We start from the raw sequence: 214,629 nt of genomic DNA, 5'->3' as shown, positions 1-214,629 counted from the left end.
TACGGCATGGCTTCTCTACTTTGAGGCTGCGCCAACGCTTAGAGCGAGTCTTGTCTGCGACACGCTGCGCGAACGAGCGTCGGCAACCTCCGCCTTGGGGTGGCTCCCCATGAGCGACTGGCGTGGGCTAGGGGGAATCTAGGTTTCAGCTTTCAGTGCGTAAGTCCTAAGCTTGATATTGGAGTAGCTGAACTCTGTTGTCATGCGAGCAACTGACCCTGACGCTCCTGATGTTGCTGCTTCTCTACCAGAGGCTCCGTCAACGCTAACGCCATCTTCACACTCTTGCACGACCTGTTTGGTCATTAAATAATAATCGCCAAATTTTTCATAGCTGTCTTCAAATTTCAGGACACTGCTGACTTCATTAGTTTTCGAGTTACGGAAAATCGCATCGTAACGACTTGCAATGTAGCCACAATCGGTATTGAAGCTTTCGTAGGTATTAATTACAAAAGCCATGCGACCCATAACCCGACTGACTTGGCAAATTTCTTTGCCGCGAATTTTATAATTAGAACCCATCGAGTCACCCTTGACTAGAACTTGCACCGCACCAGTTTCATCTGTCTCACCCAAGGTAAACTTATGCTGGCTATGAGACTGCTCAAAACTGGAGCGTTTGCGATGAGTGACTATATCCCGTAATTGGGTATAGATACCTTCTTGCACTTGTTCATCTGCAATACCGATAACTTCTACACTCAGGTCGCGGTTAATACGAATTTTACCTGTATAAACTTCTGAACCCTGCACTAGTTGCACATCTGCACAATAACCAGGAAAGTTTTCGTCCCAAGTGTAACGACTTTCGTAAGCGGTTTTGAACAAAGCGCTTGCTGTTATTGGATCTGTCATATAACCACTTTGACTTCACTTTTATCAGTTTAGTTTAAAGTCTGGAGTGCAAAGTTTACTGTCTGATAGATGTAATTAATGGCTTTTATATTATTGGACTAAATAATATAATCACGTACAATTCAAGTTATCCTCACCAGATGAAACCATTACTGGTTGTTAATATAAGGTGCTACTTTGCGTCTTTGCGTGAGCTAAACGCCGTATCGAGAGCGATAAAATAAAAGCAAATTAATAAAAGGCAGTATTTATGGCAACCCAGGTTAGTGAGGCCAAATCCTCAACCGAACTGGTAATCTCTTGGGAACCATTGCCCGATGATTTTCAGTTAGAGGATGACCCAGTGGAAAATACAGGTCAGCCAATCTTGGCTGGTGCTTTGCGCGAAAGCCTAGAAATAAGTGGTTTCATCCAACCCCAGATGTTAATAGCCTCAAATTTTGGTCTTTGTGCAACACTCAACGGACAGTTTATTGCTAAAGCTCCCGATTGGGTTTATGTTCCTTGTGTAAATCAGATTTTAGCTGAACGCAAAAGCTACACACCCAACTTAGAAGGAGATATTCCTGCCGTTGTGATGGAATTTCTATCCGACACCGAAGGTGGAGAATATTCGGTAAAGCGAACTTATCCACCGGGAAAATGGTTTTTTTACGAGCATATTTTGCAGGTTCCCATCTACATAATTTTTGAGCCAAATGGTGGTTTGCTAGAGTTTTATCAACTCGAAAATAGACGCTACGAACTCAAGCAACCTGATGAAAATGGTCGTCATTGGATTGCTTCGATGGGTTTATTTTTGGGAACTTGGCAAGGAACAAAAGAAACTCGAACAGGCTACTGGTTGCGGTGGTGGGATGAAGCAGGTAATTTGTTGCTGTGGGCAGTGGAACAGATTGAACAAGAACGCCAACGCGCCGAACAAGAACGCCAACGCGCTGAACAAGAACGCCAACGCGCTGAACAAGAACGCCAGCAAAAAGAACGGCTAATTGCCTATTTACAATCTCAAGGTATCGACCCCAATAATTTGCCCACAGATGAAACACCTACTAAATTACAATGACATCGGGTATGGAGCACCTCGTTTCTCGAAAACGCTGATGTCAATAGCTATACCGTATCCACCAGTAAGTGTAAGCAAGCTGGAAGTATGCGGCAACTAGGACAAAAGAAGCGTCAAAAATCTTCAAGCAACTTCGCTGTTAACAGGTTAGAGGATGTAGAAACCTCTAGCTTATGTGAAGCTAGCTAGAGGTAGTTCATATAATTCAAGAGTTACAAGAATTGGGTTTGAAAATTAAGTTGGTATTGATAGATAGTCTGTCTATAATGCCTTTATTTTTTTGCTCAAAATTCTAAGACACACAATCTGAGTTGCTGTCACTAGATGAAACAATTACTGGTTGTTGATACAGTGGCACTGTAAACGTAACTGTGGAGCCAAGTCCTTCGCCCAAGCTGTAAAAATGTACTTCACCGCCCATAGCCTCTACTAGCTTTTGAGATATTGCTAGTCCTAAACCAGTACCACCATATTGACGAGTGCGGGAGCCATCTACTTGAGAGAACAACTGAAACAGTTTATCTTGCTGATCTAGGGAAACACCAATGCCCGTGTCTGCCACTCGCACTCTTACCATACCGGGGAATTGCTGATCTTGAAATTTTGCCTTCTTAAGTACTAAATCAGCGCTGACGGTGACACCACCTTCATGAGTGAATTTAATAGCATTGTTTACCAAATTGAGCATGACTTGTAGCAACCGTTGATAGTTGCTTTGGACGATGATTTCATCAGAGGTCGCAGGCATTTGCATCCGAAAGCTGAGGTTTTTCATTTCCGCTTGAGGACGCATGATATTTTTAACATCATTGAATAGCTCATCCAGTTTGACTGGAGCATAAGGTAGCTCCATTTTGCCTGCTTCAATTTTGGCAATATCCAAGATGTCATTAATGATATTTAGCAGGTGTATGGATAAGTTATGAGCTTCTGCTAAAAACTGATTTTGTTCTTCTGGGTCGTCTGCCATCCCCTCTAAAATCAGCTTTAAAAATCCAATCATGCCGTTGAGAGGAGTGCGAATTTCATGCGATACATTAGCCAGAAACTCACTTTTGAGGCGGGAGGCTTCTTCGGCTTTTTGACGTGCTGCTTCTAATTCTTTGTATAAAGTAGCATGAGCGATCGCTGTTCCCAACTGATCCGCTGCTTCTTTTGCTAGTTCAAGTTCCGATTCTGTCAACGGGTAGCATTCATTTGGTAGATTCAAGGCCACAAATCCATTCGCTTGATCTTGATAACAAGTCGCAACTACCAAAATTTTCTGCTGCTGAAACTCTGTATATCCAGACACCTCCATCACAACTGGTTCTAAGGTTGTCAATGCCTGAGCAAAGGCAGGCTCACAAGCTAAATCTATTTCTGAGCCAAGTATTGATTTGAGATCTGACTGGTGATACTCTGCAACCACCTGTACTTTTGAGCTAGAAGACTGGTAGGGACAGATAATGCAACGCTCTAGCCGCAGCGCTTTCCCCAAACTGTCAACTGTTTGCTGCCAAATAATGTCTAAATCCAATGTCCCCCGGATATTTCTGGTAATTTGATTTACCTGTTTCCGGTGTTGCTGTGAACGTAAAGTCAACTTTAGCTGTGTGGGCGTTTTAGATACCACTTTTAGCTCTTTTTTGTTGACTTTAGTTTGTAGTAACCGTCCCATCACTAAAACTGTAGTGGCAGCGCTTCCCAATCTCGGCATAATAGGACTAATTGCCAACTCCAACTCAAACAGCTCTTGGCGGTAGCTAAACCAACACTGAAACCTTTCTGGCACTAAATTTGTCAAAATTCGGTGCAACCTTTCAAAATAAGTAACCTTATCCACAGGAGCAAAAGTTTCACCCTCGTTTAGCTCGTCAACTATTTTGTCAGAATTTAATCCCAGGAGTTCGCTTTGCTGCCAATAAAAGGTCAGATAGCGCCCTGCCCCATCTTGCACATACACCAACTCGGCTCCCAAAGTTGGTAATGAGCCATCAATCTTACTGGTAATAGATTCCAGATTGGGGGAAAACAAATTAGGCAATTGGGATTTGGCAGTAATAGTCATTAATCGAGTTGGATAGTCAAACGGCATCCTACCGTAGTATTACTAAAGCTGTTTAAATTTTGGCATAAATTTTTACAGCTTTTGCATTTTTGATTGGGTATTTCTTGGCGTTTTGGAATCTAAATTGACAAATTTTACTTTTTCTTTATCTTTTACTGACAGATGATTTTATATGTCAATCGTTCCATTCACCTCGAGGCGGAATAGGTGTACGTACTGGGGTGCGCGTCAGTTCATCATCTCTGGGTATTTCACCTCGCAACCACTGACGGATCGCCACCTCAATTACTTTACTAGGGTCGTTGGTGAGATGCTGAATTTGCTCTAGTAACTCGGAGTCCAGGCGGACAGCAATTTCTACCTTATCGACTTGTCTTCCCGCTTCGGTAGCTTTTTCTTGCATATTCATGGGCTTTATATACTCTGAATCTGTTTTGTCCAAAGCTTTGTAAAGCAGTTATATTCACAATTTTGGTTGGTTCACTGAAAAACTTTAAAGGGTACGGTTACATAGTTCCCAAAAATAGTACTAAAGTAACAGCTTTAAGTTTTGAGTGGCAATTTTCATATAACTCGCTAGACAATAGCTCTCTAGAAGTTTTGTCGGAAAATCAGTAGTTCCGGGCAATTACGGGTTGCAATTGCCTATGATCCCTACATGATCCCTACATGTACTTATTTATATTTATTGTACGCTCCTGGCTGATGAATACTAGCAGCCATAAATAGACTTTCATAATATTCTTAAAAGTCCCCCTATTTATATCTAAAGATAAAGATGGGGTGAAGGGAGAGATGGGAGAATGGGGGAGCAGGGGAGGCAGAGGGAGCAGGGGGAGCAAGGGAGAGAATAATTAATGACAAATGACCCTTGACTGTTGACTTAGCACTAAAAGCTAGCAGCGTCTTGGCTAAGAAAGCATTAAAATACATGAAGTAAATTGCTTTTTTAACCTTGGTTGCTGCTAAAGCAAAGATAGTATATGACTGACGTTCCCGCAGTTCGCATTCGCAATTTTTGTATTATTGCTCACATCGACCACGGGAAATCAACCCTCGCCGATCGCTTGCTACAAGCTACTGGCACTGTTGACGAGCGGCAGATGAAGGAACAGTTTCTCGACAATATGGATTTGGAACGGGAGCGCGGCATTACAATTAAGCTGCAAGCTGCCCGGATGAACTACACAGCAAAAGATGGTCAACAGTATGTGCTGAACTTGATTGATACTCCGGGACACGTAGACTTTTCTTATGAGGTGTCCCGCTCTCTCGCCGCTTGCGAAGGGGCGCTGTTGGTAGTAGATGCTTCCCAAGGGGTAGAAGCGCAAACTTTGGCAAATGTGTATTTAGCGCTTGAGCATAATCTGGAAATTATCCCGGTTTTAAATAAAATCGACTTACCTGGGGCAGAACCAGAGCGGGTAATTAGCGAAATTGAAGAAATTATCGGCCTAGATTGCAGCGGTGCAATTCTCGCCTCTGCTAAAGAAGGAATTGGTATTGATGAGATTTTAGAAGCAATTGTTGAGCGGGTTCCATCACCAGCCAACACGGTAAATGAACGTTTACGGGCGTTAATTTTTGATAGCTATTACGACAGCTACCGGGGAGTAATTGTGTATTTCCGGGTGATGGATGGCACTCTGAAAAAAGGCGATCGCGTCCATTTGATGGTATCTGGTAAAGAATACGAAATTGACGAGTTAGGTGTTCTCTCTCCTACCCAAAAGCAAGTTGAAGAACTGCACGCCGGGGAAGTAGGCTATTTGGGAGCGGCGATTAAAGCTGTAGCTGATGCACGGGTGGGAGACACTATTACCCTAGCTAAAGCCAAAGCAGCGGAACCTTTACCTGGTTACACAGAAGCGAACCCGATGGTTTTCTGTGGAATGTTCCCCATTGATGCTGATCAATTTGAAGATTTGCGAGAAGCTTTAGAAAAGCTCAGTCTCAACGATGCGGCGCTACATTATGAACCAGAAACTTCGAGCGCGATGGGATTTGGCTTCCGTTGTGGGTTTTTGGGCTTGCTGCACATGGAAATTGTCCAAGAACGCTTGGAGCGCGAGTATGACTTAGATTTGATCATTACAGCCCCCTCGGTGGTTTATAAAGTGACAACCTTGAAGGGTGAGGAACTGTACATTGATAATCCTAGCCACTTACCCTCTCCTAACGATCGCGAAAAAATCGAAGAACCCTACGTCCAAGTAGAAATGATTACGCCGGAAACTTACGTTGGCACTTTGATGGAGTTGTCGCAAAACCGACGTGGGATTTTCAAAGATATGAAATATCTCACTAAAGGACGAACTACACTCACTTACGAGCTTCCTTTGGCGGAAGTGGTGACAGACTTTTTTGACCAGATGAAATCGCGATCGCGCGGTTACGCTAGCATGGAATATCACCTCATCGGCTACCGGGAAAATCCTCTGGTGAAGTTGGATATCATGATCAACGGTGATCCTGTAGATTCCTTGGCGATGATTGTTCACCGGGATAAAGCTTACAACGTCGGGCGTTCAATGGCCGAAAAACTCAAAGAATTGATTCCCCGCCACCAATTTAAAGTACCAATTCAGGCATCAATTGGAAGTAAAGTTATTGCCAGCGAACACATCCCCGCCTTGCGAAAAGACGTGCTTGCCAAGTGTTACGGTGGTGATATTAGCCGCAAGAAGAAACTATTGCAGAAGCAAGCAAAAGGTAAAAAGCGGATGAAATCTGTGGGAACGGTGGATGTACCCCAGGAGGCTTTTATGGCAGTACTACGCTTGGATCAAAACTAGTTTCAAGGCAGGTATTGCCTACTATCAAGTTATGGGGAATCTTAGAAGGGTAAACTTTCCGATTCCCCTTCATAACATTTCTAAGTTAACAGCCGTCTTTTTGAGGCTGTATTTTTTATTTAGGTGAATAAAAGATGAATTTATAGTTGAGATGTTTCATGAGGTCTTTGCTGATTTGGGTAGTCTTGATAACCTTTGATCAGCTTTATCAAACAACTGTTAAAAAATTTAAACATTTTAGTAAATATACTCACAGTAATTGCCAGACTTGTATTTTTAGATAAATGTAGTTTTTTAGATATTTGTAAAGCATCAGGGAGTCTAGTCAATGAAGATACTGGTACTAAGTTGGGAGTTTCCACCAAGAATAGTTGGGGGAATTGCGCGTCATGTGGCAGAGTTATACCCGGAATTGGTAAAGCTAGGACATGAAGTCCACCTAATTACGGCGGAATTTGGGCACGCATCGATGTATGAGGTAGTTGAAGGAGTACACGTACATCGAGTACCAGTGCCTTATAGTAACGACTTTTTCCACTGGGTAGTAAACCTGAACCAGAGCATGGGGGATCACGGTGGTAAGTTGATTCTGGAGGAAGGAACCTTTGATTTAATTCATGCTCATGATTGGTTGGTGGGAGATGCGGCGATCGCTCTTAAGCATAATTTTAAAATCCCCTTAATTGCCACAATTCACGCTACTGAATACGGTCGCTATAACGGTATTCATACAGACACCCAACGCTATATTAGCGGCAAAGAAAATTTGCTGGCTTACAACGCTTGGCGAATTATCGTTTGTAGCGATTACATGCGACAGGAAGTAGAACGAGCGCTACACAGCCCTTGGGATAAAATCGATGTTATTTTTAACGGTATTCGCCCAGAAAAGAAAAAGCATCACGAAGATTTTCATGCTCTGGATTTTCGTCGCCAATTTGCTACAGATGATGAAAAAATTGTTTACTACCTAGGTCGCATGACCTACGAAAAGGGTGTACCTATATTACTAAATGCGGCTCCCAAGATACTTCGAGAAATGGGAGGTAACGTTAAATTTGTGATTGTTGGTGGTGGCAATACTGACCATCTCAAGCGCCAAGCCTGGGATTTGGGAATTTGGCATCATTGCTATTTTACAGGTTTTCTCTCGGATGAATACTTAGATAAATTTCAAACCATCGCTGACTGTGCTGTATTTCCTAGTCTTTATGAACCCTTTGGGATTGTAGCTTTGGAAAGCTTTGCTTCTCGTGTACCAGTGGTAGTTTCTGATACTGGTGGTTTTCCTGAAGTGGTACAACACACTAAAACGGGTATTGTGACCTGGGTGAACAATCCCGATTCCCTAGCTTGGGGAATTTTAGAGGTGTTGAAAAATCCAGGTTATCGACAATGGCTAATTGATAATGCTTATGAGGATTTAGAGCGACGCTTTAGCTGGACGAAATTAGCCAAGCAAACAGAGAGTGTTTTTGAGCGAGTTGTGCAAGAGCGATCGCAAATTCTTTGGTAAAAGTCAATTTTTTATAAATTAAACCACAGATGAACACAGATGAACACCGATGAATTATCTGTGTTCATTTTTCGCTTATTCACATTTTTACAATAAGTCTAGGAAATGAAGTGAAGAAATATCAACTTTATTGGAATTTGCATAAATCCTTAATCAACCTGCGATAAATCTACAGCAGGCACTACTTCAGTAAACAGTGAACAACTGATAACTGATTTAATTTTTTCAGCAGAGTAAATTTAGAGGTTGTTTGAAAAGTGGTTGGCTGTATCTTTGCACTTGTTGATCCCCCCTAACCCCTCTTTTCAAGGGGGGAATTTGATTCAAAGTCCCCCTTTTTAAGGGGAGCCACTGTGTTGGGGAGACAGCGCCGTGGGCGGGTTTCCCGACTTGAGGCGACTGTCGTCGGGTTTCCCGACTTGTAGCAAGTGGCGTGGATTTAGGGGGATCTCAAAATATTTGATACATCACTAAGGACTTTTCAAACATCCTCTTAGCCTGGTTATAGATGTTATTTCAATTACATCATCAGTAAAACTAGTAAAAAATTCAATTAATCAAGGATGTCCGTATGAAACTGCTACCTTTGGATAAACTAGGGGCTAGAGAAGCCAATGGTATTGTTGATTTTGGCATATTTCTTCCTTGGGTTTCAAAAAATGATGGTAATCGGTTATGGGTTAAAGTAATCCATGAAAAAGACCAATTTTTGCAAGATATTCAACCTCTACAATTTGAATTAGAACACTCTATCGATCCAGAGTATGGTGATTATTGGTCAACTCGGATAAATATCAATAATCAAGCAAAGCCAATCTCTAAATCTGCATGGGGAGAACCAGGTAGATATGTTTATCGCTATTTTTTACAAAATCCCAATAAGGGAGAAATTGATTGGATTATTGACCCTTTTGCTAGAGAGTTTGGTGTAGGTAAATTATCCGCTTTTACATTAGGTTATCAACCATACGAGTGGAGCCAGCAAGAAAATGCCTGGAAAACTCCAAATTTAAAAGATATTGTTCTGTACGAATTAATGATTGATGAATTCGGCGGCAATATTGATGGAACAATTGAAAAGTTCAGTTATCTAGCAGATTTGGGAGTTAACTGTCTAGAAATCATGCCGCTTTCCAATGTGGCTTTAACAGTAGATTGGGGCTTTTTACCGCTAGGCTACTTTGGAGTAGATGAACGATTTGGTAAAAGAAGAGATTTACAAAAGTTGATTGATGCTGCACATCAACATAACATTGCTGTAATTGTAGATGCTGTTTATGGTCACACAGGTGATGATTTTCCTTACTCTTATGTTTATAAAAAATTAGGGTATCGGGATAACCCTTTTATGGGAACTTTTGCTAAAGATTATTTTGGTGAAAGTACAGACTATAATCGCAAGTTTACCCAAGATTTTTTCTATACAGTTAACTATCACTGGTTAGATGTTTATCACGTTGATGGATTTCGTTATGACTGTGTACCCAATTATTGGGATGGTTCTACGGGAGTTGGTTACGCTAACTTAGTTTTTAACACTTACAAAACAGTCAAAGAAAAGAGAGAAGCTGGTGAGTATTGGCAGAGATTTTTTAATAATGACACGATCAATTTGATTCAGTGTGCTGAACAATTAGAAGGGCCAAAGGAGATTTTGGAACAAACTTATACCAACTCTACTTGGCAAAATGAAACTTTAGGTGCAGCCAAAAGTGTAGCGTATGGAAATCGGGGGGATTTAGCTAACCTTGGTTTTAAGTTGGGTTTAGATGGTTATCCCACAGAGATTACAAACAACGGTGACAAAATTGCCAAGACTGCACTGCAATATATAGAAAATCATGACCACTCGCGTTTTGTTTGTAACTTTGGGGCGATCGCACGCGATAATGATTTATTACAAGAAGGTAATCGAGGACTGTGGTATAAAGTTCAGCCTTACCTCATTAGTATTTTTACTGCAAAAGGTATTCCCATGCTATGGCAAGGTCAAGAATTTGGTGAAAACTATTACCTCCCAGAACAAGGTTTTGGGCGCGTGATGTTGCTTCGACCTGTGCGATGGGATTATTTTTACGATGCTATTGGTAACAGCGTCATTGCCTTAGTACGGAAGCTGATTAAACTGCGTAAACAGCGATCGCTGTTTACAGAAGGCAATCATTTCTTTTACAACAATTATGAGCGTTATCACTCAAAAAATGTCTTGCTATTCTCTCGTCAACACGCTAACCAATTTAGCCTAGTCGCGCTTAATTTTGGCGAAACCGATCAGAGTGTACCCTTTTGGTTTCCCATTGCTGGCGATTATCAAGAAGAACTTCACGGTGAGAATAACTTAATCGGCGTTCCCAGTTATTCGGAATATTGGTTAAATATTCCTAAAAACTATGGAAGAATTTGGACGGTGACAATCAACACCTAAGTTAGGTAAGCATGAATCAATTAAAGTTAGTAGTTGGCGCTCTAGCACTAAAGAGCTAACTACAAGCAAAGAATAAATGATTACTCTGGATTTTTTGGCGTTAAAAAACAGTACAAGCCCTGTACGCTGGAAATTTCACCCTTTCTGATGCGAGAGTTAGCAGTAATTGCAGTTTGCACCAGAAGTTTAGTATGACGACAAAGGCATTCCCAAATATCGCAAGGTACTTGAAAAGTGCAGGAATCAAGTTGTTGGAGATGGGAAGCTTCCTTATAAGCGGTTTTATCGCAAGCTGGAAACGCTACTTCCTAGGCGACACTGTTGAAGTTCGCCCCGCCTTCGATGTCTGTCCCACCTTAGCTGGCCCTGTCCTGAGCTTAGGTGGGGGTGGCCCCGATGTCGATGACGCCATTCAGTGGATGATTAACCAAGTTAGAGGAGGTAATAAATCCGCCACTAAAGTTAATGTTGTCGTTATTCGCACTTATGGTAATCACGATTACAATCGGCTAATTTATGCCATGAAAGGCGTGAACTCTGTGGAGACTCTTGTTGTTAGCAACAGACAAGAAGCAAACAGAGCTGAGATTGTTGAGAAAGTTAGAAAAGCTGATGTGATTTTCTTTGCTGGCGGCGACCAATGTCAATACATTCGCAACTGGAAAAACACCAAGCTGGAGACTGCCATCAAGTCAGTTTACGCTAGGGGAGGTGGTATTGGTGGTACTAGTGCCGGTGCGATGATCCAAAGTGATTACGTCTACGATGCTTGTGCTTCTTCTGAAAAAGGCATTGAAACCAGAGATGCACTCGAAGATCCCTACCGGGATATTACTTTTAGTTACAACTTTTTCAACTGGAGGAATTTTAAAGCAACCATCGTAGATACGCATTTTGACAGGCGCGAAAGAATGGGTCGAATTATGGCCTTTATTGCTCGTCAAATTAAAGACGGCGTATCCAGAAGCGTTTTAGGTATAGCAGTCAGCGAGAGTACCTCGGTTGTTGTGGATAAAAACGGTCTAGCGAATGTCATCGGTAGAGGTGCAGTATACTTTGTACTTGGCGATCATCTGCCTGAAGTATGCGAACCCCGAACTCCTTTGACCTTTTCCAACTACAAAATTTGGAAACTTCGCAGTGGCGACACCTTCAACCTCAAATACAGACCGACATCTGGCTATTATCTCAGAAGCGTTAAAAGGGGAAGGATTGACTCAAATCCATATTGAGTGATGGGTCAAGAGTCAAGAGTAGAGACGCGATTAATCGCGTCTGTACAAGGGTCATTGGTCAATTGTAATTTTTCTTCCTCTGCTCCCCCCACTCCTCTACACCAGGGTTGCTTGTTTGCGTAAACTTTGAATAGTAGCGATCGCATGTTTAGCTACAATATCGATCTCTTCTTGTGTATTAAACCGTCCAATGCCAAATCGCACTGAGGCATAAGCTAGCTGTTCTGAGTGTCCCAGTGCTGTGAGAACATGAGAGGGTGCAGTGGTTGCCGACGAGCAAGCAGAACCAGAAGACACCGCCATCACTGGCTGCAATCCTAGCAAAAGTGCGGCTCCATCCACCCCCTCAACACTGATATTTAAGTTTCCCGCTAGTCGCTTTTGAGGATGTCCGTTAAAGTGAATTCCTTCCAACTGCGAAAGCGTCTCCCACAGTCTTTGTCTGAGTTCAGTGAGGCGTTGGTTTTCTGTCGCTTGTTCAGCCAAAGCTATTTCTACAGCTTTACCAAAGCCGACAATTTGCGGTGTATACAAAGTACCAGAACGCATCCCCCGTTCATGTCCACCACCATGCTGCTGGGGAGCAAGTTGTACTCTGGGGTTGCGCCTGCGGACGTATAGCGCTCCGATGCCTTTTGGCCCATATACTTTATGTGCAGTTAGCGACATCAAGTCAATTTTCATTGCTTGCACATCTAAAGGAATTTTACCAATAGCTTGGGCTGCATCGGTGTGAAATAGGATTTTGCGATCGCCTCCGGCGGGGCGTAGCCCATCGCGGCACATTTCCCCAATTTCTGCTAAAGGCTGCAAAACGCCAATTTCGTTATTTGCAGCCATCACCGATACCAAAATTGTTTCAGGACGGAAAGCTTTTGCTAATTCAGTTAAATCAATCAGTCCATCTTTTTGAACTGGGAGAATAGTAATTTCAAAACCGAGGCTTTTTAAATAATTACAAGGGTCAATAACTGCACTATGTTCACTAGCAACAGTAATAATATGCTGTCCTTTTTTAAAATAGGCTTCTGCAACACCTTTGATAGCCAAATTATTAGCTTCGGTAGCGCCACTAGTGAAAACAATTTCCTCTGGTGTGGCGTTGATTGCTGCTGCCAAAATTTCCCGCGTTTGTTTAACCGCTGCTTCTGCTTCCCAACCGTAAACATGACTAATACTGGATGGGTTGCCAAAGTGTTCTGTAAAATAAGGTAGCATTGTTGCCAGTACTCGTTCATCCACTGGTGTGGTTGCGTGGCAATCGAGGTATATAGGGTGAATAGACATAAATGAATTAACTTAATATCTGACTCAGTTTTTTTAAGATACTTAAAACCTTGTACAATTCATTTTCTCGTCTTGACAAAGTTAATTTATCAGACAAAGCATACTCAGGCTTATCTTGCTTTATTAATTTAATAAATTGAAAATCTTCTCCATTAGTTACTAATCCAAACATCGGTTTTGCTGGATGAGGATTTGCAAGCATATAGGCGAGTGCTTGGGGTATAGCTTCTAAAAGAGAAAAACTAGCCCTTTTAGATTCAATGATTAAAAGCCACAATTGTTCTTGAATAACTAAAACATCAATACGCCCTCTGATAATTTCATCCTCATCCTCTAAAGCAATTTCTATAGATTCTTCAGTACCGATCAAAAACGGCTCATCATAAAATCCTGCCAAATCTAATAAAGGTGACAATACTACCATTTTTACTGCATTTTCTAAGATTGGTGGGCGTTTAACCAATCTGAGGAAATTAGCTTTAACTCTGTCTAAATATTGCTTTTCTAAATCCGCGATTTCTGGGAGAGTGCCAAACCATTCTGGAAAAAAATCTTCAGCCTCAACTTGTTGCAAGCCAAATCTTTCTTCGAGATAGGCAAGTCCGATATTCTGTGCTTGGATAAATTGAATCATAGTTTATCAAAAAATACAGTATGATTTCCCATCTGGAGTCGAATTCATTAGCCTAATGTTTCTAGGCTATTTTGGTTAGGACATAAATTAACTCAAAACCTGACCTAAATTTTTTAATATATCTAAAACTTTATATAATTCATTTTCGCGTCTATATAAAGTGAATCTGTCAGATAAACCATATATTGGTTGCTCTTGTTTTATTAATTTCATAAATTGGAAATCTTCCCCATTCATTACCAACGAATATGCAGGATAATCAGGTTTAGGATTTGCCAACATATAAGTTAGTGCTTGGGGAATTGCCTTAGCTAAAGAAAAGCTAGATCTTTTCGATTCAATAACTAGCAACCATAATTGATTTTGAAGAATTAGCACATCAATCTTGCCTTTAATAACTTCTTTAGTTTCTTCGGGCTTTTCTTCATTATAAATGATAATTTCTTCACTAATTTCTATAGTTTCTTCTGTAGCGATGTGAAAAGGATAACGATAAAAACCAGCTAAATCTAGCAAGGGAGACAATACTACTAATTTTACTGCCTCTTCTAAAAGAGGAGCACTTTCAAGGACGCTAAGATAGTTAATTTTAACTCTGTCTAAGTATTGTTTTTCTAATTCGGAAATTGTAGGTAAGTAATCAAACCACTCTGTAAAAAATTGCTCATTTTCAGACTTGTGTAGAGCAAATTTTTCCTTGAAGTAGTTAAGAGTAACATTTTGGGCTTGGATGACTTGAATCATGTTGATTTAAACTTGCGATAAGTCTAATTTCTTACTTCGATGATAGCGCTGACAGTTTCTAAATCCATAGAGCGTAATAATAATAAGACACTTAGAGGCGATTATCTCTTCATCTAGTTACGTTTGCATGGCTCACTTGGGACTTGATGTGGCTGCTAATTCCTGCAATTTAGTTAAAACTGCTTGAGCATGACCTTTGGTTTTAACGTTTGGCCAAGCATAGGCAATAATCCTATCAGGTGAAATCAGGAAAGTTGACCTAGCAACACCCATATATTCTTTCCCCATAAACTTTTTTAATCGCCAAGCACCATAAGCTTCTATTAGATGATGTTCTGGGTCACTTAAAAGAGTGATTGACAAATTATGTTTGTTAATAAATTTGCAATGAGCCTTACCTGAATCTGGGCTAACGCCTAAGATTTTCGCTCCTAGTTGGCTGAAGTCTTGATACAATTCGGTAAAATCTTTTGCTTCAGTGGTACAACCAGGAGTGTCATCTTTAGGGTAGAAATAAAGGACAACCCACTGTCCGCTAAAATCAGCCAAACTGACTAGATTATCGTTTTGATCAGAAATGGAGAAATCTGGCGCTGGTTGTCCGGTTTGGGGAATGTTGCTCATGGTAGGAGTTTGAAAGATTGCGTAGGCGTAGCCCGTTAGACATCGCTTTCAAATTTTACCTAGATTAGGCGATTGCACGTTACCATTACTTCTATTTCATCGCTAGAATACTTAAATTTTTTCACGAACCGCCTTCGCGCAGCGTCTCGTAGAGAAGGACGCAAAGAACGCAAAGGAAGAGAACAAGGAGAAGTCAGTAATTTTGTAGCTCAGAATAGCGTAGGCGTAGCCCATCGTAGACATCGCTTTCAAATTTTACCGAGATTAGGTGATCGCGTGTCACTACTGATAGCGATTACTTTAAAAGTTTACCCAACTTAGGCACTGATACATATTAAATAATTTAATATCATGTTAAGTTAGGTAGATAAATAGTGAATAATACACTATTTAAGCAATTTTTATTCATAACTCAAGGTTTAAATGAAAAGGTATGAATACTTGTTTCAAAGGTGGGTAAATTTTGTTTAAACTCACTAGATTTGCAAATAAAACCTACACTCCATAATGTAGAAGTAGTTTTGCTTTTTAATAAATAAATTATTTCTGTTGATCTATTATTTATTTGTAGGATCATTCTTCCTGTTTCATATTCATCATTTTGCATCATCTTCATATCTACTAAAAACAATTTTCTGTTTATAGTTGACAATGCTTTGTATGACTCTTGTAAGTGAACTTTTAATGTAGTATTGGCAGGTATTTGTTCTTGAAAAACCATTGCCAATTGACCTGATGTGGGATTAACCGCTAAGATAGATGCAGTAGACAGTGCTTGTTTACCGTATTGAACAAACTTTTCCATATTCGGATCTCGACTTCTTGAATAGTCAAGACTGTTGTCAAATATTTGGTTTAGTTCTCCTTTAATCCAACTTTCAGGCAACCATAATTCTGCGTCACCGCCCTCAAACTTTTTCCAACCGTATGGAATTTCTGGAGATGTATTTTTATCAGAAATCGAAGGGTCTTGATTTGTCGAACCAGAATTTATTTTGTCGGGACTATTTGCATATTCATCTGAATTACTTGCTTGTAGCTCAGTTGGTGTTGAAGTCACAACTGGCTGACTTGGATGAGAATCAAATAACTTATAAATACCCCGACTACCGAATTTAATTAAAAAAAGTATAGCGAAAGCAATTACTCCACCTGTAAATTGGGCGGTCTTGCTAGAGAATATATTAGTTTCAGTTGTTGAAGATTGAATTTGAGTAGTCGCTGACGTTTTAAGTTGCCTACTTTGTTTAGGCTTTTCTATTTCTGTAGGTGGTAATTGTGATGCTGAGAAAAAAGGCGAATATGGCTGTACAGTTGAATTAATTTCTGATAAACACCTCAAAATCATTTGGGCATTTTGAGGACGCTTGCCAGGAAATGCTTCCATTAAGTAATCAATCAAACCAGCTACTTGCTTAGAAATTTGCGAGTTATTGTCTCGCCACATTAACTTACCAGTTCGCGGATCTTCAGAAAATTCATCAGGAGATTTACCAGTGAGTAAATAAACAAATGTGCAACCAAGGGCAAAAAAATCTGATTGAGGTACAGCCTTCCCATTGACTTGTTCCAATGGTGTATAACCTGGTGAAATAATCCCTGTTATATTCTGCCCTGCTGCTTTCTGATGATAGGTTCGTGTAACTTCTCTTGCTGTACCAAAGTCTATTAAAGCCAGGTTTCCATCGGCTTTGAGCATAATATTTGGTGGCTTGATATCTCGATGGAAAAAATTCTGCTGATGCACTTCATGCAAAATATTTGCCAACTGGGTTAGCCATAAAAGCGCTAGCTGTTCATCAATGGGGCGATTACCTCGTTGTTCCATATACTGGTGCAAATCCAACCCCTCGATTTTCTCCATTACCAAGCAATGTAGTGGCGATTGGCTATTTTTGGGCAAGTATGTAAAATACCCATCTCCTTTTGGAATCCCTGGATGATTCAGGTGGCTTAATACTTGTGCTTCTTGCTGAAAAAGCGATACAGCCTTAGCATCATCTAGTATGAGAACTTTTAAAACTTTGAGGGTGTTGCTGTGGTTGATTTCAAATGTCTTGGCAAAACCACCAGCCCCCAACAGGCGAATCACTCGATACCGTCCTTCCAATAGTAATTCTGACTCACAGGTTTGACAAAACAGGATATTGTCAGGATTGTGTGGTTTTGGGCAGTGAGGATTAATGCAGAAAGTCATAGTGTTTTTTGCAACACAGTTTGTCCAGTTAGTCTAGCCTTACTGAGATATTTACGTCACCAGTAAAAATTAGGACAATGGGCATCACACCCGTTCATCTTATTTGTGATCAGAAAAATTCTCTGTCTAGGTTGATTTTGCTGCGTCTATAGCTTCGCCGTAATACCAAAAAACCTGCTCATAGCAGGCTTGATTTTTAGATTTGTGATATTTCTAATCTGCGATCGCTCATCAAATATTAATACTGTTGGGAATGCGAGAGGGTAGAAGATATGGATACTCAATCCCGGTATCTGCTACACGTAGCTGATTGCGTGTCTTGATTTTGCTTTCAATTTCCACTAATTCATTTTGGAATTGTTTGAGGATCTGGCGATCGCCTTGATCAACAAATCGAATTAGCTCGGAACTACCCAGTTGTCCCCAATAAATCCCACTCAAGGAAAAAGTTAATTGCATCTGTCCCAAATCTTGCTTTGTTGAGGGTAGTAATTCTTCGAGAGTGGCTGGTGCGTCTGGTCGGCTGTAAAGTGCTAGAGGAGCATTAGGTACATAAGTAACATAATCAAATTGGCTGAAGTTCACTGCTGCGTGCTGAGGGCCACAGGTAAAGATGATTAAAGTAGCAATGTCTATGAGTTGTTGCAGGCTGGTAATTTCGCCAAACCCAGGCATCCGGGGATAGGAGGGTAATTCTTGAGGTTCCAGTCCAGCTGCAAGCACCCATTCTTTAGGTAGCCAGTCCGGTGCTTGGGGAAACTCTGATTTAGGACGAGAGTCTAAAGGTGCTCCTAGTTCTGCCGCCCAGGCTCTTAAATAAGGGTCTTGCTGAACTGCCTGGTCGCTTGGATAGTAACGTTGTAAATAGCGAGTAGTATAGTTGGCGATCGCTTCCCACAGCAATAAGGCATCATCTCGGTAAGGAAATTCTGAGATAAATTCAGGTTCGATTCCCCGGCGTTTGATGTCATTTAACAGGGAGTATTCCGCAAAAGAGCGTTGGCGATAAGCCCGGTTAATCAACCCCAAAGATGCCTCTCTTGTGGGAGCCATTAACTTGCCGATAGCGCCTTCCTCACCAAGCAAGACTGTATTACCCCGCGTATTAATTGCTAGTAAAAACTGAAAATGGGGATACAGTAACCGATATACGGGATGGTTACTAGGCAACTGTCGAGGAGTAGCGATCGCAAATGCTTCCATTGCTAGATGGGTGTAGCAAAGGTGGGTAAGTAGTTCGTGATATGTAACATCGGCTGTTTGCACGTAGAGTTTTGCCCGCGTCCAGTCGTCTGCATTCTCACCGCTGATTGCAGGAGTCACAACTTTACCTTTTTCCACCTGGATTAGTACTGGTTCTAACCCTTGCTCAGAGCGGTAAAATAACGCTACAGGACTCCCCACATACCGTCCTAGTTGTAAATCTGTGACTTTCAGGTCTTGTAATAGGGGATAGTCGGTAACAAACAAACGATTTTCGACTGCTGACTGTATTAGATCGATTGTCCTACCATCTGCTAATTGATAAGGCTGAGTTGCCCAAGCTTGCAAAATTGGTTGTTCAGCTGATTGAACTCGACGGATCACATTTGGGTTTTGCCCAGCCAATCGTTGACGAGCAAATTCGCGATCGCTTAAACCTCCATCTCGTTGATAAATGTGGTTAGCTACTGGGTAAGGTCGCCCGCTGTTTTCTAAAGCTTGAAAAAATTGCGATCGTTGCTGCTCATTCTTAGCTGTTACAGAAATATAACTCTGTGTATCTACTGCCTCAGCTGCTTTAGTTGCCGCCGTAAGTCTCTGTCCCATTGTCCGCCGTTCTCGAACAAAGCTGACATTGAATTGTTCATTTGGCGGCAGATTGAAATTAAACCATCCCGATTGAAAAATCTCTAAATCTACCAACAAAATTGAGAGTCGCAACCAGTTTTCATCTAAAGATTCGATTGCATTTTCCAACTCTTTTAATAGCAGGCTCCAGGGTTGCGATAGCTGTCCCTGATTTAGCTGATTTTTACGCAGTTTTGTCAAAATATAGCGCAACACGCCATCTTCCCCAGCATAGGGAAAAATCCGTGCAGGCCCCTTCTGATCCAAACCAGTTGGATCGTAACGATAATGACCTTGTTGCTCAGTAGTATTTACATGGAACACCATAATCTGCTCCTGTTGCAATGGTAATAAATGTAAGCTGAATAATCAAACCGCAAAGGAACCCCAGTAGAATTGTGTGCCTTCGTGAAGTGTAGACACTCCAAGCCTACGCTTCTATATAATTAGCGATCATAACTATTTAAGTTGCTGCTATTGTCCTATAAAAATTTAAGTAACAAATCACAAAACATGCTACGTAAATTTGCTAATCGTAATGAGTTAATAGCCTATCTCCGTCAAGAATTCCCAGATGCAGCAGAACGCGATGAGCATATCAGCGAAACTGTGGGGGGACGCAAAGCTGCTGAGCAAGCACTACAAAAAGTAGACTCAGCCAACTATGGTAAAACAAGAAACTTATTAGCAGGTGCGGTGACGCGACTTTCGCCTTATATTCGCTATGGAGTTTTGAGCTTGCGAGAAATTCGGGATTATGTACTTGAGCATGTTCAGCATCCAGATGATGCCACTAAATTAATCAACGAATTGGGCTGGCGCGACTACTGGCAAAGGTTATATATCAAGCTAGGCAATGGCATCTGGGAAGACCAAGAGGAATACAAAACTGGTTACACCGCAGCAGATTACACAGCAGAATTACCACAAGATATTAAAGAAGGCACTACAGGGCGAGTTTGCATCGACAGCTTTAGTCGTGATTTGCAAGAAACTGGCTACTTACATAATCACATGCGGATGTGGCTAGCTGCTTACATGATCCATTGGCGGCGCATTCGTTGGCAAGCAGGAGCTAAGTGGTTTCTTGAACACCTTTTAGATGGTGATCCAGCGAGTAATAATATGTCATGGCAGTGGGTTGCCAGCACTTTTAGTCAAAAACCGTATTTTTTCAACCGTGAGAACTTAGAACGCTACAGTCAAGGCGTTTATTGTCGCCAGTGTCCTCTTTACGGTCATTGTGACTTTGAAGCTAGCTATGAAGAATTAGAACAGCGACTTTTTCCCAATGGGGAATTTTTTAAACAACCCAACAGCCAAAGTTGGCAACGTGGGAAGAAAGGTAAAAGGTAAAATACCAAGTTAAAAAATCTTCTCGTCCGGTAAAGCTTTAATCAGGATAACGCTTTGAGGTGTGGAAAACTCGAAGAATTTCTACTGACTCCTCTTTGACTCGATAAATTACAATGTAACTTATGCCAGGGATTACAAGCTCCCTTGTACCTTCTACACGTCCAGTCCGCCCCATAAAGGGATAAGTCTCCAGTTGACTTGCAGCAATTTGAATCTTCAAAATTAATTCCTGTGCTGCCTCTGGATTATCTTTCGGTATATACTTATGTGCTTGTTCCAAATTACGGATTGCACGACGCAGCCACTTAATCTGCATTGGTTAGCTTTGCAAAAGTTGCTTTTACTTCCTCATCGCTGGCAAAGTCTCCTGCATCGGCTTCTGCAATTCCTCTTTTGATCTCCTGAATTTGCCACTGGTACATCTCTAAATAAGCGGCTACAGCTTCATTGAGGACGTAACTGCGATCGCGATTTATCCCTGCTGCGATCGCATCAAGTGCAAGCTTCTGATCACTATCTATGCGAAAAGTAATGTTTTCTTTGCTCATCGTCTTGTTAACTCCTATTATCTTGCATAATATAACATTGCATTATGCTGTTATATTATGCAATGCAACCTTAGAGACTAATTCAAAATCTAATGAATAAACCAATTGTTTGGGTACATGGAGACTGCTTAAGTCCCTACAACCCCGCGCTACAAAAATATCCTGACGCCCCAGCCATTTGGGTTTGGGATGATGCTTTGATAGAAGAATGGCAACTGAGCCTTAAACGCCTCACATTTATCTATGAATGCTTGCTAGAGTTGCCTATTGTTATCCGTCGTGGCAATGTAGCACAAGAGATTTTAGCCTTTGCTAAGGAACATGATGCCAACTTAGTTGTGACAGCAACAAGTCCCAGCCCTAGATTTAATGATATCTGCAATGAAATTACACCTTCTTTAGCCGTAGAAGTATTAGAGGTAGAACCATTTTTTGAGTACGACGGCTACATCGACTTAAAGCGGTTCTCGCGTTATTGGAAAGTGGCTCAAAAGTACGTTTTTGAATAATCTGCTTAACAATAAACTTATTGCAAAAATCCATTTTATAAACTATGACATACGTACTGTACAAAATAATCATGTTGTGTATCCACGTAAATACCTTGTTTCAGGTTTTAATTAATCATTTTTTGATGGTAAATAGACCCACTATGTAGGGGCACAGCATTGCTGTGCCCCTACGAGAGATATGGTTTTTCTAATATCTATATTTCGTCTTTCATGTCAATGCGTAAATCATATAAACATAAAACCATGTTTATCGGTAGTTTTAAATAATCAACCAAGATTATTGCTAGAGGTTTAATGTTATTCTCCCATCTACATAGATTTTTAACTACTGCTCATAGTAACAAACGCACATCTACATCAGTTTTATTGTGGTTAACTCTAAGTCTAGGATTTGCATTATTTTACGGCATCTTAGGACTACAAAAAGCCTTCAAAAGTGAGTATGTAGCTCAAGATGATGCCCGTGAATATGTATTTTGGATGCAGCGGTTTATCAATCCAGAATTATTACCCAATGATTTGATTGCAGATTACTTTAAATCGATTACACCATTGGGATTTGCTGCTGTTTACCAACTGATAGCTAGTTTAGGCATTAATCCTCTTTTACTAAGTAAAATTTTGCCTATTATCTTAGGATTGATTGTTACTATTTATTGTTTTTGGCTATGTCTCGAAATTTTTCCAGTGCCAACTGCTGGATTTATCAGTGCTTTGTTACTCAATCAAAGTCTTTGGTTCAAGACTGACTTGGTTTCTGCCACACCTAAGTCTTTTGTATATCCGTTGTTGTTGGCATTTTTGTACTATCTTCTACGCGAATCTTGGCTAATTATCTGTCTAATTATTGTGCTGGAAGGACTTTTCTATCCTCCACTGCTATTGATTTGTTTAGGAATTTTGCTCATTAGGTTGCACAGGAACTATTTTTTGCTTGCAGCCCTCCTAGGACTGGGATTTCTAGTAATGTTACCTTATGCGATCGCCTCCTCTGAGTTTGGCCCAGTTGTCACTGCTTCTCAAGCCAAGATAATGCCAGAATTTTGGAGAGAAGGACGACATCCGTTTTTTGACAATAATCCTGGGAAATTTTGGCTAATTGGCCAACATAGTGGCATACTACCACCGTTGATGCCTCCCTTGATTTGGATAGGGTTATTGTTGCCTGTGGTGCTACGACATTCGTCCCGCTTGCTGTTAGTCAATCTAATCAAGAGTAAAATCAACATACTGCCGCAAATTATCATAGTATCCTTGACTTTGTTTTTTGCTGCCCATGCCTTCTTGTTAAAGTTGTTTTTTCCCACCCGCTATACAATTCATACACTGCGAATTGTGATGGCTATTGCTGCTGGTATTACTTTAACTGTGATGTTGGATAAGTTTTTTCATGCTGAGCAACAAAAACGCAGATTATGGCGACTCGGATTAACAGCTACTTTAGCAGTTACACTCCTTTTTTATCCTAATTTCTCAGGACGATTTCCCACAACAGATTATAGGCAATCTGGAGAATTAGCCTTATATCAATTTCTTCAGCAGCAACCCAAAGACAGTCTGATCGCCACATTATCCGACGAAGCAGATAATATCCCGACTTTTGCCCAAAGGTCTATTTTAGTGGGTAGAGAATATGCACTACCATTCCACCTCGGCTACTACTCCCAGATTCGCCAACGTACCATTGATTTGATTCGTGCTCAATACAGTCAGGAATTAACCGCAGCAAAAGAGCTAATTTCAAAATACGGTGTAAATTTCTGGCTGTTGGAAAGTACAGCTTTTAAACCTGAGTACTTGACCGAAAAAACCTGGCTGAAAAGTTTTCAACCAGCGTTTGCAGAAGCTTTAAGCAGTTTGAAGCGGGAGACTACCCCAGCATTAGCAAGGTTGACAAAACAGTGTTCGGTTTTAGAAACTGAGCGTTTTACTTTGTTAAAAGCAGACTGTATTGTGAATTCACTTTAGTAAAAAAAAGTAAATATTTACCAAAGTAATTAATGGATTTGTTGCTAAATCAGCCAACAGTCATAGTCGGTGATCCTGGAGAAAGCACTTTTACTGCAAAGATGATGATTGAGTAGCAGACATTGCCTAAATAGTTGCAAAATAAATGCAGTTCGTCATAATTACTACTTAGAAATGCCGACTACACTTGCTGACACACAAAACTTACTTTCTGACCTCATCGCCCGCTACTCATCCCGTGTAGATTATCTGATGATTCGCCTCGAAGAAGCAGAAGGGACTGATATCTTGTTGCGTGGCGACAAGGTAGAAACTCTCAGTGAAGGTATCTCAATAGGTGGACATATTCGCGCTTGTTATAAGGGTGGGTGGGGGTTTAGCGGCTTTAACCAGCTTTCGACAATTAAAGACCGGATTGAAGAAGCGATCGCAGCTGCGCGGATGGTTGGTGATGAAGAGACTTTACTCGCTCCCATTGACCCAGTGCAAGCAGTATGCATACTGCCTCTCATCGGTACTGATCCCCGAAAAGTTCCACTTTGGCAGAAAAAACAATTGTGCGATCGCTACACTGACTTGCTCAAAAGCGTTGACCCCCACATTACCACTACCTCAGTGCGCTATGGTGACAGCGCCCAAAGAATTATTCTCGCCACCTCAGAAGGTACTCTAATTGAGCAATCGTGGGTAGATATGGAAATGCGTTTTGCCGCCACCGCCAGAAACGGCGAAACCGTACAAACTGGAAGAGAAACTACTGGCTCTCGCAAAGCTTACGAAGATTTAATTAATTTGGATGAACAAGTCAAAAGTGCTGCTCAAAGGGCTGTTGCTGCCTTATCTCTGCCATCGGTAAAAGGCAACACCTACACTGTAGTGATTGACCCAATTCTCACAGGTTTGTTTGTCCACGAAGCCTTTGGACATCTTTCTGAGGCTGATATGGCTTACGAAAACCCAGATATACTGGAAGTCATGACCATTGGACGGCGGTTTGGCCCGGAAGAACTACAAATTTTTGATGGTGCAGCTCCAGAGGGACATCGTGGTAGTTACTTTTATGACGACGAAGGCACACCCGCTACCACTACCCAACTGATTAAAGATGGGGTTTTAGTCGGACGTTTACACTCCCGTGAAACCGCTGGCAAATTGGAGGAAGCACCTACTGGTAATGCACGTTGTCTTAATTATCACTTTACACCCATTGTTCGGATGACAAATACCTGGATTGAACGGGGTAAAACGCCAGTTGCAGACTTATTCACTGATATTAGAGAGGGAGTATATGCCCGTAACTGGCTGGGTGGTATGACAAATGGGGAAATGTTCACTTTTAGCGCTGGGGAAGCCTGGATGATTAGAAACGGCAAAATTGCTGAACCTGTGCGCGATGTGACGCTTTCGGGTAATGTTTTCCAAACCTTGGCAGATATTGAGGCTATGGGTGATGACTTTTACTGGGATGAATCCGGCGGTTGTGGCAAAGGAGGACAAAACGGCTTACCTGTAGGTTGTGGTGGCCCGAGTCTCCGAATTCGAGATGTTGTAGTTGGAGGAGAAATATAGCAATTACGCTGCTTCATTTGAACTAAGTAGCTTATAGAGTGGGCATTGCAATGCCCACTCTACTTTGGTCTATGCTTATGAAACTCGCTGTAAGATAGCAAAATTCTGATCGATTTGGGACAGACACATCTCATCTTCCTTGCTAGTAGAATAGTTGGTTCAGTTTTATAACTCAACCAATACTTGCTTTAGTAAAGCCATCCACATATCTGGTGGATCACAATAGTAATCAATTTCCTCTACTTGATATTTATAAGATTTAGAACCGCGTTGCAAAATAATGTAGTCATTAGGTTTGATACCTTTTCCCTGTCCGGTCATGTATCCTCCGAGTTCTCCATTAATTGCCTCGAATACGTAGTCGCTTCCCCAAACGAATTGGCTATAATCGTGTACTCTATTCTTCTGTTTTAATTCAATTACTGGCGAGGTCGTCAGGACTAACTTATTTATAAAATTAAAGCCTACATTCATACCTGTTCTGATAAAAGACATACGTGAGTTCTCCCAAAGAAGATATCTACAACAAAGAATTCTGTCCCGTAGGTGAATCTCAATCCCTTTCAATCACCAATCCAGAATCGAACAGGTGGAAATTTTAGTCAGGAATCAACTGCATTATTAGGCAATAAAGCCAATGCATCACCCGATGTTTAATAAATGCCTGCACCCATAAGCAACACCATAGGGATTTAAAGCCATTCCTTTGGAACGCTCTACAGGACTAATTTTAAAAGCAGTAATAGAAATAAAAAATTAAATCTTCTTAAGACTTAATTCTTAATTCTTATTTTTAATTTATACCGATTTTCATTTTAAGCTCAAGAAACATTCCATGTCACTAATGATGCCACTTATACTTTGAATGGTCAATTTTTGATATTATTATTTAATACTTGATAGCCTTCAATCCAAAGCATTCTGTCAGACATATTGCCTCTTAAAGTGCTAGAGATGATAACGTCAATTTCTGCGGTAATCACTTAATAATCAGCGATACCTTCTGTACTGTCTACCGTAAAAATACTAACTTCTTAAACAAGATCTGCGTCAGATATAAATCTTTTTAAATAGGAAAATCTCATAAATCTACTTGTTAAAAATGTTTGTTGACTGTAGAGACGTTGCAATGCAACGTCTCTACAAAATAATCGGGTTTTTCGCTAATTTGCTTTGAGAGCGACATCTACTTGTTTTAGCAGTGCTTCTAAGGTAAAAGAGTTGTCCAAAACGATATCTGCACGAGCAACTTTTTCTTCTAAAGATAATTGGCTGTGAATACGGGCTTTTGCTTGTTCTGTATTTAAATGGTTGCGTTGGATTAATCTTTGTAGTTGTTGCTCTTGTGAACAACGTACTACCCAAATTTCTGTAACCAAATTAGTCATCTCAGCTTCAAATAGCAGAGGTACTACTAACACTAGTGTTGGTAAAGGAGATTGGGTAATAGCTTTGAGAAAGCGATCGCGCACGTAAGGATGAATCAATTCCTCTACCCAGTTGCGCTCATCTTGACGATTAAAGATAATTTCGCCCAACTTTTGGCGGTTGAGGCTACCATCTGGTAGTAAAATTTGTTCGCCATAACGTTGGGCGATCGCGTCAAGAATAGGCGAACCTGTAGATACTGCGTCTCTAGCATAGATATCTGCATCCAAAATCGGCAAATCATAAGCACTAGCCAAATAATTGGCAACAGTAGTTTTACCAGTTGCAATACCTCCAGTTAAGCCGATGATGCGTTTTGTCATTTGTCATTTGTTGGGTCAATAATAAACAATTTTTATTTAGTTGCCCATTTTATCAGTGCTTGAGTTAACCCATCTAAAGTATATTCTTCAGCTTCTACATCCACGCGACCTAATAAAGTATGGCAAGTTTCAGAGGTTTGGGGGCCGATAGAAGCAATACAAACTCTGTTTAAATATGCCACTACAGATGATTGATTGCCATCAGAGTTTTGTGAGAATTTACTGGCTGTTAGTTGACAGAAAAATTGTACAGTTTTGGAACTGGCAAAAGTAATTACATCGAGCGCATGATTTTGGATTGCTAACTCTGCCGCAGGTGGCATACTACTAGGACAGCGTGATTGATATGCGGCAATTTCTATCACCTCTGCGCCCTTAGCAGTTAATTCCTTAACTAAAATTTCTCTCCCACCACTTTCAACTCTAGGAAATAAAACCTTTTTACCAGACAGTTGCTCTGGGAAGTTTTCTACTAAAGAATCGGCGACAAAGTTGGGGGGAATAAAATCTGGTTGGATACAGCGTTGTTTGAGTCGTTGGGCTGTTTTCTCACCAACAACGGCAATTTTGACACCAGTCAAAGCACGAGCATCTTTACCCTGTGTAGTTAGCCTTTCAAAAAAGTAGTCTATGCCATTAGTTGAAGTGAGAATTAGCCAGTTGAAATCAGATAAATGAGCGATCGCATGATCCAACGCTTCCCAACTAGAAGGCGGGCCAATTTCTAAAGCAGGCATTTCAATTACTTTTGCGCCTGATGCGGTGAGGCGATCGCTAAATTGACTTGATTGTCCGACTGAACGTGTTACCAGAATGGTTTTGCCAGCAAGAGGGAGATTAGTTGACATAGCTAGAAGTGCAGGAGTACTTTCGTCTAAACATATCTTCTCAGGTTGTAAGTACTTGCGTAGCCCGACAACTTCGCCAATCACAATTACTACTGGGGAGAGTGATAATCCCGTAGTTTGTTCCAGAATATTATTGAGTTGGGCTGTCCAAATTTGTTGATTGGGAGTTCCTGCCCAACGGATGATAGCAATGGGTGTGTGAGGCGATCGCCCATACTCTACCAATTGATTTATAATCTCCGGCAGATGTTGCCCTCCCATCAAAATTACCAATGTATCTAAGCGTGACAGCGCCTCCCAGTCTAAAGCATCTGGTTCATGGGCTGTAAACACTGCAAAACAGCGACTTAAAACCGGATCTGTCAGGGGAATTCCTGCTAGCAACGGAGCTGCAAGGGCCGAAGAAATTCCTGGTACTACTTCAAAATCACAACCAGATGCCTTCAACGCCTCTATTTCGGAAGTACAGCGCCCAAAAATAAACGGATCACCTGACTTGAGCCGTACAACTTGTTTTCCTTGCTGACAGTACTTTACTAGTAACTTGTTAATTTCAGCTTGCGATGTGCTGGGTTTACCACCGCGTTTGCCAACATCCAACTTCAGACAATCAGGTGATACGCACTGTAATAATTGGGTATCTACTAGGGCATCGTAGACCAATACCTGAGCAATAGCTAAGAGTTGATTAGCTTTTACTGTCAGGTACGCTACATCTCCAAGCCCAGCACCAACAAGGTAAACTTTGCCCTTTTCTTGAATCATGGTTGAAATTTGTTAGGAGTCAAGAGTAGAGACGCGATTAATCGCGTCTGTACAAGAGTCAAGAGTAGAGACGCGATTAATCGCGTCTGTACAAGGGTCAGTATTTATTCCGCTTGTATTCCCCAGTCCCCATTTAATTTGTTTGATTATTAATCTTTGGGAACAGTTCATCAACTTGCTCAACCATCTCCTTGTTTCCCTGAGCTTGGAATAACTGCCTAGCTTTTTTAAGGTTGACGATCGCTTCATCTACCTGTTGTTCTCTTCCTAGAGTAATTCCCAAATTATAGTAAGCGAGTGCAAAGTCTGGTTCAAGGCTAATGGCTTTTTTGTAATGTGCGATCGCTTCTTGTGGCTTGCCTTGATCATCGATAGCATTTCCTAAGCCTGTATAAGCTTCTGCATGTTTTGGCTTGAGGCGAATCACTTCTGTATACTGGGCAACTGTCTCTGTCAGCTTGCCTTGTGCATAGAAAACGCTGGCTAAATTATAGTGAGCGTCTACATAGTTGGCATCGAAGCTAATGGCTTTTTGATACTGGGCGATCGCTTCGTCTAGTTTGCCTTGAGCGTAAAAAGCGTTTCCCAAAGCGTTATAACCGATTGGATTTTTTGGTTCGAGGCGAATGGCTTCTGTATATTCGGCCATTGCTTCTGTTTGCTTACCTTGTGCATACAAAGCGTTCCCTAAGTTGTAGTGAGCGTTTGCATATTTGGGATCGAGGCTAATGGATTTTTTGTACTGAGCGATCGCTTCTGTTAGTTTGCCTTGAGCGTAAAAAGCGTTTCCTAAACGTGTGTAAGTTGGTGCGTAAGTGGGTTCGAGGCGTAAAACTTCTGTATATTCGGCAATCGCTTCTGTTAACTTCCCTTGCTCATACAAAGCGTTACCCAAGTTATAGTGAGCTTTTGCATATTTGGGATCAAGACTCAAGGTTTTTTTATAGGCAGCGATCGCTGGTTCTAATTGATTTAGCCTTGCCAAAGTTAAACCCAAATTAAAATACGCTCCAGGGGCTTTGGGATTGAGGTTAATGGCTTTTTTGTAATGTGCGATCGCTTCTTGTGGCTTGCCTTGATCGTCGAGAGTATTGCCCAAAGCAGTATAAGCTTCTGAAAAGTTGGGTTCTAGTTCAATTGCTTTCCTAAAAGCCGCCTCTGCTCCTTTTAAATCTCCTTGTTTGTAGAGATTGATTCCTTGCTCGAAATTAGCAATTGCGTTTTTGTTTTCAGAGGCGATCGCCTGAGACAAGTCTTGGACTTTTGATAACCCAACGCTAACATCTCTACCAAAGGCAGTATTCGCCTCTATCAAACATAAGCCGATAATAGCCGCAGCCAGCAGATTTTTTGTTTTTAGCATTTTTACTAAAACACCTACATTTGGTTTACATGCTTAGTTTTTCTAAGCTTGCTTTCATATAATCTTCAATTTCTCCAAACGCGATTTCGTAACTAGATACTAAGAATATCACACTGATTTTTTTAAGTAGCTAGGCATAAATAAATTAAAACTTGTAGTGAGTTAGCGCGGTCTTCTCTACGAGACGCTACGCGAAGGGGGTTTCCCCCATGAGCGACTAACAAACCCAAAGGGTAAGGACTTTAGTCCTAATAATCCTTGTTTTGAGCGATAAATCGCTCATTACGAACTTGACGCCTTTATTAACTGCTAATTCTTTATTCCTAGAAATCGGGCTTCCATAAAATCCGATTTCTAGAAGGTAGATTGCTTAACTAGAATGTTAATCAGTGACGAGTTTAGTGGGACACACTCTACAATTCACTTGACTTAGCACTGATTCTATCTAACAGATTACTAATTCTCTCAGCTTTTTCAGGTTGACGCTGTTTTTGCAATAAATCTTTAGCTTGTAGCAGATTAATTTTAGCTTCTTCTTTCTGTTCTTGCTGCATTAAAACATTCGCTAGACGCAAATAGGCATCAGCATTTTTAGGACTACGGCGAATCACTTCCCGGAATAATTCCGTTGCTTCTTGTACTTGGCCTTGCTGATTTAAAACATCTCCCAAAAGCAAACGTACCACATCATTGCTAGAGTTTAGCGAAATAACCTTGCGAAAGGCTGCTTCTGCACCTTGGTAATCTTCTGCTTGATAAAGATTGACTCCTTTTTGAAAAAAGTCAGAAATAATTAAGGTTTTCCAAGCGAAATATCCCAGAATTGTCAGACTCAATATAACGACTATCGCAGCGATAAGAGAACTGGTTGAAAAGTTTTCTAGCATTGTCTTAAGCCAAAAGACAGGCAATAGGAAAAATCAGATATTCCATAAAAAAGAGTTTCCAAATGAATTGATAGAATTGCGCGATCGCACCTTTATCTTGCAAGTCTACCCCCATACTCCGTAACCACATCAAAACCAGCAGTACTAAATGAGTAATTACCAGGAATATTGGATTAACCGCAGGTACATTTAGTACACCAACTAAAATCATCCCTAAATAACAGAAAGTTATCACCCAAAGAGCGAGATTAAACACAGCTTGGGAACCGAGTTGAATAGTAAAAGTAGAGATATTGTAGAGGCGATCGCCTTCCATATCTGGTATATCTTTAAAGATAGCGATCGCAAACGTAAACACCAAAATAAAAACCGTCAGCACCCACACCACAAGTGGAATTGATTGACCTTGTTTCAACACCCAACTATAGTGCAAATACAACCCTAAATTAACAATCGTTCCGCGCACAGAAAAAATACATAATGCTGCCCAAAAAGGAAACTGTTTTAAGCGAATTGGTGGCAAAGAATAAGCAGTACCAATTGCCAAACTAATAGCCACCATCCCCAACAAAAAAGGCCCAGTCAGCCACGCCACAACTAACGCCAAAATACCAGCAAAAGCAACAATTAATTGCCCAGTCTGGCGCGAAAACTCCCCAGATGCTAGTGGTAAATGAGGCTTATTAATCTTGTCAATTTCAACATCTTCTAATTGATTCAGCCCCACAATGTAAACATTGCCACACAAACAAGCAATCCACGCGCCCAAAACCCGACTTACTGGAATCCCAGAAAACCCAGTCGAGGATACAGCAATGGCAATTAAATATAAACCCAATACACTCAGACTCGTACCAATAATCGTGTGCGGGCGGGAAAACTTCCAAAAAGCATAAAGCCAATGGAAAGATGATTGAACAGATTTGCGTAGGAGAAGGCTGTTTTTAGAACTCTGGCTCATGAGTAGCTTAGCTTCAGTATTCCGGCTGACTGTTAATCATTGTCACAGAATTTTGTCATTAATCAGAGTAGAGATCTTGCATTGCAACGTCTCTACATGTTCTGTCACTTGTGTGATCGCCTTTACCAGTGGGAATCATAACAAACAGATTTACCAGAGTAAATATCCAATGGCTTACCAAAATATCACCGCCTCCCTTTCTCCAGCAGATATCCAAGAAATCAAAGCAGCCTTTGCGACTATCCAAGCAAAGTTGCCTTTTCTCGTAACCCTGAGTGCAGAAGAACGACGTAACTTATTTAAGATGGGCGATAAAAGACTAGCTTTTGTCAACACTAGCCTGATTGCTGCCCAATCTAACCGAGACATTTTACCAGCCAGTTTTGATTTAGATGAGTTTGTGCGGGATTATCAACTAGCCGCTAACCTCACCGAACTGTTGATTGGACTGCGACAACTGACAGAACAAGTAGATGATACCTTAATGGCAGTCGGTAGCGAAGCTATGGGCAGCAGTTTGACAGTTTATGATTACGTCAAGACAGCTGCTAAGAAAACTCCAGGGTTAAAAACTATTGCTGAACAGTTAGGCGAGAGGTTTAAAGCTATTAAAAGTAAACCTGCTAAAGCTGCTGTCGATTCTTAAAGGATTTTTTAAAAGCCTTTAGTGATGTAGCAAATACTTTGAGATCCCCCTAAATCCCCCTTAAGAAGGGGGACTTTGATTCTAGTTCCCCCCTTAAAAAAGGCTACGGTGTACACACAAGTCTTTGAGAGTGGCCTCACAAGCTTTTGATCCCCCCAACCCCCCTTAAAAAGGGGGGCAAAAACTTCTCAAAGTCCTCCTTTTTAAGGAGGATTTAGGAGGATCTACACGATTTTGGTTTGGTAGAGAGATGTGTGTACACCGTAGCTTAAAAAAGGGGGGTTAGGGGGGATCAAAACGTTAACTGAACCCCATTGCCTTAAAAAAGCTGACTTTGACTCCGGTTCCCCCCTTTTTAAGGGGGGTTAGGGGGGATCAAAACGTTAACTGAACCCCTATTGCCTTAAAAAAGCTGACTTTGACTCCGGTTCCCCCCTTTTTAAGGGGGGTTAGGGGGGATCAAAACGTTAACTGAACCCTATTGCCTTAAAAAAGCTGACTTTGACTCCGGTTCCCCCCTTTTTAAGGGGGGTTAGGGGGGATCTCGAATGACTATGCACCTTAACCGAGCAGTATTGGGTAGGGGGTATAAACACTAGAAAATATGACAAACAAACTCAATAGCAGCAATCACCATTTACCTTACAATCCAAAGCTTGTAGAAAGAGCGAAAGAACTTCGTAAAAATATGACCCCAGCAGAAAAAAAGCTGTGGTATGAATATTTGAGAAATTTTCAATTTCGGGTTTTAAGACAACGACCGATTAATCATTTCATAGTTGATTTCTACTGTCCTACTTTAAAAACAGTGATTGAAGTTGATGGGGATAGCCATTTTACAGATGAAGCTCAAGATTACGATCTAGAGAGAACAAATATTTTGGAAGGCTATGGTTTAAAGATTATTAGGTTTACAAATAGTCAAGTTTTAAATCACTTTGATAGTGTGTGTGAGCAGATACAGCGTTTGATCCCCCCTAGCACCCCTTAAAAAAGGGGGGAACCGGAATTAAAGTCTCCCTTCTTAAGGGGTATTTAGGGGGATCTCAAAAAACAGGGAAAACTTCTTAAAGTCCCCCTTCTTAAGGGGGATTTAGGGGGATCTCCAATGACTATGCACCTTAACCGAATCATATTGAGAGTCTCCCGATTTGCAAAACGAGATGTATCATTTTGGTCAATGAACCTCAAAGCATCATCGATGAACCTCAAAGCTTCGCCGATGAACCTCAAAGCTTCGCCGATGAACCTCAAAGCATCATCGATAAACCTCAAAGCATCATCGCTGAACCTCAAAGCATCATCGATAAACCTCAAAGCATCGCCGATGAACCTCAAAGCATCGCCGATGAACCTCAGAACTTCGTCTATGAACCTCAGAGCTTCGTCGATGAACCTTTAATACTCGCCCACGGATATTAAAGGCTTTCAATCAGGAATTAGGAATTGCAAGGTTGTTATTATACTCATAATCGCGTCTAATCTGCCACCTTGCTCCAAACATGGTAACAACTCTCCACCACCGCAGCAAGCCTTCCCCCCTTATCTTTTATGCTTTAGCTTTCATCCTTTCTTTCCTCCTTTGTCTGCCTTGGGTTAACGCTAAAGAAACCCCCAAACCCAAACCCCAAGATTGGCAGATTAACGGTATAGTAGCAGCCCTAGACGACAGCTACGACCAAGTGAAGAAATATGCTTTTGACAAATTAGCTGCATATGAGCTAAAAGACTTGAAAACCGTGGTTAAGAAACCGGAGGATATAGCACAGAAAGTTGCCAAAATCCTCAAGGATGAAAAGGTTGACTCAGATGTTCGTGGCAGTGCGGCAGTGGCATTGAGCAAGTTCGGGCAGGCAACGGCACAATACATTCCTGAAATCCTCAAATTCCTCAAGGATGAAAAGGTTGCCTCAGGTGTTCGTGGCAGTGCAGCAGAGGCATTGAGCAACTTCGAGCAGGCGGTGGCACAATACATCCCTGACATCGCCAACATCTTCAAGGATGAAAAGGTTGACTCATATGTTCGTGGCAGTGCGGCAGAGGTATTGAGCAACTTCGAGCAGGCGGTGGCACAATACATCCCTGACATCGCCAACATCTTCAAGGATGAAAAGGTTGACTCATATGTTCGTGGCAGTGCGGCAGTGGTATTGAGCAACTTCGGGCAGGTGGCGGCTCAATACATCCCTGACATCGCCAACATCTTCAAGGATGAAAAGGTTAACTCATATGTTCGTGGCAGTGCGGCAGTGGCATTGAGCAAGTTCGGGCAGGCGGCGGCACAATACATCCCTGACATCGCCAACATCCTCAAAGATGAAAAGGTTGGCTCAAATGCTCGTAATGGTGCGGCAGTGGCATTGAGCAACTTCGGGCAGGCGGCGGCTCAATACATCCCTGAAATCCTCAAATTCCTCAAGGATGAAAAGGTTGACTCAGGAGCTCGTGGCAATGCGGCATTGGCATTGAGTAACTTCGGGCAGGCAGCGGCTCAATACATCCCTGAAATCGTCAAATTCCTCAAAAATGAAAAGGTTGACTCAGGAGTTCGTGGCAGTGCGGCAGTGGCATTGAGCAAGTTCGGGCAGGCGGCGGCTCAATACATCCCTGACATCGCCAACATCTTCAAGGATGAAAAGGTTGACTCAGATGTTCGTGGCAGTGCGGCAGTGGCATTGAGCAAGTTCGGGCAGGCGGCGGCTCAATACATCCCTGAAATCGCCAACATCCTCAAAAATGAAAAGGTTGACTCAGGAGTTCGTCGCAGTGCGGCAGAAGCATTGAGCAACTTTGGGCAGGCGGCGGCTCAATACATCCCTGAAATCCTCAAAATCCTCAAAGATGAAAAGCTTAACTCATATGTTCGTGGCAGTGCGGCAGAGGCATTAGCGAATATTAAAAAACTGGAGTTAAAGGAGGTTGTTGTAATTCTGAATAATGTTTATGAGCCTGGTAATTCAGAATACTTAAATTTGCGTTTTTTAACCTATTTCCTGGGCGGTGGCACTGAGGAAGTGAAAACTTTATTGAAATGGCTCGGCTCTCCTCAAGTACCTCCTGACAAACTCTCACACGATGAAGGCATCAAAACCCTCAACCTATTTCTGCAAACTTGGAATAATAGCCAAGGACTAGAACGCTTACGCAACGACTTAGCCAAGCAAATTTCCGAAGTCGCCGCTAACAAAAATGTCTCTTGGAAATGGCAAGATATTAATTTACTGCAAAGCCATTACAGCAACCTTAAAAAAGTCTACCCCACCGATGCGAATGCGGTGCAGTCAGTAATTAATCATCTGGAATATTGGCAGTGGTTCTTCAAAGCCAGAATCACCATCCTCATTCATGCTGCCTTTTGGCTTGCCCTCATCTTCGCCTATCCCAAATTTCCCCAAGTCCAAGCCATCTTCTTCTGGAACCCTTGGGTACGTCGGATTCTCGGCGTCGGCTATGTCGGCTTTCTCCTCACCTGGTTTCCCCCCTTCCGCCGCAAATTATTTGAACCCTTCAAACCTTCCCTATTAGCCGATGCCGGGTTAGATAATTTTTCTGACCAATCATACTTCCCAGAATCTAAAGTCAAAGTTCCCACTTCAGGAGACATCCAGCCAATTACCGCAGCCTTACCCAGTATTCAAGGACAAATTATCTTAGAAGGAGATTCCGGCTTAGGCAAGTCGATGTTTCTCCGCCATCTGTTGAAAAATCAAGAGCGCATTGTCGTTTATCTCCCCGCCCAAAAATGTCATAAAGGCGTAATTGAAGCCATCCAAGACAAGCTACACGGCCAAGCCCAAGATGCCGACTTCCTAAAAAACCTGATTTACAGTGGTGCGATAGATATCTGCATCGACGGACTCAACGAAGTCACCGCCGAAACACGGGCTAAAATCTGCCAGTTTGTCGAAAGCTATTTCCGGGGCAACATTATTATGACTACCCAGCCCCTAGAGTGGACACCACCTTCAACAGCCAAGATATATAAATTGCAGCCCCTTGAGCAACAACAAATTCAAGAGTTTTTGATTTCCCGTCAGCCGCGACTCCCCCAAGATGCCAAAATTCAAGGTGCTGATTACGCCAAAGCCTGCACCGATTATTTAACAGAAGTCTTCCAACAACAACAAGCCAAAGAAGAGTTAGATGCTATCCGCCGAATTCTTTCCAATCCAATGGATCTAACAGTGGTAGCGCTGATGTTATCACAAGGCAAACACCCTAACTTATTTCGCCTGCAAGAACAGCAATACAATTTAATGGCGGCAGAATACCTCAAAGAATGGAATCAAGAATTTCCCTTAAAGAAATTCTCAGCCGCCGTCTACGAAATGCGACTCGAAGACAAACAAGCCTTACCCGCCGATGAATTTTACCAAGTTGCCATGTCTTTGGAAGACGAAAAATACAAGATGGTAGTTAGTCGTCAGTGGCAAGATGAAAAAGGCGAAGCCAAGAAAGAATGGTACTTCCGCCACGATAAAATCATGGATTTCTTTTTGGTGCAAAACTTTCTCGGCGAAACCGATGCAGCGGAAGGACTATTAGTTGATAGAATGGGCGATCCGCGTTTTCGTGGTGTTTATTTCTTGCTAGCAACTTTGCTTCCTTTAGATGCAGCCAAAGAACTGCGGGAGAAATTGATTCAATATGCTGCTGACACTAAAGACAATACGGTAAGTAATACGTTCGTGCAATTGTTGCGGACAAGATAATTCGTAATTTTAAGGAACAATAGGCGATAATCCTTATACCGATTCAATTAATGATTGCAACAAATTTTTTGGTAGAGACGTTGCATTGCAACGTCTCTACATGGTCTATCTGTCACATTCTTTTTTTAAATTGGTATTAGAGCAATCCAAAATCTAAGAGGATGTTTGTAAAGTCCAAGATGGTATAAAAATGTCATTCTGAGTGGAGCAAAGCGTAAAGAAGAATCTAGGTTTTTGACCACATATTGAGATGTTTCATTCCGCTACGCTGCATACCCTACGGGATCTTGCTACAACATGACAGACAAAGATCCTTTTAAAACATCCTCTAAAATCCGTCTTGGAAAGTCTGCTCAAGTCGGCAGAGCCGCCCACGCAAGCAACTTTCCGCAAAATCTAAAATTGAATGACGCACAGCCTTAATTTCAGCCATGATGTCATCGTCTGTAATGTCATCAACGGGGGGTTGGGCATAAAGTTCTTGAATTAAAGCCGTTAAATCTGAACGTAAACCCACTTTAATCAAGGCTCTAGCAACCTGTACCCGCTCCTCTGGTTGCAACTGTTGCACAGCCGTGATGAGTTGTTCCAGGGTGATCGGAATCGATACCATGTCAGTTGCCGTCATTGAGTTTCTTAAATTGTAGTGCGATCGCACTGCCTCAGTACAGCGCGGTCTTCTCCTTCCTTTACATAAATTTTTAAGGTAGTTTGTTGTTTTTGTGGCTCGCAACAGCTACGCGGAGATTACCTTGATGTTCTGACAAAAGCCGATCGCCATCGTCTTTTTCCAAACCAGTCCAGTGCATCAATAGAGCTAGCTTGACCCACTTACCACTACGTTCTAATAAAAAACCAGCAGCTTCACGACTTAAACCTGTGAGGTCTTGCAAAATTTGCAAAGCGCGATCGCGTAATTTTTGATTTGTGACGGCTACATCCACCATCCGATTGCCGTAAACTTTGCCTAGCTTAACCATCACTCCGGTGGATAGGATATTTAAAGCTAGCTTAGTAACTGTGCCAGCTTTCAGACGAGTTGAACCAGCTATTACTTCTGGGCCTGTCAACAGGCGAATGTCAACATCAGCGTCAAACCTTACTTGCTCAGCAGGAACACAAGCGATAAAAATAGTAGTGGCTCCCCGCTGACGAGCGGCGTTGAGCGCACCGTGAACAAATGGCGTTGTCCCACCAGCGGTAATACCGACTACTACATCTAACTGGGTAATGTGTCGTTGAGCGATCGCAGCCTCACCATCTTGAGCACGATCTTCTAAATCCTCGGAACTACGTACCAGCGCCCCAGCACCACCGGCAATAATCCCTTGTACTAACTCAGGGGGTGTACAAAAAGTAGGTGGACACTCAGCAGCATCTAACACACCTAATCTTCCACTTGTCCCCGCGCCAACATAAAACAGGCGTCCTCCGTGGCGCAAACGCTCTGCGGTGCGCTCAATCGCTTCAGCCAATTGAGTTTTCGCCGCTGCGACTGCTGCAACGGCCTTTTGGTCTTCACTATTAAATAGCTCTACCAATTCCACAGAGCTGAGTTGGTCTAAATTAAGACTATTAGGATTTACTTGCTCAGTTAACAGATACCCTCGAACAGGTATAACATCGTTATTTACGTTAGATTTCTCTGAATTATTCATAGTTTGAGCATTAGAGCTAGAAAGCTTGGTACTTGCTATAAACTTTTAATTTATTTGCGTTATAGCTTGCCGTGATATATGTAGAAATTATTTCCACATCCATAGGATAGCTTGAACTGAGAATTAGACGATCATTTTGAGAAAAAGACGATGATATTTTAAAATTATTCAATTTGCAGAGAGTGGCGATCGCATCAGTTCTCTAGTAGAAATAATAGCTGTTCAATGGAATGCACAGGAGCAAAAATGGAAGTGGACAATTTAAATTTGTATGTTTTATTACGGCAAGGTTATGTTATCCGAATTATCTCAGCACGAAGGGCAAATAGATATGAACGAAAACGATTTGAACAATATCTCACGTACTAATTGGGAAGCTCTGGAAGCGATGTCAGATGAGGATATTGACTATTCTAATATCCCGCCGTTAACAGATGAATTTTTTGAGAAGGCCACCTTGAGAGTGCCAGCCACTCAAGCACGGAACCTAATTCAACTCGATTCAGATGTGATGGCTTGGTTTCAAGCCCAAGATGTCGAATACAAAACCCTCATCAATTCAGTCTTGCGTCAACACATCAACAACATCCGTGAGAGGTTAAGGTAATTCCACTAATGTTTGGGCAACGGCTTCTGTTGGATCATCGTAACGCATTACTTTACCGCGCATTGGATAAAGATTTGTTTTTGGTTGGCTAGGCGCTACTTCTTGAAGTTGTGGAGTTTTAGCTGATAGAATAATCACCTCCACAGCATCCCCCGCATGAAAAGGTAAGCCCCGTAGCATCAAAGTTCATCTTCAGTTAAAACAGCTTCTATTTTGTGAGCTTCCATCTTACTACTCCTAAGAGGTTGTTTGAAAAGTAGTTACCTGTGATTTTAGGCACTTGTTGCTCCCCCCTAACCCCCCTTAAAAAGGGGGGAACCGGAATCAAAGTCCCCCTATTTAAGGGGGATTTAGAGGGATCTAGAACTTTTGATACCGACAAAAGGACTTTTCAAACATCCTCTGAAGTAGAAATATCCTCATGCCACTGTTACTCTACCTTTAAAGCATTAAGGAAATAGAGCAATGTTAAAAGTTTTTGCCGATCGCGGTGGTACATTCACAGATATTGTTGCCGTTACTGATAATCAGACAATTATAGAAGGACTTTCAAGACATCCTGAACGTTTTTTAATTGTTCCTTTGCCTAAAGGGCAATGGATTATTGTCTATAAATTACTGTCAGAAAATCCTGAAAAATATCAAGATGCAGCTATTCAAGGTATTCGGGATATCATGGGTTTATCAGGTAATGAACCTATTCCTGGTGAAGCTATAGAAGTAGTAAAAATGGGAACAACAGTAGCAACAAATGCACTGTTAGAAAGGAAAGGCGATCGCCTGGTACTTCTCATTACTAAAGGCTTTAAAGATGCCCTGCGAATTGGCTATCAAAATCGTCCTAATATCTTTGCTCGTCATATCGTTTTACCAACGATGTTGTATGAGCAGGTAATTGAGGTTGATGAACGCTATGATACCCACGGAAATGAATTAACTCCTGTAAATGTTGAACAAGTCAACAATAACTTACAAGCAGTTTATAATACCGGAATTCGCAGTTGTGCTATTGTTTTTATGCACAGCGATCGCTATCCCAATCACGAGCAAGAAGTTAACAAAATCGCTAAAGAAATTGGCTTTACACAAATTTCTGTATCCCATCAAGTTAGTCCTTTAATGAAGTTGGTTAGTCGAGGAGATACAACAGTCGTAGATGCTTATTTAACTCCTATTTTGCGTCGCTATGTCAACAAAGTATCTAGTCAGATACCTAAAGTTAAATTAATGTTCATGAAGTCTGATGGGGGTTTAGTTGTAGCGGAGCAATTTCAAGGAAAAGATAGTATTTTAAGTGGGCCGGCTGGAGGCATTGTTGGCGCAGTTCAAACTAGTAAAAGAGCAGGTTTTGAGTTAGTAATTACCTTTGATATGGGTGGAACAAGTACAGATGTCGCCCATTTTAAAGGAGAGTATGAACGACAATTAGATTCGGAAATTGCCGGGGCTAGAATGCGAGTTCCTGTATTAGCGATTAATACTATTGCTGCTGGCGGTGGTTCAATTTTATTTTTTGATGGTTCTAGTTATCGTGTCGGGCCGGAATCTGCTGGATCAAATCCTGGGCCTGCTTGTTACCGACGTAGTGGGCCGTTAGCGGTTACTGATGCTAATGTCATGTTAGGTAAAATCCACCCGCAATATTTTCCATCTGTCTTTGGAATTGATGGTGATTTACTTTTAGATAAAGATATTGTTATTGAAAAATTTACACAATTAGCTCAAGACATTGAAGCTGTTACAGGAAACACTCGTACCCCTGAACAAGTAGCCGCTGGATTTATTGCGATCGCAGTGGAAAATATGGCAAATGCGATTAAAAAAATTAGTCTACAACGGGGTTATGATGTCAGTCAATATGTACTTTGTTGTTTTGGCGGAGCAGGCGGACAAGTTGCTTGTTTAATTGCCGATACTTTAGGAATGAAAAAGATATTTCTTCACCCTTATGCTGGGGTTCTTTCTGCTTACGGCATGGGATTAGCTGATGTCAGAGCAATTAGAGAATTAGGCGTAGAAAAGCCTTTAACTCAAGCATTAATTCTTCAATTACAGCAGTTAATGAAATCTTTAGAAATCTCAGCTAGAAGTGAATGGAGTGAAGCAAACAATGAAGAAATAGTCAGAAAATTAAATTTAAAATATGAGGGAACTAACTCGATATTGACTATTAATTTTGCCGATGATATGGCAGAGATGCAATTAAAATTTGAGACTGAACATAAATCTCGTTATGGTTTCATTCAAGTAGAGAAAATATTAATTGTTGAATCTGTCTCAGTAGAAGTAATTCAAAAGATGGATACTCCCGAAGAACCCTTAATTAATCGTATCCGTCCAATAGATGAAGTTCCTAGTTCTGTTGAGATAGTAAAGATGTTTACTACTGACCAGTGGTATGATACTCCTGTTTATCGGCGCGAAGATTTACAACTAAAAGATAGTATTAATGGGCCTGCGATCGTTGTAGAGAAAATTAGTACTATTGTGGTTGAACCTAACTGGGAAGCAAGATTAACTGAATGCAATCATTTAGTTTTACAGCGTAAAGATTGATTAATTGCTTTGCGAGATAATTATCAATGTTAGTTATTTTGTAATAAACCCCAATAGAAATTAAATGTCACCTTACCTTTATCCAGTCATTGAAACTGCACAAATAGAAACTACATTCTTAGAATTGGCGCAACAATGGCGACGTGAGACAGGAATGCTCTCGGTTACCTCCAAAATAGCAATGCACTCTGCTATCAAAGAATAATCGGGATGGGACAACCTGTTGTACCTTTGATTATGCGCGAACTTGAGCGCGAACCAGATCATTGGTTTTGGGCTTCAAATGCAATTACGGGAGCAAACCCTATCAAACCAGAACAGCGTGGTAGACTCAAGCAAATGGCTCAAGCTTGGATCGAATGGGGAAAAGTGAATGGATATAGATGGTAGGTTGGAAGTTCAAGTTCTTAAGTAACAGAACTATATGTTGAGTTGACCTTAGAAAACTCAACATCAGCATTTTTTAAGTTATTTCTACTTATCGTCATCTTTGTATTCACAACTTGCCTTCTCGCATCCCAACCAGAAAAGTAATACTTTTTCTACATCTACTAGTTGTTCGTGTGTCAAGCTTCTCAATTTCTGTAGCAGTTTTGCATGAGGAATTGTAATAATGTTCTGTACATCAAATGCTCCTGGTCGAAGAAAATTTACTTTGATTTCTACCTCGAATCTTGAACCCCGTAAACTAGTTGTGTGAGGAATCAGAGTCGCTAATGCACGATCTTACTCCATAGCAGGAATGCTGATAACCAAGCATGGTCTAACTTTTGCTACATAACCCAAATCGACAAGCCAAACTTCTCCGCGTTTTGACCTATTCATAAGCAGATTCTTGCTTGTCTAATTCTAAAAAAATTTCTTCAGCATTCAAGATTAAATCATCATGTGACAATGGCGGCAACTCTAAGTAAGTAACGCGTTTCAAAATTTCCAAAACAATTTCTAGTCTTTCTGGTTCAGTCAGACTATCAAAAGTACTTAGAAGTTCTTGTACTGATGCAGTCATAACTACTTTCCTCAGATATTGTGACAGCATTGATATACATTTTAATATTGTAACTGGTATTAGGTTGTGAATACCATACGCGGAGATGATAAACGAAGTTTATTGCAAGACACACAATGGTAGGTAACATTTGTAATAGTCTATATGATTTGCTAAATATGCTTCTTAATAAAACATAAGGAACTAAGAATGTATACAACATCTCAACCAGATCCAGTCCGGTTAGAAATATTCAAAAACCTTTATCAATTTATTGCTGAGCAAATGGGGATTGTTCTGCAAAATACGGCAACATCAGTGAATATAAAAGAAAGGCTAGATTTCTCTTGCGCTATTTTTGACTCTTCTGGATTATTAGTTGCTAATGCTCCTCACATTCCTGTACATTTAGGCTCAATGAGCGAAAGTGTCCGCAGTTTAATTAATGATAAAAGCGATACTCTAAAACCGGGAAATGTGTATCTATCCAACAATCCTTATAATGGAGGGACACATCTTCCTGATGTAACGGCAATTACTCCGGTTTTTGGCGAAGATGAAAAGCAAATTATTTTCTATGTTGCTTCTCGTGGACACCAAGCTGATATCGGCGGAATTACTCCCGGTTCAATGCCTCCCCACAGTACTACAGTAGAAGAAGAAGGAATTCTTTTTGATAATTTTCTCTTGGTTGAAGGGGGAAATTTTCGAGAAACTGCACTCAAACAGCACCTCTCAAATCATCCTTGTCCTGCTCGGAACCCTGATCAAAACATCGCAGATTTCAAAGCACAAATTGCTGCTAATGAGAGGGGAGTTCAAGAACTTCATAAAATGGTTTATCAGTATAGGCTTGAGACTGTCCAAGCTTACATGAAATTTGTGCAAGCTAATGCTGAAGAGTCAGTCAGAAGGGCTATCAATCTTCTGAGGAACGGTTCATTTAGATATGAAATGGATAACGGGGCAAAAATCCAAGTTACAGTGACAATTGACCAAGAAAATCGCAGGGCTATCATTGATTTTACTGGAACATCTGGGCAACTAAATAGTAACTTTAATGCTCCTAAAGCTGTAACTCAAGCAGCAGTCTTATATGTCTTTCGTACTTTGGTTGATGATAATATCCCTCTCAATGCCGGGTGTCTTAACCCTCTAGAAATTATTATTCCGGTTGGCTGTATGCTAAACCCAATTTATCCAGCAGCAGTAGTAGCGGGTAATGTAGAGACTTCTCAAACTATTGTCGATGCTTTATATGGTGCTTTAGGTGTGATGGCGGCTTCTCAGGGAACGATGAATAATTTTACCTTTGGTAATGACCGTTATCAATATTATGAAACCATTTGTGGTGGCTCTGGCGCAGGGATTGATTTTGATGGGACTGATGGTGTCCATTCCCACATGACTAACTCTCGCTTGACTGACCCAGAAGTTTTAGAATCGCGTTATCCTGTACTTCTAGAAAGCTTTGGTCTTCGTCCCGATAGCGGGGGTAAAGGAAAACATTCCGGCGGTAATGGGATTATCCGCCGCATCCGGTTTCTAGAACCGATGACAGCTAATATTCTCTCTAGTCATCGGGTTGTTCCTCCGTTCGGCTTAAATGGTGGAGATGCTGGACTTGTGGGACGCAACTGGATACAACGTCAGAATGGAACCCAAGAGAATTTAGACAGCACAGCAACAGTGGAGATGGAATCTGGGGATGTTTTTGTAATAGAAACCCCTGGGGGAGGAGGATTTGGTCAAGTCTCTTGAGTTTTGAAGAATAGAGATTTGATTTACTTGGCAGTTAATTTGTTGCTTAATGCTGACACCTGAATCTCTTGGACTCTCCTGGAGAAAGATGCTTAACTACCTGAATTTTGCGACAATTAACTTGATAGAAGCTGTTACGGAGGTGTAGGAATGACAGATAGCGGTGTGAGAATCGTCTCCCTGATTCCCGGTGGAACAGAGATTTTAGCGGCACTGGGATTAGTTGATAATATTGTGGGGCGATCGCACGAATGTGACTACCCTCCAGAAATCCAAAATCGCCCCATTTGTACTCAAGCACGCTTAGATAGTAATGCCTCTAGCAGCGAAATTCACAATGACGTAAATGATTTATTGCAATCTGCTCTCAGCATCTATCAAATCAAAACAGATGTTTTAGAGCAATTGCAGCCTACACACATTGTTACTCAAGACCAATGTGATGTCTGTGCTGTCAGTTTACACGATGTTGAAAAAGCAGTCGCTACACTTGTCCACAGTAAACCCCAAATTATCTCATTACAACCCAATATTCTTGAAGATATTTGGGCTGATATTGAGCGAGTAGGTAACGCCTTCGAGGTAGACTCGGTTAAAGTTCTAGAAAATTTAGAAGCTCGTGTCAAAATTTGCGAGCAAAAAATCCAAGGTCTTGGTTTAAATGAACTTCCCAAAGTCGCCTGCATCGAGTGGACTGACCCTTTAATGGTGGCTGCGAATTGGATTCCCGAATTAGTCAATTTAGCAGGAGGCCAGTCCCTATTTTGCGTTACAGGACAGCCTTCCCCGACTTTGCCATGGGAAACTCTGTTAGCAAGCAATCCAGATGTGATTGTTTTTATGCCTTGCGGTTTTGATTTAAATCGCACTCGTCAAGAAGCCAATTTGTTAACTCAGCGTTCGGATTGGGAAAAACTGCACGCTGCTCAATCTGGTAGGGTTTATATTACGGATGGCAATGCCTACTTTAACCGTCCAGGGCCGCGAATAGTAGATTCCCTAGAAATTTTGGCAGAGATTTTGCATCCTGAAATTTTTCAATATGGTTACAAAGGAACTGCTTGGGAACCTTTGTGAGGAGTGAGGAGTGAGGAGTGAGGAGTGAAGAATGCTGAGTGCTGAGTCAAGAGTCATTTGTCATTGGTCATAATTATTCTCTCCCCCTGCTCCCCTGCCCCTCTGCCCCTCTGCCCCCCCCGTCCCGCGTTGAGGGTTCCTGCCGTAGACCTCTGCCCCTCTGCCTCCTAGCTCCTATTTTTATTTAGCCATTCAATCAGTGGTCTTAAGGTTCCGGGTAATGCTGCCTCACTGACCATTACTGTGTGCTGCCTACCATTGTCTTCCACTGTCAATTTATATTGAAAGCGATCGCTCTGGGGGTTAGGGGAAGTAATTCGTTCAGGTAACTTAAATAAATCAGCAGCCTCTACTAGTCGAGGTAATTCCTGAGCTTCGTTTGGCGGGAGAGTGGCTGTATCAAAGGTTGTTTTCTTGCTAATCCCAGCAAAGCCGCCTGTGCGTTCAAACGAGATCCGCATTTTTTTTTGCTCTCCGTTGTGCTTTTTATGGGAAGAAATACAAAAACTGGGAGGTGATACTGATCATCTCCCAGTTTAACCTATGAGTAATGAGTGCTGAGTAATGAGTGCTGAGTAATGAGTGGAGGAGGTAGTTTAAGGTTCTGAGATAGATGAATCTGTTTTCAAGACAGCCGAAATGGTTTTTGAGACAGCCGAAATGGCTTTTGAGACAGCCGAAATGGCTTTTGAGACAGCCGAAATGGCTTTTGAGATAGCCGAAATGGCTTTTGAGACAGCCGAAATGGCTTTTGAGACAGCCGAAATGGCTTTTGAGACAACCGAAATGGCTTTTGAGACAACCGAAATGGCTTTTGAGACAACCGAAATGGCTTTTGAGACAGCCGAATGAGTATCTACACTCTCCCCTGTTCCTCCTACCTCCTGTCTCCCACCTCCCACCTCCTGTCTCCTACCTCCTACCTCCTACCCTACAAAACTCCTACCTGTTTCCAAGCATTTTGCACAGCTTTCTGCTCAATACAGCCATTACCGTAGAGTTCTCCAGCGACTTTGATAGTTATGTTGGCGGCTTTTTTAAAATCTGCTTTGGCACGCAAGCGATCGCGTAAACTTATGTACCATATTGTGCCAGCTTTTTCCCAAGCGTAACCGCCAATCTCAACAGCAGCTAAATAAAAGGCATAGTTGGGAATACCTGAGTTGATATGTACTCCAGCGTTATCTTCCTCACCAGTGTACTTGTCTTTCATGTACGCGGGTTGCGGATCTTTACCCAGCACAGCGTCATCATAGGCTGTTCCAGGTGCTTTCAATGACCGGATGCCAACACCTTTGACAGTTGGCATCAAAAGATTTTCACCGATAAGCCAGTCTGCTTCTTGTGCTGTCTGATTTTTTGCCTTCTGCTTTACCAGGGAACCAAAGACATCAGAAAATGACTCATTCAATGCCCCCGGTTCGCCATAATACAGTAGACCTGCTTCGTGCTGAGTTATACCATGAGCTAACTCATGCCCAATCACATCAATGCATTTAGTGAAGCGTTGGAATATTTGTTGGTCGCCATCACCATAAACCATCTGGTCGCCATTCCAAAAGGCGTTGTCATAATTGACACCATAATGCACAGTAGAATCTAAACGCAGACCCTTATCATCAATAGAATTACGCTCAAATAACTCATAAAACATGTCATAAGTAGCACCAGCAGCATCGTAAGCTTCATTTACAGCTTCATCAGTGCTAGGAGGATCTCCCTCGCCACGCACTAGAGTACCAGGGAGTTCCTGACCATTTTTAGCATCGTAGATGGTGCGGCGTTTTTCACCGGTAGAGGGCGCAAACGATATATTACCTACTATGTTTCGTCGTCCGCGAACCTGTGCCGATACATTTAATGTTTGAAAAGCCCAACTACGCTGCTGAGGAGTGCCATTTACAGCGACATTCTCCAGCATGTGCGGCGGGACGATACAACAAATCGGGCATCTAGAGTAGAGTGGATGCTCACAGTTAAGCTTAGCTGATTTCTTTTTTCGAGTCATCCAAGATATTCTCCTTTTAAAACTAAGTGATAGCAAGTAAATTCAACAATATTGTTGAAAAATGGATACAAACCAATATTTTTTGGTTAAAGGGGAAAGCGAAAAGGGGAAATGTTTGAATTCACCTTTCCCCTTTACCCTTTTCCCAAACCACAAAGGAGGTCTGAGCGCTTATCAGGGAAAGTATGAGGATACCAATGGCGTATCCCTGCTTTGTCTTCTTGCAGTTTTTTCTACTTTGTATTTTCGGACAGGGTTATAGGGAATGGACAGTACCCTCACGGGTTACTTTAAATCTGGAAACATTGCATAAAAACATCAGTCAAGCTTAAATAACGCAAGTTTCAATCAAAATCCTTACGTTAGGCAGCAAGACTTCTTTCACAGACCCAATGGGTTTATATAATAGTTCTTGTCTAGGAAAATTGTGTAAATTATTACATTTTATTGCTGCTGGGGAATGGAAAATTTAAAATACGGGTATCTCTAATTTCTACAGCCAGCCCCCAAATACAGCCAAACCGTAATACTTCCAAGGTACTGCTATCGTCTTAAACCCAGATGTGCTCAACATTTGCAAATGAGCATCCAAGGTAGCTAGCTGATCTTGACTCGAATAACCTTGTGTAGTAACAGTGCTACGTTTAGCGTTAACTTCTGCCAAATTAGTGCCCTGTTGCTTTGCCCAATCCTCTCGCGCTGCTTTGTAAATTTCTGTTAAGAGGGGTGATTCAGGCAAGATAGGATCTGCATTCCAAAAACAACCACCTTGACTTAGGCTGGTAGCAATTCGTTGAAATAACTTTAACTTCATCTCGTCTTGGAGATGGTGAATTGCTAAAGATGATACACAGGCATCAAATTTGCGATCAATCTGCAATCCTTCTGGATTGTTTGCCCACTCGCCAAAGTCTGCTTGAATTCCAGTCCATTGTTTTTGATATCCTGCTGCTGTGATTTTGTTTTGAGCAAATTCCAGCATTCGGGGTGAGTAATCTAAAGCAATTATTTGAGCATCTGGCCAACGGTTGAGTATCTTTAGACTGAGTTCGCCTGTACCACAGCCTAATTCTAAAATGCGGCTATTTGTGGTATGCAGACACCGTGTAATTACCTCCAGCATCTCGTCGTATCGGGGTAAGAGTTGCCGAATACCAATATCAAAATCAGCAGTGTTGGCAAATACTTCACCGGGAAATGGCTGTTGCATAAGAATTTACAGCGTTAGACACATCATCAATCTTAATGATGCCTCATTATTGATGTACTCATTTACTCAAATCTGAGTACACAATGTTATGATTCGTATTGCTTTATGTTATGATTTGTATTGTTGTTCTAATTTACTGACTAGTACATTATCTGCTGGTTCAAGCTGAAATAGCCTTAGTTTAGAACAATAAAGCCAATAAGACCGTTCTTTAAATCTTTTTTCCATGCAATCTCTCCTTAAAATGGAGTTGTACCAAGTTTTACCATTAGCAACTCTGAATAGATCTAAATTCTGAGTTTTCATAAGTTCCTGACGTTAGTATTTTTAATACTGAGCAGTAACTTGACTGAAAAAACTGAAATTGTACTGTTATTCGGAGTCAAACAGACTGTAGCAAGTTTAACGATATAAGGTTCGAGACTAATGCTAAAAAACAGCGAACTGAAGGTGAATCAGGGCTGTAATCTTAAATGGAAGCCTGGTGTAGATCAACAATCCGAACAGTTTTTTATGATACAAGTTTTGCAGAGCCGAACAGTGGCGGAGCCATTGTAGATGAAATAATGAAATTAATCTAAATTTAGGTTAATTTCTTAGGTCAATAATCCTGGAAGGGTGCAAGTGTCTATGGCAAGATATTGCTAATAGGATTAGTTGACTAGTTGTCAGGCGATCGCGAATGAGCGGTTAAATCAAAGAATTTACCTAGAGAAAGTGGTGTTATTTAGTAACATCGCTTGCCAATAATATAAGTGAGCTTTTTTAAAAAAAGCTTATTTTAAGATGCCTTTAATCTAGAGGAATAAAGAGCATCCTTCGTTATTGGGCTGCATTATGGTAAATCTGAATTGTCTTGAATTCTCATAATTTCAGTTGTATTAAGGTCAACAGCAATGAATAATGTCCAAGCGTCGTTTGAAGCAACAGAATCTTCGTTTCATGTAGAAGGTTACGAAAAAATTGAGTTTAGTCTTGTTTATGTGAACGGTGCATTCGATATCGATAACAGGGAAATTGCCGACAGCTATGAGAAATTCGGACGCTGTTTGACTGTGATTGATGCCAATGTAAATAGACTATATGGAACACAGATCAAGTCATATTTTAGACACTATGGCATTGATCTCACTGTATTGCCCATCACCATTACTGAGCCAGCTAAAACCCTTGCAACCTTTGAAAAAATTGTTGATGCTTTTTCTGATTTTGGCTTAATTCGTAAAGAACCAGTTTTAGTTGTGGGTGGTGGTTTAATCACTGATGTAGCTGGGTTTGCTTGCGCGGCTTACCGTCGTAAGAGTAACTACATTCGCGTTCCGACTACACTGATTGGCTTAATTGATGCAGGTGTGGCGATTAAGGTAGCAGTTAATCATCGCAAGTTGAAAAATCGCTTGGGAGCGTATCATGCTCCTTTGAAAGTTATTCTTGATTTCTCCTTTTTGAAAACCTTACCAACGGCTCAAGTTCGCAATGGGATGGCGGAGTTAGTCAAGATTGCTGTAGTATCTAATTCTGAAGTCTTTGATCTGCTGGATGAATATGGCGAAGAACTGCTGTACACTCACTTTGGACATGTGAACAGCACTAACGAACTCAAAGCGATCGCTCATAAAGTCAACTACGAAGCAATCAAAACCATGCTGGAGTTAGAAACTCCTAACTTGCATGAATTAGACCTCGATCGCGTCATTGCCTACGGTCACACTTGGAGTCCTACTTTAGAATTAGCGCCGATGGTTCCTCTATATCATGGTCATGCCGTCAATATAGACATGGCTTTCTCTGCAACCATTGCCGCTAAACGTGGTTATATCACAACAGGAGAACGCGATCGCATCCTCAGCTTGATGAGTCGTATCGGTTTATCAATCGATCATCCTTTATTAGATGGCGATTTGCTGTGGTATGCCACCCAGTCTATCAGCTTGACACGAGATGGCAAACAACGCGCAGCCATGCCGCGACCAATTGGTGAGTGCTTCTTTGTCAACGACCTCACCCGCGAAGAACTAGATGCAGCCTTAGCTGAACACAAACGTCTGTGTGCTACATACCCGCGTGGTGGTGACGGGATTGATGCTTACATTGAAACCCAAGAAGAATCCAAACTCTTGGGAGTCTGAAGACATGACTAGCATTTTAAAACCAGACACCGCAAGACCCATAACGCCACATAGTATTCTCGTAGCGCAGCTACAAAATACCCTGCGAATTGCTGAGAAAAGCAATGTTTCCTTAGAGATATTGACTTCTCTACGACAGGGGTTGCAATTAGCGGCAGGTTTAGACCCCTACCTAGATGATTGCACCACCCCAGAATCGGCTGCATTGACAGCACTAGCGCAGAAGACTAGCAAAGAAGACTGGAGCAAACGCTTCAGCGATGGTGAAACAGTGCGTCAATTAGAGCAAGAAATGCTCTCAGGACATCTTGAGGGACAAACACTGAAGATGTTTGTGCATATGACCAAGGCTAAGCGCATCCTAGAAGTGGGAATGTTCACAGGATATTCAGCCTTAGCGATGGCGGAGGCGTTACCAAGTGATGGAAAACTCATTGCTTGCGAAGTAGATCCTTATGTCGCCGAATTTGCTCAAGCTTGCTTTGGTGAGTCTACCCACGGTAAAAAGATTATTGTAGAGGTAGCACCTGCCTTACAGACACTCCACAAGCTGGCAACTCAAAAAGAATCATTTGATTTGATTTTCATTGATGCCGATAAAAAGGAGTATGTAGAGTACTTCCAGATCATTTTGGATACTCACTTACTTGCTCCTGATGGGTTAATCTGCGTAGATAATACTTTGTTGCAAGGACAAGTTTACCTACCAGCTGAACAACGTACTGTTAATGGTGAGGCGATCGCTCAGTTTAACCGCGTTGTCGCTACAGATACCCGTGTAGAGCAAGTTCTCTTACCCGTACGAGATGGTATAACCCTGATTAGACGCGTGGCGTAATTGTGACTAAGAACTAGCAACACGCGGTAGTGGCGTGACAAGGCTAAATTGTTGCAAAAAAAATGTAGGTTGGGTTTCCTTACGTCAACCCAACACCCTTACCGATGTTGGGTTGAGCAACGCGAAACCCAACCTACATCTGGCAACACGCGGTAGGGACACGATAATGTTCATTGGTGTCAACTTAACGTGAAATCCATATCCCACAAGGAACTGAAGTTCCTTGCTCATAGCAAAAGTCATCTAAAGATGACTATAATATTGCCCAAAATCCTGAGTCTACTTTAGTAGACTTTCGCTATTAGCCAGAGAATTCATTCTCTCTTGGGTGAGGAGGCTAACAGTAAAGCTATTTTTAGCTGAAGTTGACACCAATGGATAATGTTGTGTCCCTACGAAAGATTCGTATTTTGCACGAAGGAAAAACTTATGACACAATCAATTCCCTTATCTTTGCCTCAACCCACAACGCCATCAACGGTTGTGAAAGCAAAGACAGTAGCTTTATTCAAAACTCTTGGGACTTTAACACTATTGCTGATTGCTTTGCCGCTCAATGCTGTTGTAGTGTTGGTATCGTTGCTGTGGGGAATTGTGCGTAACCCGTTCAGGAAACAAGCAGCCGTAGCTGCTCACCCTCAGAATATCTTAGTCAGCGGCGCTAAGATGACCAAAGCATTGCAACTTGCTCGCTCCTTTCACGCAGCAGGACACAGAGTTATTTTAATTGAAGGTCACAAATACTGGTTATCTGGGCATAGATTCTCAAATGCGGTGAGTCGTTTTTATACAGTACCAGCACCGCAAGACGATCCAGAAGGCTATACCAAGGCTTTGTTGGAAATCGTCAAAAAGGAGAAAATTGATGTTTATGTACCCGTATGCAGCCCTGTAGCTAGTTACTACGACTCGTTGGCAAAGCCTGTACTATCAGAATACTGTGAAGTTTTCCACTTCGATGCAGATATAACTGCAATGTTGGATGATAAATTTGCCTTTACCGATCAGGCGCGATCGCTTGGTTTATCTGTCCCTAAATCTTTTAAAATCACAGATCCAGAACAAATTATTAACTTCGATTTTAGTCAAGAAACCCGCAAATATATTCTTAAAAGTATTTCCTACGACTCTGTTCGCCGTTTGAACTTAACCAAACTTCCCTGTGACACCCCAGAAGAAACAGCAGCGTTTGTGAGGAGTTTACCCATCAGCCCAGAAAAACCCTGGATTATGCAAGAGTTTATTCCTGGTAAAGAATTATGCACCCATAGTACAGTGCGGGATGGAGAATTAAGATTACATTGCTGCTCAAACTCTTCTGCATTTCAAATCAATTATGAAAATGTCGAAAATCCCCAAATCCGTGAATGGGTACAACACTTCGTCAAAAGTTTGAGACTAACTGGACAAGTGTCTTTTGACTTTATCCAAGCTGAAGACGGTACAGCTTACGCCATTGAATGTAACCCCCGCACCCATTCGGCGATCACAATGTTCTACAATCACCCTGGTGTTGCCGAAGCCTATCTTGGCAAAACTCCCCTAGCTGCACCTCTAGAACCTCTTGCAGATAGCAAGCCTACTTACTGGCTATATCACGAAATCTGGCGACTAACTGGTATTCGCTCTGGGAAGCAATTGCAAACATGGTTAAATAACTTGGTAAGAGGCACAGATGCCATCTATCGCATGGATGATCCTATACCATTTTTAACTTTGCACCATTGGCAAATTACTTTACTTCTGCTACAAAATCTGCAAAAACTCAAAGGCTGGGTAAAGATAGACTTCAACATTGGCAAACTAGTTGAATTAGGCGGCGATTGAGTAATTCGTAATATCTCGTTTCTAGAACATCGATTCAGTAATCGCAAAAACCCGATTTATTTTTGGTAAAAAGACCAATTCTCGTTGACTGTAGAGACATTGCATTGCAACGTCTCTACAAAGAATCGGTTTTTTAGCCCCTATCTTGAATATCAATTTTGCAATGCTTTTTGATTACTCCCCAATGTTTCATTGATAGCAGTTATTAATAAATCATTTAGAGGGATTCCCGCTGCTTTTGCCATAGAGGAAATCACGCTTTTGGGGGCAAAAGAACAATACAATCCGGCTTCTAAGAACCAAGGTTGTCCCTCTGGGTCGATGCGGAAATCAAATAAACTGTAGTGGCGACAACCTAAAGCCTGATGACACTTTTTAGCCACTTGCTGAACCTTTTGGGTAATTGGGTCGTTAGGGTCTACAATCCAAGACTTAATATTATCTTTAGCGGCAAAACACAAGTCGCCATCGGCCGTTTGTTGGAGTTTATCAACATAGTTGCGGATGGGTTTCTCGTGGGGATCTACCAGATATTCTTCAAGGGGTAAACCGATTAATTCCCCGTCTTTGACAATGATGCCGCATCTGACTTCTCGACCGAGTTCGATGAATTCTTCTACGATAATCTCATCTGCATACTCAAATGCTTTCTTCAAAGCAGCGTCATAGTCAGCAGCCTCTTTGACTAAAGTCACCCCTAAAGAGTTATCTGAACTTACGGGTTTGATGACAACTGGAGGTGTAATTGTCGGAATGTCTCCTTGGCGGAGCAGTTCGCCATGAGGCACTTTCACCCCTACTGCTTCAACAATTGCTTTGGTTCTGGCTTTGTGGGCCGTTACTGCCATGATATCTGGAGTATTGCCTATGTAAGGGATCTTAAGCAGATCGAATAGGGCGCGGTACTGAGTCATTCCGGGAATACAAAACATCTGTGGTAACACGATGTCAATATTTTGTGCCGTTAGAAACTGTATGGCATCAAACAAAGGAATCGGTTTAGTCAGAGCAATATCTTCTTGGCTGAGGGAGTAAGGAAATCGCCAGTGGCGATCAGGTGTGATGTATGCAATCTGAAAGTCATAACGCGATCGATCTGCTGTTGCTGCTAAACAGTCTTGAGCGTAAAGGCGTGATAAATCACAGTAAAATTCGTTGTGTGCAGACCCAACTAAATGAAGGATATGAAGTAGTGGCATGATTTATCTTTTTAGCGACTGTTATAACTGGAGTTTAGTGGTTTATGAAGTTGTAGTACAGCACTACCTATGAGAATGGCACTGGTCTATTAACAGGAGACAGGAGACAGGAGTCATTTGTCATTGGTCATTTGTCACTTGTACTGAGCGTTCGCGTAGCGTCTCGTAGAGAAGCCGTAAAGCCTGCGGCATAGCTAAGCTTAGGGCGCAGCCTCTCGTAGAGAAGTATTTGTCTGTCATTAATTATTCTCTCCCCCTGCCCCTCTGCCCCCCCCTGCCCCTCTGCCCCCCACTCCCCAATCTAAAATCACCGCCGATTCTCCAGGGCTGCAACAAGTTCAAACTCGAAAGAACCTACTAAACGGTTATCAATATAGACTTCTATCTTATATTTACCAAGCGGATCACCTGGTGCGATCGTCCAAAAATTTTCAATCACGCCATCTGTAGCTGACTGTATGCGTTTCGTTGTCGCTGTAGTCCCGTCTTTCGAGATTGAGAAATTTTCACCATCATCTGTACCCCATGTTTCTGGGGGTTTTGGTAAACGCAGGACTTCGCGCCATCTAACTTCACTCTGGTAGTCTTGAAGTTCAATTCGCCACCCATAGGCGTTTCCCTCTTGAAGTGGCACTCTATTTGTAGGGATAAAGTTAGCTTGACCGCTGGGGTCAACTTTCTTTAAGCCGAATTCAGCTTTGCTAACAGTAATCTGTTTCCCATTCGTTGACTGAGAAAATATTGTGGTTTTTTCCGCTAAAACAGAAGTAGCATTAATCGGCTCAGCAGCTTTGACTCCAGATATTAGACAAGCAGAAGCCAGCACAAATATAACAGCCCAAATTCTCATTAGTATAATTTTCCTATCAACATTTGGTACTTATTCAAGTAATTTGACACGTTTTCCGGGTCAAGATCACTTACGATTGGACACAGACAAAATTGTTTTTACTTGAAAATTCCAAAAATCTCAAGCTGGCAGTTAGATTTTTAACACAAGGTAGACAAGGTAAAAATAAGTTTCTCGCATAAGAAACTCCATTTGACTATGAAAACTGCGATAGCGGGTAGTAGGTGTGGGTGATGGATATGCATCCATTCCTAAGTCTCGCGCCATCAACACGGCTCGTTTCATGTGCAATGGGTCACTAACAATAAGAAACTTGGTTAATTGATTATCAGACCCTACTTTTAGAGCGTTTTTAAGATTCTGGGAAGTTGTTCGAGATTGAGTTTCGATCAGAATATTAGCTGCTTTAACTCTTTGAGCGATCGCATAATTTTTACCAACTATGGCTTCGGCTGGTTCATTGCGATCGCCAACTCCACCTGTAAAAATGATGGTACTAACATCACCGTTTTTATATAAATTAATGGCGTGGTTAATTCGTTCTCTAAACACAGGAGATGGTTCTTCTCCCCACACTGCTGCTCCTAGAACAATAGCCGCTTCTGCTTTATTATTAATATTGCTGCTGTACAAATAAATACTCAACGCTGTAGATATAAAAGCCAGCATTAGAGCAGACATCAAAGCCAACAAAACTAGAATTAACCGTCGTTTTTGAATTTTATAATTGGGCATTGCTGAATAAAGGTCTGCCAAATAATCAAATATAGACCATTGTAGAGACGTTGTATTGCAACGTCTCTTGATTATTTCCCACGTTTATGTAAACTTATCAAAGTCATAAAAACATTATGCACTGAACATAAATAGTAACAAATTAGACCTACTAAAAAATAGTACTCAGTCTTGTAACGTTTTTATAGGAGCCTGAAAAATTGGTGAAAAAAGCAATTAAACTAGGCTTTGCCATTACAGTTTCCGTAATTACCTGGGTTGGCGTAGCGGTGAAAGTAGACGCTGCTAAAGTAAATCTGGAGGGTAATAGTGCTAAGAGTATTGAAGATTTGCAGATTGGGAATAAACAATATAATGTGAATTTTATTAACGATTCAGCTTTAAATTTGTTTGACCCAGCCAAACCCACTAGTACACCGTTGTTGGATGATACTGATGCCTTAGCGGCGACAAATGCAATCACTAATTTATTGAATAGCCAAACCTCAGTACCTCTTTTTGCTGAGGGAAAAAATGCCTTTTTCGTGCCCATTGGCCCATTTGATTCAGTTACGATCGCATTTGGTTCATTTTATAGTCTAGGTAGATGGGATTTAGATGAGCGATCGCAAGCAGGTTTTCCACAGCCAATTATGTCCGAAATTAGTTTAAATTACGCCACTTTTACAAAAGTCGCTCCTGTCAAAGTTCCAGAACCCTCTGAAATTCTAGGTAGTCTAACGGCTCTTGGACTGATGATTGCAATGAAAAGAAAAATGGCATCTTCTCAAAAAACGAAAGTGAAATAGGTTAGCCAATTTTTAGACTTTTCACTACAGATGATTTATCTTTAAGCTCATCCCACCCCGCCAAGGGAATGGGATAACACGAAAGACTGTTAACTGTTGACTGTTGACTGTTAACTGATAAGGGCTTTTGCTAAACAGCGATAGTTGTCATCAATGTGTAAATTACTCGAATGAGAAAGCATTGAGGCATATCGAGAAAACCATAAGCCTTTTTGCTTGCTGAATCTACTGAAATGAGTGCGTGATATACCGAAATGAGAAAGCAATATGCCTTTTTGCTTGCTGAATCTACCGAAATGAGAAAGCATTTAGGCAAAATGAGAAAGCAATATGCCTTTTTGCTTGCTGAATCTACTGAAATGAGTGCGTGATCTACTGAAATGAGAAAGCATTGAGGCAAAATGAGAAAGCAATATGCCTTTTTGCTTATTAAATTTGACTATTTAGTTAATAATTACTTCTAGCAAAGTCCAGAAATAGCCATCCGGTGCAACGAAGGAGAAACTCATCTCGCCAAACTCATTGCTAACAATGGTTGTAAGCTTTTGGATAGAACTTGCTTTGATGCGATCGCAATATTCCTGTAATCCTTGTACACGATAAGTATATAGGCACATTCCCAAACTACCTGGTTGGGCTGCCTCAAAGCGCGATTCTAAATTAATATAATCTGGGAACCGAATCACATAAAGTCTGCCACTGCGTGCAGCCATCAGGTCAGACTTGGAAGAACGCGGGTCATCAAAGGTAGTGACAATAAACTTTTCACCAGGATTGAGGTCAAAAATATCTCGACCTGCTGCTGAAGATTCATAGCTAGTTTCGACATCATCACGCACACGCAGCAACCCCAAAACTTCTTCGTAAAATTTCAAGGTTTCTTTGCTGTCATCTTGAGTGATTATTCCCATGTGGGTAAATTGACTAGTCTTGAAAGCTGCATTAGAGTTGATTTGTCCATAATGCGGTAGTGTATAGCCAAATCTTTGAAATAAAACTTGTCGAGCTAAGGGTTGCAGCAGTAGCATTTCTCGTACCCCAACCGCCTGCTCGACAAAAGGACGGCTTTTCCTTTCTTTGTTGTAAATAACTTCCCAGTGAGAATTGGTATACCTGATAGGCCAACCTGCGGCTTTCGCATCCTCCGCATGATTTAAAATATTTAACACATCGGCAGTTAAAGTAGTTGCCCAGCGGTTTCCTTTAACTTTCATCGACTCTGTTCCCAACCCTTGATGCGTGGGGTTTTGCCAAACCATCAGTCGAATCAAACCATGATCCGCATTTTGATGATAAAGGCGAATTGAGCGTAGAGACGAATTCACCCCATATAATTGATAGGCTACATCTGCGGTTAGTTCACCCACTTGACCAATGCGATAACCAAATTGCTCCCAATACTGAATAGCAGAAATTGGCTCTGGGATGCCAATACATACTTCATAGATACCTTCAATTGTAGTCATAATGAGTGCTGAATTATGAGTTTTGAGTTATAACAGTTGCGAAGTTAATAAGTGTAATAAATTGTTGGCAAAAATATTAGGATTTCTCTAGAAATTAGGGTATTGTTTCACCTTTGTGTCTTAGAGGTTGTTTGAAAAGTGTTTGGCTGTATCTTTGCACTTATTGATCCCCCCTAACCCCCCTTTTCAAGGGGGGAAACCGGAATTAAAGTCCCCCTTTTTAAGGGGGATTCAGGGGGATCTAGAACGTTTTACTACCAACAAGAGGACTTTTCAAACATCCTCTTAGTGTCTTAGAGAAGGACTTTTCAAATATCCTCTTAGTGGTTAAAAAACTGAATTTTGAAACACAAAGGCACTAAGAAAAATATATTACACCTTGAAGGGCTAGTTCTATAGAATTCAACAGGAGTTATTATTAGCTATGACACAGCGACTAACTCAAGAGCAATTAACACAAATAGTAACTGAAGTAGAAGGGTTGCAAATACGTCAGGATGCGGAACTTGACCTACAGCAGGTTAGGGAAATTTTACAAGAGTTGAATTTACCGCCAGAGTTACTCGATGAAGCGCTCATCCAGTTACGTCGCCGGCAAGCATTAGAGGTGCAGCAACGAAGGAATCGATGGATTTTTTCTGGAGTGGTTGGATCTTTATTGGTGGCGATCGCCTGTACAATATTTTTCATCCAGCAGCAAAACTCTGTACTCTCGCGTGTTTCTGCTCAACAAGACCGCCTCACCCTCGCAGATAATAGCAGCGGACTAGATACTATCTCTCGCCAAAACAATCCAGAAGTTTTTTACCGTGTGACTTTAAAGGATGCACCCTTGGGTAAAAAGCTAGCTCTTTCCTGTAATTGGATTGACCCCAGCGGTCAAATTGTCAAGCAAAATCGCTATCAAACCCGTGAGATTAATACGTCTGTCTGGGATACTTACTGTCGCTATCCTATTAGCTCTACTGCAACCGTTGGTAATTGGCAGGTGCAGATGTTTTTAAATGGTCGTCAGATTAGTGATGAAACCTTTGAAGTTAAGTAGAAGGACTTAATAAAGGGGAGGGGGAAAGGGGAAAGGGAAAATGAATAATAATATCCCACATCACTTTATTGGGTATTGGGGTTACGGCGCTCAACGTGAGTTGGAAACGCTGCTAACTAGTGTAGAGATGCACGCAACTACGCCGATAAACCAGTTATCTCAACAGGAGAATTGTCTTCACCCCATTTGGAATGTTGCTTATGTTGGACTTGGTAAAAATTCTTTACCATTACAAAATCAAATTGCTGCTATCTCGGCATCAGGAATATTTACTGCACCCGATGCTTGGGTGAGTTTACAAGCAAACAACTGCCTAATTTTGGGAAGAGAACCTTTCGGAAAAGTGCCTTTGTATTGGACTCAGCAAGGACAGGTTATTTGGTTTGCATCTCAACTACAGTTACTCTTACAGATTTTAAAACAGCCAGAAGTCAGTATTCCTGGGTTGTATGGCTATAGTTGTTTTTCTTATGTCCCAACTCCCTTAACCCCAGTTGCTCAAGTTTTTGCAGTTCCGACGGGGACTGAACTGGTTTGGCACAATGAGCAATCAAGTGTGCTTCCAAAACCTCAATCTAAGAAAATCCACTCGTGGTGGGAAGCCTCAGAACAGTTAACGGAAGAAGCCGCAGCAACCCAGCTGCAAACCCTCCTCCAAGACTCGATTCAACAACAAATTGCCGATTTAAAGGATGAGCCTGTTGGGGTGTTTCTGTCTGGCGGACTTGATTCTTCAGTAGTGGCGGCGCTGCTGGTGCAAGCTGGGGTGAAAGTCCGCGCTTACACTCTAGATTTTGGTTCAGTAGGACTTCCAGAATATCCTTATGCTGAACAAGTTGCTCAGTTTCTCAAAATTCCTCTGGTAAAAGTTGAGGTGACTCCACGCTCTATCAAAAATGCCTTAATTCCGACTGTGCGATCGCTAGATTTGCCATTTGGAGATGGGGTAAGTGTTCCATTGTATCTTTTGGCGCAGAGAGCTAGTCAAGAAACTCAGGTAATTTTTAATGGCGAAGGTGGCGATCAGTTATTTGGTGGTTGGACGAATAAGCCTTTGATTGCCGCAGGTGTTTATCAGACGGAACTTAAAGAGGAAAATTTTATCCAGCAGTATTTACGCACCTTTCATCGGCTTTGGGGATATGAAGCTGAAGTTTTTCAGCCGGAAGTATATGCACAGATCAAAAACTTGCATCCTCAAGACTGGCTTTTAGAGGCTCTTGATCCAACTTTGTGTAAATCTTTACTGCATCGCCTCCGCCGTGCCAATTTGATGCTCAAAGGCGCACAGAATATCCACCCTCGTGCTACTTCTCTAGGATTTGCTCATGGATTGTTGGTGCGATCGCCTTTTTGTTACCTACCTTTAGCCGAGTGGACGTTCAGTTTATCTGGAGAACTCTGCTTGCAAGGAGCTTGTGAGAAATATATCCTCAAACGGGCGGTGGAAAATTGGCTACCACCGGAAATTGTCTGGCGGCAAAAACGCGGTATGGGAGTTCCCTTAACATTGTGGTGTTTAAATGAATTGTGGCATCAAGTTGGCATCTGGCTAAATCCGGGTATACTTAGTGCGGAAAATCGCTTTTCTCCTCACATAGCAGCGCAAATCGTCGAAGGTAAACTGGGAGGAGCTATCCAAGGTCGTCGCATTGGTGAGATTCTTTGGTTACTTATGATGTGGCAACTTTGGCGATCGCATGTCTTAGGTGAAGAACTAGGCAAAAAATCCTGGGATCATCCGTTTTGGTTGCCTAGTAGGTTATGGAGAAACTACCGAATAATTCGTAATTCGTAATTCGTAATTCGTAATTGATGGACAGAGTAACTAATTTAAATGATTCAACTCACAATTTTTCTACTCCCCCATTTTGTTGGGAACTTGCTCAGGAGTTGTTGATTACCTACGGTTCTCCGCTGTATGTTTATGAGGGCGATCGCTTACGTCATACTATTGAGCACATTACGAAGGCTGTAAGTTATCCCCGTACTCAATTTCGTTTTGCCAGTGTTACTAATGGCAATATTGCGCTGTTAAAAATTTTTCGCTCATCTGGGTGGGGACTTCACGCTAATACACCAGGAGATATTTACTTGGGGTTGCAAGCAGGTTTTGACGCTAGTGAGATTGTTTATAGCGGGAGTAATTTGAATCGAACTGAGATGAAACAAGTTCTTGATTGGGGAGTGACAACTCTTAATCTTGATAGTCTTGCTCAGTTGCAGTTGTGTTGTGGGGTTTTTTTGGATCACGCAGAGAGAAGTCGGAGCGGCGGCTTCCGCCGATCTGAGCTTCGGTGGACGCAAAGGCGCAGAGAGAGATATATTCGGCTGGGTTTACGGCTTAATTTGCCGGAAGTTACGGGAGATAGCCGAATTGGTGTGCGTCCAGAGGAGTTTTGTGATGCGATCGCTTTAACTCGTAAGGCTGGACTGAAACTGAGTGGATTACACTTCTATCGGGGTACTGGAACTAATGCCACAGCAGCTTTTACGCAGGTGATTGATACGGTGCTAGCTACAGCACAACAGTTACCAGATTGGGAATATTTGGATTTTGGTGGTGGTTTTGGCTATCCGTATCATCATGGGGGTGCAGCTTTTGATTGGGAACTGTTTGGGACTGAGTTGACTGATAGAATTACTCGTTTGGGGAGGGAAATTGACTTAGTGATTGAACCGGGACGAGCTGCGATCGCTGGATGTGCTATTTTGCTTGCTCAAGTTGTTTCTGTAAAATGGCAAGCACAGAAGCAAATTCTTGGAGTTGATACCACGGTTGCTAATCTCTCAGTTCCTTCGGTGCATGGTGGCTATCGAGAAATCGTCTGTTGGAAGAAAACAGATAAAATTTACACAACTGATATCTGTGGTAACACTACCTATTCACGAGATTATTTAGGGAAAAATTGCCAACTACCAGCGCTAGAAGTTGGTGACATCATTGCCATTTTAGATGTGGGTGCTTATGGTTATGCCATGTCGTCTCACTTTTTACATCGCCCCAAACCTGCGGAAGTTTTGCTAGAAAATGGCACACACCGATTGATTCGTCAGCGTGAGGATTACAGTGTTTTACTAACAAATCAAGTGCTTGATAACTGAAAATTCAACAATCATTATGAAGTGTATTAACTGCGGAACTGATAATAATCTCAAAGACCGGACGGCTAACCAAGGTCGCTGTACAAAATGCCAACATCCGTTTGTATTTGAACCGACCAGCATGGGTAATGTTAAGATTACTGATCCTATGTTTGCGAAGGCTATAGCTGATATCTCTACAAATAACACTTTGTTTTTCACTCCTAAGCAACTTTATTACTTATTAGACAATCGGATAAAATTCAAAACTGCTTCAATATTTGGTTATATATTTATTTATGTACTTTTTAATATTTTTATATCACTATTAATAGGTGAATTTACATTGGCATTACTAGGATCTTATTCATCGCTAATAATATCGCTTATAGTTAATATATGTTTTATATACTATTTTTATACAAAATCTAAATCAAGTAAAATAAACATAAAATATCGCCAAAAATATGCTAAAAGCTTACAAATAATAGGATGTATAATTCTTGCTATTGGAATTTATAATAGTTTGCTCACTTTTAACTCATTCAGTCTATTTCTCATTGTCGTTATTATGGGGATGCTATCGATATACTTGGGAACTAGACAGCTAAGTAGAAGTGGATTGCTAACACAAGAATTTTTATTTTCTCAATCTCAATTTCAAGATTGGCTAAAGCGCTGGCAAGAAATCAATAATTCCAATCTCAAACTTCTACCTGCTCCTCGTGCTGAAAATACGCTAACAAAAGTTAATCCTGATGTGACTGCTTATAGTTTTGATAGATTAATCGTTTGTGATAGTGCTGTCATTGCTCAATTATTAATTGCTAACAATTTTCACTTTGAAAATAATTGTGCAATTCTCGGCATTAATGGATATCCTCAAAGTATTTTTGACACGACAATGCAAATGCTGCGCCGCAATCCCGATTTACAAGTTTATGCTTTACATGATTGCAGTCCTCAAGGAATCGGTTTAGTTCACCGTCTTCGTACTAGTCCTAAATGGTTTAAAGATAGTGATGTTGTTGTTATTGATATAGGATTAACACCACGTCAGATTATTGCTACTAAGCGCGGCATGTTTATTCAATCCTCTCCAGATTCGGCACAAGCAGCTAAAGAATTAGCCGGAGAAATTCGTCAGGGTTTATCTACGGAAGAAATAGAATTTTTGGAATTGGGAAAGTTTGTAGAATTAGAATCTTTTACTCCGCAAAAACTGATTCAAGTTTTGCAACGGGGTATTGCTGGTAGTAGCAATTTACAAGGTGATGACAGCAATTTAATTTTAGTCGGTGATCCAGGCAATGATATGTATGCTGTTCAAAGTTTTGGTTAATCTCCTCATTTCTGATTTACTTGTAACCAAATTTCTAAACTTACTAATAACCAAAGTTTAACGCCATAACGACCCCAAATATCCCCTCGATAGTCTAACCAGTCGCGTAGCAATGACTGATTGATATATGGTGCGATCGCACTCTTTTTATTTAACAATAATTTTCTAGCTTCTCGCTGCCAATATTTGCGAAATCCTAGTTGCACAGGAACCATCATGCCACTTTTAGGACGATGAATAATCGCATCTGGTAAGATATCTAAAACCGCTTGTTTGAGTACTGCTTTTTCTTCTACTCCAGAAAGTTTGTATTCTGGGGGAATTTGCATACTCAAGTCAACCACTCGCTGATCGAAAAGAGGCGATCGCCCGTGTAAACCAGCTGCTTGAGTTAAGTTATTAACTTTGGTGAGGATTTGGTCAGATCCCTTAAACTTGATATTCAGTGCCATTAACCGATTTAAGTAATTGTCATCAGAATTTAAATCAGCAGAAAATATCGATGGTTCTGTTTTTACAGATGTCCAAATTTCCGGTTTTAGAAGTTGCGGCAAATCTAATGCACACTTCTGAAAAGCAATTAGATATGCTTGCAGTGAATCTTGATTGATGACACCATATAAGTTATTAATCAGCATCGGTTGATTCTTAGGCCCGCCGAAACATGGATCACCACCTTCACCATTGAGAATAACCTGTACATCCTCTCGCGCCATTCTTCCCACGAGCAAGTTTGGCACTGTTAACGGATCACCGATGGGATCATCAAGATAGCCCATTGTCTCTGGCAAGCGTTCCCACATATCTTTGAAGGTAATTTCGAGAATGTGGTGTTGAGTTTGGCAATGTTGTGCAACCAAACTAGAAAACTCTAACTCATTGGGGCATTCCGAACCAAAATGAATTGAGTAGGTGTGAACTGGTGCATGATGAAACTTTGCAGCTAAAGCGGTGATGCTGCTAGAGTCTAAACCCCCTGATAGCAAAACACCAACGGCTTGTTGTGGTAAATATTCCTGAACAACCTGATCAAGTAGGGAGCGGAGGCGATCGCCATGCCACACTAAAAATTGATCCGCGTGTGTAATTTGCTGTTGTAGTTGCCAATAAGTATGAATTTTCTCTGAAGGCATTTCTAAAACTGTTCCTGGACGCACTTCCCGCACTTGTTTCCAAAGCGTGCGTTCTCCCGGTACAAAGGCGCAACAGAGATAATCTCGCAACGCCACCAAATCCAATTCAGCTGAGCGATAAGGTGTGAGCGATCGCAATTTCGGCGCAATCGAGCGAACTGAACCGATGGTAGTGTAGTAGAGGGTACGGCTACCAATGCGATCGCGTCCTAGCCACAATATTTGCTGTTGACGATCCCAAACCACTAACCCAAACATCCCCACCAACAGCTTTAGACATTCAAAACCCCATTTTTCCCAAAGTTGAGCAATCAACTGGCGATCAGTTCCTAAAAAGCTATTCGGCTCGACTCCCAATCTTTGCAGCAACTCCACCCGGTTACTTAACCATACATCTCCAACTATCACGAATTGCTCTGTGGGACTGAGTGCAAATTGCTCTGTGGTGAGTGAAGAATTAATTGCGAATTGGTCATCTCGCCACACTACATCTGCTGTGAGGGTATCTAATCTTCCCCAAACTACACGCCAACTAGGAATTACCTCAATAGATGAAAGGGTATTAGGAGTCTTGAAAACATTAAATAGCATAGTAATTCGCTCTGGGGCTACGCCCCGTTCCTGTTGGAGGAGTGCAAGATCTGAGATTTAATCTGATTTTCGGCAGTTGCAACGATCTACAAAATACTAGGTAACGGCAGAACCAGCAGCATAATCAAGTTACTTGCCCAGAACAGGATCGACAACCACAGCAAACCACTCATCATCGTATGATTCAAGCGGCTCAGTTGAGTGGTTATCCTGATCAGTTTTTGACCCTGCCAGAGTTGCCAAAGCCGAAACGCGGTGTAGAGTATTCCAATCGGCACAACTAAACTAGGGAACCAAATACTACTGAAAACTTGCTCACTCACAATCTGAATAATTAGAACTAACAGATAAAAACCCAGGATATTACGAGGTTCAGGGCGATTAATCCAAATTAAGAATGCAATTCCTGGAAGAAGTAGCCCAATTGCGATCGCCAGCCAGATCCAAACCTGGATGAATTTGACCTCAGTATCGCTATAATCAATTACTCGCTTTATTGGCAATACTCCAGCCGAAGTTAGCCAGCCAATGAGTAAAACGATTAGGGTAACAAGGGAAACAAACGAGAATGTCGTTTTCCAGGTCAGTGGTGCGTTAGCTGATTTCATAACTCCCTGATAATCCAACTCATTACCCGTCTGAGCTTACCGTACGGCATGTATTTCACACGTAACGCACCCCAAATTTACGCAAAACTCTGCGTTACTCCGCGTTTCCTTTGCGTTTTAGGTGTCAGTAGCTCAAGATTCCTCAAACAGGCGATCGCCCTTATGCAACCGATGCGCGATTTGATAGGTTTGCCCTTGCGATCGCATTGTCGGCGCGTGTGCTGCCAAATACCGAGAAGCCGCAATCAGTACGTGAATACCAGCAGCAGTTTCACCCAGTAAGGAATATTGCCGGAAAGCTGCTTCCATTTCCTGAATCACATGAAAATCTCGGTTTTCTCGCAACATCAATTTACCCAACATTGCCATCAACTTTTCCGAAGAACCGCCACTGTACAAATAATGAGCCACCAATTTACCTGTTTCATTTACCTGTTGCTGACGATCCAACAAATCTGGTAATTGCTTCAGCAATTCTTCGGGATTTTCAGCGGCGTCTTTTGCTTCTGGGAGTCGTGCTGGTGGAACATTTAAAAAGCGGTTGAGATAAACGCTCATGGCGGCATCAAACACACCCCGCAGTAGTTCCAATGAAGGAACTCGTCGGATGCCTTGATGCACTGCATTGGCGAAGGTAAACGGATGGTGTGCTGAATTCCAGTCTCCAAAGTCGTTGTTAGTGTGGAAGCGAGCAACGCGGAGGGCTGCTGTGTAAGTTACTACACCCGCTAATTGTTCTTCAGTACAACCTGCTTGTAGGGCATTAAGCAGAGAGTTTGCGATCGCTTGTGGGTCTTCCCCTAATAAAATAGGAACTAATTCATCCCGGCCTGACCACTTTCCTTGTTGCGATCGTCCTGTTTCCAAAGCTGCGGGTAACTGTTCAAAAGTAGACTCCAGAATTGTCACCAAATCTACAGGGTAGCGCCAGGAATTAGACTCCTCCATGCGGGCAGCACTTGCCAAACCAGACACTAGACTTGCCAAAACTGACTCTGCCCCTTCCCAACCAATAGCGTCAAGTGCTTCTAGCGCTTTGTTGATGAAGTCAAGAGTATGACCGACATCAATGTAGCGGTGGTCTGTGGCAGCTGTGAATAACATATCTGCAATTTGCGCTGAATTTGCCCCTGCCCGAATTGCAGATACCAGACACCTCTGTGCGGCTTCACTATCTCGCACCTCAACAAACTGGCAAAACCAACTTTTGAGAGTATTTAAATCAACATTGGAATTAGGCAATGGGTGAACCACAAAGTGAGGCGGTGCACCTGCGCTATCGTTGGCTACTGCTGAAAGTCCTTGGAAAAGGGCGCGGGGTCTATCTTCTACATCTAGATAGGGCAGCAAATTCATCATGCAAGTGTGGATGGTTAAGCCAGAACTCCACCCTGCTTTGTTGTAACGAGTGCCAAATTCCAATCCCATCTGGAATGGTTTAGTGGGATCTGCTCCCATATCTAGTAAAGCGATCGTTGATTTAGCAATAACTAACGAGATACTCTGTTCTAAGCCATCTTGAAGACGCTGATAGTGATGAGCATGGAGATCAATCGGGGGAGCTAAATTTACCCAAACTTCGCCATCCCGGATTTCTACAGGAAAGGAAGGCACATCATCTGCCCAAGAGTCGAAAGTTCCACCACTAGCGAGGTCGAAGCGGGCATAATGCCAGGGACAGGTAACAATGCCATCTTTGCATGTGCTGCCGTGGAGGGGAAAACCCATGTGAGGGCAACGGTTATCAATTGCATAGACTTGATTATCTGAGTAAAACAAAGCAATAGTATGTTTTTCACTCTTGACTAACAAACTACCTTTTGCCTGAACATCTGCAAGTTTAGCAACACAGACATAGTGGTCTATTTGGGTTGGGGCTTCAAATATTTGAGTCATTTAAGCTTTATGAAAAAGTGAGAGAAAAACTTTGGTGTTGCTGAATTGAAGTATGAAATTCCAAAATTAAGTCTTTAAAACTCTTATAAAAAGGCGTCGGGAAAACCCTTTCCTTCTCGGTAGCTGATGAAAGACGCCTTTTTAGGCCGTTGACAGTCAACAGTCTTTCGTGTTATCCCATCCCCTTTTATGGGTGGGATGAGCTTAATTTTGCGTCTATATGCGAAACAAAACTCATATTCTTAATCAGCAATGCCAAAACTTCTATCTCCACTCTGACGAAATTTTAACCAGTTGAGCAGATGTCACATCCTAATTTTTGTTAAGGGGTTATTGAATTACTTTTTTTGGTTAGACCAAATAGGGAGCTGATTAACTTTCTGTAGCGTTAATTGAACGTAGGTGGTTTTGCTCGTTCCTACAAATGCTTGACCAAAATAGCCTTCTGCTCCATCGTGAGCGTGAGGGCCGCTGACTTGAACAGTGTAACGCCCTTCACGAAGGGCTTGGTTAAAGGGAGAGCCAACCGTCAAAGGCCAACGCGAGGCAAACAGTAAGCGGGTAATGTCCTCGACCCAATCTCGACTACCTTGGAGGTGATACATCTGGTCAACCGCCTCAAAACCAGTATTACCATCGAAGCTACCTCCAACAGAAACTACAAAAAGCTTTGCATTAAGCCGCTGCTCAAGGTAGGAAACTGCTCCAAGTGCAACTTGTGCTCCACCGCTGGTGCTAATTAAAACTAGCTTGAGAGGTTGGTTGTGAGATGGCGGCATGGGATGTGCAGCATTCATGCGATCAATGATTGCATTAGCAATACCCAGATTATAGATAGAACCGTAGCGTTCATCCGCAGAAATGGCAAATCGCCAAAGATTACGAATTTTAATCAGAATATCTGCATTGGAGAACCAACCGTCTGCATCCTTGGCAGCACGCCACAAGGGAGCCAGTAATCTTTGCCCTCCCAGACTCTCGTTAGCAGCAGAATAAGGGAACACATCCAAAACCGCTACACAGTTGGGATGAAGTTCTATTAGATGTTTGAGAAAAAATTCCTCGCCGGGAGTCTGCTCATTGGCAGAGAAATCTCCTACTCCTGGTAGATAAATAACGTAGCAATCAATTTTTGTAGATTTGATAGTCTTAGTACGACTTCCTACAGCGTACCGCTTGGTGTTTACTCCAGATGCTAACTTGCGGTTTTGATTCCTGTTCAACCCCAAACTATCGGCACTTTGACTCAGCCACCACACTAATGTTCCCACAGGTGATAGCGTTCCCCAAACAAGAAGTAATATTCCTGCTAACAATAGCAGCTTTAAGGTTTCACCTCGTAGCCATACTAGTAGCCGCTCAATAAATTTAAGCATTGCAGCTTATTAAGTGTATTTTCAATTAGCAAACTCTTATTAAAGAAAGATTAAAATGTCACCTATAGTGTGTTTTATATAAACTAAATTCTCGCACTTATTTTTATCCATCGTGAGCGATAAGCAAGTTCGCATCAGTAACAAAAAAGCAAAGCTGGGAGTTTGTAGGACGCTTAAAAACGCCTTAACACTTAATTCCAGCCTATATAAAAATACTCGTAATAAACGAAAAAGTCGTCAAATAGCTTTAACTATCGTAATTTTGGCAGCCTTTTCTCACGCTTTGGGAAGTGCCGTGATTTTGTTAATTAATCGTGCTACACCCCCTGTACTACTAATAGCGCTTTTGATTGATGCCCTAAGTATTGTAGCAGGTTACTATTTGTGGACGTTCTCGATTTGGAAAATTGGGCAGTGGTTGAAGCCAATAGATCCTACTTATGGAGATTTACTTAATCCCATTGGTTTTGCCTATGCCCCACAAGTGCTAAATTTCTTAACTCTAATTCCTTTACTGGGACGACCGATAGAGTTGATACTATCAGTATGGAGTTTGCTGGCGGTAATTGTAGCAGTCCGCCAAGGTTTAGATATTAAAACTCGTCAAGCCGCGTTCATTTGTTTAATAGGTTGGCCTCTGATTCAGATTGCAATTGGTTTTGTACAAGTTTTGCAGCAAAGATTAATAAACTACCCATCTTAATCCGAAGCTGGTACAGTGTGAGCTATTAGTAGCCCTAAAATCTCTGTTTTGCTGGTTGTGCGATCGCATGAGTTGCTCTTTTCCTCTTGATATTTGTAAAGACCAATAGCTGGCGTTAGCAGCAAAAATATAAATTAGTTTGCCTTTGAATTCGGCAAAGGTTTTAGTTACTGTGTTGGGATGGCCGATAAGACACTGGGGATATTTCTAGGAGATTGCTGTCACCGTAATTTGGAGAATTTCTGGCGCTATGGCGTTCACTGCATCAATGCCATAATTCATGAAGAAATCTACCATACCTCTCATCAACAATTGAGTACCACTGTAAACTTAAGGTTCACCCATTTTAGTAGTGATATCTAAACCGTGGTCTTTGTCAGTAACAGTGGCAATAGTCTGATCAAATCCGTCGTGTTTAGCTTGTACTATGCAGTTTGTACCAAATGTAACTTTATCCAGTCAAGAACTAGTAGTTAACGCTTGGTTCTCATTGCTACAAGTAGCCATGATGCTGCTACTAATGCAGACAGAACTGTATTGAATAAAATGGCGGCGGCTAAGGCGATGAATTGCTGTTGATAAGAGTGGTAACAGATTCATAAAACAATAAAATGCTTTCTCCTATCTGCTGTTTTAGCTGATTCTAAATGTACATTCTAGAATCAACTTTTGATTCACTAGTGAATAGGGCTGAATTTCTAAAGCGCGTTGAAAAGCTTGGATAGCTTTACCATAATCTCCTAGCGCCGCATAACACAAGCCCATGCCGTGAAGCGCACCAAAATGTATGGAATTTAACTGCACAGCTTTCTGACAATCCAAGAGGGATTTTCGATAATTAGCAATGCTGTAATAGAGAAAAGCCCGTCTATTCCAGGCTTCGGCAAAATCGGGCTGGTCTTTAATTAGCTCTGTCAGAGTCGCTTCAGCTTCAGTAATCTCCCCTGCATCTAGTAATTTTTGACTGTGGTCGATCCGTTCTAGCCCATATATTCCCTTTTGCTGAAACCAGATCCGCCAAAGTTTTCTGGTTGCCTGCTCGCGGACTATGACATCGGGGTTTTTCAACTCTTCAAGTAAGGAATTAATAGATAAAGAATCCATGAATTTCAAGTTGGGTGATTTATCTTTACTATCAACTTTCTCACAAAATATATCTCATAAGTCATTTTTAAAGTCATCTTTAAATTCTCTTGCAACAATTGCTAATAATGTAATTGATGTGCTATTTTTTATATTTACCAATATTATTAATACTTGACTCAGTATTTAAGGTTATAACTGACTCGTTACTAAGATACCAAAACTTTAAAAATAAAAAGTGACTATAGATAGTTGACAAATACTTAGTGACAAATAGTTCATACAAACATAGTAAAAAACAAATGATTATGCCAAAACAAAACAGCGTTTCCAGGCATATTGTTCTCACTTCTCATCCTAGTAGCTTTGGCCCCAAACCGATCGCAATTAATTGGGGAGCAGCCGACCCCATACAACGCGGCCCAATTATTGCAACGCTGACTAAACAGGCACATCGTAACGTAATTGGCACTCACTCTGGCAGTTATGCTGTTTATCGTGCTTTAGCAGTAGCTAGCGGCGCTTTGCAGTCGGATCACCGAGCGGATTTAACGAATACATCCCCGGTAGAGCGGATCGGCCCCTATCCTAGCTGGGCTGATCCTGATAAGATCGTCTCTATTGACCCATTTGGAGCCATAGCATCTGAGGTATTTGCATCCTATTGCCAACAGGGCTATGACATCCGTCCAACGATCGCCATCACTCAAGCTCACATCAATATGCCCGAACTGCAACATGCCGTAGATAAGGGGCGCTTACAGGTGGATGGCAAAATTATGAAGCCAGGTGGTGATTTGGTAGTCACTAAAGCTGCAATTGAACCTGTTTGGTATTTACCAGGAATCGCTAAACGCTTTGGGATCACAGAAGCAGATTTGCGTCGCGCTTTATTTGAGCAAACTGGGGGGATGTTTCCAGAACTGGTAACGCGATCAGATTTGGAAGTCTTTTTGCCACCAATTGGGGGCGTTACAGTCTATATCATCGGTGATCTTGCTGCGATCGCCGATCCCAATAAACCCCTAGCCGTGCGCGTACATGATGAATGCAACGGTTCTGACGTATTTGGCTCGGATATTTGCACCTGTCGCCCTTATCTGGTACATGGAATTGAAGTGTGCGTACAAACGGCACAGGAAGGCGGTGTCGGTGTAATTGTCTATTGTCGCAAGGAAGGCCGGGCTTTAGGAGAGGTGACGAAATTCCTAGTTTACAACGCCCGGAAGCGTCAAGAAGGAGGCGATCGCGCTGATGCTTACTTTGCTCGTACAGAATGTGTAGCGGGAGTAGAAGATATGCGCTTCCAAGAACTAATGCCAGATGTGTTGCATTGGCTGGGTATTACCCGCATTGACCGCATGGTGTCGATGAGTAATATGAAGTATAACGCCATAACTGAAGCGGGAATTGAAATTGTAGAACGAATTCCAATCCCAGAGGATTTGATTCCCCAAGATGCACGGGTAGAAATTGAGGCGAAGAAAGCTGCTGGATATTACACGACAGGGGAGGTATTGGATACTGGTGGTTTAGCTGAAGTGAAGGGGCGAGACTTGGTAGATTGAGGAGCGGGGGGCAGGGGGGCAAGGGGAGCAGGGGGAGAGAATAATAAATGACAAATGACAAATGACCCTTGACTCTTGACCTTTTTTTAATTTTTAATTTTTAATTTTTAATTGGAGCGAAGCGAGTTTTTATTGGGGTCAAGAGTTGTAAAGTGGAAATACAAACCGCAGAGGCGCAGAGAGAATTGATTGCATATCTTCGTTCGCCAGATGCGATTCGGGGGCGTTGTAAGCAACTGTTTACACTGGTAAATGCGGGAGAGTCGCGGCATTTTAGTTGTGATTTAACGCAGTTGGGACGGGTAGCAGATTATGTGATTGAGGTAATGCGCTGCGAATACCCTGATTTACAAATTCCGTTTCATAGTCGTTGGCGACATTTTGAGGCTGGGAATGTGCCGCGATTAGCCCAGTTGGATAGTCAGTTAGCAGAACTAACGCCTCTGGCTAAAGCTGCTGCTAAGTTTGATTTGGCAATTGTCAGTGTATTGTTAGATGCAGGTGCGGGAAATAATTGGTATTATTATGAGCCGGAAACTGGGTTAAGTTTGGGGCGATCGGAAGGGTTAGCTGTAGCCAGTTTTTGGATGTTTTGTCAAGGGGCTTTTTCTCGTGAGAAGTTATTGCAAGTGGATGCTCAAAGATTACAAGCATTCACAGAAGCGGAACTAGCAACTGGGTTTCAGGTAAATGCAGAAAACCCGCTGGTGGGAATTTCTGGGCGGTGGAAATTATTACAAAAATTAGGTCAAGTTTTACTCTCTTCACCCCATTTGTTTGGCAATGACAACCCTCGTCCAGGGAATTTAGTAAATTATCTTTTAGATCAATCTCAAAACGGGCAGTTAGCAGCTACAACTGTTTTCAATGCTGTTCTGGAAGGACTGAGTGATATCTGGCCTGGAAGATTAGAAGTTGCTGGGGTTAATCTCGGTGATGTTTGGCAACATCCAGAGGTTGCAGATGATGGTTTAGTTCCCTTTCACAAACTGTCCCAATGGCTAACATATTCTTTGTTGGAACCACTACAGGAACTCGGTTTGGCAATTACTGGTTTAGATATCCTCACTGGACTACCAGAGTATCGCAATGGGGGATTATGTCTTGACTTGGGACTAATCAGTGTCAAACATTCAGATATTTTGCGTTTATCCCACTCGGTAGCGTCAGAAGTTATAGTTGAATGGCGTGCCATCACCGTGATTTTACTGGATCTAATCGCTGCTACAGTACGCGAAAAGTTGGGTCTGAGTACCACAGAACTACCACTAGTTAAAATTCTGCAAGGGGGAACCTGGACAGCAGGGCGCAAAATTGCAGCTGAACTCAGAACGGATGGTCAATCCCCTATCCAAATCGAAAGTGATGGCACTGTATTCTAACTGTCATTAGTCGTTTGTCATTTGATAACTACTAATGACAAACGACAAATAACTAAAATATGCACAATCAAGTAACGCTAATTGAACATCCATTGATTCAGCACAAACTCACGCTGATGCGTAGAGATGAAACCAGCACGACAAAATTTCGTACTCTCCTCAAAGAAATTAGTCTGCTGTTGGCTTACGAAGTAACGCGGGATTTACCACTGAAATATGAACAGATTAAAACACCACTAGCCCCGATGGATGCGCCAGTGCTTGCCACTGATAAAAAGTTGGTGCTAGTTTCGGTGATGCGTGCAGGACAAGGAATTTTGGATGGGATGCTGGAGTTGATTCCATCAGCACGGGTAGGACATATTGGTCTATACCGCGATCCGAAAACTCTGATTCCTGTTGAGTATTATTTCAAAGTTCCTCACGATGTTGACAAACGGGATATGTTCGTGGTAGACCCGATGTTGGCAACTGGTAATTCAGCTGTAGCCGCTGTAGAACGGCTCAAATCAACTAATCCCTTATCAATTAAGTTTGTCTGCTTGCTCGCTGCACCAGAAGGTATTGAGCATTTCTGTAAGATGCACCCAGATGTGCCCTTATATACGGCTGCTATTGATAACCATTTGGATGAACACGGCTACATTATTCCCGGTTTAGGAGATGCAGGCGATCGCTTGTTTGGTACAAAATAAACTGACAGGAGTATAGAGAATAAACTGATTTTTCCTTTCGTCTTCCTGCTGACTGACGAGGGATATACTCGTTGAGTAAATCAAAAGACAAATAACAAATTATTGATTCAATTATTTCAAAGCCAAAGACTATCAGCGAAGTAACTAACCTGACATACAGGCATCATTAAATCTTTAAGGTCTTGAGTAAAATCTATAGCGAATACATTGCATTGAAACGCAAACTTAATATTCAATAGTAATAATATCCTCAAACCATTCTACTAGACATTAGAAGATTCAAAACTCCTATTTCACTACTAAAAACTGGAATTTTGCATTGTAATCGATAATGATACAACCTACTATTGGACAACTAGAAAGAGAAATATCACAGCAGATCAGAAATTTATATCATGAAAAACTGGGTCAACGTCCTAGTCAAATCATTTGCCATTTTTTTGATACTGAAATCGTAATTTCTTTAGAAAACTCTGTAACCCAAGCTGAGAAAACTCTGTTGAATGGAGGTTATGATAGCCTAGCTGAACAAATTCGATTATATTTAGACAAAATAATTAAACCACAATTAAAAGCTTTGATTGAGCAAATTATTAGTCAACCTGTGATCGACCTGATGACAAACACAAATTTGGCAACAGGTCGTACTGGAATTATTATAATCTTAAATCAGTTGCCTGAAGTTCGTAATCCTGAATCTATTCCTAAGTCGAATGTAAGAAACTTATCTGACTGAGATTACGGCGAATAACCACTTCTAATTGATTAAAATTATAGGGTTTGGTAATGCAATCATCAGAGCCGACGATCATCTTACAAGGGTACTCTTGTACCCTTACTAAGGGTTTCACTGCAATGATTGGAATAGTAGCAGTTTTTGGAGTGTGTTTGAGGTAATTAATAACTTGGTTTGCACTCAAATCAGACAGCATCATATCTAGCAGAATTAAATCTGGTTGATAATTTTGTGCCAATATTACAGCCCTCACCCCTTGTTTGGTACAAATGCATGAAAAATCTAATATTCCTAGGTGAGAATTAAGCAGTTCTAAATCATGTAGATTTTTTTCTACAACCAAAATTAAAGGCTGTCCATTCATAGATTAGTCGCTGTCCAAAAAAGGCTAAGCATCAAGACTTTACCCATTAGGAAATACCCAAGAGTTTTATTTTGGTAAGTATTTAGGCGGATATCCGAGGCTTTTTCAGCCGGCTAACTACGGCTTGAAATTAATAGGCTCGTGTGTAACTCACTAGGTTGTCCGTCTGCGCTGAACTTCAAGGAAGAACATAACAAGCTAGTAATAACATCAAGCAAATAGTAGCATAGTAGACGCGTAAATCTGCGAATATTGACTAACGACGATCGCAATTTCTTGAAAAATAGGCAACACTTAAGACCGTTGGGGTTGTGAATTTACCCGCTAATTCCACTAATAGCAAAATTGCGATCGCATAGGGTAGCATCACTAGAAATTGATCAGGGATATTTACACCTAGGTTTATATTAGTATGCCACCTACCAAAAATTAAAGCAGCGATCGCAATAAATCCTTTGTTTTAACGCTCAATTTTTTAAACCCAAAGAAACCTTTGCGCTACTTTGCGTTTTTAATCTCATCTCTCTTTCCAGCGCGACTTAAACAAGCTGCCAATAGCGCCAAAAGTATGTGAATCCAAGTAGGTAATTCTTTACACACATAACCCAATCAAAGCAAATTGTGGAGAAGTGGGGTTAACTGCGAGCAATATTACACCTCTCCATGATTTATCACTTCTTATGGGCAAAACAACGTCTCACGCGTGTCTCGTCCTGTAGTAGGATTAGTGCCTTGGGCAAACTGGCACAACTTTTTTTGCTCATCCTGACGTAGCAGCACATCGGTAAAATCTGCTCCCTCAATCATCGCACCATCAAACTTGGCGTTAGCAGCAAATGCACCCTCTAACACCGCATTTGTCAAATTTGCTTTGATTAGGCGAGCCGAGTCTAGAGTAGCATTTGTCAGATCAGCTGCTTCTAAATTTGCCGACTCCAAATTTGCGGCAAAGAAACTGACACCGCGTAAATTGGTGTGACTGAAGTTGCTCTGGCGGAGATTAGCTTTGGTAAAGCTAGAGTCTGTTAAATCACGTCCTGAGAAATCAGCCTCAACCAAAATTTCTTTATTATATTCAAGTGCCAAAGCTGTTGGAGTAAAACCCACATACGCTGTGATGCCAACTATTGCCCAAAGCAATAAACTGAGTATACTTGCCCAAATCCGATAGTCTGTTTTACTCATCATCCCCGACAAACGGGATGAACCAAGCATATTACTCGCTATGCGATCGCTTAACCTAGAATTCATTGAATTCATGCTATTTTTAGTCAATGGCGAACCTTCCTCCATCTCATTATCCTGACATTGGTCAATTAGGAGAAGACCTAGTAGATCAATGGTTGCAATCTACAGGTTGGATGATTCTCCACCGTCGCTTTTCTTGCCGCTGGGGAGAAATCGACATAATAGCCCAATATCAGGGGAAAGCAGGGGGAGCAAAGAGGCAAGAGGGGGATAAGGGAGAGAATTCCTCACTCATTACTCAAGACTCTATCTTAATATTTGTAGAAGTTAAAACCCGCAGTTCAGGCAATTGGGATGCTGGGGGAAGAAGCGCAATCACCCCACAAAAGCAAGCAAAACTTTGGCGTACAGCTGAAATATTTTTAGCTCAGTATCCTGAAAAAGCAGATTACCCTTGCCGATTCGATGTTGCTATTGTCTACTGTCAGCAAATTTCAAAAAATCTGACTGGGGTTACAGTCATTCAAGAAGCTCTAGCTACTTCATCAGTAGCCGGATACAAGTTGAAGCTGCAAGAATACATTCCAGCAGCTTTCGACTCTTCAATTGATGATGGTTAACAGGTAATAGATAAAATATTGCAATGACCAACTACCTCTGGGTGACGCTTGTAACTTCGCTACTGCTGACGAATATCCCTAGGGGGATAAGCTACACCTAGCTACCTTATCGCAGCCAGGAATTGCTAACGCCAGTAGATCATGGTAGAAGGCTAATGCTGGACTCACTACACCAACTCACCATGATCCAATAATTTTGTAGCGGCATTACTTGCAAACAGGATCACGCCAAGGTTTCTGGACAGTAGCCCAAACCTCGGACAAACTGTTGCCGAAAAGCCTCAATTTCCTCTCTTTCTGGATTACCGTGAGAAACTATCGCTACTTGATAGCGACGCATCACATCTACAGGGCACTGTCCCGCTTCCAAACTCCAAAGTGCCATTTGTACTCTCATTGGCGGCTCATAGCTAATTCCTAATTCATTTAGAAAAGCGCGAAAGTCGCCATCTTCTTGAGGTGAGACTTGACCCTTGAGTTTGATCCTAACCACCCAGCCATCAATCTGATGAATTACGGTGACGAATAAAACTGGTGTCTGGGGTCTAGCGTGCAGGTGTTGAACGACCCTCAGAGTTAAACTGGCATTTGCCAGGTAATACAAGTATTCCATGTTTGTTGGTGCTTGGGATCAAAGCCAATCCTACATTTCTATAATCCTAAATAGATGCCTGTTCCCGGTAGGGTAAATGTCCCCGTTTTTAGATGGGGAGGTTTACCCAATTTTCATATTGGTGTTTCCGTGTCACCTAATAGTACCAATCTTATAACCCAGTGGAGAAATTGAGCGATGATGCCTTAAAGTTCCTTTATGAAGGAAAGCCCAAACCAGCTTTTTTAAGGCAGTATAAAAGGGACTGGGTACTAGGGATTTAGGACTGGGGAAGAAATCCGTCCTTACCTCGGCTGGGGTTTTTATCAAATCTTCCTAATCTTTAATCTTCGGTTCTGAGTTTCCAATTTCTAATAAATTTAAATGGAGCAACAATTAACACAAGCCAATTTTAGTGACACCCAGAATCAGCGGCCAAAAGACGTTGAATTAGATTGTTCGGTAGCTGGGTATGACTACGAATTACCTCCAGAACTCATTGCCCAAAACCCAGTAATTCCTAGAGATAGCTCGCGGTTATTGGTAGTGAATTCTCGTAGTACAGGTGAAAAAACAGCACCCATACATCATATTTTCCGTGATTTACCCGAACTCCTGCAAGCTGGTGATTTATTAGTAATGAATAATACTAGAGTCATTCCAGCGCGGCTGTATGGTCGTAAATCTACTGGTGCTGAAATTGAGGTCTTGCTGTTAGAGGAGCAGCAGTATAACTGTTGGTTAGCCTTAGTTAAACCAGGAAAACGCTTCAAACGGGGAGCAAAGGTTATCTTTGAAGCAAGGGAATTAGGGATTAGTGACTGGGAAGATTCCTACCCAGTCCCCAGTCCCCAGCTAACGGCTACGGTTTTGGAAACAGACGCGGCGACTGGGGGGCGTCTATTGCAATTTGATGTACCAGAGGGAAAGTCTGTAGTGCAGCTTTTGGACGTATTTGGTGAAGTACCTTTGCCGCCTTATATTACTGGCTCGGAAGCTGTTGATGAGCAGTATCAGACAGTTTATGCCAAAGAGCCAGGAGCGATCGCAGCTCCGACGGCAGGACTTCACTTTACTCCAGAATTATTGCAAAAGTTGCGCGATCGCGGAATTAATCAAGCTTTTGTGACGCTACACGTTGGTGTTGGTACATTTCGCCCGGTGGAAGTGGAGGATGTAACTACCCACCAGATGCATGAAGAATGGATTGAAGTTCCCGCAGCTACAGTAGAGCAAATCCGTGCTACTAAAGCCGCTGGCGGTCGAATTATTGCTGTAGGTACAACGGCAGTACGCGCCTTGGAAGGAGCAGCTAAATCTGGCGATTTACAACCCTTTTGTGGGAAAACAGACCTGTTTATTTACCCTGGCTACCAATGGCGAGTCGTGGATGGTTTAATTACCAACTTTCACTTACCGCGTTCCAGTTTACTGATGCTAGTGAGTGCTTTAATTGGTAGACAAAGGTTGTTGAATATATACAATGAAGCGATCGCTTGCGGGTATCGCTTTTATTCCTTTGGCGATGCTATGCTCATTTTGCCAGAGGGGACTGGCGTTTCTGAGTAGTTATCAGTAGATGATTTTAGGTTGGGTGGTAGCAGCTTTGCAGATGATAAAAGCTGCGCAACCATCTCAGCCCGAGATGAGACCTCAAGCTTGCGAAACATCCGTTTTAAGGCTTGTTTAACAGAATTTTCTTGAATCCACAAGGCTGTACCGATTTCAGCATTTGTTAGCCCTTGTGCTACCAGTTCTGCAATTTGAATTTCGCGCGGCGTTAAACGACTAATATTTAGAGGATTGAATCCTACTGAGCGTTTTGCCAGCCAAGTTGACAGATGTAGGCAAAGGGCACTTAGGTCAGCTAGATGCTGAGTATTAAAAGCAGGGGCTTCTCGAATGCGGGTAAAACCGATTGCACCCACAAGGCGGCCGTTATTAACTATCGGCCCAGCCATCACATGCCCATGATCAGAGCGGGGACAAATCACTTGCCATACTCCAGCTGGTAACAACAGTTCTTCATGGACGGGAGCATGATGCTCAACTAAATAGCGCAAGACTGGATTATATTCTATCGATAATGCTAGTTGAAACATCCTCTGAGCTTTTGTTTCAGGAGGAAACAACTGATCAAAGAAAAATAGTGCCCGGCGGTAAGTAACAAAATACTCACCTATTTTTACCATGACATGATGTTGGAGCTCGTGTTGATCACGAGCATGAGCGATCGCCTGAAATAAAGACTGTAAAGAGTTCACCGTCATAGTTCAGCAAAGTGTACTCTATCGAGGACTAGGCTTAGGCAAGGAGTCAATCTTAATCTAGCTTCATCGCCATTGTAGTTTGAATTCCTTGAGAGTAAGACGCTTATGTTTAGTTACGTACATCCTGAAGTAATAGTTGATACACAATGGATTGCTGACCATTTAAGTGACCCCAAGGTACGCTTGGTTGAGGGAGATTTAAGTTCTCAGCTATATAATGTGGGACATATTCCTGGCGCAGTTTTCTGGAACTTGTTTACCGACATTATGCGTCCTGATGGTCAGATTAATTTTGATACAGATGTCTGGGAACGATTGCTAGAGCGTTCCGGTATTGCGAACGATACCACTGTGATTGTATATGGTGATCTGCCTGCTACTGGAGCATGGATCTTCTGGTTGTTGAAAGTCTTGGGTCATCAAGATGTGCGCGTCCTTAACGGTGGTCGTCGGAAATGGATCGCCGAAGGACGCCCACTAACAACGGAACAGCCAATTGTGACACCGACTCAGTATCGAGTGCAGAACCCCGATGCAAGCCTGCGAGCACCACATAAAGATGTACTAGAATCTATTAAACGGACGGATCGTGTATTAGTGGATGTGCGATCGCCTCAAGAGTATAGTGGCGAATGGTTTTACAACAAACCCCCCGAAGCAACCGAACGCACAGGACACATCCCAAGTGCGACGCATGTTTATTATGAACTCGCTTTGAACGATGATGGAACCTTCAAACCAATTAATGAATTGCAGGCACTTTATGGGGGCAAGGATATCACAGCAGATAAGGAAGTGATCACCTACTGCGCTGTTGGAGCACGTTCAGGACATACCTGGTTTGTCTTGAAGTATTTATTGGGCTATCCGCATGTACGGAACTACGACGGTTCATGGAATGAATGGAGCCAACTCCCTGATACACCCATTGAAAAATAATCATCGCTTTGCTCTTTTCAAGCTAGCATCGCATTGAATCTAAGTACGCTTTGCATAAATTCGTAACTTTTTTAAACGCAGAGGAACACGGAGTAAGCGCAGCGAAAAGTTCTGTAGGAGGGTTAGCCCGACCTAGGAAACTTTTCAAGACAGAGGAACGCAGAGTATTTTCAAAGTTAGTTCGCTACGAATTAATGAAATGTTGTACTAAGTAAGGAATTTGGAATTTTCTCATTCACGGTGGGTACTCTGACTTATAAGGAGCTAACAATAAGTAAAGGGCTGCCATTCATGTCTAAAAAATATCCATTTTCTCAGTGGTTACATATATTTTCCCAGGTGACACTGCTTTACTCTTCGGCATTTTTGCTCTTAGCTGCACCGACAACTATTAATTTCCCACAAAGCAAGCTGCTGGCCGAAACTGCGATTTCTCAGGATCTTCAAGCGGCTAGCTTTTACCAACAGGGAGTCACGCGTTATAATCGCAAAGATTTACAGGGTGCAGAATATGCCTTTCGTCAAGCGTTGCAGCATGACTCCAATCTAGGGCCAGCCAGGAATTATTTGGGTAATATCTTCATGCAGCAAAATCGCCTGGATGTAGCCGTACAAGAGTATGCAGAGGCGATTAAGATTAATCCCAATTTTAGTGAGGCTTATTACAACTTAGGGTTTGCGTTGCACCAACAAGGAGATAAAGAAGCAGCAATTACTGTGTACAAACAGGCCCTTGTAATCGATCCCACAATGAAAGCAGCCCAATATAACCTAGGTTTAGCACTGTATGAACAAGGACAGCTACAAGAAGCGATCGCCGCATACCAGCAAGCAACTAAACTAGATACTGACAATGCTAATGCTTACTTTAACTTAGCGATCGCCTTGCAAGACCAAGGTCAAATAGAACCTGCGATCGTTGCTTATCGGCAAACTTTGCAGCTAGATCCGAAAAATGCTATGGCCTATAGCAACTTGGGAAGTTTGATGGCAATTCATGGTCAAGCCTCTGAGGCTATTGCCGTTTATCTGCAAGCTATTCGCCAAAATCCTAAGAATGCCTCAGCTTACTATAACTTGGGAGTAACTTTATACAATCAGGGTGATATCAAAAAAGCCAGTGCAGCTTTGAAACGCGCCCGCAAAGAGTATCGTGAGCAAGCAAATCTTGAGCAAGTTGAAAAAATTGAGCAGCTAATGCAGCAAATTGCTCAGAAGGAAAAGCAACAGCAACCTCAAGTTAGTCAAACCGCTACTACCAGTACTAGTAATTTGCTAGCACCTGGACAAGAAATGCTAAATCAACCAGAAACGTCAGTTAATTCTCATCATTCGCCAGTCTTCGTTGAACAACAGCCTACTTCAACAATTCCCAGTCCATAAACAATTCGCAATAGGCTACGCCCAGCTGCACTAATTTTAGTAGGATAAAAATTTTAGAGTTAGAAATGAAAATTAATTTCTAACTCTTGATTTTTTTAAATCGGTAAGCGATTAATATCTTTGTTGCAGCCAATAACTACCATTGCAGAACCGCGCTCTAAACGCTTGGTGGGGTCAGGATTGATTTGAAATTTCCCATCCTGACTTACCGCCAGCAAATTCAAACCATAACGGTTACGAAGTTGAAGTTCGGTGATCGTTTTGCCATGAAATTCATCAGGTACGATCACTTCTACAATACTGTTATCTGGGTCGAGGTCAAACCGATCTATAATTGATGGTTTGGTAAGTGTACGTGCTAGGGCACAACCCGCCTCATACTCAGGAAAAACAACATGATCTGCTCCTACTCGATGCAATAGCTTACGGTGAACTTCACTAGAAGCTTTGGCAACTACGTGAGGTACACCCCCCTCTTTCACATTGAGTGTGGTTATAATACTTTCTTGAACGTAGTTACCAATTGCTACAATTACCGTATCAAATTCCAAAACTCCAGCTTCTCTAAGTGCAGCTGGTTCGGTTGAGTCTAATTGCAAAGCATGACCAACTATTTCTTCAGTTAAGGCTTCTGAAACTCGTTTTTCATCAATATCTGTTGCCAACACTTGATAGCCAAAATTGTGAAGTGTTGAACAAACAGAGCGACCAAAACGACCTAACCCAATCACAGCAAATTGGTGGTTATCTTTACGTAAACTGCGAAAAAAACCTAATGATGAAAGATGCACAGTTGTTATCCTTGTGATTGCTCCCTAATCTAGGGCAAAAAGCGGTTATACCGCATAAATAAAAAATCCTATTTTTTGTCTGGAGATGTATATTTTATCAGTTTAATTATTAGTTGTTGGTCATTTGTCATCTGTCATTTGTCATTAATTATTCTCTCCTTTGCCCCTCTGCCCCCCCTTCCCGCGTTGGGGGTTCCTACCGTAGACCTCCGCCCCTCTGCCCCTCTGCTTCCCCTGCTTTCCTTACTTTTTTCATCTCCTTTTTTCCTCTAAACTATCCTACGAGTAAGTTTTCTTCAGGATAGTGAATTCTAGTAGGTTTAGGATCTCCTAATACCGCTGACATAAGTAGTAAAACACCCACTCTTCCAATATACATTGTAACAATTAAGATCAACTTTGCGGCTGTGGAAACACTACCTGTGATTCCTGTAGATAATCCCACAGTGGCAAAGGCTGATACTACTTCAAAGAGAATTTGAATAAAATCTAATTTGGGATCTGTAAGTGCAATTAAAATTGTAGACAAAATTACGGTTGCGACTGAACCAACCAATACACCAACAGCTTTCAAAATTAAAGATATTGCTATCTTGCGTTCATACAATAAAACTTCTTCTTTACCTTGAAGAATCGTTTTTGTACAACTGGTTAACACTCTCAGCGTTGTTGTTTTCATACCACCTCCTGTACCGCCTGGGCTTGCACCAATAAACATCAGTGCTATGGTAATAAATAAACCAGCAGTGGTCATTTTGCTGATATCAATGGTGTTAAATCCAGCAGTTCTGGGAGTAACCGATTGAAACCATGCTAATAATAACTGGTCACGAAAATTGAGCAAACCAAAAGTTTCAGGATTTCTGATCTCTATACATAAAAAAGCTAATATACCTAGCAATATCAATATAATTGTTGTACTGATAGCAACTTTAAAATCTAGAGAAAATACTTGAGCTCGAGTTTTTTGTGACAGGCGATCGCGCAACCAAATATACATTTCAAAAATTACCTGATAACCAATTCCCCCAAAGATAATCAATAATGTGACAGTGAAAACTACTAACACATTTGACTGATAACCAATTAAGCTATCTTTGAAAAGACTAAAACCAGCATTATTCCAAGAATTAACACTATGAAAAATTGCGAACCAAAGTCCTTTATCCCATCCATATCTGGGTACAAAAGCTGGTAAAAGTAAAAATATTCCAGTAATTTCAAAAATCAGTGTTGTAGCAATGATGGAGCGGATAACTTGAGCACTACCACTCATTCCTGGTCGGTCTAAAGATTGTTGAATAGCTATTTTTTGTCGCAAGTCAAACTTGCGTCCAATCAGCAAAATCAGAAAGGTGGTGCTTGTCATGTAGCCCAAACCACCAATCTGAACCAACAGCATGATAAACAACTCACCCCAAAAAGAAAAATAAGTACCAGGGTCAACTACTGATAAACCAGTAACACAAACTGCGGATGTAGAGGTGAACAGCGCCACAATTGGGTCATTCCAAGTACCATTGCTAGTTGAAAAAGGCATCATCAGTAGGATAGTGCCTATAGTGATGACAGCCAGAAATCCTAAGCAAACTGTGCGAGCAACAGTCATAAGCAATTCAAAATTCAAAAAAAATGAAAAACTCAATCATGGCAGGCATCTCGGCAACATAAAGTAGATAAGTTGAAGCAAGAGCAGCTTAATTAAGCTAGCATCTACAAATTTTTCCAGGAAATATAAGTCGGGGTTAACCCTCCCTGGAAACAAAAACACCTTAATTTATTAAAAACATACATGGTAGCCTACCAATATATTTTTTTTTGAATTCTGCTTCTTCTCAACACTGCTTTTTACATGAGTGCAACACTTTACCAGCAAATTCAGCAATTTTACGACGCTTCCTCTGGTCTGTGGGAACAGATTTGGGGCGAACACATGCATCACGGCTATTACGGGTCAGATGGCAATGAGAACAAAGACCGCCGTCAGGCTCAAATTGATTTAATTGAAGAACTGCTCAAGTGGGCAGGGGTACAAACAGCGGAAAATATCCTAGATGTGGGTTGTGGTATTGGCGGCAGTTCTTTATACCTGGCAGAAAAGTTTAATGCTCAGGCTACAGGTATTACACTGAGTCCGGTGCAAGCCGCGAGAGCCACAGAACGCGCTCTAGAGGCTGGTTTGATGAGAACACAATTCCAGGTGGCAAATGCTCAAGCCATGCCCTTTGCTGACAATTCTTTTGACTTGGTTTGGTCGTTAGAAAGTGGTGAACACATGCCAGATAAAACCAAGTTTATGGAGGAGTGCTACCGGGTGTTAAAACCTGGCGGGATTTTTATTATGGTGACTTGGTGTCATCGACCGACTAATGAATCACCGTTGACAGCCGATGAACAAAAGCATTTAGAAGATATTTATCGGGTGTATTGTTTACCTTATGTGATTTCTTTGCCAGAGTATGAGGCGATCGCACGTCAACTTCCATTAAACAATATCCGCACCGCTGACTGGTCAAAAGCTGTTGCCCCATTCTGGAATGTAGTGATTGATTCCGCCTTCACTCCCCAAGCGCTTTGGGGCTTACTAAATGCTGGTTGGACTACCATCCAAGGAGCCTTATCCCTGGGGTTAATGCGTCGCGGTTATCAACGCGGGTTAATTCGGTTTGGCTTGGTGTCTGGTATTAAGTGAACTACATAAACCATCTTACATTGCCAAAACATTGAGCAAGATATGACTCTTGTTCATTAACAGCTCTCCTTTTTGGTGAGATCACTTGGCGGTATCGGCTTGCGTCCCGCCAAAGTGGCTGACCCGGTGGTCAGATCCCCAACTTCTTTAAGAAGTCGGGGATCTAATAGCCCAGCAAAATTAATGAAACAGACCACCAGCTAGACACGCGAATAACGCAGATGAAGCCTTAGCAGCCGTAGCCAACGCATCCATGCTTTGGAAGGTTGCTCAAAAAATGTAAAAATATCACCGAAACCTAGGTTAGTTTTTTGATGGTGTAGCCAGTGTCTCTCAGGAGTTGTGATGAATAGAAGTTGGCACAAAATAGTTACAAGCTTTGGAGTTTGCCAACCCAAGACTATTATGTGTCTCCACCATACGTGAAACTGACCAAACAATAGTCCAGCGATAACGCCAATTGGAGAGAAAGACCACAGAACTACTGACACAAGCAAATATGGCAGTGCACCCAAAATACCATCTAAAAGAACCTGGGTATTGAACGTTAAAATAGCATAGTGGCGGAAGTCCTTCTTCCAGGAGTGGTGCGTTTTTAGGTGGAGGCTACCAAAAACATGCTCAGGTATGTGATAAATAAAAGTAGAAAGGAAATCGCCAAGAAATAGTAATAGCCAAGCAACAGCGATAGCCTCAAGCATTTGTACTCCTCAACAGTAAAAAAACTCCACAAAGAAAATGATTTAAATGTCATACTGAAGGCGATCGCGCGTATGTTGTCCAACCTGGTTTGAAAGACCAAGTTGCAACCGAACAAAGTTTGCTGAACTTCTCTCTGGGTTTTGTGCGTCTACGCCTCACTCAGTTCTGCTCAGAATCTATGTATGCAGGGAAGTTGCAGTTTCATTGTCTCTGCAAGAAACCCAATCCCCTTGTGGGCGGGGAAGTTGATGAATCTACGCTCCTTAATTGCAGTGAACTGCAACTTTTGATAGATTTCAATCTGGGTTTCGGTAGGTTGATGGAATTGATACATCTAAATCCCGACAAAATTACTGTACTTTACCGTTGTCACCTCACAATCTTCTTACCAAGGCATACGGCATTAGCAAAGGTTGAGTTAATATTTGTACAAATTTGGGTTAAGCTTTTTTGCTAAACAGAAATGTGGGTTAAATAATGCTATTAAAACTAACCTAATACTTTTTGGTTAAGAGGGAAAGGGAAAAAGACACATGTTTGAATTTAACCCTTACCCTTTACCCATTTTACCCATGTTCCCGCAGCGTAGAAACTGCCGTGCAAGGGTTGTACCAATACAAAAGTGTCAACTTTAACGGCGGAGTTCCCGCAGTACAGATCCCAAGATGGCAATCCCTTCGACAATCTTCTCAGTTGGCTGAAAGCTAAAAGCCAGCCTGATGGCATCATCTCCTTGGCCATTGGCATAACAGCGAGTACCTGGTAAGAAGGTGACGCCGTGTTCACTGGCAGCAGTCAGGAGTGTATTGGCACTGATATCTGGTGGTAATTTACACCAAACAAAGAAGCCACCATCGGGGCGCAAGGCAACCACATCACTAGGAAACTCGTGAGCGATCGCCTCTAACATCAGATTACATTTATGCTGGTAACAGGCGATTAGATCCTGGATATGATTATCTAGTTTGCCCGTAGCGCAGTAATGGGCAACCACATGGCTAACAAACGGCCCAACAGGCCCCTCGCTTTTGAACATTGCCAGCCGCTCAATGATTGCCGGATCGCCACAAGCCCAGCCCAGACGTATACCGGGAGCGATAGTTTTTGAGAAGGTACTCACGTATAACACCCACCCCTCATCATTGAGAGTCGCTATGGGAGGTAGAACCTCTCCTCGAAAGCGCAAATCAGTGTAGGCTTCATCTTCCACTACTAGGACGCCATACTCTGCTGCCAGGGCTACCAACTTTTTGCGCCGAAACAGCGGCATAGTAACGCCTGTAGGATTGTGAAAGGTCGGGATGGTGTAAATAAATCGGGGTCGGATGCCCTGTTTTTTCAAATCAATTAAAGTTGCTTCCAGCACATCCACATCCATCCCTAACTCATCGACAGGAATAGTAATTAAGTGTGCGCCAGCGTTGGCAAATTTGTTAACCACCCCCAAAAAGGTTGGCCCTTCAACAATTACCACATCACCAGGCTCGACAAACACATCTGGTAGCAAACCGAGGATTTGACTGGAACCATAGCCGATGATCACGCGATCGCGATCGGCAGCGATCCCCCTAGCTCGCAAGCGGAGGATGATCTGCTCATACAGTTGATCTGAGGGTGGGCCATAGTTGAGGGCAGTCGGGGCCTCTTGTGCCAGCACAGTCGCACTTGCAGCAGCTAAGTCAGTGTGAGGAAAGAGAATTGGGTCAGCTAAACCATAGGCAAAGCTAACGGTGATAATTTTGGTTAACTCTGTACCGTAGGTTGGTGGTGTCAGGTTTCTAGCTCGTTCGGCAAACAAATCAGCAATTCGGTAACTAGGAGTAGAAGTCATAGGAGCGAGTTATGTTCTAGTTTGACGCGGATATCTGCAATTAAGCTGTTGCACTTTTTTCTGTGTACCTCTGCGCTTAAGCAAGCTACGCGCAGCTTCGACCATAGGATGAAGGTCGTCAATATTTAAGAGTTACTTTTATGGGTTAATAATTATGACTTAGGCTTATTCGTTTAAAAAGCTGATTGGTGGCAAAGAACATCAATAGCTATCTTTAACCAGTTAATGTAAGTGTGTTCTCTTTGGATTACCAACTCTAGTACGAGCCTTTGCATAATCTGCTCACGACTTGCAAACTGATCACCGAGCACAGGTAACTCAATATTTTCACATGTGGCTAGCTTTTCACTGCGTGCCTCTAGCTGCTGTTCTAGCAATTTAATAATGGCCTCATTTGGTAACTGTGCTGCAAAAAATAACTGAACAAGCAGAGGTTCTCGTACTGTTGGTAAGGGCTGAGGGCATTGAAGCCATCGGATTAATTCGGCTTTTCCTGCTTCAGTCATACTATAGACTTTACGATTGGGGCGATCGTGTTGAATCTTGACGGTACAAGTAATCCAATCCTGCTCAACTAGTTTATCGAGAGTTCTGTAAATCTGTGCCTGGTCAGCAGTCCACAAGTGAGCAATACATTGATCAAAGCAACTTGTTTTTAGGTCGTAACCTGTCATTTCTTCTTGCTGAAGCAGACCTAGAATTGTGTGTGCTAAAGACATAGGCGGTTTTCCGAAACTAAAGTAGTAGAAATTACATCTGTCATTTCTGATATGGTCTAATGTTAATATATGAGTAATCATATATAGGAACTATATAACAAAGTCATTTTAAGTGCTAAGTTCTGAGAAAGCCTTTTTAGACCGTTGACAGTCAACAGTCAACATGAAATCCCATCTCCTTTTAGGGGTGAGATGAGCTTAAATTTTTGCTTGATGAAAAAAGCTTATTTGGCGAAGATAAGAAATATGTGGGAGATGTTGCTGTTGACACAAGACGGTGAGAAAGCGATGGTTGCAAATCCATCAAATGCAAAATCACCATTAGATGTGCTGCTCATCGCTGGCTTACCACTCAACGAACCAATTATTCGCTACGGTCTATTTGTGATGAATACCGAAGCCGAAATTATTCCAGCCTTTGCAGGCTATCGTAACGGGAGGATAAGTTCCATTGACTTCTAACATACTTTTACAACGAATACATCAACATCAACATCTACGTGATTTGCGAAACAAATTCCTCCGCCTTCACAAGGTGTTGCTTGAGACAGAACGCATTGCCTACGAACAAGTTCAGGGACGAGTATCGAGTAGAGAACTTCTGCAACTGGTGATCAATCACGAACAATTTGCTTGGCTACATCGCATTTCTGAGCTTGTTGTACAAATTGATGAGATGCTCGAAGCAGATGAACCAGTATCAGCGGAAAATGTCGAAAATTTGATTGCCGATGCCCGCCAGCTGATTGTACCGTCAGAGGTTGGCAATGTGTTTGCAAGAAAATACTATGCGGCTCTCCAGCGTGAACCCGATGTTATCTTGGCACACGCAGATGTATCAGGATTTCTTGCATCCAAGTAAATTAGGCAAAATCAAGAAAGCGCACCGTGAGACATCTTACGGTGCATTTTTAACAGTCAACAGTCAACAGTAAACAGTAATAGTCAACAGTCAAGATAATTGGGTTTAAGGGGAACCACTATATCAGCGATCGCAAACAAGCTGAAAACTAATAACCCAAAGCCAGCGCCAGGAGCTATCTGGCGGGTTTAAATCCCCCACCATCCCCTTGATAACTGTTTACTGTTTACTGTTTACTGATTTAATAATCTACCCCTCGCTTAAGTTCTACGCCTTGATTGGCGTAGTGCTTGTGGCAATAGACCTCAGAGTGAATGCTAGCTAAGTCGAAGTATGCGGGTTGATTTTGGCAGCGACCGGTGATGATGATTTCGGTGTCGCGGGGTTTGCGGAGCAAAGCTTGAACAATGGGTTCAACGGGGAGTAGTTCCAAGTCAACGGTGGGATTGAGTTCATCGAGGATGATAGTTTTGTATAATCCAGAGGCGATCGCAACTTTGGCGATTTCCCAACCGCGTTCGGCTTCTACATAGTCTAATTCTTGCCGCGAATTGCGCCAGACGATCGCATCTCCACCGCAGCGCTGATGATCCACCACTTCAGGATAAGATTGCTGCAAAGCGGCGATCGCGGCATCTTCTGTATAACCACTACCACCTTTGAGCCACTGCATAATCAATACACGGGTAGATCCTGGATGATTAATCCCCCTACCAATTGCCTGTAAAGCTTTACCCAAAGCACTGGTAGACTTGCCTTTACCAGCACCAGTATAAATTTCAATCCCCTCAAGTAAGAGGGCTTTTGCTGTTGGGTGGTGTTGGGGTTTCATTTCTGAGTGGAGATCTGCAATATCGAGCAACTGTTGCGGCGCGGCGCGTCCAGTGGCGATAATTTCTAATTCTTGGGGTTTGGATTTTAATGTCCGCACCACCTCATCTACTGGAAGCAAACCCAAATCCAGCACCGGGTTAATTTCATCTAAGACTACAACTGAATATAAACCGCTGGCGATCGCACCTTTAGCAACATCCCAACCCCGCGCCGCTTCAGATCGGTCAAAAGAGGTAATTTCTTCTGGGCCAAAAAATTCGGCACGACCTGTGCGAACCTGATCAATTAAATGGGGAAAACCGCGCTGTAAAGCTGCGATCGCGCCATCTTCGTCGTAATCACGTTCTGGCCCTTTCAAAAACCGAAGTAATAAAACGCGATTGGAATAGCTAGGTGTATTTATCCCCAAGCCGATCGAGCGTAAAACCACCCCTAAAGCTGCTTGGGATTTACCTTTCCCTACACCATCGTAGACGTGAATTTGACCAGTGAGCCGTTCAGGACGCACTTGCGCCGTGCGAATACCGATGCCGTTCCTTGTCATCTCTCGAAAAGCTGTAACGTGGAAGTCTTTCATCTTACCTAACGTTATGCACTCTCAGGTAGGGATAAGTTCATCCCACTCCTAAAAGGGGATGGGATAACACGAAAGACTGTTGACGGTTGATGGTTGACGGTTGACAGTTGACGGTTAACTGTTAACTGTCAACTGTCAACGACCTAAAAAGGATTATTATTGGTCATTTATACTACAAAATACAAATAACAGTCTTGACGCAAAATGTGCAATTTGTACGCACATCAGCTGATCACAGTTATACTCTCTAAAGTTAACCATTCCCTTTGACCCTTTATGCTGGAAAACTTGACACTTCCTACAATTTTTCCTATTGGTGCAATTCTGTTTGACTTTTTATTTATACTGATGGCTATTCCCATCGAAGCTTATGTTTTTAACAATCGGCTAAAATTTGATAAAAAGACTAGTACTTTTTATGCCATTTCTGTAAATTTATTTTCGAGCGTACTTGGTTGGTTTATATTTTTTGTATCTGAGCCAATATTACCAATACAGTTTAAATCTGAACTAATTAATTATGTCTTTTTTAATAACTTTAAATCAGCTAGTGCCCAAACTTTACTAATACTAACTGCTTTTATAATTTTCTTTGCTACTTTTTTAATGAAGTTTTTCTTGTTAAGATTTTTACTCCTATCATTAACTGAAACACCTTGGAAAAGAGAAGAGGAAACTCAAACATCTCCACGAAGGAAATGGCGTCGTTTAAGCAGTGCTAAATTGCAAAGTACAAATTTGGCTACCACTACATTAATAGCCAATTCACTGAGCTATAGTGCTATTACTATTGTTTTATTTATTAGTTCAAGGCAGTAGAATTTTCATTGTTTTGGTTAGAGGATAAACAGTGATTACTTAATTAGTATAGAGAGGTAAATTATGAACGTATTGTTTAAAGATGCATTTGGAGTATTTAAATTTATTGAAGGGCTTTACGCAGGAGTTAAAAAGGTATTAGTTCCACCTAAAGCTTATTCCTGGCAAACATTTATTTACTTGAGTGTTTTTTCTTGGGTGCTATCATATTTTGCTACGGGTTATATAAGAGATATAATTGCATTTTGTGGTTGGTTATTTTTAATTTCTGGTACAGCTTGGTATACCACTGAAGACCCGTTAAGGGTTCCTGGTACTTTTATGCCAGTCGGAGCAGTAATTACCGGATTCTTAGTTAGTGTTTTTGCCTTTGGAGATCAAGAGGATGTAATTACACCAAGAACAATTGTTCTTTGGCCAACAATTTCAGCACTAATTACAGCAATTCCAGAATTTATTGAAGGAACTGATACTGACGCTAAAGCTCAGATTCCTAAACCGGAAGACCGCCAAAGAATCCTAATTTTAGTTGCCAGTTGTATGTTGCTCAGTTGTTGGATTCAATTTTACTTTGTGATGGATAATTGGTTACGAGAATATCCCAGTTTGCAGGCAGATAATTTTAAGCGTAGTAACTTTGTTGTGAGAACACAAGGCCCAGAAAAAATCCCACAAAACGGTGTTGTAATTCTAGAAAAACTTCAACCACTAATAGAAGAACAAATAGCTGAAAGACCTTGGTCAGAAGTCGAGAGATGGTTGTTAGATGCAAAGCTACAGGTAGGCAATGCAGGTAAACAAGTAATTGCAAATAACTTAGCAGAATATGAAGAGAAAAATCTGTGGCGTGTTGAACCGCGTGTAGCCAATATTAAGTCTGGGTATATATTAGATTTACTAAGTATTTGGACAGGCCCTAGTTCTAATCCACGCGGCTATTACCTCAAAAAATCTTGTCGAGTCGAACCAGTTGCAGCAACCAATGGAACTGGGGATAATATCACAGTTGCAGAAATTGAATGCGATCGCGTCAATAAATTTATTGCAGGGCCACCGCCTCCACAGCAGTGAGAAGCAGGGAGCAGGGGGCAGGGGGAAAAATAACTTTTGACTCTTGTACAGACGCGATTAATCGCGTCTCTTGACTAATGACAAATGACAAATGACTATGAACTTAAGCAGAATTTTTGTACTAGCAAAGAATGTGTTTCAGGAAGTGGTACGCGATCGCATCCTATATATTATCGGTTTTTATGCAGTAATAATTGCGATCGCTTTCCGCGTACTCCCTGAATTTGCGGCAACGACTGAAGATAAAATGTTTTTAGACTTCGGAATGGCGGCGATAAGTGCAATTTGTTTAATTGTTGTGATATTTATAGGTACGGGGTTGGTTAACAAAGAAATTGAAAAACGCACTGTTTTGATGTTAATTGCAAAACCTATCAGTCGTAGTGAAATTATTATTGGCAAATATTTAGGCTTATCCGCAGTGCTAGCCGTACTAATCGCTGCGATGACAACAATTTATCTGGGATTTTTGCAATTTGGTAATATTGATAAACCGACGGTGAGTATTCTGATTGCTGCAATTTTCCTATTTTTACAGTTGTCTTTAATCGGTGCTGTAGCTATTGCCTTGGGTGTTTTTACTGACTCACTATTAGCAACTGCTTTAACATTCGCCGTTTATTTAATAGGGAATATTACCCAAGATTTAGTACAATTAGGTCGTCTTAGTCGCAATCCAGGTATGGAACGCCTCACACAAGGTTTGTATCTCATTTTGCCTGATTTATCACGATTAGACTTGAAAAATGACGCCGTTTATGGTTTGCAAGCACTACCCGATACAATTGCATTGATTACTAGCGCTGGCTATGGCTTATTGTACAGTGTCATGCTCTTGGCGATCGCTATTTTCGTCTTTTCACAACGTGAGTTTTAATTATTTGTCATTTGTCATCGTCATAATTATTCTCTCCTCCGCCCCTCCGCCCCTCCGCCCCGCGTTGGGGGTTCCTGCCGTAGACCTCCGCCCCTCTGCTCCCCAATCCCCAATCCCCAGCCCCCACTTTCAATAAACCAATATCTGAGGTTGCTCAATTGTGCCATCAGGCATGATGGTATCCCGAAACTTTGCATAAATCAGGTTGGTTTCCCAAAGGTTGGCTTCACTTAAGTTTGCTTTGGTTAAGTTTGCCCATGTGAGGTCTGCACCATTTAAATTAGCTTCGGTTAAATTAGCTTCTAGTAATATTGCTCCACATAACTTTGCTCCTGCGAGATTTGCTCTGACTAAATTAGCTTCAATCAGGGATGCTTCAATTAATATGGCTTTGCTCAAGTCTGCTTCACTCAAATCCGCACCACACAAAGAAGTACCCCAAAGTTTACTACCTGTAAATTTCACTCGCCATAAGAAAGTTCCACACAAATTTGCTTGTGTTAAGTCAGCATTTATCAAATTAGCTTCACACAAAGAAGCTTCATTCAAATTAGCTTCACGCAAATTAGCTTCCATTAAATTTGCATTACTTAAATTTGCACGAGTTAGAACACAGCCACATAGGTCTGCACCATGCAAATCTGCTCCTATAAAGTTAACACCACTTAAATCAACTGCTCTCAGGTCGATTCCACTCAAGTCACATCCACTTAAATCCCGTTGATCAAAACATTTATTTGTAATTTGACTTAATATAAATTCCTGCTGGTCAGCATAATTTCTCATGGCATTCACCTCAGGGTGTAATTTATTTTAAAGACTGTTTTTGCAAGCTACCGTATATTGAGAGTACACCCCAAAGTAAACGAACTAAGCAAATAATCGCTAATAAATTCCAGAAAAATCACTAAAAACTTGAAAATACGCCCTTACAGTGATTATTCAAACAAAAAATGCTGACATAGGTCACGAAATATTGATAAAAGGGATGAAAGATTAGAAATTGGGAATGAGCTAATATTTATCCAGTAAATTGTTCCCAGTACTTAGTTCTCAATCCTTAGTCCCCAGTTCCCTTTATAGTAGTATTTTTTTACTAAGTATTTGTAAAATCATTTACTTAGCAAGAGTAACAATAATCTTAAATAGTTTTAAATTATCAACGTTTTTATTAAACCCCTATCTCTAGGAGGATTTATTTGCTTCCCAAATTGAATTACAAGAAAACGGGGTTTTTTTTATGCAAAAATATACAGTATTCCTGTGAAAAACCTGCTAGCTAACTACTTTCTAAGTGAGTCAGCTTAAATTTATTGGACAATTATTGGACAAAAAACTTCCGTCTAGTTCTTTGAAGCTAACAAGATGCAAGATCAGGAAAAGTTAGATTATCAGCTGACTGATGAGCAGCTAAAGAATCCGTCACATAGCAACAGACAACTGTATTACTCGGCGATCGCTACTGCCGAACAAGGGATGCTGTTTCAGCTTGCTGATGGTAGCATACAAGCATGTAATACCAGCGCCGAGCGTATTTTGGGAATCACGTCCGAGCAGATACAGGGATGGACTTTCCTCAATTCCTCTTGGCAAGCTATTCATGAAGACGGATCGCCTTTGAGTGCGGAAACTCACCCAGCTATAGTTGCTTGGAATACAGGCAAGCCCTGTTTAAACTTTGTTATGGGTTTGTATAAACCAAAAGGTGAGTTAATTTGGCTGTTGATGAACTCGCAGCCCTTATTCATGGCTGATGAAACCGCACCCTACGCGATTGTTTCAACCTTTAGTGATATCACGCGCGAGAAACGGATAGACGAAACAGACAGATTAATGCAGATGGTAGCGATAGATATAGATATCACTGAGTGCAATAGGTTAGAAGCAGCATTACAGGAGAGTGAGGAACGATTTCGTCAAATAGCAGATGCGTATTCTACCCTGATTTGGATGTCTGGCGTTGATCAACTCTGTTACTACTTCAATAAGCCTTGGCTGGAATTTACAGGGCGGACGATGGAGCAAGAAATTGGTCATGGTTGGACACAAGGAGTGCATCCTGATGATTTACAATGCTGTTTAGAAACTTATGCCAATGCGTTTGATGTCCGTGAAGATTTTAGAATGGAGTATCGGCTCAAACGCTTTGATGGGCAATATCGTTGGGTTTTAGATATAGGAGCACCACGCTTCACTTTAGAGAATGATTTTCTTGGTTATATTGGCTTATGTATTGATATTACCGATCGCAAACAAGCAGAAGTAGAACAGGAAAAAATGCTAGTGCGATCGCAGCAATACGCCAGCCAATTACATGGGTTGACTGAGGCAGCATTAAAGATTAATTCCACACTCTCTATCGAAGAAGTCATCCGCTTAATTACGGAGCAGGCGCGTGCTATTATCGGCGCACATCAATCAGTTACCAGTATGACGATTGAGAGTAGTTGGGCACAATCGATCAGTTCGATTTCACTCTCAAATAAATACGCTGCATGGCGAGATTATCGTGAAAAGCCTGATGGTACAGGGATTTATGCCTGCGTCTGCCATACGAATCGTCCTATGCGGATGACTCAAGCCGAACTGGAACTTCATCCTAGGTGGCTGGGGTTTGGCAAAGAAGCCGAAAAACATCCCCCGATGCGTGGGTGGTTAGCTGCACCGCTAATTGGACGTGATGGTCGTAATATTGGATTAATTCAGTTATCTGATAAATACGAGGGTGAGTTTACCGAAGAAGACGAAGCCATTATTGTACAGTTAGCCCAAATGGCATCGATCGCAATTGAAAACACCCGGTTGTATGCAGCCGAACAGCAGGCGCGGACTCAAGCTGAAGAGGCGAACGGCATCAAAGATGAGTTTCTAGCTGTACTTTCTCATGAGTTGCGATCGCCACTGAACCCGATTTTGGGTTGGTCTAAGCTACTCCAAAGTCGTAGATTTGACGCCGCAAAGACAGCAGCCGCCTTAGCAACAATTGAGCGAAATGCCAAGTTACAGGCGCAACTGATTGAAGACTTACTGGATGTCTCGCGCATTCTCCAGGGCAAACTGACGTTAAATGTTGGCAAGGTAAACCTAGTATCAACTGTTTCGGCTGCACTGGAGACAGTACGTTTAGCGGCGGAAGCAAAATCCATCAATATGAAATTGTTGCTCGTTCCTGAAGATGATCAGATTCATCCTACATTCTTAGTAATGGGTGATTCTAATCGTTTGCAACAAGTTATCTGGAATTTACTTTCCAACGCCGTCAAGTTTACCTCCCCAGGCGGGCGAGTAGAAGTTAGGCTAGAGCATGTTGACTCTTGTGCTCAAATCCAAGTCATTGATACTGGTAAGGGGATTGACCCTAACTTTTTACCTTATGTATTTGATTATTTTCGCCAAGCAGATAGCGCTACTACCAGAAAATTTGGTGGACTGGGACTAGGGCTTGCGATTGTCCAACAGATAGTAGAATTACACGGTGGTACAGTCTTAGCAGCAAGTGCTGGCGAAGGACAGGGAGCAATATTTACAGTTAATTTACCACTCTGGCATACAAACGCAATCGCCAGCGAAAGCCAACAAGAGGACGAAGTAAACTCCAACTTGGGCAATCTTCAGGGATTTAGAATACTGGTTGTTGATGATGACACCGACTCGCGGGACTTTATCAGCTTCGTCCTGTCAGAGGAAGGGGCAGAAGTGATCGCGGTGTCATCGGCGATAAAGGCATTGCAAGCGTTAGCACAGTCCAAGCCAGATATTCTATTGAGCGATATTGGGATGCCCGACATGGACGGCTATATGCTGATTCGCCAACTTAGAACCTGGCTACCAGAACAGGGGGGACAGATACCAGCGATCGCTCTCACTGCCTATGCTGGAGAGTATAATCAACAACAGGCAATTTCCGCAGGTTTTCAGATGCACGTTACGAAACCAGCAGAACCTTCTGAGTTAGTTACAGCTGTTGTTAGACTTGCTGATAAAAAAGTTTAGATATTGTCTTTTCGTCCTAATCTAGGGTGAATTTCTAGAAGTAACAGAGCGTTGCAAATTAGCTAGAGCGCGGTTGTAATTTAAAATAGCTGCGACTCGATTACCTTCTGCTCTTGTCAGGTCGTTTTCAGCAGCAATCACCTCTGTTTGAGTGCCTACACCAGCTTGAAACCTCAGTCTAGCTAGATTCAGAGATTCTCTAGCTTGATTTAAAGCTAGAGAAGAAGTCTGCACATTATCCCGATTGGCTTGCAACTGAGAATAGAACTGTTCTACATCAAAGCGAATTTGGTCACGCTGATTAGCAAATTGATTTTCAGCGATCGCAATATTAGCTCTCGATTGAGCCGCACGCGCTCTTGCTGCTCCTCCATCGAACAAATTTTGATTTGCTTGAACTCCCACTGAGTAGCCATCAGTAACGCCGACACCATCGTCAAAACGATCTAGCAGGCTATAACTACTAGCCAAACTAATTTGCGGCCCCAGAGATGAAAGTGCTTGTCGTCGCTGTTGCTCGCTAATATTACGTTGTGCCAAAAACTGTTGTAGTTCTGGACGGTTTTGAAAAGCTTGGATGATAGTTTGTTCTACTGTTGGTTGCCAAAGACCCGCTAATTGTACGGGGTCTGCTGCACTGATATTCACTGACTGCGCCAAACTTAACCGAGTTGCTAATCGACGACGGGCAATTTCCTGCTGGGAGAGAGAATTAGTTAGAGTTTGTTGGGCATTTGCTAAATTTACTTGAGCTTGCAGCACATCAAATCGCGTACCCACTCCAGCTTGCTCTCTAGCTTGAGTATCCCGTAAACTAGCCTGGGCATTTTCCACAGCAGATCGATTAATTCGTACTTGTTCATCTGCTTGTTGCAAATCATAATATTCAGTTGTGACATTCAGCCGAATTTCCAAAGACCTGTTCTCAACATCTAACTCATCTAACCGTAGCTGTTCTTCAGCTGCTCGGATTCTAGCTTGCCGACTACCAGAGGTATAGAGGTCATAATTCAGTTGTGCTGAACCATTAAAAGATGTACTGGATGAAGATGTACTACCAGCAGGTGGACTTGTAATCAGATTATTACCACTGTTGGTAATACCGCTATTAACACCAAGAGTAGGAAACAAAGCAGCTTGAGACTCGCGTAGCGCCGAGCGACTGCGTTCTAATTCTAACAGGGCTACTTGTAGCTCTCGATTGTTGCGTCGTGCTAGTTCCAAAGCTTGCGCTAAGCTAATTGGCACAGTGGCCTGAATCGTTACTTCTTTTGACTTAGTGGGAAACTGTAGAAGATTAGGATTGGGATTGAGGGAATTGGGAACTTGTACAGAACCACTACCCGTGACGCTTGGGGATTTCTGAGTTTGTGGGGGAGTTGTTGCATCTGCACTTCTAGCTAAAGTTGGGATGAGAAAAGCGATCGCCACGGTAATCCAGGTAGAATGCACAAAGAATAAAATAAAATTCATATCTTTTGATGCGGTAATTAATTTTATTTCTCTACAACTTTGAGGATGCGATCAAAAATTACCCCTCTGATTTTAATTTACAGAATCAGTTGACAATCATACCATCTTGTACTCGAATAATTCTTTTAGTTTGGGCTGCGATGTCTGGTTCATGAGTAACAATCACAATCGTGATGCCTTGCTGATTAAGTTCCGTCAGTAAACTCATCACCTCGTGGGAAGTCTCAGTGTCTAAAGCTCCCGTTGGTTCATCTGCCAAGACTAATGCAGGGCGGTTGACCAAAGCGCGAGCAATAGCTACCCGTTGTTGTTGTCCGCCAGAGAGTTGACTAGGACGGTTAGAAATCCGTTCCCCTAAACCTACTCGTTCCAAAGCTTCCAATGCCCTTTCACGGCGTTTTGGCTTTGGTAAATTGGCGTAAACCATTGGTAACATAACATTTTCCAGCGCTGTTGCCCGTGCCAATAAATTAAATTGTTGGAAAACAAAACCTATTCTTTGGTTACGAATATACGCTAATTCATCATCATCAAAAGTAGTTAGGTTTCTGCCTTCAAAAATATAGTGTCCAGTAGTGGGACGATCTAGACATCCCACAATATTCATCAACGTAGATTTACCTGAACCTGACGCACCCATAATAGACACATATTCCCCTTCCTCAATGGAGAGTTGAATTCCCTTGAGTATTGGAACGGTGACTTCTCCTAAGTAATAAGTTTTGGTAATAGATTCCAGCCAAATCATTGTTGTCATAATTGAGTGCTGATTGAGACTATGTATTTATGTCACGCAGAGCCGCGGAGGCACAGAGAAAAAGAGTTTGAGAAACTGAATTTTTGAATTTTATACTTTGATTCAGCAACGCAAATTTCTTGTTACTCTCTGCGTCTCTGTCTTGAAAAGTTCAGAACGCTATGCGGGTCTTACTGCCCAACCGTTCTAAAAGAACGGTTGCCTTGTATCCTCTGGACACAAGGGAGAGGCGCAAGGCTTTGCGCCTCTCAGCAGTGAACAGACCATCGCCGGAAGTCGGCGCTCCGACTTTTCGCTGCGCCTCTGCGTGAACTTTAAAATTTTTATTTTTAGATATTCATGTTAGAGGTTTATTACTCAGTACTGCTAAGCTTAATCGCTGCGTAAAGCGGTAATGGGGTCTAATTTGGCGGCGTTCCGTGCTGGAATTACCCCAGCAATTAAGCCAACAGTCAACGAGAGTCCAAATCCGACAATGACTGACCACAAAGAAATAACAAACGGAAATTTGAAAATAGTTGCAGCAGCAAAAGCAATTAAAATGCCACTTCCCATACCAATTCCTCCTCCAGCAATTGAAATTACGATCGCTTCAGCTAAAAATTGGTTGAGAATTGCTGAATTGGTAGCTCCTACTGCTTTGCGAATGCCGATTTCCCGCGTCCGTTCCACAACGGAAACCAGCATGATATTGGCAATCCCAATACCGCCGACGACTAGAGAGATACCAGCGATCGCTACTACCATGACTGTAAATAAACCCACAACATTAGTAAAAGTGCTAACAATATCTGCTTGGTTAGTCAGGCGAAAATCATCAGCTTGTGGTGGATAAATGTTGTGACGCAGGCGTAAGAGATTGGTGACTTGAAACTGAGCAGCTTCTAACTGTTCTTGATTGGCACTTTTGACTAAAATACCAGTTACAGAAACGCCCACCAGAGCATTATTACCAACCAGTCTCTTCGACATACTAGTTAGAGGAATAAAGATTTGATCATCCCGATCCATCGGGCCCTGAGAACCTTTAGGTTCCATCACCCCAATCACTTCGTAAGCTTCTCCCTGAATCCGAATTTTCTCGCCGATGACATTACCACCCTGTCCAAAAAGTGTGCTTTGGACTGTAGGGCCAAGAATGGCAAACTGTGCGGCAGTATCTAGTTCTTCTTGAGTAAAAAATCTTCCCTGTTGAGGGTGAGTATTTCTCACTTCTGGGTAATTCAAATCTGTGCCATAAATGATTGTTGATGTGTTTTGTCCTGCATAAACAACTTGGGCGCTGCGTTGGAGATAAGCAGAAACCAGCTGAGCAGATGGCGCTTGTGTGGCGATCGCTTTCGCATCCTCCCAAGTTAAGGTACTGCTAGAACCTATCCCTTGGCGGACATTTCCACTTCTGGCCGCACCAGCCAAAATTTGCAACACATCTGTCCCCAAAGCTTGTATTTGTTGCTCAACTCCCTTTTGCACACCCTGACCGACAGAGGTAATGGCAATGACTGAGGAAATCCCAATAATCACACCCAGCATAGTTAATCCTGTGCGTAATTTGTTACTCCACAAAGTCTCTGCTGCCATTGTCAATATTTCCAGCAACGGCACTGTGCGGGTATTTTTAACTTTGTAAAAGCCCTTAAACATATTTGTTGTATTAAAAAAATAACTTTAACTAATCGCGGCGTTAGCAAAGTACAAGCGTCGCAGAGTATTGAGAGAAGATAGGAGTCATTTGTCATTTGTCATTAATTATTCTCTCCTCTGCCCCCCTGCTCCCCCTGCTCCCCCTGCTCCCCCTTACGGAGAACCACCACGTTGAGAACGACCACCACCTGATGAACGGCCACCTCCTCCTAAACCAGGAAAAACCCCTCCTCGTGGTGTTGATTGTGGTCGTGACCCTGGTGGAAAGCTGAGCAACACTCTTTCGTTTCCTTGCAATCCAGATTTAACTTCAGTAAAGTTATTCGCGGTAACACCAGTTTCAATGCGAGTGAATACAGGTCTGTTATTCTGTCCTGCCACAAATACACCTGTGGCATTTTCTTGGCGCACCACTGAGGCTGTTGGCACTACTAGGACATTTTCCGATTGACCGACTTGAAAATCTGCTGCTACATTCATTCCAGACCGCAATATCCTTTGTGGATCTGAAAGTGATACTCTAATTTCAAAACTGGTAACGTTTTGCTCTACTACAGATTGGGCAGCAATTTGGCTGACTTTACCTTCAAAGATTTTTCCTGGATAGGCATCCGCTTTAATCTTGACTTTTTGACCAAGGCTGATTTTAGAAATATTTGTTTCGGCTAAGTTGGCTACAACTTCATTTGTCGAAGCTAGAGACAAGATTGAAGAAGAAGTGGCAGAAGATACGTCACTACTAGCAGTCGTGGGAGTCACGAAAGCGCCTGGATCAGCATACTTCTTTGTCACCACACCCTCAAAGGGTGCGCGAATAATTGTGTCATTGATTTGGGATTGGATATTTTGCAGTGAGCCGCGGGCAGAAGTTACTTGAGCACGTGCGGCATCAATATCTTCTTGGCGCGTTCCGGCTTTTAGGAGTGCCAAAGCTTGCTGTCTCTGGTTTACCACAGCTCGTGCTTGCCCAATATCTTCTGGACGTGACCCGGCTTTTTGCAAAGCCAGTGCTTGCTGTGCTTCATTTACCTGGGCTTGAGCACTATCACGATCTGCACGGGTTTGATTGAGAGTCTGAAGGGAAATTCCTCCGGCATTATAAAGTTGCTGATTGCGACGGAAATCATCTTCGGTTTTACGAAGGGTAGCTTGAGCGCTTTGTAAGCGAGCCTGGGCTTGGGCAATATCTTGAGAACGATTACCTGCTTGTACCTTTTGCAGATTTGCCTGGGCTTCGTCCAGTTGTGCCTGTGATTGGGCAATATCTTGAGGGCGATTGCCTGCTTGTGCTTTTTGCAAATTCGCCTGGGCTTGTGCCAATTGACCTTGAGCAGAGGTGAGTTGTCCTCGCAGATTGGAATCATCCATGTAAGCGACAATCTGTCCTTGTTTGACGGTATCTCCTTCCTTAACTAAAAGTGTTTTCAGGATGCCTGAATTTTTCGGGCTGAGGTTAATTGACCGCTCAGGCTTCACTGTTCCGTTTGCTGAAACCGTGATTGTTAAGCTCTGCCTTTCTACAGGCTGTGTCAGTACCCGGCGTCTGGCTTCTTGGCGGGGAAGCACAGCTATCTGGTAATAAACTGCATAGCCAATTCCACCCAAAAGGCAAAGAGCGATTAGCCAAGACAACCAACGATTCTTTTTGCCTTTTTTCACTTGTGGAATCAAAGGCGATGAATCTACAGCAGGTGATGTATCAATTTTCATATCCATATTTTTAGTCTAGAAGGAACGGCTACCAAGTTTGTTCATAACAGCTAGAACTATAAACTGGCAGCCTTATACTTGTTATTTTTTTCAGTTTTTAATGTCTTAAAGGTTTATTTGAACTACCACCCCATTAGGAAGTCTAAAGTGACCATCACGCACTCTAACTAATCTCCTTGCAGGAACAATTTCCTGAGTAGGAAGAAGAATATCCCCATTAGGAAGTCTGTAGTAACCTTGATTACGCAGTCTGACTATCCTTCTTGCAGGAACAATTTGCCCATTGGGATATCTGATGTCACCATTGCGAAGCCTAACTATTCTTGAACTGGGTTCATTGTTGCGGTTCCAATCACGTCTGTTTATAGGAGTTCGATTCCTATAGTTGCGTCTGCCGTCGCGATCCCAATTTTGCTCGCGTTCACCAACAACGTAGACTTTTGTCTGAGCATTTGCAGGCATAGACAAGATAGTTGGAACAATGATTAAGGCAGCAGCTAAGACTAAGGATGCACGGTTTCGTTTCAACATAGAATTGACTCCTTATTTGCACTAAAGTTTTATTATGCTGAAGTTTTGATTAAGTAATCTTCCTATTTAATAGACTCCTCGTATAAATTCATACAATATAATTATCTATTAAAAAGTCAAAACCTATGTATGACCAAAGTCACTAGTACTTACCAACTTGTATATGACCAAAGTCACCAATTTTCCTCAAGCGATATTCACAGAATAATCTACGTTGTGTTTTGCAATCTTTGATTAACTTGATGATGATTAGTTAATGCGATCGCTCTACTCAGTTTTATAAGCAAAAAAATCAAAATTTAGCTAAAGCATATTGCCAAAATAATTCAGACAAATCTATCTAAAAATAGGTTTTAGAAGTATTAATCGGGTATCCCAACAAAGATGCTATGCATAGCTTGCTTCCCCATAAAAGTACAAAACACATAACTCCTGTAGAGACGCGATTAATCGCGTCTCTACTCAGCACGGGCTAAACCATAGCTATCCGCGCTTCAGCACTCAGCAAGCCAGTCTCAAAATAGTGGGCTTTTCCTCCAGAAGTTATAAAATTTTGATGCCGTCAACAGCGGAGATCGTTTAAGCTAACTGAAAGATTCTTTGATTTGTGGCTAAGAGGCGGTAGTGTGCCCAAACATGTTAGTTTGATTTCTCTTCTGGTTGTCTGTAGTTTGTGGAGTATGCCAAGAGCAGCTCACGCACAGGCACTCATCCCTCATACACTGCAACTTGATGCAGCGAAGTTGGAGAAGCAGGGGTTGAGTCTAGCCCAGGAGGCGGCTCAACTGGCTCAGTTTCAACAGGTTGAGTTAGCTATGCCGCGAGCACGGCTGGCCACTCAATTGGCTCCTAAGAATGATAAAGTATGGTTGCTGTTAGGTGGATTGCAATTGCAAACCAAAGAGTTTGATAGTGCGATCGCAACTCTGAAAAAGGCACAATCTCTCAACCCCAAAAATCCTGACATTCTGTTTGCTTTAGGTTCAGTTAGTTTTCAACAGAAAAATTACCAGGCGGCGGTTGATAATTACCAAGCGGGTTTGAAGTTAAAACCCAACGATCCAGAAGGGTTATTTGATTTAGGTAATGCTTACTATTTGTTGGGTCGATTGCCTGATGCGATCACTCAGTATAATAAAGCCGTCTCACAAGATAAAAAATTCTGGCCGGCAATTAACAACATTGGTTTAATCAATTACGAGCAAGGCGATACCCAAGCAGCGATTAAGCAATGGCAATCTGCTGTTACGCTTGATAAGCAAGCCGCAGAACCTTTATTGGCATTGGCAGTGGCACTGTATACTAAAGGCGATGCCTCCGGCGAGCTACGCTTACGCCAACAAGGACTAACTTTAGGAGAAGCTGCACTGCGTATAGATCAGCGCTATGCTAATTTAGATTTTCTTAAAGAAAATCTCTGGGGTCAACGTCTACTTTCTGATACGAAAAAATTTCTAGAATTACCCCGTATTCAAGCAGCCTTACAGCAACGGGAAAACTCATCAACCCCAAGGCTTCAGCCTACTCAATAGGAGAGATACAAGTCAGGAGTTATGAGTTAAACATTTCAACTCATAACTCAGTCAGAAGTTTGAGCGGCTTCCACCGCCCAAATCTTCGGTACTCACAACTTTTCTATTAATACTTGCCTAATACCACCTTTTCATAGTACATATATACTGATAAAGAGAGGAAATAGTCACCTAAAAGATTTACAGGGGGATTATTCCTGAAATAAGTCGTTAATTCTCAGTGGTCGTCTTTGGGTAGAAGTGCGGTGATTTGGTCAACAAACTGTTGATGGTCAACAACTGGCTTAGAAATGTAGCCATCAGCACCGCTTTGTTTGAGGAAGTTCTCGCGATCGCCTTCCATAGCGTGCGCCGTAACCAAAATAACAGGTAAATTTGCTGTTTTTGGATCGGATTTCAACATTTGTGTAATCTTGATCCCATCTACAGACTTACCCTGGTAAACACTTCTGGACAGAGAAACATCCATCAAAATTAGGTCGGCTTCTCCTGATTGGGCAATTTTTATTACTTCTTCAACATTTTCTGTGTGTTTCACATCCAAGCCACCACGCTTGGACAAAATCTTGGAAAAAACGCGAGCATTAATTAGATCGTCTTCGACAATCAAAACGGTTTTCATGAGAATTTTATTTATATAGGTGAGGGGGATTCAAGAATTTCCGAAGTTCTAAGCAGAGGCTTCTATACTCAGACTTATCTGAAAATCACCGAACTTCTGTTAGCCCTACAGCCCTTTGGGCATCCTACGGCAGGGGTTGGCAAAGCTATTACCGTCCGTCGGCGCATCCTACAGGTTCGCGTAGCGTTCCGCAGGACAAGCTACAGAGTTCTCGGAAACTGCTGCTCCGATTTATTTCAAAATCAAACAACACAATCATGGAAATTATCCTAGTTACTGACTATGTGCAATCTTTAAGCAAGAGCAGATTACCACTTGATCAAAACACTTATTTGCCTCCTTTTTAATAGTGAATTTGCATCCCCGTCATCAAGGATAATACTACTGCTTTTTATCATTTGACTATCAAGATTGTTTTAGGAATCTCATTTCATCCGTTATGCTGTGTTTGCTACAGTGTTCAGTTGCAGCGGTTTTTGTGTAGTTAAAATTCAGGGAAAAAACTCATGGCAAAACAGTTAAACCTTCTCCCTACGGGACAGGTCATTACAACAGCCCTGCATACCGAGATGCAACGGTCTTACTTAGAATATGCCATGAGTGTGATTGTTGGGCGGGCGTTACCAGACGTACGTGATGGCTTAAAGCCAGTTCACCGCCGCATTTTGTATGCGATGCACGAACTTGGTTTGACACCAGATAGACCATATCGGAAATGTGCCCGTGTAGTGGGAGATGTGCTTGGTAAGTATCACCCCCACGGCGACCAAGCAGTTTATGATGCCTTAGTCAGGCTAGTGCAGGAATTTTCTAGCCGCTATCCTTTGCTGGCAGGACATGGTAACTTTGGCAGTGTCGATAATGACCCACCAGCGGCGATGCGCTATACAGAGACGCGCCTTTCACCCATTAGCCATGAGGGAATGCTGGCGGAAATTGGGGAAGAAACTGTAGAATTTATTGGCAACTTCGATAATTCCCAACAAGAACCGACAGTTTTACCTGCTCAGTTGCCATACCTTTTGCTCAATGGTTGCACTGGTATTGCTGTAGGGATGGCAACGAATATCCCACCGCACAACTTGGGGGAAATAGTCGATGGCTTAATTGCCTTAATTGACCAGCCGGATTTGTCAGATGAAAAGTTGTTCGAGCTAATTCCAGGGCCAGATTTTCCCACTGGCGGAGAAATTATCAGTGAGGTGGGAATTCGTGAGGCATATACCACAGGGAAAGGTGGAATTGTGTTGCGGGGAGTCGCCAACTTGGAGGAAATTCCAGCCACTAGGGGAAGCAAGCGGCGGACAGCAATTATCATTACAGAATTGCCTTATCAAGTAAATAAAGCAGGCTGGATTGAGAAAGTCGCGGACTTGGTAAATCAAGGACGCTTGCAAGGAATTTCTGATCTCCGGGATGAAAGCGATCGCGAAGGTATGCGGGTAGTAATTGAACTCAAACGCGATGTCAATCCTCAAGAAGTTCTCCAGCATTTGTATCACCAGACCGCTTTGCAAATAAATTTTGGGGCGATTCTCTTAGCTTTGGTGAATGGACAACCACGCCAGTTAAGCTTGCGGCAAATGTTGCAGGAGTTTTTGATTTTCCGAGAGCAGACGCTTAACCGCCGCTACAGTTACGAGTTAGGTAAAGCAGAAAGTCGGTTGCATGTAGTGGAAGGTTTGCTGAAAGCGCTGTCTCACCTGGATCAGGTAATTGAAATTTTACGGCAAGCTGCCGACGGCAGTACGGCAAAAATTAACCTTTGTAGCCGACTAGATTTGAGTGAGGTACAAGGAGATGCAATTCTGGCTATGCCATTGCGCCGCCTCACAAGTTTAGAACAGCAAAACTTGCAACAAGAATTTGAGCAACTCAGCGAGCAAATTGAGTTGTTGCGCCGATTACTAAACGATCGCCGAGAATTACTCAAAGTACTGAAAAAAGACTTGCGATCGCTCAAGCGCAAATACAGCGATTCCCGGCGTACGAAAATATTAGAGGAGAACAGGAGCAGAGGGGCAGAGGAGCAAAGCAGAGGAGCAGAAGGGCAAAAAACTACTAAAGGAGCCGAAGCGGAGCCGGAACTCCAATTTGCAGAGCCTCCAGAAGAGGCAGTTTTAGAGTTTACCCAACGAGGGTATGTACGCCGCACTCCACCGTCAGCTAAAAAGCCGAAAGCAGAAAACGGTCTGCACGATAATGACTTTATTATCCAAAGCGAGTTGACCCAGACAGACAAAGAGTTGTTAATACTAACCAGTGGTGGCAAAGTCTATCCTGTCAAAGTGGGAGAAATTCCCCTAACAACTGGACGTTCTCCCAGAGGAAGACCATTGATCACCATGCTTAGTACTACTGCTCAAGGTGCTCAAGAAGCAGTGATCAACCGCTTTTTGCTGCCGGAAAATCTTGAAACTAAACAGATGATTTTCCTAACAAAACAGGGACGAATTAAGCGCCTATCTCTTGGGGAATTTACTAACTTGACTCGTCGCGGCATTACAATTTTGAAGCTCAAAGAAGATGATGAATTGTTATTTGCCCAATTCACTAATACAAAGGAAAATTTAATTTTAGCCAGTTCCGGTGGACGCTTGTTGAAGTTCGCGGTGAATGATGAACAGTTGCCCATTATGGGTCGGACTGCAATGGGTTTACAAGCATTACGGCTACGGAAAAATGAGCAAATGGTTGGCTGTGTAACCGTGGGTGGGGAAGATCAATTATTACTGGTTACTCAAGAAGGATACGCCAAGCGCATCCCTGCGAGTCAGCTAAAACGGGCTAATCGTGGTGATTTAGGCACACAAGGGCTAAAATTTACCAGCAAAACTGATAACTTAGCTGGTATGGTAATGGCGATCGCTTCCGGTGAGGTAGCACTACTAACGAATAAAGAGCGAGTAGTGCGGATACCCGTGGAAACAGTGCCGATCTTAGGTAGAGATGTTAAGGGTGAAAGCATCCTCCAACTCAACCGCGATGAAAAAGTGATTACTGTTGTCGAAGTGCGCTCATAACAAGAGTTATGTTCAACTTACGACAAGCCAACTTGCAGGATTTAGAGGCACTTGTTGATTTGCGCCTTGAACTCCTGCGCGAAGTTGGAGACATTAAAGGTGATACTGACACAGCAACGTTAGCACAAGCAACTCGAAAGTATCTTGCACAAAAAATGCCCCAAGGTGAGTTTTTGGCTTGGGTGGCTGATATGGATAATCAAATTGTTGCCACTAGCGGCTTGGTATTTTTTCAAAGACCTCCGCATAACGGTAATCTATCAGGCTTAGAAGCCTACGTCATGAACGTTTATACGGTTCCTGCATGGCGTGGTCGAGGAATTGCTATAGCACTGCTAAAAGAAATTAACAGCTTTGTCAAAGCAACTGAGGCAAAACGCATATGGCTTCACGCTACCCAAGATGGTAAGCGTATCTACGAGAAGCTTAATTTTGCTTCAACGACAAACGAGATGGAGATTGTCTGGTACTAATCTATGGTACTAATCTAAGTGTTTTTGAATCTAGGCATTTTCATTAAATGCTAAAAATTTTAAACTAGAGCGGGTTGCATAAGAATAGACCACAGTAGCCTGGGCATTGCAATGCACACCCTCAAGCTAAAATAGTTGATAAATACTCTCAATAAACTGATACTATTGATGATAGCGAAAGTCGGTGTGATCTTGATATAACTTCAGCAAATCCACCTGAAGGCTGATGTTTAAAATAGATTGCTCAATTAAATGTCTTTATGTCAAGTTATAGCAACAAAAGTATAAAAAACTTGTTGCAATTAGAAAATTTATTGTTATATTAGTTTACAGAAAGCAATAAACCTTAGCAAATTTAATTTGGAGCGTCTATTATGACAAATGCAACTACAACAAAAGTTACCACTCCTGTAATTGAAGATCGCAACGCTTGGCGTTGGGGTTTTACCCCACAAGCAGAAGTTTGGAACGGTCGTTTGGCAATGATCGGCTTTTTAGCAGCTGCTTTGATTGAGCTTTTCTCTGGCCAAGGCTTCTTACATTTTTGGGGCATCCTATAGGTTTTAAAATATCAAGATGACCTATAAATAAAAAAACCTGGAGTGCTTATTCACTACCAGGTTTTTTATTGTTTGTCCTTTGTTATCTGTCCTTGGTTATTTGTCTAAAGCAAATGACTAATGACTAATGACTAATAACTACCGAATATATTCCTTAAGAACACTGTTACGATTCGGATGGCGTAACTTGCGAAGTGCCTTCGCCTCAATTTGACGAATTCGTTCACGAGTGACGTTGAAAATCTGTCCAATTTCCTCAAGAGTTTTCATCCGGCCATCATCCAAACCGTAGCGGAGTCTGAGAACATCACGTTCGCGGGGGCTGAGGCTATCGAGGACTTTTTCAAGATCTTCGCGCAGAAGATTTTTGGAGACTTGATCTTCTGGTGTCTCACCATCAGATTCAATAAAATCGCCCAATCGAGAATCTTCTTCTTTCCCAATGGGCGTTTCTAATGAAATAGGTAACTGAGCGGACTTAGCAATAAACCGCAACTTCTCAATGGTCATTTCCATGCGAGTGGCTATTTCTTCTTCAGTCGGTTTGCGACCCATTTCTTGAGATAGTAGCTTGGTAGTTTTCTTAATCCGAGAAATGGTTTCGTAAAGGTGAACCGGAAGGCGAATAGTGCGGGATTGGTCTGCGATCGCCCTGGTAATTGCTTGACGAATCCACCATGTAGCGTAGGTAGAAAACTTATAACCTTTCTCGTGGTCAAACTTTTCAGCAGCGCGAATCAAACCAAGACTACCTTCTTGAATTAAATCTTGGAACGACAAGCCACGATTCATATACTTCTTAGCAATTGAAACCACAAGGCGCAGGTTCGATTGCACCATCTTATCTTTCGCCCTGCGACCAACATGCAGACGATAACGAAAAGCTGGCAATGGCAATTGTACCGCTTCTGCCCATTCACTATCTTTAGGATCGCGCTCCAACTGCTCGCAAAGCCGTTCCCGCACCCTCTCTAATTCAAGTAAATCGGCTATTTTCCGCGCCAATTCAATTTCTTCATCTGCCCGCAACAGCCGAATTCTACCAATTTCTTGCAAGTAAAGCCGAATCGAATCTTCGGTATAGTGCTTTTTCTTGCTTTGTGTCCGACGACGCGATTTAGCGGCTTTTCCAGACTTTGCGTCGTCCTCATCAGACTGAGGCTCTAAAAACTCATCAATTTCGCCATCATCCGTGATCAGCAAGTCCTCTTCATCTTCGATTAAGAGTTCTTCTAACTCGAGCTCAGGCTGATTTATTATTTCTAGGTCAGGCTGATATATGCTTTCGAGTACGTTGTTAGCCTGGTTCATGCCGCGTTCCTCATGCTCCTTGCAGAATCAATTACTCAAGATGTGTTTACTGCTCTTTTAATCGAGCTGGTTGCTAACCGAAAATAGAATTTTTAGCTGATTTGCCAGAATTATTTTCGGAACTTTTACACCTCCGGGAGGAGGGGTTTTTCACTTTATTTTAAGCTACTGCTGAAGGTGACTGGTTCACCTTAGTCAATATTGTATGTATTGCTCTCGCACACACATCCTAACTGACTAGTCAAAAAAAAGCCTTGATCAAAAAATTTGCCACTTCATACAAACGTATTAAGACTGATGGCAGATTTCCCTATAAAGACTGTTCCGATTGTAGCCTGTTTCACAGAAATTGCACTCTCTTTGTGTGTTAATCATGAAGTCATTAAGCAAAGTAAAGCCCCTTTTACCAAAAAGATATTAAAAAGAGTAGGTATATCCTTAAATTTTTTCTCAACCTTTTCGGAATTGTGGTGGCATTTTCATTACATTAATAAAGTATCTACACTTGGTCTAGGCAATCTCAGGTTTTATATAATACCTGAATTACTTAGAATCAGCGCATTTTATGTTAACTCAGAAGAGAAGCATTAATGCACACATTTTTACGTTTCCTTCATAAATCACTCAGTCTGTAGAGTAAAGTGTTGCTCTCCCTTGAGCGAGATCTCATAAGGGTGGTAGTGCAAGTGCCAACCTTTTGCCAATTACCTTAACTGAGGAGTTGAGGCTGCGGCATAATATGCCATTGGGCAGATCAATTTAGATTTAACTAATTTGGTCTTATCCCCAGGTTAGCGCACTGCTGAGATTTCAGCCCTATGAAACTTGACAAACTCTTATTATTGTATCCAACGATATTTTAATCAATTCAGAAGCGATTTGACATTAGAGATCATCGATATTTACTTACTTAAGGCAAAAGTACATTGGATACATGCAACATAATAGCTATTGCCACAGGTATGAGAAGATATTAGCAAGTTTTCAGCTTGATGTTATCTGCTTCTATCTGCGATCGCTTTTGAGTATAGGATGATTAGGTTTTAACTTGAGGGCAATTTTTTTGCGTAGTTAAGTTGTAAGCTTTAATACTTTTAATCCAGTAAGTTGTTGTCATCTGATGATGATAAATTTTTGAGTTACTTATTAACTGTTACTTGGTAAATGAGATATAGCTTTGTTTTTCAAGCATAACAAATGCGTTTCTAGCTAATGCGCGACATTAATTACAAAGTCAGCACAAGGACTTGTTACTTACTTAACTTTTGCTGGAATTAATGTATCTGTTGGTATCAATAAATTACATTAATTTTTTATAACCTTGACAAAAGTTGAATCTTATGCAATATCTCTTACTAAGAAATATAAATTTTTTGTAATTAATATTTATCTAATTTATTTGAATAGACCACATCTAACCAGACAATATATTGCATTGGTGTCAACTTAAGCCGAAATCCTTTTAAAATCTTGTTTCCGGGTTATACCTGGAAATGCTTGTCATTGCAGTACCGCAAATTCTTCAGCAGGCGAGGTTTCCCAAGAGGTATTCCCAGTTTCAAACTGGGAACAAAACCATCTCTCAAAGCTTTCTCGCTTAGTAGCTTTTGATAAAAACTACCTTGGTGTTGGGGTAGCCTTTAGACTTGCAGGAAAATTGGGTGGCAGAATTACCTTATCAACTACGTGGACAACACCGTTGCTAGCTGGGATGTCTGGCTGAGTCACTCTAGCATCGTTGACTGTGACTGTGTTGTTAGCAGGATTAACCGTTATTTTAACAGGAGTACCCTCGACTGTTTTGACTTGTCCAGATGTCAATTGCTTAGAGGTAATTCGCCCAGGTATAACGTGATAAGCCAGAAGCCTGATTAATTGTTGTTTGTTTGCTGGTTGTAAGAGATTGTCTAGAGTACCTTTTGGTAAAGCAGCGAAAGCAGCGTCAGTAGGCGCGAATACTGTGTTGGGCCCTTGTGCAGCCAATTGTTCAGTTAAGCCTGCGGCTTGCACTGCTCGTGTGAGGGTTTGAAACTGTCCTTGATTAGCTGCTGATTTTGCCAGTTCTGCGAAATTTTGAGTGGTTGTTGCACCAGTAGGAGTTGGCGTAACTGGAGAAATGGTGACTGTCGGAGTTGGCGTAACCGGAGGAATGGTGGTTATCGGAGTTGGTGTAACTGGAGGAACGGTTGTTGTTGGTGTTTCCGCTACAGGCTGAGCACAGGCAGACAGAGTAACAAGACTACCTACACTAATAATATTGAACAATGCTTTTACTACTATGCCTTTGCTCGCTTTCATAACTATGCCTACAATCGAGTTAAATAGAGAATTATTAACAATAATTAACGAATTTCTCGATATAGTCACTCATCTAGCGACATAGTTTTGGAAAATAAAAAATATCTACACAAAAGCTTGGCTATTTCGCTAGTTTATCATCTATTAAAAGAGGTAGGTTTGAGCTATGAAATTTTATATTGAAGTATGTTGAGTATAAAAAAGTAATACTTAATAGGTTTTCACCCATTAAGCATTACTAAGCTCACAGAGCATCAAAGTATTGACCAAATAATTAGTAATTTGTAATTGAAGTGTAGAGCAACTAAATTTATTGATGCAAAAGAGGAAACTCTTTCCAGATTCAAGCTACCAATCGTCTTCTATGGAGTAGTAATTACGTTAGCGCAGCGGGACGTAGCCCATTAATAGCTTACTTCTCATGCCTAGACGAGTATTACTAATTACAAATTATTTTGACAAGAAATTGATATTTAAATATCTAAATCTGTGAAGTTGAGTTTAGAACCATAGGTTTCGATGAATTCACGTCTTGGTGCTACACGATCGCCCATTAAAATTGTAAAAATGCGATCTGCTTCGGCTGCATCCTCAATTTCTACTTGCTTAAGGGTGCGGGTTTCTGGGTTCATTGTAGTTTCCCAGAGTTGTTGTGGCATCATTTCACCCAAGCCTTTGAAGCGTTGAATGTTGTAGTTAGCGTTGGCAGGTAGTGTGGCGAGGTGCTGTTGCAGTTCGCGATCACTATAACAATACTGTGGCATACTGCGTCCGCGTTCTACTTTAAATAGTGGTGGACAAGCAATATATATGAAACCTTGTTCAATGAGCGATCGCTGATACCGATAGAAGAAAGTTAATAGTAGTGTACGGATGTGTGCCCCGTCTACGTCAGCATCAGTCATGATGACTATGCGATGATAGCGTAGCTGGGTAGAGTCGAATTCATCGCCTTTGACACCCAAACCAAGTGCTGTAATTAACGCTTGAACTTCGTTATTTTTGTAGATTTTGGCGTCGTCGGTTTTCTCGATGTTGAGGATTTTACCACGTAGGGGTAGGATAGCTTGAGTGCGACGATCGCGTCCTTGTTTGGCACTCCCACCTGCTGAGTCGCCTTCTACAATATAGATTTCGGACTCGCTAGGATCGCGAGAACTGCAATCTGCCAATTTACCTGGCAATGGCGAGGATTCCAGTACGGATTTACGCCGTACTAACTCCCGTGCGTGGCGAGCTGCTTCTGCGGCTTTAAAAGCTTGGATAGCTTTATCTAAAATTGAGTCTGCTATGGCAGGGTGAAATTCTAGATATTCGGTAAGGACTTCTCCTACTAAAGAATCAACAATACCCCGCACTTCGGTATTACCGAGTTTGGTCTTAGTTTGTCCTTCAAATTCGGGATCGGGGACTTTGACGGAAATAACAGCAGTCAGACCTTCACGGACGTGTTCACCACTGAGGTTGGGTTCATTGTCTTTTATTTTATTGCGTTTGCGAGCGATCGCATTTAATGTTCGAGTTAGAACCGCTTTCAATCCTTCTAGGTGCGTACCACCGTCAACCGTGCGAATATTGTTGGCAAAGCCTAGCACATTATCCGTATAAGCATCAGTACACCACTGCAAAGATACTTCTACTTGTACGTTATTGCGTTCCCCTTGCACATAGATGATTTCTTCATGCAACGGCTGCTTCTCGCGGTTCATGTAAGCGATATATTCTTTAATGCCACCCTTGTATTCGTAAGTTTCAACCTTGGGTGTATCGCTTTTTAGCAGTTCCAGACGGTTGTCGGTAAAGGTAATTTTGACACCTGCATTCAAATACGCCAACTCTCGTAGGCGACCTGATAAAGTAATGTAATCAAACTCAATGCTATTAGTAAAGATTTGGGTATCTGGCTTGAAGGTGACAGAAGTTCCGGTTCTAGCCTCTTTGTAGGGCTTAACTTGCAGATCCGTAACTGGGACACCCCGTTCATAGCGCTGGGTATGAATCTTTTTATCTCGCCAAACTGTAACTTCCACTACCTCAGAGAGGGCGTTAACAACAGAAATCCCAACCCCGTGCAATCCTCCAGAAACCTTGTAGCCACCACCGCCAAACTTCCCCCCGGCGTGGAGTACCGTCATTACCGTTTCTAAAGCCGATTTCCCTGTTCGCGAGTGAGTATCGATAGGAATACCCCGACCATCATCTGTTACAGATACGGAACCATCAGCGTTGATCTCTACCTCTATATGAGTGCAGTAACCCGCTAAAGCTTCATCAATTGAATTGTCCACCACCTCGTAAACTAAATGGTGGAGTCCTCGCGGCCCCGTGGTACCGATGTACATCCCTGGTCGTTTACGGACGGCTTCCAGACCTTCCAGAACTTGAATCTGATCGGCACTGTAACTGCTCGTCATGAAAATTCTCCTGATGCGTGGGGTTGAACTCGCCAAAAGGCAAACAAAAGTTAAAACACTCCAAAATTGTAGCACAAAAGCCCTCGTGGCGACTGTAGGGCAATTTAAAGAGAAGTTTGTCTGGGGGTTGCAGTCTAGTGTAGAGATAGCTGGGAGAGCAGAGTAGCACAGGAGCAGGGGAGCAGGGGGAGCAGGGGGAGCAGGGGGAGCAAGGGGAGAATAAATACTGCCTCTTGATGGGCTAAACCATAGCTACCCGCGCTTCAGCATTGTTAACTCTTGACCTTGACTAATGACCAATAACTAATGACTAAATTAATTGTAATTTGTGGGGCGACGGCAACAGGGAAGTCAGGGTTGGCTTTGGCTTTGGCTTTGCGGTTGGGTTCTATCATCCTCAGTGCAGATTCTCGTCAAGTTTACCGCGAGTTTAATATTGGTACGGCTAAACCAACTTTGACTGAACAAAAATTAGTGCCGCACTACTTAATAGATATCTGCGATCCGACAAATACAATGACGGTAGCAGACTACCAGGAACAAGCACAAGCTTTAATTAATTTTCCGCCTCATCTCCCCCGAAGTTTGCTTGGAGGGAAACCCTCCTGGCAACTTCTCCCCCTGCTTCCCCTCTCTCCCCCTCTGTTATTGGTTGGTGGTACTGGTTTGTATATACGTTCCATCGTTCAAGGGATGAAAATTCCTAGGGTTGCACCACAAACAGAATTGCGATCGCAACTCGAATCTTTAGGTCAACCTCAACTCTATGCGATGTTACAACAAGTTGACTCAGTTGCGGCACAAAAAATTCATCTTAATGATTCAGTGCGGACTTTAAGAGCATTGGAGGTATATTATGTGACTGGGCGTCCGATTTCAGAACAGCAAGGAGAAAATCCACCGAATTATCCGATTTTGCAAATTGGCTTAGATTGCGATGTACAAAGGTTAGGCGATTATATTAAACACCGTACTGAGCAAATGGTAGCAAACGGGTTGGTTGATGAAGTAAAGTATCTTTGTCAAAAATATGGCGCTGATTTGTCTTTGTTAAATACTTTAGGATATCAAGAAATCAAGCAATATTTAGCTGGGGATATTTCTTTAGAGGAAGCGATAGAATTAACCATTTTACATACGCGACAATTTGCCAAGCGACAGCGCACTTGGTTTAAAGCATATTCACAAATTGAGTGGTTTAATGCAGATGATCCTAATTTATTAGAGAAAGTTTGGCAGCGAATAAATGAGTTTATTCGTTGTACAAGTATGTGATGTTTTTTGTGCTCACGCAAAGACACAAAAAACTTTGCGCCTTTGTATGACTATCCTAGAGAGTGTCAGGATCTACGCCCATCGCTCGCAACCTTTCTGCTAGTAGTTGGGCACGTTGTTCAGCTTGTTGAGCGCGTTCATCTCCAGTCGGTAGAACATTTTCGTCCTGGTAGCACCAGCGTAACCAAACATCCTGTCTACCTTCAAATTCACCTTGCCATAAAGTTACACCTAAACCAACTTGTTCTAGCCAAGTTTCTGAAGTTTCAAAATAACGCATTCCTCTTAATTCATAAACGCGTATCACTTGCTCTCCTAGTTGCTGATTAGGGTCATATACGATGTAGTAACTAGCCCGCATTTGTTCATAAATTTTTTGTTTTTTTCCCAGTTCATCACCTTCTTTATTAGAGACAATTTCGATAACAACTTCTGGAGGTTTACCAAAACGCCAAACCATATAACAACGATTTTGCTTCTCCCACCAATTTTGAGGTAATTGGACATCTAAGCTCAGAAAGACATCAGGTACAATAGGGGGTTGAAGGTCTGTATAGTAAACACCTACATTAGCTTCCGCTAAAAAAGTCTGTTGCTGTATAGAACTGTAAAGAGAACCAACCAAGAGACGTTGTTGTTTGGCAGATGCGAAATTATCCACAGGTGTATCATCTTCAGTGATTAACTGGTTGGCATCTGGCACATAGTAATCATCATTATTGATTAGAAGTTGCTCAACCATAACTTTATCCACTATTTGAAAGCGTTATTTCTAGATTAGTTTATTAGGGATGGGAGGGTGTATTGATTCAATATTTTATACTGAAAAATTGTGAGGAGTAGTCATCAATGGAATCTGTTTCAGAACTTGTGAACCTTTCTAGGCTACTAAATGATTTCAGACAATACTGGTTTGTAGCGGGTGGATGGGCGATAGACCTTTTTATAGGAGATATAACCAGGGTACACAAAGATATAGAAATCGCAATATTTAGGAAAGACCAGAGCAGCCTGCGAGAATATTTATTTGGCTGGGAATTTACTAAAGTTGTTAATGGAAAAATGGAGCCTTGGAATGAAGACGAATGGCTAGAGTTACCAATACATGAAATTCATGCTCATACTAAAAATACCTTATTCTCGGAACTAGAGATTCTCTTGGATGAGTCTTCACAAAGCGAGTGGAGGTTTCGCAGAAATCTTAATATTGCACGTCCATTATCAATGATTCGGTTACGTTCTGATATTGATGTACCGTTCCTTGCTCCGGAAATTGTACTCTTATACAAAGCCAAGAATCCCAGGTCTAAAGACGAAGATGATTTTTATCGTGTATGCAGGTTACTTGATGAAGAACGTCAAGTTTGGCTTAAGCAAGCAATAACAGTGTGTCACCCCGGACACTATTGGCTTAGAGAACTTCACGCTAGTTGAAGATGAGTGCGATTGCTATCTCAGCCTATGAAATCTGTGTTCTTACTCCCACATCCTTTGAACTGGATATGCATCAAAGACTGCATCTATACTTAACACTAGTACCCGTTTCTGGGGTGGTTGGGGTTGAGAATATTTTTGTGCTAAAAATTCCACAAAATCTAGCACCTGTTTTTGCTGTTCGGGTGCTAGGGTTTGCAGCTTTGCAATTAATTTTGAGGTAGTATCTAGAACTTGGGAAGTTATCTCACCCTCTCCTATTGAATGTCTTACTCTATGTTACTTTCAGCTGCACAATTAACAGAATATTGGGTTTTACCATCATTGAACACACTTGTTAAGAGACATCACACCTTCGGTACTAAAATCATGCGATCGCTCTTTACTCACTCTTAACTGCTATTTTTGCAACAATAGTAGTTACAGCCGTCCAACAAAGCCTGCAATACGCCATGACAGACGCAGCAGTTAGTATTTCTCCCGCCGATATCGAAACTCTTGAGCAGTTTTACACCTATAGAGAGCGAACCAAAGTTTTAGAGTTTCTGGATAAACATCCCTTTCTGGTTCCGGTGCTGCTGGAAGCACCAAAGAAAATTCGCCACTACTTCCCTAACTCCCAGCTATTTCTAGAAGTCTTTATTGATCCAGAAAGTATTAATTGGGTGCAGTTGATACTATCTATTTTGATGAAGCTTGATCCCTATGAAGCGGTTGCACGGCTTAATAAGCTGGACTGGGATTGGGGTCTACATAACTCCTATGATGTACGGAGTAACTTTTTTACTAGTTTAGAATATTCAGATGAGTTTTGATTGGTCAGAGTATTTAACGGCGTAGGGCCGTCTTTCATCACCTAGCGAGAAGGAATGGGTTTTCCCGACGCCTTTTGATAAATTTCCCGGTTTATGATGAGTTTTGATTGGTCAGAGTATTTAACGGCGTAGGGCCGTCTTTCATCACCTAGCGAGAAGGAATGGGTTTTCCCGACGCCTTTTGATAAATTTCCCGGTTTATCTGGCATTACAATAATAGCTTTAGATTTATCTGAGGAAGTAATTTCAATTTTAAGTAACCTGTAAACATCTACCTTGAACTTTAAGAAATTATGCTTATCCAAGATAAAAAACAACGTAATTGGCAACCTATCATCAAACAATTCGAGGCTGTACTTGGCAAAAATGGTGTGGTACAACGTCGTGAGGAACTTATTACTTATGAATGCGATGGTTTAACCGCTTATCGTCAACGTCCCGCTGTGGTTGTGTTACCTAGAACTACAGAACAAGTTGCCGCTGCGGTGAAGATATGTAATCAATACTCTATCCCCTTCATCGCACGCGGCTCTGGTACTGGTCTATCTGGTGGTGCTCTACCGTTGGAAGATTCTGTTTTGATTGTCACTTCATTAATGCGGCAAATCCTCAGCGTTGATTTAGAAAATCAGCGGACAGTCGTGCAACCAGGGGTGATTAACAGTTGGGTAACACAAGCTGTGAGTGGTGCTGGTTTTTACTATGCTCCTGACCCCTCCAGCCAAATTATCTGCTCCATTGGAGGTAACATTGCTGAAAATTCTGGTGGAGTGCATTGCCTTAAATATGGTGTCACCACTAACCACGTTTTGGGATTAAAAATTGTCACACCTGAAGGAGAAATTATCGATTTGGGGGGGCAAATCCCGGAAATGCCTGGTTATGATTTAACAGGTGTCTTTGTTGGCTCGGAAGGTACTTTAGGCATCGCTACAGAAATTACTTTGCGAATTCTTAAAAGTGCAGAATCTATTTGCGTACTCTTGGCAGATTTTACCAGCGTTGAAGCTGCTGGAGCAGCTGTTTCCGACATCATTAGCGCCGGGATTATTCCTGGTGGGATGGAAATGATGGATAACTTTAGCATCAATGCGGTTGAAGATGTTGTCGCAACTAATTGTTATCCCCGTGATGCTACTGCTATTTTGTTAATAGAAATTGATGGATTGGAAGTTGAAGTTTCAGGAAATAAACAGCGAGTTATCGAAATTTGTAAAAATAATGGTGCTCGTAATGTTACTACTGCTAGTGACCCAGAAACCAGATTGAAATTGTGGAAAGGACGCAAAGCAGCTTTTGCGGCAGCTGGACATTTAAGTCCAGATTATTATGTTCAAGATGGTGTGATTCCTCGGACTCAGTTGCCTTATGTTCTGGAAGAGATTGAGATATTAAGCCAAAAATATGGTTATCGCGTTGCTAATGTATTTCACGCTGGAGATGGCAATCTTCATCCGCTGATTCTTTATGATAATTCTGTGTCTGGAGCATTAGAGCAAGTAGAAGAATTAGGGGGAGAAATTCTCAAACTTTGTGTAAAAGTTGGTGGCAGTATTTCTGGTGAACATGGTATTGGTGCAGATAAAAAGTGCTATATGCCTGATATGTTTAGCAAAGCTGATTTAGAAACTATGCAGTGGGTACGACAAGTGTTTAATCCTCAAGGCTTAGCAAATCCTGAGAAGATATTTCCGACACCACGTACTTGTGGTGAAGCAGCAAATGCATCAAGTATCAAGCAGTTTGAAGGCGTAGACAAATTTTAATTTTCCGCCAAGAGACAAAGACGGACTGATAGCTTAAAAGCCTGCTTTTTACAGGCTTATTTTGCCTTTGGATGTACGCAATTGTTGCGTTTCTACGGCTATTAGTAATATTTGGAATTGGAAGGAGTGAACAGATTTTAACTCCATACCAAAGTATAAAGGTATAAAGTCTTAATTTAGTCTTTGTCACCTTGCTGTAAAATCAGCATCCCTTTACATAATCCGGAGGATTATAACTTTATTTTGTAGTTATATGTATTCCGATCGCACTAGGTCGCACTTACAGATGAATCGGGTTGCTCGCCGTTGGTTTTATCACTTGCTATGTTTGGGATTAGTAGTCAGTTTAACAGTATTTTCATTCTCTTCACACCCGGTTTACTCGCAAAAAAGAACTGTAACTACAGAAATCCGCGGCGTTTGGCTCACTAATGTTGCTAGTGGGGTACTATTTGTACCTTGGGGTCTTAACCGCGCTTTAAATCAACTTTCGGAACTCAACTTTAATACAGTTTATCCTGTAGTTTGGAACCGAGGATATACTTTTTACAAAAGTGCTGTAGCCAAAAGTATTACAGGTTCAGATACTCAACCTTTCCTCAAGTTTATGCACGGTGGACGTGACACTTTAACAACGCTGGTGAAACTTTCTAAAACAAAAGATTTGAGTATTATTCCCTGGTTTGAATATGGGTTAATGACACCACATAATTCACAATTGGCAAAGCGTTATCCCGATTGGTTGACAATTGGTCAAGAAGGGATAAACTCTATTCAAGGAAATTTACCAGAAGAAATTGACAACGGCTTAATAACCAAGCAAGCTTGGCTAAATCCCCTACATCCAGAAGTTCAAAAGTTTATCCAATCATTAATTGTGGAAGTGGTGAAAAATTACGATGTAGATGGTATTCAACTTGATGATCATTTTGGAATGCCAGTACAGTTCGGTTATGATACCTTTACTGTTGATCTCTACCAGCAAGAACATCAAGGCAAAAGTCCCCCAAGCAACCCTTTTAACTCAGAATGGATGCGTTGGCGAGCAGACAAAATTACTGATTTCATGGCAGAAATTTATCAAGCTGTAAAAGCAGTTAAACCTAATGCCAAAATATCTTTGTCTCCCAACTATCAAGCTTTTGCTTACAAATATTATTTGCAAGATTGGGAAAGTTGGATAAAAAAAGGTTTAGTTAATGAGTTGATTTTACAGGTATATCGAAATGATCAAAGCAGTTTTATCGCTCAACTCAAACAACCTGCGGTAGAATTTGCTCGTAGTCAAATTCCTGTAGGAATCGGGATCTCAACGGGAACACCGCGTAATCCTGTAGAAATCGCACAAATTAGAAAACAGGTTCAAGCAGTACGCGATCGCAATTTTAACGGCGTCTCTTTTTTCTATTGGGAAAGTTTATGGGGTTATATTACACCTGAATCACCGCAACAGCGACGCAAAGTTTTTCTTAAAATGTTTGATGCCAAAGCTGTCAGACCTTCATTAGAACTAGAGAGAGTTTGATGCCATTAGCACCTGGAGATACAAGATTTAGCTTTGCATTGCTGTGGACTTTCGCTACTTTTGGTGGTTTTTTACTGAGTTTGTTGTTAATTGAAGTTGGCGAGAAGCCAGATATTGGAGTGGTAGAGGCTGCTATCGGCGGATTTGCTGTCGCACTTCCTCAAGGCTGTCTGCTTAAACAACCTACATCCTGTATCCGGTGGATTTTGTCAAGTGTTTTGGGTTGGGCTGTGATCACTGCTACTGGTCTTGGTGGTATGGGATGGATTGCACCTAGCACTCAGCTTCTACCCCTGAGACTCCTGCATGGGATAATTTATGGGACAATTGGCGGCTTTGGAATTGGACTAGCACAATGGTTGGCAATTCCCCAACCATTTCCTTGGGCGTGGCGATGGATATTCGTTAGTTCTGCAAGTTGGGCGGTTGCTTTACCTTTAGGTTCTTTTGTCGGGAGCGTCTTACGTCACCTGACGCAGTTATTCCTAGGCGAAGTTATGGGATTAGCTATCACCTGGTTTGTAGTTGGTATCCTCACAGGAATTGATGCTCACAAATTGCGATCGTGAGTTGTTATCCCACCTCGGAATTAATTCCGAGATATTAATAATTATGAAATTTTATGAAGTTAATGATAAACTATGTTTGATCATCTGCAACAATCTGAAGATATTATTAACAAAAAGTTTTTTCGGTAATTTTGCGCTAGCCTGCAAATGTATTTTCGCCTTCAAAAAGCAGGATTTGTTAAGCTGACTCCTTTTAGCTTCCCTAGATTTCTGATAAGAAGTAGAGAAAGATCCAACTTTTAATGAGCAACGGCTGACAATTCTTGGCTTCAGGCGCTAAGGAGTATTTTCTACAAGCATAATTACATGTGAGCGCCTAGAAGAGTCAGTAATACCAGACAGGGACTCTCGCATGACTATAAATCCAGCTGAATCAACTCTAGAGTTGACACAACAATCATCACCTCAGATTCTTTTCGGCACAGAAGTAAATGACAAAACAAGTAGTGAGCAGTTTCTACTGAGCATGTACGATTCTGTGCAAGCATCCATATTTGTAGTGGATGTTCTAGAGGATGGGGATTTTCGGTACGTAGCACTCAATCCCACCCATGAGCGATGGCTAGGCATCCGCTCAGAGGAGCTTCGAGGCAAGAAACCAGAGGATATTCTCTCTCCAGTTGATGCTGTTAGGGTGCGTCAGCATTACGTTGACTGTGTGCGCTTCGGCAAAACCATTTCCTACGAACAATGCTTGCAATTCCAAGGAATTCCCACTTGGTGGAGCACGACATTGACCCCGTTGCGGGATGCCAATTCTAGGATTTATCGACTGATTGGCACTAGTAGTAATATCACTCCAGCTAAGCAAGCAGAACAAGCGGGAGGACTGCAAGCCGAGCGGGATCAACTACTAGAAGCGATCGCCGGACGGATTCACCAATCTGTAGAATTAGAGACAATTCTCCATCAGACAACAAAAGAAGTCAGGCAGTTTATAGAGAGCGATCGCGTACTAATTTATCGCCTAGAATCTGATGGTAGTGGGGTGATTATTGCAGAATCAACGGTAGTTGCAACTGGTTCATTGTTGGGAAAAACTATTACCGATCCCTGCTTGAGTGGTAAAAATCGAGAACACTATAACCGGGGTTGCATTCAAGTTGTTGAGGATATCTATGCAGCAGGACTGCATCCTTGCCAAATAGACTTACTCGCCTCTTTACAGGTTAGAGCTAATTTGGTTGTACCAATTTTCTTAGAGCAAAATATCTGGGGGCTATTTATTGCTCAGCATTGTCGTGAAACACATCAATGGCAGCAAACAGAAATTGACCTACTTAAGCAGCTAGCAACCCAAATCGGCATTGCTGTTCATCAGGCAAAACTTCATCAACAGATTAAGGATTTCAAAGCACAGCTGGAGTTGCACAAGCAAAAGCATATAGCTCAGTTGCAACAGGTGCAGGACTTTGAAGCCCTGGTGCGACGCATGACAGAACAAATCCGCGATAGTCTGGATGAAAGTCAGATTTTGCACACAGTTACTCAAGAATTGGCGCAGTTGCTAAACCTTGACCGTTGCCAAATCGAACTTTACGACACTAGCCACACGCTGGTAACTATTGCCTACGAATACACCACTACCTTACCTCAGTGCCAGGGATTGACTCGACAGATTGCAGACTCGCCTGAAGTCTATCAATCGTTGTTGCAAAAACAACCCTTACAATTTTTGGAAATTCTTCCTGGATGGCAACCAAAGTTAGTTGTAAGCGCACAGATGGCTTGTCCGATTTTCGATACTCAAGGGATTTTAGGAAATATTTGGCTAATCAGACCAACCCAAGAAGCGTTTGAGGAATTTGAAATTGGGTTAGTGCAGCAAGTAGCAAATGAATGCGCGATCGCTATTCGCCAAGCCCAGCTTTACGAGAAAAATCAGGCACAGGTGAGAGAATTAGAAAAACGCGATCGCCTCAAAAACGAATTTCTCAGAACCTTGTCCCAAGAACTGCGGACACCAATAACTAGCATCAGTCTCGCAGCCCAAACCCTCGAAAGTGTCCTCACACCTGAAGAAATCTCAGATATAGAGATAGTTCCTCAGCTTTTGCAAATTCTACATAACGAGTGCGGACGAGAAAGTAAGTTAATTAACGATCTGCTCACACTCACATATTTAGAAGCCGAACCCGAACCCCCAACTTTAATTGCTATTGACTTACAAAGTTGGCTTCACCCCATTATTGAATCTTTTCGTGACCTGACAATCTGCCAGCGACAGCATTTAAACCTAAATTTTGAAACTGCACTTCTGCCTTTAGAGACAGATATTACCGACTTAGAGCGAATTGTCAGCGAATTGTTAAACCATGCTTGCAAATACACCCCAGCAGACGAATCAATCACCGTGTCTGCTTACCAGACAAAGGAAACAGTGGAGTTTAGTATCAGTAATTCTGGAGTAGAGATTACAACTGATGAACTTTCGCGTATTTTCGAGCCGTTCTATCACCTTTCTAAAAATGATCCCTGGAAATATAGTGGTACTGGACTGGAACTAGCATTAGTACAGAAAATGGTCAGGCATTTAGGCGGCGTCATTGATGTAGAGAGTACAGATGGTCAAACTACCTTCACTGTTAAATTCCCTAGAGCAATTTCACCAGAACAGTGTTGAGAGTGATGTTAGCAGGGGGGCTAAACGCTCCGCTACCGCTAACAAGACTATGTACTCAGGATTCGGACAGCACTACTGAACGTCTATTTGAGTGGTTTACAGGTGATTGATTGCTCAATGACTAGCGAATACGCCAGAAATGTGCTAGTCTCATCTTTGGTGTGGGTGACTAGCTCAACGGTAGAGCAGTAGACTCTTAATCTATTGGTTGCGGGTTCAAATCCCTCGTCACCCACTTTTTAAGTATTTTCAAAGTTTATCGGTTAATAATTTGTGGTTTTGAGCTTGAAGCTTACATCTGCATCAATACTATATTTAGCTTCAACACTTCCACGCACAAATAGCCAGCGGATTTACTTTTAAACAAGTTAGGTAAAAATTACAAGCTAAATCCAGTTCTTCCAGTACTTAGTAGCATTGATCCGCTGCATACGATGCGATCGCTGGATATGGTACTAAATATATATTTCACTCTGGGGTGAAGTTTTAGGCTAGCCAATCTTTTATAATCAGAAACCAAAGTTTCTCAGCCGCAACCACGTTTGTTTTCTAACATTCACCCTTCCTAGATTGCGTAGACTGGCTTTGTTCGCATAACCTCGATTTCAGCCGTTTGGCTTATCTAGTCAACTACAAATACTCATTTTGTCAGTTTGTCTATTTATGCTATGTCTGGTAAATAAAATAAATAGCCTACATGGTTGGCTGTTATTCTACACTTGACACAAAGCATTGTGAGTGCTAAACGTCTGCCAGAAACCATTGCCCATGTCAGAATTACCCGCCAATCTTGGCAACACGGCTTCCTTGAGGGCGAAGTGAGTGCAGGTGACTTTGAGTGGCATTTCCAATGGCATTTCCGCCGGGGAGAACTTTCTGTTAAGCCTTCCCAAGGCCGTGCCTTAATTAAAGAACCCCTCGGTCGCTTCTTGGAGAAACAAGATTACCAGCTAGAGCCTGGAGGAGACTATGCTTTTACTATTCGGGCTGAGCTTTAGTATTAACTATTAACTGATTCAGTTAGGCGATTTAAGTATCTTTCGATCAAGAGAATGGCAACAATGTCGTCTATTGGGCGTGGTGGCTGTCGCATACTCTGCGGCAATAGCTTTGTTAGTCCTTTGGGCGGGTACATCTGCCAATAGCGATCGCGTGCTTCTAAAGTTGTATAGCGCTCATCTACTAAAATAATATTTAGCGGTTCGGCTAATTCCTGATATATTCGCTGTTTCCACTGCTTAGCTGTGGTTTGGTCGCCCATAACCATCAAGGAAATGGGAAACTTTTGACGCAGTGTCTCAATGGTAGCGATCGCTTCTTTTGCGAGCACAACTTGGTGATAGTGGAGTTGCCGATCAAGTCCCATCACAGCTAAACCACACTTATCTCGACCTGGATCAAAGCCCAAGATGACTGGTTGTGTTGGCGAAAATTCACGGAAAGTCATATAAAATTTAGCTGAGATCCTAACTAATAATAGTGTGTAAACATTTTTAATATCACGCTGAATTTTGAATTTTTTAAGTACTAAAAATAACTTGACCGTTAACTATTGCCACTAGTTTTACTCTTAACGGCCCGGCTGTATAAGTATTCGCTGCTGCGATCGCTTTGATTTCCAAGGGTTGCTGGTATTGCCCCAGCTGAGAAACAAAGCGCAAGAAAGTACCTTCTATTTGCACACTTTCTACAATTCCGGCATTACGCGCCCGAAATTGAGAAGCAGAAATCAACAAATCTAGCCGCTGCCTCAGTTGATAAGATGTCATGGTTTTAGGATCGGCAGTAGTTGTAGCTAATATCTCGCCTTCCGAAAAGACCAGTTGATTGCGCGCAGTATCGGCAAAAAATTCTATCTGCTTTTCTCCCCTAACATAGTTGCCAGCGGAGAAAAGTCGCATTACATATTCCCGACCATCCTGAATTTGCTTGCTTAATTGCTCTACTCTCTCCTCGGTAACACGCAGTAGCTCTACATTTCCAGGATTTGCACCAGGCTCACTTAATTCGAGGTTAGCATTTTGATTAGCTTCTTGTAAAAGTCGGATTACAGCCTCACGGGCTGCGGTGGCTTGATTAACGCGAATCACGGCAGCCGCAAGAACTTGACCGCGAACTAGAGCCAGCTTACCCAGACGCAGATCACGGTAGGACTGATAATATTTTTCTAGCCTAGCGACTTCTTCTTCTAGATAGTCTTGTTGTTTTTCTAATTCTCGAAGGCGAGATTCTCGTTTGGCAATAACTTGCTCTCGCGCTGCAACTTCTAAATTGCGTTTTTGAATCAGTCGATCCAGTTGGATAATTTTTTGATCCCGCTGTGCAATAGCTTCCTGACGATTAGCAAGTTCGCGATCGCGTTTTTGAATAGCTGTTTTGGCTTCGTCAATCGCTTTTTTAGCTTCGGCGTATAGTCGTTGCCTTTCTGCTTTAAGTTGTTCAACCGCCGCTTGCAGTTCTTTTCTTTGGTTGTAAAGGCTTTGCAGTTCAGCTATGGCTTGTTTATATTGATTTACCACTTGACCCAGCTGACTTTGAGTACCTTGGAGTTGAGCTTGGGTCTTAGCCTGTTGGCTAATGGTACGGTTCAGTTGCGCTTGCGTTTCCCTTTGCTTGGCGTTTGCCGCTTGCAAGGATTTATTAATTGCCTGTAAGTCTTGCTGTGCTTTGGCTTGTTCAATTTTTGCTTGGTTTAGCTCAGTCTCTACCTGGCTTTTTTGGGTTTCTGCGGTTTTTAGCTGTTCCCGTTTTTGTCTCAGGTCTGTTTGAATATCCTCTAGCTGAAAGACTCCTTTACGCAATCCGTCATCAATCGCAAACAAAATTCCTAAAGTCGATGCCGAAATTAAACCGCCCGTAAAAATAGTTACCAGTACAGCAGTGTTTTTCGGGCGTAGGTTAAATAGTGAGAGGCGTGCCTTGCCAACTCGTGTGCCAATGCGATCGCCCACGGTTGCAATTACGCCTCCCACAATTAAAATCGCTGCAATGAGGATGTACCCGGTGGTCATCTTCAGCTACCAAAACGCTTCCAGATACAGCCTACTACTTTCAATCATTTTCTGTGGGGGAGCCAAAATTGGCAATAGCTGAAGTTACTCAATTTTTAGATTTACCTCCGATTGTGGGTGTTATTTCTAAAAACCCAACATGCACCACATATATCCCCCAATTGCTTTTAAGTAAATTGCCTACTTAACGTAACAGGTTTATGCACAGTAATCTTCTTCTTGTGGATAGAAATCATCTTTTTCTCACGCAAATCTCCCAGTAACCTAGTGACGGTAACGCGAGTAGAACCAATTGCCTCAGCGATCGCCTGATGAGATAGTTTTAGATCAATTGTGATCCCATCTGCACAAGGAACACCAAAATCACGACAAAGAATTAATAAAAAACTCACCAACCTAGAACCCATATCTCGGTGAGCAAGAGTTTCAATCATCATCTCTGTCTGTAAAATCCGCGAAGAAAGACCTCGCAGCATTAACATTGATAATTCTGGATTTTCCTTGAGTGCTTGCTCAACTTGTTCAATTGGCGCCGACAACAATTCTACAGGGGTAAATGCAACTGCATGGTAAAACCTATCTGACTTATTTCCCGTCAGCAATGACAACACACCAAAAACACTATTTTCCCGCAGCAGTGCTACCGTTATTTCTTCTCCTGCCTCGTATACCCTGGAAAGTTTCACAGCACCCTTGAGAAGAAAATAAACTCGTTCGGCAGGATCGCCGGGAAAAAAGATCGTTTTGTTGCGTTCAAACGTTTCCACAACTGGCGGAAACGCCCCGGTCGCCATCTGACGAAATACATTTGCTAGGGCTTTATCTTGTGTCACGATCATCTCCCTTCCCCTACCCAATGCCGGAAAAACAAAAACCAATTACCTAAGAATACACCTGAAAAATCAATAAAGCACCGTCAACCTTTCTGTACTTTCCTATACTCCAACTTATTGCTTCATAACTCTTTGTTTATAATGATACATAATAGTTGAACGTTTGAGCTAGTAATTGTTGATAACTAGTTACATCTAGATGTATTAAAAAGGTTTTTTGAAGAACAATTTAAGATATCTTGAGAATATCTTAAGAAATAAACAAGAATTTTCTGGCTGCAAAAACTCTTTTCAATATTCGTTTTTACAAATAGAGTACAAAACAAAGACAAAGTAGCCTCAGATTCTAGTATGCTCCTAGTGATTGATCGCATTCACAATTTTTATGCTTAATCTAACTGGAAAAAATGCCCTTGTTACAGGTATTGCCAATAACCGCTCGATCGCTTGGGGTATTGCCCAACAATTACACAAAGCAGGAGCCAACCTGGGTATTACTTACCTGCCAGATGAACGCGGCAAAATGGAGAAAAAAGTTGCAGAATTAGTAGAACCCCTCAACCCCAGCTTATTTCTTCCATGTAATGTCCAAAATGACGAACAGATTCAGTCTACTTTTGAGACAATCCGTGATCAATGGGGTAAGTTAGACATCCTCATCCACTGTCTTGCTTTTGCCAGCAAAGACGATTTAACCGGAGATTTTAGTCAAACCTCTCGTTCTGGCTTCAACACAGCTTTAGAAATCAGCACCTACTCACTTGTGCAACTAAGTGGCGCAGCTAAACCGTTGATGACACAAGGAGGTAGTATCGTCACCCTCACATATTTGGGTGGTGTCAGAGCAGTCCCCAACTACAACGTCATGGGAGTTGCTAAAGCAGGGTTGGAGGCAAGTGTGCGTTACCTGGCATCTGAACTTGGTTCACACAATATCCGCGTCAATGCCATCTCTGCCGGCCCTATCCGCACTTTGGCATCTTCAGCAGTTGGCGGCATTTTAGATATGATTCATCATGTAGAGCAAGTAGCTCCCCTACGACGCACTGTAACTCAGCTAGAAGTGGGTAATGCTGCGGCTTTTTTATGTAGCGATTTGTCCAGCGGAATCACCGGACAAGTCCTTTATGTAGATGCAGGATATGAAATTATGGGAATGTAGGATAATTGGGTACTGGGGATTGGGGATTGGGTATTGGGGATTGGGCATTGAGTATTAGTAAAGTTATTCCCTAGTCCCTAGTCCCTAGTCCCCAGTCCCCAGTCCCTAGTCCCCTAGTCCCTAGCACCCATTAACTATGCAAATCAGCGAACGCCAAATTAATTCCTTAAACTACGACCAGTCAACCAGAGCTTCTCGGATTGCCACTGTTCATCGCACCACTGGCGAAACCAATGTGCAAGTTACCGTCAACTTAGATGGTACAGGAACATGCAAAGCAGCAACAGGTGTTCCATTCTTGGATCACATGTTGCATCAAATTGCCTCTCACGGACTAATGGACTTGGATGTCCAAGCCAAGGGAGACTGGGAAATTGATGACCACCACACAAATGAAGATGTGGGCATTACCTTGGGACAAGCTTTAAACCAAGCACTAGGCGACAGAAAAGGTATTGTCCGCTTCGGTAATTTCCTCGCACCCCTAGATGAAGCTTTAGTTCAAGTAGCGCTAGACTTTTCCGGTCGCCCTCATCTCAGCTATGGCTTGCAAATTCCTACCCAGCGTGTGGGAACCTATGATACTCAACTCACACGTGAATTTTTTGTAGCGCTGGTGAACCATAGCCAAATGACACTGCACATTCGGCAATTGGATGGCATTAATTCCCATCACATCATTGAAGCGACTTTTAAAGCATTTGCAAGAGCAATGCGGATAGCTGTAGAAATCGATCCCCGTCGTGCTGGTACGATTCCTAGTTCCAAAGGCGTCTTATGAGAAGAGATAGGAGTTATAAGGCAGGGGAAGCAGGGGAAGAATAAATAACTCCTGACAAATGACAAATGACTTTTGACCCTTGACTCCTGTTTCTCTTTCTCTAAAACTAGTTATAATTACTTAGCAGCAGTCATGCTTATAGTGTTAATTAACTACTCAGTTTGCAATAATTGACAGACTAGGCAGTGATGGTTATTATCAAGCCTACTGAGTAACTTGTAATTAATACCAAGTAGGTAATTAAAACGAGATGAAGTCTGTTGCAGACGACGCTGATTCTCAACTGAATATTAAAGATACTCCGCCAGTAGTTCTAACTTCTGAGTTAAGAAAAGTCTATCGTACTGGCTTTTGGCTGAATCAAAAAGTTATATCCCTCAAAAGCTGTTCTTTAAAAGTTTACAAAGGGGAAACCTTTGGGTTGCTAGGGCCAAATGGTGCTGGTAAAACCACTCTTTTAAAACTGTTGCTGGGTATTATTCGTCCCACCTCTGGACAAGGATTATTGTTGGGTAAGTCTCTAGGCGATCGCAGCATTAAGCAACACATCGGCTACCTACCAGAAAATCCATATTTATATGACTATCTCACAGGCTGGGAATTTTTACAGCTAGCAGCTGGGTTATTCCAAATTCCCATAAAAGTGCAACGCCAGCGGATTCCTCAACTACTGGAGTTAGTAGGTTTATCTCAAGCCGATGCTCGTAAAAAGCAGATTCGCCGCTATTCTAAGGGAATGTTACAGCGTGTCGGTATGGCGCAGGCGCTAATTAACGAGCCAAAATTGGTTTTTTTAGATGAACCAATGTCTGGACTTGATCCGGTGGGACGCTTTCAAATGCGGGAAATTATCCTGGCGCTAAAAGCCGATGGTAAAACAATTTTTTTTAACAGCCACATTCTCAGTGAAGTGGAGCAAATCTGCGATCGCATTGCTATCCTTGCTCAAGGTGAATTAATTTGCTCTGGTTCCCTCAATGAACTTTTAGGCGTGACAAACACATATCACGTCAAAGGTAAAGGTGGTGATTGGGAAATTCTCAAAAAATGGATACCCAGTCTGGTATTCAAGCCCGATGGTTCTTGGCAAGGTACACTACAAGACAATTACTATGATTTTCTTGCCAGTCTTCGTCTAATGGAGGGACAAATTATTTCGATGAAATTGTCTCGTCACTCCTTAGAAGAATTTTTTATCCAACAGATCCAAAAATAAAATAGCTTACTTAATACCAAACTATCCAAGTATATATTGTTTCAAAAACTAAGTAACGTATGGAAAAAGGCTTGCGACAAAGCTTTTTCTAGATATTTTCATTACAAATTACCTGAGTATACTCCTACTCTAAGGAAGCGGGGCTTAGACCATTACTTAGCTTGCTTCTCGCCTTCTCTAGGAGGCGCTACGCGAATGGCGAGTCTTAGGAATTACTATAACTAGTCTTGTTGTCAAATAATTTTATGTTTTAAAATACAGGTTGTTAAATTTATACTTACTTATTTCGCATGTAAATTTAATTAATGGTGTTGATAATAATTTTGCCGATAATAACTATCCACAGCGTATTTGAAATCACCGTCAATTTGCCAGAATATTGATTTAGCTTAGAAGTTTTTGTTTACAGGTATATGGTTACACAATAGACAGTTTGTTATCTAAACTAAATTTATTTGCGTAAGTCCTATATTCCTTGAAAATTGCTATATTTAAGCTAGTTGAACTTTAAGTTAACTTCACTAAAAATTCAAATTTAATCGATAACTTTACTCCGGAAAATTACACTTTTCTAGGAAAATAAGAGTGTCGGGGAACTTGAATAATTAAGTATAGTCAAGATAAAAATGTTTAGACAGTACTTTACCAATCGTAGTCTCAGAGTCTCAGGTAAATATGCTTAACACAGGTTTGTTGAAATTCCTCACCCAACCAGCTGCGGGTGTGGCCTTGTTAGCGACTGTCAATGTCGCTGTGCCATCTGCCAGCCTAGCTCAGGGACAACCAGTATTACCCACTACGCAAATAACACCACTTACGCAAATAACACCAATAACACCCACTAGACAAACATCACCTACTACACAAACATCACCTAGTGTACCAATAGATACTAATTACTCATTAGGAGGCGGCGATCGCATCCGTGTAAATGTATTTGAAGTCCCTGAGTATACAGGTGAATATCAAATTCCTCCAGGTGGAGCGATTAACCTACCTTTAATTGGTAGTGTATCTGTTTTGGGGCTAACAACCGAACAAGCTTCCGATGAAATCGCCAGAAGATACTCTCGCTTTCTCAAACGTCCTCTGATTTCAATCAACTTACTATCGCCTCGTCCCATAAATGTTTTTGTTGCCGGAGAGGTAACACGTCCAGGGGCTTATACTCTCAGTCTAAGCGGAGGTGCAGGGGACAATCCAGGCGTACAATATCCAACTGTTTTAGCTGCACTCACCACAGCACAGGGGACACTTGGTAGTGCGGATATGACTCAAGTGCAGTTACGGCGCAAAGTAGGACGTGGGCCAGAGCAAGTAGTCACGCTCAATTTGGAAGAACTCGTCCAAACAGGTAGGTTAACGCAGGATATTACCTTGCGGGATGGAGACACTATAGTCGTGCCAACAGCAACCACATTTGACTTGGCAAGAGCACGCAATTTATCTGCCGCTAACTTTGCCGCCAGCCCAAACACACCGCGCACAGTCGCCATCGTAGGGGAAGTCAACCGTCCTGGCTCGTATCTGGTGACTACAGGTAGCACGGAAGGAGGGAACGCCACTACTACAGGCACTAGTCAGCCAACTGGTAGCGGACAGCCAACCATAACGCGAGCAATTCAACTAGCTGGAGGAATTACGCCACAAGCAAATGTTCGTAGTATTATCCTCCGTCGGCCCACAAGAAGCGGCTCAGAACAAACTTTAGATATCAACCTTTGGCAACTCTTGGAGAGTGGTGATATCAATCAAGATTTAATTGTGCAAGACGGAGATACGATTTTTATTCCTACAGCAACCGAGATTAACCCAGCAGAAGCTACTCAGTTAGCTACTACTACTTTGTCTCCTGGACGCATTCAAGTTGGTGTGGTAGGTGAAGTTAAAAGACCTGGAGCTGTAGATATTCAGCCTAATAGCTCTTTAAATCAAGCACTACTCGCAGCGGGCGGATTCAATGATGCTAGAGCTAGCAGGGGTACTGTAGATTTGGTCAGGCTTAACCCCAATGGTTCTGTGACTAAACGTCAAGTAAAAGTGGATTTCTCCCAAGGAATTAATGAGGAAACTAATCCTATACTCCGCAATAATGACGTTGTGCTGGTTAGCCGCTCTGGCATAGCCAAGACTAGTGATACCTTAAGCACCATATCAGGGCCTCTAGGCACAATCATAAATGTTCTGAGGTTTTTCGTTGGTTTTTAGATAGGTTTATAAACTGGGGGCGCTGATCAACCCTCCTCGTCCCCAGATTTTTCTAAAAGAGTATCAAATTAATTATCACTAGATTAAAATTTGTATTTTCTACCCCAATTTTTGCCAATATTTTAAGCCTTATTGCTTATTTACAAACCATCTATAACGTTATTTGTCACCGATTAGGAATAAAAATATCAGTAATCTTGAATTCTATCTGCGGAATCAAAATTACTCAATAGCTAAAACCAAAGGTGCAGAAGAATTTTTATCTCCTTCTTCGGATTCAAAAACTCCTACTAAAGTAATAACCTGGTCATTAGGAAACCTAACAACAAGTTGCAACTCACCTCCCAATGCTTCTATGTATTTCCGTAAAGTAGAAAGCATTCAGTCAGTGCGCTGTTCAATTCGAGAAACATTTCCTTGATCAATTTGAAGGCATTGAGCTATTTGGGCTTGAGTTAACTTGAGTGATTGTCTGAGTTCCTGTCTGGTCATTTCCTCAGCTATAAGCTCTGCTGATCGCGCCTCAATTTTCTTTTGGCGATCAAGTGGTAATTTATTGACTTTTTCTTTTAAAGTTTTCGCTATAGTTAACTCACCTTTCCTGTTATTGCGATTGGTTTAAATGTGTTTTAAACCTGGCATCAGCCTTTTTTATGAGGTGCTTGTAGAAACGATGTTGACCCACACCAGATTCATCACCAGCCACTAATAAGATCGCCTTGCGTCTGAGATCGAATAATATTATGCGCTCAAATACATATTTTCTAGAGTAGATTCAAGGTAGCATGTAAAACCAGCATTTAATTGCATCGTTGCCAACCCTCTCTACAAGACGCTACGCGAATACAGAGGTCGTGCAATTTCAACCAGCCTCGCCACAGTATCTAGATACCAATTGGAGTATTATGTCGATGTTCCAAGTGACTATCTGAACAAGCGATGCTTGGGTTGGGCTACGTCTATGCAACCAAGCGCCCAACTCACTGTTTTTATTTATTGGAAGTCCTAAGTAAAATTTATGACAAGAGTACTCCTTGCCAGTGTGTAATCAAGGTGCTTTAATAGCGATCGCATTGCGCCATAATGTCCTGAATGTATAAGACGTACAAGATGCATAGCGACTTGTTATCAGACATCGCTGCTAGTGTTCATAAAATCACAGACTCAAAACATTAGACTGAAAGGTAAGACAAGGTAGTACCATGTCCTTTACACTAAATTCTCCCAAAAGCTGAACAGGAGCATATATGGAGCCAATCATTGCTATAGTCTTAGCGCTTATAGGTTATGCCTTAGGTTCTGCAAAACTGATTAATCAAGGTAATGAAGCCTTAGTTGAACGCTTGGGGCGCTATCATCGCAAACTTAAGTCTGGGCTGAACTTTATTGTTCCCTTGATCGATCAGGTTGTGATGGAGGATACCACACGAGAACAAATTTTAGATATCAAACCTCAGAACGTAATCACCAGAGATAATATCTATTTAGAAGTTGATGCTGTTCTCTTCTGGCGCATCAGAGATATTGAGAAAAGCTTTTATGCAATTGACGATCTTCAAGGAGCACTGACACAACTGGCAGCAACTACGCTCCGGGAAATTATAGCTCAGAACACCGTAGAGGAAACCAACATCTCCAGGTCTGAGATGGACAGAGCCATCCTAGACCAGTTGAATCGGATAACGGCAGATTGGGGAGTTGAGATTATCCGCTTAGATATTCAAAGTATTACACCGCCTGAGAGTGTACGGAAGTCAATGGAAGAACAGCGAGCAGCTGAAATTAAAAGCCGCGCTGTCATACTAGAAGCCGAAGGCGAAAGACAAGCCGCCATTAAGAAAGCAGAAGGAACTATGACTTCAGTGCAAATAATTGCTCAAGCCTTACGTTCCAATCCTGAAAGTAAGGATATTCTGCGGTATCTTGTAGCTCAAGATTACGTAGATGCCAGCCAAAAACTGGGTGAGAGCAACAATGCCAAAATTGTCTTTGTAGACCCAGCCAACTCAACTGAAATGTTTCAGGAATTAATTGCCGAATCGGTAACTCAAGAAGGTCATATCAAAAACTCCGAAAATGGTACAACCTAATATTCACCCTGCGCTGCGTGGCGGAACAGTGCATCAGCTACCAGCGATACATCGCGCATTTCTTGAACATCATGAACTCGGAGGATATCAGCGCCATTAAAGATCGCAGCACAACATGCTGCTGCCGTTCCCCAAACTCGTGCTTTTGGATCTGGTTGATTTAAAATACGACCAATGAAGCTTTTACGGGATGCTCCTACCAAGATAGGGCAGTTGAGTGGTTTAAGCGATCGCAACCGCCGAAAAATTTCTAAATTTTGCTGATAATTCTTAGCAAAACCAATACCAGGATCAATAATAATTTTCTCCTGGTCAATGCCCGCAGCAGTTGCAGCCGTAATTTGATTTGCCAAAAAACTATAAATCTCTCCCAGTAAATCTTGATAGTCAGTATGTTGTTGCATCGTTTGCGGGTTTCCCCTGATGTGCATTAAAATAATCGGCGCACCTAAATTTGCTACTGTAGGCAACATTTCTGAGTCAAACGTGCCACCAGAAATATCATTAACTATATCTGCTCCAGCTTCCACAGCAGCCTTGGCAACAGATGCCCTAGTTGTATCTACAGAAATCGGTGTTGAAATCTCTGTTCGTAGCACTTGTAACACCGATAGTACCCGGTCAAGTTCCTCTGCAAGAGTTATTTGCCTTGCTCCTGGTCGAGTTGATTGACCACCCACATCTACAATGTCAGCACCAGCGGCTACCAAGGCTTGCGCCTGCGCTAAAGCGGCAGAGGTAGTATTAAACTCACCGCCATCACTAAAACTATCAGGCGTCACATTCAAAATACCCATCAAATAAGTCCGCTGTCCCCAGTCGAAACAGCGTCCCCGAATTATCAACTTGCTTGACATAATTCACACTACTAGTTACCAGGCTCAGCCTGGTAACACCCTTACAGGAGGCTCCGCCTCTTTTTGCTCAAAAGTGAGGCAGAGTCTCATTGTATGCCTTCCCTGACAGAGCCAGGGAACAAGAAAACCAGAAAATAGCACATGAGCTTACTGATAATTCACAATCCGGGCGAAACTCGCAGGTTCTAAACTTGCTCCTCCCACCAAGACACCATCAATTTCTGGTTGAGCCATGATCTCATCAATATTATTCGGCTTGACTGAGCCTCCGTATTGAATTGATACATTAGGATTACTTAACTGGCTACGAATTAAGCCAATCACCCGATTTGCCTCCGTTGATTCACAAGTGTCACCAGTGCCGATCGCCCAAATCGGTTCGTAGGCAATTATCAAATTCTCCTGATCAACATCTACTAAATCTTTGTCCAATTGAGCGATAATCAGCGATTCAGTTTCTCCCGCATCTCGTTGTTGTTTAGTTTCGCCAACACAGAGAATCGGAGTTAAACCATGCTTTTGGGCCGCTTTGAGACGCAGATTCACAGTCGCGTCCGTTTCACCAAAGTATTGTCGGCGTTCGCTATGACCAACAATTACAAAGCGCACACCAATTTCTGTCAGCATGGGTGCAGAAATTTCACCCGTGTAGGCTCCATATTCTTCCCAGTGAACATTTTGCGCCCCCAACTGTATACGGCTACCATGCAAATACTTAGACAAACTGTTTAAGTCAGTGAAAGGAGGGCACAATAACACTTCTCGCGCTTCGGGCGTTTCCTCCAAGTTGGGCAAAAATCCTCGTAAAAAGTCCTCGGATTCTGCCTGGGTTTTGAACATTTTCCAGTTACCGGCAATAACTATTTTCCGCACAGTTGATTTAGTCAAGATCCTAACGCTACTAGATGCATTTTTCAGTTTATGACTTTTTGGGAGCAGTCAACAGTCAACAGTCAACAGTCAACAGTCAACAGTCAACAGTCAACAGTCAACAGTCAACAGTCAACAGTCAACAGTCAACAGTTAACAGTCAACAGTTAGGAAACAGCAGTTATTATTCTTCCCCAGATCCTCGGTCACTCGTAAAGCCTGCGGCATAGCTACGCTTAGGGCGCAGCCTCAAAGTAGAGAAGTGCTACTCCCCTGCTCCCTCACTCCACGGCTCTCCGCAATACCTTGCTAAAAATAACTACCATAAAAGATGGGGCTAATATAAATACCCAATTTCAATAAATTGATATGACTTCCACATTGCCTCTGCCCGATCCTCACCACAGCAATTCAGCCAATACTGACGCAAATCCTCTCAACTGGGAGGAAGAACTTGATAGTGCCATTTTTAGTTTTGAAGACATTCAAACAGAACTCAACTATAAACAGGCACAAACGGCGCTGCGAAATTTAGTAAGCACTCTCGACCTGACTGCTCAGGAAAAAAAAGGGTTGGAGGCGGAAATTGCTGATTTGGAAACCATGTTGGGGAAGTTAGACCGCATGGTGGTGCAGATTGCTGCTTTTGGTATGGTAGGACGCGGTAAGTCTTCCCTACTTAATGCCTTGGTTGGGCAAACGGTGTTTGAAACTGGCCCACTGCACGGTGTTACTCGTGCTGCACAACGAGTTAATTGGAGTATTAGTGAAGAAGCTGTTGGAGAAACTGAGCACGCCTTGCGAGTCACTTTACCTGGAATAGGTCAATCACAAGTGGAATTAATTGACACTCCTGGGTTAGACGAGGTGGATGGTGCAACCCGTGCTGCATTAGCTGAACAGGTGGCAAAACAGGCGGATCTAATTCTGTTTGTGATTGCTGGTGATATGACGAAGATAGAACATGAAGCCCTTTGCCAGTTGCGGGAAGCTGGTAAACCGATCATCCTAGTGTTTAACAAAGTAGACCAGTATCCAGAAGCAGACCGGATGGTAATTTACCACAAAATCCGGGATGAAAGGGTGCGGGAGTTGCTCACGCCTCTAGAAATTGTCATGGCTGCTGCATCGCCATTGGTGAAGACGGCGATTCTTCGCCCCGATGGTACTAGGGGTTTGCAATTACGTACAGGTAATGCTCAAGTCGAAGAACTGAAGCTGAAAATCTTGGAGATTCTGCACCGTGAAGGCAAAGCTCTAGTTGCCCTTAACACCATGCTTTATGCTGATAACGTGAATGAGCAGTTGGTGCAGCGAAAACTGATGATTCGAGAGCAGAATGCTAATCAGTTAATTTGGAAAGCTGTCATGACCAAGGCAGTAGCGATCGCACTTAATCCCGTAACTGTTGTAGATATTCTTAGTAGTGTAGTAATTGATATTGCGCTAATTTTGGGCTTATCTAAACTCTATGGCATCCCCATGAATGAAAGCGGTGCTGTACAACTACTCCAAAAAATCGCCCTGAGTATGGGCGGTATCGGTGCTAGTGAACTGCTGGCGAATTTGGGCTTGAGTGGACTGAAAACTTTGCTTGGTATCTCTGCACCAGTCACCGGGGGCGCTTCGTTAGGCCCCTATGTAACCGTGGCACTAACGCAAGCAAGTGTAGCTGGTGTTTCTTCTTATGGCATTGGACAAGTTACTAAAGCTTATTTAGCTAATGGGGCAACTTGGGGGCCTGATGGGCCCAAAGCAGTCATCAGTCGGATTTTGGCAACCCTTGATGAGACTTCTATTCTCAACCGGATCAAGGATGAATTGCAGTTGAAGCTAAAAATAAAAAGGTAAAAAATGTGGGATTAGCAATTAGAGATTACCTCAGTTACCATTACCCATTATGCTTATAAATTGGGGTAAGGCACATATGAAATTATCCCTAATAACAGCGACATATATAAAGATCCCAGGCTTTTAAATTTAAACAGTGAATTAAGTTAAAAGTTAAAATCTGCATTCTCAAACAGTAGTGCGATCGCCCTCTTTAGTAAGTTTCCTTGAGGAACAAAACTCAACATTGATGACGGACTCTTAACGCAATACTCGGAACTTGGTGCTCTGAACTCGGAACTTGGTGCTCTGAACTCGGAACTTGATGCTCTGAACTCGGAACTTGATGCTCTGAACTCGGAACTTGATGCTCTGAACTCGGAACTTGGTGCTCTGAACTCGGAACTTGATGCTCTGAACTCGGAACTTGGTGCTCTGAACTCGGAACTTGGTGCTCTGAACTCGGAACTTGGTGCTCTGAACTCGGAACTTGATGCTCTGAACTCGGAACTTGATGCTCTGAACTCAGAATGTCAAGTTCTAAACTCAAACTCCGAGTTCAGAGCTAAAAATTTTAAACCCTAAAGCAGAATTGCCCAGATATTTTCTGAACTCATGATGATTGCAATTGCACTTTTTGAGATTGAAGGCTAAATCTGCGCCTTAAATATTGACTTTTAGCTTCTACCTTTGAAAGAATTTAGCCATTCTTGAACTTGTTCTCGTGCAATATCGCGACCGCCTAAACCAAAAGCTAGGGCCGTAGCTACAGCGATCGCACCTAGCAGAAGTCCAAAAGCCAAATTCACAATATCACTAGCAATCCCAATTTGTTGTAATGCCATTGCTGAGACTAGGGCAATAATGGCAATCCGTGCTACCTGACCCAAAATTCGGGCTTGGGGATTACCGGAACTGGTAATGATGTTAAAAGCCAAATTTGCTAAGAATAAACCAATGCCAAACACCACTAGTCCGGCTAAGATGCGCCCAAATATAATCAAAATGCCAGTTACCAGTGCTGTCAGCGCTGGAATATTCAAGATATTCACTGCTGCCACAGTTGCAAACAGCATAATACCGACTAAAACGACGATGCCAGCAATTTCCGATGGCGTACGGGTTGGTAGCGTAGGAGGTACTTCTCCCTCTGTGGAGTATACTGTTCGTCTGGCAGGCGTTGGCAAACCTAAGATAGAGAAAATATTGTTAAATCCTAGACTTGTCAGGATACTAGTGACTAAATCAGCTACAAATCGCCCTAGGAAATAAGCAATAATCACAATTGCCAAAGCTGTAAAGATTGCAGGTAGGGCATTGAGAATCTGTTGCAGCATTGCGATCGCCGGCACAGATATCGCATCAATTCTTAAAGCATTTAGCGCCGCGATTGCTACAGGAATCAAAATCAACACATAGACAATTGTGCCAATAATCGTCGATAGAGATTGCACGCCCGCAGCTGATGAAAGTCCAAATCGGCTACCTAAATGGTCAATTCCCGTTGTTGCTAATAAATTTGTCACAATCCGCCGCACCACGTTAGCTAGAAACCAGCCAACTGCTGCAATTAGGGTTGCAGCTAAAATATTCGGCAGAATTGAGAAAATCTGTGTAATTAGAGATTGTACTGGTTGTAGCGCCTGCTGTAGCCCTAGAGTATCAAGTATGGGGATGAGAAACAGTAAAAAGATGAACCAGTACAGAGCATTGCCAATTGTCTCACTCAAAGACAACTGATTAAGGCTGAGTGTATCGTTTTGTGTTTCTTGATTCAAACGTTCATCTATTCTTAACGCCCGTAGTGCGCTGACTGTCAGCAGCTTGACGACAGTAGCTAACACCCAAGCCACACCGAACCAGATTGCCGCACCTACCAACTTGGGCAAGAAGCCAACAAGTTGATCAAGAACATTATTTAAAGGTCGAGAAGCTACCTCTAGCTGTAGTGTCTGTAAAACGGCTACAACCGTTAACAGAATAATTATCCAAAAAACTAAGCCGGAGATTAGTTTCTCCACTTGGGGAAGTTGCCCACGATCCCCACGTCCTGTAATCCCCGCAGCAATGCGGTTATCTATATCAGTGCGATTGAGGATTCCCCGCGTCACCGCCGCAGCGATCGCCGCAATCAGCCAGCCAACCAACAAAATCGCTACTGCTGCCAGCAAACGGGGTAAAAACGCAACTATCTGCTGGAAAGTTCCTTGTACATAATCGATTCCTTGAGTAACTCCTGGTTGATTTAGTTGCAGGTTTGGCGATTGTGCCAAAAAGTGCTGCACCTTTGTGGATAAACTAACTCCTATCACCTGGGTTATTCCTTGCCAAGTTGCATTCATAGTTTTCTGGAATTAAGGTCAATAATTCGCCGCAAACCCCTGAGATGCTTCTAGAGTGGATTGCTCTAAACAATCTCCCATCTCCGTAAGTTCACTAGTGTTTTGCCTATCAATTTACCTTACCAGTAAAAATAAACATATATGGCATTGATATCAAGAGTAATTTTTGACTTTGTAACAAACAAGAGCAGCAGGTTTGAGAGCTATCCAACATTACTCAGGTTTAGGCTTGATTAGAGCTAAACAAGTTTATTAAGACATCCCTCAACAGAGAGATGAAAAACGATACGAGTGACACCTACTAATTTTTTTGCACCACAGCTTGCTGTTGCGTTTATGTAATACACTGACAACGCTCAATTTTGCGTTACTCTAATTGCAGGAACATCATCAAAGATGTAAAATGTCCCAGGTTTTAGCACAATCAATTGAAATTAATGCTACAGCTACGGTCGTGGAGCGCTGTATTACCGATCTAGCACTCATGCACCGCTGGCTCAATCCTGTTTTACGTTGCGAGCCTGTGGGCGGAGTCTGGAGTACTGATGTAGGTAGTCAAAGTCGTTTTGTAATTCAAATTCCTCTAGTTAAACCCACCCTAAACAGCGTTGTCGTGGAGCGGAAACCGGGTTTAGTAGTTTGGGAATTTCAGGGATTTTTTCAAGGGCGCGATCGCTGGGAATGTCAACCAGTAGCCAAGGGAACGCGTCTATTTAACCGCTTTGAGTTTGAGATTCCCAATCCTCTAGTGAGTTGGGGTTTCAACACCTTTGCTGTGTCTTGGACAAAAGAAGATATGCAAGCGCAACTGCGCCGCCTCAAACGAGTCGCAGAAGAAGTACAAATTGGTTAGGAGTCAACAGTCAACAGTCAACAGTCAACAGTCAACAGTCAACAGTCAACAGTCAACAGTCAACAGTCAACAGTCAACAGTCAACAGTCAACAGCAGTTATTATTCTTCCCCTGCTCCCCCTGCTCCTCTGCCCCCCTGCCCCCCCTGCTCCCTTAACCGTCTTTACCTAACTTAGCAAGTAACTGCCGAATCACAGATGCATCTTCGGCATCAGGAATCTTGGCTAGATAACTTTGTAAGTCATCTACAGCTTGGGAATAATGACCGAGTTGATAGTAAAGAAGACCGCGATCGCGCATCTCCAAACTCACGCCAGGAAACAGCAACAAAATTCGTTCAACTGCTGCTAGCGTTTTTTCTAACTCTTGCTGTCGCAGGTAAATATATTTGAGATTTGTTAGCATCCGTGCCAAAAAGTGCCGATGACTAACTGCTGCTAAAAATTCTGGTTGTAGTGTGACGGGTTGCTGATAAATTTCAGACAGCTTTTCCTGACAATCTTGTGCAAATATTATTTCACCGCCATTGAAGGCATCAACGAAAATCTCTATATCTGGAATATCTGGGCGGATCAGGAAATGTCCTGGCATCCCTACACCCACCATCGAAAAGTCAATTCTGCGGGCGACTTCTAGATAAACCAACGCCAAAGTAATGGGAATGCCCAGTCGTCGGTCGATCACATCATTCAAAAAGCTATTACGCGGGTCAGAGTAGTATTTTTCATTACCAGCAAATCCCAAGTCATTGTAGAGATACTGATTAATAGTTTGAATTATCCGTAGAGGATATCGTGAGGAAGGCAAGCGTTCTTGTAGTTCCACTGCCATTGTATCGAGAGCGTTGATGTATTCCTCTGGATCTAGGTTGGGATATTCTTCCTGTGCGATATACAAAGCAGCTTTCGCCAGGTCAATATGCTCGTCAGGCTGCTGAATTTCCTGGTAAAAATATTGTCGTGCTGACGAGAAACTCATAAGTAATTACTCGGTGATATATACGGATGAAGCGGGTCAACTGACACCGATTTTCTCTAACTCTCTTTATTGTAGAGATATTCAGAGAATTTGGAAATGTAATTTGTACAGAGGTTTCAGGTTTTTTTTAATTACTAATTACTAGTTATCTATATCTGCAAAAACAATTGAAATATTATTTTAGTACAATTACGTACACAAGTGTAAGTAAAAACATAGAGTATTTATAACTTTTTATAAAGCTCAAACTAATATTAGAGCCTAAATACTATAGAAGATAAATTATGAATATTATTTGATCTCAGTTTAAATATTAAAGCTACTTAAAATAGCGTATAAATTCTAATAAAATAAAAATTTAAATATTAATTTATAGAAATGTATGAACTAGGAAAACATAGTTAAAAACCTAGCGAAAATCAAAAGGCGAAAGCAAAATTAAAAGCTGAGTTTATTCTCAGTATTAATGATATCTGCGATCACAGCGATAGTTCAACCTCTCGCTGTAAAAAAAGCTTTATAAAAAGGCATCGAGAAAACCCATTCCTTCTCGGTAGGTGATGAAAGACGCTCCGACGCCGTTGACAGTTAACAGTCAACAGTTAACGTGAAATCCCATCCGCTTTTAGGGGTGGGATGAGCTTAGCAATTTTACACCCAATATCTTTAAGCACTTAGAGGTATTTCCAACAGTAATCACACGTTTTTGGAGAAAAGAGTTTCATGAATATTTCAAAAATGACAAAAAAGCATCATTTGCCATCTTTGGACATCATTTCATCATTTATTGTTTTGAGAATAGCGATGGGAGGTCAGCAAGCACAAGCTGGTAGTCTTTTTAGCGATCGGACAACGTTTCAAAACAATCTGGATACTTTTATTACTGATGACTTTTTGTTGGAAACACAAGCAGCAAGAGAAAGCTTAAGCCACAGTGTAGGCTAAAAACCTTAACCATTCTATAACAGCCGTGTTAGCGATCGCCTAACACGGCTATTTTCGGTTTTAAGTCTCCCCCAGCCATTTGAGAATTTAACCTAATATTTCAAATATCTTCCCCAAAGCAGCTGGTCAGCAGGCTAAGCTTTTCATGATGAGGGTTACAGCCAAAGTAGGCAAGCTCTTTTTTAAGGAATTACTAAGGGAGTTATGTCCCCCTCCGGTGCTAGAGTGAAAGATGACATTGCTTAATCATTATGTCTTCTTCGACCTTATCTGAAATATAGCTTCAATCATTAGGCGCAGCATGGTCACAACCGCAGAAAAAACAAACATTGGTTACATTACCCAAATCATTGGTCCAGTTGTAGACGTTAAATTTCCCGGCGGGAAATTGCCGCAAATCTACAACGCATTGACCATCAAAGGCACTAACGAAGCTGGACAAGAAATCAACCTGACCGTTGAAGTACAGCAATTGCTGGGCGACAACCAGGTGCGGGCTGTTGCTATGAGCACCACCGATGGTTTAGTGCGTGGTCTGGAAGTTGTCGATACTGGTGCTCCCATCAGGGTGCCAGTTGGTAAAGCGACCTTGGGTCGAATTTTCAACGTCCTTGGCGAACCCGTAGATAATCAGGGGCCTGTAAATGCTGAGGCAACCTTACCCATCCACCGTTCTGCTCCCAAATTCACTGAACTGGAAACTAAACCTTCCGTGTTTGAGACTGGGATTAAAGTTGTTGACCTCCTGACTCCCTATCGACGTGGCGGTAAGATTGGTCTGTTCGGCGGTGCTGGTGTCGGTAAAACCGTGATCATGATGGAGTTAATTAACAACATCGCTACTCAGCACGGTGGAGTATCTGTATTTGCTGGCGTGGGTGAACGCACTCGCGAAGGCAATGACCTCTACAACGAAATGATGGAATCTGGGGTTATCAATAAAGACAACCTCAACGAGTCAAAGATTGCTCTAGTCTATGGTCAAATGAACGAGCCACCCGGAGCTAGAATGCGGGTTGGTCTTTCTGGATTGACAGTAGCAGAGTACTTCCGAGATGTTAACAAGCAAGATGTGCTGTTGTTTATTGACAACATCTTCCGGTTCGTACAAGCAGGTTCGGAAGTGTCTGCGTTGCTGGGACGGATGCCCTCAGCGGTAGGATATCAGCCGACATTGGGAACAGACGTGGGTGAACTGCAAGAGCGGATTACCTCCACCACAGAGGGTTCAATTACCTCCATTCAAGCAGTATACGTACCTGCGGATGACCTCACCGACCCCGCACCTGCTACCACCTTCGCCCACTTAGACGGAACGACAGTACTGTCTCGCGGTTTGGCATCTAAGGGAATTTATCCAGCTGTGGATCCCCTCGGTTCGACTTCCACCATGTTACAGCCCAGTATTGTCGGTGACGAACACTACAATACTGCCCGGGCCGTACAATCTACTCTACAACGTTATAAAGAACTCCAAGACATTATCGCCATCTTGGGTCTAGATGAATTGTCTGAAGAAGACCGTTTAGTCGTGGCACGGGCGCGGAAGGTTGAGCGTTTCTTGTCTCAGCCATTCTTTGTGGCAGAAGTGTTTACTGGCTCTCCTGGTAAGTATGTGAAGTTGGAAGATACTATCAAAGGGTTCCAGAAAATTCTATCTGGTGAGTTGGATGACCTGCCAGAGCAGGCTTTCTACTTGGTTGGCGATATTAACGAAGCGATCGCTAAAGCCGAAAAAATCAAAGGTTAGTCATTAGTCATCAGTCATTAGTGAGCCAGCGCGGTCTTCTCCCAAAGGGAGAGGCTAGCGCCAAGGGGGTTTCCACGCCACTCCCCACAACGGAGGGAACCTCCGCAAGGGGGTGGCTCCCCATGAGCGACTGGCGAACCCGTAAGGGTCATTAGTTCAAGTGCTAATGGCTAATGGCAAATTGCAAAAGACAAAGGACAAAGGACAAAAGACAAATGACATTAACCGTCCGTGTAATTTCCCCAGATAAAACGGTGTGGGACGCCACAGCTGAAGAAGTAGTTTTGCCCAGCACTACTGGTCAGTTAGGTATCTTGACTGGACACGCACCACTTTTGACCGCCCTAGATACGGGTGTGATGCGAGTACGTGCCGCTAAAAATCAGAATTGGCAAGCGATCGCCCTTTTGGGTGGCTTTGCCGAAGTCGAAGAAAATGAAGTGACAATTCTGGTTAACGGTGCTGAACGAGGTGACAAAATTAACCTTGAGGAAGCCCGCACTGCTTACAACCAAGCAGAAGCCCGTCTAAATCAAGTGACAGCAGATGATCGTCAAGCACAAATCCAGGCAACCCAAGCCTTAAAACGTGCCCGCGCTCGGTTTCAAGCCGCTGGTGGTATGGTCTAATTTGACTTTCTATCTCGCTTATTAGGTTGGGTAATACCCAACCTAATAAAATATTTATTAATTTTTTTAAAATTACGCCAAGTTTAAGAAATCGAAGCCAGCCTTAGTTAAGTTAACACTTAACTAAAAGGTATCTGTGCCACAGGTAACGCCACAAAAACTTACCGGGCTGGTGTGGAAGCTCTGGGGTAACAAGATTTACAGCAATGCAACTGATGCAGATTATAGGCGATCGCAATGTACGCTTGATTCCAGATGTCTTAGTTGGTAGCAACAGCAGAAATAACGGCTTAGTAGATAGGCTACTGTCAATGATTTTATGGAATCAAACTGGTAAACATAGTGAGCTAACACCAACGCCTTTACATCCACAACCAGTAACCAAAACACAACTCACCGCAGATAATGTTATTCCACCGATAGTTGTTAACTTTCCTATGGATAAGTGACATTAAGGTCAAATGATTTAATTATTCGGCATTTCTTAAAGTAAGCACAGCAGTTTTTGATAACTTGCACACTAAATTTAGGTAAAATATAATGCCATTGTTGCGGCAGTTCTCATGACTTCATCTGCGTCTTTTGACACATTAGAGTCTCTCCAGGCGGATATCGCTGAATTAATTGATCATTTACCGACCTTAAAACATCAGCAATTTATCAAACAGGCATTGGCTACAATAGTCCGTCTGGCTGATAGTGAAATTGATCGTCTCGACTGGAAGATCTTATCAGCAGCTTTAGCAGACATGGAGCGCGGTTTCCAGCTATTTCATGCCTACCGACATGTTCGCAAAGTCACGATTTTTGGTTCTGCTCGCCTAGCTACAGATACACCAGAGTACCACATGGCGCTTGAGTTTGCTCAAGCTGTTTCTCGATTGGGATTTATGGTCATGACAGGCGGTGGCGGTGGCATTATGCAAGCTGGTCATGAAGGTGCTGGACGAGAAAATTCCTTTGGCTTAAATATTCAGTTGCCCTTTGAACAGCAAGCAAACCCATTTATTGAGGGCGATCCCAAGTTAATTAACTTCAAGTATTTCTTTACGCGCAAGCTGTTTCTTCTCAAAGAAAGTGATGCTGTCGCTTTGTTTCCTGGAGGCTTTGGTACGCAAGACGAAGCTTTTGAGTGCATGACACTGAGTCAGACTGGTAAATTTGGCCCAGTACCTCTAGTTTTAATTGATCATCCTGGTGGTGATTACTGGCGGTCTTGGAGCGAATACATTGATAAGCAGTTAGTGCAAAACGGTCTTGTGAGTCCCGAAGACCCCAGCCTTTATACAGTGACAGACAATCTAGATGTGGCTTGCGATGCCATTACCGGTTTTTATCAGGTTTATCATTCCTGTCGCTACGTAGGTGATAGTTTAGTCATCCGCCTTAAGACAGATTTATCTGATGCTCTTGTAGAGCAACTAAATGCTGATTTTAGCGACATTATTCTTAAAGGACGGATTGAAAAAAGTCAGGCGTTACCTCAAGAAGCACAAGATGAAACTGTTGGACTACCCCGCCTCATCTTGTACTTCAATCAACGCGACTTAGGACGCTTGTATCAAATGATTGCAGCTATTAACCAGATAGGTACTCCTTCAGCAGAAGATGCGGCACATCCAGAAAGGAAGTAGGTGTCAAGGGTGGATTTTGCCACCCTGGCATTTCTTCTTAAACTTGCCACCTTGGCATTTTCTTTTCCTAGAAGAGGTTTATCATGAGAGCCAATTCCCAGGTTTTTCGGGTTTATAAAAACATGAAGTTCAATTTTCTTTATAAAATTTATTCCTAACTCTAAATTTATTTTTGAAACCAATTGCTAGCACTACTTTAGTTAGAAATTTTCTCTTTTCTTGTGCCTAGAGTTATCAGCCATAGCCATTCTAGGATTGTAAAATGCCAAACAAAAGCAATATCATTTGTATTTTTGGATAAGAAAAATACTATTTGTAATGACTCAATGCTGATTACCTGTAAAAAGCTTGTATATTAGCACAGGAAACAACTTACTACATTTTAATAGGGGAATAAAACATGCTTGTGGAATTGCTGGGTTCAGGTTTAGCATCACTCTGGCTGGAAATGGCTGGTGTACAAATTAAGCCTTTTGATGCCTTAGATGCATTGGCTTGGCAAAGTAGCCCTGGCTTAGTTCTTGCCCCTGATCCAAATCCAACTGGGGCTACTACAGTCCAACAATATCTCAAGGGACTAATAACATCGAAATTAGTAGTACAAAATCTGACGGGAAGTCAGGGAATTTGGATGCAGTCCGGGCCGATGCTGATGGCCAATCACCAAGGTACGACACCTCTGCCTGCTGCCTCCTTAACTAAGATTGCCACTTCACTAGTTGCTTTAAAAACTTGGGGGCCAGATCACCAATTTGAGACTTTGGTAAGTGCTACAGGGCCAGTGGTAAATGGGGTTTTAAAAGGCGATTTGGTAATTGCTGGCGGTGGCGATCCGATGTTTGTCTGGGAAGAAGCGATCGCCCTTGGTAATACTCTCAATAAAATGGGGATCAAGCAAGTAAAAGGGAATTTGGTAATTACTGGCAATTTCGCCATGAATTTCCAACGTCATCCGTTAATGGCAGGTCAATTCCTCAAGCAAGCGATGAATCATAAGACTTGGACTCGCCCCGCTAATTACATACACTCAATCATGCCCAAGGGTACACCCAAGCCTCAAGTCGTAATTGCAGGTAGTGTCAAATTTGAGCCACAATTAAACCCTCAACAAACCTTGCTACTACGTCACCACTCTCTACCCTTGCAGCAACTTATCAAGGAGATGAATGTTTTTAGTAACAATGAAATGGCAGAGATGCTAGCAGAGTCAGTGGGAGGAGCAACTGTAGTAGAATCAACAGCAGCAAACCTTGCTAGAGTGCCGCAGTCAGAAATTCAGTTAATCAATGGTTCCGGCTTGGGGCCAGAAAATCGGATCTCCCCAAGAGCTGCCTGTGCGATGTTGATGACGCTACAACGAGAAGCAGTCGCCCATAAGCTGACTTTAGCTGATTTATTTCCTGTGTCTGGATTCGATCACCGAGGCACAATGCATTCCAGACACATCCCTGCTGCCACTGTGATCAAAACTGGTACTCTCCGAGATGTTAGTGCTTTAGCTGGAGTTATGCCTACACGCGATCGCGGTTTGGTTTGGTTCGCTATTATCAACCGTGGCACAAATGTGTCAGCTTTCCGTACAGGACAAGACAACCTGTTGCAACGTCTGGTAAAACAGTTGCAAGTAGCTCCTTCTGTTCCTGCTGCTCTCACACCCCACTCAGCTATCAATTCTCTACCTCAACTGGGTGCAGGCGATCGGAATGACATTTTGTTTAGAAGTTAGTCATTTGTCATTTGTTAATTTAAAATGACTTTTGGCTGTTAGTTATTGAGGCTTTGCTTTTTCCTGCGGAATAATCTCCGTTACCACTCTGTTGCCAGAACTACCACCTTTTACCACCATGTTTTCGGTTTGCAGATTACCGACGGCTGTTTCACCTGTAAAATTTAATGGTGGATCAACTTGCCGATAAACTACATTTCCTTGAGCTTCAATTAACTTATTATCTAAATACCAAGTTAGCGTATTAGATTTTAGAGCTTGGCGACGCTGCCCAACGGCATTGACGTTACCTGTTAAATAAACCGTTTTTTGTGGTATTTTCATTTCGCCTTGATTGGCGGTTACTGTAACTTTTTCAGTTTGGTGGTAGACACGCACTGGTGAATTTGTATTGACAGTTTCGGCATTCATATTCCAGATCATAGAGTTACTAGCTATTTGTATTGGGGGTTCTAGTAATTCCATCTGGGCATTTTGTTTGACAGTAGCAATTTTAGTTTTTAAGTTAACTTCGGCAGAATTTCCCCTGCCACGGTCAGTAATTTGATTATTTTTGTAGCGGTCAATTTGTATAGGGCGATCGCCAATTAATTTCTCCTCTTTAATCTGCCAGATCAAATGCTCGGTTCTTATTTGCATTTGGGGATCAGCTGAATTTGCAACTACCCCTCCAGAAAATTCCATGCGTTGTTCGCGGGTTTTGACTCGTGCTTCCTGCGCTACTGCTTGGAGTTGTTTATGAGTGCCATTTAGCTGATTACGGACAATTAATAAATCTTCTTTGGGCCGCCATTCTAATTCATTACCTCGCAACACAATCCCATTGCGAGGATCTGTGGCAAGTATTTTACCTTTAAGAAATAACTGTTTCCCATCCTGTTCAATATCTGCTATATCTGCCTTGACTTGGTAAACTACTTTGCCATCTTGGTAAAGTTCACCATACGGACTTTCGGCCTGACCAATTTGTTTTTCTTGAGTGTATTTTGCCTGCTTGGCTCTGACTTTCCAAACTGGTCTTCCTACCTCATCTGCCTGTTCTAAAGTCACATCAAAGAAAGTTAAATTGCTGTCCCGCTCAGATGTACCTGAATCAGTCGATTTGGAGGCTATGGGGGATTTTCCCCCGCAGCCAACTAACCCAATTATCAAAAAGGTTAAAAAAATAAAAAAGGAGGGACGCAAGCGAGGAGTATACGAGTGGAGGAGTAAAGGAAGTGAGTGAAAAATTTTTCTGATCTCTCCCTTTGTGTTTCTCCTTCTCCCCTGTTGTTCTCCTCCTCTTGTCTCCCCCTTCTCTTGTCTTCCCCTCTGATTAAATTGATGCTTCATTATTCTTGAATTTCTAGGTGTCCATCACTCGCTCTTGGGTCTTCCAAAAAACCCATACTAGATAACGGTCGATATGGATAGCTTTGGCGAGGAGTTTTTTGGATATCTTCTTTGATGGCTTCTAAATCAATATAGCGATCGCTAACATTAATTAAGCTATCGCTAGTCATCGAACGCAAACTCACTACCTCTACCCGCACACCACGATAGCTGACCGAATTCACCGCGTATGCCAAGTCTCCATCACCACTCACTAATACGGCGGTATCATAAGAATCGACTAATGCCATCATATCTACTGCTATTTCTACATCCAGGTTAGCTTTTTTGGAGCCATCTGGTAGCTGCACTAAATCTTTAGCGATGACTCGATAGCCATTACGACGCATCCACAGCAAAAACCCTTGCTGCTTCTCGTTTGTCCGGTCAACCCCAGTGTAGAAAAAAGCTCGTAGTAGTCTAGAACCTCCAGTTAATCGACATAACAGCTTCGTGTAATCGATTTCAATCCCTAGTTGCAGTGCTGCATAAAATAGATTTGAGCCATCAATAAATATAGCGACCCGACCCCGATTTTCCAAAACTTGTTCTGGCGTAAATATTGAGTCGTTTTCCAAATTATTCAACATTGTTGTCATACCTCAGTTTTATCCCTGTTATTTTTGATACAAATTACCAACTTTTACATGCGAGCTAGAGCGGCTTATGATAATCTTCAGGGGCTAACTTCAGTTAAGCCCCGATAAATTTTTTGACAGAATTTAGTAGAGATTCAACAAAATTGGAGTTTGATAAGGTTTAATCGTTTTTTGGGGGTTCTATGCGTTTAAAAATGGGTTGGGGTGTACCCAACTGTTGTTTACTGGATAGTATCCCCCATGTTGCGTGAATGGCAAAAGGAACAGTAATTGAACTTTGTATTTGATCGTTAAAATCTATTCCAAAACCCAGCTGCTGATAAATATCGCTACTGATGTTGGGAATAATGGGGGATAGGAGATAAGCTGCTAGTCTAACTGATTCTAGAACTGCATAGAGTACTTTTTCTAATGCTTGTTGCTGTCCTTGCTTATATAATGACCAAGGAGCTTGTTCATCAATAAACTTATTGCTGGCTTGCACCAGTAGCAGGATAGCCTCACAGGCTTGATTGAAAGCTAGCGCCCCATAGGCTTGTTTTACCTGTTCCCCTAGACGTAAACCGATCGCTTTCAAAGGGTTCTCATCAGCAATAGCTTCATTGGCAATTGATGGTACATTGCCAGCACAGTATTTCTTCACCATGTTCAAGGTGCGATTGAGCAAATTGCCTAAATCATTTGCCAAATCTGCATTCAGAACATTAATGAATCTAACTTCATTAAAATCTCCATCTTTGCCAAATTCGATTTCCTTAAGGAAGTAATAACGAACGGCGTCACTACCATAGCGCTGAACTAGATCTACGGGATCAAGGGTATTGCCCATAGTTTTCCCCATCTTCTGACCATCTTTGGTCAAAAAGCCATGCCCAAAAACTCGCTCTGGCAAGGGTAAGCCAGCTGACAACAGCATTGCTGGCCAGTAAACTGCATGGAAACGCAGGATATCTTTACCAATTAGATGCAGGTTGATTGGCCACCATGTCTCTAAAGCATTTGCTAAAGTCGGCTCTGCATCTGGTTCAAGCAATCCAGTTACATAACCCAGCAGCGCATCAAACCAAACATAAAGAGTGTGCTTGGAATCAACTGGTACTGGAAAACCCCAATCTAGATTTACCCGCGAAATTGAAAAGTCTTGCAACCCTTGGCTTACAAAGCTCAAAACTTCATTTCGCCGACTCTCTGGTTGGATAAAATCCGGTTTAGATTGGTAGAACTCTTCGAGTTGAGTTTGATATTTAGATAAGCTGAAGAAGTAGTTTTGCTCGTCTCGCCACTCAACTTCCTTATTAGTATGAATTGGGCAACGCCGTCCCTCTAACAGTTCCCGTTCTTCCTTAAATTCTTCGCAAGATACACAATACCAGCCTTGTTGTTGTCCCTGGTAGATGTCACCAGCTTCCCAAACTCGCCCGAAGAATTCTTTAACAATCGCTTCATGACGAGTCGCGGTAGTCCGACTAAAGCGATCGTATTGAATGTTCAACAACTGCCATAAGCTGACAAAGCTGGGCACAATTTCATCACAAAATTCTTGAGGCGGTAGCCCTTTACTTTCAGCGGCTCGTTGAATTTTCTGCCCATGCTCATCTGTACCTGTAATCAGTAGTACCTGATGCCCCAGCAGCCTTTGAAACCGTGCTACTACATCTGCTGCCATTGTTGGATAAGCACTGCCAATGTGAGGCACATCGTTTACATAATATAACGGTGTTGTTAGTGCAAATGTCTTTTTTGTTTTATCCACTAGATTCATGCAGAATAAAAAACAACTTATTAATTAAAACGTTTTATATCTTACTTTTATCGGCAAAACCACGTAATTATATAACAATACTGCCTTTTTTTCAAATAACACCTTGATATTAGCAAGTTTCTAGATTTAACGATTGTTTGATCATAGATATAAATCCAGCTTATCTATCACCTACAAGACAGAAATTAGATAAAAATAATGCTTTTCAATGCTTTTTATTACACACAAATGTGATTATGAATACATAAGCTAGAACTCGGAAAATATCGTTTGCTTTGCAGTTCGGACATTTCTATCTTAAGGCGGTCGTGGCAGTAGTAAAGAAATGTAAAAATTAGGTTAAGATAAACTGCAATATTTTTCAGTAAAATATATTGATTAGGTATGAGTCGAAATAGCCCCCTGGATATTTCTCGCGCTTTCCTGGCGGCGCTCTCAACACAAATGTTTCGTTATTATGAGGATCGCATTCCCCAGGATGCAAGCGTGTTGGTAGTCAGCAATCACCGCAGCTTTATGGATGCACTGGTTTTGATGGAGGCGTTATCGAGTCCGATTCGCTTTGCTTGCCATCACTACATGGGACAAGTGCCAATAATGCGGGAGATTGTTACCGGACAATTAGGGTGTTTTCCCTTAGAAGAAACTCATAACCGCCAGCAAAGCTTTTTTGTGCAATCACAGACGTTGTTGCGCTCTAAGCAGATGGTAGGAGTATTTCCAGAAGGAACCGAACCAATGGTGAAATTTACTCAGCCAAACATGGTGGGTGAATTTCAACGGGGATTTGCCCATTTGGCATTACGAGCTGATGTGCGGGATTTAGCAATTTTGCCGATCGCGATCGCCTCGTTAGATGAGGTAAACACTTCTGGCTTTCCCTTACGGCTTTTGAGTTTATTTGACCCTTCAGAACCTTTATTTAATCAGTCTGGTTGGCATCCTCTAGTACTCTATCGTCGGGTAGCCGTGCTCATTGGTCATCCTTATTGGATTACGCCTCAACATCAAAAAAAATATCACGGTAAACAAGCCAGAACAGTTGTGGCTGAACTAACAGAACACTGTCATGGCGAAATTAGCAACTTACTACGTCAAGGCTGTTATTAGGGCGTTTCAGACTGTTTATGTGTCAATTAGCCCTTCTACATCTGCATAGCTAAATATAAGACAAGGAGTAATCAACTTATTGACCAAAAATTAATATATTCTGCAACGTCAGATTTTTAAATTAGCTTGTACCTATTCCCGATAAGTTAATTGCTATGTTGCATAATCTAAGTTTAACTATCGCTAGTAACTTCAGCTACTTTAAACGGGGTTTATACTCTCCACGCTATGATTTTATGAGAGTTTTGATTACACTGTCGCGCTGCAAATTGCGTATCAATCCAAACCGATAAAGTATAGGTTTTAACAGAACAAATTTGCTCAAACTAGGAAATTCAATTTAAATTTTACAATGCCAGAAGTTGAGTTAAGCCCTTGTTTCCTTACTCCTAAACGAATACAACCAGAGTATCCACTGTTTGTATATTTGCCAGGAATGGATGGAACAGGTCAACTATTGCGATCGCAAACCGCAGGATTAGAAGTTGGCTTTGATGTCCGCTGTTTGGCACTCCCACGCAAAGACCTGACCACCTGGGATGTACTAACTAAGAATGTATTGAACTTGATCCATGCAGAATTAGAAAAAAGCTCCCAGAGGTCAGTTTACCTGTGTGGTGAATCCTTTGGTGGTTGTTTGGCAATGAAAGTGGCAATCCAAACGCCGCAGTTATTTAAGCGAATTATTATAATTAACCCGGCTTCTGCCTTTGGGCTGCGCCCTTGGTTGAATTCGGCATCTCAACTAACTTCCTTTGTACCAGAATCACTTTATGATATTGGGGCATTGGGGTTATTACCTTTTTTAGCATCTTTGCCACGCATCTCCAGAAGCGATCGCCATGAACTACTAAAAACTATGCGTTCTGTCCCGCCTGCAACGGTGCTGTGGCGATTGTCTTTAGTACGCGAGTTTAATGTGGATGAAAAGCAGTTACGTCGCCTGACTCAACCAACGTTGCTAATTGCTGGTGCTAGTGATCGACTTTTGCCTTCTGTAAGTGAAGTGAAGCGGATAGCCAATATTTTACCCAATGCTAAAACGATGGTACTTCCTGATAGCGGACACGCCTGCTTACTGGAAAAAGATATTAATCTCTATGAGATTCTCAAAAGCCAAAACTTTTTAGAAAGTAAGTCTCAAACAGTTAAATCATCCGTATAAAATAAATTCTTTATTGGCAATTCAAAATGAAAAAACCGGAATTTGCAAGCATTCTGACTACCGAATGGATGCAGATTCTATGTTAAACAGCTTACACTTTAATTAATATTGCCAACACATCTCATGAGCCAAAAAATTGTAAAACTCCAAATTCCTTTTGAATCCTTAGTAAATGCGATCGCTTCACTAGGACTTTAAGAAAAACGCAGATTGTGGCAAATGCTGAATGAGCAGATTACACAAGCAGAAGAAGATTTACTAGAATCAGACCCTTATAATTGGGGACACGAAGGACAGCCAAAAGGCAAGCCAGTAGAGTAGTATATCCCCGGAGTTGGGCTAGCAGTTATCGGCGGTAAGGATGCTCCAGCCTGATTTACTTGCAATGTGGCGATGTGGTCATAGTAACTTTACTCAACCATATTCCCAGAGGACGAGAGCAACAAGGAACTAGACCTGTTGTAGTGGTTGGCTTACCTTGGGGAGAAGTCCGCTATCCAATGCTAATGATTAGACCTTTGACTACCCAAACAGGTTCATGGGCGAGCAATAATCCCAGTTGATATCCACGTCTGGAAGCTGGTGCTGGTGGGTTATCTCAGCCTTCCATAGGACTGCTGGATCAAGTCAGGGAGTTAGACACGCACCGAATATTGGCGTATCTAGGAACACTGACCTCTGAGCAATATGCTCCAATTGTTGAGGGACTAATACAGTTGTTAATACCAGAGAATTATTGATTTTGAGTAGGCTGAAAATACCAAATAGCAATATTATCTGCTCAACATTATTCACCTTTTATTTAACAAATTGTACTTGTTGGGAGATGTCAAGCCCCTTAAACTTTCGCTATAACCTGAATAGAAAGACTTTCAGGACGGTGCTGAGCAATGACAGACAAACCCCAACAACAAACAAAGGTGAACCAATCAGTTAATTCACCCACAAAATCTTTAGAAGTAGAAATCAATAATAAACCATCAGCACAAGAGGAGCCGTCTGTATTCGAGTCTTTTGTCAAAAATGTCGCCCAAGTTGTCAATATAGCAATTGAAGTGGGACAAGCAGCGACGAAACAAACACACAACTTAATTGAGCAAACAACTCAAACCACCGGAAATGTAGTGAATCGCCTCAGCGAAAATTGGCTGATTAGAAAACTATCTGGAGTATTAAATCTTAATTGGCTGATTGGTGCTACTGATGTTGTGGATTTGGAGAAAGCAGAAGTTGCGGTGAATAAATTAAAGCAACAATATCCCAATGAATCACCCAGTCAGATTTCCCACCGAATTATGGTGGAAAAAGCAACTCAAGCAGGCGGAATTGGACTAGCAACTAGTATTTTGCCAGGAGTTGCAGTAGCATTCCTAGCAATTGATTTAGCAGCAACAACAAAATTGCAGTCAGAAATGCTTTATCAGATTGCATCTGCTTATGGCTTAAATTTAAAAGACCCGGCTCGCAAGGGTGAAGTTTTAGCAATTTTTGGTCTAGCGTTGGGTGGTGGTCGTCTTTTGAAAGCTGCGGGTTTAGGTTTGCTGCGAAATGTACCTTTTGCTGGTGCAGCGATCGCCGCTAGCTCAAATGCAACGATGATCTATTCATTGGGGTATGCTGCTTGTCGGTTTTATGAAACGAAGCTGGATGAATCAACTTCCCTCAACTCTCCACAAACATTGGCAAATTTAAAAGCAGAGAGCGAAAAGTATCTAGAAAAAGCGATCGCTCAAGAGGCAATCATGGATCAAATCTTAGTTCACATGATCCTGGCGAGTCATCCAGAAAAAACTTGGTCAGAAATTTTACCAGAGTTAAAAGCGCTGAACTTGAGTTCTGCCTCTTTGGATGCCATAGCGCAAAATATTAAGTCACCCCAGCCTTTAGATACCTTAATTAGTCAACTCAACCGTGATTTTGCCATACCTTTACTGGCGCAGTGCAAAAAAATTGCCCAACTTGACAATCAGACTACACCAGTTGAGCAACAAGTGATTGATGCGATCGCTGCTAAATTTAATCTTAGAAATGAGGAATAGAGAATGTGCGATCGCCTAAGGCGGGGCGTAGCCCATCGCTTTGATGATTGCGTGAATTACTGAAATAATGGCGTTTACGAATTACTTTGACTCCAATCTTCAATTTCTAAGCCTTCAATTTTCTCGAAATCTCTGTGATTATTAGTCACAATAACCAAATTGTTAGTAATAGCAATTCCTGCTATTAGAATATCGATATCGTCTACTGGTGTCCCCTTCTTTCTTAACTTGGCATACATATCACCAGAAATTGTTGTAGATTCTGTAGTTAGAGGCAAAACTGTATTATATGAGACAAATTATAAAAAAGATGTTAGTTGTTTCTGTGCGTCACGGTGCTTCAATCCGCTAACTATTTCGTAATAGGTGATGATACTAATATTGATTTTGCCATATTCTTTAACATACGCATTAAAATTTTCAATCATCAGGGATTGATTGCGGAAAAATAAGGATAAAATGTTGGTATCAACCAAGGCTGGTTTCATCGCTTCTTCTTCGCAAAAAATCCTGCTGGCGACGTGTGATTATTTCTTCGTTTAAGTCAGCCAATGTTTCATCTGACATATCATACCAACAACCACCAAACTGCATTATTCGTTCTGCTGTACCTTTAGATGCTTCCACACCAACTCTAAAATAATAAATAAAATTATATAATTCTTCCAGCTTTTCTTCAGGAATGAGATTTATTTCTTTCAAGAGTTTTGTACGTAGATTTGATGGTTCCATATAACAAATTTTTTTTAGTAATTATCTGATAAGTTAATTATATTTGATAGTTCGTATTGTAGGCATAACAGCTTATGATTGCGTGAATTACTCAAATGAGTTATAAAATAAGGGCATCGAGAAAGCAATCTGCCTTTTTACTTGCGGAAAACACCAAAATAAATACGCGATGTACTGAAATTAGAAAGTAAACCCCAGTTTGAGAAAGTAACATGTGTTTTTGCTTGCGAAATTTACTGAAATGAGAAAGCATTTAAGCATTTTGAGTAAACAAACCGCGTTTTGAGAAAGCATTTAAGCATTTTGAGTAAGTATTTGATGAAATGATAAAGCAATATGCCATTTTGCTGATTAAAATTGATTTTATGTGTTTTTTGATGAAGTAATGAGGAAAGGCGATCACCACAGTATATGAAGAAAATTTCTGAAGCGATCGCCAAAGATCCCTTGCCACAGATTCCCGACTTCTTTAAGAAGTCGGGAATCTAAATAATCGAAGGAAAGCCTTAGATGTTAAAGTTTACAAGTCTCGACGCGAGAGAAGAACCCCCCTTAAACCTGACCAACCCCACAACCAACAGACCCCACCATCAGGTAGATGTCCCTCTGGTGCTGAGGTATTAAAGCTTACTTCTTCCGGGTAGTTTATCCAACTTCCTTGCACTTTCCATCCCACGCGATCGCAAAACCTATCTTCAGCTTCTTCATGATATTTACCATCTGCCTTGCCACCAACGCTGAGATAAATTTTCTTTTGAACGCTGAAGCCAAAGCGCCCGTTGCTGTATTTCACCCAAAGTTGGTCAATGGTGCGTAAATCAGTAGAGGGAAAATTTTTGATGGATTCGCGATCAAGACAACGTTCCTTTTCTCTGCCAGATGCTTGGAACATAACAGTGAAAGTTTCCGTATCCGCTTCTTGCCACTTACCTGCTGCTAGCAAATCCCGCAATCGCCTGTAGTTTACTCCCTTCTCAGAACTGAGGTCATCGGCTTGAACTTCTGTGATCGGCTTTTCCTGTGTAATTCCCCACACTAGATGATCTAGTGCTTCATTATCATCTAACCCATTGCTAAAACTTACCCAATTCAGTTGTTTAAGAAAGTCCAAATTATGTGGAATTTCTTTAACTCCTGGTAGCAAGACGGGAATTACAGGGATATCTGCTTCCACAAGTTTGCCGATAAGCGATCGCAATTCCATTACCTGCCATTTTCCCAATCCTTGCGGCCCGATATAGTTGCTAGTATATTCACTGAATAGCAGCTCAATAGCAGAGATGCTGTCTGCAATATCTACATATAGATTGCGGTAAATTCCAGCAAAAAAGCAACTAAAGTATCTTACTTCTTATGGGATGGGCGTCTGGCCCGTCTTATTAACTCGGCAGGCATGATGTCCACCCCACAAGATTAGATAATTTATTAGTTGGAGTTCTCGAAAACTGGGTAATAATCCCCAATGCCCCATTCCCTCTGCAAGCATGAAGCAAGAATTTTGAGCAATACTGGTACAAGAAGGAATACTTACACAAAATCCAAAAATGGCAATTCAACCTAGTGATACGCCTTTGCTAGAGTGGGCAGGCGATAGTTTGGCAATTGGATTATTTGAAGATGCAGTAGAGTTAACTGGTGAACTGGCAACTTTAAATGACAAACTTGGCGGGATTTTAAAAGAACTAATTGCCGAAGAGGAATTTACAGCAAAAGCTAACAGCACCATTTTCACCCGCGTAGGTGCTGGTAGCCCAGTTCGTAAAGTGATTCTAGTAGGTTTAGGAAAACCAGAAGCACTAAAATTAGACACCCTGCGACGCGCTGCTGCGGCTGTAGCCAGAGTAGCCAAAAAGCAAAAAAGCAAAACTTTGGGGTTTAGTTTTCCATTATGGAACAACGATCCCGCAGCAACCGCCCAAGCGATCGCAGAAGGTGTGCAACTGGCACTTTACCAAGATATTCGCTTTAAGTCAGAGCCAGAAGATAAAGGGCCACAAGTCGAAACCGTAGATTTACTAGGATTCGGTGGACAAGAAGCAGCCATTAGCCGTGCCAATCAAATCGTATCAGGAGTAATCTTGGCACGGCAGTTGGTAGCAGCCCCAGCCAACGCAGTTACACCAATTACTTTGGCAGAAACAGCCCAAGCGATCGCCAAAGATCACGGTTTGCAAGTAGAAATTCTGGAACGAGAAGACTGTGAAAAATTGGGTATGGGTGCTTTTTTGGGCGTTGCTCAAGCTTCTGAATTGCCACCTAAATTTATTCATCTGACTTATAAGCCAGAAGGTACACCCAAACGCAAACTAGCAATTATTGGTAAAGGTCTAACCTTCGACTCTGGCGGACTCAATATCAAAGGTGCTGGTAGCGGCATCGAAACCATGAAAATTGATATGGGTGGAGCTGCTGCTACCTTCGGCGCAGCAAAAGCAATTGCCCAGATCAAGCCAGATGTTGAAGTTCACTTTATCTCAGCGGCAACAGAGAACATGATTAGTGGTCGCGCTATGCACCCTGGAGACGTTCTCACAGCATCTAATGGCAAAACAATAGAAGTGAATAATACCGACGCTGAAGGACGTTTGACCCTAGCAGATGCCTTAGTGTATACCGAGAAACTGGGATTAGATGCGATCGTTGATTTAGCCACCTTGACTGGTGCAAACGTCATAGCTCTAGGTGATGACATAGCTGGTTTGTTCACTCCCAATGATGCCGTGGCTGCTGAACTGGAAAAAGCTGCTGAAACATCAGGAGAAAAGATTTGGCGGATGCCAATGGAAGAAAAATATTTTGAAGGGCTGAAATCTGGTATTGCGGACATGAAAAACACTGGCCCGCGTCCAGGTGGAGCCATTACCGCAGCCCTTTTCCTCAAACAGTTTGTCAAAGAAACCCCTTGGGCACACTTAGACATTGCTGGCCCAGTGTGGACAGATAAAGAAAATGGCTACAACGGTTCGGGAGCAACTGGTTACGGCGTTCGTACCTTAGTTAACTGGGTACTGGGGACTGGGGACTAGGGACTGGGTATTGGGGATTGGGAACTAGGGACTGGGGAAAGGGGTAAGGGGTAAGGGGGAAAAGGAAAAACCATCCCTTTATTCTTTAACCTTTTCCCCTTCTTAAGAGTCCCCAATTCCCCACACTTCGTGTTATTATCTTTTGCCTGCTGCCCAAATTTGTTGCAATAGTAACAGAAGTCAATTGGCAGTTATAAATTTACGCTTTTTCAGCAAAGCCATCTGGTAAAATTTGTAAGGTTTCTAATAGCTCTGAGCAATGGGATCGACTCGCGTACGGATCGCAATTGATGCAATGGGAGGGGATCACGCACCCGGTGAAATCGTTGCTGGCGCACTGCGGGCACGAGAAGAATTGGGTGTAGAAGTATTGTTGGTAGGTGATCCCCAACAAATTAAAGCTGCTTTGCCGCCAAAAACAAATTTCGGGCAGGTGGAGATCGTTCCTGCACAGGAGGCGATCGCGATGGACGAGGAGCCTTTAAGCGCAGTTAGACGCAAACCCCAGGCCTCTATCAACGTGGCTATGGATTTAGTCAAACAACAACAGGCAGATGCCGTTTTTTCTGCCGGACACTCTGGAGCAGCAATGGCAGCAGCTTTGCTGCGCTTAGGACGATTACCGGGAATTGACCGCCCAGCGATCGGGACTGTTTTTCCCACAATCGTAGCTGGCAAACCAGTACTCGTACTTGATGTCGGCGCAAATGTAGACTGTCGTCCTAAGTTTTTAGAGCAGTTTGCCGTAATGGGATCAGCTTATAGTCAGTATGTCTTAGGTACTAGCGAACCCAAGGTAGGTTTGTTAAATATTGGAGAAGAAGATTCTAAGGGCAATGACGCAGCCGTCCGCGCCCACCAAATGTTACGCGAAAATACCCAAATTACTTTTATTGGTAACGCTGAAGGGCGTGATGTGCTTTCTGGCCGCTTTGATGTAATTGTTTGCGATGGCTTTGTCGGCAATGTATTATTAAAATTCGCCGAAGCAGTCGGAGAGGTAATTCTGCAAATCTTGCGGGAAGAATTACCTCAAGGATTGCATGGTCAAATCGGCTCCGCACTTTTAAAACCAAACCTGAAGCGGATTAAGCAGCGGATGGATCATGCAGAACATGGAGGTGCTCTGCTGTTAGGTGTTGCAGGAGTCTGTTTTATCGGTCACGGTAGCTCCCAAGCACCCTCAATTTTTAACGCAATTCGGATGGCAAAAGAAGCCGTTGACAATGAGGTGCTGCAACGAATTCAATCTCAATATATTTTAGAGCGCGAGAGCGGTTAGCGATTAGTCATGAGTCATGAGTAACTTGTCATTTGTAAGGACGAAAGACAAAGGACAAATGACAAAGCGCAAAGTCTGAGCGTCGGCTCCCGGCGAACAGAACTTTGTAAGAGAGGACAAAGGACAAAAAGCTGATAGCTTGGGAGATTAAGAGTGCAAAACTTAGGGATAGCAATTACCGGAAGTGGCTCAGCAGTACCAGCAACTTCCTTAGACAATCAAAGCTTGTCTGAATTAGTTGAGACATCGGACGAGTGGGTAACAACAAGAACAGGAATTCGTCAACGACGATTAGCGCTGCCATCTGAGTCATTGAGTGTACTTGCCACTGCGGCTAGTCGTCAGGCGATCGCATCTGCTGGGATCGCCGCATCTGACTTAGATCTAATCCTGCTGGCGACATCCACTTCTGACGACTTGTTTGGTACTGCTTGTCAAATACAAGCTGAATTAGGAGCCACCAAAGCAGTAGCCTTTGACTTGACAGCAGCCTGCTCCGGCTTTGTTTTTGGGCTAGTAACAGCCGCCCAATACATTAAAACAGGCGTTTTTCAAAATGTACTGTTGATAGGGGCAGATATCCTCTCTCGCTGGGTAGATTGGCAAGATAGGGGCACCTGTGTATTGTTTGGTGATGGTGCAGGAGCAATAGTATTGCAAGCATCCAAAAGCGATCGCCTATTGGGATTTGCACTTAAAAGCGATGGTACTCAAAATCATCAGCTCAACCTTTCCTATGCAGCCTCTTCCCAAGAACTGCTCCCAGGCGTAAATATTACTAAAGGCACTTACCAACCCATAACCATGAACGGTAAAGAAATTTACCGCTTCGCCGTCCAAAAAGTGCCAGAAATCATTGACAAAGCCTTGTTTCAAGCTAACCTCAGTGTTGACAAAATCGATTGGCTAATATTGCATCAAGCCAATCAGCGGATTCTCGATGCTGTTGCCCAACGCTTAAATATTCCACAACATAAAGTTATTAGTAATCTTGCTCAGTACGGCAATACCTCTGCCGCCTCCATCCCCCTAGCCCTAGATGAAGCAGTACGGCAAGACAAAATTAAACCTAATGACATTATTGCTACATCCGGCTTTGGTGCCGGTCTGACTTGGGGCGCAGCAATTTTTCAATGGGGAAGATAGGGATTGGGGACTGGTAAGACAGCGCTGCGGGAGGGTTTCCCTCCGCAGGCGACTGCGAACCCGAAGGGGCATTAGGAACTGGGAATTAGGAATTAGGAAAGAGTTTTCCCTACACTAAGTACCCAATGACCAATGACCAATGACTAATACTTCTCTACTTTGAGGCTGCGCCCTAAGCGTACCTATGCCGCAGGCTTTACGGCTCCTTTCGGCTCCGCTCAAGGCAAGCCGCTCATACAAGTGACCAATGACTAATGACCAATGACTAAAACTGCATGGGTGTTTCCCGGACAAGGTTCTCAAGTACTGGGAATGGGAATGGACTTATTAGATATACCCTCTGCCAAAGACAAATTTGTTCAAGCTGAGGCTATTTTGGGTTGGTCTGTAACAGAAATCTGTCACAAGGATGAAGAAAAGTTATCACAGACGCTATATACACAGCCAATTCTTTATGTAGTAGAAAGCATTCTCGCCGATATCATCCGGGAAAGGGGACATCAACCAGATTTAGTTGCTGGTCACAGTTTGGGCGAATATGTTGCCCTTTATGTCGCTGGTGTCTTTGAATGGTCGGCGGGATTACACTTAGTCAAGCGTCGTGCGGAACTTATGGATAGTGCCGCAGGTGGAATGATGGCTGCTTTGTTGAACTTTGACCGCGAACAGTTGGAAAAAGTCATTGCCGAAACGCCCGATGTAGTGCTGGCTAATGACAATAGTCCAGCCCAGGTTGTAATCTCTGGCACGCCGGACGCTGTACAAGCGGTAATTTCTCAAGTTAAAGCTAAGCGTGCTATTCCTTTAAAAGTTTCTGGAGCATTTCATTCACACTTAATAGCACCAGCAGCGGCGGAGTTCCAAGACATTCTAGAATCTGTGGAATTTCAACCAGCGGTTGTGCCAGTGTTATCTAATGTAGAACCAGTTCCATCTATTGATGCCGAAATTTTAAAGCAGCGTTTAAACAAACAAATGACTGGTTCGGTACGGTGGCGAGAAATCTCTCTACAATTACCAGCAAACGGCATCCAGCAAGTAATAGAAATTGGCCCTGGTAACGTGCTAACTGGTTTAATTAAACGTATTAGCCCTGATTTAATCTTAAAGAACGTCCGTAATGTCGCTGAATTACCGGACTAGGAATTGGGTACTGGGGACTGGGGACTAGGGACTGGGAAAGAATTCTTTTAATCCTCAACCCAATATTCAATCCACTAATCCCTACCTAATACAATCTCTAATGCCCAATGACGCCACTTGTGCTCCACTTGAGGAGACCCCAAGACCGCAGTGGCTCTCCCATGCCCAATCCCCAATACCCAATCCCCGATACCCAGTCCCCAATTTCCTATGTCTCAAAGCCGCGAACCGTTTATTAGTCTGGCACTTTACCACGCCTTTAAATGGTCGGTCGTCAGCCCCATGCTTCATACTTACTTTCGGGGTCAGATTTATGGTGTGGAAAATGTCCCTCAATCAGGCCCACTGGTGGTAGTGAGTAATCATGCTAGTTACTTTGACCCACCTATTGTCTCTAATTGTGTACGTCGCCCAGTGGCGTATATGGCTAAACAAGAGTTATTCGATATCCCGATTTTGGCAAAAATGATTAAATTGTATGGTGCTTACCCGGTGAGTCGAGGAAGCGCCGATCGCACCGCTATCCGTTCTGCCCTAGAATATCTCAACAAAGGTTGGGCTGTCGGTGTTTTTTTGCAAGGCACTCGTACCCCAGATGGTCGAATTACAGACGCCAAAAGAGGCGCAGCGCTGCTAGCAGCGAAGGCAAAAGCACCAATATTACCAGTAAGTTTGTGGGGTACTGAGGGGATTTTAAAAAAAGGCTCGGCAATACCCCAATCTGCTCCCATTACTGTGAGGATTGGCAAATTAATTGATACTCCTAGTTCCACTAATAAAGAAGAATTAGAAGCCATCACACAAAAATGTACCACAGTGATCAATGAGATGCATGATTTAGGGCGATGAGTTAAATCATACTGGGGAATATGCTTTAAGGAAGTGGCGATCGCCACTCAGTCTCTATATGTTTAAAGTTAATGCGTCATAGCAAATCAAATAAGACTTTGTGCTTAAATGCAACTGCTAGGCAAAATGACCACCACTTTCTCTCTAAACGAAATATGAGCGGCTTTGAAGCCAAAAACTTTTGGGATCGATTAAATAATCTGGCGTTAGTCCGCTTTTTACTTTTGGTGGCTTCTGGTTGGGCGATTGTACAGCTTTTAGCTTACTTTGAAGCAGTTATAGTTATTTTTACATTTGCTGCAATTTTGGCTTTTTTGCTTAGCTATCCTGTAAAATGGCTACGGCGTTTTTTGCCCCACGGTATAGCAGTTCTTGTAGTTTTCTTGGTTAGTGTTGTAATTATTGGCGGTTTAGCTGTTACTGTTGGCTTAACGATTTTATCTCAAGGACAACAATTAATTGACAGTATAACTGGGTTTTTAAATTCTTTAGTACCTCTATTAGAGCGATTAGAAGCATTTTTACGAAGCCGTAATCTTCAGATAGATTTAAGTACCATTGAAGGACAATTACGAGATCAAGCTGTATCAAGCCTTGTAACTAGCTTGGCAATTTTACAAGGTTTTATGACGAATTTTATAACTTTTATATTGGTTGCTGTTGTGGCTTTTTTCATGTTACTAGATGGAGACAAACTCTGGAATTTTATCTTGAAAATAGTTCCAAAACAGCGCCGCAATAGATTTACAAATATAATCAGACGCTCATTTCTAGGATTTTTTAGAGGTCAATTGTTATTAAGTTTATTTCTCACAACTTCAACTTTTCTAGTGTTCATATTATTAAAAGTACCTTTCGCTTTGATATTGTCAGTAATAGTTGGAATCGTTGACATTATTCCTGGTATAGGAGCGACATTAGGAATAGGCACAATCACACTAGTTGTGTTGTCTCAAGGTGTTTGGTTAGCATTGAAAGTATTGGCAGCTTGTATTGTGCTTCAGCAAATACAAGACAACTTAATTGCACCGCGTATAATGCAAGGTGCGCTGAATCTTAATCCTGTAGTAGTATTCTTCGCTTTGCTAGTAGGCGCTAGAGTAGCAGGGTTACTAGGTGTTTTTATCTCTATTCCGATCGCCGGAGTAATTGTATCTTTGTTTGAAATTGATGAGATGAAATCAGAAGTTTAGTCAAGAGCCAAGAGTAATAAACTAAGAAGTAGTGAATAATATCAACATTAGAGAATAATGTCGGATTTAAGAGCGGAATTAACAGAAATATTAGATGAGGCAGAATGGGAGTGGTTGATTCCTCATGTGCAGCGAGACGCAGTAATTTTAGTGGCATCTGAACTGAATTTGCTAGATGTTGGGGAAGCGATCGCTAGCGATCATATTCCCTCAGTACAGCAATGGATTGATGAACAATTGATTACCAAGCCATCACCAGTACAAGTGGGAGAATGGAATGGCGATCGCACCAAGCGATTTCATACCCTCATTGTCCAGCCCTACGTTCTAGTGCAAGAAATCGCTGCTGCATAAGCTAAATTAAATGTCAGACAATGGCTAGAATTGTTACCATAATTTCAGATTAGATGTTGAAGCCTTGATCCAATCTGAAACCTTAGAACTACTAGAATGGCATCGCCTCTGCCAGCACCTTTCCACATTTGCGGCAACTAAGCTGGGGGCGACAGCTGCGCGTCAACTAAAAATGCCTGAGTCTCAGGCAAAAAGCGAACAGTTGTTAGGGCAAACTAAAGAAGTTTACCAACTAGAAAGCCGTCTGACTACAGGATTATCGTTTGAGGGAATTCAAGATATTGGTGATTCCTTAGAACGGGCAGAACGCAGCGGAATTTTGACAGGCGATGAACTGTTAGCGATCGCTACCACCCTCGCTGGTGCCAGAAATTTACGCCGTGTAATTGACAACCAAGAAGATTTGCCAATTCTGACTGATTTAGTTGCCGATTTACGAACTTATCCCGAACTAGAACAGGAAATTCACCGCTGTATAGACGAACGAGCACAGGTAACTGACCGCGCTAGCCTAAAACTGGGAGAAATTCGCACAGATTTGCGGCGATTACGCACTCAAATTACTCAAAAGCTGCAAAATATCCTACAGGCAAAAGCTGGAGCAGTTCAGGAACAGCTAATTACCCAACGGGGCGATCGCTTTGTAATCCCCGTGAAAGCACCTCAAAAAGATGCCATCCCTGGCATTGTCCACGATACTTCTACCAGCGGTGCCACGCTGTATGTGGAGCCTAATTCCATCGTGCCCCTAGGCAACCAATTGCGGCAAATAATCAGAAAAGAGCAAGCGGAAGAAGAGACGATTCGCCGTATCTTAACAGAGCAAGTAGCAGCAGTCAAACCTGATTTGGAGAGGTTATTAGCAATTGCTACCACTTTGGATCTAGCAACCGCCAGATCACGATATAGTTTCTGGCTAGGAGCTAATCCCCCGCGATTTATCAACCGTGAGGAAAGTGAAATCATTACCTTGCGGCATTTGCGACATCCATTGTTAGTGTGGCAGCAACAGCACGAACAAGGGCAACCAGTAGTTCCTGTAGATTTATTCATTAGTCCACAAATACGGGTAGTAACCATTACCGGGCCAAATACTGGCGGTAAAACTGTTACCTTGAAAACCTTGGGATTAGCAGCATTGATGGCCAAAGTGGGTTTATTTGTCCCCGCTCGTGAACCAGTCGAAATTCCTTGGTTTGACCAAGTATTGGCAGATATTGGCGATGAACAATCTCTACAGCAAAGTCTATCCACATTCTCCGGTCACATCCGCCGTATCAGTCGGATTTTAGAGGCTCTAGGGACTGGGGAAGTAGGGGAGGTAGAGGAGCAGAGAGGCAGAGGAGCAGAGGGGCAGGAGAAAATAATAACTCATCACTCATCACTCATCACTCATCACTCATCACTCGTCTTACTCGATGAAGTCGGCGCAGGAACCGATCCAGTTGAAGGTAGTGCCTTAGCGATCGCCTTGTTGCAATATCTGGCTAACCATGCTCAGCTAACTATCGCCACCACTCACTTTGGTGAACTCAAAGCGCTGAAGTATGAAGATGAACGGTTTGAAAATGCCTCTGTAGAATTTGACGAAAGTACTCTGTCGCCAACTTACCGTCTGCTGTGGGGAATACCAGGACGTTCCAACGCCCTAACAATTGCTCTGCGCTTGGGGCTAAAACCAGAAGTGATCGCCCAGGCGAAAACCCAAGTCGGAGAGGCAACAGATGAAGTTAACCAAGTGATTGCTGGGTTAGAAGCGCAACGTCGCCGCCAGGAAACCAAAGCTACTGAAGCACAAAATTTGTTGCAGCAAGCAGAACGTTTGTACAAAGAAGTATCCGAAAAAGCCTCAGCTTTACAAGAGAGAGAAAGTGCTCTGCGGGTTTCACAGGAAGTAGCAGTGCAACAAGCGATCGCCCAAGCTAAAGGTGAAATCGCCCAAGTAATTCGCCGCTTACAAAAAGGTACACCCACAGCCCAAGATGCCCAGCAAGCAACCAATGCTTTGAATCAAATTGCCCAGCAATATCAACCAGCAACACCAGCAAAACCAAAACTTGGGTTTATGCCCAAAGTAGGCGATCGCCTCCGTATTCCCAAGTTGGGGCAAACAGCAGAAGTATTAACCGCCCCTAATGATGACGGGGAATTAACTGTGCGCTTTGGGATCATGAAAATGACAGTGAAACTGGAAGATGTAGAATCTCTAGATGGCCAAAAAGCCGAACCAGTCGTCAAAACGAAACCAGCCCCAACAGTAGTTACACCACCACCGCCGCCAGCCCCACCGATTCGCACCTCCCAAAATACCGTCGATTTGCGTGGTAAGCGAGTAGCTGACGCCGAATTCATTCTTGACAAGGCTATCTCGGAAGCTACAGGCCCATTATGGATTATTCATGGGCACGGTACTGGTAAGCTGCGCCAAGGTGTTCACACCTTTTTGCAGCAGCACCCCAGAGTCAGCAATTATGAAGCAGCAGAACCAGCAGACGGTGGCAGTGGTGTCACTATCGCTCACATAAAATAACGCGGCAATAAATGTAACTGGTAAGAGTTATTGTTTGTTAATTGCTAATTACTAATTACCTGATGGTGATTAGAGATTAGCAATTATTAGCTAGCAATTTTAACTTTGTTTATTTATACTGTTGTACTTAGCTAGTAGTTAAAGTTAGATAAATATTAACTTGGGCTGAAAATTTTCTACTTTGATGAAAAGAAATTTTCATTTAGAGTAAGACAAAGATAACTGCTGTTTACTACAGATAAAAGCTAATCGAAGCTTCTAGCTCATAGCTATAGGAAACCAACTTTGATGCATGAGAGTCTGGTTTCAAAATGGGTAACAGCAACAGTCCCTATCAGCCTGATCACCTATGCTAAAAGTTATGCACACGGCCGCCAACTCAGCTACTCAAAATTCCCCGTGGGAGGATTTAATCAAGCTTCCAGCGCCAGATGCAGTTCAATGGGACAATATCAAAACCCAGTTAGATTTGGTGCTGTTGGCGCTAGAAACTTTAACCGGCATTGGTTCCGAAGCAATGCTTTCAGCGGCAACTAATCTGAATTTAGAGTCAAGAGTGCCCGATCGCGTAGCTTTGTGGCGACTACGCCAGTCCAACCCCTTACGCAAAGGTCAAGGAGGGCGAAAAAAACTAGATATAGAAGAAGCGCGATCGCTTGTTCTAATCACCTGCTACCTAGCCAAGGAGCACCAAGAATTAATTCGGCGTGCTGTCGGTCTATTAGAACAAATGGCGGAAACCAAACGGGAACCTCATCAGGCTGCTCTACTTGGAGATTACATAGATGCTTTCTGCAACACCTACCAAGAGCGGATGGAAGAGGATGACCAAATCTCGACGGATTTACTTACCAATCTGGCACTTAAACTGCTTGTAGATTTACTTTTTTATAGTGCCCCAGGTGGACACCGCCGTCTCTGGCTAGCACTTATAGACCGTTCCACAAAATTTTAGATTTGAGATTTCTCATCCAAAATCCATTTTAGAAAGTTTGCTAGGTCAGGAAACCAAAGTCAGTTCGGACATGTGATTATGTCGAAAACCTTAATTCATAATCCTTTAAGCAAGTAACTGGCTTAACTTTCCGCAAAATCTATCTTGAAAAGTTTGCTACGGAATAAATCCTCCGACGCTCAATTGTCTTGGGCGCGTAGGCAAAAATAATTAACGATATAGCAACTTTTTGTCTTTGACACGCTACGCGAACGCAAAATCCCAAATAATAATAGACCTTGTAGTTCCTGCCATGCCTCTATCAAATTCTGTTATTCGTCGTTATACGCCCCCCACTTGCACGCTAGAAGTCTTAGCGCAAAGCTCGCCTTTGTCCCGCTGGATGGGAAAAACTGTCCTTAAACAGTTAAGCTTTGAGTTACGTTTTGACGATCCGCGATTACCAGAAGATCGCAGAGTGCCAATTCGGGGCGATCGCGACCAACTCGAAGCTTTGTGTGATGCAGTCACAAGTTATGTCCAGGAATTCCTTCAACAGTCTCCAGAAAGCTTTTGGGTCACATTCTCAGGGTCGCAAGAGTCAAACAAAGTACTTGATGAGCCAGAAGAATCAAAAAATTTACATCCCACTTCGCTGTCTGCTAAGACATTAAAGTCCCTGACCTCCCAAATACCAGGAGTACAGATCCGCTTAGAACCGAATAGCTATTTAACTCATAACCTATTTCTTGGTTCTCTCGCTAACCAAGCATCTGGTCGTGTTATTCAACTGAGTTTGCTGCAACTTTTTGATTTGGCAAGTGCCTTAGATGAATATTCCGCTGATGTTATGGTATTGCCAACTCTCAGCAGCAGTTCGAGTTCAAGTTCAAGTTTGAGTTTTCCTACTTGGGCACCTGTTGCCGCAGTTTTGGTCTTAGCTTTGGGTTTAACACCAGTTACCTGGCAATATGCTAACAACATCAGGCAAAAGCAACAGCAGACTGCCAAAACTATAGATCCAACAGAGACAGATATTGCCGCCTTAGAAAGCTCACCTTCGCTAAACTTTCCCACTCCTCAATCTGGACTCATCCCTCAAGATAATTTTCAATCATCATTGCCACCTCTAGGCTCTACTCCTGCGCTACCCACTTCCAGTTTGCCCCCAAAACCCTTAATAGCCCCTAATTCTAACTTCTCTACTCAGTCTCAAATATCCCCTAATTCCAGTTTGCCTACGACTCCTAAAACATCCCCCAATTCCAATTTCTCTTCAACGCCCTTACTATCCCCAAAAGATCCACTGACTCTACCTCAGACGAAGACTCCAACTCTTCCTACCAATCCCAGAAGCACAGCACTGACCAAAATTCCAGGACAGGAAACTGCCATTCAACCAAAACTTGGACAGAACCCAGCAGGCTCAATTCCTCAAGCTGGAATTGCTTTACCTGAGAAGCAGAATTTGCCATCCAGTGCCCAAACCGAAGATTCCTTAGCAAGAGTTTCTCCCGAAAACAAACCCTCTTCAACTACCTCCCCTAGGACAACTGAGAATAATCCATTTATCGATGGATTAGGAGATGGACGCAAAGTCCCTACGCCTCCAAATGTGGCAACTGGCACATTATTTGACACTCCTCAGATAGCAGAAGCTAGAGAATATATAAGTAAGCGTTGGCAGCCACCTGCAAGATTGGGACAAACATTAGAGTATAGTTTATTACTAAGTGTTGACGGCAAAATTGAACGAATTTTTCCCCTGAATAAGGCAGCAAGAGAATTCGTTGACAGCGCTGGGATGCCTGACATTGGAAAACCTTTTGTCTCCGCCAATAAAACTGGGCAAAATCTCAGAATTCGAGTTGTTCTTAGCCCTGATGGTAAAGTACAAACATTTCCTGAGTCTGAATAATTAATCAAGCTGCTTAATGCCAATTGTAAAACTGGTACAAACTATGTACCAGTTTTTATTTGATTTAAATGGTCTAGAGCTAGCCTTTTTGAGTCCAGTTACCAAACTGGTAATACTATTGTGGCTGTCAAGTGTACTAATCAATACAATCACAGTTAAATCGCTCAGATGAAAGGTAGAAAATATGCAAACAATTGGCCCTCAAAAAGACAGTGCAGCTTGGGTTATTCAAACTTGGGCAGCTTTTGTAATTTCTATTTCTATGACCACCTTTGGTATTGTAAATTTGCCTGTGGATAGCTGGGTGAAAGGCTTTATGGGTATGGGTTTGGCTTTCTCCATCGGCTCAACTTTTACTTTGGCAAAAACTACCAGAGACTTGCACGAAACTAGAAGATTAACCGCTAGGCTCGACGAAGCCAAAGTAGAAAAATTACTTTCACAACACGATCCTCTCAATCTAAAATAAAGGCAGTAAGTATCTAAGATATTCGCTAAAATTGGGTTAAAGTATTTTGAATTTGGGATTTTAAATAGTTGGTTTGGCTTGTTCTGACAACAATAGAGATAAATTCACTACATGACAAAAACAAAAGGACTGATAAACTCAGTCCTTTTTAATGTTGATTTAATATTTTTATCTTAATAACGAGACTTTTTGCTCTTTATCTTTTGCTTCTTACGTCGCCTTTCGCTAGCAGCAACCGCATGTTCCACTGGATAACCCACAACAGGAATTACCTGAAATTTGCGTTCTTCCTCTAACTTTTTCAGAGCAGTGTAATCAACCCAGTGAATGCAATCAACCGGACAAGTGTCAATTGCTTCTTGGATGACTTCCTCTGCGTCCCCATCTTGGCGAATCACGCGCGATCGCCCATAATCTGGTTCAATGTAAAAGGTGTTACGTGCAACATGAGCGCAGTGCTTGCAACCAATACAGGTGATTTCGTCAACATAAACACCCTTTTGTCGCAACATACCCCCCAATTCCGGTTCAAAACCCGAACGTTCTGGCGAATTTCGTAAAAAACCGCCTAATTCTGGTTCAAAACCGGAACGGTTGTCTTCTTGTTCTTCCGGCGACGGTAGAAAATCAGCCATTACGCACTCCAGCGCTGTACTACCAGACGAATCGAACCATCTTCATTTTTTTGTTGTTCAGCGACCTGAAAACCCACACGAGTAGTTTCTTTCACTACTGTTTGGTAAGCATAGCGCTGGCTTACCTGGCGTAAGAAACCGTCTACAGATAAATCTTGTTGCCAGTATTGCAAGTCAGCCACCAATTCATACTCTTTGCCATTCCATCTAAAACCGATGTCATAGCCATTTTCCTGCTCAATAGTAACTTCGGCAGGATGGGTTTGACCGCGATAGCCGCGTACCTCACGTGGGCCTGGTTTCCAGTCTATGCCCAATTCAGTCAGAGCATCTTTCAAAGAATCAAGGTTACGGATTTGAGTCTTAATTTGGCTAAAGTGTGACATGGTGGTTGTGAATTAATAACATTAAACTACTGTGAAAACTTACCAATCGCTGTAGGTGGTTTGCGTATTCGCTAGGCTAGATTGCTGCACCTTAGCGGCGAAATATTCCGAGGTTGGCTCATGACTAAGTACTTGCCCCAACTGTGCCTCTATTGCTGCTGTAACCTCAGCACAAGAAGCACCCACAATGCCAGTAACTTTCTCTTGTACCCGACCATCTGGATAAATTATGAACTCTAATGTCTCCATGCTCTTGGCAAACCACTATAGTACGCTTGAACTGTACTGCTTTAGCAAAAAGCTAAAATTATAGCCGTCGGAACTTTTCTACTTAGATACAAACTTGCCATTTGTTAACTAATGTTCCATCTCTCAAAATATATATCTCAGAATGTTTACAAAAATTATTAATTTTATGAGCGTATACGTCAGTTACTAGTTAGTTTCTCTTAACCTAATCAATTAGTCAAGTTCATAATTAATCCTCTAGGAGAAGTAACAAAAGTCCTAAAAACAAGCATTAGCAATAGTATAGCCAGCAAGTTAATTTACAAAAATATAAATTTTAGTGAAAAGCTTTATCATGATCATTAAGTTGACCCTATTCACCCAATGATTATTTAGAAGGTAAATAAGTAGTGTGAGATAGAGTGCAGTGTAACCCAAAAGTAAGATTTTGGGGTATGCGATCGCATTAGGATTTACATCTACATGCGTAAGTGTAATCCCACCCAGGCATCGCATTAGGTTTTTTATAAAGTCGCTTTACCTTGCATCTTCAACAGATTTTTAGACTGCGATCGCCACAATATATGGTGAGAGTTTTTAACCTAAGTATGTTCTAGATTTTTTGGTATCAACCCCACAGCAAGGCGATCGCTTTAGAGTTTATGTGTATGATGCGTAGGCGTAGCCAGCCGTAGGCATCGCTTTTTGCATTAACGCTTATCCTGTAACCATTTTCAATACTGAATCAGGAAATACTGACTCAAAATACTGTTACATTTTGAGTCTTTTGTATCACCTCCAGATATTACAGCTGCACTGAAATTTTAAATAGCTCACTCTGCAAACATCTCAGCCAAGGTATCGAGAACAGCTCTTTGTTCATGGTCACTAATTTGACCAAGCTGTTTGACCAATCTAGCTCTATCTACTGTACGAATTTGATCAAGAACAATCTGCCCATCTTTACCTTGAAACTGACAAGGTATGCGTGTGGGATATACTTGCCCCTTTGTAGTCATTGGAGCAACAATCACGGTAGCAATATGGCGGTTCATCTCGTCTGGCGAAATCACTACACAGGGACGTGTCTTCTGAATTTCACTACCAATCGTGGGATCGAGATTGACTAAGAAAACATCAAAACGCTTAACTACCATTCCCATTCAACCTGATCCCAGTCTGTTGCGCTTACGTCATCTAGCAGAACATCATCATGTTGCTCTGCCATTGCTGCAAAAGCTTCGTCCCATCCAACTCGTAATCGTGGTGCTGGGCGAACAATTAGGTGATCACTATAAACCTCAATTTCAACTTCTGTGTGAATACCACTTTGCTCTAACAGGGGCTTGGGAATACGAACACCTTGAGAATTACCGATTTTCACAATTTTAGTTCTAATAGCTGTGCCCATATTTAGGTCACTTATGATAAGAACAGTAATTACATTGTAGACACAGCTTTAGCAATATATCAAATGCAGCGAATCAATTACACTTGGAATTTAAATTATGTTTTCCTTGATCATGCTATGGATTGAGGCAGTAGTTACAAAGCTTACAAATGTCAACGACTGCATTTTCTGCATTTGGGATTAGATTAGTTAAATTAGACATAATTATTTTTAGACTATAATATTTTGGGTAATATGAACATGGAAAATGCCTGTACAAATTAAGTTTGATAGCCAAAAGGCTATTTGCGTTTAAAATACACAGGCACTTCAATTTTATTTTATTGCTATATATTATACAATAAATTATGGCAAGAGGGTATTTACTGAATTTTATTCAACTTTTTCAACTTAGTTAACGCTATTTTGCCTTACCGCCACCGAAAAATTTGTATATCCCGTATCCAATAGCTCCCGCAGCAACAACGGGTGCAGCAGCAACTATAGCAGTACCAGCGATTGCACCTCCCCCAACAACACTACCGATACCTGCAAGGGTACTCATAATTGCAGCACCAGAAGCACCAGCCGCTACTGTTACAGCACCAGCACCAGCCACACCAGCAGCAGCCCCAATGTTTGTAGCTGTTCTTGCAGCTGCACGAGCTTCACGTTCTTCCTCAGATAAATTCGGTTGGTCTTTGAACAAAGTTTCATTCATTATTTTTGCCCCAGCATAAGCTGGCCCTGCTGCCAATACCGCAGGAGCAGCCGCCATGCCACCACCAACCACACCACCTGCTGCCGCTAGACCCGAAGTAATTCCTGCTCCTGAAGTTGCTGCAACAGATAACCCTGTAGCAGCACTTACAGCAGCGCTCGCCGCCGCACTAGTCTCTGCAACCTTTCGTACAGTCTTTAGGTCTTTAATACCTAAAGTTTTTTCTACAGCAGTTTCTACACCTTTTTCAACAACTTTATTGGCAATATCTTCAAAACTCATAAATCAATTTTTCTTAATCTGGTGTGCGATCCAATACTATTGTGACAAATTTGATACTAGTTTTTAACAGTATTAGCACTGATATGATATCGCTAAATCCCAAATCACCAACGAATACTTTTCAGTAAAAAACGCATCGGTCAGCCGAAGAACCAAGGATAATAAAGCATAATTAGCCTCTATAGCTTTTAGCCATCAGCCACAAGCCAAAAACTGAGATGGTGAATGCTGAAAGCTGTTAAATAAACTCAACAAATTGACCATGAATACAGAACAAGCGAACAAAACAATCCGCATAGGAGTATTAGGTTTCGGCGGACTAGGACAAGCAGCCGCCAAACTACTTGCTGGCAAACGAGAAATGATTTTAGTCGCAGCGGCAGATCAAAAAGGCTATGCTTACGCCGCTGAAGGTTTAAATACTAAAGAATGCATTGCAACTTACCAGTCTCAAGGTTCAGTGGGTTATTTAGAGCCAGTTGGTAATTTAACAAATCACAGTATTCAGGATTTAATCGAAAGTACACAAGCTGTAGATGGATATTTTCTGGCTTTACCCAACCTACCTAATGACTTTATACCGACTGTAGCTAAACAGTTTATCGAATCCGGTTGGCGTGGTGTACTAGTAGATGCGATTAAGCGCACTAGTGCTGTAGAACAACTACTAGCAATGAAAGAGGAACTGCAAGCAGCCGGAATTACTTACATGACAGGATGTGGGGCTACACCTGGATTGTTAACAGCAGCAGCAGTAATAGCCGCGCAAAGCTACGCGGAAATTCATCAAGTAGAAATTACTTTTGGCGTGGGAATTGCCAACTGGGAAGCCTACCGCGCCACAGTTCGCGAGGACATTGGACACATGCCTGGTTATACAGTAGAAACTGCCAGAGCAATGACTGATACAGAGGTAGAAGCACTACTAGATAAGACTAATGGCGTATTAACTTTAGAAAATATGGAACACGCCGATGATGTGATGCTAGAAGTAGCGGGAATTTGCGATCGCGATCGCGTTACTGTTGGTGGTGTAGTCGATACTCGCAATCCCAAAAAACCACTCAGCACTAATGTTAAGGTAACAGGACGCACCTTTGAAGGTAAGATTTCTACTCATACCTTTACTCTCGGAGATGAAACCAGTATGGCAGCCAATGTCTGCGGCCCTGCCTTTGGTTATCTTAAAGCTGGTAGACAATTGCACCAGCGCGGTATCTATGGAATATTCACTGCTGCTGAAATTATGCCCCAGTTTGTTAGGTAATAATTAGAAGTTAGGAGTTAGGAGTTAAAAGTTTGAATTAAAAATTTAAACTTGTATGTAACTTCAGAATCTTTGGCTTTGCGGAAAATTTCCAACTCCTAGCTCCTCACCATTAATTCTCAACTTCTTCTAAGCTGGTGGAACTTCTGGAGATAAAGTGTCTATGAGATTATCCTCAACTAACCATTGAGGTGTTTCAATGACAAATGGTAGTTCCGCTCCTATAAGACCTCGCTGAATGCGTTCTGATGTCTCGGCAAAAACTACGAACAAAGGATATATAGTATTAGCTCCTTCACTTAAAACATGGCTGTGACGAGGAGGCATCAACCACTCATAGTCTTTGTCTAGAAAAACTTGGCTTTGTCGCCAGCGTCCTAACAAATCAGAAAAGTCTTCATGAGGACGATGAATAAAGAGCAAAATTTCTGCTCCAGTTTTAATTTTCCACTCAGGATCGCACATCAAAATTGCTACATCACAGGATAAGGAAGTCGCCTGTGGAACTTTCGTTATAGTGTTGCGGAGGCGAACAATTGGTAAAGGTATAGTGATAATACTTTCATCTGGACGACGCAGACTGGGAATCATTTCCAAGTATGGTCGATGTTGTTTTAATAAGGCGATCGCAGCTAGATGATTGCTATACTCTGCCAAGCTCGCTTCATAGTGAGATTTTTGCACAGGCATGGTTTTATCAATTATGAAGTATGAAGTTTAAAGGATGAAGTATGATATTTTACTATCTTCATCCTTTATTTGCTCATCACCTATCCCAACTTTTCAAACACCGCAAACATAGGCAGATACATCGCCAACAAAATGGTTCCAACCATTCCCCCTAGAACTACAATCATCACCGGTTCCAAAATACTAGTCATTGCTTTTACTGCTTGCTCGACTTCATCTTCATAGAAATCAGCAACTTTCATCAACATTGCATCTAATTCTCCAGTTTCTTCTCCGATACTAATCATCTGAATTGCCATAACCGGAAAAACACTATCTTTTTGTAAAGCAATGCTAATCATCCCTCCTTGTTGAATTTCTATACGGGCTGCATCTATAGCATTGGCAATTACTTGGTTTCCTGATGTATCTCGAACAATTTCTAAGCAAGTTAAAATTGGCACACCTGAACGAGTTAAAGAACCAAAAGTTCGGCTAAAGCGAGCAACTGAAGACTTTTGAATTAAGTCACCAAATAATGGCATCTTGAGAGAAAGGCGATCAATTGTTTGGCGGCCAACAGGAGTTTTATAGTACTGTGAATAGGCAATTTTCAATCCTACAAGAATAGCGATAAGTATGAAAACCTTCGGACTTCTCAAAAATTGGCTACAATCCATCAAGAATTGTGTTAGAAGTGGTAATTCAGTTCCAATTTCTGTAAAAATTTTTGCAAAAATGGGAATGAGAAAAATGGTCATACCAAGAAAAATAGCAACTGCTATACAACCCACAACCACTGGATAAGACAATGCTGATTTAATTTGGTTTTGTAAGCGGGCAACATCTTCTAACAACTTGGCTAAACGATTCAATACTTCGTCCAGAACACCACCAACTTCGCCAGCTTGAATCATACTCACATATAATCCATCAAAGCAGTCAGGATGCTTTCGCATTGACTCAGAAAGATTCATTCCACTTTGAACATCGTTGCTAATATCAACAAGCGCTTGTTTCAGTTTAGTATTACTACACTGTTCGGAAAGTACCCCCAAACTTCTAACGATCGCAACTCCCGCATTCATCAAAACGGCAAATTGACGGGAAAAAACAGCTTTGTCTTTAACAGATACTTTAACTAAGGAATTCTGGATTTTTTTCAAATCAAAGTTTGCTTGAAAACCTTGAAATTGTTTGATTTCTTGGACTACAAAACCTTGATCTCTGAGATTAGTACGGGCTTGCGTCAAGGATTCGGCAACAAATTTTTCTGTTCTGGATTTTCCTTGCGAGTCTCGAACACGGGCAACATAGGTTGGCATGGATTTAAAAATTCAAAATTCAAAATAGTCAAGGGTCAAAAATCAAGAGTTATTATTCCTCCACTCCTTCATCTCCCCCATCTTCTTCATCTTTTTGGTTACTTTAATGTGCTCTGGCAGCCGCATTAGCGCCAGGTTTCGCACCTGCTGCCTGTGGTGTAGCAGTACCGATCAGACGTTGGATTTCATCTGGCTTAGAAGTCTTAGACATCGCTGCTTCAAAAGAGATCGTTCCGGCTTTGTAAAAATCGGCTAAAACCTTCTCCAGCGTTTGCATTCCCAATTTGCCGCCAGTTTGAATAGCTGAGTAAATTTGAGATGTTTTGCCTTCTCGAATCAAGTTGGAAATAGCGGGGGTAACGATCAAAATTTCTTGAGCCATTACTCGACCATACTCACCAGGCTTAGGGTTTTTCTTTGGCACTAAGGTTTGGCTAAACACTGCTACTAGTGAGTTAGATAACTGCACCCGCACTTGGGTTTGTCTTTCATGGGGAAAAACATCGATAATCCGGTCAACAGTTTGTGCAGCAGAACTGGTGTGTAGCGTACCAAATACCAAGTGTCCTGTTTCCGCTGCGGAAATCGCCAAAGAAATCGTTTCTAAATCGCGCATTTCCCCCACCAGAACAATATCTGGATCTTCCCGCAAGGCTGCCTTCAAGGCATTAGCAAAGCTCTTGGTATCTTCACCTAGTTGCCGCTGGTGAACTAAGCTTTTGATTGGTTCGTAAACAAATTCAATCGGGTCTTCCACCGTTAAAATATGCTCTGCCTTAGTGCGGTTAATCAAGTCAATCATTGCCGCTAGGGTAGTTGTCTTCCCGGAACCTGTAGGGCCTGTCACCAGAATTAACCCTCTGGGCTTATCTGACATTTCCCGCACCACATCTGGCAGACCTAATTTTTCAAAGTTAGGAATTTTGGAACTTAATGCCCGTAAGCAAGCAGCATAAGCACCACGCTCTTTATAGACATTGACCCGGAAACGAGCCAAGCCCTTAACACCATAAGAACAATCCAACTCCCAGGTTTGTTCCAAAGTTTTGCGCTGGGTGTTGTTAAGCATACTAAAAATTAGCCTTTGACACTGATCAGCTGTCAACACCTCTTCGCCAATAGGTGTGAGTTTGCCACTAATGCGGAAATAGGGAGGTAAGCCAGCGGATAAATGCATATCCGAGCCACCCATTTCAACCAACTGCTCCATCAGGTCTTCGATCATCATTTCCATTGTTCTGTTTCCTTTTGTTATTTGTCCTCTCTTACAAAGTTCTATTCGCCGGAAGCCGGCGCTCAGACTTTGCGCTTTGTCATTTGTTTAAAATTACTAACTATCGGTTAATGACTAATGACTAATCCTGAAAACGAGATGTCATACAGTAAGGGCAATCTAGCCATTCTGGTTTTAATTCAGCATGACAAGTCCGACAGGTAAGACCACTTTTTCGTTTGGCTTTTAACTCTGCTTCCAAACCCGTATCAGTAAATGTGACTCGATCTACTTCTTCTAGAGTGGTAGCACCTTGTTTCACTAAGTCCAGGCTATAAGCCAGCAAGGTTTTCATTCCTTCTTCAACTGCAACTTCCTTAATACGTTCTGTTGGTGCATCTTCGTTGATGAGGGTTTGCAGATTTTCAGTCACTCGCATGACTTCATAAACACCACAACGTCCCTTGTAACCAGCACCATTACACGTTGGGCAAAGCTGATTTTTGGCTTTGGCTTCAGCGATCGCTTCTAATGTCAAACTGTTAGCTTTATAAAAGGTAACTCCCACATCTTGGGACGCTGATAGACCATAGCGAGCTAGTTCCTCAGTTGTAGGAGTGTAGGGAATACGACAATCGGAACATACACGCCGCACCAAACGTTGAGCCAAAACGCCAATCAGAGAACTAGAAACCATGAAAGGCTCAATGCCCATTTCTCCCAAACGAGCGATCGCTCCTGGGGCATCATTGGTATGTAAGGTCGTTAATACTAAGTGACCGGTTAAGGCAGCCTCAATTGCTGTTTTTGCCGTTTCTTTATCTCGCGTTTCACCTACGAGTAGCACATCTGGGTCTTGCCGCAAGAAAGCCCGCAACGCGGTAGCAAAATCCAGCCCTTTTTCGCGAATCACCTGTACTTGAGTAATCCCTGGAAGACTATACTCAATTGGGTCTTCCACAGTGCTGATATTAATTCCGGGATCATTCTTTTCTGATAATGCAGAATAGAGCGAGGTTGTTTTCCCAGAACCAGTTGGCCCTGTGACCAAAATTAGACCAAAGGGACGACTAACCATATCCTGGACAATCTGCAAAGTTTCAGGATCAGTAATTAACTTATTCAATCCGAGTTGGGTGGAGGAGTTATCCAAAATCCGCAACACTACCTTTTCACCGTAGCGACTGGGCAAGGTATTTACGCGGAAGTCTACTTTACGCCCCTCAAACATCCGCCGGATGCGTCCATCTTGGGGTAAACGCCGTTCGGCAATATCTAGATTAGAAATGATTTTAAACCGCGCTGTCACCGCCGGAATGATTTTTTTGGGTAGGGGATCGAAAGCTTCACGCAATACCCCATCTTTACGGAAGCGAATGCGTAAGTTTTCTTCTTGTGGTTCGATGTGAATATCAGAAACCTTCTCATGCAAGGCTTTAGCTAGAATTCTATTAACCAGATTGATGACTGGGGCATCCTCTGCACCCTTCATCGCTGCCCCTAAATCAGCCTCCATATCATCAGGGGCATCTTCTAAGTCGAGATTTCCAAGATTTTCTAAATCCTGATTGATATCTGTAAACTTTTCTTGTTCCAGGTGCTTTTGCCGAACAGCAAGTTCATCTAAATATTGGTTGATTAGCTGCTGGTAGTCTTCCTGGGTAATCACCATGCGCTGCAATGCCAAGCCTTGTGGGCGCAAGATGCGGTTTAGGTCATCGGAAGCCTCTAAATTATCCGGAGCGACCATTGCCACTAAAACTGAGGGCGGGGTTTGGTCTTCGTGTTTCGACAGTGGTACTAAGCGATGGCGACGACAGATATCTACTGGGATGAGGGTTTCAATCAGGTTCCCCACCATCGTATTGCCAACTTGGTTGACTTCCGGATCAAGGAATTCAACACCGTATAAGATTTTAAGTTCAAATAGCTGCTGTTTTTTGTATTGCCTGAGCAACTCAGGTGAGAGTTGTTGCCCAGTGATTGACTCTAGTACTTCTGTCAAGGGTCTGCCAGACTTGCGGCTTTCAATTAGTGCCTGCCTCATCTGTTCACTATTGACATAGCCAGATTGCACTAGCTTGTTGCCGAAGGGTGAAAACTCTGTTCTGGTAGTTAGAGCGGTACTGCGCCGTTGTGGTGACGAGTAAGTCATAAATGAGCAATGAGTACGGGAAACCTCTGATTAAAGTATTCCCAGCCTATGACACAGAATTCTCATTGACACTGATTAAATTCAATCCTCACTTCAAGTAGAGACGTTGCATTGCAACGTCTCTACTTGGTCTGTCTGTCACATTCTTTTTTTAAATTGGTATAACTCTTCGGTTTACCACCCTAGAGGCGTCTACGCTAATGCGTTCGTCATTTGTCACAATAAGAGGACGGTGACATTACTCCAGAAAAATATCGGCAACAAAATCAGCCTCAATTGCAAGCTTTTAATGGCAACGGTTGTAATTTGTGGTGACACACTGCCGTAAAAAGTATCTGGGAAGATTAGACAATGATGGACGAAAATAAACAGGTAAACTATACAAGCCAGCAATTGGGTGAACCAATAGAGGTAAAGCAAGCAATGATGAGCGACTCCCCAGCCCAAATCAACTCCAACGAATCTGGCAGCGAGGTTAGTGAGCAAGTGGCAGCCCAAACTAATGTACCGGGAGATACAGCTACTCTCAATCAAGAAAATGGCGTCGCTGCGACTGAGAAAACAGAAGTGGAAACGGCAGCTTTAACAGGATTGACTCAACAAATTGAAGCTCTCAAAGCACAACTAGAGGAGCGTAGTACTCAATATATGCGGATTGCCGCAGATTTTGAGAATTACCGCAAACGCACAAGCAAAGAAAAAGAAGACCTAGAGGCGCTAGTGAAGAGGAATACGATTACTGAATTGCTGCCAGTGGTCGATAATTTTGAGCGGGCCCGATCGCACCTCAAACCGCAAAGCGATGGCGAAATGACAATTCACAAAAGTTACCAAGGCGTTTATAAACAATTAGTGGATAGCCTCAAGCGCCTTGGTGTGTCACCAATGCGTCCTGAAGGTCAAGAATTTGATCCCAACCTGCACGAAGCAGTAATGCGGGAACCTACGGATGAACATCCTGAAGGAACAGTGTTAGAAGAGTTAGTGCGCGGATATTTCTTAGGCGATCGCGTGCTACGCCATGCAATGGTCAAAGTAGCTGCTCCAAAGGAAGATACACCCCCTACGGAGGAAAATCAGTCGAGTCCAGCCAACAGTTAAGCTGTAGTTGCTCGCCTCGCTGACCATAAGTGCCTTGGTTGTGGCAAGGGCGAGCATCGTAACTGAGGCATAAAAAAGATGAAGAAGATGAGGTACAAGAAGACACTAGAGAGCTTGGAACGTGCGGTAACGTACAGAAAAAGACTCTCCGTGTCTTCTATTTCTATTTACCCATTTTTAACAAAAATTATCTTTTGTCTTCGGTTCGAGCGAAAAAAGTTAGTCCGCCACATAATTACAGCAGAAAGACTCAGTAAAAATACTGGTAAGTATGGGAAAAGTTATTGGGATCGACTTAGGCACTACTAATAGTTGCGTCGCAGTATTGGAAGGTGGTCAACCACTTGTGATCTCCAATTCAGAGGGCGGACGAACTACTCCTAGTATTGTGGGATTTGGGAAAGGCGGCGATCGCTTGGTGGGCCAACTGGCAAAGCGACAAGCTGTAACCAATGCCGAAAACACAATCTACAGTATCAAGCGATTCATCGGGCGACGTTGGGAAGACACCGAAATAGAGCGCGATCGCGTACCCTACAACTGTGTCAAAGGTCGAGACGATACTGTTGATGTTCAAATTCGCGGACGAAACTACACGCCACAAGAACTATCCGCCATGATCCTCCAAAAGCTCAAACAGGATGCGGAAAACTTCTTAGGTGAAGCCGTAACTCAAGCAGTGATCACCGTACCAGCATATTTCACAGATGCCCAAAGACAGGCGACTAAAGATGCTGGTACGATTGCCGGACTAGAAGTTTTGCGGATTATCAATGAACCAACCGCCGCTGCTTTAGCTTTTGGGTTGGATAAACAAGAGCAAGAGCAGTTAATTTTAGTATTTGACCTCGGAGGCGGTACCTTCGATGTATCCATTCTCCAACTTGGGGATGGAGTTTTTGAAGTTAAGGCTACTTGTGGCAACAACCACTTAGGTGGAGACGACTTTGATAATGCGATCGTACGCTGGATGAGTGAACGCTTCCAGGAACAAGAGCAGCTTGACCTTTCCCCAGATAAAATGGCACTGCAACGCCTACGAGAAGCAGCGGAAAAGGCCAAGATTGAACTTTCTAGTATGGCCAGTACTTCCATTAACTTGCCATTTATCACCGCCGATGAAACTGGCCCGAAGCACCTAGAAATGGAACTCAGCCGCTCTAAATTTGAAGAGTTGGCAGGGAATTTAATTGCAGCTACCATCGAACCGATGATCCAAGCCCTCAAAGACGCAGACCTTAAACCACAAGACATAGATCGGATTATTTTGGTAGGTGGTTCCACACGCATTCCCGCAGTCCAAAACGCGCTGATCAAGTTTTTCAATGGCAAAGCTCCTGATCGCTCGGTCAACCCTGACGAAGCCGTAGCACTGGGAGCTGCTATCCAAGCTGGTGTCCTGGGTGGCGAAGTCGATAATCTTTTACTATTGGATGTTACCCCCCTGTCTCTAGGAATTGAAACTTTGGGTGAAGTGTTCACCAAAATCATTGAACGTAACACTACAATTCCTACGAGTAAGTCACAAGTATTTTCTACAGCAGTTGATGGGCAAACCTCGGTGGAAATTCACGTTCTCCAAGGTGAACGAGCAATGGCACGGGATAATAAAAGTCTCGGCAAGTTTCTACTGGCAGGAATTCCTCCATCTCCTCGTGGCGTGCCTCAAATTGAAGTATCTTTTGAAATCGATGTCAACGGAATTCTTAAGGTTTCTGCCCAAGATAAAGGCACAGGTAGAGAGCAGAGTATTAGGATTACCAATACGGGTGGGTTGAGTACTAACGAAGTTGAACGCATGCGTCAAGAAGCTGAATTGTTTGCTGAAGAAGACAGAAGACGCAAAGAATTGGTGGAACTTAAAAACCAAGGGGATAATCTGCTGTTCAGTTATGAATCCACTATCAAAGACAATAGCGACCTAATCGGTGAGCAGATGAAAGCCTTGGCAAGTGAAAAAGTTATACAGCTTCAAACTGCTATGACTGATTCTAGTATTTCCATAGCAGAATTTAAGCAGCGTTTAGAAGATTTCCAACAAACTCTGTTCGCAATTGGTGCCGATGTTTACAACCGTGCTAACAACCAAAGTGATGAGGTTGACGAGGCTCCAGCTAGTCTTTTGCCCTCAGAACTAGACCAACCGATGAATGGCACGCTAATACCACAATTTAATTTTGATTTTGACGAAGAAAGTACCGCTCAGGCTGATTACGAAGCGATAGATTAACATAAATTCGACAGACCTGTCCCTGCTTTGAACTAAAGTTAAAGTCTGTCTCTCTCGCATGCTAGAGAGGGACAGACTTTAACTTAGTAAAACCTCTAAGAGGTTTTTTTATTAGGTTAATTAGGGGACAGCACATGACCTGTCGAACTCGCATTAGATGAGGAGCGGGGAACTGAAGAATGGGAATAGATTATTCTCCATAACCTGTCACCTCTCCTCTAACCTCAATACTTAATATTTATTTATACCCTGACTTGATGAGCTGTTTTTCTCGCAACTGCATTATTTGCAAAGCTTTATATAGACACTTTAATATATCTAAATATATTGATAATCAACTGAGCGAAGTTTCACAAGACCCCAGCGGTTTGCTAGATTGTAGAAGCGAATTGCCGTCGGCTAGACGTTTTACCAGTACAAAGAGAAGTCTGATCGTCTGCTTCCGAGAAGTCCGATAGTCAGCTTTCTCCTTTACCCGCAGGGTTTGCCAAAGCATCGGAACTTCGGGCGACCGTCGGGATTTCGGATGCAATCCAATGCGTATGGGGGGTTTTCCACACCTGATAGTGCGGCTAGCTCCTCTAGTTGATGGGCAGGATTTTCTCCTCCTACGTAGCACAATTGTAAAAGAGACAGCCAAATCGGCAGTGATAAGTTCTAACAGAGCTTTCTTCTGCTTTTAACTTGCTTAGCTTTTGTCGTCTCCTACGAGGAAAGCATCTATTGCTAAAAATTTGCTGGTGATTTTTGTAAAAGGTAAAAGGTAAAATCAATTATTAATAAAAATTAACTTTCAGCCTTCTGCCTTACCGAACTTCTGATGTCTTACGACAAACCCTCCGAGTGACGCTCGTACCCCCACGGGGAAGCAAGCTACGCGCAGTATATCGCAGGCAAGACTATCTACCACAGCGAACTATCACAGTCGCCTAGGTCGGGTTTCTTTGCAGCGCTGCCTCACCGCCCTACGGGCGTCTATGGCAAAAGCCGCAGTTCAGAGTTCTCTCTGCTTTCTTCCTTCTAACTTTTACCTTTGCTATATGGCCCGCGACTATTATGAAATTCTGGGTGTCTCCCGTGACGCCGACAAAGAAGAACTCAAACAAGCCTACCGCCGCTTAGCCCGAAAGTATCACCCAGACGTGAACAAAGAACCAGGCGCGGAAGAACGCTTTAAAGAAATTAATCGCGCTTATGAGGTACTCTCAGAATCAGAAACCCGCGCTCGTTATGATCGCTTTGGCCCAGAGGGTGTGTCAAGTGGAGCTGGTGCAGGCTTCCAAGATATTGGCGACATGGGTGGCTTTGCCGATATTTTTGAAAGCATCTTTAGTGGCTTCGCTGGCGGCATGGGTGGCCCAACACAACAAAGACGACGCAGTGGGCCTGTGCGGGGTGATGATCTGCGGCTAGACCTGAAGTTAGACTTTCGGGAAGCCGTGTTTGGCGGTGAAAAAGAAATTCGGATTTCGCATTTAGAAAACTGTGAAGTGTGTAGCGGTTCGGGTGCTAAGCCTGGAACGCGCCCCAGGAATTGTTCGACTTGTGGTGGTTCAGGTCAAGTACGTCGTGTCACTAGAACCCCCTTTGGTAGCTTTACCCAAGTCTCAACTTGTCCCACTTGTAATGGAACAGGGATGGTAATTGAAGATAAATGTGATGCGTGTGACGGTAAGGGCGCAAACCAAGTAACGAAGAAACTCAAAATTACTATTCCTGCTGGTGTGGATAATGGTACACGCTTGCGAATTTCTAATGAAGGAGATGCTGGTCAACGGAGTGGCCCTCCTGGTGACTTGTACGTTTACTTATTTGTGAACGAGGATGAAGAATTCCAACGAGACGGCATCAACATTCTCTCAGAAATCAAAATTAGCTATCTCCAGGCAATTCTAGGTTGCCGTTTAGAAGTAGATACAGTAGATGGGCCGGTGGAACTGATAATTCCTGCTGGAACTCAGCCAAATACGGTGATGAAGTTGGAAAATCGTGGCGTACCTCGCTTGGGAAATCCCGTAAGTCGGGGCGACCATATGCTGACGGTGTTAATTGATATTCCTAACAAAGTGACTCCAGATGAGAGGGAATTGTTGGAGAAGCTAGCTAAAATTAAGGGAGACCGTACTGGTAAAGGCGGTCTAGAAGGATTTTTGGGAAATCTGTTTAAGTGATGAAGCCCCCCTCCCTTTCAATTCCTGATGCTCAACTCGATTTGCGCGGCACTCCTTGCCCGATTAATTTTGTGCGGACAAAACTACGTCTGGAGAAAATGCAGCCAGGAGGTTTGCTGGAAGTCTGGTTAGACCTTGGAGAGCCAATTGAGCAGGTTCCTGATAGTCTGACAATGGCAGGCTATCAGGTTGAACAAATTATAGATTGCACTAGTTATTTTTCTCTATTAGTACGCCGCCCATTTACTGAGCAATGAGAGGGGAAAATATTGCCGGAAATGGAGAGTTATCGGGTACTGTGCTAGCCGTGCAGGCTAATTTTTACCAGGTGCAAATGGATGCAGGAGCAGAGGAAAAAAATTCTTTTTATCCTCCTCTTCTCTTATGTACTCGCAGAACACGCCTGAAAAAAATTGGACAACAGGTGATGGTGGGCGATCGCGTCGTTGTAGAAGAACCAGATTGGGTTGGAGGACGGGGGGCGATCGCTGAGGTTTTACCCCGCCAAAGCGAATTAGATCGTCCAGCGATCGCTAATGTTAACCAAATTATGTTGGTCTTTGCTGTTGCCGATCCGCCTTTGGAACCTTATCAATTGAGTCGGTTTCTAGTTAAGGCAGAATCTACTGGCTTGGATGTGCTTTTATGTTTAAATAAAAGTGATTTAATTTCACAGCAGGAACACCAGCAAATTAGCGATCGCTTACTTGGTTGGGGCTATCAAGCATTATTTATTAGCGTTAGAAATGGTATAAATATTGACCAAGCAGCCAGTTATCTGAGTAATAAAATTACTGTAGTCGCTGGGCCTTCTGGTGTTGGTAAATCTAGCTTAATTAATGCGCTGATTTCTTCGGTCAACCTGCGCGTGGGAGAAGTTTCGGGTAAACTAGCTCGTGGTCGTCATACTACCCGCCATATAGAATTATTTGAGTTGCCTAGCGGTGGTTTACTAGCAGATACTCCCGGCTTTAACCAGCCTGATTTGGATTGTACTCCAGAAGAATTAGTACATTATTTTCCAGAAGCTAGAGAGCGCTTAGCAGTTGCTAGCTGTCGGTTTAGTGATTGTCTGCATCGAGACGAGCCTGATTGTGCCGTGCGCGGAGACTGGGAGCGGTATCAACATTATTTAGAATTTATGACGGAAGCGATCGCCCTTCAAACTCAGCTTCACCAACAAGCCGATCCTGAATCCAACCTCAAGTTAAAAAGCAAAAGCAAAGGGCAAAGTCAATACGAACCCAAGCTCGAAAGTAAAAAATATCGCCGTGTTTCCCGGCGGACTCAACTGCAAGCACTACAAGATTTGTATCAGGACGAGGAGTAAAAGTTTTACTTAACGTGGAACATGGATGCAGGTACACTACACAAATAGTAGTTATCTTTTTTAAAGATTTATATATTAAGTTATAAGTCAGTTCTGTTGACGGCAGTTACATCAAGGAGGAAGCCAACTCTTAGATTTCTCTTTGCAACGCAATGGCTCCGTAGCAATGTATTCTGGTGTGGAATCGGATAAATTGTGAATAAATTACGAATCATTATAACAATCTCCATAAAGTCTTAAAATATTGTTAATTTCTGCCAAACCTCTCGACCTTCAATTTACAAGTACCACCAAATCATTATGGCTATCGGCTACGTCGCTCTTGTACTCCACGCACACCTACCCTTCGTTCGTCACCCAGAAAGCGACTATGTGCTTGAGGAAGAATGGCTTTATGAAGCCATCACCGAAACATACATTCCTTTACTGAAAGTATTTGAAGGCTTAAAGCGAGACGGCATCGACTTTAAAATCACAATGAGCATGACACCGCCTTTAGTGTCAATGCTTCGTGACCCTCTGTTGCAAGAACGTTATGACGCACACTTAGCTCAACTCGAAGAACTGATAGAACTGGAGGCCGAACGAAATGCTCACAACGGACATATTCGTTATTTAGCTGAACATTACGCCACTGAGTTTAATGAAGCGCGTCAGTTATGGGAACGCTACGACGGGGATTTGGTAACGGCTTTTAAGCAGTTCCAAGACACTAATAACTTAGAAATTATCACTTGCGGTGCTACCCACGGCTACTTACCGCTGATGAAAATGTATCCGCAAGCTGTTTGGGCGCAAATTCAGGTAGCATGCGAACACTATGAGCAAACCTTTGGACAAGCACCCAGAGGTATTTGGTTGCCGGAATGCGCCTATTATGAAGGTGTAGAGCGGATGCTAGCAGATGCCGGGTTGCGCTACTTCCTCACCGATGGGCATGGTATCCTTTATGCTCGTCCTCGTCCGCGTTTTGGTACTTATGCCCCGATTTTTACAGAGACAGGTGTTGCAGCCTTTGGTCGAGATCATGAATCTTCTCAGCAGGTATGGTCTTCTGAAGTGGGTTATCCAGGTGCAGCAGAATATCGAGAATTTTACAAAGATTTGGGCTGGGAAGCAGAATATGAGTATATCAAGCCCTATATCATGCCCAACGGTCAGCGTAAAAACACGGGGATTAAGTATCATAAAATTACTGGACGTGGCTTAGGGCTTGCAGATAAAGCACTCTACGACCCTTATTGGGCCAGGGAAAAGGCCGCAGAACATGCCGCTAACTTTATGTATAATCGAGAGCGGCAATCTGAGCATCTTTACGGTATAATGCAACGCCCACCAGTGATTGTTTCGCCCTACGATGCAGAGTTATTCGGACATTGGTGGTATGAAGGCCCCTGGTTTATAGATTACCTGTTCCGCAAGTCATGGTATGACCAAAAAACCTATGCAATGACCCATTTGGCAGACTATTTACGAGCACAACCAACTCAGCAAGTCTGCCGTCCTTCGCAATCAAGCTGGGGTTTTAAGGGATTTCATGAGTATTGGTTGAACGAGACAAATGCATGGATTTATCCTCATTTGCACAAGGCTGCAGAACGCATGATTGAAATCTCGCACTTGGAACCGGAAGATGAATTGGGGTGGAAAGCACTGAACCAAGCAGCGCGGGAACTGCTATTGGCACAATCTTCCGACTGGGCGTTTATTATGCGGACGGGAACAATGGTACCCTATGCAGTCAGACGGACACGATCGCACCTGATGCGGTTCAATAAACTCTACGAAGACGTTAAAATTGGCAAAATCGACAGCGGTTGGCTGGAAAAAGTCGAGTTAATGGACAACATCTTCCCCAAAATTAACTATCGCGTCTACCGTCCGTTGTCATAGTATCGCTTGTAGACGCCATATATATGACGCCAGTTGCTTAGCGTAGGTGGGCAATGCCCGCCTTATATTAGAAGTGAGGAGTATGTATTTTACCAACAACAGAGCGAGCCTTAGCCTGTGTAAGGGTTTGTCAAATGTTGTCAAATCTGTACAAAGATATCCGCTTATTTCTATTTGACGACAAAACCAGACAGGTTTGCATCTTAGCTGGAGATAATCTCCAAATCATCGTATTAAGTAATGGGATCTGGGATTTTATCAATGAACCAGAATTATGAGCAAATGAGTTTTACAGAGTTGAGAGCTTATGTCATTGAAAACCGCGAAGACATTGAAGCTCTACGTTTTCTAATGAGCAAACGTGATCCCAATTCCAAAGGTTATCCCATGCCTATGACAGAAGCCGATATGCAGGCACAGATGGAAATCATCAGGCGTAAGATTAATGGAGAGCTTTAGTTAGGATTGTTACTCAGTAAATGCAGGTGAGCGATCGCTCTAGTCTGTATCCATGCCAGTAATAGAATTAGCCAACTTTTCCAAGAATTCAGACGCCAGTTAAGTTCTTGGCTGATAAAGGTAGCTTGACGGTGAAAGTAGCTCCTTGTCCAACGCCTGGACTAGTGGCTTGAATAGTGCCGCCATGTAATTCTACTAAATGACGAGCGATCGCTAAACCTAATCCTAAACCACCTTTGTGAGTGGAATGTCCCTGATGATAGCGTTCAAAAACATGGGGCAGTAACTCTGGGCTGATACCGATACCTGTATCACTTACTTGTATGAGTGCTGTTAGCGATAGCGGGGCGTTTAGCCCGTCAGGAGTGGAGAGTGCTGAGTCGGGAGAGGTTGATTTAGAACAAGTCGATAACCGTACTTCTACCCGTCCTCCTGGCGGAGTAAATTTAATGGCATTCGAGAGTATATTCCCTAAAACTTGCAGTAAACGGTTGATATCGGCAGAAATTGCTGGAATTGACCTGTCAAGTGTGGACTCTAAACTAATATTCTTAGCATTTGCGGATGGGTAGACAGTTTCGATCGCTACTCCGATAATTGCCCCTAAATTAACTTGGCTAAACTCAAGCTGTAGCTTGCCGCGGATGATGCGAGACATATCCAGCAGGTCTTCCAAAAGTTTTGCTTGGGACTTAGCATTGCTTTCAATGGTTTCGAGAGCGCGGTTCATATTATCTGAATCAAGTTGCCGAGTCCGCAGTATTTTCGCCCAGCCAAGAATGGCATTGAGTGGTGATCGCAGGTCATGGGATACCATTGCGACAAACTCATCTTTAGTGCGGTTAGCAGCTTCAGCTTCAGCGCGGGCGGTTTGCTCAAGTTGCAAAAGCAGATTACGTTCAGCTTCTAACTGCTTGCGATCATCTATATCTGTACTTGTGCCAAACCATTTCATGACACGTCCTTGCTCGTCCTTGATCGGCAAACCTCTGGCTAAATGCCAGCGATATATGCCGTCAAACCGTCGATAACGCATTTCATGTTCGTAAAGTTCACCTGTCCGCACAGATTCTACCCATGCCTGGATAGCTGGTTGAATGTCTTCTGGATGTAAAACTTTTGTCCAGCCAAATCCCAGCGCTTCCTTAATTGGTTGTCCAGTAAATTCACACCATCGTTGATTGACATGCTCGTATTCACCGCTAGCATTGCAAATCCAGACGAGTTGTGGCATGGCATCAGATAAGTAGCGGTAGCGTTCCTCGCTTTGACGCAAGGCGACTTCCGCATGCTTGCGATCGCTAATATCTGTTGTACTGCCAACTGCCCTTACTGGCTGCCCCTTGGCATTTCGTTTAATTACTCCTTGATCTAGCACATACCGATATTGCTGATCTTTGTGAAGCGTTCTGTATTCAACAGCATAGTGATTTTGATTGGCAGACATAGCCCGAAAGTAGTTACCTAAAAGCTCTCTATCTTCGGGATGAGTTTGCTCTCTCCACCATTGATGAGTTGCTTGTGTCTCTTCTAAGGAGTAACCCAAAATTCTGGTTAGCCCCTCAGTTCTGTCAACCGTATTTCTTTCAATATCCCAGTCATAAATTAAACAATTGACTGCTGCCGCCGCCAGTTGGAAACGCTCATTACTTAAGCGTAGCTTTTCCTCCACTTGCTTGCGTTCTGTAATGTCAAAGGTTGTACCAATAATCTGGTGGGGTGAACCGTCAGCATTCCTAGTAAATACAGTATCTCGACTACAAAACCAGCGCCATTCCCCATTAGCGTGTCGCATCCGATACTCATTTTCTAGAATGTCACCATCTTTAACTGTGTCAAATCGTGTATCTATAACAGGTGAGCGAGCTAAATCATCAGGATGCATTAAATTGATCAGGAACTCGGCTCCCATATCTTGAATTTGTTGAGGAGTGTAGCCAAGCAATTTATTAACCTGACCATTGAGATAGATATTCCGCGCTTCTAAGAGGTCGTAAACGTACAAAATTCCTGGAGTTGTTTCGGCGATGCGTTCAATGAAACGTTGGCTCTCCTGCAACCGTTGCTCTGCCTGCTTTTTTTCAGTCACATCCCGCCAAGAAGCGACAAAGCCATCTCCCATTTTGGTGATCCGAATATCAACGGCTTTGGTTAACTGCTGCTTGCTATTAAAGGAAGTGTAGGTAAGTGATTCTTTCGCCAAAGGCTTGCCCGTTTCCACAACTTGGCAACACTCATTAAACAAGCCACTTTCTCGAAAATTAAGTAGAATTTTGCACAAGCTTTTGCTTTGCTGTTCCTCCTGACTCATGCGGTTAAATTCACAAGCAGCAGCATTCACATAATCAACTTGAAAGTCCACTATTTCAGCCGTTTCATTCCGAATAGCTGAATAAATACCAAAACAATCCAGCATATTCTCAACCGAAGTGCGGAAACGCTCCTCACTGCGTTGCAGTTCTTGACGTAACTGAGCATTTTTGATTGCCGAGTGGATAGTAGAGCGCAAACGCTCCGCCGTCGTCTGTCCCTTGACCAGATAGTCTTGAACGCCACTTTTCATCGCCTGGACAGCCACAACTTCGTTGCCATACCCAGTTAACATGATCACAACAGGCATGGCTCCCTGTGTCTGCTGTTTTAATTCCGCCATAAATTCCAGCCCATCCAAGTCTGGCAGCAGAAAGTCTAATAAGATCCCATCAGGCTGAAACTGCCGACATAGTGCCAGCGCTCCTTCTCCCGATTCTTCTTCGAGAATTGTGTAGCTGTGTTCCCGGTCTTGCAGCAGATAGCGACGATAAGCCTGGCGGTCTTCAGGAGAATCGTCGATGATTAAAATGGTTAGCGGTTGTGCCATGACTACTTGCTAGCAGCATTAGGGAGAATCGCAATATCCAACCAATAGGTTATGAAGCTTTGAATCGTTTGTACTAGTCTGTTGATATCGATTGGTTTCAAAATATAACTAGCAACACAGCAGCGATAACATATTTCAATATCTCTAGGGTTAGAAGAAGTAGTAAATACAACTACAGGAATAATTTTTAAGTCTTGATCTTGTTTGATTTGCTCTAAGACTTCTCGTCCATCGGTTCCCGGTAAATTCAAGTCGAGCAAAATAATTGAAGGACAGGGAAACCTTTGAGCATCGCTGTAGGGGCCCTTGTGGTAGAGAAAATCCAACGCTTCATCGCCATCGGTACAGCGAAAGACAGGATTGATTACGGCTTGTCGGTGCATGACTCGACGCAGAGCTTCAAAGTCTTCGTCACTGTCTTCAATCACTAACAAGGGTTGAGCGGTTTTGCAAATCATGGGTTCAGTCCACTTCCTGCAATGTGAAATAGAAGGTACTACCTTCGCCATAAGTTGACTCCACCCAGATTTTACCGCCATGTCGTTCCACAATTTTTTTTGTAATGGTTAGCCCCGCCCCTGTACCACCGCCATATTTGTTTGGGCCGTGTAGTCGTTTGAAGATGCGGAAAATTGACTCAAAATGTTTTTCTCGAATACCAATACCGTTATCTCGCACGTAGAAAATGACTGGTGCTGTGGGGTGGTCAATATAGCCAATTTCAATCCATTTTTCGGTTTTGTCGTTGTATTTAATGGCGTTGGCAATCAGGTTGTTGAAGACTTCACCTATCTGGACGCGATCGCAATACACTAATGGTAACGGTCTAGGAATACAGATTTTTATCTGCATTTGCTCAATTCGAGCGCTCAACAGATCTAAACTTCGATTGACAACACTATTGATGTCGGTTTGCTGCATGGAAAGATCCACCCTTCCCAAGCGGGAAAAATGCAGCAGCGAATCGATTAAATCCTCCATCCGCTGGGTGAGACGAATCAAAGTTCTTAACTTGTCTCTTCCCTCGTCGTTGAGGGTTTCGCCGTAGTCTTCAATTAGAAAATTAGAATAATTATGAATCCCCCGCAGTGGTTCTTTCAAATCATGAGAAGCAATGTAAGCAAAAGCATCCAATTCGTTATTACTACGTTCTAGTTCGATATTCAACTGCGCTAGTTCATCTGCCTTCCGCAGCACCACGCCAATAATTGCACTTCTTAACTCCAGTGCTGCATTCACCTCACAATATTTCCAGGGAAGAGATTTTAACCTGACTGTTTCTTTCCATAATTCAAAAGACTTGCGGGGTGATAAACGCAAATTGCCATTTGCCTTCACTTCTACAATTTTACTCGGATTCCCTCCCCAATTTACAGTTTGCACCACTTCTGGGCGGAACCACAAAACAAAGTTTTTTTGAGTTTTGGAAAAAGAAAACGCCATCAAACCACTAGCTACATCTTGAAATTTTTCTGCCTCTGGATAAACTTGTGATAATGCATCAGTATATAAAATTTCCTCTTGCAAGTTTTGATAAATCCATTCCACCAAATGTTTAATATCCGGCTTTTCTGGAGTATTACCAACAGTAAAATATTCTCCTTCAAAAGATACTGCCGCTCCTTGGGCATTCACGAGATTAAGTAAATTTGGTTGATAGTTAATCAAACCCTGAATAAAGTTTGTTTCTGCCGACATATATTCCACTAATTTGCTATGGACAGATTTTAACTGGATCTTATATTCAGAATCTTCGCTATCTTCTTTAGCGCCCAGTTCTAAAGATGTCATTTGCCCCAAAAATTCACAGGCATTACGAATTTCATAGGGAAGAAATTTAGGTGATTGGTGATGGCAAGCAATGAGTCCCCAAAGTTTTTTATTTTTCATAATGGAAATTGACATTGATGCGGTTACGCCCATATTGTGCAAATACTCAATGTGGCAAGGCGAAACACTCCGCAACACCGACCTACTTAAATTTAAAGGCTGTTCAGTCAAAGGATTATTTGCAGGTACAATTGCTGCTGGTTCGTAGTTAGCATCTGGTATCAGCCTCAGCCAGTTTTGGCTGAAGAGTTCTCTAGCTTGTGGGGGAATATCTAAAGCGGGGTAGTGTAAACCTAAGTATGAAGCGAGATATTCTGGCTTATCGTCAGCAATAACTATACCGTTATAATTATCATCAAATCGATAGACCATTACCCGATCAAAGCCAGTGATTTTTTTTACTTCTTTGACTAGAACTTGGCTAATTTCTGTGACAGATGATGCAACTTGCAACTTAGATATAGTCTGTTTAACTAAGTGATAAAATTTAAAAAATGCGTTACTTTTTTCTAAAATTGCAGGTTCTAACTCTAGAATCAAAACTTGATCACTGCGATGAATAATCCCATCAAAGTGTACAGACTTGTTTCCTGATTTAATTGTAAATTCAATAGGATTGGTAAATTGCAAATCTTCCTGTAATAAACAATCTTGCAAAAAATTGATTTGCTCAGGTTCAAGTAATTTACTCAAAGGTTGATTTAGCAATTCTTCTGGACTCATACCCAAAAAATGGGATATATTATTGCTACTTTGCAGGATAGTTAACTCTGGCTCTTTTAATGCTAAAAGGACTCCATGAGGTTGAATCGAGCCAGGAATATGAATTGGCTCTAAGTCATAGTTAGTGAGTTCAACTTGGAAAGGAGTGATAATATCTTTAGCGTTCACGTCTTAGTACCAATGATTACAAGTATGTCTTGATTAGATTTAGTTATGAAATTTTAGGTTTGATATATCTATAGAAATATATCTAAAGTTAGACGTAATTAGATTTAAATAAAATTTTCTCATTAGTTTGCTGTTTGTCAAAGAGAAATTTATAAATATCAATGAATATAAACATACACAGAATTCAAAATAGGAATGAATTACAAATGCTAATAAACAATTAGCTGCAAATAGGATCATGGCTAGAGAAATTGAGTTATTCTCTAGGTAAAATTGGCGCGATCGCAGTAAAATTGCCAATAATGTGTCACTTGAGAAAACAACTAGTTTATTAGCAATTATTCTCATTTTTCTAACGTTAATGGAGATGTTATGGAACCTCCTCTCTCGCTTGCTGGCTTAAATATCCTTGTAGTTGATGATGATGATGATACTCGCTTTTATATTACTACTGTCTTGGAAGCAGATGGAGCCACCGTCATGGCAGTCGCATCAGCAGCAGCAGCACGCCAAGTGTTACCTGAATTGCAACCCGATGTATTGATTTCTGATATTGCTATGCCTGGTGAAGATGGCTACACTCTGATCCGCAAGGTAAGAGCGCAAAAGCCAGATAATGGTGGACAAGTCCCCGCTATTGCCTTAACAGCCTATGGTGATAGCGAGGATCGTATCCGCGCCTTAGAAGCTGGCTTTCATACTCATGTTTCTAAACCCATTGATCCAGAAGAACTAGTTGCAATTGTTGCTGGTTTGGTTGCTTCTTGTAATTGGTAATTGTTATTCTTGGTATTTATTTTTTCCAAGAACCACTTTCGCACTTCACTAAACGCTCAAGCGTATTAATATCTTTTTGATTACCCGCAGTGCGGATTTGCTTTTCAACAGCGATGTTAATTAGTTCCATCTCCAGACGTTTGAGATCAGCTTGCTGTTCATCAGTTTGAATTTTTTGACTATTTACACTGTTCAAGTTTTGCAAAACAGGCTTTTGCTTGTCTAACTCAAACCTGTTGACTAAAGAATTAACTACGTAGCTTTGTTCTGGACGAGCAGTCTGTAAAATTTGGCTAATTGATTGACTGAAAATTGTTTTTTCTAGTTTTGCAGAAAATTTGTTTTGCAACCAAGCTTCAGAAGTGGATATCGGTAAATCTATAGATTTTTCATCGACTTTAGCGAACGCATGAGCTTCAGCATAGGCAACTCGTCCATCTTTATTGTAGTCGGCGGAGCTAACAGCTTTTCCTGTGCGATCGCGTCCACTCAAACCAGCAAAAAAACTAGAACTATAATCTCGATAATCAGCTTCATTAACCTCTGGCGTACAGCCTACTGAAGGTAAACTTTTAATCGTAGCAAAGAAACCACAACGCGTCTGAAGTGCGACAGGACGTTTGGGATCTCCTCCCTCGTAAATAAAATTAGCAAAAGAGCCAGAAAAACACTGAGCCATCATTGCAACAACAGGTGTTTTTGGAGATACTTTGTCCAACATTTGAGAAAACTGTCTCACACTCAGCTGTTGCTTATTCCACAAGTAAAAAGAATTGTTATCTAAATCTTGTTCATTCAATCCTCCATGTCCTGTGAAATATAAAAATGAAGTTTTAGAGTTTTTCTGTTGTGCTAGCTGTTGAAAATAACGCTCTAAATTCTTTAAAGTAATAGCACCTTGGAGATAGGGAATATTTGGTCGTTTAAATTGCTGTCTTCCCTGTTGATCAATATAGCGGATAGAGGCTTGTCCATCGTTACCATTGGCAAAGAAAATAGATGCAACTTGCTTTGGCTCGTACCCCATGAATTGCAGAGTGCGCTGAAAGAAAAGCACATTTTTCTCTAAAGCAATTTCGTTGAAAGAAGGCGCACCACCACCACCCACAACTAAAAATTTTGGTGTTGACTGAGTACTTTGACAAACATGAGACTGTTGTGGACTCGCCTCGCTAGAGAGTGGAACTACTATTAGCAAGCCACAGATAAAATTTACTAATAAGCGGCGCATTTGAGAATTATGCTGTGTTATTTATTCCATTACAGCATCTCTATAGCAATCCTAAATCATAGAATAAAAAGATACCTGGCTTCTTTCTTCGAGAGGCTATTTTGCTCCAGCCTCAAAGCTAATATATTCAGACTTATATGCAGGTGGCTCGACGTGAATTAGAATCCTCACGGGACTAAAGCGCTCTGATAGTCGGCTTTCTACTTCTTCGGTGATGTGGTGAGCAGTTTCAACATCTGGTGCATCTACTATTAAATGCATTTCTATAAACACTTGGCGACCAAGAACACCGCGAGAGGCGATATCATGACAGTTAACCACGCCAGGAACAGAAGTAGCGATCGCATGTATTGCTTCTGGTGCGATCGCCATTTGATCCACTAGCCAAGGTAAATTCTCTTTTAAAACTGACCAACCACTCCAAAATACCAACAAAGCAACGGGAAAGGCTAACACTATATCCATCCATTGATAACCTAGCCAAACCCCGATCAAACCGCCAATTACAGATATTGTCACCCAAATATCGCTCATTGTATGTGTAGCGTCAGCGATTAAAATTAGGCTACCTACCCGCTTACCCACGCTACGCTCGTAAAACGCCACAAAAATATTTACGCCTAGCACAATTAGTAATAACCACAACTCAGGTAGTGAAATTCTCACAGGTTCGCCACCTTTGATAATTCGTTCGATGGCTCCTTGCAGAATTTCAAAGCAGGCTATTCCTAAAAAAGCAGCAATTCCTAAAGCTCCTACAGCTTCAAATTTGTGGTGTCCGTAGGGATGTTCGCGATCGGGTTGTGGAGAAGAAAACTTACTAGCAACTAATCCTAAAATATTATTTGCACTATCGGTAACACTGTGCAGAGCGTCAGCTAACAAGCTTAAAGAACCTGTCGAATAGCCAACAACTGCTTTCAAACCCATTACAAATAGATTGAGCAGTAGAGTGATAATCAAAACCTTTCGCACTTCGGCACGGTTATCGTAAGTCATAGAGAATTTATCAAATTAAGTTCTATGACTTCTAATGTAAAACTCAAAACACAAATAAATACAAATAAAATGTATCAAAGTCTGACGCAATCAGGATTAAAGCTCTCTATAACCTCTAATTTTATCTAGATTTATTGAGATTATTTTTAACTAACAGCAGCTATAAGCTTGATATAGGTTGATAGTGACTTTGTTAATAACAGCATATTTTTAGCATTAATAGTAAGGTAATTTTAATTAATTTTCTCTGTCTCTAAATGCTCCAGTAAGTTCACACCACCGTGTCAAAATTAGCCCCATGAAAAGGATTTTGTTTAAACCAGGGCTAACTAAAGAAAAACTATCATTTTCCTCTGAAATTCGTTTGTTTTATAACTCAGTAAGCAAATTCTGTATTTCCGGTTCCATGCGTCCGTTATCGTTTTCTTGGATAAACGCTTTTTGAATTATCTCTACCTCTGGTCTGAAAGCATCAGGCTTGACCACGTATTTTGGTAATATTAGTAATTATCAAGAAGCTTTAATAAAAAACTTATGTCTTCAACTCCTCTAACACTCAATCTAATTGAAGGTTCTGTCTCCTTTAGTTTTTCAGCCCAAGCAGCACGAGAATTAAAAGCAGCAACAGATAAATTAATGGAGCGTTTAAAAGCTGTCGCCGCTAAACCCACTCCTGGCGGTGGTAAAGTTATTCCTCAGCCTCCTCTGGAATATCGTTATACGGGCGAGGTATTTCTAGAAGTTTTCTGCAATCCTAATATCTGGCCGACTCCCTTCGCCGCAAAAGTCTTGCTTACCGTCCGCAATGTCAATATCCGCTTGACTACGGAAGCTGAGCTTACTCGCATTATTGAGGATATTAATCAATATTTAGATCAAGTAGGATAATCCGAAAACTATTGGGACTCAGCCTTGAGGCGACGCGGATGAAAGTACTCCTAAAAAAATGACCGGAGCAGTTCCATATTGAGAACAGCCCCGGACAGGGAATCTACATAGTACACTCAAGTTGTAGAAATGGATACACAAGCAATTTGTTCCGATGCATTCGCCTTTCGCCATAGGCGTTAGCGAGACCCAGGTTAATTTGAAAAATTGTATAAATTCAGGCTCTAATGCTTCTGCGTTTATGGAAAATGGAAGATTCTGAATCGGGCAATGCTAATAAAAACAGAGATTATCCCTCAGATTGGGTTTTGAATCTTTTATGCTGAAATCCAGACATCGAAAATAAACTCCCAACCCAAAATCCGAAATTAAACCTTGATTAGTCGTTATCCCATTCTTCACGACCAATCAGGTCGCCAATGCGATCGCGTAACAGAAAGTCACATTTCTCTAATTCACATTCAACACAAACCCATTCTCTGGCTGGAATGTATTGGCAGAGTGTATATATTGGTTGCTGTCTGCTGACCATTCCCTTTTGCACTAGTCGGCGTGCTTCGTCCTGGATCACGTCTAGAGAGTAGTAATTGATAGAGGGCACCGTATTGACACTCATGGTTTTTACTCACAAATTTACACGTAAATAGTGTTCCCGTCATCTATTGAGAACAAACATAGCAAAGTTAGACTTGTGGCTAGGGTTTTGTAGTTTGCTATACGGAACTGTTTCCATTTTGACGCTACAGACCCTAAAATTATTTAAAGATATGTTAATAAAGTCAACGTTTCCTGACATTTGCCTAACATCTGCTTCACATTAAGAATGTCAGAGTAGTTAACTTAACCTGTCAGGCTGGCTGTGTGACTCCGATTCAACAGGTCTGAAAGTTTTGCTGTAGCTGGCTAAAAACATAATTTGGTGCGCGGGAATAATTCATCTGGCGATCGCTTAATGTGCTAATTAATCACCGTAAAGCTCTGCCTAGGGCTACTAGTGTTTGTCCAAAGGAAAACTAGTCAGAAATATGTGCCAAGAGGCAAGGTATAAAATGTTGCAAAACATAATTTGTTAACGTACACCACGAAAGCTTTTAGCCTAGCATTTGTTATCAATTTTTTCAATAATTACGTAACCCCCCAGTCAATTACAACACTTAAGTTACACAGATGATTCAGGATAAACACTTGTTTTGCATCATGAATTAGCGAAAATTCGCTGATATCAGGTAATATTCGATTTTTATTGTAAAATATTTTACCATTAACTATGTACTTACTCACAGTATTTAAGTATCTGTACAGAAGGGCCAGTGAGTCAACCACCTGAAAAGTGCATCCCTTACAGTAGAGTAGAAACGCAAACCAAGACAACCAAAAAGCATATATATGCAACTACCAAAACCTGAAATAAGTATAGTCAAATTAAAACAGACGTGATCAAATCACGTCTGTAAACTGTTTGGCGAATTCCTAGAGATTAATTGTTCTAAAGTTACATTGTTATTTAAATTACTTATTTACGAGATTATTCATCATCTTCATTTGTACCTTCCTCTACAGCAGCCAGATTTTCTGCTGGACGCTCATGCTTGAGTTGGTTCAACAGCGACAGCACTTTATTACCCCGTTCAATGGAGCGGTCTTCGATAAAAACCACCTCTGGTGTCCGACGTAGCCTCACCCGCGCCCCAAGTTCGCTGCGGACGTAACCCGTCGCCGACTTTAAGCCTGCCATTGTTTCTGCCTTAGCTTCGTCTGTACCATAGATGCTGATGTAGATTTTGGCGTGTTGAAGATCGCCAGAAACATCAACATCGGTAACGCTCACCATTCCCGTAGCCACACGGTCATCCTTAATGCCATTGAGCAGCATTTGGCTAACTTCCCGTTTGATTAGTTCAGCAACGCGGGAAACGCGGCGATTTGTAGCCATAATAATTTCGCCTCCACACAGAGGTTGTGTAACATAATATAGATGCAAGTTGGGTAGACAGTATTTGGCGATGCCTAGGTTGGGCAAAAACTACGCAACATTAAAAGAAACTGTCCGCAGGGCAAAATCTTAGTCTAGATTGTACTCAAACCCAGCATTGCACGTAAGGTGAAAGTAATAAATACCAGAGTGCTAATAAATAAACCTAAGATGGCAATCAAAGTGATGGGACGCTTCAACAGCGGCATCAATGGCTCAAAGGTGTTCAAAAACACGCCTAAGAGCACAGTAATGAAGTAGCGGGGGTAGCGAAATACGTTATCCCAAAATCCGTCAAACATCTGAATTTAAACTGCCTCGTTATATACTTACGTTTGTTTTCATGTGATTTATCTATTCAATTGTAATCTATGCGGCTGGAAAATTAACCAGTTAATATAAAATATGGTTCGTCAGCTATATTAGCTATATTTAGTAGCAATTATTTCAGTTAAATCGGAAGTAAATGGTAATTCAAATCCCAAAGGAGACTTGCCCGCGTCCATTTTTGAAGTGGGCAGGGGGTAAAAGTAGGTTAATTCAGCAATATATTCCTTATTTTCCTAGAAGCTATCAAACTTACTATGAGCCATTCTTAGGTGGTGGTGCTGTTTTTTTCTATCTCCAACCAACCACAGCAATTTTAACTGATATTAACGCCGAATTAATTACAACATATCGTTGTGTTAGGGATAACGTCGAGGAATTGATTTCTCTTTTAAAAGATCATAAAATCCGACATAATAGAGATTATTACTACAGTATGCGAGCTAACTTAAAGTTTACTGATTTAGAGAAAGCTGCTCGTCTAATTTATCTCAATAAAACTTGTTTTAATGGTCTTTATCGCGTCAACTCACAGGGAAAATTTAATGTGCCATTAGGTAGATACGAAAATCCCAATATCTGCCCTGAAGATTTATTGCGAGCAGCTTCAGTCGCACTTTCTACATCTGAGATTAAACAAGCAGATTTTGCAGATATGCTAAATTATGCAGCCAGCAATAATGATTTTGTCTTCTGCGACCCACCTTATCATCCTATAAGTAGCACTAGTTATTTTACTGGTTATAGTCAAAATTCTTTTGATGAAAAAGACCAAGAATGTTTGAGAGATACTTGTGCTGAACTAGCAAGTCGTGGTGTCAAAGTTATGGTATGTAATTCTGATTGTGAATATATTAGAAAGTTGTACAAGCAAATTAATTTTAATATTTACCCTATAGTAGCAGCACGCTCAATAAATTCTAATACAAAAAAAAGAGGAATGATTTATGAGTTATTAATTACATCATATTAGAAATGTTTATTTGCCCAGGCAATAAATCTATCTAAACTATAAACTGCTAATAAATTATGATTATATGTGACTTGTTTTCTTAACCATTGAATTGCGCCTTCTCTCATTCCTTCACCTCCTATAACTACAATAGTAGGTGCTGGGTAAGAATACTGAATATTCATACTTAAATAAGGAAATTTTTCATCAACAGAACCACCACTTTCTTGCCACTTGCACTCGATAATTAATCCTGATGGCATGATAGGTAAACCAACAATATAAAAGTCAACCTTCAGGGCAGTTTGATAAATTCCTGTTCCAATATAAACTTGCTTGGCATAGCGTTTTGCTAACAAACTAGCAGTTAATAAAAATTCTTTTTGGATATAGTTTCCTACTTGGAAATAATGATGCCCATTCAAGATTGCTTCTACATTACTTTCTAGAATCTTTCCTGCTTGATTTGCCCGTCCGCCTTGAGTCAGAGCCATGCTATTAAATCCTGCTGCCAAAAATCCCGCTTATCCTAGGATTCCACGGAAGCAGTAGCAAATGGTTAGTTGCTTAATATGAATTTTTGATTTTTGATGCGAAAGGCTTGATTAATAGCTAGAAAATCGAAAATATTTGGTACTTTAGTACTAAACAAATACAAATGTATTAACTAAAAGAGCTTAATTGAATAAAAGCTTGTAGTAAGGCTTCAGCCCTTTAAAAGCTTATATAGAGAGATAAATCGCTCACTACGAACAGAATTTTTACTTAATATTGTACTTAGTAATTTAGATAGGGAATGAGTTGTTAAAAGATTGTGGTTCAAATAAAGCGCGATTTATCTAGTTTATATTGACCTGACTCTGACCGCTCTCCTGGATCAGAATCTAAAGCGGGAAATAATTAGAAAAAGTTTTTTGTGGTCAAATAATGGGGAAAATCTGTAATAACTGGGATCAAGCTTAGGCAAATTCAATGATTTTGCTTTGGCTTAACCTGCTTGGGCATCAGTATTACCGTTGCGAATAGCCCATGCTAGTTCTAACAGTTGAGTCCAGCGCTTTTGTAGCTGTTTTGGTGTGCATTTGATGACTTTGGCGATCGCCTGGTCGTTTTGTCGGGCTGTTTTCAATTGCAAGATTTGCTGTTGTTGTTCTGTGAGTTGATTTACAAAGGCTTCCCATTGCTGAGAAGATAGACCTAACTTTTGCTCTAAACCCGCGCCTAACCATTGATGTACTAATTGCCAGTGGTGTTGCTTGGCAAACTTTTCTACATGGTATTTAAACCGCTGTTGCAGATAGTCGCGCTGACGGCTAGTTAAACCGAGAATTTGGTCAATTTCTGGTGCTGAGAGGTCTTGGAGTTTGAGACTGAGGTAGTTCATGCAGTCAGATTGACCTTGAGACTCCAAGTATTTCATTAATTCCGAGATCACGCGATCGCGTTCTGACTCTTCAGATGGATCAAAATTAGTTTGTGCAATCATTTGCGATCTTAGCTGTTGCACTGCCGAGTTACGCTGGTAAGATTCTGCTTCTTCACCTTTAGCAGACTCCACCGCCATTTCAATATCTACAGTGGTTTCCTGGGGTTGGCGACGAGCAAAACCTTGAGCACGTAAAATAATTAATTGCTGATTTGCACCACCTGGTAAATTGATGCGGCGTTTAGCATATTGCTCTGTAAACGCCATATATTCCGCCAATTGCAACTGAGTGCGCGGGGTGTGATCTTCAGGTAGTTCGTTTTCTCTGCGGAAAGCTTTGATAGCTTCGATATAAAATGCTTGCAAAAAATCTTCAATCAGGTTGTAACGAGCCTCAAACCCTAACTCAGAGCCGGATATAGTTACATGGCGGTAAACCATAGCGCCTAAAGTGCTATGTAACTCCACACGCCCTTGTTTTGAACCTAGTTGGTAGTAACGTAAGCACTTTTGCAGACGATGCCTTCCCAGGGTAATTTGCCAAGACTTGATTTGCCCAGATGTTTGGATACGAGAGCTTTTATCGCAAATGCGTTCTACTTCTTTGGCTATGCGCTTTGCTAAAGCTTGCACACACCTGGGTGCTGCTTTCACTTGATCTGGTATTTCCTGACATAGCAGCTCGATCAAGCTATCAGTGTTACTGGCTGATAATTCTTCGGTCGAAACGTGGTTCTCAAAATCGGGTGTAGAGTTTGGTAGATTGACGACGTTAGCTTTCATAACTTTTGTAGGGAGTAGTATTGCACCGTAATTACAACGCAGACACAGCAGGTTTTGGCTGAAAAATCTTCTGGTATTCATCCATCAAAACTTGCTGTATGTACTGCTCACATATCAGGTTCATATATAAGACTGTAGTAAATCCGAAAAGGTTACAGGGATAGCAATGTGTCGGTTTTTTCACAAGTGACTATATCGACACTGATACAGATGTATTCACGATTTTCTCAAAGTTGTCAAATGCCTTGTTATGCAGACTTTTGTCGCCATTATGCTCTATACGTTGCGTAGGCGTAGACCATTGTAGACATCGCCTCGAAATATGACAATTTCAAAACTGGAGCCTTTTTATAATATTTTCCGAAACTAAGGGATGTGCCGATGAAGTATATTTTTTATACCCATGCTGCTGCTGCTTCCCAACCTAAACCTCGTCGTGTAATCACTGCTTCCTCTCCTGTCAAATCCAAAATAGTAGACACCTCATACGTAGGCTCCTCACCAGTATCTACAATTACATCTACCAGGTTGTCCAAACGGTCAAATAACTCCACCCGTGACAGAATAGGTTCTGAATCTACTCGATCTATCCCATCATCTGCCTCATCTGGTGGCAGGTGTGCTGAAGTCGAAATAATCGGATTACCTAATGCTGCCAATAAAGCTAAACACGCATTATGATTTGGCACTCGAATCCCAGTAGTTTTTCGCTTGGGATTTTGCGCTAATCGCGGTACTAACTTGGTCGCTGGGAGCAAAAATGTATATGGGCCAGGTATTAGGCGCTTCATAATCCGATAGGCTGTGTCACTTACGAAGGCATAAGTTGCCACATTTGAAAGCGAGGGACATAAAAATGTCAGTGGTTTATCATTCGCTAGCTGCTTAATTTGCCGCACTCGTTCTACCGCCGACTTAGCATTCAAATCACAACCAATCGCATAAACTGTATCAGTAGGATAAAGCATGACTGCGCCACTAGAGAGCGCCGACTTTATTTCCTCTATTCGACGAATTTGAGGATTGTCCGGATGAACGGAGAAAATTTTTGCCATAGAACGGGGGATTGGGGGAATAATTAATGACTAATGACTAATGACTAATGTTCATTGACAAATAACTATGAATAAAATAGCTTATCTTCAATGTCCGACAGGAATTTCTGGTGATATGTGCCTGGGAGCCTTGGTAAGTCTAGGGATTCCTGTAGAGTATCTAGTTGAAAAACTTAATGGGTTGGGAATTGAACGGGAGTACCGATTAAGAGCAGAACTCGTCCAACGTAATGGTCAGGAGGCGACTAAAGTTCATGTGGATTTAACTCATCACCACGACCATGATCATGAACACAGTCACCATCATGGACGCCACCTGCCAGCAATAGAGCGGATGATTCTCCAAGCAGGGTTGCCATCACGGGTAGAAGCTTGGAGTTTGGCAGTATTTCGACAGCTAGCAGTAGCAGAAGGGGCAGTGCATGGTATTGCTCCAGAAAAAGTCCATTTCCATGAGGTGGGTGCAGTAGATGCGATCGCGGATATCGTTGGTACTTGCCTAGGGTTGGATTGGTTAGGTATTGCAAGTAATAATGAAGGATTGCCCTTACTATACTGTTCAGCATTCCCGACAGGTGGCGGCACTGTTCGAGCAGCACATGGTTTGATGGCAGTACCAGTACCAGCGGTGTTGAAGTTGTGGGAAATGCGGGGTTGTCCGGTTTATAGCAATGGCATTGAACGAGAACTGGTGACACCAACAGGAGCCGCGATCGCCACTACTTTGGCAAGAGATTTTGGTGCGCCACCTGCGATCGCTATCAAGCAAGTAGGACTGGGAGCAGGTTCCCTAAATTTACCCATCCCGAATATACTACGCCTCTGGTTGGGTGAGAGCACCAGTCTACAGTCTAATGTTACCGATTCTGAAGCTACTAGCCCTACTTTAGAAACCATCTCGGTTCTAGAAACTCAAATTGATGACTTAAATCCCCAGGCGATCGGCTATGTGTTTGAAGCCTTGTTTGCTGCTGGTGCGGTTGATGTTTTTACCCAGCCGATAGGGATGAAAAAATCTCGTCCAGGGATTTTGCTAACTGTAATATGTCATCCAGAAAATCTACTAAGTTGTGAAACGGTTTTATTCCGCGAAACCACTACTTTAGGTATTCGGCGCACAACTGGGCAACGTGCCATCTTGCAACGAGAAATTCAACAAGTAGAAACTAAATATGGTAAGGTGTGCGTCAAGGTGGCGTGGAGGGGACAATCACAAGATAAACAGATTACTAATGTGCAGCCAGAATACGAAGATTGTGCAGAATTAGCGAGAAAACATAATATTCCCTGGCGAGAAATTCAGCGGTTGGCGCTGCATAGCTGGTATTTAGAAAATCGAAAATAGACCCCAGAAACACCTCTGTTGAAAAAACGTTATGCAGCTAGATTGATTGTGTAGCAATGCTTTTAAAGCTATTTAGTACTTTTGTACAAGGATAAATTTAGTCTAGCTGTTGGCGAAAGTCCTTATCATACATAGCCGCTTCCCAATAAGCAGACTTGACTTGATCTATCGTTAGATTTGTGGCTCCACGGAGGTCGGCTCCATCGAGGTCAGCTTCACGGAGGTCGGCTCCATCGAGGTTAACTTCACGGAGATTGGCTCCATCGAGGTTGGCTCCACGCAGGTTGGCTCTACGGAGGTTGGCTCTACGGAGGTTGGCTCTACGGAGGTTGGCTCCACGGAGGTTGGCATCTTGCAGTTGAGCATTCTGCAAATTAATGTATTCTAAATTTTGTTTTTCGGCAGTCAAACCTCGTAAAGAAACTTTATCCCTATTCAAAGTTTCAAGAGCATTGATTTTTGTATCTTGAATAGGTTTACCAAGTATGATGTGAGTAACTTGTAATGCTTGATAAAGTTCCTGCTTTCTTCGCTGCGGGGCTTCCCATAACCATCGCCCTAATGTAAGAGCAACAGTTATTAAAGCACCTTTTTCTATAACTGCTAAAAAACCATTTATTAATAATTCGTTTCGTTTTGCAAGTGTAACTTCTTCAAATAACCAATAATACCATGCTAATATAGACCATTTATGTACTGGGTATTGAGGAAGAAATTCTTTATTTCTAGGATAAATTTTCAACAGTTCGCGGTAATTATTTACTGATTCTTTATTATTTTTAGCTTCTTGCTGTAATGTAAATTCACGAACAAATGGGTCATTTTCCCTATAAATTTTTGCTAACGTTTGACGTAATTTCAGTACATTTTGTGGGGTTTGTTTAATTAAAGTAGGATTATTGGATTTTTGTGCATAAAAGATACAAGTACCTGTAT

General features: G+C 42.1%; 189 protein-coding genes, 1 tRNA gene and 4 pseudogenes (1 of these 194 cut by a window edge). 99 read left to right on the top strand and 95 right to left on the bottom strand.

Annotated features, from left to right (window positions below; genetic code table 11):
* Nucleotides 1-138: 138 nt before the first annotated feature.
* Nucleotides 139-858: a DUF3386 domain-containing protein gene (locus FNW02_RS05135; RefSeq protein ID WP_191756485.1), complete on the bottom strand. Its 720-nt coding sequence runs from the start codon at nucleotides 856-858 to the stop codon at nucleotides 139-141.
* A 250-nt stretch (nucleotides 859-1,108) separates the two neighbouring features.
* Between FNW02_RS05135 and FNW02_RS05130 the strand changes: the two genes are divergently transcribed.
* Nucleotides 1,109-1,924, top strand: coding sequence for a Uma2 family endonuclease (locus FNW02_RS05130; RefSeq protein ID WP_191756484.1), 816 nt, complete (start codon nucleotides 1,109-1,111; stop codon nucleotides 1,922-1,924).
* 292 nt (nucleotides 1,925-2,216) lie between these two features.
* On the opposite strand, the gene FNW02_RS05125 is transcribed toward FNW02_RS05130, so the two are convergent.
* Both FNW02_RS05125 and FNW02_RS05120 read right to left on the bottom strand, forming a co-directional pair.
* The gene (locus tag FNW02_RS05125) at nucleotides 2,217-3,974 is read right to left on the bottom strand and encodes a sensor histidine kinase (RefSeq protein WP_191756504.1); all 1,758 of its coding nucleotides are present in this window, start codon (nucleotides 3,972-3,974) and stop codon (nucleotides 2,217-2,219) included.
* Nucleotides 3,975-4,149: 175 nt separating this feature from the next.
* Nucleotides 4,150-4,383: a hypothetical protein gene (locus FNW02_RS05120; protein ID WP_162394066.1), complete on the bottom strand. Its 234-nt coding sequence runs from the start codon at nucleotides 4,381-4,383 to the stop codon at nucleotides 4,150-4,152.
* Nucleotides 4,384-4,957: 574 nt separating this feature from the next.
* Between FNW02_RS05120 and lepA the strand changes: the two genes are divergently transcribed.
* The 4 genes from lepA (at nucleotide 4,958) to FNW02_RS05100 (ending at nucleotide 11,942) form a co-directional block, all read left to right on the top strand.
* On the top strand, nucleotides 4,958-6,769 hold the full coding sequence (gene lepA / locus FNW02_RS05115; RefSeq protein ID WP_191756483.1) for a translation elongation factor 4: 1,812 nt from the start codon (nucleotides 4,958-4,960) through the stop codon (nucleotides 6,767-6,769).
* Nucleotides 6,770-7,097: 328 nt separating this feature from the next.
* Entirely contained in the window at nucleotides 7,098-8,285 is a 1,188-nt protein-coding gene (locus tag FNW02_RS05110; protein WP_191756482.1) for a glycosyltransferase family 4 protein, read from the top strand.
* Nucleotides 8,286-8,856: 571 nt separating this feature from the next.
* Entirely contained in the window at nucleotides 8,857-10,710 is a 1,854-nt protein-coding gene (locus tag FNW02_RS05105; protein ID WP_191756481.1) for an alpha-amylase family glycosyl hydrolase, read from the top strand.
* Between the two features lie 191 nt (nucleotides 10,711-10,901).
* Nucleotides 10,902-11,942, top strand: coding sequence for a cyanophycinase (locus tag FNW02_RS05100; RefSeq protein ID WP_431356789.1), 1,041 nt, complete (start codon nucleotides 10,902-10,904; stop codon nucleotides 11,940-11,942).
* A gap of 99 nt (nucleotides 11,943-12,041) precedes the next feature.
* Here the strand turns inward: FNW02_RS05100 and FNW02_RS05095 are convergent, their stop codons facing one another.
* The 6 genes from FNW02_RS05095 to FNW02_RS05065 form a co-directional block, all read right to left on the bottom strand.
* A complete protein-coding gene (locus FNW02_RS05095; protein ID WP_191756480.1) occupies nucleotides 12,042-13,232 on the bottom strand; it encodes a cysteine desulfurase family protein in 1,191 nt (396 codons plus the stop codon).
* Between the two features lie 7 nt (nucleotides 13,233-13,239).
* A complete protein-coding gene (locus FNW02_RS05090) occupies nucleotides 13,240-13,866 on the bottom strand; it encodes a type I restriction endonuclease (RefSeq protein ID WP_191756479.1) in 627 nt (208 codons plus the stop codon).
* Nucleotides 13,867-13,953: 87 nt separating this feature from the next.
* Complete coding sequence (locus tag FNW02_RS05085) at nucleotides 13,954-14,610, bottom strand: type I restriction endonuclease (RefSeq protein ID WP_191756478.1); 657 nt, start codon at nucleotides 14,608-14,610, stop codon at nucleotides 13,954-13,956.
* A 132-nt stretch (nucleotides 14,611-14,742) separates the two neighbouring features.
* Complete coding sequence (gene bcp / locus FNW02_RS05080) at nucleotides 14,743-15,234, bottom strand: thioredoxin-dependent thiol peroxidase (RefSeq protein WP_191756477.1); 492 nt, start codon at nucleotides 15,232-15,234, stop codon at nucleotides 14,743-14,745.
* 412 nt (nucleotides 15,235-15,646) lie between these two features.
* On the bottom strand, nucleotides 15,647-17,431 hold the full coding sequence (locus FNW02_RS05070; protein ID WP_191756475.1) for a serine/threonine protein kinase: 1,785 nt from the start codon (nucleotides 17,429-17,431) through the stop codon (nucleotides 15,647-15,649).
* A 231-nt stretch (nucleotides 17,432-17,662) separates the two neighbouring features.
* Nucleotides 17,663-19,588, bottom strand: coding sequence for a lipoxygenase family protein (locus FNW02_RS05065; protein WP_191756474.1), 1,926 nt, complete (start codon nucleotides 19,586-19,588; stop codon nucleotides 17,663-17,665).
* 186 nt (nucleotides 19,589-19,774) lie between these two features.
* Between FNW02_RS05065 and FNW02_RS05060 the strand changes: the two genes are divergently transcribed.
* On the top strand, nucleotides 19,775-20,617 hold the full coding sequence (locus FNW02_RS05060) for an FAD-binding domain-containing protein (RefSeq protein ID WP_191756473.1): 843 nt from the start codon (nucleotides 19,775-19,777) through the stop codon (nucleotides 20,615-20,617).
* Between the two features lie 37 nt (nucleotides 20,618-20,654).
* On the opposite strand, the gene FNW02_RS05055 is transcribed toward FNW02_RS05060, so the two are convergent.
* Nucleotides 20,655-20,933, bottom strand: coding sequence for a type II toxin-antitoxin system RelE/ParE family toxin (locus FNW02_RS05055; RefSeq protein WP_191756472.1), 279 nt, complete (start codon nucleotides 20,931-20,933; stop codon nucleotides 20,655-20,657).
* The gene (locus tag FNW02_RS05050) at nucleotides 20,923-21,165 is read right to left on the bottom strand and encodes a CopG family ribbon-helix-helix protein (RefSeq protein WP_191756471.1); all 243 of its coding nucleotides are present in this window, start codon (nucleotides 21,163-21,165) and stop codon (nucleotides 20,923-20,925) included. The genes FNW02_RS05055 and FNW02_RS05050 overlap by 11 nt, the downstream gene beginning before the upstream one ends.
* Nucleotides 21,166-21,257: 92 nt before the next feature.
* On the opposite strand from FNW02_RS05050, the gene FNW02_RS05045 reads away from it, so the two are divergent.
* The 3 genes from FNW02_RS05045 (at nucleotide 21,258) to FNW02_RS05035 (ending at nucleotide 25,214) form a co-directional block, all read left to right on the top strand.
* Nucleotides 21,258-21,674 carry a hypothetical protein gene (locus FNW02_RS05045; protein WP_191756470.1) on the top strand — a complete coding sequence of 139 codons (417 nt, stop codon included), beginning with the start codon at nucleotides 21,258-21,260 and terminating at the stop codon, nucleotides 21,672-21,674.
* Nucleotides 21,675-21,971: 297 nt separating this feature from the next.
* Complete coding sequence (locus tag FNW02_RS05040) at nucleotides 21,972-23,645, top strand: hypothetical protein (RefSeq protein WP_191756469.1); 1,674 nt, start codon at nucleotides 21,972-21,974, stop codon at nucleotides 23,643-23,645.
* A gap of 174 nt (nucleotides 23,646-23,819) precedes the next feature.
* The gene (locus tag FNW02_RS05035; protein WP_191756468.1) at nucleotides 23,820-25,214 is read left to right on the top strand and encodes a TldD/PmbA family protein; all 1,395 of its coding nucleotides are present in this window, start codon (nucleotides 23,820-23,822) and stop codon (nucleotides 25,212-25,214) included.
* Nucleotides 25,215-25,379: 165 nt separating this feature from the next.
* Here the strand turns inward: FNW02_RS05035 and FNW02_RS05030 are convergent, their stop codons facing one another.
* The 6 genes from FNW02_RS05030 to FNW02_RS05005 form a co-directional block, all read right to left on the bottom strand.
* Nucleotides 25,380-25,709 (bottom strand): hypothetical protein, encoded by a 330-nt coding sequence (locus tag FNW02_RS05030; protein WP_191756467.1) that lies wholly within the window; start codon nucleotides 25,707-25,709, stop codon nucleotides 25,380-25,382.
* A 668-nt stretch (nucleotides 25,710-26,377) separates the two neighbouring features.
* Nucleotides 26,378-26,965 carry a dephospho-CoA kinase gene (gene coaE / locus FNW02_RS05025; RefSeq protein ID WP_191756466.1) on the bottom strand — a complete coding sequence of 196 codons (588 nt, stop codon included), beginning with the start codon at nucleotides 26,963-26,965 and terminating at the stop codon, nucleotides 26,378-26,380.
* A 32-nt stretch (nucleotides 26,966-26,997) separates the two neighbouring features.
* Nucleotides 26,998-28,578 (bottom strand): uroporphyrinogen-III C-methyltransferase, encoded by a 1,581-nt coding sequence (gene cobA, locus FNW02_RS05020; protein ID WP_191756465.1) that lies wholly within the window; start codon nucleotides 28,576-28,578, stop codon nucleotides 26,998-27,000.
* Between the two features lie 133 nt (nucleotides 28,579-28,711).
* Entirely contained in the window at nucleotides 28,712-29,941 is a 1,230-nt protein-coding gene (locus FNW02_RS05015) for a tetratricopeptide repeat protein (protein WP_191756464.1), read from the bottom strand.
* A gap of 413 nt (nucleotides 29,942-30,354) precedes the next feature.
* Complete coding sequence (locus tag FNW02_RS05010) at nucleotides 30,355-30,828, bottom strand: tetratricopeptide repeat protein (protein WP_191756463.1); 474 nt, start codon at nucleotides 30,826-30,828, stop codon at nucleotides 30,355-30,357.
* Between the two features lie 4 nt (nucleotides 30,829-30,832).
* A complete protein-coding gene (locus tag FNW02_RS05005; protein WP_191756462.1) occupies nucleotides 30,833-31,789 on the bottom strand; it encodes a homogentisate phytyltransferase in 957 nt (318 codons plus the stop codon).
* Between the two features lie 169 nt (nucleotides 31,790-31,958).
* Between FNW02_RS05005 and FNW02_RS05000 the strand changes: the two genes are divergently transcribed.
* The 4 genes from FNW02_RS05000 to FNW02_RS04985 all read left to right on the top strand — a co-directional run bounded on the left by FNW02_RS05000 (nucleotide 31,959) and on the right by FNW02_RS04985 (nucleotide 37,147).
* A complete protein-coding gene (locus FNW02_RS05000; RefSeq protein ID WP_191756461.1) occupies nucleotides 31,959-32,435 on the top strand; it encodes a hypothetical protein in 477 nt (158 codons plus the stop codon).
* Between the two features lie 604 nt (nucleotides 32,436-33,039).
* Nucleotides 33,040-33,426 carry an endonuclease domain-containing protein gene (locus FNW02_RS04995; protein WP_191756460.1) on the top strand — a complete coding sequence of 129 codons (387 nt, stop codon included), beginning with the start codon at nucleotides 33,040-33,042 and terminating at the stop codon, nucleotides 33,424-33,426.
* 117 nt (nucleotides 33,427-33,543) lie between these two features.
* The gene (locus tag FNW02_RS04990; RefSeq protein WP_191756459.1) at nucleotides 33,544-33,837 is read left to right on the top strand and encodes a hypothetical protein; all 294 of its coding nucleotides are present in this window, start codon (nucleotides 33,544-33,546) and stop codon (nucleotides 33,835-33,837) included.
* 100 nt (nucleotides 33,838-33,937) lie between these two features.
* Nucleotides 33,938-37,147: a HEAT repeat domain-containing protein gene (locus tag FNW02_RS04985; protein ID WP_191756458.1), complete on the top strand. Its 3,210-nt coding sequence runs from the start codon at nucleotides 33,938-33,940 to the stop codon at nucleotides 37,145-37,147.
* Nucleotides 37,148-37,475: 328 nt separating this feature from the next.
* On the opposite strand, the gene FNW02_RS04980 is transcribed toward FNW02_RS04985, so the two are convergent.
* Nucleotides 37,476-37,775, bottom strand: a complete 300-nt coding sequence (locus FNW02_RS04980; RefSeq protein WP_225225423.1) for a hypothetical protein — start codon at nucleotides 37,773-37,775, stop codon at nucleotides 37,476-37,478.
* 73 nt (nucleotides 37,776-37,848) lie between these two features.
* On the bottom strand, nucleotides 37,849-38,805 hold the full coding sequence (gene murQ / locus FNW02_RS04975) for an N-acetylmuramic acid 6-phosphate etherase (protein WP_191756457.1): 957 nt from the start codon (nucleotides 38,803-38,805) through the stop codon (nucleotides 37,849-37,851).
* Nucleotides 38,806-39,136: 331 nt separating this feature from the next.
* Here murQ and FNW02_RS04970 point away from each other — a divergent pair, with 331 nt between their 5' ends.
* Nucleotides 39,137-39,412, top strand: a complete 276-nt coding sequence (locus tag FNW02_RS04970) for a BrnA antitoxin family protein (RefSeq protein ID WP_191756456.1) — start codon at nucleotides 39,137-39,139, stop codon at nucleotides 39,410-39,412.
* On the opposite strand, the pseudogene FNW02_RS04965 reads toward FNW02_RS04970, so the two are convergent.
* A pseudogene (locus FNW02_RS04965) lies at nucleotides 39,404-39,639 on the bottom strand (hypothetical protein). The gene FNW02_RS04970 and the pseudogene FNW02_RS04965 sit on opposite strands and share 9 nt — an antisense overlap.
* Nucleotides 39,640-39,877: 238 nt before the next feature.
* Between FNW02_RS04965 and FNW02_RS04960 the strand changes: the two are divergent.
* The 3 genes from FNW02_RS04960 to FNW02_RS38370 all read left to right on the top strand — a co-directional run bounded on the left by FNW02_RS04960 (nucleotide 39,878) and on the right by FNW02_RS38370 (nucleotide 42,358).
* Complete coding sequence (locus tag FNW02_RS04960) at nucleotides 39,878-41,968, top strand: hydantoinase/oxoprolinase family protein (protein WP_191756455.1); 2,091 nt, start codon at nucleotides 39,878-39,880, stop codon at nucleotides 41,966-41,968.
* 64 nt (nucleotides 41,969-42,032) lie between these two features.
* Nucleotides 42,033-42,173, top strand: a complete 141-nt coding sequence (locus tag FNW02_RS38375) for a hypothetical protein (protein WP_225225422.1) — start codon at nucleotides 42,033-42,035, stop codon at nucleotides 42,171-42,173.
* 5 nt (nucleotides 42,174-42,178) lie between these two features.
* Nucleotides 42,179-42,358, top strand: a complete 180-nt coding sequence (locus FNW02_RS38370; RefSeq protein ID WP_225225421.1) for a hypothetical protein — start codon at nucleotides 42,179-42,181, stop codon at nucleotides 42,356-42,358.
* A 427-nt stretch (nucleotides 42,359-42,785) separates the two neighbouring features.
* On the opposite strand, the gene FNW02_RS04950 is transcribed toward FNW02_RS38370, so the two are convergent.
* A complete protein-coding gene (locus FNW02_RS04950; protein WP_191756454.1) occupies nucleotides 42,786-42,977 on the bottom strand; it encodes a hypothetical protein in 192 nt (63 codons plus the stop codon).
* A 189-nt stretch (nucleotides 42,978-43,166) separates the two neighbouring features.
* Between FNW02_RS04950 and FNW02_RS04945 the strand changes: the two genes are divergently transcribed.
* Together FNW02_RS04945 and FNW02_RS04940 are read left to right on the top strand one after the other, a co-directional pair.
* A complete protein-coding gene (locus tag FNW02_RS04945; RefSeq protein ID WP_191756453.1) occupies nucleotides 43,167-44,717 on the top strand; it encodes a hydantoinase B/oxoprolinase family protein in 1,551 nt (516 codons plus the stop codon).
* Between the two features lie 150 nt (nucleotides 44,718-44,867).
* A complete protein-coding gene (locus FNW02_RS04940; protein ID WP_191756452.1) occupies nucleotides 44,868-45,794 on the top strand; it encodes a cobalamin-binding protein in 927 nt (308 codons plus the stop codon).
* A gap of 167 nt (nucleotides 45,795-45,961) precedes the next feature.
* On the opposite strand, the gene FNW02_RS04935 is transcribed toward FNW02_RS04940, so the two are convergent.
* Complete coding sequence (locus FNW02_RS04935) at nucleotides 45,962-46,255, bottom strand: protealysin inhibitor emfourin (RefSeq protein WP_191756451.1); 294 nt, start codon at nucleotides 46,253-46,255, stop codon at nucleotides 45,962-45,964.
* Nucleotides 46,256-46,433: 178 nt separating this feature from the next.
* Here FNW02_RS04935 and FNW02_RS04930 point away from each other — a divergent pair, with 178 nt between their 5' ends.
* A complete protein-coding gene (locus FNW02_RS04930; RefSeq protein WP_191756450.1) occupies nucleotides 46,434-46,646 on the top strand; it encodes a hypothetical protein in 213 nt (70 codons plus the stop codon).
* Between the two features lie 79 nt (nucleotides 46,647-46,725).
* Here the strand turns inward: FNW02_RS04930 and FNW02_RS04925 are convergent, their stop codons facing one another.
* Nucleotides 46,726-47,802 (bottom strand): M4 family metallopeptidase, encoded by a 1,077-nt coding sequence (locus FNW02_RS04925; RefSeq protein ID WP_191756449.1) that lies wholly within the window; start codon nucleotides 47,800-47,802, stop codon nucleotides 46,726-46,728.
* A 493-nt stretch (nucleotides 47,803-48,295) separates the two neighbouring features.
* A complete protein-coding gene (locus FNW02_RS04920) occupies nucleotides 48,296-49,012 on the bottom strand; it encodes a class I SAM-dependent methyltransferase (protein ID WP_191756448.1) in 717 nt (238 codons plus the stop codon).
* A gap of 896 nt (nucleotides 49,013-49,908) precedes the next feature.
* Between FNW02_RS04920 and FNW02_RS04915 the strand changes: the two genes are divergently transcribed.
* The 3 genes from FNW02_RS04915 to FNW02_RS04905 all read left to right on the top strand — a co-directional run bounded on the left by FNW02_RS04915 (nucleotide 49,909) and on the right by FNW02_RS04905 (nucleotide 53,806).
* Nucleotides 49,909-51,141, top strand: a complete 1,233-nt coding sequence (locus FNW02_RS04915) for a sedoheptulose 7-phosphate cyclase (protein WP_191756447.1) — start codon at nucleotides 49,909-49,911, stop codon at nucleotides 51,139-51,141.
* Between the two features lie 4 nt (nucleotides 51,142-51,145).
* Entirely contained in the window at nucleotides 51,146-51,979 is an 834-nt protein-coding gene (locus tag FNW02_RS04910) for an O-methyltransferase (protein ID WP_191756446.1), read from the top strand.
* A gap of 429 nt (nucleotides 51,980-52,408) precedes the next feature.
* Nucleotides 52,409-53,806 (top strand): ATP-grasp domain-containing protein, encoded by a 1,398-nt coding sequence (locus FNW02_RS04905; protein WP_191756445.1) that lies wholly within the window; start codon nucleotides 52,409-52,411, stop codon nucleotides 53,804-53,806.
* 152 nt (nucleotides 53,807-53,958) lie between these two features.
* Here the strand turns inward: FNW02_RS04905 and FNW02_RS04900 are convergent, their stop codons facing one another.
* The 3 genes from FNW02_RS04900 to FNW02_RS04890 all read right to left on the bottom strand — a co-directional run bounded on the left by FNW02_RS04900 (nucleotide 53,959) and on the right by FNW02_RS04890 (nucleotide 56,590).
* The gene (locus FNW02_RS04900) at nucleotides 53,959-55,005 is read right to left on the bottom strand and encodes a D-alanine--D-alanine ligase family protein (RefSeq protein ID WP_191756444.1); all 1,047 of its coding nucleotides are present in this window, start codon (nucleotides 55,003-55,005) and stop codon (nucleotides 53,959-53,961) included.
* Nucleotides 55,006-55,312: 307 nt separating this feature from the next.
* On the bottom strand, nucleotides 55,313-55,855 hold the full coding sequence (locus FNW02_RS04895; protein ID WP_191756443.1) for a hypothetical protein: 543 nt from the start codon (nucleotides 55,853-55,855) through the stop codon (nucleotides 55,313-55,315).
* Between the two features lie 132 nt (nucleotides 55,856-55,987).
* On the bottom strand, nucleotides 55,988-56,590 hold the full coding sequence (locus tag FNW02_RS04890) for a YdcF family protein (RefSeq protein WP_191756442.1): 603 nt from the start codon (nucleotides 56,588-56,590) through the stop codon (nucleotides 55,988-55,990).
* A gap of 203 nt (nucleotides 56,591-56,793) precedes the next feature.
* Between FNW02_RS04890 and FNW02_RS04885 the strand changes: the two genes are divergently transcribed.
* Nucleotides 56,794-57,378, top strand: a complete 585-nt coding sequence (locus tag FNW02_RS04885) for a PEP-CTERM sorting domain-containing protein (protein ID WP_348535365.1) — start codon at nucleotides 56,794-56,796, stop codon at nucleotides 57,376-57,378.
* Between the two features lie 443 nt (nucleotides 57,379-57,821).
* On the opposite strand, the gene FNW02_RS04880 is transcribed toward FNW02_RS04885, so the two are convergent.
* On the bottom strand, nucleotides 57,822-58,844 hold the full coding sequence (locus FNW02_RS04880) for a VOC family protein (RefSeq protein ID WP_191756440.1): 1,023 nt from the start codon (nucleotides 58,842-58,844) through the stop codon (nucleotides 57,822-57,824).
* 424 nt (nucleotides 58,845-59,268) lie between these two features.
* Here FNW02_RS04880 and FNW02_RS04875 point away from each other — a divergent pair, with 424 nt between their 5' ends.
* From FNW02_RS04875 to FNW02_RS04860, 4 genes are read left to right on the top strand one after another with little or no spacing between them, the layout of a single operon-like run.
* On the top strand, nucleotides 59,269-59,889 hold the full coding sequence (locus FNW02_RS04875) for a DUF3859 domain-containing protein (protein WP_191756439.1): 621 nt from the start codon (nucleotides 59,269-59,271) through the stop codon (nucleotides 59,887-59,889).
* A 40-nt stretch (nucleotides 59,890-59,929) separates the two neighbouring features.
* Nucleotides 59,930-61,687, top strand: coding sequence for an asparagine synthetase B family protein (locus FNW02_RS04870; RefSeq protein ID WP_191756438.1), 1,758 nt, complete (start codon nucleotides 59,930-59,932; stop codon nucleotides 61,685-61,687).
* Between the two features lie 17 nt (nucleotides 61,688-61,704).
* Nucleotides 61,705-62,994, top strand: coding sequence for a diaminopimelate decarboxylase family protein (locus tag FNW02_RS04865; protein WP_191756437.1), 1,290 nt, complete (start codon nucleotides 61,705-61,707; stop codon nucleotides 62,992-62,994).
* Nucleotides 62,984-64,315, top strand: a complete 1,332-nt coding sequence (locus FNW02_RS04860; protein WP_348535364.1) for a toprim domain-containing protein — start codon at nucleotides 62,984-62,986, stop codon at nucleotides 64,313-64,315. The genes FNW02_RS04865 and FNW02_RS04860 overlap by 11 nt, the downstream gene beginning before the upstream one ends.
* A gap of 5 nt (nucleotides 64,316-64,320) precedes the next feature.
* On the opposite strand, the gene FNW02_RS04855 is transcribed toward FNW02_RS04860, so the two are convergent.
* The 4 genes from FNW02_RS04855 to FNW02_RS04840 all read right to left on the bottom strand — a co-directional run bounded on the left by FNW02_RS04855 (nucleotide 64,321) and on the right by FNW02_RS04840 (nucleotide 69,919).
* Nucleotides 64,321-66,039, bottom strand: coding sequence for an asparagine synthetase B family protein (locus FNW02_RS04855; protein WP_191756435.1), 1,719 nt, complete (start codon nucleotides 66,037-66,039; stop codon nucleotides 64,321-64,323).
* 86 nt (nucleotides 66,040-66,125) lie between these two features.
* Nucleotides 66,126-66,647 carry a hypothetical protein gene (locus FNW02_RS04850; protein WP_191756434.1) on the bottom strand — a complete coding sequence of 174 codons (522 nt, stop codon included), beginning with the start codon at nucleotides 66,645-66,647 and terminating at the stop codon, nucleotides 66,126-66,128.
* A 132-nt stretch (nucleotides 66,648-66,779) separates the two neighbouring features.
* The gene (locus tag FNW02_RS04845) at nucleotides 66,780-68,543 is read right to left on the bottom strand and encodes a Rieske (2Fe-2S) protein (RefSeq protein ID WP_191756433.1); all 1,764 of its coding nucleotides are present in this window, start codon (nucleotides 68,541-68,543) and stop codon (nucleotides 66,780-66,782) included.
* A 338-nt stretch (nucleotides 68,544-68,881) separates the two neighbouring features.
* Nucleotides 68,882-69,919, bottom strand: coding sequence for a hypothetical protein (locus tag FNW02_RS04840; protein ID WP_191756432.1), 1,038 nt, complete (start codon nucleotides 69,917-69,919; stop codon nucleotides 68,882-68,884).
* A gap of 112 nt (nucleotides 69,920-70,031) precedes the next feature.
* On the opposite strand from FNW02_RS04840, the gene FNW02_RS04835 reads away from it, so the two are divergent.
* Entirely contained in the window at nucleotides 70,032-70,622 is a 591-nt protein-coding gene (locus FNW02_RS04835; protein WP_348535363.1) for a Yip1 family protein, read from the top strand.
* A gap of 633 nt (nucleotides 70,623-71,255) precedes the next feature.
* Here the strand turns inward: FNW02_RS04835 and FNW02_RS04830 are convergent.
* Nucleotides 71,256-71,726 (bottom strand): tetratricopeptide repeat protein, encoded by a 471-nt coding sequence (locus FNW02_RS04830; RefSeq protein ID WP_191756431.1) that lies wholly within the window; start codon nucleotides 71,724-71,726, stop codon nucleotides 71,256-71,258.
* Nucleotides 71,727-72,013: 287 nt separating this feature from the next.
* On the opposite strand from FNW02_RS04830, the gene FNW02_RS04825 reads away from it, so the two are divergent.
* The 4 genes from FNW02_RS04825 (at nucleotide 72,014) to FNW02_RS04810 (ending at nucleotide 76,086) form a co-directional block, all read left to right on the top strand.
* Complete coding sequence (locus tag FNW02_RS04825) at nucleotides 72,014-73,273, top strand: GTP cyclohydrolase II (RefSeq protein ID WP_191756430.1); 1,260 nt, start codon at nucleotides 72,014-72,016, stop codon at nucleotides 73,271-73,273.
* A 152-nt stretch (nucleotides 73,274-73,425) separates the two neighbouring features.
* Nucleotides 73,426-74,655: a DUF1688 family protein gene (locus FNW02_RS04820; RefSeq protein WP_191756429.1), complete on the top strand. Its 1,230-nt coding sequence runs from the start codon at nucleotides 73,426-73,428 to the stop codon at nucleotides 74,653-74,655.
* A 59-nt stretch (nucleotides 74,656-74,714) separates the two neighbouring features.
* Nucleotides 74,715-75,350, top strand: a complete 636-nt coding sequence (gene upp, locus FNW02_RS04815) for a uracil phosphoribosyltransferase (RefSeq protein ID WP_191756428.1) — start codon at nucleotides 74,715-74,717, stop codon at nucleotides 75,348-75,350.
* Nucleotides 75,351-75,681: 331 nt separating this feature from the next.
* Nucleotides 75,682-76,086 carry a Na-translocating system protein MpsC family protein gene (locus tag FNW02_RS04810; RefSeq protein ID WP_191756427.1) on the top strand — a complete coding sequence of 135 codons (405 nt, stop codon included), beginning with the start codon at nucleotides 75,682-75,684 and terminating at the stop codon, nucleotides 76,084-76,086.
* On the opposite strand, the gene FNW02_RS04805 is transcribed toward FNW02_RS04810, so the two are convergent.
* The 3 genes and pseudogenes from FNW02_RS04805 to FNW02_RS04795 form a co-directional block, all read right to left on the bottom strand.
* Entirely contained in the window at nucleotides 76,055-76,450 is a 396-nt protein-coding gene (locus FNW02_RS04805) for a response regulator (RefSeq protein WP_191756426.1), read from the bottom strand. The genes FNW02_RS04810 and FNW02_RS04805 overlap by 32 nt on opposite strands.
* Nucleotides 76,451-76,706: 256 nt before the next feature.
* A pseudogene (locus FNW02_RS04800) lies at nucleotides 76,707-76,907 on the bottom strand (ABC transporter permease); the annotation flags it as partial.
* A gap of 221 nt (nucleotides 76,908-77,128) precedes the next feature.
* On the bottom strand, nucleotides 77,129-77,665 hold the full coding sequence (locus tag FNW02_RS04795) for a pentapeptide repeat-containing protein (protein WP_431356790.1): 537 nt from the start codon (nucleotides 77,663-77,665) through the stop codon (nucleotides 77,129-77,131).
* 59 nt (nucleotides 77,666-77,724) lie between these two features.
* Here FNW02_RS04795 and FNW02_RS04790 point away from each other — a divergent pair, with 59 nt between their 5' ends.
* Nucleotides 77,725-78,258: a YraN family protein gene (locus FNW02_RS04790; protein ID WP_191756425.1), complete on the top strand. Its 534-nt coding sequence runs from the start codon at nucleotides 77,725-77,727 to the stop codon at nucleotides 78,256-78,258.
* 223 nt (nucleotides 78,259-78,481) lie between these two features.
* Here FNW02_RS04790 and FNW02_RS04785 read toward each other — a convergent pair whose 3' ends face one another.
* A complete protein-coding gene (locus FNW02_RS04785; protein ID WP_191756424.1) occupies nucleotides 78,482-78,871 on the bottom strand; it encodes a hypothetical protein in 390 nt (129 codons plus the stop codon).
* 363 nt (nucleotides 78,872-79,234) lie between these two features.
* Here FNW02_RS04785 and queA point away from each other — a divergent pair, with 363 nt between their 5' ends.
* Nucleotides 79,235-80,419, top strand: a complete 1,185-nt coding sequence (gene queA / locus FNW02_RS04780; RefSeq protein WP_191756423.1) for a tRNA preQ1(34) S-adenosylmethionine ribosyltransferase-isomerase QueA — start codon at nucleotides 79,235-79,237, stop codon at nucleotides 80,417-80,419.
* Here queA and FNW02_RS04775 read toward each other — a convergent pair.
* A complete protein-coding gene (locus FNW02_RS04775) occupies nucleotides 80,362-81,120 on the bottom strand; it encodes a helix-turn-helix transcriptional regulator (RefSeq protein ID WP_191756422.1) in 759 nt (252 codons plus the stop codon). The two genes, queA and FNW02_RS04775, sit on opposite strands and share 58 nt — an antisense overlap.
* Before the next feature lie 105 nt (nucleotides 81,121-81,225).
* Between FNW02_RS04775 and FNW02_RS04770 the strand changes: the two genes are divergently transcribed.
* Both FNW02_RS04770 and FNW02_RS04765 read left to right on the top strand, forming a co-directional pair.
* Nucleotides 81,226-82,059, top strand: a complete 834-nt coding sequence (locus FNW02_RS04770) for a sulfurtransferase (RefSeq protein WP_191756421.1) — start codon at nucleotides 81,226-81,228, stop codon at nucleotides 82,057-82,059.
* A gap of 291 nt (nucleotides 82,060-82,350) precedes the next feature.
* Nucleotides 82,351-83,442: a tetratricopeptide repeat protein gene (locus FNW02_RS04765; protein WP_191756420.1), complete on the top strand. Its 1,092-nt coding sequence runs from the start codon at nucleotides 82,351-82,353 to the stop codon at nucleotides 83,440-83,442.
* Nucleotides 83,443-83,537: 95 nt separating this feature from the next.
* Here FNW02_RS04765 and FNW02_RS04760 read toward each other — a convergent pair whose 3' ends face one another.
* Both FNW02_RS04760 and FNW02_RS04755 read right to left on the bottom strand, forming a co-directional pair.
* Nucleotides 83,538-84,233 carry an NAD-binding protein gene (locus tag FNW02_RS04760; RefSeq protein WP_191756419.1) on the bottom strand — a complete coding sequence of 232 codons (696 nt, stop codon included), beginning with the start codon at nucleotides 84,231-84,233 and terminating at the stop codon, nucleotides 83,538-83,540.
* Nucleotides 84,234-84,507: 274 nt separating this feature from the next.
* Nucleotides 84,508-85,842, bottom strand: a complete 1,335-nt coding sequence (locus tag FNW02_RS04755; RefSeq protein WP_191756418.1) for a TrkH family potassium uptake protein — start codon at nucleotides 85,840-85,842, stop codon at nucleotides 84,508-84,510.
* A 243-nt stretch (nucleotides 85,843-86,085) separates the two neighbouring features.
* Here FNW02_RS04755 and FNW02_RS04750 point away from each other — a divergent pair, with 243 nt between their 5' ends.
* On the top strand, nucleotides 86,086-86,925 hold the full coding sequence (locus FNW02_RS04750; RefSeq protein WP_191756417.1) for a methyltransferase domain-containing protein: 840 nt from the start codon (nucleotides 86,086-86,088) through the stop codon (nucleotides 86,923-86,925).
* A 200-nt stretch (nucleotides 86,926-87,125) separates the two neighbouring features.
* On the opposite strand, the gene FNW02_RS04745 is transcribed toward FNW02_RS04750, so the two are convergent.
* The 3 genes from FNW02_RS04745 to FNW02_RS04730 all read right to left on the bottom strand — a co-directional run bounded on the left by FNW02_RS04745 (nucleotide 87,126) and on the right by FNW02_RS04730 (nucleotide 90,177).
* Nucleotides 87,126-87,626: a fatty acid hydroxylase gene (locus FNW02_RS04745; protein ID WP_191756416.1), complete on the bottom strand. Its 501-nt coding sequence runs from the start codon at nucleotides 87,624-87,626 to the stop codon at nucleotides 87,126-87,128.
* 632 nt (nucleotides 87,627-88,258) lie between these two features.
* On the bottom strand, nucleotides 88,259-89,458 hold the full coding sequence (locus FNW02_RS04735; RefSeq protein ID WP_191756414.1) for an aminotransferase-like domain-containing protein: 1,200 nt from the start codon (nucleotides 89,456-89,458) through the stop codon (nucleotides 88,259-88,261).
* 173 nt (nucleotides 89,459-89,631) lie between these two features.
* Nucleotides 89,632-90,177, bottom strand: coding sequence for a PadR family transcriptional regulator (locus FNW02_RS04730; protein ID WP_191756413.1), 546 nt, complete (start codon nucleotides 90,175-90,177; stop codon nucleotides 89,632-89,634).
* Between the two features lie 228 nt (nucleotides 90,178-90,405).
* Here FNW02_RS04730 and FNW02_RS04725 point away from each other — a divergent pair, with 228 nt between their 5' ends.
* Both FNW02_RS04725 and FNW02_RS04720 read left to right on the top strand, forming a co-directional pair.
* Complete coding sequence (locus FNW02_RS04725) at nucleotides 90,406-90,639, top strand: pirin-like C-terminal cupin domain-containing protein (RefSeq protein ID WP_225225420.1); 234 nt, start codon at nucleotides 90,406-90,408, stop codon at nucleotides 90,637-90,639.
* The gene (locus FNW02_RS04720) at nucleotides 90,629-91,039 is read left to right on the top strand and encodes a hypothetical protein (RefSeq protein WP_225225419.1); all 411 of its coding nucleotides are present in this window, start codon (nucleotides 90,629-90,631) and stop codon (nucleotides 91,037-91,039) included. The genes FNW02_RS04725 and FNW02_RS04720 overlap by 11 nt, the downstream gene beginning before the upstream one ends.
* Nucleotides 91,040-91,280: 241 nt before the next feature.
* On the opposite strand, the gene FNW02_RS04715 is transcribed toward FNW02_RS04720, so the two are convergent.
* Nucleotides 91,281-92,417 (bottom strand): cob(I)yrinic acid a,c-diamide adenosyltransferase, encoded by a 1,137-nt coding sequence (locus FNW02_RS04715; RefSeq protein ID WP_191756498.1) that lies wholly within the window; start codon nucleotides 92,415-92,417, stop codon nucleotides 91,281-91,283.
* A 309-nt stretch (nucleotides 92,418-92,726) separates the two neighbouring features.
* Between FNW02_RS04715 and fraC the strand changes: the two genes are divergently transcribed.
* The 3 genes from fraC (at nucleotide 92,727) to FNW02_RS04700 (ending at nucleotide 95,217) form a co-directional block, all read left to right on the top strand.
* Nucleotides 92,727-93,269 carry a filament integrity protein FraC gene (fraC, locus tag FNW02_RS04710; protein ID WP_191756412.1) on the top strand — a complete coding sequence of 181 codons (543 nt, stop codon included), beginning with the start codon at nucleotides 92,727-92,729 and terminating at the stop codon, nucleotides 93,267-93,269.
* Nucleotides 93,270-93,332: 63 nt separating this feature from the next.
* The gene (gene fraD / locus FNW02_RS04705) at nucleotides 93,333-94,340 is read left to right on the top strand and encodes a septal junction protein FraD (RefSeq protein ID WP_191756411.1); all 1,008 of its coding nucleotides are present in this window, start codon (nucleotides 93,333-93,335) and stop codon (nucleotides 94,338-94,340) included.
* A gap of 97 nt (nucleotides 94,341-94,437) precedes the next feature.
* Nucleotides 94,438-95,217: an ABC transporter permease gene (locus FNW02_RS04700; protein ID WP_191756497.1), complete on the top strand. Its 780-nt coding sequence runs from the start codon at nucleotides 94,438-94,440 to the stop codon at nucleotides 95,215-95,217.
* Nucleotides 95,218-95,346: 129 nt separating this feature from the next.
* Here FNW02_RS04700 and FNW02_RS04695 read toward each other — a convergent pair whose 3' ends face one another.
* Nucleotides 95,347-96,003 carry a pentapeptide repeat-containing protein gene (locus tag FNW02_RS04695; RefSeq protein ID WP_191756410.1) on the bottom strand — a complete coding sequence of 219 codons (657 nt, stop codon included), beginning with the start codon at nucleotides 96,001-96,003 and terminating at the stop codon, nucleotides 95,347-95,349.
* 579 nt (nucleotides 96,004-96,582) lie between these two features.
* Here FNW02_RS04695 and FNW02_RS04690 point away from each other — a divergent pair.
* Entirely contained in the window at nucleotides 96,583-99,210 is a 2,628-nt protein-coding gene (locus FNW02_RS04690) for a hybrid sensor histidine kinase/response regulator (protein ID WP_225225418.1), read from the top strand.
* Between the two features lie 21 nt (nucleotides 99,211-99,231).
* Here the strand turns inward: FNW02_RS04690 and FNW02_RS04685 are convergent, their stop codons facing one another.
* From FNW02_RS04685 to FNW02_RS04665, 5 genes are all read right to left on the bottom strand, one after another.
* Nucleotides 99,232-100,683, bottom strand: coding sequence for a TolC family protein (locus FNW02_RS04685; protein WP_191756409.1), 1,452 nt, complete (start codon nucleotides 100,681-100,683; stop codon nucleotides 99,232-99,234).
* A gap of 85 nt (nucleotides 100,684-100,768) precedes the next feature.
* Complete coding sequence (locus FNW02_RS04680; protein WP_162395350.1) at nucleotides 100,769-101,440, bottom strand: ABC transporter ATP-binding protein; 672 nt, start codon at nucleotides 101,438-101,440, stop codon at nucleotides 100,769-100,771.
* A gap of 372 nt (nucleotides 101,441-101,812) precedes the next feature.
* Nucleotides 101,813-103,084 carry an ABC transporter permease gene (locus tag FNW02_RS04675; protein ID WP_191756408.1) on the bottom strand — a complete coding sequence of 424 codons (1,272 nt, stop codon included), beginning with the start codon at nucleotides 103,082-103,084 and terminating at the stop codon, nucleotides 101,813-101,815.
* A gap of 153 nt (nucleotides 103,085-103,237) precedes the next feature.
* Complete coding sequence (locus tag FNW02_RS04670; RefSeq protein WP_191756494.1) at nucleotides 103,238-104,794, bottom strand: efflux RND transporter periplasmic adaptor subunit; 1,557 nt, start codon at nucleotides 104,792-104,794, stop codon at nucleotides 103,238-103,240.
* Nucleotides 104,795-104,899: 105 nt separating this feature from the next.
* Nucleotides 104,900-105,325, bottom strand: a complete 426-nt coding sequence (locus FNW02_RS04665; RefSeq protein ID WP_191756407.1) for a hypothetical protein — start codon at nucleotides 105,323-105,325, stop codon at nucleotides 104,900-104,902.
* Nucleotides 105,326-105,951: 626 nt separating this feature from the next.
* Here FNW02_RS04665 and FNW02_RS04660 point away from each other — a divergent pair.
* Nucleotides 105,952-106,857 (top strand): tetratricopeptide repeat protein, encoded by a 906-nt coding sequence (locus tag FNW02_RS04660; RefSeq protein WP_191756406.1) that lies wholly within the window; start codon nucleotides 105,952-105,954, stop codon nucleotides 106,855-106,857.
* A 217-nt stretch (nucleotides 106,858-107,074) separates the two neighbouring features.
* Here the strand turns inward: FNW02_RS04660 and FNW02_RS04655 are convergent, their stop codons facing one another.
* On the bottom strand, nucleotides 107,075-107,479 hold the full coding sequence (locus FNW02_RS04655; RefSeq protein ID WP_191756405.1) for a response regulator: 405 nt from the start codon (nucleotides 107,477-107,479) through the stop codon (nucleotides 107,075-107,077).
* A gap of 506 nt (nucleotides 107,480-107,985) precedes the next feature.
* Between FNW02_RS04655 and gyrA the strand changes: the two genes are divergently transcribed.
* The 3 genes from gyrA to FNW02_RS04640 all read left to right on the top strand — a co-directional run bounded on the left by gyrA (nucleotide 107,986) and on the right by FNW02_RS04640 (nucleotide 111,535).
* Nucleotides 107,986-110,502: a DNA gyrase subunit A gene (gene gyrA, locus FNW02_RS04650; RefSeq protein WP_191756404.1), complete on the top strand. Its 2,517-nt coding sequence runs from the start codon at nucleotides 107,986-107,988 to the stop codon at nucleotides 110,500-110,502.
* A gap of 8 nt (nucleotides 110,503-110,510) precedes the next feature.
* A complete protein-coding gene (locus FNW02_RS04645) occupies nucleotides 110,511-110,975 on the top strand; it encodes a GNAT family N-acetyltransferase (RefSeq protein ID WP_191756403.1) in 465 nt (154 codons plus the stop codon).
* A 374-nt stretch (nucleotides 110,976-111,349) separates the two neighbouring features.
* Complete coding sequence (locus tag FNW02_RS04640) at nucleotides 111,350-111,535, top strand: chlorophyll a/b-binding protein (protein ID WP_191756402.1); 186 nt, start codon at nucleotides 111,350-111,352, stop codon at nucleotides 111,533-111,535.
* Between the two features lie 138 nt (nucleotides 111,536-111,673).
* Here the strand turns inward: FNW02_RS04640 and rpoD are convergent, their stop codons facing one another.
* The 3 genes from rpoD to gyrB form a co-directional block, all read right to left on the bottom strand.
* Nucleotides 111,674-112,846, bottom strand: a complete 1,173-nt coding sequence (gene rpoD / locus FNW02_RS04635; protein WP_191756401.1) for an RNA polymerase sigma factor RpoD — start codon at nucleotides 112,844-112,846, stop codon at nucleotides 111,674-111,676.
* A 1,617-nt stretch (nucleotides 112,847-114,463) separates the two neighbouring features.
* Nucleotides 114,464-115,144, bottom strand: coding sequence for a fasciclin domain-containing protein (locus tag FNW02_RS04630; RefSeq protein ID WP_191756400.1), 681 nt, complete (start codon nucleotides 115,142-115,144; stop codon nucleotides 114,464-114,466).
* Nucleotides 115,145-115,617: 473 nt separating this feature from the next.
* Complete coding sequence (gene gyrB / locus FNW02_RS04625; RefSeq protein WP_191756399.1) at nucleotides 115,618-117,558, bottom strand: DNA topoisomerase (ATP-hydrolyzing) subunit B; 1,941 nt, start codon at nucleotides 117,556-117,558, stop codon at nucleotides 115,618-115,620.
* A gap of 306 nt (nucleotides 117,559-117,864) precedes the next feature.
* Between gyrB and miaA the strand changes: the two genes are divergently transcribed.
* Nucleotides 117,865-118,833, top strand: a complete 969-nt coding sequence (gene miaA, locus FNW02_RS04620; RefSeq protein WP_191756398.1) for a tRNA (adenosine(37)-N6)-dimethylallyltransferase MiaA — start codon at nucleotides 117,865-117,867, stop codon at nucleotides 118,831-118,833.
* 55 nt (nucleotides 118,834-118,888) lie between these two features.
* Here miaA and FNW02_RS04615 read toward each other — a convergent pair whose 3' ends face one another.
* On the bottom strand, nucleotides 118,889-119,575 hold the full coding sequence (locus tag FNW02_RS04615) for a Uma2 family endonuclease (protein ID WP_191756397.1): 687 nt from the start codon (nucleotides 119,573-119,575) through the stop codon (nucleotides 118,889-118,891).
* Between the two features lie 107 nt (nucleotides 119,576-119,682).
* On the opposite strand from FNW02_RS04615, the gene FNW02_RS04610 reads away from it, so the two are divergent.
* Nucleotides 119,683-120,267, top strand: coding sequence for a nucleotidyltransferase domain-containing protein (locus FNW02_RS04610; protein WP_191756396.1), 585 nt, complete (start codon nucleotides 119,683-119,685; stop codon nucleotides 120,265-120,267).
* Between the two features lie 42 nt (nucleotides 120,268-120,309).
* On the opposite strand, the gene FNW02_RS04605 is transcribed toward FNW02_RS04610, so the two are convergent.
* Nucleotides 120,310-120,435, bottom strand: coding sequence for a hypothetical protein (locus FNW02_RS04605; RefSeq protein WP_348535362.1), 126 nt, complete (start codon nucleotides 120,433-120,435; stop codon nucleotides 120,310-120,312).
* A gap of 284 nt (nucleotides 120,436-120,719) precedes the next feature.
* Between FNW02_RS04605 and FNW02_RS04600 the strand changes: the two genes are divergently transcribed.
* The 7 genes from FNW02_RS04600 (at nucleotide 120,720) to FNW02_RS04570 (ending at nucleotide 128,563) form a co-directional block, all read left to right on the top strand.
* Nucleotides 120,720-121,082, top strand: coding sequence for a hypothetical protein (locus tag FNW02_RS04600; RefSeq protein WP_191756395.1), 363 nt, complete (start codon nucleotides 120,720-120,722; stop codon nucleotides 121,080-121,082).
* A gap of 293 nt (nucleotides 121,083-121,375) precedes the next feature.
* Nucleotides 121,376-122,848 carry a glycolate oxidase subunit GlcD gene (gene glcD / locus FNW02_RS04595; RefSeq protein ID WP_191756394.1) on the top strand — a complete coding sequence of 491 codons (1,473 nt, stop codon included), beginning with the start codon at nucleotides 121,376-121,378 and terminating at the stop codon, nucleotides 122,846-122,848.
* Nucleotides 122,849-123,134: 286 nt separating this feature from the next.
* Entirely contained in the window at nucleotides 123,135-124,373 is a 1,239-nt protein-coding gene (locus FNW02_RS04590) for a glycoside hydrolase family 10 protein (RefSeq protein ID WP_191756393.1), read from the top strand.
* On the top strand, nucleotides 124,373-124,942 hold the full coding sequence (locus FNW02_RS04585) for a hypothetical protein (RefSeq protein WP_191756392.1): 570 nt from the start codon (nucleotides 124,373-124,375) through the stop codon (nucleotides 124,940-124,942). The genes FNW02_RS04590 and FNW02_RS04585 overlap by 1 nt, the downstream gene beginning before the upstream one ends.
* 352 nt (nucleotides 124,943-125,294) lie before the next feature.
* The gene (locus FNW02_RS04580) at nucleotides 125,295-127,565 is read left to right on the top strand and encodes a GAF domain-containing protein (RefSeq protein ID WP_191756391.1); all 2,271 of its coding nucleotides are present in this window, start codon (nucleotides 125,295-125,297) and stop codon (nucleotides 127,563-127,565) included.
* 163 nt (nucleotides 127,566-127,728) lie between these two features.
* A tRNA-Lys gene (locus FNW02_RS04575) sits at nucleotides 127,729-127,800 on the top strand.
* 499 nt (nucleotides 127,801-128,299) lie between these two features.
* Nucleotides 128,300-128,563, top strand: a complete 264-nt coding sequence (locus FNW02_RS04570; RefSeq protein ID WP_191756390.1) for a DUF3146 family protein — start codon at nucleotides 128,300-128,302, stop codon at nucleotides 128,561-128,563.
* A gap of 2 nt (nucleotides 128,564-128,565) precedes the next feature.
* On the opposite strand, the gene FNW02_RS04565 is transcribed toward FNW02_RS04570, so the two are convergent.
* The 3 genes from FNW02_RS04565 to ntcA all read right to left on the bottom strand — a co-directional run bounded on the left by FNW02_RS04565 (nucleotide 128,566) and on the right by ntcA (nucleotide 131,415).
* On the bottom strand, nucleotides 128,566-129,012 hold the full coding sequence (locus FNW02_RS04565) for a pre-16S rRNA-processing nuclease YqgF (RefSeq protein ID WP_191756389.1): 447 nt from the start codon (nucleotides 129,010-129,012) through the stop codon (nucleotides 128,566-128,568).
* A 73-nt stretch (nucleotides 129,013-129,085) separates the two neighbouring features.
* Entirely contained in the window at nucleotides 129,086-130,576 is a 1,491-nt protein-coding gene (locus FNW02_RS04560; protein ID WP_191756388.1) for a DUF3084 domain-containing protein, read from the bottom strand.
* Nucleotides 130,577-130,743: 167 nt separating this feature from the next.
* Nucleotides 130,744-131,415 (bottom strand): global nitrogen regulator NtcA, encoded by a 672-nt coding sequence (ntcA, locus tag FNW02_RS04555; RefSeq protein WP_010998529.1) that lies wholly within the window; start codon nucleotides 131,413-131,415, stop codon nucleotides 130,744-130,746.
* Between the two features lie 379 nt (nucleotides 131,416-131,794).
* Here ntcA and fabI point away from each other — a divergent pair, with 379 nt between their 5' ends.
* The 4 genes from fabI (at nucleotide 131,795) to FNW02_RS04535 (ending at nucleotide 136,776) form a co-directional block, all read left to right on the top strand.
* On the top strand, nucleotides 131,795-132,571 hold the full coding sequence (gene fabI, locus FNW02_RS04550) for an enoyl-ACP reductase FabI (protein ID WP_191756387.1): 777 nt from the start codon (nucleotides 131,795-131,797) through the stop codon (nucleotides 132,569-132,571).
* Nucleotides 132,572-132,707: 136 nt separating this feature from the next.
* Nucleotides 132,708-133,352 carry an imidazoleglycerol-phosphate dehydratase HisB gene (hisB, locus tag FNW02_RS04545; RefSeq protein WP_191756386.1) on the top strand — a complete coding sequence of 215 codons (645 nt, stop codon included), beginning with the start codon at nucleotides 132,708-132,710 and terminating at the stop codon, nucleotides 133,350-133,352.
* 250 nt (nucleotides 133,353-133,602) lie between these two features.
* Nucleotides 133,603-134,568, top strand: coding sequence for an ABC transporter ATP-binding protein (locus tag FNW02_RS04540; protein WP_191756385.1), 966 nt, complete (start codon nucleotides 133,603-133,605; stop codon nucleotides 134,566-134,568).
* A 675-nt stretch (nucleotides 134,569-135,243) separates the two neighbouring features.
* Nucleotides 135,244-136,776 (top strand): SLBB domain-containing protein, encoded by a 1,533-nt coding sequence (locus FNW02_RS04535; RefSeq protein ID WP_191756384.1) that lies wholly within the window; start codon nucleotides 135,244-135,246, stop codon nucleotides 136,774-136,776.
* 222 nt (nucleotides 136,777-136,998) lie between these two features.
* On the opposite strand, the gene FNW02_RS38365 is transcribed toward FNW02_RS04535, so the two are convergent.
* The 3 genes and pseudogenes from FNW02_RS38365 to FNW02_RS40070 all read right to left on the bottom strand — a co-directional run.
* Entirely contained in the window at nucleotides 136,999-137,157 is a 159-nt protein-coding gene (locus FNW02_RS38365; RefSeq protein ID WP_225225417.1) for a hypothetical protein, read from the bottom strand.
* On the bottom strand, nucleotides 137,158-137,268 hold the full coding sequence (locus FNW02_RS38360; RefSeq protein ID WP_348535361.1) for a helix-turn-helix domain-containing protein: 111 nt from the start codon (nucleotides 137,266-137,268) through the stop codon (nucleotides 137,158-137,160).
* Between the two features lie 112 nt (nucleotides 137,269-137,380).
* Nucleotides 137,381-137,512 (bottom strand): annotated as a pseudogene (locus tag FNW02_RS40070) (type II toxin-antitoxin system RelE/ParE family toxin); the annotation flags it as partial.
* Between the two features lie 511 nt (nucleotides 137,513-138,023).
* Here FNW02_RS40070 and FNW02_RS04525 point away from each other — a divergent pair.
* Entirely contained in the window at nucleotides 138,024-138,866 is an 843-nt protein-coding gene (locus FNW02_RS04525) for an SPFH domain-containing protein (RefSeq protein ID WP_191756383.1), read from the top strand.
* Here the strand turns inward: FNW02_RS04525 and folP are convergent.
* Nucleotides 138,863-139,723 carry a dihydropteroate synthase gene (gene folP / locus FNW02_RS04520; RefSeq protein WP_191756382.1) on the bottom strand — a complete coding sequence of 287 codons (861 nt, stop codon included), beginning with the start codon at nucleotides 139,721-139,723 and terminating at the stop codon, nucleotides 138,863-138,865. The two genes, FNW02_RS04525 and folP, sit on opposite strands and share 4 nt — an antisense overlap.
* A 147-nt stretch (nucleotides 139,724-139,870) precedes the next feature.
* On the bottom strand, nucleotides 139,871-140,596 hold the full coding sequence (tpiA, locus tag FNW02_RS04515; protein ID WP_191756381.1) for a triose-phosphate isomerase: 726 nt from the start codon (nucleotides 140,594-140,596) through the stop codon (nucleotides 139,871-139,873).
* A gap of 32 nt (nucleotides 140,597-140,628) precedes the next feature.
* On the opposite strand from tpiA, the gene FNW02_RS04510 reads away from it, so the two are divergent.
* Entirely contained in the window at nucleotides 140,629-140,823 is a 195-nt protein-coding gene (locus tag FNW02_RS04510) for a hypothetical protein (RefSeq protein ID WP_191756380.1), read from the top strand.
* A 139-nt stretch (nucleotides 140,824-140,962) separates the two neighbouring features.
* Nucleotides 140,963-142,444 (top strand): GTP-binding protein, encoded by a 1,482-nt coding sequence (locus FNW02_RS04505; RefSeq protein WP_191756379.1) that lies wholly within the window; start codon nucleotides 140,963-140,965, stop codon nucleotides 142,442-142,444.
* Nucleotides 142,445-143,100: 656 nt separating this feature from the next.
* On the opposite strand, the gene FNW02_RS04500 is transcribed toward FNW02_RS04505, so the two are convergent.
* Complete coding sequence (locus FNW02_RS04500) at nucleotides 143,101-144,765, bottom strand: mechanosensitive ion channel (protein WP_191756378.1); 1,665 nt, start codon at nucleotides 144,763-144,765, stop codon at nucleotides 143,101-143,103.
* Nucleotides 144,766-145,168: 403 nt separating this feature from the next.
* On the opposite strand from FNW02_RS04500, the gene FNW02_RS04495 reads away from it, so the two are divergent.
* Nucleotides 145,169-145,618: an SRPBCC family protein gene (locus tag FNW02_RS04495; protein ID WP_191756377.1), complete on the top strand. Its 450-nt coding sequence runs from the start codon at nucleotides 145,169-145,171 to the stop codon at nucleotides 145,616-145,618.
* Between the two features lie 153 nt (nucleotides 145,619-145,771).
* Here FNW02_RS04495 and FNW02_RS04490 read toward each other — a convergent pair whose 3' ends face one another.
* On the bottom strand, nucleotides 145,772-146,596 hold the full coding sequence (locus FNW02_RS04490) for a SirB1 family protein (RefSeq protein ID WP_191756376.1): 825 nt from the start codon (nucleotides 146,594-146,596) through the stop codon (nucleotides 145,772-145,774).
* Nucleotides 146,597-147,319: 723 nt separating this feature from the next.
* Between FNW02_RS04490 and FNW02_RS04485 the strand changes: the two genes are divergently transcribed.
* From FNW02_RS04485 to FNW02_RS04460, 6 genes and pseudogenes are all read left to right on the top strand, one after another.
* On the top strand, nucleotides 147,320-147,541 hold the full coding sequence (locus FNW02_RS04485) for a hypothetical protein (protein WP_191756375.1): 222 nt from the start codon (nucleotides 147,320-147,322) through the stop codon (nucleotides 147,539-147,541).
* 301 nt (nucleotides 147,542-147,842) lie between these two features.
* Nucleotides 147,843-149,291: a F0F1 ATP synthase subunit beta gene (gene atpD, locus FNW02_RS04480; protein ID WP_191756374.1), complete on the top strand. Its 1,449-nt coding sequence runs from the start codon at nucleotides 147,843-147,845 to the stop codon at nucleotides 149,289-149,291.
* Between the two features lie 215 nt (nucleotides 149,292-149,506).
* The gene (atpC, locus tag FNW02_RS04475; RefSeq protein ID WP_191756373.1) at nucleotides 149,507-149,920 is read left to right on the top strand and encodes an ATP synthase F1 subunit epsilon; all 414 of its coding nucleotides are present in this window, start codon (nucleotides 149,507-149,509) and stop codon (nucleotides 149,918-149,920) included.
* A 126-nt stretch (nucleotides 149,921-150,046) separates the two neighbouring features.
* Nucleotides 150,047-150,369, top strand: a pseudogene (locus tag FNW02_RS04470) (flotillin family protein); the annotation flags it as partial.
* Nucleotides 150,370-150,483: 114 nt separating this feature from the next.
* A complete protein-coding gene (locus tag FNW02_RS04465; protein WP_191756372.1) occupies nucleotides 150,484-151,554 on the top strand; it encodes an LOG family protein in 1,071 nt (356 codons plus the stop codon).
* Nucleotides 151,555-151,954: 400 nt separating this feature from the next.
* Nucleotides 151,955-153,280, top strand: a complete 1,326-nt coding sequence (locus FNW02_RS04460; RefSeq protein ID WP_191756371.1) for a D-alanyl-D-alanine carboxypeptidase — start codon at nucleotides 151,955-151,957, stop codon at nucleotides 153,278-153,280.
* Nucleotides 153,281-153,322: 42 nt separating this feature from the next.
* On the opposite strand, the gene lptC is transcribed toward FNW02_RS04460, so the two are convergent.
* From lptC to metG, 3 genes are all read right to left on the bottom strand, one after another.
* Complete coding sequence (lptC, locus tag FNW02_RS04455) at nucleotides 153,323-154,612, bottom strand: LPS export ABC transporter periplasmic protein LptC (protein WP_191756370.1); 1,290 nt, start codon at nucleotides 154,610-154,612, stop codon at nucleotides 153,323-153,325.
* On the bottom strand, nucleotides 154,612-155,241 hold the full coding sequence (locus FNW02_RS04450) for a LabA-like NYN domain-containing protein (protein WP_162395541.1): 630 nt from the start codon (nucleotides 155,239-155,241) through the stop codon (nucleotides 154,612-154,614). The genes lptC and FNW02_RS04450 overlap by 1 nt, the downstream gene beginning before the upstream one ends.
* Nucleotides 155,242-155,410: 169 nt before the next feature.
* On the bottom strand, nucleotides 155,411-157,012 hold the full coding sequence (metG, locus tag FNW02_RS04445; protein ID WP_191756369.1) for a methionine--tRNA ligase: 1,602 nt from the start codon (nucleotides 157,010-157,012) through the stop codon (nucleotides 155,411-155,413).
* Nucleotides 157,013-157,396: 384 nt separating this feature from the next.
* On the opposite strand from metG, the gene FNW02_RS04440 reads away from it, so the two are divergent.
* The 4 genes from FNW02_RS04440 to FNW02_RS04425 all read left to right on the top strand — a co-directional run bounded on the left by FNW02_RS04440 (nucleotide 157,397) and on the right by FNW02_RS04425 (nucleotide 161,326).
* Complete coding sequence (locus FNW02_RS04440; protein WP_191756368.1) at nucleotides 157,397-158,122, top strand: lysophospholipid acyltransferase family protein; 726 nt, start codon at nucleotides 157,397-157,399, stop codon at nucleotides 158,120-158,122.
* Between the two features lie 352 nt (nucleotides 158,123-158,474).
* Complete coding sequence (locus tag FNW02_RS04435; protein WP_191756367.1) at nucleotides 158,475-159,287, top strand: alpha/beta fold hydrolase; 813 nt, start codon at nucleotides 158,475-158,477, stop codon at nucleotides 159,285-159,287.
* Between the two features lie 395 nt (nucleotides 159,288-159,682).
* The gene (locus FNW02_RS39860) at nucleotides 159,683-159,850 is read left to right on the top strand and encodes a type II toxin-antitoxin system PemK/MazF family toxin (protein ID WP_348535360.1); all 168 of its coding nucleotides are present in this window, start codon (nucleotides 159,683-159,685) and stop codon (nucleotides 159,848-159,850) included.
* A gap of 327 nt (nucleotides 159,851-160,177) precedes the next feature.
* Nucleotides 160,178-161,326: an EcsC family protein gene (locus FNW02_RS04425; RefSeq protein ID WP_191756366.1), complete on the top strand. Its 1,149-nt coding sequence runs from the start codon at nucleotides 160,178-160,180 to the stop codon at nucleotides 161,324-161,326.
* Between the two features lie 74 nt (nucleotides 161,327-161,400).
* Here the strand turns inward: FNW02_RS04425 and FNW02_RS04420 are convergent, their stop codons facing one another.
* The 4 genes from FNW02_RS04420 to FNW02_RS04405 all read right to left on the bottom strand — a co-directional run bounded on the left by FNW02_RS04420 (nucleotide 161,401) and on the right by FNW02_RS04405 (nucleotide 163,280).
* Nucleotides 161,401-161,604: a PIN domain-containing protein gene (locus FNW02_RS04420; RefSeq protein ID WP_191756365.1), complete on the bottom strand. Its 204-nt coding sequence runs from the start codon at nucleotides 161,602-161,604 to the stop codon at nucleotides 161,401-161,403.
* Nucleotides 161,605-161,625: 21 nt separating this feature from the next.
* Nucleotides 161,626-161,814, bottom strand: coding sequence for a PIN domain-containing protein (locus FNW02_RS04415; protein WP_191756364.1), 189 nt, complete (start codon nucleotides 161,812-161,814; stop codon nucleotides 161,626-161,628).
* Nucleotides 161,795-162,058 (bottom strand): hypothetical protein, encoded by a 264-nt coding sequence (locus FNW02_RS04410; protein ID WP_191756363.1) that lies wholly within the window; start codon nucleotides 162,056-162,058, stop codon nucleotides 161,795-161,797. The genes FNW02_RS04415 and FNW02_RS04410 overlap by 20 nt, the downstream gene beginning before the upstream one ends.
* Nucleotides 162,059-162,578: 520 nt before the next feature.
* Nucleotides 162,579-163,280: a GUN4 domain-containing protein gene (locus tag FNW02_RS04405; RefSeq protein ID WP_225225415.1), complete on the bottom strand. Its 702-nt coding sequence runs from the start codon at nucleotides 163,278-163,280 to the stop codon at nucleotides 162,579-162,581.
* Nucleotides 163,281-163,602: 322 nt separating this feature from the next.
* Here FNW02_RS04405 and FNW02_RS04400 point away from each other — a divergent pair, with 322 nt between their 5' ends.
* The 11 genes from FNW02_RS04400 (at nucleotide 163,603) to FNW02_RS04350 (ending at nucleotide 176,902) form a co-directional block, all read left to right on the top strand.
* Nucleotides 163,603-165,084, top strand: coding sequence for a leucyl aminopeptidase (locus tag FNW02_RS04400; protein WP_191756362.1), 1,482 nt, complete (start codon nucleotides 163,603-163,605; stop codon nucleotides 165,082-165,084).
* Between the two features lie 259 nt (nucleotides 165,085-165,343).
* Nucleotides 165,344-166,366 (top strand): phosphate acyltransferase PlsX, encoded by a 1,023-nt coding sequence (plsX, locus tag FNW02_RS04395; RefSeq protein ID WP_191756361.1) that lies wholly within the window; start codon nucleotides 165,344-165,346, stop codon nucleotides 166,364-166,366.
* 153 nt (nucleotides 166,367-166,519) lie between these two features.
* Nucleotides 166,520-167,512 (top strand): beta-ketoacyl-ACP synthase 3, encoded by a 993-nt coding sequence (locus FNW02_RS04390; protein WP_191756360.1) that lies wholly within the window; start codon nucleotides 166,520-166,522, stop codon nucleotides 167,510-167,512.
* A gap of 261 nt (nucleotides 167,513-167,773) precedes the next feature.
* A complete protein-coding gene (gene fabD, locus FNW02_RS04385) occupies nucleotides 167,774-168,655 on the top strand; it encodes an ACP S-malonyltransferase (RefSeq protein WP_191756359.1) in 882 nt (293 codons plus the stop codon).
* A gap of 210 nt (nucleotides 168,656-168,865) precedes the next feature.
* Nucleotides 168,866-169,504, top strand: a complete 639-nt coding sequence (locus FNW02_RS04380) for a lysophospholipid acyltransferase family protein (RefSeq protein WP_191756358.1) — start codon at nucleotides 168,866-168,868, stop codon at nucleotides 169,502-169,504.
* A gap of 155 nt (nucleotides 169,505-169,659) precedes the next feature.
* Nucleotides 169,660-170,697, top strand: coding sequence for an AI-2E family transporter (locus tag FNW02_RS04375; RefSeq protein ID WP_191756357.1), 1,038 nt, complete (start codon nucleotides 169,660-169,662; stop codon nucleotides 170,695-170,697).
* Nucleotides 170,698-170,754: 57 nt separating this feature from the next.
* Nucleotides 170,755-171,051 (top strand): DUF2288 domain-containing protein, encoded by a 297-nt coding sequence (locus tag FNW02_RS04370; protein ID WP_191756356.1) that lies wholly within the window; start codon nucleotides 170,755-170,757, stop codon nucleotides 171,049-171,051.
* A gap of 64 nt (nucleotides 171,052-171,115) precedes the next feature.
* The gene (locus FNW02_RS04365; protein WP_191756355.1) at nucleotides 171,116-173,581 is read left to right on the top strand and encodes an endonuclease MutS2; all 2,466 of its coding nucleotides are present in this window, start codon (nucleotides 171,116-171,118) and stop codon (nucleotides 173,579-173,581) included.
* Nucleotides 173,582-173,930: 349 nt separating this feature from the next.
* On the top strand, nucleotides 173,931-174,536 hold the full coding sequence (locus tag FNW02_RS04360; RefSeq protein ID WP_191756354.1) for a DUF3038 domain-containing protein: 606 nt from the start codon (nucleotides 173,931-173,933) through the stop codon (nucleotides 174,534-174,536).
* Between the two features lie 292 nt (nucleotides 174,537-174,828).
* Entirely contained in the window at nucleotides 174,829-176,433 is a 1,605-nt protein-coding gene (locus tag FNW02_RS04355; protein WP_191756353.1) for a DUF4335 domain-containing protein, read from the top strand.
* Nucleotides 176,434-176,617: 184 nt separating this feature from the next.
* Entirely contained in the window at nucleotides 176,618-176,902 is a 285-nt protein-coding gene (locus FNW02_RS04350) for a YiaA/YiaB family inner membrane protein (RefSeq protein WP_162395401.1), read from the top strand.
* Nucleotides 176,903-177,075: 173 nt separating this feature from the next.
* Here FNW02_RS04350 and FNW02_RS04345 read toward each other — a convergent pair whose 3' ends face one another.
* The 6 genes from FNW02_RS04345 to FNW02_RS04320 form a co-directional block, all read right to left on the bottom strand.
* Nucleotides 177,076-177,537, bottom strand: a complete 462-nt coding sequence (locus FNW02_RS04345; RefSeq protein WP_191756352.1) for a ferredoxin — start codon at nucleotides 177,535-177,537, stop codon at nucleotides 177,076-177,078.
* Entirely contained in the window at nucleotides 177,537-177,923 is a 387-nt protein-coding gene (locus FNW02_RS04340) for a DUF1257 domain-containing protein (RefSeq protein ID WP_191756351.1), read from the bottom strand. The genes FNW02_RS04345 and FNW02_RS04340 overlap by 1 nt, the downstream gene beginning before the upstream one ends.
* Before the next feature lie 39 nt (nucleotides 177,924-177,962).
* On the bottom strand, nucleotides 177,963-178,172 hold the full coding sequence (locus FNW02_RS04335; RefSeq protein WP_191756350.1) for a DUF2997 domain-containing protein: 210 nt from the start codon (nucleotides 178,170-178,172) through the stop codon (nucleotides 177,963-177,965).
* 812 nt (nucleotides 178,173-178,984) lie between these two features.
* The gene (locus FNW02_RS04330; protein WP_225225414.1) at nucleotides 178,985-179,308 is read right to left on the bottom strand and encodes a type II toxin-antitoxin system PemK/MazF family toxin; all 324 of its coding nucleotides are present in this window, start codon (nucleotides 179,306-179,308) and stop codon (nucleotides 178,985-178,987) included.
* Nucleotides 179,302-179,562 carry an AbrB/MazE/SpoVT family DNA-binding domain-containing protein gene (locus tag FNW02_RS04325; protein ID WP_191756348.1) on the bottom strand — a complete coding sequence of 87 codons (261 nt, stop codon included), beginning with the start codon at nucleotides 179,560-179,562 and terminating at the stop codon, nucleotides 179,302-179,304. The genes FNW02_RS04330 and FNW02_RS04325 overlap by 7 nt, the downstream gene beginning before the upstream one ends.
* A 400-nt stretch (nucleotides 179,563-179,962) precedes the next feature.
* A complete protein-coding gene (locus FNW02_RS04320) occupies nucleotides 179,963-180,544 on the bottom strand; it encodes an RNA polymerase subunit sigma-24 (RefSeq protein ID WP_191756347.1) in 582 nt (193 codons plus the stop codon).
* Nucleotides 180,545-180,806: 262 nt separating this feature from the next.
* Between FNW02_RS04320 and bioU the strand changes: the two genes are divergently transcribed.
* Nucleotides 180,807-181,811 carry a (S)-8-amino-7-oxononanoate synthase BioU gene (gene bioU / locus FNW02_RS04315; protein WP_191756346.1) on the top strand — a complete coding sequence of 335 codons (1,005 nt, stop codon included), beginning with the start codon at nucleotides 180,807-180,809 and terminating at the stop codon, nucleotides 181,809-181,811.
* Between the two features lie 129 nt (nucleotides 181,812-181,940).
* Here bioU and FNW02_RS04310 read toward each other — a convergent pair whose 3' ends face one another.
* The 4 genes from FNW02_RS04310 to FNW02_RS04295 form a co-directional block, all read right to left on the bottom strand.
* Nucleotides 181,941-182,501, bottom strand: coding sequence for a hypothetical protein (locus FNW02_RS04310; protein ID WP_191756345.1), 561 nt, complete (start codon nucleotides 182,499-182,501; stop codon nucleotides 181,941-181,943).
* Nucleotides 182,502-182,581: 80 nt separating this feature from the next.
* A complete protein-coding gene (locus FNW02_RS04305; RefSeq protein ID WP_191756344.1) occupies nucleotides 182,582-183,805 on the bottom strand; it encodes a type II secretion system F family protein in 1,224 nt (407 codons plus the stop codon).
* Nucleotides 183,806-183,908: 103 nt separating this feature from the next.
* A complete protein-coding gene (locus FNW02_RS04300; RefSeq protein ID WP_191756343.1) occupies nucleotides 183,909-185,039 on the bottom strand; it encodes a type IV pilus twitching motility protein PilT in 1,131 nt (376 codons plus the stop codon).
* Between the two features lie 121 nt (nucleotides 185,040-185,160).
* Nucleotides 185,161-187,173, bottom strand: a complete 2,013-nt coding sequence (locus tag FNW02_RS04295) for a GspE/PulE family protein (protein ID WP_191756342.1) — start codon at nucleotides 187,171-187,173, stop codon at nucleotides 185,161-185,163.
* Nucleotides 187,174-187,524: 351 nt separating this feature from the next.
* Here FNW02_RS04295 and grpE point away from each other — a divergent pair, with 351 nt between their 5' ends.
* The 8 genes from grpE (at nucleotide 187,525) to FNW02_RS04255 (ending at nucleotide 196,357) form a co-directional block, all read left to right on the top strand.
* Nucleotides 187,525-188,274: a nucleotide exchange factor GrpE gene (grpE, locus tag FNW02_RS04290; protein WP_191756341.1), complete on the top strand. Its 750-nt coding sequence runs from the start codon at nucleotides 187,525-187,527 to the stop codon at nucleotides 188,272-188,274.
* A 271-nt stretch (nucleotides 188,275-188,545) separates the two neighbouring features.
* Complete coding sequence (dnaK, locus tag FNW02_RS04285; RefSeq protein ID WP_191756340.1) at nucleotides 188,546-190,504, top strand: molecular chaperone DnaK; 1,959 nt, start codon at nucleotides 188,546-188,548, stop codon at nucleotides 190,502-190,504.
* Nucleotides 190,505-191,544: 1,040 nt separating this feature from the next.
* Nucleotides 191,545-192,675 (top strand): molecular chaperone DnaJ, encoded by a 1,131-nt coding sequence (gene dnaJ / locus FNW02_RS04280; protein ID WP_191756339.1) that lies wholly within the window; start codon nucleotides 191,545-191,547, stop codon nucleotides 192,673-192,675.
* Entirely contained in the window at nucleotides 192,675-192,932 is a 258-nt protein-coding gene (locus tag FNW02_RS04275) for a sulfurtransferase TusA family protein (RefSeq protein ID WP_191756491.1), read from the top strand. The genes dnaJ and FNW02_RS04275 overlap by 1 nt, the downstream gene beginning before the upstream one ends.
* Nucleotides 192,929-194,005 (top strand): small ribosomal subunit biogenesis GTPase RsgA, encoded by a 1,077-nt coding sequence (gene rsgA, locus FNW02_RS04270; protein WP_191756338.1) that lies wholly within the window; start codon nucleotides 192,929-192,931, stop codon nucleotides 194,003-194,005. The genes FNW02_RS04275 and rsgA overlap by 4 nt, the downstream gene beginning before the upstream one ends.
* A 300-nt stretch (nucleotides 194,006-194,305) precedes the next feature.
* On the top strand, nucleotides 194,306-195,898 hold the full coding sequence (locus FNW02_RS04265; RefSeq protein WP_191756337.1) for a glycoside hydrolase family 57 protein: 1,593 nt from the start codon (nucleotides 194,306-194,308) through the stop codon (nucleotides 195,896-195,898).
* A gap of 86 nt (nucleotides 195,899-195,984) precedes the next feature.
* A complete protein-coding gene (locus tag FNW02_RS04260) occupies nucleotides 195,985-196,176 on the top strand; it encodes a DUF6888 family protein (RefSeq protein ID WP_191756490.1) in 192 nt (63 codons plus the stop codon).
* The gene (locus tag FNW02_RS04255; protein ID WP_191756336.1) at nucleotides 196,160-196,357 is read left to right on the top strand and encodes a DUF6887 family protein; all 198 of its coding nucleotides are present in this window, start codon (nucleotides 196,160-196,162) and stop codon (nucleotides 196,355-196,357) included. Before FNW02_RS04260 ends, FNW02_RS04255 begins: the two co-directional genes overlap by 17 nt.
* 88 nt (nucleotides 196,358-196,445) lie before the next feature.
* Here FNW02_RS04255 and FNW02_RS04250 read toward each other — a convergent pair whose 3' ends face one another.
* From FNW02_RS04250 to FNW02_RS04240, 3 genes are read right to left on the bottom strand one after another with little or no spacing between them, the layout of a single operon-like run.
* Nucleotides 196,446-199,217: a hybrid sensor histidine kinase/response regulator gene (locus tag FNW02_RS04250; RefSeq protein WP_191756335.1), complete on the bottom strand. Its 2,772-nt coding sequence runs from the start codon at nucleotides 199,215-199,217 to the stop codon at nucleotides 196,446-196,448.
* A 2-nt stretch (nucleotides 199,218-199,219) separates the two neighbouring features.
* On the bottom strand, nucleotides 199,220-199,675 hold the full coding sequence (locus tag FNW02_RS04245; protein ID WP_191756334.1) for a response regulator: 456 nt from the start codon (nucleotides 199,673-199,675) through the stop codon (nucleotides 199,220-199,222).
* A gap of 4 nt (nucleotides 199,676-199,679) precedes the next feature.
* Nucleotides 199,680-201,938 (bottom strand): ATP-binding protein, encoded by a 2,259-nt coding sequence (locus FNW02_RS04240; protein WP_191756333.1) that lies wholly within the window; start codon nucleotides 201,936-201,938, stop codon nucleotides 199,680-199,682.
* 372 nt (nucleotides 201,939-202,310) lie between these two features.
* Between FNW02_RS04240 and FNW02_RS04235 the strand changes: the two genes are divergently transcribed.
* Nucleotides 202,311-202,715 (top strand): response regulator, encoded by a 405-nt coding sequence (locus FNW02_RS04235; RefSeq protein WP_162395424.1) that lies wholly within the window; start codon nucleotides 202,311-202,313, stop codon nucleotides 202,713-202,715.
* A 16-nt stretch (nucleotides 202,716-202,731) separates the two neighbouring features.
* On the opposite strand, the gene FNW02_RS04230 is transcribed toward FNW02_RS04235, so the two are convergent.
* Both FNW02_RS04230 and cdf31 read right to left on the bottom strand, forming a co-directional pair.
* Nucleotides 202,732-203,946, bottom strand: coding sequence for an ATP synthase subunit B family protein (locus tag FNW02_RS04230; protein ID WP_191756332.1), 1,215 nt, complete (start codon nucleotides 203,944-203,946; stop codon nucleotides 202,732-202,734).
* A gap of 96 nt (nucleotides 203,947-204,042) precedes the next feature.
* Nucleotides 204,043-204,945 carry a CDF family zinc efflux transporter Cdf31 gene (gene cdf31, locus FNW02_RS04225; protein WP_191756331.1) on the bottom strand — a complete coding sequence of 301 codons (903 nt, stop codon included), beginning with the start codon at nucleotides 204,943-204,945 and terminating at the stop codon, nucleotides 204,043-204,045.
* A gap of 534 nt (nucleotides 204,946-205,479) precedes the next feature.
* Between cdf31 and FNW02_RS04220 the strand changes: the two genes are divergently transcribed.
* On the top strand, nucleotides 205,480-205,833 hold the full coding sequence (locus tag FNW02_RS04220) for a hypothetical protein (protein WP_191756330.1): 354 nt from the start codon (nucleotides 205,480-205,482) through the stop codon (nucleotides 205,831-205,833).
* A gap of 379 nt (nucleotides 205,834-206,212) precedes the next feature.
* Here FNW02_RS04220 and FNW02_RS04215 read toward each other — a convergent pair whose 3' ends face one another.
* The 3 genes from FNW02_RS04215 to FNW02_RS04205 all read right to left on the bottom strand — a co-directional run bounded on the left by FNW02_RS04215 (nucleotide 206,213) and on the right by FNW02_RS04205 (nucleotide 208,107).
* Nucleotides 206,213-206,449: a DUF4327 family protein gene (locus FNW02_RS04215; protein ID WP_096537447.1), complete on the bottom strand. Its 237-nt coding sequence runs from the start codon at nucleotides 206,447-206,449 to the stop codon at nucleotides 206,213-206,215.
* 909 nt (nucleotides 206,450-207,358) lie between these two features.
* On the bottom strand, nucleotides 207,359-207,766 hold the full coding sequence (rbfA, locus tag FNW02_RS04210; RefSeq protein WP_191756329.1) for a 30S ribosome-binding factor RbfA: 408 nt from the start codon (nucleotides 207,764-207,766) through the stop codon (nucleotides 207,359-207,361).
* A 134-nt stretch (nucleotides 207,767-207,900) separates the two neighbouring features.
* Complete coding sequence (locus FNW02_RS04205) at nucleotides 207,901-208,107, bottom strand: DUF751 family protein (RefSeq protein WP_191756328.1); 207 nt, start codon at nucleotides 208,105-208,107, stop codon at nucleotides 207,901-207,903.
* A 164-nt stretch (nucleotides 208,108-208,271) separates the two neighbouring features.
* Here FNW02_RS04205 and FNW02_RS04200 point away from each other — a divergent pair, with 164 nt between their 5' ends.
* On the top strand, nucleotides 208,272-209,105 hold the full coding sequence (locus FNW02_RS04200; RefSeq protein ID WP_191756327.1) for a DNA adenine methylase: 834 nt from the start codon (nucleotides 208,272-208,274) through the stop codon (nucleotides 209,103-209,105).
* Here FNW02_RS04200 and FNW02_RS04195 read toward each other — a convergent pair.
* The 3 genes from FNW02_RS04195 to FNW02_RS04185 form a co-directional block, all read right to left on the bottom strand.
* Complete coding sequence (locus tag FNW02_RS04195) at nucleotides 209,102-209,578, bottom strand: PD-(D/E)XK nuclease superfamily protein (protein ID WP_191756489.1); 477 nt, start codon at nucleotides 209,576-209,578, stop codon at nucleotides 209,102-209,104. The two genes, FNW02_RS04200 and FNW02_RS04195, sit on opposite strands and share 4 nt — an antisense overlap.
* 494 nt (nucleotides 209,579-210,072) lie before the next feature.
* Nucleotides 210,073-211,293: a HetZ-related protein gene (locus FNW02_RS04190; protein WP_191756326.1), complete on the bottom strand. Its 1,221-nt coding sequence runs from the start codon at nucleotides 211,291-211,293 to the stop codon at nucleotides 210,073-210,075.
* Nucleotides 211,294-211,688: 395 nt separating this feature from the next.
* Entirely contained in the window at nucleotides 211,689-212,348 is a 660-nt protein-coding gene (locus FNW02_RS04185; protein ID WP_191756325.1) for an L-threonylcarbamoyladenylate synthase, read from the bottom strand.
* Between the two features lie 67 nt (nucleotides 212,349-212,415).
* Between FNW02_RS04185 and larC the strand changes: the two genes are divergently transcribed.
* Nucleotides 212,416-213,693, top strand: coding sequence for a nickel pincer cofactor biosynthesis protein LarC (larC, locus tag FNW02_RS04180; protein WP_191756324.1), 1,278 nt, complete (start codon nucleotides 212,416-212,418; stop codon nucleotides 213,691-213,693).
* A gap of 97 nt (nucleotides 213,694-213,790) precedes the next feature.
* Here the strand turns inward: larC and FNW02_RS04175 are convergent, their stop codons facing one another.
* On the bottom strand, nucleotides 213,791-214,629 hold the 3' portion of the coding sequence (locus tag FNW02_RS04175; protein ID WP_191756323.1) for a pentapeptide repeat-containing protein. The gene runs 175 nt beyond the window's last position; only the last 839 of its 1,014 coding nucleotides appear in the window; its start codon lies beyond the right edge, outside the window; its stop codon occupies nucleotides 213,791-213,793.

The organism is Komarekiella delphini-convector SJRDD-AB1, assembly GCF_014831675.1.
Taxonomy (GTDB): domain Bacteria; phylum Cyanobacteriota; class Cyanobacteriia; order Cyanobacteriales; family Nostocaceae; genus Komarekiella.
Note: the sequence above shows the minus strand (reverse complement) of the source record. Positions and strands in the feature narration are given on the sequence as shown.

Coding starts and splice junctions, on each gene's coding strand:
- FNW02_RS05135 (WP_191756485.1), bottom strand. CDS start 858: ATGACAGATCCAATAACAGCAAGCGCTTTGTTCAAAACCGCTTACGAA.
- FNW02_RS05130 (WP_191756484.1), top strand. CDS start 1,109: ATGGCAACCCAGGTTAGTGAGGCCAAATCCTCAACCGAACTGGTAATC.
- FNW02_RS05125 (WP_191756504.1), bottom strand. CDS start 3,974: ATGACTATTACTGCCAAATCCCAATTGCCTAATTTGTTTTCCCCCAAT.
- FNW02_RS05120 (WP_162394066.1), bottom strand. CDS start 4,383: ATGAATATGCAAGAAAAAGCTACCGAAGCGGGAAGACAAGTCGATAAG.
- lepA (WP_191756483.1), top strand. CDS start 4,958: ATGACTGACGTTCCCGCAGTTCGCATTCGCAATTTTTGTATTATTGCT.
- FNW02_RS05110 (WP_191756482.1), top strand. CDS start 7,098: ATGAAGATACTGGTACTAAGTTGGGAGTTTCCACCAAGAATAGTTGGG.
- FNW02_RS05105 (WP_191756481.1), top strand. CDS start 8,857: ATGAAACTGCTACCTTTGGATAAACTAGGGGCTAGAGAAGCCAATGGT.
- FNW02_RS05100 (WP_431356789.1), top strand. CDS start 10,902: ATGACGACAAAGGCATTCCCAAATATCGCAAGGTACTTGAAAAGTGCA.
- FNW02_RS05095 (WP_191756480.1), bottom strand. CDS start 13,232: ATGTCTATTCACCCTATATACCTCGATTGCCACGCAACCACACCAGTG.
- FNW02_RS05090 (WP_191756479.1), bottom strand. CDS start 13,866: ATGATTCAATTTATCCAAGCACAGAATATCGGACTTGCCTATCTCGAA.
- FNW02_RS05085 (WP_191756478.1), bottom strand. CDS start 14,610: ATGATTCAAGTCATCCAAGCCCAAAATGTTACTCTTAACTACTTCAAG.
- bcp (WP_191756477.1), bottom strand. CDS start 15,234: ATGAGCAACATTCCCCAAACCGGACAACCAGCGCCAGATTTCTCCATT.
- FNW02_RS05070 (WP_191756475.1), bottom strand. CDS start 17,431: ATGACTTTCTGCATTAATCCTCACTGCCCAAAACCACACAATCCTGAC.
- FNW02_RS05065 (WP_191756474.1), bottom strand. CDS start 19,588: ATGGTGTTCCATGTAAATACTACTGAGCAACAAGGTCATTATCGTTAC.
- FNW02_RS05060 (WP_191756473.1), top strand. CDS start 19,775: ATGCTACGTAAATTTGCTAATCGTAATGAGTTAATAGCCTATCTCCGT.
- FNW02_RS05055 (WP_191756472.1), bottom strand. CDS start 20,933: ATGCAGATTAAGTGGCTGCGTCGTGCAATCCGTAATTTGGAACAAGCA.
- FNW02_RS05050 (WP_191756471.1), bottom strand. CDS start 21,165: ATGAGCAAAGAAAACATTACTTTTCGCATAGATAGTGATCAGAAGCTT.
- FNW02_RS05045 (WP_191756470.1), top strand. CDS start 21,258: ATGAATAAACCAATTGTTTGGGTACATGGAGACTGCTTAAGTCCCTAC.
- FNW02_RS05040 (WP_191756469.1), top strand. CDS start 21,972: ATGTTATTCTCCCATCTACATAGATTTTTAACTACTGCTCATAGTAAC.
- FNW02_RS05035 (WP_191756468.1), top strand. CDS start 23,820: ATGCCGACTACACTTGCTGACACACAAAACTTACTTTCTGACCTCATC.
- FNW02_RS05030 (WP_191756467.1), bottom strand. CDS start 25,709: ATGTCTTTTATCAGAACAGGTATGAATGTAGGCTTTAATTTTATAAAT.
- coaE (WP_191756466.1), bottom strand. CDS start 26,965: ATGACAAAACGCATCATCGGCTTAACTGGAGGTATTGCAACTGGTAAA.
- cobA (WP_191756465.1), bottom strand. CDS start 28,578: ATGATTCAAGAAAAGGGCAAAGTTTACCTTGTTGGTGCTGGGCTTGGA.
- FNW02_RS05015 (WP_191756464.1), bottom strand. CDS start 29,941: ATGCTAAAAACAAAAAATCTGCTGGCTGCGGCTATTATCGGCTTATGT.
- FNW02_RS05010 (WP_191756463.1), bottom strand. CDS start 30,828: ATGCTAGAAAACTTTTCAACCAGTTCTCTTATCGCTGCGATAGTCGTT.
- FNW02_RS05005 (WP_191756462.1), bottom strand. CDS start 31,789: ATGAGCCAGAGTTCTAAAAACAGCCTTCTCCTACGCAAATCTGTTCAA.
- FNW02_RS05000 (WP_191756461.1), top strand. CDS start 31,959: ATGGCTTACCAAAATATCACCGCCTCCCTTTCTCCAGCAGATATCCAA.
- FNW02_RS04995 (WP_191756460.1), top strand. CDS start 33,040: ATGACAAACAAACTCAATAGCAGCAATCACCATTTACCTTACAATCCA.
- FNW02_RS04990 (WP_191756459.1), top strand. CDS start 33,544: ATGACTATGCACCTTAACCGAATCATATTGAGAGTCTCCCGATTTGCA.
- FNW02_RS04985 (WP_191756458.1), top strand. CDS start 33,938: ATGGTAACAACTCTCCACCACCGCAGCAAGCCTTCCCCCCTTATCTTT.
- FNW02_RS04980 (WP_225225423.1), bottom strand. CDS start 37,775: ATGACGGCAACTGACATGGTATCGATTCCGATCACCCTGGAACAACTC.
- murQ (WP_191756457.1), bottom strand. CDS start 38,805: ATGAATAATTCAGAGAAATCTAACGTAAATAACGATGTTATACCTGTT.
- FNW02_RS04970 (WP_191756456.1), top strand. CDS start 39,137: ATGAACGAAAACGATTTGAACAATATCTCACGTACTAATTGGGAAGCT.
- FNW02_RS04960 (WP_191756455.1), top strand. CDS start 39,878: ATGTTAAAAGTTTTTGCCGATCGCGGTGGTACATTCACAGATATTGTT.
- FNW02_RS38375 (WP_225225422.1), top strand. CDS start 42,033: ATGTCACCTTACCTTTATCCAGTCATTGAAACTGCACAAATAGAAACT.
- FNW02_RS38370 (WP_225225421.1), top strand. CDS start 42,179: ATGGGACAACCTGTTGTACCTTTGATTATGCGCGAACTTGAGCGCGAA.
- FNW02_RS04950 (WP_191756454.1), bottom strand. CDS start 42,977: ATGACTGCATCAGTACAAGAACTTCTAAGTACTTTTGATAGTCTGACT.
- FNW02_RS04945 (WP_191756453.1), top strand. CDS start 43,167: ATGTATACAACATCTCAACCAGATCCAGTCCGGTTAGAAATATTCAAA.
- FNW02_RS04940 (WP_191756452.1), top strand. CDS start 44,868: ATGACAGATAGCGGTGTGAGAATCGTCTCCCTGATTCCCGGTGGAACA.
- FNW02_RS04935 (WP_191756451.1), bottom strand. CDS start 46,255: ATGCGGATCTCGTTTGAACGCACAGGCGGCTTTGCTGGGATTAGCAAG.
- FNW02_RS04930 (WP_191756450.1), top strand. CDS start 46,434: ATGGTTTTTGAGACAGCCGAAATGGCTTTTGAGACAGCCGAAATGGCT.
- FNW02_RS04925 (WP_191756449.1), bottom strand. CDS start 47,802: ATGACTCGAAAAAAGAAATCAGCTAAGCTTAACTGTGAGCATCCACTC.
- FNW02_RS04920 (WP_191756448.1), bottom strand. CDS start 49,012: ATGCAACAGCCATTTCCCGGTGAAGTATTTGCCAACACTGCTGATTTT.
- FNW02_RS04915 (WP_191756447.1), top strand. CDS start 49,909: ATGAATAATGTCCAAGCGTCGTTTGAAGCAACAGAATCTTCGTTTCAT.
- FNW02_RS04910 (WP_191756446.1), top strand. CDS start 51,146: ATGACTAGCATTTTAAAACCAGACACCGCAAGACCCATAACGCCACAT.
- FNW02_RS04905 (WP_191756445.1), top strand. CDS start 52,409: ATGACACAATCAATTCCCTTATCTTTGCCTCAACCCACAACGCCATCA.
- FNW02_RS04900 (WP_191756444.1), bottom strand. CDS start 55,005: ATGCCACTACTTCATATCCTTCATTTAGTTGGGTCTGCACACAACGAA.
- FNW02_RS04895 (WP_191756443.1), bottom strand. CDS start 55,855: ATGAGAATTTGGGCTGTTATATTTGTGCTGGCTTCTGCTTGTCTAATA.
- FNW02_RS04890 (WP_191756442.1), bottom strand. CDS start 56,590: ATGCCCAATTATAAAATTCAAAAACGACGGTTAATTCTAGTTTTGTTG.
- FNW02_RS04880 (WP_191756440.1), bottom strand. CDS start 58,844: ATGACTACAATTGAAGGTATCTATGAAGTATGTATTGGCATCCCAGAG.
- FNW02_RS04875 (WP_191756439.1), top strand. CDS start 59,269: ATGACACAGCGACTAACTCAAGAGCAATTAACACAAATAGTAACTGAA.
- FNW02_RS04870 (WP_191756438.1), top strand. CDS start 59,930: ATGAATAATAATATCCCACATCACTTTATTGGGTATTGGGGTTACGGC.
- FNW02_RS04865 (WP_191756437.1), top strand. CDS start 61,705: ATGGACAGAGTAACTAATTTAAATGATTCAACTCACAATTTTTCTACT.
- FNW02_RS04855 (WP_191756435.1), bottom strand. CDS start 66,039: ATGCTATTTAATGTTTTCAAGACTCCTAATACCCTTTCATCTATTGAG.
- FNW02_RS04850 (WP_191756434.1), bottom strand. CDS start 66,647: ATGAAATCAGCTAACGCACCACTGACCTGGAAAACGACATTCTCGTTT.
- FNW02_RS04845 (WP_191756433.1), bottom strand. CDS start 68,543: ATGACTCAAATATTTGAAGCCCCAACCCAAATAGACCACTATGTCTGT.
- FNW02_RS04840 (WP_191756432.1), bottom strand. CDS start 69,919: ATGCTTAAATTTATTGAGCGGCTACTAGTATGGCTACGAGGTGAAACC.
- FNW02_RS04830 (WP_191756431.1), bottom strand. CDS start 71,726: ATGGATTCTTTATCTATTAATTCCTTACTTGAAGAGTTGAAAAACCCC.
- FNW02_RS04825 (WP_191756430.1), top strand. CDS start 72,014: ATGCCAAAACAAAACAGCGTTTCCAGGCATATTGTTCTCACTTCTCAT.
- upp (WP_191756428.1), top strand. CDS start 74,715: ATGCACAATCAAGTAACGCTAATTGAACATCCATTGATTCAGCACAAA.
- FNW02_RS04810 (WP_191756427.1), top strand. CDS start 75,682: ATGATACAACCTACTATTGGACAACTAGAAAGAGAAATATCACAGCAG.
- FNW02_RS04805 (WP_191756426.1), bottom strand. CDS start 76,450: ATGAATGGACAGCCTTTAATTTTGGTTGTAGAAAAAAATCTACATGAT.
- FNW02_RS04795 (WP_431356790.1), bottom strand. CDS start 77,665: ATGCTTGGTTCATCCCGTTTGTCGGGGATGATGAGTAAAACAGACTAT.
- FNW02_RS04790 (WP_191756425.1), top strand. CDS start 77,725: ATGGCGAACCTTCCTCCATCTCATTATCCTGACATTGGTCAATTAGGA.
- FNW02_RS04785 (WP_191756424.1), bottom strand. CDS start 78,871: ATGGAATACTTGTATTACCTGGCAAATGCCAGTTTAACTCTGAGGGTC.
- queA (WP_191756423.1), top strand. CDS start 79,235: ATGGAGCAACAATTAACACAAGCCAATTTTAGTGACACCCAGAATCAG.
- FNW02_RS04775 (WP_191756422.1), bottom strand. CDS start 81,120: ATGACGGTGAACTCTTTACAGTCTTTATTTCAGGCGATCGCTCATGCT.
- FNW02_RS04770 (WP_191756421.1), top strand. CDS start 81,226: ATGTTTAGTTACGTACATCCTGAAGTAATAGTTGATACACAATGGATT.
- FNW02_RS04765 (WP_191756420.1), top strand. CDS start 82,351: ATGTCTAAAAAATATCCATTTTCTCAGTGGTTACATATATTTTCCCAG.
- FNW02_RS04755 (WP_191756418.1), bottom strand. CDS start 85,842: ATGACTGTTGCTCGCACAGTTTGCTTAGGATTTCTGGCTGTCATCACT.
- FNW02_RS04750 (WP_191756417.1), top strand. CDS start 86,086: ATGAGTGCAACACTTTACCAGCAAATTCAGCAATTTTACGACGCTTCC.
- FNW02_RS04745 (WP_191756416.1), bottom strand. CDS start 87,626: ATGCTTGAGGCTATCGCTGTTGCTTGGCTATTACTATTTCTTGGCGAT.
- FNW02_RS04735 (WP_191756414.1), bottom strand. CDS start 89,458: ATGACTTCTACTCCTAGTTACCGAATTGCTGATTTGTTTGCCGAACGA.
- FNW02_RS04730 (WP_191756413.1), bottom strand. CDS start 90,177: ATGTCTTTAGCACACACAATTCTAGGTCTGCTTCAGCAAGAAGAAATG.
- FNW02_RS04715 (WP_191756498.1), bottom strand. CDS start 92,417: ATGACAAGGAACGGCATCGGTATTCGCACGGCGCAAGTGCGTCCTGAA.
- fraC (WP_191756412.1), top strand. CDS start 92,727: ATGCTGGAAAACTTGACACTTCCTACAATTTTTCCTATTGGTGCAATT.
- fraD (WP_191756411.1), top strand. CDS start 93,333: ATGAACGTATTGTTTAAAGATGCATTTGGAGTATTTAAATTTATTGAA.
- FNW02_RS04700 (WP_191756497.1), top strand. CDS start 94,438: ATGAACTTAAGCAGAATTTTTGTACTAGCAAAGAATGTGTTTCAGGAA.
- FNW02_RS04695 (WP_191756410.1), bottom strand. CDS start 96,003: ATGAGAAATTATGCTGACCAGCAGGAATTTATATTAAGTCAAATTACA.
- FNW02_RS04690 (WP_225225418.1), top strand. CDS start 96,583: ATGCAAGATCAGGAAAAGTTAGATTATCAGCTGACTGATGAGCAGCTA.
- FNW02_RS04685 (WP_191756409.1), bottom strand. CDS start 100,683: ATGAATTTTATTTTATTCTTTGTGCATTCTACCTGGATTACCGTGGCG.
- FNW02_RS04680 (WP_162395350.1), bottom strand. CDS start 101,440: ATGACAACAATGATTTGGCTGGAATCTATTACCAAAACTTATTACTTA.
- FNW02_RS04675 (WP_191756408.1), bottom strand. CDS start 103,084: ATGTTTAAGGGCTTTTACAAAGTTAAAAATACCCGCACAGTGCCGTTG.
- FNW02_RS04670 (WP_191756494.1), bottom strand. CDS start 104,794: ATGAAAATTGATACATCACCTGCTGTAGATTCATCGCCTTTGATTCCA.
- FNW02_RS04665 (WP_191756407.1), bottom strand. CDS start 105,325: ATGTTGAAACGAAACCGTGCATCCTTAGTCTTAGCTGCTGCCTTAATC.
- FNW02_RS04655 (WP_191756405.1), bottom strand. CDS start 107,479: ATGAAAACCGTTTTGATTGTCGAAGACGATCTAATTAATGCTCGCGTT.
- gyrA (WP_191756404.1), top strand. CDS start 107,986: ATGGCAAAACAGTTAAACCTTCTCCCTACGGGACAGGTCATTACAACA.
- FNW02_RS04645 (WP_191756403.1), top strand. CDS start 110,511: ATGTTCAACTTACGACAAGCCAACTTGCAGGATTTAGAGGCACTTGTT.
- FNW02_RS04640 (WP_191756402.1), top strand. CDS start 111,350: ATGACAAATGCAACTACAACAAAAGTTACCACTCCTGTAATTGAAGAT.
- rpoD (WP_191756401.1), bottom strand. CDS start 112,846: ATGAACCAGGCTAACAACGTACTCGAAAGCATATATCAGCCTGACCTA.
- FNW02_RS04630 (WP_191756400.1), bottom strand. CDS start 115,144: ATGAAAGCGAGCAAAGGCATAGTAGTAAAAGCATTGTTCAATATTATT.
- gyrB (WP_191756399.1), bottom strand. CDS start 117,558: ATGACGAGCAGTTACAGTGCCGATCAGATTCAAGTTCTGGAAGGTCTG.
- miaA (WP_191756398.1), top strand. CDS start 117,865: ATGACTAAATTAATTGTAATTTGTGGGGCGACGGCAACAGGGAAGTCA.
- FNW02_RS04615 (WP_191756397.1), bottom strand. CDS start 119,575: ATGGTTGAGCAACTTCTAATCAATAATGATGATTACTATGTGCCAGAT.
- FNW02_RS04610 (WP_191756396.1), top strand. CDS start 119,683: ATGGAATCTGTTTCAGAACTTGTGAACCTTTCTAGGCTACTAAATGAT.
- FNW02_RS04600 (WP_191756395.1), top strand. CDS start 120,720: ATGACAGACGCAGCAGTTAGTATTTCTCCCGCCGATATCGAAACTCTT.
- glcD (WP_191756394.1), top strand. CDS start 121,376: ATGCTTATCCAAGATAAAAAACAACGTAATTGGCAACCTATCATCAAA.
- FNW02_RS04590 (WP_191756393.1), top strand. CDS start 123,135: ATGAATCGGGTTGCTCGCCGTTGGTTTTATCACTTGCTATGTTTGGGA.
- FNW02_RS04585 (WP_191756392.1), top strand. CDS start 124,373: ATGCCATTAGCACCTGGAGATACAAGATTTAGCTTTGCATTGCTGTGG.
- FNW02_RS04580 (WP_191756391.1), top strand. CDS start 125,295: ATGACTATAAATCCAGCTGAATCAACTCTAGAGTTGACACAACAATCA.
- FNW02_RS04565 (WP_191756389.1), bottom strand. CDS start 129,012: ATGACTTTCCGTGAATTTTCGCCAACACAACCAGTCATCTTGGGCTTT.
- FNW02_RS04560 (WP_191756388.1), bottom strand. CDS start 130,576: ATGACCACCGGGTACATCCTCATTGCAGCGATTTTAATTGTGGGAGGC.
- ntcA (WP_010998529.1), bottom strand. CDS start 131,415: ATGATCGTGACACAAGATAAAGCCCTAGCAAATGTATTTCGTCAGATG.
- fabI (WP_191756387.1), top strand. CDS start 131,795: ATGCTTAATCTAACTGGAAAAAATGCCCTTGTTACAGGTATTGCCAAT.
- hisB (WP_191756386.1), top strand. CDS start 132,708: ATGCAAATCAGCGAACGCCAAATTAATTCCTTAAACTACGACCAGTCA.
- FNW02_RS04540 (WP_191756385.1), top strand. CDS start 133,603: ATGAAGTCTGTTGCAGACGACGCTGATTCTCAACTGAATATTAAAGAT.
- FNW02_RS04535 (WP_191756384.1), top strand. CDS start 135,244: ATGCTTAACACAGGTTTGTTGAAATTCCTCACCCAACCAGCTGCGGGT.
- FNW02_RS38365 (WP_225225417.1), bottom strand. CDS start 137,157: ATGCTTTCTACTTTACGGAAATACATAGAAGCATTGGGAGGTGAGTTG.
- FNW02_RS38360 (WP_348535361.1), bottom strand. CDS start 137,268: ATGACCAGACAGGAACTCAGACAATCACTCAAGTTAACTCAAGCCCAA.
- FNW02_RS04525 (WP_191756383.1), top strand. CDS start 138,024: ATGGAGCCAATCATTGCTATAGTCTTAGCGCTTATAGGTTATGCCTTA.
- folP (WP_191756382.1), bottom strand. CDS start 139,723: ATGTCAAGCAAGTTGATAATTCGGGGACGCTGTTTCGACTGGGGACAG.
- FNW02_RS04510 (WP_191756380.1), top strand. CDS start 140,629: ATGCATTTTTCAGTTTATGACTTTTTGGGAGCAGTCAACAGTCAACAG.
- FNW02_RS04505 (WP_191756379.1), top strand. CDS start 140,963: ATGACTTCCACATTGCCTCTGCCCGATCCTCACCACAGCAATTCAGCC.
- FNW02_RS04500 (WP_191756378.1), bottom strand. CDS start 144,765: ATGAATGCAACTTGGCAAGGAATAACCCAGGTGATAGGAGTTAGTTTA.
- FNW02_RS04495 (WP_191756377.1), top strand. CDS start 145,169: ATGTCCCAGGTTTTAGCACAATCAATTGAAATTAATGCTACAGCTACG.
- FNW02_RS04490 (WP_191756376.1), bottom strand. CDS start 146,596: ATGAGTTTCTCGTCAGCACGACAATATTTTTACCAGGAAATTCAGCAG.
- FNW02_RS04485 (WP_191756375.1), top strand. CDS start 147,320: ATGAATATTTCAAAAATGACAAAAAAGCATCATTTGCCATCTTTGGAC.
- atpD (WP_191756374.1), top strand. CDS start 147,843: ATGGTCACAACCGCAGAAAAAACAAACATTGGTTACATTACCCAAATC.
- atpC (WP_191756373.1), top strand. CDS start 149,507: ATGACATTAACCGTCCGTGTAATTTCCCCAGATAAAACGGTGTGGGAC.
- FNW02_RS04465 (WP_191756372.1), top strand. CDS start 150,484: ATGACTTCATCTGCGTCTTTTGACACATTAGAGTCTCTCCAGGCGGAT.
- FNW02_RS04460 (WP_191756371.1), top strand. CDS start 151,955: ATGCTTGTGGAATTGCTGGGTTCAGGTTTAGCATCACTCTGGCTGGAA.
- lptC (WP_191756370.1), bottom strand. CDS start 154,612: ATGAAGCATCAATTTAATCAGAGGGGAAGACAAGAGAAGGGGGAGACA.
- FNW02_RS04450 (WP_162395541.1), bottom strand. CDS start 155,241: ATGTTGAATAATTTGGAAAACGACTCAATATTTACGCCAGAACAAGTT.
- metG (WP_191756369.1), bottom strand. CDS start 157,012: ATGAATCTAGTGGATAAAACAAAAAAGACATTTGCACTAACAACACCG.
- FNW02_RS04440 (WP_191756368.1), top strand. CDS start 157,397: ATGAGTCGAAATAGCCCCCTGGATATTTCTCGCGCTTTCCTGGCGGCG.
- FNW02_RS04435 (WP_191756367.1), top strand. CDS start 158,475: ATGCCAGAAGTTGAGTTAAGCCCTTGTTTCCTTACTCCTAAACGAATA.
- FNW02_RS04425 (WP_191756366.1), top strand. CDS start 160,178: ATGACAGACAAACCCCAACAACAAACAAAGGTGAACCAATCAGTTAAT.
- FNW02_RS04415 (WP_191756364.1), bottom strand. CDS start 161,814: ATGAAACCAGCCTTGGTTGATACCAACATTTTATCCTTATTTTTCCGC.
- FNW02_RS04410 (WP_191756363.1), bottom strand. CDS start 162,058: ATGGAACCATCAAATCTACGTACAAAACTCTTGAAAGAAATAAATCTC.
- FNW02_RS04400 (WP_191756362.1), top strand. CDS start 163,603: ATGGCAATTCAACCTAGTGATACGCCTTTGCTAGAGTGGGCAGGCGAT.
- plsX (WP_191756361.1), top strand. CDS start 165,344: ATGGGATCGACTCGCGTACGGATCGCAATTGATGCAATGGGAGGGGAT.
- fabD (WP_191756359.1), top strand. CDS start 167,774: ATGACTAAAACTGCATGGGTGTTTCCCGGACAAGGTTCTCAAGTACTG.
- FNW02_RS04380 (WP_191756358.1), top strand. CDS start 168,866: ATGTCTCAAAGCCGCGAACCGTTTATTAGTCTGGCACTTTACCACGCC.
- FNW02_RS04375 (WP_191756357.1), top strand. CDS start 169,660: ATGAGCGGCTTTGAAGCCAAAAACTTTTGGGATCGATTAAATAATCTG.
- FNW02_RS04370 (WP_191756356.1), top strand. CDS start 170,755: ATGTCGGATTTAAGAGCGGAATTAACAGAAATATTAGATGAGGCAGAA.
- FNW02_RS04360 (WP_191756354.1), top strand. CDS start 173,931: ATGCTAAAAGTTATGCACACGGCCGCCAACTCAGCTACTCAAAATTCC.
- FNW02_RS04355 (WP_191756353.1), top strand. CDS start 174,829: ATGCCTCTATCAAATTCTGTTATTCGTCGTTATACGCCCCCCACTTGC.
- FNW02_RS04350 (WP_162395401.1), top strand. CDS start 176,618: ATGCAAACAATTGGCCCTCAAAAAGACAGTGCAGCTTGGGTTATTCAA.
- FNW02_RS04345 (WP_191756352.1), bottom strand. CDS start 177,537: ATGGCTGATTTTCTACCGTCGCCGGAAGAACAAGAAGACAACCGTTCC.
- FNW02_RS04340 (WP_191756351.1), bottom strand. CDS start 177,923: ATGTCACACTTTAGCCAAATTAAGACTCAAATCCGTAACCTTGATTCT.
- FNW02_RS04335 (WP_191756350.1), bottom strand. CDS start 178,172: ATGGAGACATTAGAGTTCATAATTTATCCAGATGGTCGGGTACAAGAG.
- FNW02_RS04330 (WP_225225414.1), bottom strand. CDS start 179,308: ATGGTAGTTAAGCGTTTTGATGTTTTCTTAGTCAATCTCGATCCCACG.
- FNW02_RS04325 (WP_191756348.1), bottom strand. CDS start 179,562: ATGGGCACAGCTATTAGAACTAAAATTGTGAAAATCGGTAATTCTCAA.
- FNW02_RS04320 (WP_191756347.1), bottom strand. CDS start 180,544: ATGAGTTTTGAAGATATTGCCAATAAAGTTGTTGAAAAAGGTGTAGAA.
- bioU (WP_191756346.1), top strand. CDS start 180,807: ATGAATACAGAACAAGCGAACAAAACAATCCGCATAGGAGTATTAGGT.
- FNW02_RS04310 (WP_191756345.1), bottom strand. CDS start 182,501: ATGCCTGTGCAAAAATCTCACTATGAAGCGAGCTTGGCAGAGTATAGC.
- FNW02_RS04305 (WP_191756344.1), bottom strand. CDS start 183,805: ATGCCAACCTATGTTGCCCGTGTTCGAGACTCGCAAGGAAAATCCAGA.
- FNW02_RS04300 (WP_191756343.1), bottom strand. CDS start 185,039: ATGGAAATGATGATCGAAGACCTGATGGAGCAGTTGGTTGAAATGGGT.
- FNW02_RS04295 (WP_191756342.1), bottom strand. CDS start 187,173: ATGACTTACTCGTCACCACAACGGCGCAGTACCGCTCTAACTACCAGA.
- grpE (WP_191756341.1), top strand. CDS start 187,525: ATGATGGACGAAAATAAACAGGTAAACTATACAAGCCAGCAATTGGGT.
- dnaK (WP_191756340.1), top strand. CDS start 188,546: ATGGGAAAAGTTATTGGGATCGACTTAGGCACTACTAATAGTTGCGTC.
- dnaJ (WP_191756339.1), top strand. CDS start 191,545: ATGGCCCGCGACTATTATGAAATTCTGGGTGTCTCCCGTGACGCCGAC.
- FNW02_RS04275 (WP_191756491.1), top strand. CDS start 192,675: ATGAAGCCCCCCTCCCTTTCAATTCCTGATGCTCAACTCGATTTGCGC.
- rsgA (WP_191756338.1), top strand. CDS start 192,929: ATGAGAGGGGAAAATATTGCCGGAAATGGAGAGTTATCGGGTACTGTG.
- FNW02_RS04265 (WP_191756337.1), top strand. CDS start 194,306: ATGGCTATCGGCTACGTCGCTCTTGTACTCCACGCACACCTACCCTTC.
- FNW02_RS04255 (WP_191756336.1), top strand. CDS start 196,160: ATGAACCAGAATTATGAGCAAATGAGTTTTACAGAGTTGAGAGCTTAT.
- FNW02_RS04250 (WP_191756335.1), bottom strand. CDS start 199,217: ATGGCACAACCGCTAACCATTTTAATCATCGACGATTCTCCTGAAGAC.
- FNW02_RS04245 (WP_191756334.1), bottom strand. CDS start 199,675: ATGATTTGCAAAACCGCTCAACCCTTGTTAGTGATTGAAGACAGTGAC.
- FNW02_RS04235 (WP_162395424.1), top strand. CDS start 202,311: ATGGAACCTCCTCTCTCGCTTGCTGGCTTAAATATCCTTGTAGTTGAT.
- FNW02_RS04230 (WP_191756332.1), bottom strand. CDS start 203,946: ATGCGCCGCTTATTAGTAAATTTTATCTGTGGCTTGCTAATAGTAGTT.
- cdf31 (WP_191756331.1), bottom strand. CDS start 204,945: ATGACTTACGATAACCGTGCCGAAGTGCGAAAGGTTTTGATTATCACT.
- FNW02_RS04220 (WP_191756330.1), top strand. CDS start 205,480: ATGTCTTCAACTCCTCTAACACTCAATCTAATTGAAGGTTCTGTCTCC.
- FNW02_RS04215 (WP_096537447.1), bottom strand. CDS start 206,449: ATGAGTGTCAATACGGTGCCCTCTATCAATTACTACTCTCTAGACGTG.
- rbfA (WP_191756329.1), bottom strand. CDS start 207,766: ATGGCTACAAATCGCCGCGTTTCCCGCGTTGCTGAACTAATCAAACGG.
- FNW02_RS04205 (WP_191756328.1), bottom strand. CDS start 208,107: ATGTTTGACGGATTTTGGGATAACGTATTTCGCTACCCCCGCTACTTC.
- FNW02_RS04200 (WP_191756327.1), top strand. CDS start 208,272: ATGGTAATTCAAATCCCAAAGGAGACTTGCCCGCGTCCATTTTTGAAG.
- FNW02_RS04195 (WP_191756489.1), bottom strand. CDS start 209,578: ATGGCTCTGACTCAAGGCGGACGGGCAAATCAAGCAGGAAAGATTCTA.
- FNW02_RS04190 (WP_191756326.1), bottom strand. CDS start 211,293: ATGAAAGCTAACGTCGTCAATCTACCAAACTCTACACCCGATTTTGAG.
- FNW02_RS04185 (WP_191756325.1), bottom strand. CDS start 212,348: ATGGCAAAAATTTTCTCCGTTCATCCGGACAATCCTCAAATTCGTCGA.
- larC (WP_191756324.1), top strand. CDS start 212,416: ATGAATAAAATAGCTTATCTTCAATGTCCGACAGGAATTTCTGGTGAT.